Source organism: Variovorax sp. PMC12, from assembly GCF_003019815.1.
GTDB lineage: Bacteria > Pseudomonadota > Gammaproteobacteria > Burkholderiales > Burkholderiaceae_C > Variovorax.
Genome location: NZ_CP027773.1, coordinates 4,879,145 through 5,100,332 on the forward strand (window position 1 = coordinate 4,879,145; position 221,188 = coordinate 5,100,332).

Below are 221,188 nucleotides of genomic sequence, written 5' to 3' on the forward strand. Positions count from 1 at the left end.
GTCTTTTCCGTGGCGGCGCAGGTCGGCCGCGCAGGCGCTCGCGGTCAGCTCGGCCAGCGTCGCCTGCACGTCGGCGGGCGGCAGGGCCGTGGTGCCGAGTTGCGCGGCCAGCCAGTCCGGATTGAACAGGTCGCGCCCCGTGCTCTTGGGCGGCGCCTTGCCGAAGTAGGGGTCGGCCAGCAGCTGCGCGAGCAGCCCGGGCAGCACCTGGCCGCTGGCCGCCCACTGTCCGTCGCGGTCGAAGGGCTGGCCCTGGTGGGCCTGGCACCAATGGTCCATCAGCGCGTTGCCGGGGCCGCAGTCGAAGCCGAGCACGATCGCGCCTTCGGGCGCGTCGGCGGGCGGCAGCAGGCTCAGGTTCGAGATGCCGCCGATGTTGAGCACCGCGACCGGCTCGCCGGCGCGGGCGAACAGCGCGCGGTGGAAGGCCGGCACCAGGGGCGCGCCCTGGCCGCCGGCAGCCAGGTCGCGGCTGCGGAAGTCGCCGACCACGTCGATGCCGGTCAGCTCGGCCAGCAGCGAGGGGTTGTTGATCTGGAGCGTGTAGCCGACGTCGTCGAACTCCAGTGGCCGGTGGCGGACCGTCTGCCCGTGCGCGCCGATGGCGGTGACGGCGCCGGCATCGGTGCCGCTGTCCGCCAGCAGTTGCCGGACCACGCCGGCATAGGCCCTCGCGAGCCCGTTGCCGGCCAGCGCCGCGCGGTGCAGTTCGTTGTCGCCGGGGGTGTTGAGCGCGAGCAGCTCGGCGCGCAGTGCCACGGGAAAGCCGGCCGTGGCGTAGGACCGCACCGCGATGCGGCCGCCTGAAAGCTCGGCGAGCACGCCGTCGACGCCGTCGAGCGAGGTGCCCGACATCAGGCCGATGAAAAGTTCGGCGGCCATCCTGGCGTCAGGTGAAGAAAGAAGGGCCGCCGCGCGTGCTCAGTCCGCGCTGGCCTGGATGACGGAGAAGGCTGCCGCCAGCTCGGTGCGGGCACCGACGGCGATGCGCTCGAAGGCCGGGCGCATCGCCGCGGTGATCGGCGCGCCGCCTTCCTGCGCGATGGAGGTCGGGTTCTGGTAGACCCCGCCCACGCGGAATTCGAAGTGCAGGTGCGGGCCGGTGGCCCAGCCGGTCATGCCCACGGCGCCGATCGTCTGGCCCTGGCTCACGCTCTGGCCGGACTTGACGTCGATGCGGCTCAGGTGGGCGTACGCCGTCTGCTGGTTGTTGCGGTGATTGATGATGACGATGTTGCCGTAGCCGTTCTGCGTGCCCGCGAAATCGACCGTGCCGTCGCCGACCGTGCGCACCGAAGTGCCCGTGGGTGCGGCGTAGTCGATGCCGTTGTGCTGGCGCCAGCTGTTCAGGATCGGGTGCATGCGCATCGCGAAACCGCTGGATACGCGCGAGAACTCGACCGGCGTCGCCAGGTAGGCCTTGCGCAGGCTGTCGCCGTTCGGGCGGTAGTAGCTGCCCTTCTGGCCCGCGCCCGGGGGCTGGAACCAGACGGCCTGGTGGATCTTGCCGTTGTTCTCGAACTCGGCCGAGAGCACGCGGCCGCTGCGCAGCGCCTGGCCGTCGGCTTCCAGGGTCTCGTAGACCACGGCGAAGCGGTCGCCCTTGCGCAGGTTGCGCACGTCGACGTCGCCCGCGAAGATGTCGGCCAGCTGGCTCGCCACCGCGTCGGGAATGCGCGAGTCGTCGGTGGCGGCGAACAGCGAGGTGCGGATGGTGCCGCTCGCCAGGCGCGTGCCTGCCGTGAGGGTGTCGCGCTCGGTCACGCCGGCAAAGCCGGTCGGCGTGCGTTCGATCACGTAGCGCTTGAAGCCGCCGTCGCCGTCCGGAATCCAGCGGGCGCTGAGCTTCTTGAGCTGGTTTTCCTGCGTGGCCTCGGCCGTCACGGTGCGGCCGGCGCGCGAGAACAGCGCGTTGCGGGCCTCGACGCTGCCGCGCACGAAGGCGGTGGCGGCGGGGTCGGAAATGCCCAGGCGCTTCAGCAGCGCCTCGGCCGTGTCGCTCGAGCGGGTGACGTCGGTGCGGAACAGCGTGAAGCTGAAGCTCTCCAGCGCTTCGCTCTGGTCGGCCACTGAAACAGGTGCCGTGGCTTCCAGGATCTGGCGCACGGGGAGGTCGGATGCATCCGGGCCGAGCGATGCCACCGCGAGGGTGCCGGCGCTCAGCAGGGCAGCCGCGATGACTGCGGTGATCTGCTTGGGGTACGTCCGGAATGTGTAGGCCACGCGGGAAGCAAGGAGCTCCTCGGCGGCAAGAATGCCGTTGATCAAACTTGAATTCCAGCTCAGGTTCTGCAAATCCGTGCTGCAAGGCCCAGTACGTTCAGGGCGGCAGGAGACGGTGCGGAAAAAAGCGCCGCTTAGAATCCGGCGCTTGAAAAGTCGGGCTGAGTATAGCTTCGGCACCCCAAAAGTCAGCCAAAAAAGCCCGTAAAGGCCGAATCTGTTACATCCATGAGCCTCTCAAATAGTGTAGGACGCGCGCTCGAAATATCCCTCCGGGGCGCTGACGAGCTGCTGCCGCAGGACGAATGGGTGCGCAAGCTGCAGCGCTCCGAAGCCACCGGGACGCCCCTGCGCATCAAGCTGGGCCTGGACCCGACCGCGCCGGACATCCACATCGGCCACACCGTGGTGCTCAACAAGATGCGCCAGCTGCAGGACCTGGGCCACCGGGTGATCTTCCTGATCGGCGACTTCACCAGCACCATCGGCGACCCCTCCGGCCGTAACAACACCCGCCCGCCGCTCACCCGCGAGCAGATCGAGGCCAACGCCCAGACTTATTACAAGCAGGCCAGCCTGGTGCTGAACCCCGAGAAGACCGAGATCCGCTACAACTCCGAGTGGAGCGACCCCCTGGGCGCGCGCGGCATGATCCAGCTGGCCGCCAAGTACACGGTCGCCCGCATGATGGAGCGCGACGACTTCAACAAGCGCTTCAAGGCCGGCCAGTCGATTTCGGTGCACGAGTTCCTCTACCCGCTGATGCAGGGCTACGACTCGGTCGCGCTCAAGAGCGACCTCGAACTGGGCGGCACCGACCAGAAGTTCAACCTGCTCGTCGGCCGTCACCTCCAGCAGGAATACGGCCAGGAACCGCAGTGCATACTGACCATGCCGCTGCTGGAAGGCCTCGACGGCGTCGAGAAGATGTCGAAGAGCAAGAACAACTACATCGGCATCAGCGAGGACGCCAACACCATGTTCGCCAAGGTGCTGTCGATTTCCGACGACCTGATGTGGCGCTGGTACACGCTGCTGAGCTTCCAGTCGCTTGAGCAGATCGCGGCGCTGAAGGCCGAGATCGAAGGCGGCCGCAACCCGAAGGACGCCAAGGTCGCGCTGGCCAAGGAAATCACCGCGCGCTTCCACAGCGCGGCAGCGGCCGAGGCGGCCGAGCAGGATTTCATCAACCGCAGCAAGGGCGGCGTGCCCGACGAGATTCCCGAAGTGGCGCTGAGCGGCGCCCCGCTGGGCATCGCCCAGGTGCTCAAGCAGGCCAACCTGGCACCGTCGACTTCGGAGGGCAACCGCCTGATCGACGGCGGCGGCGTGCGGATCGACTCCGCCGTGGTCAGCGACAAGGCGCTGAAGCTGCCCGCGGGCAGCTACGTGGTGCAGGTCGGCAAGCGCAAGTTCGCGCGCGTGACGCTGAGCTGACCGGGACGGCGCTAGCGGACTTCGATGGTGACGCGCCGGTTGCGCGGCTCGTCCACGTCGTCCGCGGTCGGTACCGCCAGTTCGCGCTCGCCGCGCCCGACAGCCTCGATGCGGCGCGACGGGAACTGGCGCTCCACCAGCAGCTGGACCACTTCCTGCGCACGCCGGCGCGACAGCTCGTCGTTCTGCTCGATCGAGCCCTTGGTGTCGGTGTGGCCGGTGACGACGATGTCGCTGCCGCTGCGCGCCTGCGCTTCGGCCAGCGCCTCGGACAAGGTCAGCTGGGAAGACGGCGTGAGCGTGGTGCCGCCGAGCTCGAAATACACCGTGTAGCGCTTCGGCGGCGGCGGGCGCATGTCGAACAGCTGCCTGTTCTCCGCCTGCACTTTGGCCGCGTCGGCCTGGTCGACGACCGGGGCGCCGCTGGCACCGACGGCGGCGGTGGCGCGCTGGTAGGGCTTGGACAGGACTTCTTCCCCGTCCTTGGCGCGAACCACCACGGCGGAAGGCGTGCCGTCGGCCTGCGGCAGCAGCACCACGCGCGTGCCGGGTGTCGAGCATGCGACGAGCGACAGCGCGAGGACGGTGAGGAGTGCGAAACGGGTCTTCATGGGCGCCCGTCCGCTTGAACGATGAAATCGGTGCCACGGATGCCGATGGTGGCTGTCTGGGTTTCGACCCGCACCGCGTCGGGGTTGGTCTTGCCGATCAGGCCGGTGATCATGCGCATCGAGCCGCGCAGCAGCGACAGCAGCATGCCGCCTTCGTGCGTGGTGCCGTCGAAATGGAATTCCTTCAGGTCGAGGCGCGACGCGGGGCCGACCACCAGCGTCGTGTCGTCGCGCATCACCACGGAGGCCGAGGAGTCGGGCCCGGTGACGATGCGGTCCACGGAGCCCAGCGCATCGCCGGGACTGGCGTTGCGGACGGCGCCGCCCGCATCGAGCAGCTGCACGCTGCCGCGCACGGACTTCACGAAGCCTGCCTTCGGTTCGGCGGCGGGCGTCTGGGCGAGCGCGGCCGAGCCCACAATGGCGAGGCCGCACAAGGCGATCACGGTTTTTTTCATCATCCTGACTTTTCTGCGCGAGATGTTTCGCAACGGTCACAAATATTAAGGCGAAGGCGTTACATATGGACACGAGGCCGAAAATTCAGCCGGATCTTGCGGCCTATTACCGCTTTTTGCGTGGCCATTCGTCCAAATCCACACCCGATCCCGCATGACGCTGACCCCCAAGACCCTGCTTCGCCTCTCCGTCGCGGTCGCCCTGATCACCATCGTGCTCAAGGGAACGGCCGGCTACATCACCAATTCGATGGGCCTGATCTCGGATGCGATGGAGTCCTTCGTCAACCTCGCGAGCGCCATGTTCGCGCTGGCCATGGTGACCATCGCCGAGCGTCCGGCCGACGACGAGCACCCCTACGGCCACCACAAGGCCGAGTACTTCTCGTCGGGCTTCGAGGGCATCCTGATCGTCGGCGCGGCCATCGCGATCCTCTGGGTGTCGGTGCAGCGCCTGCTTTCGCCGCAGCCTCTGGAGCAGGTCGGCTGGGGCCTGGCGCTGTCGGTCGTGAGCTCGGGCCTCAACGCCGGGCTGGCCGTGATGCTGTTCCGGGCCGCCCGCGAACGCCGCTCCATCGCCCTGGAGGCCGACGGCCGCCACCTGATGACCGACGTCTGGACCTCGGCCGCGGTGGTGATCGGCATCGTCGGCGTGCAGCTCAGCGGCTGGCTCTGGCTCGATCCGGTGCTGGCCATCGGCGTGGCGCTCAACATCGTGCGCGAGGGCGCGAAGCTGGTGTGGCGTTCGTCCCAGGGGCTCATGGACCGCGCGCTCGACCCCGAGACGCTCGCCACCGTGCGCGCCACCCTCGACGCTTTCGCCGCCCGCATGCCCGAAGGCACCCGGCTGCGCTTCGACGACATGGTGACGCGCAGCGCCGGCCAGCGCCGCTTTGCCGACCTCCACATGCACGTGCCCGGCGACTGGACGCTGCAGCACGCCGCCAGCATGCGCGACCAGCTCGAGCAGTCCCTGATGGACGCCGTGCCGGGCCTGCGCGTCACCATCCAGCTCCTGCCCCTGACCATGGAAGCCCGCGCCACCCAGGCCGGCGAACATCACCCCCCATGAAAGCCGTTCTCCAGCGCGTCGCCCATGCACGCGTCGACATTTCGGGCCGCACCGTCGGCGCCATCGATTCCGGCCTGCTCGTTCTGCTGTGCGCCGAGCGCGGCGACGTCGATGCGCTGGCCGACCGCATGCTCGCCAAGATCCTCAAGCTGCGCATCTTTGCCGACGAGGCCGGCAAGATGAACCGCAGCGTGCAGGACATCGGCGGCGGCCTGCTGGTGGTGAGCCAGTTCACGCTCGCGGCCGACGCGAGCGGCGGCAACCGTCCCAGCTTCACACAGGCGGCGCCGCCCGACGAAGGGCGCCGGCTCTACGAATATTTCGTGGCGCAGGCCCGTGCCGCGCACCCGGTGGTGGCCACCGGCGAATTCGGCGCCGACATGCAGGTGCACCTGCTGAACGACGGGCCGGTGACGATCCCGCTGCAGATGACGGCGTAGCCGACGCCGCCCGGCTACTTGCCGTACGGGCTGCGGATGCCCAGGCCCGCGAGGATCTCGATCTCGCAGGCCTCCATCTCGTCCGCGTCGGCCTCGCTGGTCTCGTGGTCCCAGCCCTGCGCATGCAGCGTGCCGTGCACCAGCAGATGCGCATAGTGGTCGGCCAGGGTCTTGCGGTTCTCCTTCGCCTCGCGCGCCACCACCGGCGCGCACAGCACCAGGTCGGCCATCACCAGCGGGCTCTGCGCATAGTCGAAGGTCAGCACGTTGGTGGCGTAGTCCTTGCCGCGGAACTCGCGGTTCAGGCGCTGGCCTTCCTCGGCATCGACGATGCGCACGGTGATCTCGCCGTCGATGTCGAGCGCATGGCGGATCCAGCGCGTCACGCTGTGGCGCGGCAAGGCGGCGCGGTGCCGCTCCACGCCCTTGAAGCGGCCGAACTGCAGCGACAGGGACAGTGCCGGGAGCTTCGATGCGGCCATCTCAGTGCGCTCCCGCGCGCTTGCGCTGGCCGTCGTAGGCGTCGACGATCTTCGCCACCAGCGGGTGGCGCACCACGTCGGCGCTGGTGAAGTGCGTCATGGCGATGCCGCTCACGCGCTTGAGCACGCGCTCGGCGTCGATCAGGCCGCTCAGCTGCTGCTTGGGCAGGTCGATCTGGCTCACGTCGCCCGTCACCACCGCGCGCGCGCCGAAGCCGATGCGCGTGAGGAACATCTTCATCTGCTCGGGCGTGGTGTTCTGCGCCTCGTCGAGGATCACGAAGGCGTTGTTCAGCGTGCGCCCGCGCATGAAGGCCAGCGGCGCGATCTCCAGCGCGTTGCGCTCGAAGGCCTTCTGCACCTTCTCGTAGCCCATCAGGTCGTAGAGCGCGTCGTACAGCGGGCGCAGGTAGGGGTCGACCTTCTGCGTCAGGTCGCCGGGCAGGAAGCCGAGCCGCTCGCCCGCTTCCACGGCCGGACGCGTGAGCACGATGCGCTGCACCGCCGCGCGCTCCAGCGCATCGACCGCGCAGGCCACTGCCAGGTAGGTCTTGCCGGTGCCGGCCGGTCCGATGCCGAAGGTGATGTCGTGCTTGGCGATGTTGTCGAGGTAGACCGCCTGCGTGGGCGTGCGCGCGCGCAGGTCGGTGCGGCGGGTGACCAGCATCGCGATGTCGTCGTCGCCCTCGAGCATCGAGCCGTCGCCGGCCAGCGTGAGCTGCACCACGGCCGGGTCGATCGTGCGCTGGGCGATTTCATAGAGCGCCTGCAGCACGTCCATCGCACGCTGGGCGGCGGCCTTGGGGCCGTCGACCTTGAACTGCTCGTGGCGGTGCGCGATCTTCACGCCCAGCGCTTCCTCGATGCGGCGCAGGTGGGCGTCCAGAGGTCCGCACAGGTGGCCGAGGCGCGAATTGTTCAGTGGGGTAAAGGTGTGTCGCAGAATCACGCGGTATCCATTTCCATCTAATTGGCAGCCCATGCAAGACCAGCCACGCTCGAAAAAACGCAGTCCAAGGCGGGAAACACCGCGGAACCGGCTTTGCCGGGCCGCCGGTGTTGCCCCCTGGAGGGGGGAAGCGGCTACACGAAGTGAGCAAGCAACGGGGGGGAGCCAATGATAGGCAAACTCACCGGCACGCTGGCCGAACGCAACCCGCCGCAGGTGGTGGTGGACTGCAACGGCGTCGGCTACGAGGTCGATGTGCCGATGAGCACGTTCTACAACCTGCCGAACGTCGGCGCGAAGGTGTCGCTGCTCACGCACTTCGTCGTGCGCGAGGACGCGCAGATTCTCTACGGCTTCGGTACCGCCGAGGAGCGTGCGGCTTTTCGCCAGCTCATCAAGATCACCGGCGTGGGGCCGCGCACCGCGCTGGGCCTGCTGTCGGGCATGAGCGTGGGCGAACTGGCGCAGGCGATCACCACCCAGGAGCTGGGCCGGCTCGTGAAGATCCCGGGCATCGGCAAGAAGACCGCCGAACGGCTGCTGCTGGAGTTGAAGGGCAAGCTCGGCGCCGACATCGGCCTGCCGGCGCATGCGGCCTCCGACGCGCAGGCCGACATCCTCCAGGCGCTGATCGCGCTGGGCTACAGCGACAAGGAAGCCGCGCTCGCGCTGAAGGCTTTGCCGAAGGACGCGACGGTGAGCGAGGGCATCAAGCTCGCGCTGAAGTCGCTGGCCAAGTGAGCCTGCGCGGCGCCTGGTCACGCGTCCAGGCGCTGGGCCAGGAGTCGGTCCGCAGCGACGAACTGCTGATGCGCGCGGCCCATGTCGGCTGCGTGCCGATCCTGCTGGCCTACGGCTGCGCGGGGCTCGTGTACGGCAACCTGCCGATGTTCACGCCGATCGGCTTCGTCGACATGCCGGGCGCCTGCGCCTGGCTGACGGCCGCGATGGCCTTTGCGCTGGCGATCTTCGCCATCGACTGGCTGGTGCGCGGCGCGCTGTCGGTGGCGCCGCCGCCGGTCATTGTGGTGAAGCGGGTCTGGCGGCCGGGGCAATTTCCGTCGCCCGTGCTGCCGGCGCATGCCTTTGCGCAGCCGCGTTCGTCTCCCTTGCGCATCGGCTGCCTGAGCGTCGCGGCCGTGGCCTGTGCGTCCGCGCTGGTGGGGCGCGTCACGCTCGCGCTGGGCTGGCAGGCCTTTGCGCGCCCCGGCGGCCTGGCGCCGCAGGCGGAATGGCCGCTCTACCCGCTGCAATGGGTCTGGCCATGGCTGCTGCCGCTGGCCCGCGACCGCTTCGTGCTCGGGCTGATCGGTGTCGGCGTGGCGTTGTTCGTGGCGGCGCAGCTGATGTCGTGGCGCAAGGTGCGCGGCGCGTGGTTTCCGCTGCTCACCATCCTGCCGCTGTTGCTGACGCTCAACTTCCTCGGCTCGGCGGGCTTCGACTTCGCCGCCGCGCGCGGGCTCGGCGGCCTGAACGAACCCGACCTGGCGAGCGCGCTCGCGCAGCAGCCCGGGCGCTACAACGTCTTCACCTTCCTGAGCCTCTGGCTCGCGATCGGCTTCGGCACGGTCGGCATGATCCTGGGCTTCTGGTTCGGCCGGTCACGGCACATGGACGACGACTGACCGCTCGTTGGTGCAGTTCGGTTTCAGGGGTGGATCTTCTCGCCCTTGGCCAGCATCTCGACGAACTGCGCGATGCGGCGCGCGCGGGTCTCGGGCTTCTTCGCGCCCTGGGTGCGGAACAGCACCGCGAAGCGGTTGCGGGAGTCGAGCGTGGCGAAGAACTTCGCGGCCTTCTTGTTGGCGTCCAGCGCGGCCTGCAGGTCGGGCGGCACCGTGGCCGCGGCGACGCCCTCGTAGGCCGCGTCCCATCGGCCGTCGGCCTTTGCGCGCTCGATCTCGGCCAGCCCGGCCGGTTGCATGCGGCCTTCGTCGATGAGCTTCAGCACCTTGGCGCGGTTGATCTGCGACCAGATGCTGCGCCTGGTGCGCGGCGTGAAGCGCTGCAGAAAGTATTGCGCGTCGTCGCTCTTGCGCTGGCCGTCGATCCAGCCCCAGCACAGCGCCTCTTCCAGCGCGGCGGGGTGGTCGATGGAGGCGATGCCGCTGTCCTTCTTGGCGATGCGCAGCCACACGCCGGCGGCGCTGGCGTGGTGGCGCTCGAGCCAGCGCGTCCACGACGCGGCGTTGGCGCACTCGACGGGCGTGTCGTGCGCCACGCGCTCCGCGTCTTTGGCCGCCTTGCTCACGGCACCCACCAGTAGCGCAGCGCGTGGAAATAGATGGGCGCCGCGAAGATCACCGAATCGAGCCGGTCGAGCATGCCGCCGTGGCCCTCGATCATCGAGCCCCAGTCCTTCACGCCGCGGTCGCGCTTGATGGCCGACATCACCAGCCCGCCGAAGAAGCCCATGAGGCAGATGGTGAGCGCCATCAGCGCCGCCTGCCACGGGTTGAAGGGCGTGGCCCAGTAGAGCGCAGCGCCCAGCGCGGTGGCGCTCGCCACGCCGCCGATCAGGCCCTCCCAGGTCTTGGAAGGCGACAGCTCGGGCGCCACCTTGCGCTTGCCGAAGAGCTTGCCCCATACGTACTGGAGCACGTCGCTGCCCTGCACCACGATGACGAGGAAGGCGATCAGCAGCAGGTTGCGGCCCTCGAAGCCGGGGATCTGCAGCGTCAGCAGCGCGGGCACGTGGCTGATGCAAAACACGCACACCATCAGGCCCCACTGGATCTTCGAGGTGCGCTCCAGGAAGCGCTGCGTGTCGCCGCCCACCGCCGCAAGAATGGGCAGCAGCAGGAAGGCATAGACCGGGATGTAGATGGCGTAGAGCCCGTACCAGTCGATCCAGATCAGGAAGTACTGCCCCGGCAGCGCGAGGTAGAAGGCCAGCGCAATGGCGCCGTGGTCGCCGCGCCGGGTGTAGGCCAGGCTGATGAACTCGCGCAGCGCATAGAAAGAGATCAGGTAGAACAGCACGATCACGCCGCCCTTGCCGAAGGCGAAGGCAATGCCGATCACCGCCACCATCACCCACCAGGCGTTGACGCGCGCGTTGAGGTTGTCGATCACCGAGTTGGGCTGGCCGTGCGCCACGCGCCACTTGAGCAGCGCACCGATGGCCGAGGCCAGGATGAGCACGCCCGCGACGCCGCCGAACAGCTCCAGCGTGGTCTGGGTGGAAGCGGAGATGTTCATGGCGTCGTCGTCGTTGTCGTTGTTTTTTCTTGTTCGGGAACGCGGTCGTACTCGGGGCGCATGTCGAGCATGGCGGCGCGCGCCCGTGCCAGGAACGACACCTTGTCTTCGCCTTCGCCCAGCGTGATGGGCGTGCCGAAGCGCACCGTGCAGGCCAGCGGAATCGGCAGCAGCACGCCCTTGGGCAGCACGCGCTTCAAGTTCTCGATCCACACCGGCACCAGCCGCACGTTGGGGCAGGCGCGCGCCAGGTGGAAGAGGCCGCTCTTGAGCGGCAGCAGGATGTCGTCGCCGGTGTTGCGCGTGCCTTCCGGGAACATGATGAGCGAGTCGCCGCCTTCCAGCGCCTCCTTCATCTGGTCGACCGGATTGCCGCCCTGGCCCGAGCCGTCGCGCCGGATCATGAGCGCGTTGAACACGTCGCGGCCGATGAAGTTGCGCAGCCTGGAGGCCTCCCAGTAGTCCTGCCCAGCCACCGGCCGCGTGAGCGCGCGCAGGTCGGGCGGCAGCGTCGCCCACAGCAGCACGAAGTCGCCGTGGCTCGTGTGGTTGGCGAAGTACAGCGTCTGCTCGGCCTTGGGGCTCGTGCCCGACCAGATGGCGCGCACGCCGGTCAGCAGGCCGGCCACGCCGATGATGAGTTTCCCCACCACCACGGCGAGCGCGCGCCGCAGCACCGTGCTTTCGGCCGGCGGCTTGTCGTTCTTGTTGTTGTCGTCTGCTTCGGTCAAGAGATGTCCTGTGTCATCAAGGCAAGGAGGAACATGGCGCTCTGGCAGGCCACCACGATGGCGTGGCGCTGCATGAGCTGGCGGGTGCCGGCCACGCGGTCGTCGAGCGGGCGGGTGGTGCGTGGCTGCTGTTGCTGTTGCTGTTGCTGTTGCTGTTGCTGTGTCTCGCGCAGGCCGAGTGTCGACAGCGCGCCGTCGAGCGCCTCCAGCGACGCGATGCGGCCCTTCGCAAGGCCGTCGAACAGCGCCTCGTCGAAGCGCAGCCGGAATGAAAAGTAGCGCTCCAGCGCGCCCAGGATCACGACGGCGCCGAGGCTCATGGTGGCGGTGGTCGAGAGCGAGCGCAGCGTCAGCGCGAGCACCAGCGCCGCGATGCATGTCAGCGCGAAGCCCCACAGGGCCAGCACGGCAGCGGCGCGCAGCAGTCCGGCCAGCGTGGCGCAGGTGGCGCGGTCGTTGTCATTCATGGGTGCGTGCCTCCGCGGCGGGGTTCAGGGCCTCCAGCGATACGCGCCATGCCCGCCGAAGCACGATCTGCGGACGTGCGCGGCGCACCGCGTCTTCGGCCTGCGCGACGCCGCCGGCAGCGCCGTAGCGGTCCAGCCAGGCGATCACCGCGGCGGCGCTGCGCGAGAAGCCGAGCGCGCAGCACACCCACACCGGCGCGCTGCCGGCAGCGCGGCGCTGCCCTTCGATGACCGCCGCCGCGCGCTGCAGCCGCACCGGCGGCGGCACCGTCAGGTCGAGCAGCGGCACGCAGCGCGCATGCGGCACGCCGGACGGCAACTGCAGCTCGGCGCACAGGCTCACCAGCCGGGGCCGGCCGGCCGCGAGCCATTCGGCGCGCGTCGGCCGGCGGCCCAGCCGCACGCCGGGCACCACCTCGACCGAGGCCGGCAGCTTGCGCGTCCAGAGCCAGGCATTGACTGCCGCGCCCAGCCGGTACGGCGCGAACAGCCAGCGCGCGGCCCAGCCCATGCGGCCATGCCCGTCCATCTGGAAACCGCGCGCGCCAAAGCCGATGTAGTTGAGCGCCACCAGCGCGAGCGACGCGGCCGGCCATGCCAGCCACAGCGCGACGCCGCCGCCGTAGAGCGCGGCCGCCAGGAACAGCGCCGCGCCTACCGCATAGAAACCCGCCAGCTTCCATCGCCGCGGGTCGCGGGTGACGCGCCACGCGCGCGGCATCGACACCACGCGCTCCAGCGGCCACAGCCACACGCAGAACAGCCCGAGCAGCGCACCGGTCGGGATGTCGATGAAGTGGTGCTGCCACGTCGTGAGCACCGACGCGCAGATGGCGAAGGCCCACACATGCAGCACCAGCCGCGCCCACAGCGGGTGGATGAACTGCCGGTACCAGTCCCACAGGATCACCGCCAGCGCGATGTGCAGCGACGGCGCCTGGTTGAAGGGCTGGTCGAACCCGCGCAGCGCGTTGAACAGGAAGGCCGGCGCACCGTCGACCGGCGGCTGGCCGAAGCTGAAGTGCAGCGGCCAGAGGATGAAGCAGGTGCAGGCAACCAGTGTGGCCGTCACCAGCCGCAGCGCATGCCGGTCGAGCGTGTGCCTGCTGCGCGCGAGGAACAGCGACAGCGCGTAGAAGACGTTGATCGTCCAGTACGGAAAGATCGTCCACTGCCAGAACGGAATCTGACGCTCCCAGCCGAAGGCCATCGACGGCACGTGGGCCCGCGTGGTCGCCCACCAGTTGGCGAAGCCGTAGGTCGCATAGAACAACGGCCCGAGGAACACCAGCCATGCGGCGGCGCGCTTCCAGGGCCGTCGTGCCAGCCGCGCGCTCATCGCTCGGTGCGCACCGCCAGCGAAACCGTGAAGATGCCCCACTCGTCGATGCGCTGGTCGATCTTTCGGAAGCCCGCTTCCTCCACCAGCTGGTCCATCTCGTACTGGGTGCGGCGGCGCATCACCCAGGCCTCGCCCTGGCGGTGGCTGGTGAGGGCGCGCGCGATCATCTCGAGCTGCGGATGCCAGGGCTGGCCGGTGTAGACCAGGTAGCCGCGGTCTTCCACCGCGTCGCCGACGCCCGCGAGCGAGCGGCGCACCATCTCGTTGTCGGGGAACAGCTCGTACAGGCCCGACACCACCGCCAGCGTGGGCCGCGGCGTCACGCTCGCGAGGCTCATGCGGTCGAAGGCGTCGGCCTGCACGAACTGCGCGACGTCTTCCAGGCCCTTCTCGGCGATGAGCGCGCGGCCGTCGCGCACGTTGATGTCGCTGTAGTCGCGCAGCAGGATCGAGCTGGCCTTGACCGGGCTCGCGAGCACCGCGTCGAGCACGTAGCGGCCGTGGCCGGCGGCGATGTCCATCACGCGCACCTCGCGGTGCATTTCGGCCAGCCGCTCCATTGCGATGCGCAGCAGCTCCTCGACGTGGATCTTGCGCTGGCGGATGCCGCGCCAGCCGATCGATTCCAGATAGGTCTTGTCGATGGACCGGCCGATGAACGAGCCGCCCCTGGGCTGGTTGCGGTACACGTAGTCGAGCGTGCTGCCGGAGTCGAAGCCGGTGTCGTGGCCCAGCTTGATGCCCTCGGACATCTTCCCGCCCAGCTTCAGCCCGGCGCGGGTCATGGCCCAGTAGGCGCCGCGCGGCGACAGGGGCGACAGCGGCTCGGCCAGCGCGCGCGACTCGTCGGCGGTGTCGCCGCTCAGGTGCGCCTCGCGGCGGTCGACCGGCACGGCCGGCTCGTCGAAGCGCTGAAGGATGAATTCGCGGATCTGTGCCACCGCCGGCGCACGGTCTTTCTCGCCCAGCGTGTCGTGGAAGAAGCCCGGCAGCTCGGTCTTGGTCTTCACGGCGCTGCCCAGCCGCTCGAAGAACTGGTGCTGCGGCTTGTGGTGCACCACCCAGTCGGCGCCCGATATGAGCAGCTGCACCGGCAGCGTGATCGCGTTGGCGTCGGCCACCACGCGGTCGGCCGCCTCGTACAGGCCCAGCAGGATGTTGACCGCGATGGGGCGGCTGATGAGTGGGTCGCTCTCGTAGCTGGCGATGCGCTCGGGGTCGTGCGTGAGGAACTTGGCCTTCACGTAGCTGTTGACGAAGAACAGCCCGCGCAGCTTGTGCATCAGCGCGAGGCCGGGCCGCGCGAACGGCACGTAGAGCTTGACCTTGAAGGCCGGCGAGGCGAGCGTGAGGCCGCGCACCTTGGGCGCGTAGTCGTGCGCCCAGGTGGCGATCAGCACCGCGCCCACGCTTTGCGCGACCACGTGGATGTCGTGCTCGGGCACGCCGTGCGCGGCGCCAATGTGCTGCACGAAGGTCTGCACGTCGCGCACCGAGGTGCCGAAGCTGGGGCTGTAGCCGCGCTGGCCCGGCGAGCGGCCGTGGCCGCGCGCGTCCCAGGCGAAGAAGTCGAAGTCGGGCAGGTCGAGTTCGTCGACCAGGTGCGCCATGCGCGCGCCGTGTTCATGGCCGCGGTGGAACAGCAGGACGGCGCCGCGCCGTGCGCCGCCGGTGGCGGGCCAGTGGCGGTAGAACAGCGATTCGCCGTCGTGCGTCTGGAAGTGGTGTTCTTGCGGAACGCGTTGCGTGATGTCGGTCATTGAATCCCTGTGAGTCTTGTTCTGTGTCAGTGGCTGGCGGGGATGCCCGCCTCGGCCTCGGCCAGCGCGCGGCGGATGCGGTTGGCGGTGGTCCAGGCCACCAGCAGTGCCAGCAGCGGCATCAGCCAGGACGTCCAGCCCGGCAGCGGCCAGCCCAGCGCCACATAGAGGCCGAGCGCGCCGAACACGAAGGCCCGGTCGCTCTTGCCCAGCGGGCCGTCGTAGCGGCGCGAGGCGCCCACCGTGGGGCCCAGCGCCCCGGCGAATTCGCTCAGGCCGGCCAGCACGATCACCGTGCCGACCCAGAAGCCGCTGAACGGCGCCACCAGCGCGAAGGGCAGGTAGAGCGCGGCGTCGGAAACCACGTCGGTCAGTTCGTTGAGGAAGGCGCCCAGCCTGCTCTGCTGGTTGTGCTCGCGTGCCAGCATGCCGTCGATGGCGTTGAAGGCCATGCGCAGGAACATCCACAGCGGAATGAGCGCGAAGGCGGCCGGCGAGGGCGCCGCGAAGAAGAGCCAGAGCCCGAGCACCACCGACACGACACATGCCGCCAGCGTGACCTCGTTGGCGGTGACGCCCATCGCATGCAGGCGGACCACCAGCGGCCGCAGCAGGGCCTGGAAACGCGGCTTCAGTTCGTAGATCGACACGTGCTGGCTTCCCCTCGTTCTTTGTATGGCCGGAGCATTCTGCCAGTGTGCAGGTACTAAACTCGTAGGCGAAAAACCTCTCTCATGACTATCCAGACAGACGATTTCGCGCCCGTCCCCCAACGCGTGGTGTCCGCGGCCCCCGCATCGCCCAACGAAGAGGCGATAGAGCGGGCACTGCGCCCCAAGCTGCTGGACGAGTACGTCGGCCAGGCCAAGGTGCGCGAGCAGCTCGAGATCTTCATCGGCGCCGCGCGCAAGCGCAAGGAGGCGCTCGACCACGTGCTGCTGTTCGGCCCGCCCGGCCTGGGCAAGACCACGCTGTCGCACATCATCGCGGCCGAACTGGGCGTGAACCTGCGCCAGACCTCAGGCCCCGTGCTCGAGAAGCCCAAGGACCTGGCGGCGCTGCTGACCAACCTGGAACCCAACGACGTGCTCTTCATCGACGAGATCCACCGGCTGAGCCCGGTCGTCGAAGAAATCCTGTACCCCGCGCTGGAGGACTACCAGATCGACATCATGATCGGCGAAGGCCCCGCGGCGCGCAGCATCAAGCTCGACCTGCAGCCCTTCACGCTGGTGGGCGCCACCACCCGCGCCGGCATGCTGACCAACCCGCTGCGCGACCGTTTCGGCATCGTGGCGCGGCTGGAGTTCTACACGCCCGAGGAACTGGCGCTGATCGTGCACCGCAGCGCCGGCCTGCTCAAGGTGGAGACCGACGCCGCCGGCGGCTTCGAGATCGCCCGCCGTTCGCGCGGCACGCCCCGCATCGCCAACCGGCTGCTGCGCCGCGTGCGCGACTACGCCGAGGTCAAGGGCAACGGCCGCATCACCGAAGACATCGCGCACAGGGCGCTGGCCATGCTCGACGTCGATCCGCAGGGCTTCGACCTGATGGACCGCAAGCTGCTCGAGGCCGTGATCCACCGCTTCGACGGCGGCCCGGTCGGGCTGGACAACGTGGCGGCCAGCATCGGCGAGGAGCGCGACACCATCGAGGACGTGATCGAGCCCTACCTCATACAGCAGGGCTACCTGCAACGCACGCCGCGCGGTCGCATCGCCACGCTGGCGGCCTACCGCCACCTTGGCGTGGCGCCCCCATCGGGCCGCGGCGACGTTCCCGATCTCTTCGGAGCCTGAGCATCCCATGCACACCCATGACCTGAGCGCCTGGCGGCACGACCACCAGTTCGGCGCGGACAACACCTCCGCCGAGCGCAGCACCCGCCTCGTGATGTGGATCACCGCCGTGATGATGGTGGCCGAGATCGGCGCGGGGTGGTGGTTCAACTCGATGGCGCTGCTGGCCGACGGCTGGCACATGAGTTCGCATGCATTGGCCATCGGCCTGAGCGCCTTCGCCTATGCCGCCTCGCGGCGCTATGCGCGCGATCCGCGCTTCGCCTTCGGCACCTGGAAGATCGAAGTGCTCGGCGGCTTTGCCAGCGCGCTGGCGCTGCTGGGCATTGCGGTGCTGATGGTGGTGGGCTCGCTGGAGCGGCTGTGGTCGCCCGCGGCCATCCACTACCCCGAGGCGATCTCGGTGGCGGTGCTGGGGCTGGTGGTCAACCTCGTCTGCGCGAGGCTGCTGGGTGGGGCGCACCATCATCACGGGCACGACCATGGGCATGCACACGACCACCACCACCACGACCATGGCCACGGCCATGACCTGAACCTGCGCTCCGCCTACATCCACGTCGTGGCCGACGCCGCCACCTCGGTGCTGGCCATCGCGGCGCTGCTGGGCGGCTGGTTCTACGGCTGGGCCTGGCTCGACCCGGCGATGGGCATCGTCGGCGCGGTGCTGGTGGCGGCCTGGGCCAAGGGGCTGCTGAAGGAAACCGGCAAGGTGCTGCTCGACCGCGAGATGGACCACCCGGTGACCGAGGAAATCCGCGAAGGCGTCGAGACCCTGCTGGCCGATTCCGAAACCCGCGTGGCCGACCTGCATGTGTGGCGCGTGGGCCGCGAGGCTTACGCCTGTGCGCTCACGGTGGTGACGCACTCGCCCACGCTGACGGCCGACCAGGTGCGAGCCTGCTTCTCGATGCACGAGGAGATCCGCCACTCGACGGTCGAGATCCAGCGCTGCGTGGACTAGGTTTTGCTCCTTCCCCCTCTGGGGGAAGGAGAAACACAAAGTCAGCCCTTGGGCCGCGCGTTCCGCACTATCAACATCTGCGCCGTGTAGTAAGTGCCCAGTACCCACAACGACGCCAGCGGCAGCGGCGTCACGAACCGGTTCGTCGCCAGCAGCGAATCGCTCAGCATGAAGAAGCATGCCCCCACCGCCACCCACCGCGCGGATGGGTCCGTGGCGTGCAGCACGGCCGCGCGCCCGATCGCCTGCGCCGCCATGCAGGCGATCACCACCACATAGGCCGCGACCGGAATCCGCAGGGCTGCGGGCAGTCCGCCCAGCCACAGGAACGCATACATGCCCGCGCCGATCAGCAGCGTCGCGGCCAGCACCCCGCGCCGGGGAAACATGCCGACTCCCATGCTGAACAGCGCGATGTACGCCAGGTGTGCCAGCAGGAAGGTCACGAGCCCGGGCACGAACAGCGTCGCCGGGCCCATCAGCAGCACGTCGCCTGCGAGCGAAGCCGCCAGCCCGGTGAGCAGCAGCCCGTCGAACCGGGTCACCGTGCCCGCCGCCATCGCCCGCCTGGCCGCGAAGAAGATCGCGATGGCCAGCGCCAGCGGCTTGAAGACGAGATGCAGCCAGCCGATGCCCAGCGCCGCGCTCGCCGTGGCCAGGGCGGCCGCTTCGATGAACAGCACCTCGGTCACGCTCAGCCGCCCCTGCAGCACACCGCCGATGGCCCAGAGGCTCGCCGTCAGCGCGGCGAGCCACACGGCCGCTTGCGGCAGCGGCATGACGTCGGAGAACCACAGGAAGACCACCGCGCAGCCGACCAGCAGCAGGAACTGCAGCCCCGCGAACCACTGCACGCCAAGGCTCACCTCGGGCTCGTAGCGCGCGACCTTGGAGATGTCGAAGGGCGGCTTCGGAAAACGCGCCGCCACGTCCGCCGGCCGCCAGCCCGGCGGCTTGAGCCACACGCGCAGCTTGTCGGCCCAGCTCTTCGCATGCCATGAATCCCTGGCCAGCGCCCAGTACACCTCGGCGTTGGCCCACAGCGGGTCCCAGCTGCGCAGCTCGCCGCGCGTGCCGTACACGCAGCGCTCGTCTTCCTCGCGGAAGGTGCCGAACATGCGGTCCCACACGATCAGGATGCCGCCGTAGTTGCGGTCGAGGTAGTTATCGTTCACCGCGTGGTGCACCCGGTGGTTCGACGGGGAGCAGAACCAGCGGTCGAACCAGCCCAGCTTGCCCACCTGCTCGGTATGCACCCAGAACTGGTAGAGCAGGTCGATGAGCGCCACCACGCCGAACACCAGCGGCGGCACGCCGGCCACGGCCATCGGCAGGTAGAAGATCCAGCTGAACAGCGTGCCGCTGGAGGTCTGCCGCAGGGCGGTCGACAGGTTGTAGTGCTGGCTCTGGTGGTGCACCACGTGCGCCGCCCACAGCACCGCCGACTCGTGGCCCATGCGGTGCAGCCAGTAGTAGCAGAAGTCGTAGAACACCAGCGCCAGCAGCCAGCCGTACCAGGTGGTCCAGAACTCCTTCGCTGCCTCCAAAGGAAAAAGCGCCACCGCCGAATACACCGCCGAGTAGATGCCGATGCGCAGCAGCCCGGTGAGCACCGCGCTGATCTGGCTCAGCATGCCCAGGCCGATGCTGTTCAACGCGTCGGCCAGGCGGTAGGTGTCGCGTCCCGTGCCACGGCGGGCGCGCGCGCGGCCCACCGCGAATTCGATCGCGATAAGAAGAAAGAAGACAGGTGTTGCAAGAACGATGATCTGGCCGGGGCGCATCGCGGCATTGTGGCGTTGCCGGGCGGCAACGCGTCACCGGGATGTCACGGGTGTGCCATCGCGCGGTCATGGGCCGGTGGGAGCCTACCCGTCCATGCAACGCGACGACGCTTTCCTTCGCGCATGGCGCGACTCCGCCACCCAGGCCCTCGACCCCGAGGACGAAGATCGCGCACGTCCACCGCTGCAATTCCGCACCCTCTGGATCTCCGACCTGCACCTGGGCACGCCCGGCTGCCAGGCCCGCGCACTGCTCGACTTCCTGAAGCACACCGAGTGCGAGACCCTGTTCCTGGTCGGCGACATCATCGACGGCTGGCAGCTCAAGCGCCACTGGTACTGGCCGCAGGCGCACAACGACGTGATCCAGAAGCTGCTGCGCAAGGCGCGCAAGGGCACGCGCGTGATCTTCATTCCGGGCAACCACGACGAGTTCGCCCGCAAGTACCTGCATCACAACTTCGGCGGCATCGACGTGGCCGACGAATGGATCCACGAGACGGCCGACGGCCGCAAGCTCTGGATCATCCACGGCGACCTGTTCGACGGCGTGATCCAGTGCGCCAAGTGGCTCGCCTACGTGGGCGACTCGCTCTACGAATTCACGCTCAAGCTCAACCGCCACCTCAATTCGCTGCGCGCGCGCATGGGGCTGCCGTACTGGTCGCTCTCCAAATACCTCAAGGGCAAGGTCAAGCGCGCCGTGAGCTACGTGGGCGACTTCGAGAATGCCGTGGCCCGCGAGGCCCGCAACCGCGGCGCCCAGGGCGTGGTCTGCGGCCACATCCACCATGCCGAGATGCGCGACATCGACGGCATCCTCTACTGCAACGACGGCGACTGGGTCGAGAGCCTCACTGCATTGGCCGAGCACGCCGACGGCAGCCTCGAGATCATCGACTGGGCCCGGCACATGCCCGTGCCGTCGAAGGCGGCGGCGACGCGCGAAGCCATCGCGGCCTGAGAGGGCTGCTCCCGCCCGATCTTCGTCCGATCCGACGATGCCGCCCGGGCATTCCGGGCGCACACTGCGTGGTGCATTCCAACGGGACGACACCATGGCCTGGACCCTCAGCGCGGCGGAGACCGCATTCCGAGACGAAGTGCGCGACTTCCTCGCGCGCGAACTGACGCCCGAGCTGCGCACGGCCGGCCGCCGCTGCTCCGGCATCTTCACCGACTACGAGTACGGCAACCGCTGGCACCGCATCCTCGCCAAGCGCGGCTGGAGCGTGCCGCACTGGCCCGTGGAGCACGGCGGCACCGGCTGGACGCCGATGCAGCACTACCTTTTCGCGAGCGAGCTGGCGGCGGCCGACGCGCCGCCGCGCGCGCCCATGGGCCCCGGCATGGTCGCGCCGGTGATCATCGCCTTCGGCACCGAGGCGCAGAAGCGCGCCTGGCTGCCCGGCATCCGCTCGGGCGAGGACTACTGGTGCCAGGGCTACTCGGAGCCGCAGTCGGGCTCCGACCTGGCTTCGCTGCAATGCAAGGCGGTGCGGCAGTCCGGCGAAGGCGACCACTACGTCATCAACGGCACCAAGATCTGGACCACGCACGCGCAGTACGCCAACCGCATGTTCTGCCTAGTGCGCACCGCCTCGGGCGGCAAGCCGCAGCAGGGCATCAGCTTCCTGTGCTTCGACATTCCCGCGCCGGGCATCACCATCCGCCCGATCATCAGCATCTCGGGCGACCATGAGCTCAACCAGGTGTTCTTCGACGACGTGCGCGTGCCCGCCGAGGGCCTGATCGGCGAGGAGAACCAGGGCTGGGCCATCGCCAAGTACCTGCTGCAGCACGAGCGCGGCGGTGCCTGGGCGCCGATGCTGCGTGCGCGCCTGCGCCGCCTGAGCACTGCGGCCGATGCGGCGTTCGCGGCAAACACCAGTTATGACGGCGACGAGGCCGGCGACATGGCCCTGCGCCTGGCCGAGATGGACTGCGCCATCGACGCGCTGGAAGCCACCGAGCTGCAGTCGCTGCGCGCGCAGGCACGCGGCGAGCCGCACGGCATCCGTCCGTCGATGGGCAAGGTGCTCGGCTCCGAGCTGCGCCAGCGGCTGACCGAGCTGGGCGTGGAAATCGCCGGCCACTACGCCGCCGCCAACCTGCCGCTGGACGACGGTCTGGCGGGCGAGCTGCCGATTCCCGAAGAGGCCGTGTTCTCGATGTCGGCCTACCTCAACGACCGCGCCGCTTCCATCTACGCCGGCTCCAACGAGGTGCAGCGCAACATCGTCGCCGCCCACCTGCTCGCCCGCTGAGTCCGCCGCCATGAACACACGCACCGAACAGGAAGACACCCTCGCGATGCTGCGCGACAGCCTCGCGCGCTATCTCGACAACCACCACGGTTTCGAACAGCGCCTGCATGCGCTGGCCAATGCCGGCGACGCGCCGCCGCCGTTCTGGCAGGGCCTGTCGCGCGAACTCGACCTGCTGGGCGCGGCCCTGCCCGAATCGCGCGGCGGCATGGGCTTGGGCATGGCCGCGCACCTGGCGCTGATGGAAACGCTTGGCTGCGCGCTCGCGGCCGAGCCGTACCTGTCGACGATGGTCATCGGCGCGGGCCTGCTGCAGCGCCACCCCGGTACGCTGGCCGACGCCTTGCTCGCGCGCGTCGTCGCGGGGCAGGCCGTGCTGGCCTTTGCGCACGGCGAGCCGCAGAGCCGGCACGACCGGGCCGACGTACGGGTGCGCCTGGTGCGCGAAGGCGACGGCTTCCGGCTCGACGGCCACAAGGCAATGGTGCAGGCCGCGCCGTGGGCCGGCCACCTGATCGTCAGTGCGCGCAGCCGGGGCGCCCCCGGAGATGCGGACGGGCTCTCGCTGGTCGTGGTGCCGAAGGACGCACCGGGCCTGCGCATGCGCGCCTACCCCACGCGCGACGGCGGTCGTGCCGCCGACATCGTCTTCGACAGCGTGCGCGTACCGTCCGATGCCTTGCTCGGCATCGAAGGCGAGGCGCTGCCGCAGATCGAGCAGGCGCTCGACGAGGCCACGCTCGCCGTCTGCGCCGAGTCCATCGGCGTCATGCGCCGGCTGATGCGCGACACGCTCGACTACGTGCGCCAGCGCCAGCAGTTCGGCGTTCCGATCTCCAGCTTCCAGGTGCTGCAGCACCGGCTGGCCGACATGCACATGGCGCTGGAACAGGCCGATGCGCTCACCGCGAGCGTGGGCGAGTCGATCGACGACGCCGCGCCGCATGAGCGCGCGCGTGCCGTGTCGTCCGCCAAAGTGGCGGTCGCCAAGGCCTGCCGGGCCGTGGGACAGGGCGCGGTGCAGATGCACGGCGGCATGGGCATGACCGAGGAACTGGCCGTGGGCCACTACTTCCGGCGCGCCACGCTCATCGAGACCCAGTTCGGCCCGCCCGCATGGCATTTGCGCCGCGTGGCGCGGTGGCGAGGTGGCGCGGCCTGACTTGATGCATCGGGCGCCGCATTCGTCGTTTTGGACGATGCAGCGCCGCCGCCCGCGCGCCAAGATGGCCGCTCGCAACAGGAGACAAGCCATGGCAGGCCCATTGCAGGGACTACGGGTGATCGAGATGGCGGGCATCGGCCCCGGGCCTTTTTGCGCGATGCTGTTCGCCGACATGGGCGCGGAAGTGCTGCGCATCGAGCGCCCCGGCACGCGCACCGCGCCGCACGACATCCTCGCGCGCGGGCGCAGCACGCTGCAGGTCGACCTGCGCGCGGAGGGCGCGGCGCAACAGGTGCTCGAAGCCATCGAAAAGGCCGACGTGCTCATCGAAGGCTTTCGCCCCGGCGTGATGGAGCGGCTGGGCCTGGGCCCCGCGCCCTGCCACCAGAGGAACCCGCGCCTGGTGTACGGCCGCATGACCGGCTGGGGCCAGCACGGCCCGCTGGCGCATGCGGCGGGGCACGACATCAACTACATCGCGATCAGCGGCGCGCTGCACGCCATCGGCCGCGCCGGCGAGCCGCCGGTGCCGCCGCTCAACTACGTGGGCGACTTCGGCGGCGGCGCGATGCTGCTGGCCTTCGGCATCCTGGCCGCGCTGCACGAGGCGAAGAGCTCGGGGCAGGGCCAGGTGGTCGACGCCGCCATGACCGACGGCGCCGCGCTGCTGTCGGCCATGATGTACGGCTTCAAGTCGGCCGGCCAGTGGAGCAACCAGCGCGGCGAGAACATGCTCGACGGCGGCGCGCACTTCTACGACACCTACGCCTGCGCCGACGGCAAGCATGTGGCCGTGGGCGCCATCGAGCCGCAGTTCTACGCATTGATGCGCGAGCGCTGCGGCATCGCCGACGACCCCGCCTTCGACGCGCAGATGGACGCCGACCGCTGGCCAGTGCTCAAGCTGCGCATGGCCGACATCTTCCGCACCCGCACGCGCGACGAATGGTGCGTGCTGCTCGAGGGCAGCGACGCCTGCTTCGCCCCCGTGCTCGACTGGGACGAGGCCCCCGCGCATCCGCACAACGTGGCGCGCGGCACCTTCGCCAACGTGGGCGGCGTGGTGCAGCCCGCGCCCGCGCCGCGCTTCAGCCGCACCGCGCCCGTGATGCCGCCGGCCGCCGCGCACGACGACGGGCCGACCGTGCTGCGCCGCTGGGGCGTGGCGGCGGAGGCCATCGCGCCGCCGGGCGCTTCCTGAGCGAAAAAGAAAAGCAACGAAGAACGGAGACAGACCCCATGTTCCTCACCCAACCCCTGCACAAGGGCCTGCGCGAAAAAGGCAAGGCCACCGCCGTGGTCTGCGGCGGCACGCGGCTCGACTTCGCCGGGTTCACCGACCGCGTCGCGCGCCTCGGCGCGGTGCTGCGGCAGCTCGGCATGCAGCCGGGCGACCGGGTCGGCATGATGAGCCTCAACTCGCACCGCTTCGTCGAATACTTCTTCGGCACCTGGTGGGGCGGCGGCGTCATCAACCCGGTCAACATCCGCTGGAACCCCAAGGAAGTGGCGTACTCGCTCGACGACTGCGACACCCGCATCCTGCTGGTGGACGACGTCTTCGCGCCCATGGCCGCCGAGCTGCGCCGGCTCTCCCGCTCGCTGCGCACCGTGGTCTATTGCGGCGACGGCGCGGTGCCCGAAGGCATGGTCGGCTACGAGGCGCTGCTCGCCGCCGCCGACCCCGCCGAAGATGCCCCGCACGGCAGCGACGAGCTGGCCGCCGTCATGTACACCGGCGGCACCACCGGCCAGCCCAAGGGCGTGATGCTCACGCACGGCAGCCTGTGCATCAACGCGCTGGGCACGGTGGCCGCGCTGCCGCGCGACACGCAGGACGCCGCGGCCATCGTCGCGGCGCCCATGTTCCACGTGGCCGGCTGCGGCGTGGCGCTGCAGAGCCTGATGCGGCTGGTGCCGGTGCACGTGGTGCCGGTGTTCGACGAGCTGGCGGTGCTGCAGACGCTGCAGTCGGCGCGCATCACCGAGATGTTCCTGGTGCCCACCATGATCAAGCGCGTGATCGAGCATCCGCGCTTCGCGGAGTTCGACCTTTCCAGCCTGCGCCTGCTGTCGTACGGTGCGGCGCCCATCGACGCGGCGCTGCTCGACCAGGCCATGCGCGCGTTTCCGGGCACCGCGTTCGCGCAGGTCTACGGCATGACGGAGCTGTCGCCGGTGGTTACTGCGCTGCCGCCGTATTGCCACGCGCCGGGGCCGGATCGCGAGCGCCTGCTGCGCTCGGCCGGCACGCCCATCTCCATTGCCGAGCTGCGCATCGTCGACGGCGACGACAACGAAGTGCCCTTCGGCCAGGTCGGCGAGATCGTCGCGCGCGGGCCGATGGTCATGAAGGGCTACTGGAACAAGCCGAGGGAAACCGAGGCCGCGCTGCGCGGCGGCTGGATGCACACCGGCGACGGCGGCTACATGGACGAGGAAGGCTTCGTCTTCGTGGTCGACCGCATGAAGGACATGATCGTGAGCGGCGGCGAGAACGTGTATTCGGCCGAGGTCGAGAACGCCATCGCCCAGCTCCCGCAGGTGCTGATGTCCGCCGTGATCAGCGTGCCCGACGACAAGTGGGGCGAGCGCGTGCACGCGGTGATCGTGCGCCGGGAAGGCATGGCGCTGGAGGCGGAGGCCGTCATCGCGCATTGCCGTGAGCAGATCGCCGGCTACAAGTGTCCGCGCAGCGTGGAGTTCCGCGACGCGCTGCCGCTGTCGGCCGCGGGCAAGCTGCAGAAGTTCCAGCTGCGCGAGCCCTTCTGGGCCGGCAGGAGCCGCCGCGTCGGCTGACCGAAGAATACCTCAAGGAAGAAGAAAATGCCCATCGATTTCCGCCGTTCCTGGAGCGACGAAGACCTCGAGCTGTACCGCGACAACGTGGTGCGCTTCATCGAGACCGAAGTGCTTCCGCACGACGAGGAAGCCCGCAAGCGCGGCCACGTCGGCCACGAGGTCTGGCGCAAGGCCGGCGCGCTCGGCCTGCTGTGCGCCGACATCCCCGAGGCGTACGGCGGCGCGGGCGGCGACTTCCGCCACGAGGCCGTGTTCTACGAAGAGATGTCGCGCCGCGCGCTCACCGGCATGGCCACGTCGGTGCATGCCATCGTGGCGCACTACTTCCTCAACCACGGCACGGAAGAGCAGAAGCGCCACTACCTGCCGCGCATGGCGCGCGGCGAGATGGTCGGCGCCATCGCCATGACCGAGCCCGGCGCCGGCTCCGACCTGCAGGGCGTGCGCACGCGCGCCGAGAAGGACGGCGGCGGCTTTCGCATCAACGGCTCGAAGACCTTCATCACCAACGGCTACCTGGCCGGCGTGGTGCTGGTGGTGTGCAAGACCGACCCGGCCCAGGGCGCCAAGGGCACCTCGATCCTCATCGTCGAGACCGAAGGCTGCAAGGGCTTTCGCGTGGGCCGCGTGCTCGACAAGATCGGCATGAAGGCGCAGGACACCTCCGAGCTTTTCTTCGACGACGTGCGCGTGCCGGTCGATGCGCTGCTGGGCGGCGTGGAAGGGCAGGGCTTCTTCCAGCTGATGAGCGACCTGCCGTACGAGCGCACCATCATCGGCCTGAGCGCGCTCGCCACCATGGAGGGCGCCTACGAGGCCACGCTCGACTACGTGCGCGACCGCAAGGCCTTCGGCAAGCCGATCGCCGAGTTCCAGAACACCAAGTTCAAGCTGGCCGAGATCGCGACGCAGATCAAGGTGGGCCGCGCCTTCATCGACCGCTGCGTGGAAGACCTGGTGGCCGGCAGGCTCGACACCGCCACCGCGTCGATGGCCAAGCTCTGGGGCTCGGAAGCGCAGGGCCGTGTGATCGACGAGTGCCTGCAGCTGTTCGGCGGCTACGGCTTCATGAACGAATACATGGTGGCGCGCATGTACGCCGATGCCCGCGTGCAGCGCATCTACGGCGGCACCAACGAGATCATGAAGGAGGTGATTTCGCGGGCGCTGTGACCCGACACGGCCTGCTAGGACAGCCGCCGGATCTCCGCCCGCGCGATCTCGCGGTGCAGGTGCGAGGGCGAGAGGCCGATGAACGCCGTGTATTTCTCGCGCGCCGCGGCGGTCTTGCCCGCTTCTTCCAGCGCCAGCGCCTCCATCGTGAATTCGGTGAAGAGGCGGCTGGCGTCGGCTTCCTTCGGCGAGGCCGCCAGCGACTTGGGCGCCAGCTCCGGCTGTTCCTCGTAGATGCGGCGCTGCACTTCGATCACCTCGATCAGCGCGCGGCCGATGCGCTCGACGTTTTCCTGCACCGGCTCCAGATCTGTCGCGTGGACCTCGGCGGCCGCCTGGTCCAGCAGGTGCGATGCCACGCGCAGCAGCTGGTGAATGGACTTGAGCGTCATGGCCGGGCGCCCGTGGCGGGCTTCGCCGCAGCGGCGAAGCCGCGTCTGTCTTGTGCCATCAGCGGTCCTGGCCCAGCTTCGCGGCGAGTTGATTCGCGCGTTCGGCGATCGCCAGGCGCTTGGCCATGTCGTAGCCGTGTTCCTTCACCGAAAAAGCCTTGCTCACGCTGCCCTTGCCGGTGGTGTAGGTGATGGCCAGCCAATAACCGGGATGGCTGGCGTTGGGCGTCTTGAAATGCACGCCGCTCACGCCGCTGGTGTTGTTGCGCCGGGTGATCTCCGACTTCGAGCGCTTGGCCGCGCGGGGCGCTGGCGCATGGGTCGCGAGGCCCATGCGAATCGCTTCCTCGGCCGGGTGCAGCCGCACCAGCCCCTGCATGCGTTCGAGCTGCCGCTCGCGCTCGCGGATGGCCAGCGCCTGGGCCGCGTCGCCCAGGTGGTCGACGATGAAGTCGGTGCGAAGGATCTCGCCCTGTCCGATGTAGGTCTTGGCCATCCAGGCCCGCACCTGGCCGCCGGCGGATATCTGGTGGAACACGCCCGGCACGCCGGTGCTGTTGTTCGCCCTGAGCTTTTGCGCGCGCTCGCGCCGCGTGGGCGGCGGCACGCTGCGCACGATGGCGTCGCGCCAGTCCTGCGCCTGCAGCAGCGCCTGCGCCTCGCCGCCGTAGCTGGCCTTGCCGAACTGCCTGTAGTGGCGTACGCCGTTGCGCACGATAGAGACTTCGAATCCCCAGGGTCTGATGCAGATGCCGTACATGGCGGCCGGATTGGGGATTCCTTTGGGCATTCTCGACGTGCTGCTTTTCTGCGCACTGCTGTTGGCGGGCTCCCCGAACTGCGCGGCGCTCGTCGGCGCACGCATTTGCCCGCTATTCTGGCCGAAGCGGCATGGCGATCCGGCGAACCCGCACGCCCGGCCTGCCCGCCGCTGCCGAAGCCTCACAGCCGGACCTGCCCTGCCTCCGGCGCGCCGGCGCCCGCCGTGCCTTGCGAACGCGCTTCCTGGCGGTAGGCGATGGGGCCGATGGCGGTGTCGGTGCGCACATCGGTGGCGGCGCGGTTGCGGCCACCCGACAGCTTGGCCTCGAGCTGGCGCTCGCGCTCCGCGATGGCCAGGCGCTTGGCTTCCTCGGGCCCGTGTTCCTTGATGGAGAACGCCTTGCTCACGCTGCCCTTGCCCGCCGTGTAGGTGATGGCGAGCCAGTAGCCCGGGTGGCCGACGTTGGGCGCCTTGAAGTGCACGCCGCTCACGCCGCTGGAATTGGTGCTGCGCCGGATCTCGGACTTGGAGCGCTTGGGCGACAGCAGTTCGGCCGGCAGCCTGTCCTGGCTCTTGCGGATCGACTCCTCGGCCGGATGCAGGCGGGCCAGGCCTGACATGTGTTCCAGCTGCCGCGCGCGCTCCTGAATGGCCAGCGCCTGCGCATCGCCGCCGGCGGCATCGACCGGGAAATCGGTGCGCAGGATCTCGTTTTCTCCAAGATAGGTCTTGGCGACCCATGCCCGCACCCGGCCGCCCGACGCGACCTGGCAGAACACGCCCGACACGCCCGTGGTGTTGTTGGCGCGCAGCTTCTCGGCCCGCGTGCGCCGCGCGACCGGGGGGAAGCTGCGCACGATCTCGTCGCGCCAGGCCTGCGCATGCAGCAGGGCCTGCTCCTCGCTGCCGTAGCTGGCGCGGCCGAACTGCTTGTAGAAGCGGTTGCCGTTGCGCACGATCGACACCTCGAAACCCCAGGCGCGTGGGGCGATGCCATACATGGGGGCCGGGTTGGGGATTCCTTTGGGCATGGTGGCTTCGCTCCTGTCGCTCTGTGTGTCGATGACTCCCTGCGCGGCCTGCCGCATTCGGCCGGACGCTGCGCTTCCGCCGCCGCGCCGCACCATGTCAACCGCGGCAGCAGGAAGGCTCTGATCTCTCTGAGGGAATGCTATGGACGGCCAGAGGCGGGCGGTATCACCGGAATCCGTAGTATTTGTAATGCCACCGGTGGCGCCGCCTACCGGATCACGCCCAGCCGCCGCGCGATCGCCACCGCCTGCGTGCGGCTCTTCGCGTCGAGTTTCATGTTGATGTTGCGCAGGTGCGTGCGCACCGTGCTGTCCGACACGAACAGCTTCTCCGCCATCGCGCTGTTCGAATACCCCTCGGCCAGCAACTGCAGCACCCGGATTTCCTTGCGCGTGAGCGGCTCCTTCATCGCGTCGGCGCAGGATGCGGGCGCATCCGCGTCGGCCGCCGGCATCGGGCCGACGAGCTGCAGCAGGCGCTGCAGGTAGTCCGCCAGGATCGGGTCGCCGCGCGCGGCGGGCGCCTCCTGCGCCGACTGCGCATAGCGGTGCACCAGCGCGCCGACGGCCGGGCCTTCGTCGAGGATCAGCCGCACGAAGCCTTCCTGGCTTGCGGCCTGCAGCACGGTCTCGAATTCCTTGACGGCCGCCGACGCGTCGCCCGCGGCCTGCAGCGCCAGCGCGCGCAGCACCCGCAGCTTGAGCGCGCGGCGGTTGTGCGCCACGGCCAGCGCGGCATGCAGTTCGGCGTCGAGCGCGTCCAGCGCGGCGCGCGCATCGCCGAACGCGATGTCCCAGCGCGCCCGCGCCAGGGCCATGTAGTCGAGGTCGTGCGCCGGCAGGCGCTGGCGCCTCTCGCGTTCCCACAGCGCGGGGTCGTCGGCGCGGGCCAGTTCGTCGCGCGACGCGGGTCCGTTGCCCTGCAGCAGCAGCATGCGCGAGCGCTCCAGCTTGGCGCCGGCCACCACGCGCGGCAGCTGCCGGTGGTGGCCGAGGTATTCCAGCTCGGTCAGCGCCTGGAACGCGGCGTCGATGTCGCCCGCGTGGAACGCCAGCCGCGAGCGCATCACGTGGCTCAGGATCATGTGGTCCGGCAGGCCGACGTCGCGCGCCAGCGGCAGGTACACGTTCAGCAGGTGCTCGGCCTGCACGAGCTGGTTGGTCTCGTACACCGCGCCCGCATACAGCACGCCGGCCCAGGCGTTGCCGTGGCTGTGGTTGTACGACACGGCATGGGTGGAGTCGACCGCCATGCGCAGCCGCGCGGTGGCCTGCCGCAGCCGCCCTTCGTGCAGGTCGAACAGGCCGGCCAGCGACTCGGTGTACATGCGGTTGAAGGTGCTGCTGCCGCGCTCGCGCGCGGCCTCCAGCATGCGGCGCGCCTCGTGCTGGTCGCCGCGCACCGCGAGGATGTGGGCCATGCCGTTGAGCAGCACGCTGTCGGCGAACGGCAGGCCGGTGGGCAGTCGCGCCAGGCTCTGGCGGCCGGCCTCGTAGGCCTCGTCGTGGCGGTCCTGCATGGCCAGCAGCAGCGGCACCAGCGTGTGGGCGCTCGCGCGCACCTCGGGGATGGGGCTTTCGAGGCAGCCCGACTGATCGAGCATGCGCATCGCCTCCCACGGGCCGTGCGTGAAGCAGGTGGCCCACAGCGCGATGGGCTGCAGGAACGGATGCTCGCGCAGCTGGTGTTCCGGAATGGCAGAGAACCAGCGCGCCAGCATGCGCATGCGGCCCTGTTCGAGGAACTGCGCCGCGTAGCTGTCGAGCAGCGCCAGCGCATACGGATGGTCGCCGCCCTCGATGGCGTGGTCGATGGCGGGCACCGGCCGGTCGTGCGACTCGTACCAGCCTGCGGCCGCGAGATGCAGCCGCGCCGTTTCGCCGGGCTGCTCGTGCGCGAGCCGCGCGCGCAGGAAGTCGGCGAACAGGCTGTGATAGCGCCACGCGCCGCCGTTTCCGCCATCTCCGCCGTCGCCGCTCACCGGCGTGAGGAACAGGTTGGACGCGGCCAGCCGTTCCAGGATGGCCGCGCAGTCGGCGCGCGGGCACAGCGCCTGGCACACCGAGGCGTCCAGCTGCCGCAGGATGCTGGTGCGCAGCAGGAAGTCGCGGATGTCGGCCGGCTGGTGCGCGAGCACGTCCTCGGCCAGGTAGTCGGCCACGGCGCGGTCGGAACCCGAGAAGCGCTCGACGAAACCGGTCTCGGTGCCGTGGCGCTCCAGCGCCATCGAAGCCAGCCAGATCGCTGCCACCCAGCCTTCGGTCTTGCGATGCAGCTGCGAGAGCAGGTCGGCGGGCAGCGCCTGCATCGCCTGCTTTGCATGCGCCATGCGCAGGCCGAAGAAGGCGCTGGTTTCCTCCAGGCTGAAGCGCAGCCGGTCGGTGTCGATCTCGATGAGCTGCCCGCGCGCGCGCAGCCGGCCCAGGCCCAGGTCGGGCAGGCCGCGCGAGCCGATCACGATCTGGCCGCGGCGCGGCAGGTGCTCGACGATCTCGCGCACCAGGCCGAGCACCGCCGGCTCCTGCACCACCTCGAAGTCGTCTAGGAACAGCGTGAAGGGCGCGTCGTGCGCGGCCAGCGCGGCCACGGCGTCGAACGGCCCGTTGGCGCGCGGCTCGTCCACGCCCAGGCGCTGCGCGGCTTCGGCCAGGCAGTCGAGGAAGCGCGACACGTCGTTGTCGGCGCGGTCGAGCGTGAGCCACGCGGTGGCGATGCCCTGCGCCTCCATGCGCTCGCGGATCTGCGCCATGGCCGTGGTCTTGCCGAAGCCGGCCGGCGCGCGCACCAGCACCAGCTTGACGGCGGCCGCGGCGATCTCTTCGCGGATGGCGGTGCGCGGCACCTGCGTGGCGTTGGCGGCCGGCGGGTTGAGCTTGGTTTCGAGGATGCGGGGCGTGGGAGGCGACATCGGCGGGCGGGCAAGGGCGGTTGGCGCACCGGAGCCCGAACGGCCCGGATTTCCGTCGTTTCCGACGATGCCGCCGCCGATTCTGCTTCCTAAACTGGCCCGCGGAAACCGCCACTTACCCTGCAAGGACCGCATCTCATGCAACTCGATTCCAGCATTGCCGCCGTCGTCACCGGCGGCGCTTCCGGCCTCGGCGCCGCCACCGCGCGCCGCCTGGCCGGCCACGGCGTGAAGGTCGCGCTGTTCGACCTCAACGCCGAACAGGGCGAGGCCCTGGCCAGGGAACTGGGCGGCGTCTTCTGCAAGGTCGACGTCACCTCCGAAGAGCAGGTGGACGCGGCCTTCGCCAAGGCCCGCGCCGCGCACGGGCAGGAGCGCGTGCTGGTCAACTGCGCCGGCACCGGCAACGCGGTGAAAACCGCGAGCCGCGACAAGGCCACCGGCGAGATCAAGCACTTTCCGCTCGCCAATTTCGACCGCATCATCCAGATCAACCTGGTGGGCACCTTCCGCTGCATCGCCAAGTCGGCCGCCGGCATGCTCACGCTCGGCATGCTGCAGGACGGCGAGCGCGGCGCCATCGTCAACACCGCCTCGGTGGCCGCGCAGGACGGGCAGATGGGCCAGGCGGCCTATACCGCGTCGAAGGCCGGCATCGTCGGCATGACGCTGCCCATTGCGCGTGACCTGATGGCCGAGGGCATCCGCGTCAACACCATCCTGCCGGGCATCTTCGACACGCCGCTGCTGCAGGGCGCGCCCGACAACGTGAAGGCCGCGCTGGCGGCGTCGGTGCCGTTCCCCAAGCGGCTGGGCAACCCGGCGGAATACGCGACGCTGGCCGAGCTGATGATCACCAACGGCTACTTCAACGGCGAAAGCGTGCGGCTCGACGGGGCCATCCGCATGGCGCCGCGCTGAGCCCGCACCACCCACGAACACAGGAGACTTTCTTGCCCGAAGCATTCATCGTCGCCGCCGCGCGCACCGCCGGCGGCCGCCGCAACGGCCGCCTGGCCGGCTGGCACCCGGCCGACCTCGCCGCGCAGGTGCTCGACGCACTGGTGGAGCGCACCGGCGCCGACCCCGCGCTGGTCGAGGACGTCATCATGGGCTGCGTCGGCCAGGCCGGCGAGCAGGCCTCGAACATCGCGCGCAACGCGGTGCTGGCGTCGAAGCTGCCCGAGTCGGTGCCGGCCACCTCGGTCGACCGGCAGTGCGGCTCGTCGCAGCAGGCGCTGCACTTCGCGGCGCAGGCCGTGATGTCGGGCAGCATGGACATCGTGATCGCGGCTGGCGTGGAAAGCATGACGCGCGTGCCCATGGGCCTGCCCACCACGCTGCCGCTGAAGAACGGGCTGGGCTTCTACGTGAGCCCGCAGATGGCCAGGCGCTACCCCGACGTGCAGTTCAGCCAGTTCACCGGCGCCGAGATGATCGCCAGGAACTACGGCATAGAGAAAGCCGAGCTCGACGCCTACGCGCTGCGCAGCCACCGCAACGCCATCGCCGCGACGAAGGCGGGCCACTTCGAGCGCGAGATCGTGCCGGTGGCCGTGCGCATGGCCGACGGCACCGAGACCGGCGAACTGCACACCGTCGACGAAGGCATCCGCCACGACGCCACGCTGGAGAGCATCGCCGCCGTCAAGCTGATCGCCGAGGGCGGGCGCTGCACCGCCGCCACCGCCAGCCAGATCTGCGACGGCGCGAGCGGTCTGATGGTGGTCAACGAGCGCGGCCTCAAGACGCTGGGCGTGCAGCCGCTCGCGCGCATCCACCACATGAGCGTGATGGGGCACGACCCGGTCATCATGCTGGAGGCGCCCATTCCCGCCACCCGGCGGGCGCTGGCGAAGGCGGGCATGAAGATCGGCGACATCGACCTGTACGAGGTCAACGAGGCCTTCGCGCCGGTGCCGCTGGCCTGGCTGCAGACGCTGGACGCCGACCCGGCGCGGCTGAACGTGAACGGCGGCGCCATCGCGCTGGGCCACCCGCTCGGCGCGTCCGGCACCAAGCTGATGGCCACGCTGGTGCATGCGCTCGGCCAGCGCGGCAAGCGCTACGGGCTGCAGACCATGTGCGAAGGCGGCGGCATGGCCAACGTGACCATCGTCGAACGGCTCTGAGCCGCGCCGGAGGCCTTGGGGCGGCTTCCCGGAAGGCAATGTCAACATAATCAATAATCTCGCCCCATGGGCGCATTGCCATCCCTTCTCGACCCCCGTTCCGTCATCGTGCTGGCCGGCCTCATGGGCGTCATGATGGCCCTGGTGATGTTCTTCATGCGGCGCAGCTACCCGGCCAGCATCCGCGGGTTGAGCGAATGGGCGCTGGCGCCGCTGCTGGCTTTCACCAGCACCATGCTGTTCGCGGCGCGCGACTACCTTCCGGACTTCCTCACGATCGTGGTCGCCAACGTCGTGCTGTTCCAGGCGTGCATCCTGTATTACTCGGGCAGCCAGAAGTTCCTGCTTGGGAGCAGCGACACCCGGGGCTGGACGCTGCTGAACGGGTTGATAGGGCTGTCCATGTTCTGGTTCAGCACCGTCAAGCCCGACTTCGAGGCCCGCCTGCTGATCGTCACCTTCGCGGTGTCCTTGCTGTTCTTCGCGCATGCCCTGCTCTACCTGCGCCACCGGCCCCGCGTGTTCGGCCAGCCGCTGATGATCGGCCTGCTGCTGGCGCAGGCTGCGGTGGCGGCACTGCGCTTCGTGTCGGTGGTGCTGGGCATGGCCGGCAGCAACCTGATGGACGGCAACTGGATCCAGTCGCTCTACATCAGCATGTATTCGTTCTCGGTGCTGCTGCTGTCGATCTCCGTCATCCTGATGGCCACGGACCGCGTGCACACCGAGTTCGAGTACCTGGCCACGCGCGACTCCCTGACCGGCGCGCTCAACCGCCGCGCGCTGCTCGATGCCTGCCGCGGCGCCTTCGCATCCGACCGGCGGCACATGGCGCTGCTGATGGTGGACCTGGACCACTTCAAGGACGTCAACGACCGCTTCGGCCACCAGATGGGCGACAAGGTGCTGCGCGAGGCCGTGCGGCGCATGCAGCGGGCGGTGGGCGACGCCGGCGTGCTCGGGCGCTACGGCGGCGAGGAGTTCGTGGTGCTGCTGCCCGGCACCGGCCAGGTCGAGGCCATGGCCATCGCCGCGCGGCTCAAGCAGGCCATCGGCGAGCCCTTCGGCGCCGACTCCCCCATGGCCGAGGTCGGCTCCATCGCGGTGAGCATCGGCGTGGCCGCGAACGACGGCGGCCGGGGCGTCGACGAAGTGCTGGCGCGCGCCGACGCGGCGCTCTACAAGGCCAAGGCGATGGGGCGGGACCAGGTGATCGCGGCGGCCTGAGGCGCGGCCGGACCTTCTTTTCTTTCAGCCGAGGCCTGACCAGTCGCAGCGCAGCACGTGCTGCCTGCTCGCGTAAGTCAGCGAGCCCCTGGTCCTGGCGACGCGCAGCGCGACGCCCTTGCCGGCGATGGCGCGCATCGACTGGCGGCGGTAGTCGGCCGATTGGCGTTGCAGCGTCAATCGCTCGGACGACGCAGGCGCCACGCCGTCGTCACGCGACACGACCAGGTCGGTCAGGCGGCCGGAAGACAGGCTGAACTGGACCTCCGCCGAATACGGGCTTCCTTGGCAGAAGAGGCTGCCGTTGGCCGATGCGGGAAGGGACGCGCATGCCAGCAGCACGCTGCACAGGGCGGCGGCGTAGCCGTTCCTCGTCATTCGGGTACGCCAGCTTCTGGGGCGGTGCTGCTCATGTCCGATGGCCGTCGCCGGCTACTTGGCGCCCCAGCGCCAGCGCGGCGGCTCACCCTTGATCCAGCAGACCGCGACCAGCGCGAGGCTCAGGCCGGAGACGGCCGCGGCGAACAGAAAGGGCTTCTGTTCAGGATGAATCGACACCAGGGCAGTTACCAGCAACACCGCATACACGGCCACCACCGCCCAGCCCTGCCAGCAGGTCGGCGGACCCCAGCCCCAGCCGTAGCGCTTGGCGGGAAACCAGTAGTGGTTGCTCTGCATCACAGTTCCTTGTCAGTTGGCATGTGCTCGTCTTCGACACCGCGCCATTGCATGCTCACCGCGCCAGATACGCCTCGACAGTCGGCCCCCACAGCTGTTGTTGCACGACCAACTGGTGCCCGTTGATGCCGGGCTCCAGCACATAGGTCGAGAAGCTTCCCTTGCCGCCTGCGGCGGTGAAGGCCTCGAAGTTCTTCCGGCTGTGAGAGAGCGCATAGAAGCTGTCGTTCTCGCCGTAGAGCCATAGCGTTTGGCGAGGGAACGCCGCGCCGCGCCTGAAGCTGACCGGATTGATTGCGTCCGCCGTGTTGCCGGGGCATTTGTCGCTCATCCAGCCTCCGACGAAGTTGATTGCGCCCTGGAACACGTCGGGCCGCGTTCCCGCGTAGGCGACGGCGAGGATGCCGCCGCGCGAGTGGCCGGCGATTGCCACGCGCTTCGTGTCCACGTCGGAGTCTTTGCGCAGCCACTCGACGGCGGCGTCGACGTCGGCAAGCGCATGGTCGAAGCCCGCCAGCGACAGCGCGGGGTCGCAGCTGTAGTGCTCGCGTTTTGGCGTGAAGCCTTCGTCATACAAACCGTCCGACTGGCCGCGCCCGCGCCGCTGCGGGAACGCTACCAGCCAGCCGCGCTGCGTGAACCACCTGGCCAGGCGCTCGGGTGCATAGGTGTGCTTGAACAGCTTCGGGTCGTTGCCGATGCCGGTGGAGCCGTGGTTGAACACCATGGTGGGGAAGGGACCGTCGCCTTCGGGCTTGAAAATCACCATCTCCAGCGTGACGGGCATCCCGTTTTCGACGAAAGGCGTGGGCACGCGCACGGTGCTGCGTTCCTGCGCCCAGCAGGAGGCGGTGGCAAAGCACAGCAGGGCGGCGGCGAGGAGTATCAGCTTTCTCATGAGGCGGGCATCCTTTCGAGGTTCGCGGCATTCTGCCCGCCCTTCCTGAAGGTGCTATGGGCGCTGCTGCGTCTCCTGCGCGCGCCACCGGACCGCACCACTCGCCAGCACGATGCCAGGTACCACCAGCGCAAGGGCCAGCAGTACTTCCCCGGTGATCGGTTCGTTCATGCATGCCGCGGCTCCCAGCGTGGTCAGCACCGGCACCAGCGCCGCCGACAGCGAAGCGCGCGCCGCGCTCAGCCGCGCGACGGCCAGCATGTAGACCATCAGCCCCAGCAGGCCCGCGACCACGCCCTGCATCACGGCTTGTATGGCGACATCCGTCCACGGTGCGGTCAGCAGCCTTGGCGCACCGACCGTGCCCAGCAGCGGCAGCAGGAGCAAGGTCGACCACCCGTTCACGAACGCCGTGCCCTGCCACGGCGTGAAGTCGCAATGCGCGAAGGCGAGCGAGTGGACGGCCCACAGCACAGCCGCCGAAAGAAAGAGCAGGTCGCCGCGCCAATCGAGCGAGCCGTCGCGCAAGCTGTCCGTCGCAAACAGCGCGATGCCGACCGCGATGCAGCCCAGCCCCAGCAACCGGATGCCGCCTACCTTCTGCCCTTTGTGCAGCCGTGCGCCGATGGCGGTGAACAGCGGCAGGCTGCCCGCCATGAAGATGCCCATGTGGCTGGCGGGTGCCCAGCGTGCGCCCGCCAGCACGAGCAGGCCGAAAGGCAGGCCGCCCCCGATGACGAGCAGCACGAGCGCAAGGCGCGAGGCCTTGGGCGGAACCAGGCCCTTGCCGAGCCACAGCGGGGAGAGCAGCAAAGCGGGAATGCCGTAGCGCAGCAGCACCAGTTCCATCGGGCCCAGCGTGGTGGTCACACCGTGGCGCGAGACCAGTTGCCACGCGCTGCCAATCAGTGCCGCGGTGAGCGCGGCGAAAACGCCTGTGCGAAGGTTCTTCTTGTCCATCGCCAGAAGTCTCGCGGCCGTGCCGCGCGGCGGCTATCAGATTCGTGCGGTGGTCAGCGCGCGGCGCGCTTCACCCAGCGTCACGCCCACCTCGCGCCGGAATACCGCGCCCAGATGGCTCTGGCTGCAGTAGCCGAGATCGTGCGCAATGCCCGCCAGGTCCTGGTCGCCGCAGGCCAGCCGATCAAGGGCCGTGGCGAGCCGCAGGTGCTGGCGGTACTGGTGCAAGCTCAGGCCGGTCTGCTGGCGAAAGCTGCGTGCCAAGTGGAACGGAGAACGCGAGACGGCATCGGCCAGCGCGTGCATCGAGAGCCGCGCTTCACGGTCGGTGGTTTCCGCAAGCAGTCTTTTTGCGCGCGCCACTGTGCCATTCAAAGGCATCAATTGGCGCGACGTGCCGATCTCGTCGAGTAGCTGCGCGACGGTCTGCGGACCCGCGTCGCCGTTGCGCAGCTGCTTTTGCGCCGCATGAACGCGATACAGCGACGCCGGCGACAGCAGGCTGAAGACCGGCGCCTTGCTTGCACGAGGCGCCTGGTATCCGCTGACCACCATGCTGTGCCGCGTCGCGTGTGTTGGCGAGGGCCGCAGCTGGTAGACCATGGCGTCGTTGAGGTGCATGGCGGTCAGTCCGTCGACCAGCCAGGTGCTGTCGCCCGAGCGCACGTCGAGCACCGTGTGCCCCACCGGCAGGACAATGCGCCGCGAGCCAATGGTGTAGTACGCACTCCAGTCAGGCCCGTGCGTGCGCGAGCACACGTGCTCCACCGTGAACTCGGTTCCGGCGTAGAGAAGGGTGCGTTCGCTGGGCATCGGCCGCATTCTGCGCGCCCGGCGGCCTGGGCTGCCGCCAGGCGCTCGATCACGCAAACTCACGCAAACGGATACGGCCCCTCCATCGCCCCGACGTGGCTCACATGGCTCACCATGCCATGCACCTCGTCCCACAGATGCAGCATGCAGCCCGGCCGCCCCATGTAGGAGGCCGGCGCCGCACCGTCCGCGAGCCGCAGTGCGATTTCCGTCGTGCTGCTGGGGCAGGAGCACACGACCGTGCCCGCCCAGCGCCGCAGCATCGTGCGGTGCACATGCCCGCAAAGCACGCGCTCGATGTTGCCGAAATCGCGCAGCACGGCTTCGAGCGGCGCGGGGTTGGCGTAGCTGTAGGTATCCATGTAGGGAATGCCGCTGGCGAAGGGCGGGTGGTGCAGCATCAGCAGTGTCGGCTTCGCGCGGTCGGCCTCCAGCGTGCGCCGCAGCCACGCGAGGCCTTCTGCGTCGACATCGCCGTGGTGCAGGCCGGGAACGCAGGAGTCCAGCGCCACGATGCGCACCGCATGGTCGTCGATGCAGTAGTGCATCGGGCCTTCGGCCGGCAGGTAGGCGTGGTCCGCGAAGGCCGTGCGGAAGTTCTCGCGGTGGTCGTGGTTGCCGGGAATCACGAGGCAGGGAATGGCCAGCTTCGACAGCAGTCGGCGCGCCTGCGCGTATTCGTCGGGCCGGCCTTCGTCGACGAGGTCGCCGGTCAGCAGCACGAGCGCGGGCCTGCGGTCAAGGGCGTGCAGATGGTCGATGGCTTCCTCGAACATCCGGTTCGAATCGGCCACGCCCTGGTAGAGCTGGCCGGCGGGGCGGATGTGCGGGTCGGAGATCTGGGCAATGAGCATCATCGGGCGCTTCGTGGAGTACGCCCGGCGGCAAGCAGGTTCCGTTCCTCGGCTCAGATGCCCGTGAACTCCGCCACTTCATCGAGCGGCGCGCGCTCGGTCACCAGTGCGTCGAGCGGCCTGCTCCTGTCGGCGTAGCCGATGGCCATGCCGGTGAAGAGCATGCGCTCGGGCGGCAGTTCGATGAACCGGCCGATGGTCTGCGGGTAGATGGCCCAGCATTCCTGCGGGCAGCTGTCGAGCCCTTCGGCGCGCAGCAGGAGCATCACGTTCTGCAGGAGCATGCCCAGGTCGGACCACTGCGGCGGCCCCATGCGGCGGTCGACGGTGCAGAACAGCGCGAGCGGCGCGCCGAAGAACTGGTAGTTGCGCGCGAACCATTCGCGGCGCGCGGCCTTGTCCTCGCGCGGGATGCCCAGGCGTGCGTACATGGCCTCGCCCACGGCGAAGCGGCGGTCGCGGTAGGGCGCGACCAGCTCGCGCGGGTAGATGTCGTACTCGCTGCCTTCGCCGCCGGGCGCCTCCTGCACGCGGGTGCGCATGATGGTTTTCAGCTCCGACAGCCTGTCGCCGCCCACCACGTGCAGGTGCCACGGCTGCAGGTTGCCGCCCGAGGGCGCGCGCAATGCCTGCGCGAGCACGCGGCGGATGACGTCGCCGGGCACCGGCGTGTCGAGAAAATCGCGCACCGAGCGGCGGGTGGCGATGGCGTCCTGAACGTTCATGCAAGGGTCCTCTTGAAGATCGATGCTAGGGGCAACCCTCGAACGCCCTCAATCGTCCGTTCCGACGATGCGGCGCGGCACGGCGGCTGCCTAGCATCGCCCCAGCGTACAGGAGGCAAGACCATGTTCGGATTGATGCAAGACCGCCCGCTGCTGATCTCGTCGCTGATCGATCACGCGGCCACCTTCCACCCGCGCGCCGAGATCGTCGGGCGCACCGTGGAGGGCCCGGTGCACCGCACAAACTACGCGGAGATACAGCGCCGCTCCAAGCAGGTGGCCAATGCGTTGAAGACGCTGGGCATCGAGCCCGGCGACCGCGTCGGCACGCTGGCCTGGAACACGTATCGCCACCTGGCGCTGTACTTCGGCGTGTCGGGCTCGGGCGCGGTGCTGCACACGGTGAACCCGCGGCTCTTTCCCGAGCAGATCGACTACATCGTCAACCATGCGGAAGACAAGGTGCTGTTCTTCGACACCACCTTCGCGCCGCTGGTGGAGAAGCTCGCACCGGGCCTGAAGTCGGTGCGCGCCTTCATCGCCATGACCGACCGCGCGCACATGCCCGCCATCGACGTGCCCAATCTGCTGTGCTACGACGAACTCATCGGCGCGCAGAGCGAGGCCTACGCCTGGCCCGAGTTCGACGAGCGCACCGCCTCTTCGCTCTGCTACACCTCGGGCACCACCGGCAACCCGAAGGGCGTGCTGTATTCGCACCGCTCGACCGTGCTGCATTCGCTGATGGAATGCGCGCCCGACACCTTCGGCGTCAATTCGCAGATGACGCTGCTGCTCGCGGTGCCCATGTTCCATGCCAACGCCTGGGGCATGCCGTATGCAGCGGCGATGGCCGGCGCGAAGCTGGTCATGCCCGGCCCGCACATGGACGGCCAGAGCCTGTACGAGCTGATGCGCGACGAGAAGGTAGGCTTCTCGCAGGCCGTACCCACCATCTGGCTCATGCTGTTCCAGTACTTCGACGCGCATCCTGAAATCGACACCCGCGCCATCGGCCTCAAGCGCATCGGCGTGGGCGGCGCCGCCACGCCGCGCAGCATGATCGAGCGCTTCGAGCGCGACTTCGGCGCCGACTTCGTGCAGGGCTGGGGCATGACCGAGACCAGCCCCATCGGCGTGATCGGCAACCTGCTGCCCAAGCACCTGTCGATGCCCAAGGAAGAGCAGCTGCGCGTGAAGATGCGCCAGGGCCGCGGCGTGTGGGGCGTGGAACTGAAGATCGTCGGCGAAGACGGCCGGCGCCTGCCGCACGACGGCAAGGCCTTCGGCCACCTGCATGTGCGCGGACCGTGGATCGCGAGCGGCTACTTCAAGAGCGAGGGCGGGCCGGTGCTCGACGCCGAAGGCTTCTTTCCCACGGGCGACGTCGCCAACATCGACGAAGACGGGTATGTGCAGCTGGTCGACCGCGCGAAGGACGTGATCAAGTCGGGCGGCGAATGGATTTCCTCCATCGACCTCGAGAACACGGCGAGCCTGCACCCGGCGGTGGCCGAAGCGGCCGTCATCGGCATCGCGCATCCGAAGTGGCAGGAGCGGCCGCTGCTCATCGTTGTCAAGCGCGCAGGAGCGGAAGTGACACGAGAGGAACTGCTCACATTCCTTGCAGAGCGCGTCGTGAAATGGTGGCTACCGGACGACGTAGTGTTCGTCGACAGCCTGCCGCACACCGCCACCGGCAAGCTGCTGAAGACGAAGCTGCGCGAGCAGTTCAAGGGTTACACGGCGACGACATCTGTTTGACGGTTTGATGACTTGTTCGATTTTTCTGTGGACAACTCTGTGGGTTGTGCGGGGAGTCGGATCGGCGGAGCAAGCATCGGCGTGGGTTCCCGCCACGTTGCCTGTTGAATAGGCAGCCGCGCGCCCAGCCGTTGGCGCCGACCGCTTGCGGCGCCGGTTGGCCGGAATTCCAGATGCCGCGCAATCACCTGGTCGCGCTTCGCGCCAGATGCGCCCGGCCGAAAGGCGTGATGCGCTTGATCACCGCCAGCCCCTGCGGCTCGCCGTCGGCGGCCTTCCATGTGAGCGCCGGGCCGATGACCGCATCGACGAAGCCCGCCTGCTTCAGTGCCTCCACGCAGCCGATCGCCTCCCTGTCCTGCACCCGAAGGGGGAAGGCCGAACTTTCTATGGCGCGAAGGTAGTCGAGCGGCTCGAGCCTGGCGTTCGATGCCTTCTTCGGCGATGTGCTGCTGCCGTTGCCCTCGCCGCCGCGCAGCCGGTCGATCTCGGCATGTCCGTCGTCGGTGATGCAGATCACCAGCGCGTCCTGCGCCAGCCTGTAGCTGCCCTTGCCGGTGTCGTAGGCCGGGTCGATGGCGGCCTCGATGAGGCCGGTCGCCTTCAGGACGGAGACCCGGCGCACATCCTGCGCGCCGGTCACGTGCATCGGCAGGCGAGCGTTCTCCAAGTGGAGCAGGTAGCTGAGCGGCACTGAAAACCCCCGTATGCACCTCCCTCGGCCATCCGGCCCACGAAGACGCCGGCCGGGGAGGGGATGGTTTGTCAATATTTATTAACAATTCTTGTGCGTCCCGGGGGCGGGCGCCATCACCGAAACAGGGTAGTTCCTTCAGCCGGTCCCGCGCCGGGGCGCTCAGTGCTTGTGCCCGCCGTGGCCCGCCGCCGGCTGCGCCGACGCATTCAGCGCCCGCACCGGCGCCTTCACCTCCACCGTCTCACGCTTGCCGTCCTTGCCCTCGAACACCAGCGTGAGCGGCACGGTGTCGCCTTCTTTCACCTGCTGCTTGAGGTCGAGCAGCATCACGTGATAGCCGCCGGGCTTGAGTTCGACGGCCTTGCCGGCCGGCAGGTCCAGCGCGGCGATCTGGCGCATGCGCATCACGTTGTCCTGCATGGCCATCTCGTGCACTTCGACGACCGGCGTGACGGGCGAGCTGGCCGACACCAGCCTGGTGTCCTTTGCGGCGCTCAGCTGCATGAACGCGCCGGTGGCCTTCTGCTGCGGCACGGTGGCGCGCACCCAGGCGTCCTTGACGGTGACTTGCGCGTGCGCTGCATGGGCGGTGAGCAGCAGCGCTGCGCTGGTGACGGCGAGGATGTGTGCAATGCGGTTCTTCATGGTCTGGATCTCCTTGGATTTGATTTGAATGGTTGAAAAGGTCAGGCCTGCAGGATCTTGCGCAGGTCGTCGGCGCATTCCTGCGCGCTCTGCTCGTGGCGCAGCACGAGGCGGATCTTTCCCCTGGGGTCGAACACGTAGCTGAAGGCCGAGTGGTCCATGGTGTACGAGGAGCCGGTGGGCACCTTCTTGTAGAAGACCTTGAACTCCTTCGCGGTGTCGCTGGTCTTCTGCGCGTCGCCATACAGGCCGATGAAGCTCGGATCGAAGGCCTGGGTGTAGGCCTTGAGCACCACGGGCGTGTCGCGCTCGGGGTCGACGGTGACGAAGATCACCTGCAGCCGTTCGCCGTCGGCGCCGAGCAGCCGCCTGATCTCGGCGGCGCGCACGAGCGCGGTGGGGCATACGTCGGGGCATTGCGTGAAGCCGAAGAACATCATCACCGCCTTGCCCTTGAAGTCGGCCAGCGTGCGCTCGCGGCCGTCGGGGTCGGTCAGGCGGAAGTCCTGCGCGTAGGTGGCGCCGCTGATGTCGACGCCGTTGAAGCTGGCGGGCAGCACTTTGCCGTTGTCGCAGCCGGCGAGGGCCAGGGCCGCAAGCGCAGTGCTGCCGGACAGCAGCAGGCCACGGCGTGAAAGCGTGGAATGAGTCATGGATAAAAGCTCTCTGGCGCCCGGACGCGAGCGCCGATCGATGCGTTGTGCGGAGGACCGCGATGCGACGAAGCCAGCCCTCAGGCGGCGGCATCGCATGCGCGGACGAGCGAAACGGGAAGCGTCAGGAGAGCGAAGGAGGGCCGCGCGCGGGCGGAGGTGCCGCTGTGCCCACGGCGACGTGCGCGGCCGGAACCGGCTGCACCGCATGGCACGGCGGCACGAGCGCGGGAAGTTCGACCGCGGGCGTCGCGGGCGGCGCGCCTGCCAGCACGCACAGCGGGCAGTCCATGTGGCCCATGCCCAGCTCTTGCGCGCCGTCGTCGGTATGCACGATGGCCTTGACCGACCCGGCGCTCGAGCACACCAGCTCCACGGACTGCGGATGCACCACCGGCGACGCGATGGCCGCGCCGAGCGACAGCGCGAACCACAGCAAGACCCAGCGGATCAGGCCCGCGCCGGGACGACGCAGGCCTGCGCGGGCGGCAGGCTTGGTCCGAGTGGCGCGGAAGGAGGCGGGCATTGCCGCCGATTATCCTTCGGCCAAGAAAAAAGCCTTGCAAGTCAATGACTTGCAAGGCTTATATTGTTGGTGGCTCTTCACGGACTCGAACCGCGGACCTGTGGATTATGATTCCATCGCTCTAACCGACTGAGCTAAAGAGCCGTTCGGCATTGTTTGGTGCCGAGCCCAAGATTATAGCCCAGATTTTTGCCCGAGTTCAACAGCCTGCTGGCCACCCGAGTCGATTTTTGCCGGCTCGAACCCCGAAGCCGCTCGTCGCCCGTACAAGCCCGGGTGAAAATCCTCCGATGTCCGCGCTTCCCCGCGCCCCTTCCGCCGACAGCGCCACCGAGCGACAGGCCATGCCCGACGACCAGTTGATGCTGGCCTACGCGCAGGGCGACGCCGCCGCGTTCGACGTGCTCTATGCGCGCCACGAGGGCGGGCTGTTCCGCTTCGTCAAGCGGCTGCTGGGCGCGCGGCTCGCGGCGCAGGCCGACGAGGTGTTCCAGGACACCTGGGTGCGGATCATCTCGGCGCGCGACAGCTTCTCGCCGCAGGGCGCCGCCTGGCGCACCTGGGCCTTCACCATTGCACACAACCTTGCGATGGACCGCCTGCGCGTGAGCGGACGCGAAGTGGCGCTCGATGCGCATCCCGACGACGACGGCGATCCCGTGCCCGCGCTCGAGCGCGGCGTGCGCGGCGCGATGGACGCTGCCGCGCATCCATCCGCCGAGGAGCTCGCTTTCTGGCGCGCCGCCGGCCGCCGGCTGCTGGCCTGCCTGGACGAGCTCCCGAGCGACCAGCGCGCCGCGTTCCTGCTGCACCACGAAGACGGCCTGACCGTCGAGGCGCTGGCCGCGAGCCTGGAGATCGGTTTCGAGACCGTGCGCAGCCGCCTGCGCTACGGCCTGCAGAAGCTGCGCGGCTGCATGGCGCGTTATCTTGCGGTGCTGGAGCAGCGGGCATGAGCGGCAACGGCACTACCGGTTTCGACCGCGACGATGAACGCGACCTGCGCGACCCGGCCCTGCGCCGCGCGCTGGACCATGCGCCCGACAGCGCCGCAACCCCCGACCCGCGCACGCGCGATGCCATCCTGAAGATGGCGCACAACCTTGTCGCCACCGTGCCGGCCGCGCAGAACACCGTCGCCAACACCGCCGCCAACAGCGCGAGCGCCGTGCCGTGGTGGCGCCGTGTCTTCGGTGGTGGCGGGGAGCCGCGTTCGCGCATGCCTTGGAATGCGGCGTTCGCCACGGTGCTGCTGGCGACTTTCGTGACGGTGCTGTGGCATCGCGAACCGGTGCCGGATGCACAGCTGGATGGCGAGGCACGCGTTGCCGGCGCTGCAGCGCCAGCGGCGGCACCACCTGCGCCTGCGCCCGCTCAACCGGCGGCCGAGGCCGCGCCTCCTGCGGAACCGCCGCTGGCTGCCGCGCCTGCGCCTCGACCGGCATCGCCGCCATCTGCTGCCGCCAAAAAAGCGCCCGCCGACCAACAGAAACAAGCGCAGGCCCAGCGCGATGCCGGCGCGGATGCCGTTCGCCGCCCCGCGCCTCCATTGCAGGCTGCCCCAGCGCCAGTCGCGCCGGCGCCTGCATCGCCCTCAGCCGCAGTGGCTGAGCAGGCCGCTCCTTCGCGCAGCGACGAGCAACGTGAAGAGCGCTTGGAAAACGAACGCCGGCGCGCCTATGCGGCGGAGGCTCCGGCGCCTGCCGCAGCGCCTGCACCGGCCATCGCGCCGCCGCCACCGCAAGGCGACAACGCGAGCGCAGACGCCTCCGGCGCGCTGCAGCGCGCCCCCGCCCCGCGCGCTGCAGTACCCAAGTCGGTCCTGCGGGCAGAAGGCCCGGCGGGCTTCACTGCGCTGGACAGGTGGACGTCCTTCAGCTTCGCGGGCTCAGGCGCCGAAGTGCGCCACGCGCGCGGCGACATCGAAGGCTTGCCCGCGCTCGTCGGCACCGTGGCCCGTTCGGCGACGGCGCCCGGCGAAGCACTCGCCGCGCCGGTCGAGGCGCGTCTCTCGCTCTATCGCGGCAGCACGCTGGTCGCCGTGCTGGAGCTCGCCGGCGGCCAGGTGCGCTGGACGCCGCAGCCCGGCGGCACCGCGCTGGTCGGCACGCCGCCCGCGCAGGCGCTCGACGCGCTGCGCGCGCTGCTCACGCGCTGACCGGAACGCATCCGGCCGCGCGCATCCGCCCTCAGGCGTTCTTGAAGTCCGGCTGGCGCTTGTTCAGGAAGGCGTCCATGCCTTCCTTCTGGTCCTGCGTGGCGAACAGCGCGTGGAACAGCCGGCGCTCGAACATCACGCCGTCGCTCAGGCCGCTTTCGAAGGCGCGGTTGACCGATTCCTTGGCCGCCATCACCGAGATCTGCGAGAAACCGCAGATCACCAGCGCCGCGCCCAGCGCCTCGTCGGCGAGCTTCTCGAGGGGCACCACGCGGCTCACGAGGCCGGCGCGCTCGGCTTCGGCCGCGTCCATCATGCGGGCCGTGAGCACCATGTCCATGGCCTTGCTCTTGCCCACCGCGCGCGGCAGGCGCTGCGTGCCGCCGGCACCGGGGATCACGCCGATCTTGATCTCGGGCTGGCCGAACTTCGCGTTGTCGGCCGCGATGATGAAGTCGCACATCATCGCCAGCTCGCAGCCGCCGCCCAGCGCGAAGCCGGCCACCGCGCCGATCACCGGCTTGCGGATCGAGCGGATGATTTCCCAGTTGCGCGTGATGTAGTCGCCCTTGTAGGTGTCGATGAAGCTGTACTTCGCCATCGCCGCGATGTCGGCGCCGGCCGCGAAGGCGCGCTCGCTGCCCGTGAGGATGATGCAGCCGATGGCATCGTCCGCATCGAAGGCCTTCAGGGCCTGGCCCAGTTCGGTCATCAGCGCATCGTTCAGCGCATTCAGGGCCTTCGGGCGGTTGAGGGTGATGATGCCGACCTTGCCTGCTTCGGTCCGCACTTCGATGTTTTCGTAGCTCATGGTGTCTCCGGGGAAGGGGAAGAAAAACGCGCTTCACTATACCCAGCATGGCCGGCGTGGGTGGCAGGGCATGGCGAGTTCCCATAGAGTGCCCGCCATGAGTTCCAACTATGCCTACCTGTTCGTCGCCATCGTGGCCGAAGTGATCGCCACCAGTTTCCTCAAGGGCTCGGATGGTTTCACGCGGCTGTGGCCCACGCTGGCCTCGGTGGCCGGCTATGTGGTCGCGTTCTTCTTCCTCTCGCTGACGCTGCGCACCATTCCGACCGGCATCGCCTATGCGATCTGGTCGGGCGTGGGCATCGTGCTGATCTCGCTCGTGAGCTGGCTGTGGTTCGGCCAGAAGCTCGACGGGCCGGCCATCGCGGGGCTCGGGCTGATCATCGCGGGCGTGGTGGTGGTGAACGTGTTCTCGAAGTCGGTTTCGCACTAAGCACCAAATGGACTTCAGTTGAGAATTGCTCTCATCTAGAATGCCCGCCATGGAGTTCCCGATGCAAGAACATGCCGTGTTGCTGCGGGCCTATGCCCGGGCCCAGGAGCGCTGCTCGCGCCTGCTGGCCGAGCAGGCCGCGCTGGTCGAAAGGCTCGAGGCGCAGATCGTCCGTTTGCGCGGCGCACTGGTGGCGCGCGATTCGGCCGTTGCCATCGTGCGCGAGGAGCTGGCCGCGCGTGCCGCCGCGGGCGGGGCGCTGCCCAAGCGGCTGAATGCGCTGCTGTCGCCGGGCAGCCGGCGCCATCTGCGGCCGTCCCGGCCGCAAGCGCCCGCCGATCTGCGCGAGAAAGCCGTGCTGTGCGTCGGCCATGAAGACCAGGCGCCGTCGCTCGCACGCCAGCTGGTCGAAATCGCGGGAGGACGCTACCTGCACCACGACGGCGGTGTCGACGCGGACGATCCCGCGCTCGAAGCCAGCCTGCGTGCCGCCGACCTGGTGATCTGCCAGACCGGCTGCGTGAGCCACGGCGCCTATTGGCGCGTGCAGGACCACTGCCGCAGGACCGGCAAGCCCTGCGTGCTGGTCGGGGAGCCGCAGCCGATGATGTTCGTGCGGCACCCGGCCGCGCCGGAAAACGCCTAGCTAGCCGGCCAGCCAGCCCGCCGCCTTGGCGGCATCGTGCGCGAACAGGCGCCAGGTGGTCGCGTTGGCCGGCAGCGCGAGCGGCAGCCTGAGCAGCTTGCGGTCACGCGCGACGATGGCCGTGAACTTCGTCGCATCGCCCAGGTACAGCGCGAGGTCGTCGAGCTTGGCGATGCGCCAGGCTTGCGCCGGCCGCTGCTGGCCCTTCCGGCCGACAGCAGGCAGCTCGATGCCGATCCACTCGTCGTTCGCCGAAAAGCCGGCCTTCTCGGCCGCTCCGCCGCGCAGCACCACCTTGACCTGCACGCTGCCGTTGGTTTCGGCCACGCGCAGGCCCAGTACCTGCGCCTGCTGCGACGGGTCTTCCAGCGTGGCGACGCCGTGCGCACGCAGAAGCTGCGCAAGCGGAAGCTCCTCGGTCGAATGCACCCAGCGCGCGAGTTCCGCCGCATACGAGCGGCCGCTCACGGCCTCCAGCGCGGCCGCGAAGTCGGCTTCGCTGATCGGCCCGCCGCCGCTGTGCGTCCACAGGTGGCGCATCACGTCATCAAGGGTGCCCTTGCCTTCATGGCGCAGCGTGAGGTCGAAGCACAGCGCCACCAGCGCGCCCTTGGTGTAATAGCTCACCGTGCTGTTGGGCGTCTGCTCGTCCTGGCGGTAGTACTTGACCCAGGCGTCGAAGCTCGCGTCGGCCACCGGCTGCACCAGCCGGCCCGGCGTCTGCATGACCTGGTTGATGGTCTTGTTCAGCAGGCGCAGGTAGGCCGCGTCGTCGATGCGGCCGGCGCGGCGCAGCAGCAGGTCGTCGTAGTAGCTGGTGAAGCCCTCGAAGAACCACAGCAGCTGCGTGTAGTTTTCCTGGCTGTAGTCGTAGCGCGCGAACTCGGCGGGCCGCATGCGCTTGACGTTCCAGGTGTGGAAGTACTCGTGGCTGATGAGGCCCATCAGCGTGGTGTAGCCCTCGGGCTGCTTTTTCTTCTCGCCGCGCTGCGGCAGGTCGCGGCGGTTGCAGATAAGCGCCGTGGAGTGGCGATGCTCGAGCCCGCCGTAGCCGTCGTCCACCGCATTGAGCATGAACACGTAGCGGTCGATCGGCAGCTTCGGGCCGCCGCGCTTGCCGGCCTTGTCGCCGTGCCAGAAGCGCATCTCTGCTTCGCAGATGGCCTTGGTGTCGGCAATGAGCCGGTCGCCGTCGAACGAGGCTGCGGCGCCCGCCACCACGAAGCGGTGCGGCACGCCGCAGGCTTCGAAATCGGCGCTCCAGAAGGCGCCCAGTTCGACCGGGCTGTCGGCCAGCTCGTCGTAGTCGGCGGCGCGGTAGCTGCCGAAGCCGTGTTTGTCGGTCTTGAGCGGAACCAGCGCGGTGGCGCAGGACCAGCGCGCGGCATCCTCAGGCAGCACGGGCGCGACGATCTCCAGCGCATGCGGCGCGTCGGTCTGGCCTTCGACCCGCAGGCATACGCTGGTGCCGTTGAAGAAGCCGCGCTCGGCGTCGAGCCAGGCGGTGCGCACCGAGTTGTCGTAGGCGCAGACCTGGTAGTTCAGCACCAGCGGCTGGCCGGGCGTGCATTCGACGAGCCAGCTGCATTTGTCGAGCTGCGTCAGCGTCGGCTTGCGGCGCCCCTGCGTGGCGCGCAGGCCCTGCAGGTTCTTGGCGAATTCGCGCACCAGGTAGCTGCCCGGAATCCACACCGGCAGCGACACGCGCTGCTGCGCGGCGGGCGCGTCGATGGTCAGCGTCACCCCGAACAGGCGCGCATGGAGATCCGCGCATTCGACGCGAAAGCGCACGCCGGCCACGGGCACGGCGGTAGCGGCGGTACTGCGCCGCGCAGGAGCCTTCGTCGCCATCAGCTCGACGAAGCGGCGAGTTGCTTCTCGACCTGCTCTGCGGGAATGGCGCCGGGCGTGCGCGTGCCGTCGCTGAAGATCAGCGTGGGCGTGCCGGTGATGTTGTACTTGCGGCCGAACTCGACGTTGCGCTGCAGCGCGGTCACGTCGCAGCTGCTGGGCGCGGTGGCGGGACGGGTGCTCGACTCCATCCAGTCGCCCCAGGCCTTGCCCTTGTCCTTGCTGCACCAGATGTCGCGCGACTTGATGTTCGAATCGGGGCCGAGCACGGGGTACAGGAACAGGTAAACGGTCACGTTGTCGACCGTCTTCATGTCCTTCTCGAAGCGCTTGCAGTAGCCGCAGTTCGGGTCTTCGAACACGGCGAGCTTGCGCTTGCCGTTGCCGCGCACGATCTTGATCGAGTCCTTCAGCGGCAGCTGGTCGAAGGCGACGGCGCTGAGCTTCTCGACCCGTTCCTCGGTCAGGTTCTTGCGCGACTTCACGTCGATCAGGTTGCCCTGGATCAGGTAGTTGCCCTGCTCGTCGGTGTAGAAGATCTGCGAGCTGTTCACGCGCACTTCGTAGAGGCCCGGAATCGGCGACTTCGACACTTCGTCGATGGCGGGGAACTGCGGAATGCGCGCCGGCAGGTTCTTGCGGATCTCGGCTTCGCCGGCTGTGGCGGCCACGACCGCGCCCAGCGTGCAGGCGGCGAGTAGGAGGTTGCGTGCGAGTGTCATCGGGAGATCCGTTGGTTCGATTCGAGAAGATGGCGGGGCGTCAGGCCTTCAGGCCCATCGCCTGGGCCGTGATCCAGTGCTTGACGAGGCGCGTGCGGTCGAAACCGCGCATGCCCCAGTTGCGCAATGCAGGCAGCGGCCCCAGGTTGTGCGAGAAAAGTTGCTGCAGTCCGTCGGTCGCCAGGCTCATCTGCAGCACGTCGGCACGGCGGGCGCGTTCGTAGCGGCGCAGCAGGCGCGCGTCGCCCACGCTGCGCCAGTAGTCGCGGTTCTTGATCACATCGGCCAGCGCAGAGGCGTCGGCCAGGCCCAGGTTCAGGCCCTGGCCGGCGAGCGGGTGCACCGTGTGGGCGGCGTCGCCCGCCAGCGCCCAGGAGCGGGCCGGCTGGCCGGGCATGGCGCCGGTCCAGCGATCGGCGATGGCGCGGGCCAGCGGCCAGGCACCGCGCTCGCTCGTGAGCTTGAGCGCACCGAGCGCCGCGCGGCTGGCCTCGGTGACCGCGGCATTGAATTCTTCGTCGCCTTGCGCAAGCAGGGCCGGTGCGCGCAACTGGTCGACCGACCAGACCAGCGCGACCGTCCTGCCGTGCACGCCGCCCAGAGGCAGCAGCGCGAGCACCTCGCCCTTGTCGTTGAACCACTGGCGCGCGATGCCGTCGTGCGACTGCTCTGCCTCGAGCCGCGCCGCTATCGCATGCTGGGGATAGCGCGTGACCTCGTAGCTCACGCCGAGCGCCTCGCGCGTGGCGCTGGCCTTGCCTTCGCACACCACGGTGAGCGGTGCGGCGACCGGCTCGGCCACGACTTCGATCAGGGGCTGGAAGCGCACGGCGTCTGCCAGTTGCTGCTCGAGCGCGGGCACGTCGACGATCCAGGCCAGCGCGTCGACTTTCTGGCGCGTGGCGCTGAAATGCACCCGGCCGCCTTCGTCGCCGTGCACGAGCATTTCGCGCACCGGCGTGGCGTGCGCGGCGTCGGGCCAGGCGCGCAGCGATTCGAGCAGCGTGCGGGAGGCGGTGTTCAGCGCATAGGCGCGGACGTCCTGCTTGCCCTGCGTGGCCGGGGGCACCACCAGCGCGACGCGCACACGCTCGCGCGCGAGCAGCAGGGCCAGCGTGCGGCCGACGATGCCGGCGCCGCGAATGCAAACTTCTGGGGGGAGAGCCATGAAACGATTGTATGGATTACGCCCGCCCCCTCGCGGGGGCGCTACCAGCGGCCCGGCGGAGCCGGTCCCGCAGTATCCCCGGAACGGCTCAGGGTACTTTCCAAAGCTGCGGGACAATTGCCGCCGATTTCCAAGGAACCCCCACCGTGTCCCAGCCCGCTTTCGACCTCGAAGCCACCATCGCGCGCCTGTTCATCTACCCGGTCAAGTCCTGCGGCGGGGTCGAGCTTCCCGAGGTGCTGCTGACCGAGACCGGCCTGGAATTCGACCGCGCCTGGATGGTGGTCGACGCCCAGGGCGAATTCGTCACCCAGCGGCAGCTGCCGCGCATGGCGCTGATCAAGCCGCAGATGAAGCACATGGAAGTGGTTCTGCGCGCCCCCGGCATGCTGGCGCTGCACCTGGCCTTCGACCGCGTCGAGAAACCGGTGCGCGTGCGCGTCTGGAAGGACGAAGTGGCGGCCTACGACATGGGCGACATCGCCGCGCAGTGGTTCAGCGATTTCCTGTCGGAGCCCGGCAAGCCGCAGACCCTGCGTCTCGTGCGCTTCGACCCGGAACACAAGCGCCTGTCCAGCCTGAAGTGGACCGGCGGCATCGAGGCCGAGAACCAGTTCGCCGACGGCTACCCGGTGCTGGTGGCGAGCGAAGGCTCGCTGGCCGAGCTGAACGAGCGCCTTGCCGCGCAGGGCCACGATGCCGTGGGCATCGAGCGCTTCCGGCCCAACATCGTGCTGGCGGGCATCGAGTCGCACGACGAGGACCGGGTGGACGCGCTGCACATCGCCACCGGCGAGGGCGAAGCCGAACTCCGCCCCGTCAAGCCCTGCACGCGCTGCCCGATCCCGGACATCGACCCGGCCACCGCCGTCAGCAGCCCCGAGGTCGGCAACACCCTGCGCACCTACCGCGCCGATCCGCGCGTGGACGGCGGCATCACCTTCGGCATGAACTGCATCGTGATCCGGGGCGTGGAGCACGTGCTCAAGGTCGGCCAGCCGGTGGGCGCGAACTACAAATTCGAATGACCGGCGGCGCCCGGGCGGTGCCGCTTCAGAACTTCACGCCAGCGATCAGGATGATGTTGGCGTAGGGCGTGCATTCGCCCGTGCGCACCATGGCCCGGGCCTTCGCGGTGCGGCGCTTGAATTCTTCATGCGCTACCGTCTGCGGCGCGATGCCCAGCGACTGCGGATACCAGCCCGGCGGATTCTTCGCGTCGTCCAGCGCTTCGTCGGCCACCACGATGCCTTCGACCTGCATCTCCGACAGCACCGCCTGCAGCACCTCGTCGAGCCGCGGCACGCCGCGCGCCACGGCCAGGTCGATGCGGCGCGGGCCGTCGGGAATCGGCAGGCCGGCGTCGCCGAGCACGAGCATGTCGCCGTGACCCAGCGAGGCGATCACATGGGAGAGTTCGGCGTGCAGCAGGGGAGAACGTTTCACAGCGTGATCCAGTCGGGCGGCAGCGGGCTCAGCAGAACGGCGTCGCGCTGCGGAATGGAGGGTTGGGCGCCCGGCTGCTGGATGCACAGCGCGGCGGCGCGGATGCCCAGGCGAACGGCGTCGTCGAAAGACTGGCCTTCGCCCAGCGCGACCGCGAGCGCACCCAGGAAGGTGTCGCCGGCGGCCGTGGTGTCGACCGCCTGCACCTTGGGCGCGGGATGGTGGCGCGCACCGTCGGCATCGACGGCCACCGCGCCGCGCGCGCCCAGCGTGACGACCACGCGCGCGATGCCCTTGGCGCGCAGCGCCCGGCCGGCCTGCGCCGCTTCCTGCGGGCTGTCGGCGGACTGGCCGCACAGCGCCTGCGCCTCGATCTCGTTGACCACCAGCGTGTCGATCAGCGGCCACAGGGGCTCGGCGATCGGCTGTACCGGCGAGGGGTTGAGCATCACCTTGCAGCCCGCGCCATGCGCCACGGCGATGCCGCGCGCCACCTGGTCCAGCGGCGTCTCGAACTGCGCCACCAGGAAGGCCGCGCCCTGCACCTGCTGCGCCAGCGCGGCTTCGTCGACCTCCAGGCGCGCGTTGGCGCCGGGAATCAGCACGATGCGGTTCTGGCCGCTGTCCTCCACGAGGATCAGCGCCGTGCCGGTGGGCTCGCCGGCCACGGTGCGCAGGGCGGCGGTGTCGATGCCGTCGCGCTGGAGCGCATCGCGCAGCGCCGAGCCGTGCGCGTCGTCGCCGACGCAGCCGATCATGCGCACCTGAGCGCCCTCGCGCGCGCAGCTCACGGCCTGGTTGGCGCCCTTGCCGCCGGGGATGGTGGCGATCGAATGGCCGAGCAGGGTTTCGCCCGCGGCCGGGGCGTGCGGCACGCGCAGCACCAGGTCCATGTTGAGGCTGCCGAGCACCACGATGCGCGGGGCCCGGGCTGGGCTGCTGGAGGAAGGCTTCAGGCTCACGGGGTGCGGGACTTTCGGGTTTGCGTGGAAGGCGTTTCGGCCGGAACGGGGGCGGCGGGCTCGCGGAAACTCGCGTGCCGCGCAGTCGAGGCGCGCACGCGCAGCTCGGGCTGCAGCACCACCTTGCGCGCATCGCGGCGCTTGCCGCCGACGCGCTCGAGCAGCATGTCGACCGCCAGCGCACCGATGCGCTCCTTGGGCTGCGCCACCGTGGTGAGCGGCGGGCTGGTGTAGGCCGAGAGTTCGATGTCGTCGAAGCCGACGATCGAAAGATCGTCCGGCACGCGCACGCCGCTCTCGTGCGCGGCGCGCAGCGCGCCGATGGCCATCAGGTCGTTGCAGACGAACACCGCCGACGGCTTCTGTTCGGTGCGCAGGATGGCGTGCATGGCCTCGTAGCCGCCCTGGCTGGTGAAGCCGCCGCGCCAGAGCAGCGCTTGCGCATTCGCGATGTCGGGCGTTGCGCCGGTCTCTGCCAGCGCCATGCGCCAGCCCTCGATGCGCTGCTCGCTCGGCATCACGCCCACCGGCCCGCCGATGCAGGCAATGCGCTTGTGGCCCAGCGACAGCAGATGCCGCACCGCGAGCAGGCCGCCCTGCATGTGCGCGGTCTCCACCAGGTCGCAGGCCGGGTCGGCGATCTCGCGGTCGACCAGCACCGTGGGCATGCGCAGGCCGCGCAGCTGCTTCATCAGGGATTCCTCGTCGCCCGCGCCGGTCGACACCACGATCAGCCCGTCGATGCGGCGCTCGGCCAGCACCTGCAGGTAGACGCTCTGGCGGTGGGGCTCGTCGTCGGTGTTGCACAGCACCAGCGTGTAGCCGGCGCCGAAGCAGCGGTCTTCCACGATGCGCACGATCTCGGCGAAGTAGGGGTTCGAGCTGTTGGGAATCAGCATGCCCAGCGTCGAAGTGGTGTTGCTCTTCAGGCTGCGCGCCATCGCGTTGGGCACATAGCCCAGTTCGCGGATGGCGAGCTCCACGCGCTCGCGCACCTTGGCGCTCACGTGGCGCGTGTCGTTCACCACGTGCGACACGGTGGTGACCGAAACCTCCGCCTTGAGCGCGACGTCCTTGATGGTGGCCATGGGGCTTGTCCTTTTCCTGGTTGGCGGGTGCCGTCAGGCCAGCCGGCGTTCGGCACGGCGCTGGCGCAACGTGTCGATGATGACGGCCACGACGATCACCGCGCCGGTGATGATCCGCTTGCTCGGCTCGCTGGCCCCCACCTGCGCGAGGCCGGCCTCCAGCACCGCGATGATCAATACGCCGAAGAAAGTGTTGATGACCGAGCCGCGTCCGCCCATGAGGCTGGTGCCGCCGATCACCACCGCCGCGATCACCTGCAGCTCGATGCCGACGCCGGCATTCGGGTCGGCGGCTTCGAGGCGGGCCGACTGCATCAGGCCCGCGAGCCCGGCCAGCAGCCCGGTGACCGCGAAAACGATGATGCGGATCGGGCGCGGGTCGACGCCTGCCAGGCGCATCGCTTCTTCGTTCGTGCCGATGCCCACCACGTGGCGGCCGAACACCGTGCGCGTGAGCACCAGCTGCCCGATGACGACCAGCACCACCGCCAGCACGAAGGCGGCCGAGATGCCGCCGATCCACGGCGCGGCCAGGCCCGAGATGGCGTCGCCCACGTACTGCGTGCGCGAATCGGTCACCAGGTAGGCACCGCCGCGCACCGCCTCGAGCATGCCCAGCGAGACGATGAAGCTCGGCAGCCGCCACGCGACCGACACCGCGCCGGTGACCGTGCCGCAGACCAGCCCGGTGGCGAGGCCGAGCGCCGCGGCCACCGGCACCGACAGCTTCCATTCGAGGATGGCCGCCGCCGTGACGGCCGCACTCAGCGCCAGCACCGAGCCGACGGAAAGATCGATGCCCGCGATGATCAGCACGAAGGTCATGCCGACCGCCATCACGGCCAGCGCGGGAATCTCGTTGGCGATGGAGACGAAGGTCTCGCGCGTCAGGAAGTATTCGCTGAGCGAGCCGAAGAGCGCGATCATGCCCACGAGCACGACCGTCAGGCCCAGGTAGGTGCCGAGCTGGCCCTTGAGTGCGGAGGGCGAGGACGGCGGGGTGGATTTCGTGGAGGCTTCGGCGTTCATTGTGTGTCGGCGGTGACCGGGGTCGAATCGGAAACGGGGGATGCCGTCGGCGGATTGTTGGCGGCGCGTCCGGCCGCGTCGCTGAATGCTGCGGCCAGCAGCGATTGTTCGGTCCATTCGCCGCGTTCGAACACCGCCACCAGCCGGCCGGCGCTCATCACGCCGATGCGGTCGCACATGGCCATCAGTTCGCGCAGGTCGCTCGACACCATCAGCAGCGCCTTGCCGGCGTCGGTCATGCGGTCGAGTTCGGCGTACAGGTCGGCGCGCGCGCCCACGTCCACGCCGCGCGTGGGCTCGTCGAGCAGCAGCACCTTGCATTCGCGGTGCAACCAGCGCGCGAACACCACCTTCTGCTGGTTGCCGCCGCTGAGCGTGGCGACCGGTTGTTCGATGCTGCGCGAACGGATGCGCAGCAGTTCCACCAGCTTCTGCGCAATGCCGCGCTCCTTGGCGCGCTGCAGCCAGCCGGCGTGGGAAATGGCGCCGAGGTCGCTGAGCGTGGCGTTCACGCGGATCGACTGCGTCAGCAGCAGGCCCTGCGACTTGCGGTCTTCGGTGACGAGGCCGATGCCGGCGCGGATGGCCTGCATCGGCGAGCGCCAGCCCTTGCGCGCGTGCTGCGCGGGCTGGCCGTTTTCATGAAGGGTGATCTCGCCGCGGTCCGCGCGGTCGGCGCCGAACAGCAGCCGCACCAGTTCGGTCCGGCCCGAGCCGACGAGGCCGGCCAGGCCCATGACTTCGCCCGCGCGCAGGTCGATGTCGACGTCGCGCACGACCTGCGTCCGGCCGATGCCGCGCGCGCTCAGCAGCACCGGGCCGGCGGTGCGGCGCTCGCGGCCTTCGTGCTCGTGCACCGCGCGGCCGACCATGCGCTGCACCAGTTCGGATTCGCGCACGCCGGCCATTGCACGCACGTCCACCAGCCGGCCGTCGCGCAGCACCGCCACGCGGTCGGCGATGCGCTGCAGTTCCTCGAGGCGGTGCGACACGTAGACGATGGCCACGCCGCGCGCCTTCAGCAGGTCGATCTGCTCGAACAGGTGCGAGGTTTCTCGCGGTGTGAGCATGGCGGTGGGCTCGTCGAGCACCAGCACGCGCGTGTCGTCCTGCAGGTTGCGCGCGATCTCCACCATCTGCTGCTGGCCGATGCCCAGCCGCGCCACCGGCGTGGCCGGGTCGATGTTCTGCATGCCGATCTTGGCGAGCTGGCGCGCGGCCAGCTCGTGCAGCTTGCCGCGGCGGATCCAGCCGGTCTTGTTGGGCAGGCGGTCGAGCAGCAGGTTCTCGGCCACCGAGAGGGTGGTGACGAGGCCCAGCTCCTGCATGACCATGCGCACGCCAAGCCGCTCGGCGTCGCGGCGCGAGCCGGGCGCAAAGGGCTTGCCGTCGAGCAGCATCTGGCCGCGCGTGGGCTGCACCAGGCCGCAGACGATCTTCGACAGCGTGCTCTTGCCGGCGCCGTTCTCGCCCGTGAGGGCCAGCACTTCGCCGGCGTTGAGCACGAGCGAGACGTCGTCCAGCACCGGCGCCGCATAGTCCTTGCCCATGGTGCTCAGCGTGAGCACGGGCTGGGCGCGGTTGTCGTTCATTGCGGCGGGTGCGGTCAACGGAGGCTCTTTTCTTCGGTCGGGAGACTGTTTTTACTTGGACGACTTGGTGACCAGCACCACGTCGGTCTTCACTTCGGCGGGCATGTCGGCCTGCTTCTTCTTGTCGGCGATGGCCTTCAGCGCGGTCTCGATGCCGAACACGGCCTGCTTGGCGGCGAACTGGTCGGCCGTGGCGAGCACGCGGCCGTCGGCCAGCATCGGCTTGATGGCGCCGATGTTGTCGTAGCCCACCACCAGCACCTTGCCGGTCTTGCCGGCGGCCTTGACGGCGGCCACGGCGCCCAGCGCCATGCTGTCGTTGCCCGCGAGCAGCGCCTTCAGGTCGGGGTGCTCGCGCATCATGCCGGCGGCCACCGTGTTGCCCTTGTCGATTTCCCACTGGCCGGACTGCACGCCCACCACCGTCACGCCGGCGGCCTTCATCGCGTCCTGGTAGCCCAGCGTGCGCTGCTGCGCATTGAAGGTGGTCGACACGCCCTCGATGATGCCGACCTTGTCGCCCGACTTCAGCTCCTTGGCGAGCGCGTCGCCCACCAGCTTGGCGCCGGCGCGGTTGTCGGGGCCGACGAACGGCACCTGGATGCCCTTTTCCTTGAGCGCGGCGGCGTCGAGCTGGTTGTCGATGTTGACCACCAGGATGCCCTTGTCGATGGCGGCCTTGATGACCGGCACCAGCGCCTTCGAATCGGCCGGCGCGATGACCAGCGCGTTGATCTTCTGCGCCACCATCTGCTCGACCATCTTGATCTGCGCGGAGGTGTCGGTCTCGTCCTTGATGCCGTTGGCCACCAGCGTGTATTCGGAGGCATGGGCCTTCTGGTGCGCCTTGGCGCCGTCTTCCATGGTGCGGAAGAACTCGTTGGCCAGCGACTTCATGACCAGCGCGACCTTCGGCTTGTCCTGGGCGAAGGCGGGCGTTCCGGCGATGGCGCCCAGCAGCGTCAATGCAGCAGCGCTTTGCAGGGTACGGCGGGTGAATTTCATGGTGGATGTCTCCTGGGGTGGTTGATCAAAGCGGTACGCCGGTCTTTGCCGGGGGCCCCGATGTTAACCAAGGGAAACGTTTGCGCAAACGTTTGCCCATCGGGGCTAACCCTGAGCTTTCCGGGGGCGGATGACAGGGTTGCAAGAAGCGGTTCCAAGACCTGCCGGGCGGGCATGCAGCCATGCTCGCCTAAAATCGCCGGTTACCCAAGAGGACCTCCCATGAGTTTGCAATGCGGCATCGTCGGCCTGCCCAACGTCGGTAAATCCACCCTTTTCAATGCGCTGACCAAGGCCGGCATCGCGGCGGAGAACTATCCCTTCTGCACCATCGAGCCCAACGTCGGCGTGGTGGAAGTGCCCGACCCCCGGCTCGCGCAGCTGAGCGAGATCGTCAAGCCCGAGCGCGTGGTGCCCGCCATCGTCGAGTTCGTGGACATCGCCGGCCTGGTGGCCGGCGCCAGCACCGGCGAAGGCCTGGGCAACAAGTTCCTGGCGCACATCCGCGAGACCGACGCCACCGTCAACGTGGTGCGCTGCTTCGACGACGAGAACGTGATCCACGTGGCCGGCAAGGTCGACCCGATCTCCGACATCGAAGTGATCCAGACCGAACTCTGCCTGGCCGACCTGGCCACGGTCGAGAAGGCGCTGCACCGCCACACCAAGGTCGCCCGTTCCGGCGACAAGGACGCGCAGAAGCTGGTCGGCCTGCTCGAGCGCTGCCAGGCCGCGCTGAACGAGAACACGCCGGTGCGCGCGCTCGAGTTCACCAAGGAAGAGCTGCCGCTGGTCAAGAGCTTCACGCTCATCACCGCCAAGCCCGCGATGTTCGTGGGCAACGTGTCGGAAGACGGCTTCGAGAACAACCCGTATCTCGACCGCCTGCGCGAGTACGCCGCCAGGCAGGGCGCGCCCGTGGTCGCCATCTGCGCCAAGATCGAAGCCGACCTGGCCGAGATGGACGACGAAGACAAGAAGATGTTCCTCGCCGAGATCGGCCAGGAAGAGCCGGGCCTGAACCGCCTGATCCGCGCGGCATTCAAGCTGCTGGGCCTGCAGACCTACTTCACCGCCGGCGTGAAGGAAGTGCGCGCCTGGACCATCCACATCGGCGACACCGGCCCGCAGGCCGCCGGCGTGATCCACGGCGACTTCGAGAAGGGCTACATCCGCGCCCAGACCATCGCATTCGAGGACTACATCGCCTTCAAGGGCGAGCAGGGCGCCAAGGACGCGGGGAAGATGCGTTCGGAAGGCAAGGAATACGTCGTGAAGGATGGCGACGTGATGAATTTCCTGTTCAGCTCCTGATACCCCGGGCGCAGATGTCCCGCCGATGAGCCATTCGAAGATCGTCATCATCGCGGGGCGCGAATGGCGCAGGCAAGACAACCTTTGCCCGCGCTTTCCTTCCGCAGGAAGCTCGGATTTCCCGTTTCATCAATGCGGACCTGATCGCGGCCGGGCTGTCGCCCTTTGCGCCCGAGGCGGAGGCCATCAAGGCCGGGCGCCTGATGCTCGAGGAGATTGCCCAGTGCGTGCGTCGCCGGGAGAGCTTTGCGTTCGAGACCACGTTGTCAGGGCTGGGTTATCTGCGCCATATTGGCGCCTGGAGGAAGTTGGGCTATCACGTGAGCCTGTTCTTTCTGGCGCTTCCGACGGCGGAGTTTGCGATTGCTCGGGTGGCGGAACGCGTGCGGCAGGGAGGCCATCACATTCCTGAAGATGTGATTCGCCGCCGTTTCGAGGCAGGGCGCCGGAATTTCGACGACCGGTACCGCGCTGCGGTGGATGCCTGGGCGCTTTACGACAACGCTGGCGAAGAGCCGGATCTCATCGAATGGGGAGAAGCACCATGACCCGTGAACAGCTCATGCAGGCCAAGGACAAGGATCTGGCCGCTTCACTGATAGCGATCCGGCGGGCGGCCCGGGCGGCGCGGGAGGCGGCCGTTCGCACGGACACCGCCATTGTTGTGCAGCGCGATCAGAAGCCGGTCCGCATCACTGCAGAGGAATTGCGCAAGGCGGGCGTGAAGTAGGCGTTGTTCGGTAGACTTCGCGCGCCCTGAATTTCTCCACAAGGCCCGCCCCCATGCTCACCGTCCACCACCTCAACAATTCGCGCTCGCAGCGCGTGCTCTGGCTGCTCGAAGAGCTCGAGCTGCCTTACGAGATCGTCCACTACCAGCGCGATCCGCAGACCATGTTGGCGCCCGCTTCGCTGCGGGCCGTGCATCCGCTGGGCAAGTCACCGGTGGTTACGACGGGTGACGGGCTCACGCTCGCGGAGTCGGGGGCGATCGTGGAGACGCTCATCGAGCGCTTCGGCAACGGCCGTCTCGCGCCCGCGCCGGGCACGCCGGATGCGGTGCGCTATCGCTACTGGCTGCACTTCGCCGAAGGCTCGGCGATGTCGCCGCTGCTGCTCAAGCTGGTGTTCGACCGCATCGAGACCACAAAGATGCCGTTCTTCGCGAAGCCGATTGCCAAGGCCATCGCGAGCAAGACCAAGTCGGCGTTCATCAATCCGAACATCCTGAGCCACCTGAATTTCATGGAGGCCGAGCTCGGCAAGAGCGAGTGGTTTGCCGGCGACGTGTTCACCGGCGCTGACATCCAGATGAGCTTTCCGGTCGAGGCGGCGCAGGCGCGCGGCGGGCTCGATGCGAAGCGGCCGAAGCTCATGGCCTACCTGGAGCGCATCCACGCGCGCCCGGCGTACAAGCGCGCGCTCGAGCGCGGCGGTCCCTACGGCCTGCTGAGCTGATACGGAGCGGGGCGAAGTCGATCAGAAGATCTGCAGCAGCGCCACCGTCATGGTGACGTAGCGCAGGAACTTGCCGATGGCCATGTAGGCCAAGCAGGGCCAGAACGGCAGCTTGAGCCAGCCCGCCACCGCGCACAGCGGATCGCCCACCAGCGGCAGCCAGCTCAGCAGGCAGGCCTTGGGGCCGAGCTTCTCCAGCCAGCCCAAAACCCGCACATGGTGTTTCGAGTGCGAGTATTTGTCGGCCACCTTGTGCGCGCCGTAGCCCATCCACCAGTCGACCGCGCCCCCCAGCGTGTTGCCCACCGTCGCGACCGCGATGGCCGGCCAGAACATGTCCGGGTTGAGCTTGAGCAGGCCGAAGAGCACGGGCTCGGAGCCCACCGGCAGAAGGGTCGCCGAGACGAACGCTGCGACGAACAGGGTCGAGAGACCGTACTGCGGCAGCGCCATCAGCGCCAGGAGGGAGTCGAGCCAGGCTTGCATAAGGTCGCGCAGTATAGGCAGCGCTCACGTCGCGCCCGCGTGGGATAAGGCCCCGGCACGCACCCGTGTTTTCACGGGTACCCAAGCGCAAATCGTTTCAGTCGCTGAAATGCCACGTGGCTACAATCGTGCCTCATTTTTCAGCAGCCGAACGCGCACCGCTTCCTCCCAAATGACCTTGCAGATCGGCAACCACACGCTGGAAAACCGCCTGTTCGTCGCGCCCATGGCCGGCGTGACGGACCGGCCCTTCCGCATGTTGTGCCGTGCGCTGGGCGCGGGCTACGCGGTCAGCGAGATGGTCACGTCGCGCAAGGAGCTTTGGGGCACGCTCAAGACATCACGGCGCGCCAACCATGACGGCGAACCGGGCCCCATTGCGGTGCAGATCGCAGGCACCGACGCCGACATGATGGCCGAGGCCACGGTCTACAACATCGAGCGCGGCGCGCAGATCATCGACATCAACATGGGTTGCCCGGCCAAGAAGGTCTGCAACAAATGGGCGGGCTCGGCGCTGATGCGCGACGAGCCGCTGGCGCTGGAGATCGTGCAGGCGGTGGTCGATGCAGCGCGGCCCTTCAATGTGCCGGTCACGCTGAAGATGCGCACCGGCTGGAGCCACGACCACCGCAACGCCGTGAAGCTGGCGCGCGACTTCGAGTCGGCCGGCGTGCAGATGCTCACGGTGCACGGCCGCACGCGGGAGCAGGGCTACAAGGGCCACGCCGAATACGACACCATCGCCGCCGTGAAGGCCGCGGTGCGCGTGCCGGTGGTGGCCAACGGCGACATCCGTTCGCCCGAGAAGGCGCGCGACGTGCTCGCGGCCACCGGCGCCGACGCGGTGATGGTCGGCCGCGCCGCGCAGGGCCGGCCGTGGATCTTCCGCGAGATCGCGCACTTCCTCGAAACCGGCACGCACCGCGCGCCGCCGCTGGTGGCGGAAGTGCGCCGCTTGCTGCTCGACCATCTCGTGGAGCACTATGCGCTGTACGGCGACTACAGCGGCGTGCGCACGGCGCGCAAGCACATCGGCTGGTACGTGCGCACCCTGCCCGAGGGCGAGGCGTTTCGCGCGCGCATGAACACCATCGAGGACTGCGGCGAGCAGCTGCGCGCGGTCGGCGACTATTTCGACGGGCTGGCGGACCGCATGGAACGCATACCCGTGCAGCACGAGGCAGACAGCGAGCTGTCTGGTGAAGAGGAGGCGGCTTGCGCCGTCGATTGAGAAGAAGAGAAGAAGCAATGAGCAAGAAACACATCGAGGACTGCGTGCGCACCAGTCTGGACAGCTACTTTCGCGATCTGCGCGGCACCGAACCCGACGGCATGTACGAAATGCTCGTGCGCGTGGTCGAGAAACCCCTGCTCGATGTCGTGATGACGCGCGCCGAGGGCAACCAGTCGAAGGCCGCGCAATGGCTCGGCCTGAACAGAAACACGCTCCGCAAGAAATTGGTCGAGCACAAACTTTTGAAATAACTCCACGGCATATCCATGGCTCAGACTGCACTCATCTCCGTATCCGACAAGACCGGCATCCTCGAATTCGCACAGGCGCTGCATGCGCTGGGCATCAAGCTGCTGTCCACCGGCGGCACCGCCAAGCTGCTGGCCGACGCCGGCCTGCCGGTGACCGAGGTCGCCGACCACACCGGCTTTCCCGAAATGCTCGACGGCCGCGTGAAGACGCTGCACCCGAAGATCCACGGCGGCCTGCTGGCGCGCCGCGACCTGCCGGCGCACGTGGCGGCCATCAAGGAACACGGCATCGACACCATCGACCTGCTGATCGTCAACCTCTATCCGTTCGAAGCCACCGTGGCCAAGCCCGGCTGCACGCTCGAGGACGCGATCGAGAACATCGACATCGGCGGCCCGGCCATGGTGCGCAGCGCGGCCAAGAACTGGAAGGACGTCGGCGTGCTGACCGACGCCTCGCAATACGCCGTGGCGCTGGCCGAGCTGAAGGCCGACGGCAAGCTCAGCGACAAGACCAAGTTCGCGTTCTCGGTGGCCGCGTTCAACCGCATCGCCGACTACGACGGCGCCATCAGCGACTACCTCTCGGCCATCGACTTCGACGCCAGCATCGGCCAGGGCGCGCCCAAGCGCTCGCTGTTCCCCGCGCAGAGCAACGGCCGCTTCGTGAAGGTGCAGGACCTGCGCTACGGCGAGAACCCGCACCAGCAGGCTGCGTTCTACCGCGACCTGTACCCGGCGCCCGGCTCGCTGGTGTCGGCGAAGCAGCTGCAGGGCAAGGAACTCAGCTACAACAACATCGCCGACGCCGATGCGGCGTGGGAATGCGTTAAGAGCTTCGACGTGCCGGCCTGCGTGATCGTGAAGCACGCCAACCCCTGCGGCGTGGCGGTGGGCAAGGACGCGGCCGAAGCCTACGTCAAGGCCTTCAAGACCGACCCCACCTCGGCCTTCGGCGGCATCATCGCCTTCAACCGCCCGGTCGACGGCGCCACCGCGCAAGAAATTGCCAAGCAGTTCGTCGAAGTGCTGATGGCGCCGGGCTACACCCCCGAGGCGCTCGAAGTGTTCCAGGCCACCAAGGCCAAGCTCAACGTGCGCGTGCTCGAAATCGCGCTGCCCAAGGGGGGAACCACCGACTGGGACAACGGCCGCAACGCCATGGACGTCAAGCGCGTCGGCTCGGGCCTGCTGATCCAGACCGCCGACAACCACGAGCTGTCGATCAACGACCTGAAGGTGGTCAGCAAGAAGCAACCCACGCCGCAGCAGCTGCAGGACCTGCTGTTCGCATGGAAGGTCGCGAAGTACGTGAAGAGCAACGCGATCGTCTTCTGCGCCAACGGCATGACGATGGGCGTGGGCGCCGGCCAGATGAGCCGCCTCGACTCCGCGCGCATCGCCAGCATCAAGGCCGAGCACGCCGGCCTCTCGCTGAAGGACACCGCAGTGGCCAGCGACGCCTTCTTCCCGTTCCGCGACGGCCTCGACGTGGTGGTGGACGCGGGCGCGAGCTGCGTCATCCAGCCGGGCGGCTCGATGCGCGACCAGGAAGTGATCGACGCAGCCGACGAGCGCGGCGTGGTGATGGTGCTGTCAGGCGTGCGCCACTTCAGGCACTGATCGGCGGAAGCCGAGGTTCGGCGACCGCGATTTACTCGTGGTTGCCGAACCGGTACTTCAATTGAAAAGTGACGGCGCCGTACAGCCGGTTCTTGATCGTCGGTACGTACGCGATGTTCAGGCCCCAGTTCTTGCCTTCGATGGCGGCCACCGGCAGGATGGCCGGGAACCAGTTGCCGTTGCGGTAGTTGGGGTAGCCGTCGAAGCCGCCGACCACGGCGCCGAACTTCACGCCGTAGAACTCGATGGGCAGCACATACAGCCCGAGGTAGTTCGACTGCCGGCGGTCGCTGTTGCGGAAGGTTCCCGCCGTGACACGGTACGTGTCGTTCAGCGGGTACTCGAAGCCCAGGCCCTGGTTGACGTTTTCCAGCCCCTTGCCGCCGTCGAAGTGCGCCGAGTAGAAGCCCGGGTTGATCCAGACGTTCTTCAGGTCGAAGGAGTCCTGCGCTGACGCGAGGCCGGGAATGAGAAGAGCGATGCTCAAGGCCGGCAGCGTGCGCAGGGAGTTCATGGGCTAGGGGGTTCTGAAGATTTGTCTTGCGGCTTCGATGGTGGCGGCGATGTCGTCGTCGCTGTGGGCTGCGCTCACGAAGCCTGCCTCGTAAAGCGCGGGGGCAATATACACGCCGCGATCGAGCAAACCGTGAAACAACGCATTGAATTTCGCGTTGTCGGTTGTCATCACGGTGGCATAGTTTTGCGGCAGGTCTTTCATGAGGAAGAAGCCGAACATGCCGCCTTCGCTGTCGGCATTGAAGGGCTGGCCTTCGGCGGCCGCGGCGGCCTGCAGGCCGTCGACCAGCGAGCGCGTCTTCTGGCCCAGCGCCTCGTAGAAACCGGGCTTGGCGATTTCCTTCAGCGTGGCGAGGCCGCAGGCCGTGGCCACCGGATTGCCCGACAGCGTGCCGGCCTGGTAGACCGGACCCAGCGGCGCGAGCTGTTCCATGATCGCGCGCGGCCCGCCGAAGGCCGCGAGCGGCATGCCGCCGCCGATGACCTTGCCCAGCACCGTGAGGTCGGGCTTGATGCCCAGCACGCCTTGCGCGCCATGCAGGCCCACGCGAAAGCCCGTCATCACTTCGTCGAACACCAGCAGCGCGCCGTGCTGCGTGCACAGCTCGCGGCAGCGCCTGGCGAACTCGGGCGTCGCGCGCACGAAGTTCATGTTGCCGGCAATGGCCTCGATCATCAGGCAGGCAATGTCCTTGCCGTGCAGCGCGAAGGCTTCTTCCAGCTGCTGCAGGTTGTTGTACTCCAGCACGATGGTGTGCTGCACCACCTCGGGCGGCACGCCTGCCGAGGTCGGGTTGCCGAAGGTGGCGAGGCCGGAGCCGGCCTTCACGAGCAGCGCATCGGCGTGGCCGTGATAGCAGCCCTCGAACTTGACGATGCTCTTGCGCCCGGTGGCGCCGCGCGCCAGGCGCAGCGCGCTCATGGCAGCCTCGGTGCCCGAGCTGACCAGGCGGACCATTTCCATCGACGGCACCAGCGCGAGGATGGCCTCGGCCAGTTCGATCTCGCGCTCGGTCGGCGCGCCGTAGGAGAAGCCTTCGAGCACCGCCTTCTGCACCGCCTCGACCACGGCCGGGTGGCCATGACCCAGGATCATCGGACCCCAGGAGCCGATGTAGTCGATGTAGCGCTTGTCGTTGGCGTCCCAGAAATAGGCGCCTTGCGCGCGCTGGATGAAGCGGGGCGTGCCGCCCACGGCCTTGAAGGCGCGCACGGGCGAGTTGACGCCGCCGGGGATCACGGCGCGGGCGCGTTCGAAAAGGGTGTCGTTGCGGTCGGTCATCGGGTCGGGTTGATCAGTCAGTGTCGGGTGTCGTGTGGGGGGAGGGCGAAGTCGGGCGGCGCGTCCGGGTCTTCATCGTCTTCGTCGTCTTCCGGTTCGGCCCAGAAGAGGCGGTCGGGCAGCACGTGGCCCATGCCGGGGCGAAAGCCCGCGTCGAGGCAGCGGTCCATGTAGGCCAGCGCTTCGGTGGTCGCGGCCACGAGGTCGGTGCCGCTGGCCAGCAGGGCGGCCAGCGCGGCCGACAGGGTGTCGCCGGCGCCGGTGAACACGGCTTCGAGGCGTTCGTACTTTTCGCTCGTGAGCACCGACTGCGGCGAGGCCAGCACGTTGTCGATGAACTGGTCCGGCAGCACCAGGCCGGTCACCAGCGTGTAGGCCACGCCGAACTCGCCGGCGGCCTTGGCAATGTCGCGCGCGGTGGGCGGCCGCTCGCCGCTCCAGTCCGGCAGCAGCCAGCGCCACAGCGTGCTGTGGTTTCCTACCAACACGGTCGTCTGGGGCAGAACGAGTTCGCGGAACGCGTCCAGGTAGGGCTCGATCAGGTTCTCGTCCCACCATGACAGGTTGGGCATGTAGGCCACCACGGGGACGTCGGGGTAGTCGGCGGCGGTCTCCGCGATGGTGCTCAGCGCGTCGGGCGTGCCGACGAAGCCCACCTTGATGAGCTGGACCTCGACGTCCTCGAGGATCGAGCGCGCCTGCTCGGCGATGGCTTCCTCGTCGAAGGCGAAGTGGTCGAAAATCTCGGCCGTGTCCCGGGCGTAGGCGCCGGTGACGACCGGCAGCACGTGCGCCCCCACCGAGGCCATGGCCAGGGCGTCCGCGCCCAGGCCGCCCGCGCCGCTGGGGTCGCTGGCGTTGAACACCAGCACGCAGGGCGGATTCAGGTCGCGCTCGGCAACCTCGTCCTCGGCCTGCGAGGGGTCGTTAAGATCGCCGGGTTTGCGGGCGTTATCTGCTGGAAGTAAGTAGATGGTCATACGCCGGGCTCCATCCCCTGGATGGTGGCATAGGCGCGACGTTTACAGTCCGCTAATGAGATACGCATAGATACACTCGTTGCATTTAATGAACAAGGACTTTAAGCTCCGATGAATACGAAAACTTGGATGTGCCTGATTTGTGGGTGGATCTATGACGAAGCTGTTGGTGTACCAGAGGACGGTATCGCGGCAGGCACGGCCTGGGCCGATGTTCCGATGAACTGGACCTGTCCCGAGTGCGGTGCGCGCAAGGAAGACTTCGAAATGGTGGAAATCTGAAAGCATGGCATAGATAGAGCTACGCGGTCTGCGTCGGTGTTCGGCGCGGCGGGCTTCCAAGTCTCATGAGCAGGAGCGTTTGCAATGGGCCCGAATGGATCTGGTTACAAGGTGCTGGTCATCGACGACAGCAACACCATCCGGCGCAGTGCCGAGATTTTTCTGAAGCAGGGCGGGCACGAGGTTCTTCTCGCGGAAGACGGTTTCGATGCGCTCTCCAAGGTTAACGACCACAAGCCGCACCTGATTTTCTGCGACATCCTGATGCCGCGGCTCGACGGCTACCAGACCTGCGCCATCATCAAGCGCAACGCTCATTTCTCCAACGTCCCCGTCGTCATGCTGTCTTCGAAAGACGGTGTATTCGACAAGGCGCGCGGCCGCATGGTCGGCTCCCAGGACTACCTGACCAAGCCATTCACCAAAGACCAGCTGCTGCAGGCCGTGCAGCAGTTTGGCATCGTTCAACAGGAAGCGCAGTAATGCCCATTCGCAAAATCCTCGTCGTCGACGACTCCAAGACCGAGCTCGTCTTCCTCACCGACCTCCTCCAGAAGAATGGCTTTGCCGTCAAGACCGCCGAGAACGCGGACGACGCCATGCGCCGCCTCGAGGAAGAGCACCCCGACCTGATCCTGATGGACGTCGTGATGCCCGGCCAGAACGGCTTCCAGCTCACGCGCGCCATCGCACGCGACCCGAAGTACGCCGCCATCCCGATCATCCTGTGCACCAGCAAGAACCAGGAAACCGACCGCGTCTGGGGCATGCGCCAGGGCGCGCGCGACTACATCGTGAAGCCGGTCAACGCAGCCGACCTGATGTCCAAGATCAGCGCGCTGAACTGAGCGAAAGCCTGCCCAGTCCATGGCGAATCGCGATGCTCTGAGAGCCTTCCAGTCCCGGCTGGCGAGCCGCCTGCAGGCCGCCCGCACCACCGGCGTGGCCGCCACGTGGCTGGCGGTCGAGGCGGGCGAGGGCAAATACCTTTTCCCGCTGGGGCATGCCGGCGAGATCTTTCCCTGGACGCCGCCGCAGCCCGTGCCCTACACGGAGCCCTGGTTCCTCGGCGTGGCCAACCTGCGCGGCGGCCTCTACGGCGTGGTGCAGCTGTCGGCATTCGCCGCCGGCGGCCCGGGCACGCAGGCCGCCTCCGAGGCGGCGCGCATCCAGTCGCGGCTCGTTGCCTTCAACGAGCTGCTCGAAGTCAACTGCGCGTTGCTGGTCGATCGACTGGCGGGGTTGCGGGGCGCGGAAGCCTTCACGGCCTCCGAGCCTCCCGGCGCAGAAGCACCTGCCTGGCACGGGCATCTGTACACCGACGCGGCAGGGGAGCGCTGGCAGGAAGTCAACCTGCAGGCGCTTTCGCAGCAACCCCAGTTTTTGAGTATTGGTGCGTAGTGCCTCGGCACGCAGCACCCGAAACCACCTGAAGGACCGACCGTGAGCTCGATCGCCGACAAGTTCAAGAAATTACTGCCCGTGACCAACGGGAACGACAAGGCCCCCGTCGACGGCTCCGGTGCGATATCGCTCGACGATGTCGACACGGTCCAGGTTCCGGACGAAAAGACAGTGAGGCTCGCCAGGAAGAGCGGCACGGGCGACACCAGCTTCGGCGAGGTCGAGCTGCCCGGCGGCGGCGACGCCGCCAACGAGCCCGGTGCCGCCGCGCTCGACGCCGTGCCCGACGCCTCGGGCGGCCGCGTGGGCGCCGCCCCCGCCAGGCAGCAGCGCATCCTGGCGATCATGCTGGCGGTGGTGGTGTTGCTGCTGCTGCTGGTGGCCGGCTCCGCCATTCTTCGCGCCGAACGCCTGGCACAGCAGGTGGCGGCCACCGGCCAGGCGCTGATGCAGTCGCAGCGTCTTGCCAAGTCGATCTCGCAGGCCCTCGTCGGCAGCGCCTCGGCGTTCGTCGAAGTGAAGGACAGCGCGGACGACCTCACGCGCCGCGTGCAGGGCCTGACCAACGGCGACGATTCGCTGCGGCTGGAGCGCGTGGGCAACCAGTACGACGAGGAGATGAACAAGATCAATCCCCTCGTCGCCCGCGCCGACACCAGCGCCAAGGCCGTGCTGGCCCAGCGCCAGATCCTGACGCAGGTGGGCGCCGCTTTGCGCGACATCAACCAGCAGTCGTCCACGCTGCTCGAAATGACGGAAACCGTCGCGTCGCTGAAGATGCAGCAGAACGCCACGCTGCCTGAAATCTCGGCCGCCGGCCAGCTCGTGATGCTGACCCAGCGCATCGGCAAGTCGACCAACGAATTCTTCACCGTCGAGGGTGTGAACCCCGACGCCGTGTTCCTGCTCGGCAAGGACCTGAACACCTTCCAGGAAACCACCCGCGGCCTGCTCGACGGCAATGCGCAGCAGCGCTTCCCCGGCTCGAAGGACCCGCAGACGCGCGAGCAGCTCGAAGCCATCCTGAAGACCTACGAGCAGATGCGCACGCAGGCCTCCGCCATTCTGGGCAACCTGCAGGGCCTGGTGGCGGCGCGCGAAGCGCAGGCTTCCATCCTGACCGACAGCGAACCGCTGCGCAAGTCGCTCGGCGACCTGCAGGACAAGCTCTCGGCGCGCACCGGCCTGGGCGCCGGCACCATCGTGCTGCTGTTCGTGCTGTCGCTGGCCGCCCTGGCACTGGCCGGCGCCATCGGTTTCGTGCAGGTGCGCGAAGGCCGCGAACGCGCCGCCGTCGCCGAGCGCGAGCGTCTGGCCGCCGAGCAGGCTTCGGAAGAAGCCGGCCGCGTGAACAACGCCAACCAGGCCGCCATTCTTCGGCTGATGAACGAACTGCAGACGGTGGCCGAAGGCGACCTGACGCAGGAAGCCACCGTGACCGAGGACATCACCGGCGCCATCGCCGACTCGGTGAACTACACGGTGGAAGAACTGCGCCTGCTGGTGGGCAACGTGCAGAACACGGCGACCCGCGTGGCGCAGACGACGTCGCAGGTGGAAAGCACCTCGACCGAGCTGCTGGCCGCCTCGACCGAGCAGCTGCGCGAGATTCGCGAAACCGGCCAGTCGGTGCTGACCATGGCCGAGCGAATCAACGGCGTGTCTTCCCAGGCGCAAGAGTCCGCCACGGTGGCGCGCCAGTCGCTGCAGGCCGCATCGTCGGGCCTGCAGGCCGTGCAGAACGCCATCGGCGGCATGAACTCCATCCGCGACCAGATCCAGGAAACCTCCAAGCGGATCAAGCGCCTGGGCGAGTCGTCGCAGGAGATCGGTGAAATCACCGAACTGATCTCGGACATTACCGAACAGACCAACGTGCTGGCCCTGAACGCCGCCATCCAGGCCGCATCCGCCGGTGAAGCCGGCCGGGGCTTCTCGGTGGTGGCGGAAGAAGTTCAGCGACTGGCCGAACGCTCCGCGGACGCCACGCGCCAGATCTCGGCGCTGGTGAAGGCCATTCAGACCGACACGCAGGATGCCGTGGGCGCCATGGAGCGCTCCACGCAGGGTGTGGTCGAAGGGGCCAAGCTGTCCGACAACGCGGGTACCGCGCTGTCCGAGATCGACCGCGTGTCGCGCCGCCTCGCCGACCTGATCGAGCAGATTTCGCAATCCGCCTCCCGCGAAGCCGATTCGGCCAACGTGGTGGCCGCGAACATCCAGCACATTTTTGCGGTGACGGAACAGACCGGAGAAGGTACGCGTACTACGGCCCAGCAGGTGCGCGAACTCTCGCAGATGGCCGAGGAACTGCGCCGCTCGGTAGCCCGCTTCAAGATTGCGTGATGACGCTCTCCCCCAGCCTTCGCGCACTTCGTGTCGCTTCGCCAACCCCCTTCCGGGGGCAACACCGGCGGCCCGGCAAAGCCGGTTCCGCGGTGTTCCTTGAAGTGGCCGCGATGGCTTTGTGCATTCAGGGCGCGCAGCGCCCTTCGGAAAACTGACAGCTAAAGAACGGCGAGCACCCAACGTGTCGATTCAAACCCCTGCCACGGCCCCCCTCGCCGGCAACGTGCCGGCCACCGAAGACCTCGGGCCGCTGGCCTGGGTGCTGGGAGAAATCCAGAAATCCCTCGACGGTGTCGGCAAGTCGTTGCGGCGCTTCGTGCGCGACTTGGGCTCGCCCGAGGAACCCGAGAGCGGCCCGCTGCAGATGGCCCGCCAGCAACTGCACCAGGCCGTCGGCGCGCTGCAGATGGTGGGGCATGCGTCGCCCGCGCTGGTGCTCGGCGCCATCGAGTTCGCGGTGCAGGGCTTCATTGCCGACCCGCGGCGCTGCACCGAAGCCGCGGTTCACAAGATCGAGCGTGCCGGCTTTGCCGTCACCGATTTCCTCAACGCCCTGCTGGCCGGCAAGCCGGTGTCGTCGGTGGCGCTGTTTCCGCAGTACCGCGACGTGCTGGAACTGGTGGGCAACGAGCGCGTGCATCCCGCCGACCTCTGGGGCACGGCATGGCGCTGGGTCGAGATCAAGCCCGCGCTCACGCAGGCCGCGGTCGCCTATGACCCGTCCGTGCGGTCGCGGCTCGACCGCGAAGTGCTGCAGCTGGTCAAGTCCGGCGACACGCAGGCCGCGCGCCGGCTGCATGCGCTGTGCCTGGGGCTCGGCCGTGGCGCGCTGCTGCCGCGCGTCGCCAGCTTCTGGACGCTGGCCGCGGGCTTCTTCGAGGCGCTGGCGCTGGGCCTGATCCCGGCCGACGCCTACGTCAAGCGCGCCGCTTCGCGCGTGCTGCTGCAATACGCCACGCTCGCGCGCGGCGACAGCGTGGTGTCCGACCGCCTCGGGCAGGACCTGCTGTTCTTCTGCGCCCAGGCCGTACCCACCGCGCGCGATGAAGCGCCCACGCTGCGCACCGTGCGCAGCGCCTGGGGCATCGCCAACGAACCGCGCGTCGACTACACCGTCGAGCAGTTCGGCCGCTTCGATCCGCTGGTGCTCTCGCAGGCCCGCAAGCGCATCGAGACCGCCAAGGAAATGTGGTCGGCGCTCTCGGGCGGCGACGTATCGCGCACGCGCCAGGTGGCGGACACCTTCGCGCAGCTCGGCGAATCGCTGCAGAAGCTGCATCCTCCGAGCCTGCCGATGGTGCATGCGCTGACCCACGCGGTCGAGGCCTCGCTGCGCGCCGGCCGGCCGCCGGACACCGAACTGGCGATGGAAGTCGCCACCTCGGTGCTCTACCTGGAAGCCGCGCTCGAAGACCTCGACCCGAGCGACCCCCAGCTCACGGCCCGCACGCTGCAGCTGGCCGGCCGCATCGAACGCGTGCAGGGCGGCGGCCATTCCGAGCCGCTCGAGCCGTGGATGGAAGACCTCTACCGCCGCGTGAGCGACCGCCAGACCATGGGCACCGTGGTCGACGAGCTGCGCAGCCACCTGAGCGAGCTCGAGAAGTCGCTCGACCAGTACTTCCGCCGGCCGGCCGAAAAAGGCCTGCTGCGCACCGTGCCGACGCAGCTCATGCAGATGCGCGGCGTGTTCTCGGTGCTCGGCCTCGACCAGGCCGCGCACACCGTGCAGCGCATGCGCGACGACGTCGAGGCGATGCTCGTCAGCGCCTCGCCGGCCGAGGAAATGGCCGGCTTCGACGCGCTGGGCAACAACCTCGGCGCGCTCGGCTTCCTGATCGACATGCTGGGCTACCAGCCCGCGCTGGCCAAGCGCCTGTTCGTGTTCGACTCCGAGGCGGGCGAGCTCAAGCCGCTGATGGGCCGCCAGGCCACCGACAGCCCGGCCGCCGACAGCGCCGCCGCCGGCCAGGCCCCGGCCGCCGAAGCCGTGCTGAGCATCGAGGAAGTCGACGCCCAGATCGCCTCGAAGCTGGCCGCGCTGGCCACGCCCAACCGCAAGGCCAAGGTCTCGCCGATCGAGGAATTCAGCAACAAGGCCGACAGCTGGACGAACAAGATCGCCGGCCCGTCGGCGTTGCCCGACACCGAAGTCACCGAGCTCGAAGAAGACGACCTGCAGAACATCTTCCTGGACGAGGCCCGCGAGGTGGTGCAGAACGGCCTGGAGGCCATTGCCGAACTCGCCAGCTATCCGGACGACACCGAAGAGCTCACCATCCTGCGCCGCGCCTTCCACACGCTGAAGGGCAGCTCGCGCATGGTCGGCCTCACCGAATTCGGCGACGCCGCCTGGTCGCTGGAACAGGTGCTCAACACCTGGCTGGCAGACCAGCGCGCGGCCACGCCCGAGCTGCTGTCCGGCACCGAAAGAACCCTGCGCGAATTCAGCGAATGGGTCGAGGCCATCGCGGCCGGCCAGCCGCATTCGTGGCAGGCCGCGCCGTTCAGCCGCGTGGCCAACGCACTGCTGGCCGGCGAACCCGTGCCGCCGCCGGTGCGCGTGGCCGATGCCGAGGCCCTGGCGGTCGCGGCGCGCCACATCGCCGCCGAGGCGCCCGTGGCGGCGCCGGCCGTGGCGCCGCTGCCGATGCCGGCGCTTCCGGACCTGCCCGACCTGTCGCTGACGCCGGAACCGGTGTCGCCCGCGGCGCATGCGGCCCCCGAACCCGCACGGGACACCGCACAGGAACCCGCGCTCGAGCCCCTCGATTGGGCCGAACCCGCGCAGCCTCCCGAGGCCGACGACGATTTCGCATCCACCGACTTCCTCGATTTCGAAACCCGGCAGAACACCGAACCCGCGCCGCTGCTGAGCCTGCCCAGCGGCGACGAGTTCGACTTCCTCGCGCCAGCCAAGACGCAGCCGCGCAGCGAGCCCGAACCGGTGGTGCCGCCGCCCGCCGAGCCCGAGCTGCAGGCCGAACCCGTGGCCGGCGTCGAGCCCGAATCGCCTGCGGCGCCCAGCCTGCCCGACCTCGCCTGGGAGCCCGAACTGGAGCCCGTGCCCGTTCAGGCTCGGGAGCCCGAAGTCATCGAAGCGGTGGAGCAGCCGCACGAAGAACAAGAAGCGCCGCAGCCGCAGTTGGCGGCCGAGCCCGAACACGAGCCTGCAGTTGCGGCTGAGCCGGAGCCGGAGCTCGTCGCCATCCAGCCCGAGCCCGAGCCCGAAGCGGAGCCGGCACCCGAGCCCGAGCCTGTCATCGCCGAAGTGCTCGCGCCCATCGTCGAGGCGCCTGCCACGCCCGTCGAGCCGCAGATCCTCGTTGCCGACGAGCTGCCGGAGCCGGTCGAGGCCCAGGCTGCCCACGAGGCGCCACAGCCGCACCAGGCCGTCGAGGAAATCGCCGTCTCCTCGAGCGCCGAAGACCAGGTCAAGGTGATCGGTCCGCTGCGCATCGGCATCGCGCTCTACAACGTCTACCTCAACGAAGCCGACGAATGGTCCCGCCAGCTGGCGACCGATGTCGGCGAATGGGCGCTCGAATCGCACGAGCGCCTGCCCGATTCGACCGTCGCGCTGGCCCACTCGCTGGCCGGCAGCTCGGCCACCGTCGGCTTCCACAGCCTGTCGGGCATGGCCCGCCTGTTCGAATCCGCGTTGCAGCACCTGCAGATGCAGGGCAGCGGCACGCGCGAGCAGGGCATGGTGCTGGTGGCCGCGGCCGACGAGCTGCGCCGCCTGCTGCACCAGTTCGCGGTCGGCTTCCTGCGCGACCCGTCCGAAGGCACGCTGCAGGCGCTGCGCGACATCGCCAATTCGCCAATGCCGACCGAAGTCGCCATGCGCGCCGAAGCCCGGCCGCTGCAGCAGGTGGTGTCCACCGACAGCATCGCCGACGTGGCGCTCGACGACTCCGAGGACGCCATCGACCTGGCCGACGCGGTCGACGTCGACCTGTTCCCGATCTTCGAGGAAGAGGCCGCCGAACTGCTGCCCCAGCTGGGCGAATCGCTGCGCCAGTGGGCGCACCACCCGGACGACAGCGCGCCCCGCGCCGCGGTGCTGCGTACGCTGCACACGCTCAAGGGCAGCGCCCGCCTCGCCGGCGCTATGCGCCTGGGCGAACGCGCGCACCGCATGGAGTCCGAGATCGAACTCCTGGGCTCGCAGGGCGCCGAGCGCGCCGACGTCGAGAAGCTGCTCGGCCGCCTCGACGCGCTGCAGGCCACCTTCGACGCGCTGCGCGCGGCCGACGACGCCACGCAGGTCGAGCTGGCCCAGTTGGTGGCGAGCGCCAGCGCTTCCGCGCCGGCCGCCCAACTGGTGCAGGTCGCGCCCGAAGCCGGCGTGCCGGCCAACGACGAGAACGCGGCGCCCGTGCCGGGCGACGAGGACGACACGGCCGAAGACATCGCGCCGGCCACGGCGGCATCCGCGCTGCAGCCGCGCCCGGCGCCCACGCTGCTCGCACCGCTGCGCGCCGTGTCGAGTCAGGCCGTGCGCATCCGCACCCAGCTGCTCGACCGCCTGGTCGCGCAGACCGGCGAGGTCATCATCACGCGCTCGCGCCTGGAGGCCGAACTGGGCCAGCTGCGCGGCTCGCTCGCCGACCTCACGGGCAACCTGGACCGCCTGCGCCAGCAGCTGCGCGACATCGAAGTGCAGGCCGAAAGCCAGATGCAGTCGCGCCTGGCGCAGGCCAAGGATTCGCAGCAGAGCTTCGACCCGCTGGAGTTCGACCGCTTCACCCGCGTGCAGGAGCTCACGCGCATGATGGCCGAGTCGGTGAACGACGTGGCCACCGTGCAGCGCACCCTGCAGAAGACGGTGCAGGCGACGGAAGACGACCTCAGCGTGCAGGCGCGCCAGACGCGCGAACTGCAGCGCGGCCTGCTGCGCACGCGCATGGTGGAGTTCGAAGGCATTTCCGACCGCCTCTACCGCGTGGTGCGCCAGGCCTCCAAGGACACCGGCAAGCAGGTGCGCCTGGACATCGTCGGCGGCTCCATCGAAATGGACCGCGGCGTGCTGGACCGCATGACGCCCGCCTTCGAGCACCTGCTGCGCAACTGCGTGGCGCACGGCATCGAGGACGCGGCTGCGCGCGAGAAGGCCGGCAAGGACGCCAGCGGGCTGATCGTCATCGACCTGCACCATGAGGGCAACGACGTCTCGGTGAGCTTCCGCGACGACGGCGCCGGCCTGGACAACAAGCGCATCGCCGAGCGCGCCCGCGTGCTGGGCCTGATCGGCGCCGACCAGGAGCTGTCCGCCGAGGAAGCCACCGAGCTGATCTTCAAGCCCGGCTTCTCGACGGCGGGGCAGGTCTCCGAGCTGGCCGGCCGCGGCATCGGCATGGACGTGGTGCGCGCGCAGATCGCCGCGCTCGGCGGCCGCATCGAAACGCACAGCACGCCGGGCCAGGGCACCACCTTCAAGCTGGTGCTGCCGCTGACCACCGCCGTGACGCACGTGGTGATGCTGCGCGCGGGCGATGTGTCGATCGGCGTGCCGTCGAACCTGGTGGAACTGGTGCAGCGCGTGAGCGGCACCGACCTGGAAGCGGCCTACCTGCACAACAGCCATCCCTTCGGCAGCGAGCAGGTGCCGTTCTACTGGGCCGGCGCGCTGCTGCAGGCCTCCGCCCGAAGCGAACACGCGGCGGCCAAGAACAACACGCTCGTGGTCGTGCGAAGCGCGGCGCAGCGCGTGGCGCTGCACGTGGACGAAGTGCTGGGCAACCAGGAAGTCGTGGTGAAGAACCTCGGCCCGCAGCTCGCGCGGCTGCCCGGCCTGGCCGGCATCTCGGTGCTGGCCTCGGGCGCAGTGGCGCTGATCTACAACCCGGTGGCGCTGGCGGCGGTGCACGGCGAGCAGGCGCGCGAGCGCCAGGCTGCCGCGCTGGCGGCGGCACCGGCCCGCACGGGGTCGGCCGAGGCGCAGCAGGGCGTGCCGCAGGAGCCGGCGCTGCTGGCACCGGTGGCGCCGCAGATTCCGCTGGTGCTGGTGGTGGACGACTCCATCACCGTGCGCCGCGTCACGCAGCGCCTGCTGCAGCGCGAAGGCTACCGGGTGTCGCTCGCGGCCGACGGCCTGCAGGCGCTCGAACGGCTGCAGCAGGAGCGCCCGGCGGTGGTGCTGTCGGACATCGAGATGCCGCGCATGGACGGCTTCGACCTGGCCCGCAACATCCGCGCCGACGCCGGCCTGGCCGAGCTGCCGATCATCATGATCACCTCGCGCATCGCCGAGAAGCACCGCGACTACGCGCGCACGCTGGGCGTGAACCACTACCTGGGCAAGCCGTATTCGGAAGAAGAACTGCTGCGCCTGGTGCGTGCGTACACGAGCGAGCCGGCGCTGGTGGCGGCTGCCGCCTGAGGTTCGCGCCTGCCCGGAAACGGAAAGGGGCCTCGCGGCCCCTTTTTCATTTCTGCAGCGCCTTGGCCCGCGCCACGCCATAGCGCTGCAGCGTCTTCTCGCGCGCCTCGGCGTGGTCGACCACCGGCTTGGGATAGGTCTCGCCGAGCTTGATGCCTGCCGCCTCCAGCTCCACCGGCGACGCCATCCAGGGCGCGTGGATCGCCGCGTTCGACAGCCCCGCCAGCTGCGGCAGGTAGCGGCGGATGAACTTGCCTTCGGGGTCGAAGCGCTCGCTCTGCGTCACCGGGTTGAAGATGCGGAAGTAAGGCTGCGCGTCGCAGCCGCTCGAGCTGGCCCACTGCCAGCCGCCGTTGTTGGACGCCAGCTCGAAGTCGTTCAGGTGCAGCGCGAAGTAGGCCTCGCCGCGCCGCCAGTCCAGCCCCAGGTCCTTGCACAGGAAGCTCGCCACCACCATGCGCAGGCGGTTGTGCATGTAGCCGCTCTGGTTGATCTGCAGCATGGCCGCGTCCACCAGCGGGTAGCCGGTGCGGCCCTGGCACCAGGCGTCGAACAGCTGGTCGGCATGCTTGCCGTGGTGCCACTGGATCTTGTCGTACTCGGGGCGGAAGCTCTTCGACTCGCCGCCGGTGTGCACGTGCGGGAAGTGCGCCAGGATCTGGAAGTAGAAGTCGCGCCAGATCAGCTCGCTGAGCCAGGTCGCCGCCCCGGCATTGCCCTGCAGCGAGAGCTGGTGCGCCAGGCTCGCCATCTGCCGGATCGACACCGTGCCGAAGCGCAGGTGCACGCCCATGTAGCTGGGGCCGCGCACCGCCGGGAAGTTGCGGGCTTCGTCGTAGCGGTCGATGCGCTCGAAGAAATCTTCGAACAGCGCGCCGGCGCCCTTGGTGCCGGTCGGCATTTCCAGCGTCGACAGGTTGCTTTTCTCGAAGCCGATCTCGCGCAGCGTGGGCACCGGCTCGCGGTAGGCCTCGGGTGGCGGCGCCAGCGCGTCGGCATGGCCGCGCACCGGGTACGACTTGAGGAAGAACGAGTCGACCTTGGCCAGCCAGGCCCGCTTGTAGGGCGTGAACACCGTGTACGGCTGGCCGGTCTTGGTCATGACCTCGTCGCGGTCGAAGACGGTCGAGTCCTTGTAGGTGTGGAAGGTGACGCCGGCGTTGGCCAGCGCGCCGAACACCTTGGCGTCGCGCTCCAGCGCGTCGGGCTCGTCGTCGCGGTTGGCGAACACGGCCTGCACGTCGAGGTCGCGGGCCAGCGCCGGGATCTCATGCGCGGCCAGCCCGTGCCGCACGATGAGCCCGCCGCCCAGCGCGCGCAGCTCGGCTTCCAGCTCCACCAGGGATTCGCGGATGAATTCCACCCGCCGGTCGACGGTGGGCAGCGGATCCAGGATCGCCTTGTCGAATACGAAAACGCAGACGACCTGACGGCAGGCTCGCAGCGCGCGGTAGAGGGCAGCGTTGTCGTCCACGCGAAGGTCGCGGCGGAACCACATGAGCCCTTTGGGATAGGTCTTGTCGACGGCCAGTAAAATCGGAGGCATATGGCTGCCGATTCTGCCCCGATGAACCTCACGCATCACTTTTTGATAGCGATGCCCGGGATGGAAGACAAAACTTTCAACCGCAGCGTCGTGTACCTCTGCGAACACAGCGAGCGCGGCGCGCTCGGGCTGGTGATCAACAAACCCAGCGACATCAACCTCAAGGTGCTTTTCGAGAAGATCGAACTGCACCTGGCCCGCCCCGAGCTGGGCGAGGCCCCCGTCTTCCAGGGCGGCCCGGTCCAGACCGAGCGCGGCTTCGTGCTGCACGAGCCCGTCTTCACCCAGGCCGAGAAGCCCGAGGAATCGGTCTACGCCTCCACCATGACCATCCCCGGCGGCCTGGAGATGACCACCTCCAAGGACGTGCTGGAGGCCCTGGCCACCGGCGCCGGCCCGCGCAAGGTGCTGGTCTCGCTGGGCTATTCGGCCTGGGGCGAGGGCCAGCTCGAGTCGGAACTGGCCGAAAACAGCTGGCTCACCGTCGGCGCAGACCCGGCCGTGATCTTCGACACGCCGGTCGACCAGCGCTACGACAAGGCGCTGCTGCTGCTGGGCCTGGAGGCCTGGAAGCTTTCCCCGCTGGCCGGACACGCCTGAACGCCGTCATGCCAGACGCTCCCGCTCCCGGCGCTCCCGCTTCTTCCGTCCCTGCCACCCCTGCCGCCCCTGCCGCCGTTCCCGCCCATTTCCAGACCTTCCTGGCTTTCGACTACGGCCTGAAGCGCACCGGCGTGGCCAGCGGCAACCGGCTGCTGGGCACCGCCACCCCTCAGGCGACCATCAAGGCCGAGGGTGCCGACGCCCGCTTCGCGCAGGTCGAGGCGCGCATCAAGGAATGGCAGCCCGACGCGCTGGTGGTCGGCGTTCCCTATCACCCCGACGGCGCCCCGCACGAGAACACGCGCCGCGCGCAGAAGTTCGCGCGGCAGCTGCGGGGCCGTTTCAATCTCCAGGTGTTCGAGGTCGACGAGCGCTACAGCACCACGGAGGCCCTGTCGTCAGGCGCCCGCGATGCCGATGCCGCCTCCGCCTGCATCATCCTGGAGCAATTCCTGAGGAGTCTCACGTGAGTTCAATTCCCGATGCCGAAGCGCTTTACAAGACGCTGCTTGCCGGCGTAAAGACGCTGATGCGCCCTGAAACCAGGCTGGTCGGCATCACTTCCGGCGGCGCCTGGCTGGTCGAGCGGCTGCAGAAAGACCTGGGCCTGCCCGGCGCGCCGGGCGTCATCTCGTCGGCCATGCACCGCGACGACTTCGCCCGGCGCGGCCTGTCGGCCAGCGCGCAGACGGCGCTGCCCTTCGACGTGAACGGCACCGACGTGCTGCTGCTCGACGACGTGCTCTACACCGGCCGCACCATCCGCGCGGTGCTCAACGAGCTGTTCGACTTCGGCCGCCCGGCCTGCGTGCGGCTCGCGGTGCTGGTCGACCGCGGCGGGCGCGAGCTGCCGGTGGCCGCGGACTTTGCCGCCACCACGCTCACCCTGCCGGCCACCCAGCTGGTGGCACTGGCGCGGGCCGACAGCGGCGCATTCAGCCTCAAGGTGGAGGAAAGCAAGTAATGCTCTACAAGCGAAACCCCCAGCTCAACAAGCACGGCGAGCTGATCCACCTGCTGTCGATCGAGGGCCTGCCCAAGGACATCGTCACGCACATCCTCGACACCGCCGCCAACTTCACCAGCGTGAGCGACCGCGAGGTGAAGAAGGTGCCGCTGCTGCGCGGCAAGAGCGTGTTCAACCTGTTCTTCGAGAACAGCACGCGCACCCGCACCACCTTCGAGATCGCGGCCAAGCGCCTGTCGGCCGACGTCATCAACCTCGACATCGCGCGCTCCTCGGCCACCAAAGGCGAGTCGCTGCTCGACACCATCGCCAACCTGAGCGCGATGGCGGCCGACCTGTTCGTGGTGCGCCACAGCGAGTCGGGCGCGCCGTACCTGATCGCGCAGCACGTCGCGCCGCACGTGCACGTGGTGAACGCCGGCGACGGCCGCCACGCGCACCCGACGCAGGGGCTGCTCGACATGTACACGATCCGCCACTACAAGAAAGACTTCTCGAACCTCACGGTCGCGATCGTCGGCGACGTGCTGCATTCGCGCGTGGCGCGCTCCGACATCCACGCGCTCACCACGCTCGGCTGCGCCGAGGTGCGCGTGGTCGGCCCCAAGACGCTGGTGCCCGCCGACATGGCCGGCATGGGCGTGCGCGTGTTCCACACGCTCGAAGAAGGCATCAGGGACTGCGACGTGGTCATCATGCTGCGCCTGCAGAACGAGCGCATGAGCGGCGCGCTGCTGCCGTCGTCGCAGGAGTTCTTCAAGACCTTCGGCCTCACGCCGGAGAAGCTGCAACTGGCGAAGCCCGACGCCATCGTGATGCACCCGGGGCCGATCAACCGCGGCGTGGAGATCGACTCCGCCGTCGTCGACGGCAAGCAGAGCGTGATCCTTCCGCAGGTCACTTTCGGCATCGCGGTCCGCATGGCCGTCATGAGCATCGTCGCAGGCAACGAAGCATAGACATGTTGCTCGCCCCCAGTCTTCGCGCACTTCGTGTCGCTTCGCCAACCCCCTGCCGGGGGCAACACCAGTGGCCCGGCAAAGCCGGCTCCACGGTGTTTCCCGAAAAGGCCATGACTGTCACCGGAAGCACAGACGCATGAACATCCTCATCACCAACGGCCGCGTCGTCGACCCCGCATCGCGCACTGACAAAAAAGCCGACATCGCCATCGCCGACGGAAAGATTGCCGGCATCGGCGCCGGCGTTCCCGCCGGCTTCAAGGCCGATCGCACCATCGACGCCGCGGGTTGCATCGTCGCGCCCGGCCTCGTCGACCTGGCCGCACGCCTGCGCGAGCCCGGCTACGAGCACGAAGGCATGCTCGAAAGCGAAATGGCCGCGGCCATCGCCGGCGGCGTGACCAGCCTCGTGTGCCCGCCCGACACCGACCCGGTGCTCGACGAGCCCGGCCTGGTCGAGATGCTCAAGTTCCGCGCCGAGAAGCTGCAGGGCGCCCGCCTGTTCCCGCTGGGCGCGCTCACGCGCAACCTGGCCGGCGGCGTGCTGACCGAGATGGCCGAGCTCACCGAGGCCGGCTGCATCGGCTTCGGCCAGGCCGACGTGCCGCTGGCCGACACGCAGGTGCTGCAGCGCGCGCTGTCGTACGCCAGCACCTTCGGCTATACCGTGTGGCTGCGCCCGCAGGACCGCGACCTGGGCAAGGGCGTCGCCGCCAGCGGCCCGCTGGCAACGCGGCTGGGCCTGGGCGGCGTGCCGGTGTCGGCCGAGACCATCGCCATCTTCACCATCGTCGAGCTGATGAAGGCCACCGGCGCCCGGGTGCACCTGTGCCGCATTTCCAGCGCGCGCGGCGTGGCGCTGGTGCGCGAGGCTAAGGCGCAGGGGCTGCCGCTGACCTGCGACGTGAGCATCAACTCGCTGCACCTGGCCGACACCGACATCGGCTACTTCGACAGCCGCGCCCGCCTGAACCCGCCGCTGCGCCAGCAGGGCGACCGCGATGCGCTCTCGGCCGCGCTGGCCGACGGCACCATCGACGCGCTGGTGTCCGACCACACGCCGGTCGAGGCCGACGCCAAGACGCTGCCGTTCGCCGAAGCCGAAGCGGGCGCGACCGGGCTCGAGCTGCTGCTGCCGCTCGCGCTGCTGTGGAGCGAGCGCAGCGGTGCCGGCATTGCGCGCGCCATCGAGGTCGTGACCTCGGCGCCCGCCCGCCTGCTGGCCGCGGCCGACGCGGACACCGGCATCGGCCGCATCGTGGAGGGCGGCGTGGCCGACCTGTGCATTGTCGACCCGGCGCTCGAGTGGCAGGTGCGGCCCGACGCGCTCAAGAGCCAGGGCAAGCACACGCCGTTCTCCGGCTATCCGATGCAGGGCCGCGCGCGCCACACGCTGGTGGCGGGCCGCGTAGTCCACGGCTAGAAATGAAGCTCACCCCCAGTCTTCGCGCACTTCGTGTCGCTACGCCAACCCCCTTGCAGGGGGCAACACCGGCGGCCCGGCAAAGCCGGTTCCGCGGTGTTCCGCGATCACGCATTGAAAGCTGAGAGGACGCACGCCCTATGCTTCATTCCCTGAAGGCCTGCGCGCGCCTGCTGCACGCGGTGGCGCACGCGCTGGCGGGCTGGTGGACCATTCGCCACAAGTTCCCAAGTCTTCCGCAGGAAGAGCGCAATGCGCGCGTGCAGGCGTGGTCACGGCGCATGCTGCAGATCATGGGCATCACGCTCAAGGTGCAGGGCACGCCGCCGGCCGAGGGGCCTGTGCTGCTCATCTGCAATCACCTGTCGTGGCTCGACATCACCTGCCTGCATGCCGCGCGCCACGTGCGCTTCGTGTCGAAGTCCGACGTCAAGCACTGGCCGCTGATCGGTACGCTTTCCACTGGCTCCGGCACTCTCTACATCGAGCGTGAGCGCCGCCGCGATGCGCTGCGCGTGGTGCACCACATGACCGAGGCGCTGCGCGGTGGCGACCTGATCGGCGTGTTCCCCGAAGGCACCACCAGCGACGGGCGCGGCCTGCTGCCGTTCCATGCCAACCTGCTGCAGGCGGCCATTTCAGCGGGCGCGCCGGTGCTGCCGGCCGCGCTGCGCTTTGCCGATGCCGCCACCGGCGAGACCAGCCAGGCGCCGCGCTACATCGGCGACGACAACCTGCTTGCATCGCTGTGGAACACGCTGCGCGCGCCGCCGCTGCTGGCCATCGTGCGCTACGGCGAGCCGCAGCCGTCGCACGGCCGCGACCGCCGCGAATGGGCCGTGTCGCTGCACGAAGACGTGCAGCAGCTGCGCCGCGAAACCCACTGATTCGCCGGGCATGGCCCAAAAAAAGCGCTCCCGAAGGAGCGCTTAACGGCGCGGATGCGCCGCGAGGAGGAACTTTCTCTCGAGCAACCGGTAATGTGGGAAGTTTCCTTGGAGGGTCAGAGGATGCCGAAGATCTTCAGGCCGATGATCACGACCAGCGGCACGCCGCAAAGCCAGAGGATGATGCTTTTCATTGTTCAGGTCTCCAAAGCCAACTAAGTAAGCCTGAAGGTTCGCCGCGGCGGCGGCGGGCACATGCGGGAGAAAGCTAGACAAGTGCGTGGGCGAGTGCCTACAGATGCTCGGGGTCGTCGTCCGGCGGCGCGCCTGCTGCCCGCTTGGGCCTGAAGTCGCCGGGCTGCCGGCTGGTCCAGCGCCTGAAGGCATGGCGGAAGTTGGACCCGTCGCTGAAGCCCAGCCGCGCCGCGATTTCTTCCTGCGTCAGGTCGGTGTCGCGCAGGTAGGCAATGGCCTGGTCCTTCAGCACGTTCGAGCGAAGTCCGCGAAAGGACGTGCCGGCTTCCTGCAGCCTGCGCCGCAAGGTGCGCGGATTCATCTGCAGCTCGCCCGCGATGTCGTCGATGTCCGGCGCGGGCTTTTCCGCGTGCTGTGCCGCAAGCAGTTCGCGCACGCGCGCCTCGATGCTGCCCCGCAAGGAGAGTTTCTTCAGCAGCACTTCGCAGCCGGCGCGCACCATCGCCATGCTGACCGCATTGGCGTGCGGCAACCTGTGCTCGAGCAGGGCCGGATCGAAATGGAAGCCGTCGTGCGGCTGGCCGAAGTGCACCGGGCAGCCGAAGAAATGCTCGTACAGCGAGGCATGGGCGGGCGCGTCGTAGCGCAGCGATATCGCGAGCGCCCTGAAGCCGGGGCCGAAGGCGATCTCGGACATCCGGTAGCCCATGCACAGGGCGAACTCCATGCTCATCTGGTATTCGGTGCTGTGCGGGTTCGAGACCAGCAGCGGGGTGTAGGTCCACCAGGCGCTGCCGCCGGCCTCGTGCAACTCGAAGGCGACCATCGGGCCCAGCACCCACTGGTACCTGACCACGAACTCGGCCAGTTCCCGGTAGGTGCGCGCGCTGCTCATGCCCATGCCCCATACGCCCAGCGAAGCCAGGCTGACGCGCCGGCCCGCCTCGAACGGCGCTTCGGGTCCCGGCGACAGCGCCACCGCATTGCGAAGAATGGTCTGCATCTGCGCATAAGAGACCTTCCTCGAATGCGACATCAGCTCGCTTTCGTCGATTCCGGTGCCATGCAAGAGCTCCGATGCCGAGGCGCCGCTCTGCGTCAGCGCCATCACGCAGGCGGCCGTGCCGTGCATGGGATAGCAGCGGTCGTCGGGCGGGGCGACCAGGTTGCGGCGGGTTCCGAACCTCATGAGTGTGTGTGTGTTGGCGGATTCGTTGATGGATGAACGACTCCGATTAAAGAAGACTTCGAACGGCCGCGTTCGATTCGCGGCTGCAGAAAGTCACACTCACGCTACCAATTGCGAAGAATTGGCGCTAAAAGTTGATCATTGGTAGTTAACGCGAGGTTAACTTCAGCTGGCCTCGTCGATCGGCACGAAGCCGAGCCTGCGCGAGATTTCGAGCGCGCAGGCTTTCAGCGGCACGGCCACGCGGCCGTTCCAGTCGCTGTCGAAGGTGGCTTCCGGGCCCATGGCCGTGATGCCCAGCACCAGGTTGTTGGTCGAGTCGAACACCGGCGCACAGAAAGCGTCGATGCCGGGAATCGGCTGGCCCAGCGTGCGCGACATGCCGTGCAGGCGGGTTTCGACCAACAGCGCCTCGATCTGCGAGTGCGACAGTTCGGTGGTGGAGCCGCGGCCGTCGGCCGGGCGGGTGCGCGCCAGGTCTTCGAGCATCATCTTCTCGACCACCTTGGGCGGCAGGTAGGCCGCGAACAGCCGCCCCGTGGCCGTGTAGGCCAGCGACATGACGGTGCCGGTGCGCAGGTTCACGTGCAGCGGGTGGATGGGTTCCTCCAGCCGCACGACGGTCGGCCCGAAATTGCCCCATACGGCCACCGCGATGCTCTGTTCGGTTTCCGAGGCCAGCGCCTCGATGAGCGGCGACGCCTCCTTGATCGGGTCGAGCCGCTGCAGCTTGGCAAGACCCAGCTGCAGGGCCAGCGGCCCCAGTTCGTAGCGGCCCGCGCCGTCCTGAACGACGAAGCCGACCTTCAGAAAACTGACGAGGTAGGGATGTGCCTTGCCCACGGGCACGCCCGCGGCCTTGCCCAGGTCGCGCAGCGCCATCGGCGCGACGTGCCGACCCAGCGCCACGAGCAGCTGCGTTCCGATTTCGACTGACTGAATGCCACGTCTTGGCTTTTCCATAGGGCGCCCGGCGTGGGGAATGAGGGTGGGGGCGAGTATATCCATCAGGGTTTCTACTGATATTGTCACAGACAATCGATGATGACTGATCATCTGATAGTAACTAAACGACTTGACCATATCAATAACGCTGCCTAAACTCCGCCGCAACTTAAGTCGTACACAAACAGGCGAAACAGGCAGAGATGGAACAGAACACTTTTGAATGCGACGTGCTGGTCGTCGGCAGCGGCGCCTCGGGCATGTCCACCGCCATCACGGCGGCTTCGCAGGGGTTGAAGGTGCTGGTGGTCGACAAGGAGCCGCGCTTCGGCGGCACCACCGCGCGCTCGGGCGGCTGGCTTTGGATTCCGGGCACGCGCCTGGCCACGGAGCAGGGCATCCACGAGCCCGAGGGCGCCGCGCTCACCTACATGAAGCACGAGACCACCACGCACTTCGATGCGGCGCGCGTCGGTGCCTTCCTCGACATGGGCCCCAAGGCCATCGACTTCTTCACGCGCAACACCTGCGTGCAGTTCGACATGCCGCCCGTGTTCCCCGACTACCACGCCGAAGCGCCCGGCGGCCAGCAGGGCGGCCGCTCGATGGTCACGCGCCCGTTCGACGGCCGCGAGCTGGGCAAGCGCGTCAAGCTGCTGGCGCCGCCGCTGCCCGAGCTGACCGTGTTCGGAATGATGTTGGGCTCGGGCCCCGAGATCAAACACTTCATGCGGGCGTTCAAGTCGCCCACCTCGTTCTGGTACGTGACCAAGCGGCTGACCCGCCACTTCCTCGACGTGCTGGGCCACGGCCGCGGCATGACGCTGACCAACGGCAACGCGCTGGCCGGCCGCCTCGCCAAGGCCGCGATGGACCTGGACATTCCCGTGTGGCTTTCTTCGCCGGTGAAGAAGCTGGTGGTCGAGTACGACGGCGTCTCCGGTGCCGTGGTGCAGCACGAAGGCAAGAGCGTGCGCGTGGTCGCCAAGCGCGGCGTGGTGCTGGCCTGCGGCGGCTTCCCGTACGACGTGGAGCGCCGCAAGCAGCTGTTCCCGCACGCACCGACCGGCAAGGAGCACTACTCGCCTTCGCCTTCCACCAACACCGGCGACGGCCTGCGCCTGGCCGAAGCCGTGGGCGGCCGCGTCGACGGCACCATTCCGCATGCCGCCGCGTGGGTGCCGGCTTCGGTCACCACCCGCCCCGACGGCACCAAGGGCGTGATGCCGCACTTCATCGACCGCGCAAAGCCCGGCGTGATCGCGGTCACGCCCAAGGGCAGGCGCTTCGCCAACGAAGGCAACTCGTACCACGACTTCGTGCAGGCGATGGTCAAGGCCTGCGAAAGCGACGGCGAACCCGAAGTCACGGCCTGGCTGCTGTGCGACCACAAGGCGCTGCGCAACTACGGCCTGGGCTGCGTCGCGCCGGCGCCGCTGCCCATCGGCCGCCACCTGAAGAGCGGCTACCTCAAGCGCGGCGCCACCGTCGGCGAACTGGCCAGGGAAATCGGCATTGCGCCGGCCACGCTCGAAGCCACCGTGCAGGAGTTCAACAAGGGCGCGCGCACCGGCGACGACCCCGCCTTCGGCAAGGGCAGCAAGGCCTACAACCGCTACCAGGGCGACGCCAACGTCACGCCCAACCCGTGCGTCGCGCCGCTGGAGAACGGCCCGTACTACGCCATCAGGCTGGTGGTCGGCGACATCGGCACCTTCGCCGGCCTCGTCACCGACGAGAAGACCCGCGTGCTCGACGCCAACCGCCAGCCGATCAAGGGCCTCTACGCCGTCGGCAACGACGCGGCCAGCGTGATGGGCGGCAACTACCCCGGCGCGGGCATCACGCTCGGCCCGGCGCTGACCTTCGGCTACGTGGCGGGCCTGCAGCTCGCGCAGGCCGAGGCCGCCGCGGCGGTGCAGCTGAAGGTGGAGCAGCGCGAAGCCGTGCCCGTGAGCCGCAAGGCCTGAGCCCTCCCGCAATCGAAGCATCCGCATTCCGTACATACATAGAAGGAGACACCGATGGCCTTTCCCTCCAACGTCGCGCCGCGCCTGCTCGAAGGCCGCCTCGCCCTCGTCACCGGCGCGGGGCAGGGCAACGGCCGCGCGCTCGCGCTCGGCCTGGCGCAGGCCGGCGCGCGCGTGGTCGTGACCGACATGAACGAAGCCACCGTGCGCGAGACCGCGCAGCTGGTGCGCAACAAAGGCGGCGAAGCCTGGTCCTTCGTGCTCGACGTGACCGTGCCCGAGGCCTGCCATGCGCTCGCCGAGCGCGTGGGCAAGGAGATCGGCAACGTCGACCTGCTGGTGAACAACGCCGGCATCATCATCCGCGAGACCACCGCGAGCCCGAACGCCGCCGCCAACTGGAAGAAGACCATCGACGTGAACGTGCACGGCACCTTCAACACCACGCTGGCCTTCATTCCGGTGCTCAAGCAGACGAAGGGCTCGATCATCAACATCGCCTCCATCGCCGCCTATGCGGGGCAGGGCGCGAGCCTGGGCTACTCACCGTCCAAGGGCGCCATCAAGATGCTGACGCAGTCGCTCGCGCAAGAGCTGGCGCCGGCCGGCGTGCGCGTCAACGCGCTCGCGCCCGGCGTCATCGAAACGCCCATGACCGCCGCCACGCGCGACAACCCGGGCCGCCTCGAATCGTTCATGACGCGCATCCCCATGGGCCGCGTCGGCCAGACCGAAGACCTCGTCGGCCCGGTGATCTTCCTGGCCAGCGACATGTCGCGCTACGTCACCGGCATCGTGCTGCCGGTGGACGGCGGCTTCCTTGCCGTCTGAGCCGCCTGCGCTTTCCCTTCGCTTCCCCGTCCGTCAATCCATCAGGAGACAAAAAATGAAAACCCTTCGTCTGTACAAGACCCTGCTCGCCGCGGCTGCGTTCGCCGCCTTCACCGCCGGTGCGTCGGCGCAAGACATCAAGCTGGGCTACAACGGCGACCTGTCGGCATCGCCCTCGGCGCAGAGCGGCCAGGCCGCGGTGCTGGGCATGGAAGCGGCCATTGCCGACATCAACGCCGCCGGCGGCGTGCTGGGCAAGAAGCTGGCGCTGGTCACGCGCGACGACGTGTCGGCTCCGCCCAAGTCGATCCAGAACATGAGCGACCTGATCGACAACGAGAAGGTGGTCGCCGTGTTCGGCCCCACCAACTCGGGCAACGCGATGGCGTGGAAGCACATCGCCAACCAGAAGAAGATTCCGGTGCTGGGCAACGTGGGTTCGGGCACCGACATCACCAAGCCCATGAGCCCCGGCGCCGACAACTACATGTTCCGCGTCTCGATGGTCGACCGCGAACAGGTGGCCGCGCTCATGGCCTACGTGAAGAAGAACGCCGCCGGCTCCAAGGTGGTGGGCCTCATGGCCGAGACCACCGGCTACGGCCAGGGCGGCCTGAAGGACATGGAAGAAATCGCCAAGCTGCAGGACATCAAGATCGCGGCCACCGAGCGCTTCGGCGTCGGCGACACCGACATGACCTCGCAGCTGAGCAAGATGAAGGCCGCCAACGTCGACACCGTGGTGGTGTGGGCGCAGGGCACGCCCATCGCGCAGCTGGTGCGCAGCATGGAGAAGATCAACTACTTCCCGCTGACGCTCACCTCCTGGGCCGCCGACAACATCACCTTCTACGACGCGGCCGGCAAGGCGCTGGCCGAGAAGCCGATCTTCATGCGCACCGTGAGCGAGACCCGCACGCCCGCGCAGCAGAAGCTGTTCGACCGCATCGGCAGCAAGCTGAAGGCGCCGGGCTCGTTCTCCTTCGCGCTGCACGGCTATGACTCGATGCAGCTGCTGGCCCAGGCCATGAAGCAGGCCAACAGCACCGACGGCGCCGCCGTGCGTGCCGCGCTCGAAGACCTGAAGACGCCGGTGCAGGGCGTCCTCAAGACCTACGACAAGCCCTTCAGCAAGACCAACCACGAAGCCCTGACCGCCAAGGACCTGGTGTGGATCCGCTGGAAGGACGGCAAGCTGCTGCCCTACAGCGACGCGCTGATCGACGGCCTGAAGCCGGCCGACTTCAAGCAGTAAGCAAAGCAAGAAGCAAGAAGAGACACAGACCATGGTTGTAGCGCTCCTGCAGGCGCTCATCAGCGGGCTCGCCGTCGGCGGTGCCTATGCGCTGGTGGCGCTCGGATTCAGCATCACGTTCACGACGACCAAGACGCTGAACTTCTCGCACGGCGAGTTCGTCTCGGCCGGCGCGTTCATCGGCATGAGCGCTCTGTTCCTGGTGCTGGGCAAGCCTTTCGACTCCACCACCTTCGGCGACGCCATTCCCGGCGCGGGCGCGCAGCTCTTCGCGCTGGTGGCCGCGCTCGGCGTGATGGGGCTGCTGGGCTGGCTGCTCTACGTGCTGGGCGTGCGTCCGTTCGCGGGCCGCCCAGGCATGGCGTGGGTGATGAGCACGCTGGGCTTCGGCGTGATCCTGCAGAGCGTGGGCCTGGCCATCTGGGGCCCCAAGCCCGTGGTGGTGCCCGCGCCGGTGGGCGACACCGTGATCCGCATGTTCGGCGTGGGGGTACGCCCGCAGGAGCTGCTGACGCTGGGCGTGGCGGTGGTCGTGATGTTCGGCTTCGACCGCGTCATGAACCGCACCATGGTCGGCAAGGCCATGCGCGCGGTGGCGCAGAACGGCAACGTGGCCAGCCTGATGGGCATCAACACCAACGCGATGATGATCGGCGCCTTCGTCGTCAGCTCGGCGCTGGCGGGGCTCTCGGGCTTCCTGCTCGCGCCCATCGCGCAGGCATCGCTCTTCATGGGGCTGACCGTGGGGCTCAAGGGCTTCTCGGGCGCGATGATCGGCGGGCTGAGCAATCCGCGCGGCTGCGTGATCGGCGGCTTTTTGCTCGGCGTGCTCGAGTCGATGGTCAACCTGTGGCAGGCGCAGTGGCGTGAGGTGGCGGTGTTCGCGCTCGTCATCCTGGTGCTGGCCTTCCGGCCCACGGGCCTGTTCGGCCGCTCGACGGTGGAGAAGGTATGAAGCGCCTCGCCCACCCCGCCGGCGTGGTCGCGTTCGCGGCCGTGCTGATCGGCATCGTGTCGATGTCCGGCAACGACTACTACCTGCGCATCGCCTTCATGATGTGCGTCTACTACCTGTGCGCCGCCGGCATGAACGTGCTGGTGGGCTACGCGGGACAGAAATCGCTCGGCCAGGCCGGGCTGTTCGCGGCCGGCGCCTACGGCGTGGCGCTGCTGACTTCGCGCACCGACATGGACCCGTGGCTCGCGCTTGCGCTGGCCGCCGTCATCTCCGGCCTGTGCGGCGTGCTCATCGCGCTGCCTTCGCTGCGCGTGAAGGGGCCGTACCTGGCCATGGTCACGCTGGCCTTCGGCATCGTGGTGGAAAAGCTCGTGGGCGAATGGACCGACGTGTTCGGCGGCGCGCAGGGCATCTACGGCATCCGTCCGCTCACCTGGAAGGGCGCGCCGCTGGACACCACGCAGTGGGTCATCCTCGGCATCGTGCTGTGCGCGGCGCTGCACCTGCTGCTGCGCAACCTGCTGGGCGGGCGCTTCGGCCGCGCGCTGCTGTCGCTGCAGGCGGACGAGATCGCCTCGTCTTCGGTGGGCGTGCGCGTGTACCGCGCCAAGGTCATGGCCTTCGTGGTCGCGGCCGTCACCTGCGGCATCGCGGGCGCGCTGGTGGCGCAGCAGAACCAGTACATCAACTCCGACTTCATCACCTTCCACCTGTCGATCTTCATCCTGCTGCTGGTGCTGTTCGGCGGCGCGGGCTCGATGTACGGCCCGCTGGTGGGCGCGGTGCTGCTCACGCTGACCGACGCGCTGCTGGCGCGCTGGCCCTCGGCGCAGCACTTCCTCTACGGCTTCCTGCTGCTGTTCGCGCTGTACGTGATGCCGGGCGGCGTGGTGGGCCTGTTCAACAAGTGGTTCATGAAGTCGCGCCATCGCGGCGAAGGCGCGGGCGGCAAAGGCGTGCCCGGCCAGATCGGCCCCGGCGGCGAAGGCGAACTGCTGGTGGTGCAGGGCGTGACCAAGTCCTATGGCGGCGTGAAGCCGGCGCAGGACGTGTCGTTCCGCCTGCAGCGCGGCCACATCCATGCGCTGATCGGGCCCAACGGCGCGGGCAAGAGCACCATGATCAACATGCTCACCGGCGTGATCGAACCCGATGCGGGCGTGATCCGCTTCCTGGGCCAGAACATCGTGGGCCAGCCGGCGCACACCATCTGCTGCCTGGGCATGGGCCGCACCTTCCAGAACCTGCGCCTGTTCGCCGACCTGTCGGTGCTCGACAACGTCATGCTGGGCCGCCACAGCCGCATGAGCAACGGCTTCCTGTCGTCGCTGGTGGCGTGGCCCACGGCCGGCAGGCAGGAGCGCGAGACGCGTGAACGCGCGCTGCAGCTGCTCGACCTGGTCGGCCTCGGCCACCTGGCGCACTGGCCCGCCGGCAGCCTGCCCTACGGCCTGCAGCGCCGCGTGGAGCTGGCGCGCGCGCTGGCCACCGAGCCGCAACTGCTGCTGCTCGACGAGCCCGCCGCCGGCCTGAACCCGCAGGAGACGGCCGAGCTCGGCGAACTGCTGCTGCGCATCGGCAAATGCGGCGTGTCGATCCTGATGGTGGAGCACCACATGGACCTGGTGATGTCGATCTCCGACCACGTGATCGTGCTCGACTACGGCATCAAGATCGCCGAGGGCAAGCCCGCCGAGGTGCAGGCCAACCCGCGCGTGGTCGAGGCCTACCTGGGCGTGGACGACGAAGAAGAAGAGGCACTGGCCACGGCCATGCCCGCCTGAGCAGAAAGACCGAAACCATCATGCTGAAAATCGAATCGGTGAAGGTCTCGTACGGCGCCATCGAGGCCGTCAAGGGCGTGAGCCTGGAAGTGCGCGCGGGCGAGGTCGTCACCATCATCGGCGCCAACGGCGCCGGCAAGAGCACGCTGCTCAAGAGCATCGTCGGGCTGGAGCCCGTGGCCGAGGGCCGCGTGCTGATCGACGGCAACGACTGCACCCACGTGCCTTCGCACAAGCGCGTGGGCCTGGGCGTGGCGCTGTCGCCCGAAGGCCGGGGCGTTTTCCCCGACCAGACGGTGCGCGAGAACCTGATGCTCGGCGCCTACTCGCGCCGCAACGACAAGGCCTTCGTGGAGAGCGCCATCGAACGCGAGTTCGCGCGCTTCCCGCGGCTGAAGGAGCGCCAGCACCAGCCTTCGGGCACGCTGTCGGGCGGCGAGCAGCAGATGCTGGCCATTGCCCGCGCGCTCATGAGCGAGCCGCGCCTGCTGCTGCTCGACGAGCCCTCGCTGGGGCTCGCGCCGCTCATCATCAAGGACATCTTCGACGCCATCCGCCAGCTGCGCAGTTCGGGCCTGACCATCCTGCTGGTGGAGCAGATGGCCAAGCAGGCGCTGGGCGTGGCCGACCGCGCCTATGTGCTGGAAACCGGCTGCATCACGCTCGAAGGCTCCGGCCGCGAGCTGCTCGACAACCCCAAGGTGAAGTCCGCGTACCTCGGCACGCACTGACGCCACCGCTCACTTCAAAGGACCGCTTCCAATGACCGCCACCACCAAGAAATTCGCCAGCCAGGCCGACCTCGAAGAAAAGAAGGTCTCGTTCACCCGCCTCTCGGAGAACGCCTACGCCTACACCGCCGAAGGCGACCCCAACACCGGCATCTTCATCGGCGACGAGGCCGTGATGGTGGTCGACACCCAGGCCACGCCGGCCATGGCGCAGGACGTGATCCGCCGCATCCGCGAAGTGACGCCGCTGCCCATCAAGTACGTGCTGCTGAGCCACTACCACGCGGTGCGCGTGCTGGGCGCGTCGGCCTACTTCAAGGAAGGCGCCGAGCAGATCATTGCCAGCCGCGACACCTACGACCTGATCGTCGAGCGCGGCGAGCAGGACAAGGCCAGCGAGATCGGCCGCTTTCCGCGCCTGTTCCGCAATGTCGAGAGCGTGCCCGCGGGCCTGACCTGGCCCACCATGACCTTCGACGGCACCATGAGCGTGTGGCTGGGCAAGAAGCTCGAAGTGAAGATCGCGCAAGTCGGCCGCGGCCACACCAAGGGCGACACCATCGCCTACCTGGAAGACCAGAAGATCTGCTTTGCCGGCGACCTGGTCGAATACCAGAGCACCGCCTACGCCGGCGACTGCTACTTCCGCGACTGGCCCACCACGCTCGACCGCCTCGCGGGCTTCGGCTTCGAGAAGCTGGTGCCCGGCCGCGGCGCCGCGCTGGAGAACGCGAGCGACGTGCGCAAGGCCATCGCCTCCACGCGCGCCTTCATCTCCGACGTGTACACGCTGGTCAACAACGGCGTGGCCCAGGGCAAGACGCTGAACGCGATCTACAAGGAAACCGTGGCCGCGCTGCGCCCGACCTACGGCCACTGGGTGATCTTCGACCACTGCATGCCCTTCGACGTGACCCGCGCGTATGACGAAGCCACCGGTCACGTCCACCCGCGCATCTGGACCGCCGAGCGCGACATCGAGATGTGGAACGAACTGGAAGGTTGACCACCCCCAGCCTCGCCCACTTCGTGTGGCTCGGACACCCCCTCGCGGGGGCGCACCCTGCGGCCCGGCAGAGCCGGTTCCGCGGGCGCTCCCGAAAGGCCCACGCTTCGCGGGGCGCGCACTGCTCCTCGAACATCTGAAATGAAACAGTCCACACCGCCACCTGGCGCGACACCCGCCGCCGTGCAGGGCTGGATGCTCCTGGCGATGGTGCTGTGGGGCGTGAACGTGTCCGCCGTGAAGGCGCTCACCACGTCCTTCGAGTCGCTGCCGCTGGCCGCGCTGCGCATGGCGGTGGCGTGCCTGGCGCTGTCGGCCATCGTGCTGTGGCGCCGGGGCGGCGTGCCCGCGCTCGGCGCGCGGCAGCTCGCGGCCATGACGGGGTGCGCGTTCCTCATGGTCTATGCCAACCAGATCCTGTTCGCGCAGGGCCTGCTGCGCTCCACCGCCACCAACGGCGCGCTCATCATGGCGCTGAGCCCGCTGGTTTCGGCGCTGATGGCCGCGCTGGTGTTCCGTGAAAGCCTCACGCCCCGGCGCATGCTGGGCGTGGCGCTGGGCTTCGCGGGGGTGGCGGCCGTGGTGCTGAGCCACCCGGGCGCGGGGCTGTCGCGTGCCGGCATCGGCGACCTGATGCTGGCGCTGGGCGTGGTGAGCTTCGCGATCGGCGGCGTGGGCGTGCAGCGGCTCGCGCGGCAGATCGATCCGCTGTCGATCAGCTGGGTCATCTACATGATCGGCACCGCCATGCTGGTGCTGCACACCCTGCTCGGGCGTTCGCGGCTGGGCACGGCCGAGCTGTTTCCCGGCGCGTGGCCGTGGGCGCTGGTGCTGTTCTCCGGCATTGCCGCCACCGCGGCGGGCAACCTCATCTGGAACCGTGCGATCTCCGTCATCGGCGTGGCGCGCACGGCCGTCTTTCTTTACTGGGTGCCGGTGTTCGGCGTCGCGTTCGCGGCGCTGCTGCTGGGCGAAGCGCTCACGTGGTGGCACCTGCTCGGCTTCGTCGCCGTGATGAGCGGCACCTGGCTGGGTACGCGGCCCGCCGCCACGGCCGTCGCGCCCTGATCCCTGCCATTCATGTCCGACTCTCTTCCCCTGCTGTTCCAGCCTTTGCAACTGCGCGGCCTCACGCTGGCCAACCGCGTCGTCATCTCGCCCATGTGCCAGCACGCCGCCGACCGTGGCCATGCCACGCCGTGGCACATGGTGCACCTGGGCAAGTTCGCGCTCGGCGGTGCGGGGCTGATCCTTACCGAAAGCACCGCGGTCGATCCGCGCGGGCGCATCGGCACGGCCGACCTCGGGCTGTGGAACGACAGCCAGATCGCGCCGCTGAAGGCCGTGGTCGACTTCGTGCATGCGCAGGGCAGTGCCATCGGCGTGCAGCTGGCGCACGCGGGGCGCAAGGCCGGCAGCCAGCCGCTGTGGGAAGGGGGCGCGGCGCTGGATGACGCGCGCATGGCCGCCGACGAGGAACCCTGGGAGCGCCTGGGCCCGAGCGCGCTCGCGGCGGGTCCGGGCTGGTCGGCGCCACGCGCGCTGGACGCGGACGGCGTCGCCTCGGTCGTGCAGCACTTCGTCGATGCGGCGGTGCGCGCGGACAAGGCGGGCTTCGACGTGGTCGAGCTGCACTTCGGGCACGGCTACCTCGTGGCGAGTTTTCTGTCGCCCAACGCCAACCACCGGGGCGACGCGCTCGGCGGCAGCCGCGACAAACGCATGTGGCTGGCGCTGGAAATCGCGCGGCGGGTGCGTGCCGCATGGCCTGCGCACAAGCCGCTGTTCTGCCGCCTGTCGGCGGTGGACGGCACGCTCGACGGCTGGAGCCTGGACGACTCGGTGGTGCTCGCGCGCGAGCTCAAGCGCTGCGGCGTCGACGTGATCGACTGTTCGTCCGGCGGGCTCACGGAAGAGACGCGCGCGCTGCCGGTGCCGCGCGGGCTCGGTTTCCAGGTGCCGTTCTCGGCGCGCATCCGGCGCGAGGCGCAGGTGCCCACCCAAGCCGTCGGCATGATCGTCGACGCGCAGCAGGCCGAGGCCGTGCTCGCCGCCGGCGATGCCGACCTGATCGCGCTGGGCCGCGAGGCGTTGTTCGACCCCTATTGGCCGCACCACGCGGCCGCCGCGCTCGGCGCGGACCCCGGCTACGAACGCTGGCCGGTGCGCCACGGCGTGTGGCTGGCCAAGCGCGCGCCGGGCCTGGCGCGCGCGCGGGCCGAAGCGGCGGCGGCATCCAGCGACAAGAAGACAGGCACGCAATGACCGAACCGACCAGCACCGCTGCAACCACCACCACCAGCCTGCGCATGGGCCTGATCCGCAAGAAGCCCGCGTGGACCGACGAAGCCTTCCGCACCCACTGGCGCGACAGGCACGGCCCGCTGGTGGCGCAGTTGCCCACGCTGCGCGCCTACCGGCAGAACCTGGTCGTCGACCGGCTGCAGCGCGGCATCGATTTCGCGCGCGGACCGTGGGACTTCGACGGCTTCTCGCAACTGCGCTTCGACGAGGCCGCGCAGGCGTCGCAAGCCTTCGGCCACGGCGAACTGGCGGCTGCCATCCGCGCCGACGAAGAGCGCTTTCTGGGCGGCCTGCACATCGTGAGCGTCGCGCAGACCGAAGTGATCGCGCTGCCGCCCGAGCCCCATGGCCTGCTCAAGCGCATCTCGCTGCTGCGCCGGCCGGCTGCGCAATCCGAAGAAGACTTCCGCCGCGAATGGCGGGTTCATGCCGAGCATGTGCGCCGCATGCCGGGCGTGAGCGGCTACCGCCAGAACGTGGTGACCGCGCGCGAGTTCGTGAAGGGCACGCCCTGCGACTACCCGGAGCTGCCCATCGACGGCATCGTCGAGCTGTGGTTCGAGAACACCGACACGCTGAACGCCGCCTTCGCATCGCCCCAGGGTCGGGTGACGATGGCGCATGCGCTCACCTTCCTGGCGGAGATCACGGCCTTCGTGGTGGAAGAGTACCGGGTGGCTTGAGCGCGCGGCGCACGGCGGCGCGCCAGTTAACCCGTTCATGGGATTGACCCGGCCGGTGCCATGGCGACACTGGGCCGACAAAAACTCCAACCCACGGACATGCCCGCTTCGCACGATGGCAGGCAGTGTTCGAGCGCGCGCGCCCTTGACCTCACATCCCATTTCCGTCGACCTGAAGGGCGGCTGGTCCTGTTCGTTCCACTTCAAGCAGGGCGTGAGCGGCGGCTACGCCGGCGTGGCCGAGATCGCGCTGGACGGCCTGCGGCATGGCGAGGTCGTGATCATGGCCCAGCCCTCGCTCGACGCCGCCGTGGAGCGCATGAAGCTGCGCGCCAGCCAGTTCGTCAGCGTGCGGTCGGTCGACGGGGCGCACAAGCCGTGGCGTGAGCGGACCGAAGCGCAAAAGTAATATCCGGCCTCGACAACACCGGAGCAGCAGGCATGGGGCGGATCTTCTTCATCGGCATCGTCATGGCAGCCGCCGCGTGCGCGGCATCCGCCCAGACGCGCAAGCCGTTTCCACCCGGCGTGGTGGGCGTGATGCGCATCGACGCCGGCACCGAATACGTTTTTCTCGACCGGCCCACCACCGTGGGCGGCGCATGCAAGGGATGGAAGGCGGTGTCGATCCAGGCGCCCGGCCCGGCGGGGTCGGGCCTGACCAATCTCATGTGCTGGAAGGAATCGAACGGGCAGCTGCTGACCGCGACAGAAGCCAAGGTCACGCCGCAGGTCGCGTCGATGGACCTGATTCGCTGATGCGGCTGCTCAGGCCGGCAGCAGGCGGTCCTTGGGCGTTGCTGCGAGCCGCGCCTTGCGGGCCGGCGTATTGCCCCGGGCCGGCAGCCACTGCGCGTCTTGCCGCGCGGCCTCGCCGTCGCCCGGCAGCACGAACTGGCTGATCAGCGCCTCGAGGCTGCGTGCCTGGTCGCGCAGGCCTTGCGACGCGGCGGCCGACTCTTCCACCAGCGCCGAGTTCTGCTGCGTCATGCGGTCCAGCCGAGAGACGGCGGTGTTGATCTGGCCGATGTCGCGCGTCTGCGCATGCGTGGCCTCGGTGATGTCGTTCACCGTGCCCGCCACCTGCCGGATCGACGCCATGATGCGGCCCATCGTCTGCCCCGCGCTGTCGGCCAGCTGCGTGCCGGCCTCGATGCGCTGCACCGAGTTCTCGATCAGCCCCTTGATCTCGCGCGCCGCCGCCGCCGAGCGCGTGGCCAGCTGCCGCACCTCGGCCGCCACCACCGCGAAGCCCCGGCCCGATTCGCCGGCGCGCGCGGCTTCCACCGCCGCGTTGAGCGCGAGGATGTTCGTCTGGAACGCGATGCCGTCGATCACGCCGATGATGTCCGCCATCTTGTGCGAGGCGCGGTGAATGTCCTGCATCGTGCCGACCACCTGCGACACCACCTCGCCGCCCTGCGCCGCTACCGTGGCCGCGGCGCCCGCCATCTGCTCGGCCCGGCCCGCGGCCTCGCTCGACTGCGCCACGTTGCGCATCACCAGCTCCAGCGCGGCAGCCGTCTGCTGCAGGCTCGACGCGGCTTCTTCCGTGCGCGACGAAAGTTCCGAATTGCCCTGCGCCATGTCGCCGGCCGCCACGCGCACGTTCTGCACCGATTCGCGCACCCGCTCGACCAGTTCGCGCAGCGCGCCCTGCATCGCGCCCAGCGCCTGCAGCATCTGCCCGGCCTCGTCGCGTGCGTGGCCCTCGATGTCCTGCCGCAGGTCGAGGCTGGCCACGCGCTGGGCCGTTTCGCCGGCCGCGCGGATCGGCCTGCTGATGCTGCGCACCAGCCACTGCGCCAGCACCGCGCCCACCAGCAACGCCGCCGCGCAGAACGCCACCAGCGCCAGCCGCGCCGACGCGCTCAGGCCGTCGATGCGGGCGTCGGCTGCATCCATGGCGTCGCGCTGCGCCTGCGCGAGCCTGGACACCGCCGCCAGCAGCGCGGCCGAGCCCGGCTGGAAGCGCTGCGAATAGACGTTGCGGATGCGCTCGGTCAGGCCCGAGTCGCGTGCCGCGATCAGCTCTTTCACGGCCGCCTTGAAGCTGGTGCCCGCGGTTTCGATCTGCGCGAGCAATGCGCGGTCGGGCTCGGACTTCAGGCGCTGGTCGACCTGCTGCATCAGCGCGTTGTATTGCGTTTCCGTCGCCTGGATGTCGGCCGCGAGGATCTCGCCGACCTCGGGCTCGGAGCTCAGCGCCATCGCCTTGTAGCGCTCGGCGTTGATCGCCTGCAGCCGGTAGGCGTCGACCACCAGGCGTTCGGACACGCCGTTCTGCTGGATGGCTTCATGCGTGGCGCCGGTCACCTTGGCCAGCGACCAGATGCCGATGCCCGAGCCCGCAAGGGTCAGCAGCAGCACGACGCTGAAAGTGGCCAGCAGCCGGCGGCCGAGGATGTTGAGGGGACGGGGAGGGCGCGGGTCGGTGGCGGAAGTCACGGGGCTGCGATGAAGAAGAAGGCTGGGAACGTTCCCGCGCCCGATTGGAGCCGTGCCGTGTTACCGGGAATTAACAGTTGGGGCCGCAGGGCTTTGCGGCCTTGCTTTCTTCGTCTTTGCTTCAGCGTGCGAGGAACACGCCGATGGCCACGATCCATGCCGCGCCCAGCGCGATCGCCAGCCACGCGGACCATTGCATCAGCAGCTCCTTCCAGCGCGGCTGATCGTGCGGGCATGGGTCGAGCAACGCCAGCAAGGCCTGGCCGCCGCCCATCGTCGGCAGCGGAAGCAGGTTCAGCGCGGCGAACTTCGCGGCGAGCATGCCGAGCAACGATGCGAAGCCGAGCGACCCCACATTCGTCGCGCCGCCGAGCAGATGCTGCGCGGTGGAGAGCGGCGAGAGCGCGCCCGTGGCGATCTGCGCAAAGCCGTTGACGAGGCTGCCCCATGCCGCGTCGGGCCGCAACACGAAGGCCACGGCGATGAGCGCTGCAATGCCCGACAGCGGAAGCAGCACGCGCACCGCGCGCGGCTGGGTGTCGAAGGCGTCGTCGGCCCAATCGGGCGCGGCGTCGTGCGGCTTGGTGTCGGTGAGCGTGTTCTTGAGCATGACCGCGCCGCCGAACGGCAGCGCGCGCAGGCGGAAGATGCCCATGGACAGCAGAGTCGGACCGAAGCCCAGCGACACCTCGCGAACCGTGATGCCGAGCAAGCGGGCGAGCATGGCCATCACGGTGGTGTGAAGCGCGGCCAGCAGGGCGATGGCGGCGATGAACTGCAGGGTGAGGGACATGGCGGAACGAAGGCAGGGAACACAAGCGGGTGCTTGCGGTGCGGGCGATGTTAGCTTTGGGATCGCCGCTGCTGCCTGTCCCTTATCGCTCGCGCGGGATGCAGACCTGGATCAGGTTCATCACTTCTCTCGCCAATTCGGAGGCGAGCCAGAACACGTTGCCGCGATGTTCCGGTCCTGCGTCTTCCTGCTGCGGCGGGCCGTTGCCGTGGCAGTAGCAGAGCAGCGAATAGAGCTGCGTGCTCTTTTCCTCCAGGAGCGTTGCTGCGTCTGGCGGGGCCTCTGCGTGAGCCAGGGGCGTGGAGGGGCGGGCTATATTTGGGGTAGCCATTTGGGGTGCTTCCTTTTTGAGAGTTGGGCACTTCACTTGGTCAGACGGCCGGGGTGTTGACGCATCCCGGCCGTCGCCTTTTGAGACCTCGCATTTGCATCGATGCGGCGGCGCGCCGATGACCCGCTGCGAGGCGGTGCGGTTCATTCGTTCGGGTGCTTGAGGGGGATGCGCTCCTTGCCCACTTGGTGGGGTGTTGGGGGACGAGGGCGTTTACTGTAGAGACGAATGGGGGCGCATAGGCAACGGGAAGTGCCCAGTAGTTCTCGGATCGGATGGGAAAGTGACACTCGGCGATGTCGCGTCACAAAGGGCTGACCTTTGTTGATCGCCACCCGGTTCGGCGGGCCGTTCTGAGCGAGGAAGTCTGGAATCGGCTGGCCTTACGATCAAAGCCAGATCTGATATCTCGCCCGGCAGCAAAGTACCGTGCTGGGCGCTTACGAATCCGAATCCATGCTCCATTACACAACCATCCAATTCGGCCTTCCTTCGACTGATACCGCTGACATCGGCCGCGTCGACAACGCTGAAGCAGCCATTGCGCTTGTCAGATCGGTTGACTGGCGAAGTGTCATGGGGGCGTGGCATGAAACCCAGGAGGGGCCGTTGCCAGCCATCGTCTTCCAGGCTCCGAGCGCCAAGGCTGAGTTGTACGTGAGTCATGTGCCGATGGATGCAGCGCCCTACGATCAGGTGCACTTCGTGCGGACCGAAAAGGCTGGATGGCTGCGCTCCCGGAAAATCACGATCACAGCAGAGGTGCATTCGCAAGCACAGCTCGCTCAATGCCTTGCCGATTGGGAAGCCGAGCGCTGGGAGTCGCTTGCGCAGCGCTTGCGCGACCATGGGGTGAATGTGCTTGACTGAGCTCGGGCGGGCTCGTCGATTCGTGAGTGCGAGCCGCTTGCCCTTCATCTGCCGAGCAAACGTGTCTCCTGAGAGACGGCGGGCAAAGAAAAACCCGCAACGCCTTGAGGGGTGCGGGTTTCTGGGTTGGGTGAGACGCCGTGATTCGGGTCTTTGGTGCCTTCGACAGGAATCGAACCTGTATCTGAGTCTTAGGAGGACCCCGTTCTATCCATTGAACTACGAAGACGGAGGGCAGCGGCCCGCACTTTACCAGCTTGCAGCGCCATTCCCAGCCAGTCAGTCGTACTTCACCGTATAGATCAGATCCAGCCCGCTCGTCTGCCCCGCCTGCCCCCGCAGCGTGAGCCTGGTGGTCAGGTCGTAGAAGATGAACAGCGTGCCGAAGGTCCCGCCGATGCTGCGCTCGTAGGTGATGTAGAAGTCTTTCGAAAGCCGCTTGCCCAGCGTCACCGCCGATTCGCGCAGGTCGCCGCCGCTGCCCGGGCCCTTGAAGCCCAGTTCGTCCAGCCCGAAGCGGCTGGCCAGGCTGCCGCCGGAGCCGCTGCCGCCGATCTTGCCGAGCAGCGACAGCGCGGCCTGCTGCAGCAGCGCCGATTCGCCGCCGCTGGTGGCCGATGCGCGGCCCAGAATCACCCATGACAGGGTTTCGGCGTCCGACAGGGCGGGCTCGGAATACAGCTTCACGCGCGGCGATTGCGCGGTGCCGGTGATCTGCACGCCCGCACGCTGCGACAGGTTCGGGCGAATGGCCAGGATGTCCAGCGCGGGGTTGTCGAAGGGGCCGTTGAAGCGGGCCACGCCGGTCTCCACGTCGAGCTGCTGGCCGTAGGCGCGGTACTGGCCCTTCACGGTCTTCACCTCGCCGGTGATGCGCGGCGGGGCGTTCAGCCGGGTGCTGCGGATTTCCAGGTCGCCTTCCAGGCGGGTGGTGATGCCGCGGCCCTGCACCGCGAAGTCGTCGCCCAGGTCGAAGTTGACGACGATGTCCGGCGGCTTGGCGGTCTGCGGCTTCGCGGCCTGGGCGTCGGCGCGCTCGGATTCGCGTTTCGCCGCCTCGGCGGCCTCGCGGTCCTTGGCGGCGGAGCGCACGACGACGTCGCTGCCCAGGCTGGGCGCGGTTTCGTCGGGCAGGATGATGACGGCGCGGTCGGTCCTGAGCTTGCCGCGCACGGTGAACTGGCCGTTGTCCAGCTTGGCCTGCAGGTCGCCCGAGAGCGTGACCTGCCGGTCGGTGCGCACCAGCACGCGCAACGCGCGCAACTGGCCCTGCATGGCCATGCGCACGCCCGATGCGGTGCCGCTGGCCGGGCCCCAGCTGAGGTCGCCGGTGGCCGACAGCGTGCCGCCGTCGGAGCGGGCCTCGCTGGCCGCGGTGCTGCGGTTGCCGCTCTGGCCGGCAATGCGCGCGGAGCTGCCGGCGCCGCCCTTGAGCGTGAATTCGGTGATTTCCACGCGCTCGCCATTCAGCGAGGCGCGCAGCCGGCCGTCGCGCAGGTCCAGCCCTTCGACGGGCGCGCGCAGCGCGAGCTTGTCGGCGCCCAGCGTGCCGTTCCAGCGCGGCACGGCGCGGTTGCCCGACAGGGTGGCGGCGGCGTCGAGCGTGCCGGCAATGCGCCAGCCCGGCGGCGCGAGCATCGACCACACGCCCAGGTTGGGCAGGCTGGCCTTGATGGTGCCGCCCAGCGGCGCGTCGGGCGCCCACTGCCAGCCGCCGGCGCGCTGCTGCACGCGGGTGTCGATGTCGGCGTTGATCTTGCCGGCGCGTTCGCTGTCCCACGCCAGGGTGGCGCGCACGGCGTCGCCCTGGGCATCCAGCCGCAGCTCGGCCTGGCGCAGGCCGGCCGGGGTGCTGGGGGCCTCGACGCCGTTGGGGGCGGTGGCGGAGTTCATGGTGCGTTCGCTGGCGGTGCCCGTGCCGGTGCTCACGATGCGCGTGACCAGCGCGGCCTCGCCGGCCTGCACGCGGATGTCGCCGCTCTGGCGCGCGATGCGGGCCTTGACACGCAGCGTGTCGCCGGCGTCGATGTCCCAGTCGCCGTCGAACATCAGGTCGCCGCTGATGCCGTATTCGCCCAGCGTGGTGTTGGCGCCGAGCGCGCCGGCCCAGGCCATGGGCAGGCCCTGCAGCTGGCCCTTGGACTGCACGCGGAACACGCGGTTGGGCGCCGCGCCGCTCTGGCTGAAGCGCAGCGGCTGCCAGTCGATGCGCACGGTGCCGGGAACGGGGCCGCGCAGGGTGGCCGCGGCGGCGGAGGCTTCGACATCCAGGCGCGCGGCGTTGCCGCTGGTGCTGCGGATGGTGGCCGTCACCTCGCGGCTCAGCTCCAGCACCCAGGGGGCGCCGGGGCGGGCGCTGTCCTGGGCCTGCAGGCGCAGGCTGGCGAGCGCGGCGCGCCACTGGTCGGTGCCCGCGAGGCCGCCGCTGGCGCGGGTGTCGATGGTGAATTTCTGGGTGCCGGTGGTGGCTTCGCCCTGCAGCGTGAGGCTGGCTTGCGCAAGGCTGCCCGCGAGTTCGGCGCGCAGGCCGTTCAGCTGCACGGCGGTGGCGGCGGCGCCGGGCGCCGAGGCCGGCAGGAGAAGGTCGAGCCGGGGCACGCCCAGCATGGCCTTGAGCGTGGGCTCGGCGATGCCGCGCTGCGCCGGCGCGTTCGCGTTCTGCAGGCGGCGCTGGATGGTCTGCCAGCCGCCCTGCCAGCTTGCATCGAGCCTGGCGGAGCCCTTGGCGCTGGCGTTCGCGAACACGTTCGACAGCCCCGGCAGGCCCTGCACCCAGCGCTGCACGGCGTCGGCATCGTCGATGCTGGCCTTGATGTCGCCGCCGCCGGTGGTGGGCGCGATGCGGCCTTCGACCTGCGCGCTGCCGCCCGGCAGCACGAGGTTGAGCTTGCCGCTGCCGGCCTGGTCGGCCACGCGCACCTGCAGCTTGCCGTCGAGGCTGGCGCGCTGGGCTTCGATGCGCAGGGTGCGCAGGTCGAGCACCTGGTCTTTCCACTGGCCCTGGGCCAGCGCGCGGTCGAGCGCGAAGCCGGGCAGCGCCTTGCTGCCGGCGCCGCCTTCGGCGCGCAGCGCGGCGTCGAAGCTGATGGTGCTTTCCTTCTGCTCGGCCTTGATCGTGCCGCTCACCGGCGCGCCGGAAAGCTCGCTGTACAGCGCGCCGGGCCGCACGCCGCGCACGGTGGCCTGGGCCTGCCAGGGGGCGGGCGCGGGGCTCCACTTGCCGGCCGCGTCGATGCGGCCGCCGCCCGCGCGCACGGTGGCTTCGGGAATGGTCCAGCTGGTGCCGTCGAAGCCGACGTGGGCCTGCACCTGTTCGACCGGGAGCTTTTCTTCGTCCCACGGGCCGGCCACGCTGTTGCGGATGTCGGCCGATGCCTTCCATGCGGCCGGGCCGGTGTCGGTGTCGGGCGTGAGTTCGACGGTGCCGGTGAGCCGGGTCTGCGGCGCGCCGGGCCACAGGCTGGAGGCGTCCACGTTGCGCAGGTCGGCCTTGGCGTCGATCACCGGCTGCGGCAGCCAAGGGGCGATCTGCGCCTGCAGCCTGGCTTCCATCGGGGCGTCGGCGTTTTCCTCGGCGGGCTTGAGCTCGGCGGCCACCTGCAGGCGGGCTTCGGTGCCTGCGAGCGTGCCCTTGACGGTGGCTTCGGCCAGCACGTCGATGTCGCGGTCCTCGGCCAGCGGGGCCTTCACGCGGCCTTTGAGCGAGGCGTCGATCGCCATCGGCGCGGGGCCCTGCAGCTTGACGCGCGCGCTGTAGTGGCCGTCGGCAATGTCCACGCCCTTCACTTCGAGCGCATGCTCGGCGGCCTTGTAGCTGTAGCTGCCCGACAGGTTGAGCGCCTGCAGCGCGGGCGGGCCGGCCCAGCGCACTTCGTCGATGCGAAAGGGCACGTCGACATCGACCGGCAGCGCCAGCTGCTGCAGCGGCTCCGCGGGCTTGTCGCTCGGCGGGCCGCGCTTTTCGATCAGCACCTGCTTCGCGTGCACCTCGCCCAGCTGTACCTTGCGCTGGAACAGCGGCGCGAGCTGCCAGCCGATGGTGGCGTCGTTCACCTCGACGGCGATGCTCTCGCTCTGGTACTTGAGCCAGCCGATGTGGCCGCCGGTGCGCAGCGAGCCGGTGACGTCGCGGCTTTCCAGCGTCTGCCCGGCGGGCAGGCGCTGCGCCGCCTGGGCGAGCGCGAAGGCCAGCGACTTGTTGGAGCCCAGCCACCACCACGCGCCCGCACCCAGCAGCAGCACGGCCACGAACAGGCCGAGCACGGTCCAGGCGAATGCGCGCAGCGCGCGGCGCGTGCGCGAGCGCCGTGCGGCGGGGGGCGTATGCGTCGGTGCGCCGGCGGGATCGGTGTGGTTGGCTTCGGTCTGCATCGACGGGCAATCAGAAGGTGAAGCCGAGGCGCAGGTGCAGGCGGAACTTCTTGCTGTCCACGCCGTAGGCAAGGTCGGCCTGCACCGGCCCCACCGGGCTGCGCCAGCGCGCGCCCACGCCCACGCCCACCTTGGGCTTGAGCTCGGCGGGCTTGTCGGCCACGGCGCCGGCGTCGACGAACATCACGCTCTCCCAGTCGGTGAGCTTGTTGTTGTAGACGAAGGGGCGCTGCCACTCGACGCTCGCCACGCCCAGGTAGCGGCCGGCCACGGTGGTGCCGTCGGCGCGCACGGTGCCGATCTGCTTGTAGCTGTAGCCGCGCACGGTGGTGTCGCCGCCGGTCAGGAACATCAGCGTGGAGGGGATCTGCGCGCTGTCCTTGGCCGCCACCGCGCCGCCTTCGAGCCGCAGTTGCAGGCGGCTGCGGCGCGCGTTGGTTTCCTTGTCGTCGCTCGAGCCCAGCGGCAACACGCCGAGCCAGCGCGCGTAGGTGCGGGTGAAGGGCGTCTGCTCGCCCGTGAGCGTGTAGCCCGCGGCCACTTCCAGCGCAAGGCCGAAGCCGCGCGTGGGCGCGGAGTTGTTGTCGAAGTAGCGCCCGGTCCAGCCCCAGTTGGCGGTGACGGCGGAGGCCGACGGAGGCGCGTTGGTGCCGCGGTTCTGCGCGTAGTCGTACTGCAGGAAGTAGCTGCGGTCGATGTGGTCGCTCGACTTGTTGCGCCCGCCGCGCAGGCGTCCGCTGTCGACCACGTAGCTGCCCGACTGCTCGCTTTTCAGCTCGGCACCGGAGAACCAGCGCCAGCCGTGGTCGTCGGGAATGGCGTTGAGCTCGGTGCTCAGCGACTTGATGTCGCGGTCGACCGACAGCCGCGACACCGCGCGCCAGCCTAGCAGCGGCACCTGGTTGTGGATGTGGTCGACCGACAGGCGCGGGCCGTTGTCGGTGGTGAACCCGACGCCCAGCACCACCTTCTGCAACGGCGCCTCGCGCAGCTGCGCAATGACGGGCGCGGCCAGCGGGTTGCCGCTCTCGGTGTCGAGCGTGAGGAACACCGAGTCGTAGTAGCCGCTGCTGGCCAGCCGCTGCTGGGCGTCGAGCAGCTTCTGCTGGTCGTAGTCCTGGCCGCTGGGCAGGCGGGCGATGCGGCGCGCGCCGTCGGGGTCGTAGCGCTGGATGCCGCGCAGCACCAGCGGACCGAACTTGTAGGCCGGACCTGACTGGTAGGTGACGCTCAGGCGCGCCTCCTGGCGGTCGGCATCGATCTCGGCGCGGCTGATCTCGATGTTGCCGGTGGGAAAGCGCTTGGCCGTGAGGCTGCGCAGCGCGGTGGTCTTGGCCGCGTCCCAGGCCTCCTGGGTGAAGGGCTGGCCGGCGCGCAGGGCCCAGCCGGTGCGGATCGAGTCGCGCTGGGCCTCGGCCGCGGCGTCATCGGCAATCGGGCCGCCGTAGCTGATCTGCACGTTGCTCACCTTGGTGATCTCGCCGGGCGAGACGCTGATGACGATCTCGCGCGGGGCCTTGGCGCCCTGGGGCGTTTCGTTGAGTTCGAGCGTCAGCGTGGGCGTGAAGTAGCCGAGGGTGCCCAGCAGCTCGCGGGCATTGGCCTCTGCGGCCACCATGAGGCGGGAGATTTCGGTGGCGCCCAGGTCGTCCAGCTCGCGGTAGCGCTGGATTTCGAGGTGCAGCGCGAGATAGTCGCGCACGGCCTCGGGGCCGCGCACGTCGACGGTGAAGGCGTCGCGCTTGTCCGCCTTGTCCTTCTTGCCGTCTGCGTTCCTGTCGTCTTTGGTGGTACTTGCGGTGCTGTCACCGCGCACGAGGCCGGCCACGGGCTTGCCTTCGGACGGCTCCTTCTTCGGCAGCAGGCTGCAGCCTTGCAGAAGCAGGACGCCGGAAAAAAGCAAAGCCGGCCACCACGCCGGCGAGGAAACTGGAACCACCCTGACCATGGGCGGATTCTGACAGCAAGCCCGGCCGGTTCCTGAAGGCCCCGCCAGATCGCCGGCTTCGTCCTACTTACTTCGACAGCATGCGCATGGCTTCTTCGAGGCCGCGCAAGGTCAGCGGATACATGCGGTTGGACATGAGCTGCTGCATCACCGCGATGCTCTGGCGGTACTGCCATACGCCCTGCGGCTCGGGGTTGATCCATGCGAACTTGGGGAAGGTGTGCGTGAGGCGCTGGATCCATTCGGCGCCGGCTTCCTCGTTGTTGTATTCGACGCTGCCGCCGGGCTGCAGGATCTCGTAGGGGCTCATGGTCGCGTCGCCGACGAAGATGAGCTTGTAGTCCTTGTTGTACTTGCGCAGGATGTCCCAGGTCGCGAACTTCTCGGAGAAGCGGCGCTTGTTGTTCTTCCACATGAAGTCGTACACGCAGTTGTGGAAGTAGAAGAACTCCAGGTGCTTGAACTCGGTCTTCACGGCCGAGAACAGCTCTTCCACGCGCTGGATGTGCTCGTCCATGGTGCCGCCCACGTCCATCAGCAGCAGCACCTTGACGTTGTTGTGGCGCTCGGGCCGCATCTTGATGTCGAGGAAGCCGGCGTTGGCCGCGGTGGAGTGGATGGTGTCGTCGAGGTCCAGCTCTTCGTCGTGCCCCTCGCGCGCGAACTTGCGCAGCCGGCGCAGCGCGACCTTGATGTTGCGCGTGCCCAGCTCCTGCGTGTCGTCGTAGTCCTTGTAGGCGCGCTGGTCCCACACCTTCACCGCGCTCTTGTTCTTGCCAGCGCCGCCGATGCGGATGCCCTGCGGGTTGTAGCCGCCGTTGCCGAAGGGCGAGGTGCCGCCGGTGCCGATCCACTTGCTGCCGCCCTCGTGGCGTTCCTTCTGCTCCTCGAAGCGCTTCTTGAGCGTTTCCATGAGCTCGTCCCAGCCCATCTTCTCGATCTTGGCTTTTTCTTCAGCCGTGAACTCGCGCTCCAGCGTCTTCTTGAGCCAGTCGAGCGGCACTTCCTTGGTGAAGTCGGTCAGCATCTCCACGCCCTTGAAGTAGGCGGCGAAGGCGCGGTCGAACTTGTCGTAGTGCTTCTCGTCCTTCACCAGCGCGGTGCGCGAGAGGTAGTAGAAATCGTCGATGCCGTAGGCGCCGTCGGAGTTCGGGCCCACCACGTCGGCCTGCAGGGCCTCCAGCAGCGTGAGGTATTCCTTGACCGACACCGGCAGCTTGGCCGAGCGCAGGGTGTAGAAGAAGTCGATGAGCATGGGGCGCTCCTTGTGTGTCTGTCTGTCAGCCGCGCGGCTTGTCGAGCAGGTACAGCAGCTGTGCCTTCACCTCGGGCCATTCGCCCGCGCGCAGGCTGTACATGACGGTGTCGCGGATGGTGCCGTCGCGGCGCATCGCGTGGCCGCGGATCACGCCGTCTCTCTTGGCGCCCAGGCGTTCGATGGCGCGCTGCGACGCGAAGTTGAAGTTGTCGGTGCGCCAGCCCACCACGTTGCAGCCCAGCGCATCGAAGGCATGCGTGAGCATCAGCAGCTTGCAGGTGGTGTTGACGTGGGTGCGCTGGCAGCGCGCGGCGTACCACGTGTAGCCGATCTCCACGCGCTTCACCGCTGGCAGGATGTCGTGGAAGCTGGTGCTGCCGAGCACGGTGCCGGTGGCCTCGTCGGTCACCGCGAAGGCGAAGCGGTCGGCGGTCTTGAGCGCGGTCTCGATGTAGGCGCGGGTGTCCTGCGGCTCGGGCACGGAGGTGACGCGCAGCTTCCACAGCTCGCCGTCGGCGGCCGCGGCGCGCAGGCCTTCTTCGTGTTCGAGCGAGAGCGGCACCAGCGCGAGGCCGCGTGCCTTCAGCGCGACAGGTTCGACGAACGCCATCTTCAGCACTTTCTCTTCGTGAGTCTTCAGCCGCGCGGATCGCCGTACTTGTGCACGTACCAGACGCGCGCGGCCTGTGCACCGGCACCGCCGCCCAGGCCGATCAGCGCAATGCCGAAGAGCTCGCGCTTGTTGTATTCGCCGCTGCCGAAGGCGTCGAGGCCGAGCAGCAGCCCGAGCCCGCGACCGAGCATCGCGCCCACCATGAAGAGCACCGCCTGGGCGATGCCCAGCTTCATGAGCTGCCTGGTGGAGTGTTTCTGGCCGCTCATGGGTTCAGCGGTTGTTGCGTTGCATGAAGACGAGCTTCTCGAAGAGCGTCACGTCCTGTTCGTTCTTGAGCAGCGCGCCCACCAGCGGCGGCACGGCGACGTTGTCGTCCTTGCTCTGCAGTGCTTCGAGCGGAATGTCCTCGGCCACCAGCAGCTTGAGCCAGTCGAGCAGCTCGGAGGTGGAGGGCTTCTTCTTCAGGCCGGGCAGGTTGCGCACGTCGTAGAAGGTCTTCATCGCGGCGGTGAGCAGCTCCTGCTTGAGGCCGGGGAAGTGCACCGCGACGATGTGCTTCATCGTCTCCGCGTCGGGGAACTTGATGTAGTGGAAGAAGCAGCGGCGCAGGAAGGCGTCGGGCAGCTCCTTCTCGTTGTTCGAGGTGATGAACACCACGGGCCGGTGCTTGGCGCGGATGAGCTCGCGCGTCTCGTAGCAGTAGAACTCCATGCGGTCGATTTCGCGCAGCAGGTCGTTCGGGAATTCGATGTCGGCCTTGTCGATCTCGTCGATGAGCAGCGCCACCGGCTGGTCGGCCGTGAAGGCCTGCCAGAGCACGCCCTTGATGATGTAGTTGTTGATGTCGCTGACGCGCTCGCCGCCGTCCAGGTCCTTGAGCTGCGAGTCGCGCAGGCGGCTCACGGCGTCGTATTCATACAGGCCCTGCTGCGCCTTGGTGGTCGACTTGATGTGCCACTGCAGCAGCGGCAGGCCGAGCGACTGGGCCACTTCCTCGGCCAGCATGGTCTTGCCGGTGCCGGGTTCGCCCTTGACGAGCAGCGGGCGCTTGAGGGTGATGGCCGCGTTGACCGCGAGCATCAGGTCTTGCGTGGCGACGTAATTGTCTGAGCCCTGGAATTTCATGAGTGAGATGAGTGGGACTGAGGCTGGGGTGGAGAAAAGAACACACTCGATCTGCGTCGTGCGGCCTCAGGGTTGGCCTGCACAGGGTTCCAGGGGACCCCTGCATATAATCGAATGTTGATCCGAAAAACTGTACTCTCCACGAGATTGTGCGCGCAAAATGAACAAGTTGTTGACCACGATGTTTGCCCTTGCTGTCGCTTGCGTGACGGTCTCGGCTGAAGCCCAACAAGTCACTGGCAAGGCCCAGGACGGAGCAAAGAAGGTGGCCATGTGCGTGGGCTGCCACGGCATCATCGGCTACCAGGCCAGCTTCCCGGAGATCCACAAGGTGCCGATGATCGCCGGCCAGAGCGCCACCTACATCACGGCAGCGCTCACCGCGTACAAGGGCGGCGACCGCAAGCACCCCACCATGCGTGCCATTGCCGACACGCTCACCGAGCAGGACATCGCCGACCTCGCTGCCTACTACAGCCAGCTCGGCCTGAAGGACGGCGGCGCACCGCCCGCCACGCTGGCCAAGGCCACGCCGGCCAACGTCGAGGCGCTCATCACCCGCAACGCCGACAACAGCTGCACCAAGTGCCACGGCGCCAACTTCAACACGCCCAACGACGGCACCGTGCCCAAGCTGGCCGGCCAGCATGCCGACTACCTGTTCGTCGCGCTCAAGTCTTACCGCGTGAAGAACAACCCGCACCTCGGCCGCTCCAACGCGGTGATGGGCCAGCAGGTCGAAGAGAAGAAGTTCACCACGGCCGAGCTCAAGACGCTGGCCAGCTACATCAGCTCGCTGCCCGGCGAACTGAAGACGGTGCCCGAGTCGCGCATCCACCACGGCGCCGAATAAGCAGCCCCGCTGCAAAAACAGAAATGCCCGCTGCGAGCGGGCATTTTCTTGTCCGGGATTTCCCTGAGATCAGATGTCGAAGAAGGCCGTCTCGTCCGCGCCCTGCATGCGGATGTCGAAGCGGTAGGTCACCGCGCCGCCTTGCTCCACGCGCTCCGCGATCAGCGTCTGGCGGCGCTCGGCCGGCACGCTCTGCAGCACGGCGTCCTTTGCGTTGGCCTCGGCTTCATCGCTGAAGTACACGCGCGTGAACGCATGCAGCAGCAGCCCGCGCATCAGCACGATCACGTTGATGTGCGGTGCCTCGCCGGGCGACTCGGCGCCGGGCTTCACGGTGTGGAACACGAAGCGGTTGCCCTCGGTGGTGCCGGTGCCGACGCGGCCGAAGGCGCGAAAGCCGATGGCGCGTGCTTCTTCGGGCGTCTGCGGATAGCGGCCTTCGCCGTCGGGCTGGCTGATCTCGACCAGCGCGTCGTTGATCGGGTTGCCGTCGCCGTCGATCACGCGGCCTTCGAGGCGGATGCGCTGGCCGCTGGCGTTGTCGAGCGCGAGCACGGCGTCGAAGGGCTGGTCGAAGTCGTAGCCGTACTGCGTGGCGGTGAGGCCGTAGGCGAAGTAGGGGCCCACGGTCTGCGAGGGGGTCTGGCCGAAGTCGGCTTCCTGTGCGGTCATCAACATGGTTTGCGTCTCCTGGCTCATCGATTTTCGAAAGGCGTTTCGTCCGCGCCGCGCAGCACGATGTCGAACTGGTAGCCCAGTGCGTAGCCTTCTTCGGTGATGTCGAGGCTGAAGTCGGCGATCAGGCGGTTGCGGTAGCGCTCGGGCGTGCCGGTGACCATGGGGTCGTACTGCAGCAGCGGGTCGCCGGGGAAGTACATCTGCGTGACCAGGCGGCTCGCGAAGCTCTGGCCGAACAGCGACAGGTGGATGTGCTGCGGACGCCAGGCGTTCGGATGGTTGCCCCAGGGGTAGGCGCCGGGCTTGATGGTGAGGAAGCGGTAGCGGCCTTCGCTGTCGGTCAGGCAACGGCCCGCGCCCAGGAAGTTGGGGTCGAGCGGGGCGTCGTGCTGGTCGACCTTGTGCACGTAGCGGCCCGAGGCGTTGGCCTGCCAGAGTTCGACCAGCGTGTTGGCCACCGGGCGGCGGCGGTCGTCGAGCACGCGGCCCGTGAGGATCATGCGTTCGCCCAGCGGCTCGCCGTTCTTGCGCGCGTTGCGCGTGAGGTCGTGGTCGAACTCGCCGATGCTGTCGTGGCCGTACACCGGCTGCTGCAGCTCGCCGAGCGAGGCCTTCAGCGGAATCAGCGGCTTCTGCGGGCCGCGCTTCATGGTGGACTTGTAGCCGGGGTACACGTAGCTGGGATGGGCTTCCCAGTCGCGCGGGGTGAGGATGGGCGAGCTGCCCTTGGTCTTGGTCAACATGAACGTTGTCTCCTGTCGTGGGACGAATCCGGAAGCGCAGATTCTCGAAGCACCGTTCGATGATGTAAATTGAAGATTGCTCCGTTATCAATAACCAACAGGCATTGAAAACCCCCGCCGATCTTCGCCAGGACTTCTTGCGCAACGTGCAGCTGCGCCATCTGCGCTGCCTCGTCGCCGTGGCGCAGGAGCGGCACCTCGCGCGCGCGGCCGAGCGGCTGGCGCTGAGCCAGCCGGCGGTGTCGAAGACGCTGTCCGAGCTCGAGGCCATCGTCGGCACGCGGCTGGTCGACCGCAGCAAGGCCGGCCGGCGCGGCGTGCAGGGGCTCACGGCCGCCGGCGAGCAACTGCTGGCGCATGCGCTGCGCGTGCTCGAGGCGCTCGACGCCAGCGCGCAGGCGGTGGCGCCGGCGGCGGGCGGGCGCATCGAGCGGCTGCGCATCGGCGCGCTGCCTAGCGTGGCACCGGCCCTGCTGCCGATTGCGCTGGCGCGGTTGCGCGACGGCTGGCCGCAGGTGCAGATCATGGTGAAGAGCGCCGCCAACGGCGTGCTGCTCGACGAGCTGCGCGCCGGCGAGCTCGACCTGGTGGTCGGCCGCATGAGCGACCCGCGCCTGATGGGCGGCCTGAGCTTCGAGCTGCTGCACACCGAGCCGCTGGTGTTCGCGGTGCGGGCGGGGCATCCGCTGGCGCTGAAGGCGGCGTCGGTGCAGGCGGTGCTGGGCTATCCGCTGGTGGTGTACGGCGAAGGCACGAGCCCGCGGCACAACACCGAGAGCTTCCTGTCGGCCCGTGGCCTGGTGCTGCCGACCAATGCGCTGCAGACGCTAGACGTGGCGGTGGCGCGCGCGCTGGTGGCGGTGTCCGATGCGGTGTGGATCACGCCGCTGGGCGCGGCGCGTGGCGAGCTGGCCGACGGCCGGCTGGTGCAGCTGCGCATCGAGACGGCGGGCACCGAGGAGCCGGTCGGCTTGCTGCAGCGCAGCGATGCCGAGCCCTCGGCATTGCGCGCCGCGATGGCCGCGCTGCTGCGCGAGGCGGCCAGGGAGCAGGGCGCGGTGCCGCCAGCGGCCCGACCGAAGCGCGGCGGCTAGCCGGTATTCGCCAGGAACGCCGCGGAACCGGCTTTGCCGGGCCGCTGGCGTTGCCCCCTGCAAGGGGGGTTGGCGAAGCGACACGAAGTGCGCGCAGCCTGGGGGTTAGTCTTTTGTCGCGCGGCGCTGCACGCAGGCCACGTAGCCTTCGCCGTCCGGCGGCCGGCCGGCGCGCTGGCTCTCCCACATCATCTGGCCCAGGCAGTCCATGGCCTCGTGGTGCGCATGCAGCAGCGAGCCGCGCCGCGCGGCCAGCAGCTCGACGGCCTGGCGGATGCCGCGCGGCTGGTCGATGGAGCATTGCTCGCTGATCGACAGGTGCATCGACAGATGAAGGAACGGGTTCTCGCGCCCGTTCGACCCGTCGTAGACCCGCGCGACCGCCGCGTCGGCGTCGGCCAGGTCCTCGTGGTATTCGGGGTGCTGGTCGATCCAGCCGGCGGCGATGGTCTCGAGCGCTTCCATCGGCAAGCCCTGCCGGTGCTTGGCGTACACGTCGCAGAAGAAGCGGCGCACGTCTTCCTGGGAGGGGTTGAACATATATAGATAAGGCGAGAAGGGTAGGAAAGGCGAAAAAGGGGAAAAACGTCAGCCGAAAGACCGCTTTTGCGGGGGCTCGATGTGTCCGGCGTTCCGGTGACGAAGCGTTACGCCGTAACGTAACGAATCGCGAAATGGCCTGCTTACGAGCTGTTTCCACACATGGCCGGCAGGCCGTCAAAAAGAAAAATATCCATACAAATCAACAGGTTGCGTCATCTGCAAGCAGCTTGGCACGGCGCTGGCCCAAAGCGGCACGCTAGTTGCCCCTGAGTAGGCATCTTTTGTCACAGAGGCTGCCATGAACGCTCCACAAGCATCGACCGTTTCGTCCGAAGGACTTGCCGCCGCCAACGGCGCAGCTCCTGTTGTCATTGCCCAGGCCACCGTTACTCCGCTCGGTACTCCCGGCGCGATGAGTTCGGCGGCGCCCGCTGCTGCTGCCGGCCCGGCCAGCATCGGGACATTATCGAATGCCACGCCCGGCGTCGCAGTGATGCGCGACGGTGTCCGCATTCCGGTCGATGGCAATCAGACCCTGATTGCCGGTGACCGCGTGATCGTGCCGCAGGACGGCCACGCCAACGTGCTGTTCCCCGGCTCGGCCACCAACAAGGCGCCGCTGGCCGGCGTCTTCACCGGCGGCACCGACGCCACCATCGGCTCGACCAAGCTGCCGGGCGGCCTCGAACAAGTGAATGTGGATGTCGCCTCGGGCGACCTCCAAGTGACCCCGCCCGACAGCGACGCCGACGCGGCCGCGCTGGCCGTGACCAAGAAGCTCGCCGCCGGCAGCGGCATCGGCCTGGGCGAATTCGCGCTGGGCGCGCTGGGTGCCGCGGCGCTGGGTGCCGCGCTCGGCGGCGGCGGCGGCGGCGGCACGTCCGGCATCCCGCTGCTCGTGTCTTCCGGCGATCCGAACACCCCCACGACCCCGACGACGCCCACCACCCCCGACTCCGATGCGGACGCCGACGCCGATGCCGACGCGGATGCCGATGCCGACGGCGACGCGGACGCGGATGCCGACTCGGATGCGGACGCCGATGCCGATGCCGACTCGGATGCCGATGCAGACGCTGACGCCGACTCGGATGCAGACGCCGACGCCGACGCTGATTCGGATGCCGACGCGGATGCCGACTCCGACTCGGATGCAGACGCAGATGCCGACTCCGATGCAGACGCTGACGCGGACGCCGATTCGGATGCCGACGCAGACGCCGACGCCGATTCGGACGCCGATGCCGACTCGGATGCGGACGCAGACGCGGACGCAGACGCCGACGCCGATGGCGACCACCTCCTCGACCCGGGCGACGGCCTCATCGGCCATGTCATCGACGACGTGAGCGGTGCGCTCGGCCTCGGCGGTGCGCTCACCCCCGTGACCAACGCGATCGACGGCGTGACCGACGTGGTCGACAACGTGCTGTCCCCGCTGCTCGGCAGCACCTTCACGCCCAACAACCCCAACGAGTTCGACCCGGTCGACAACACCGTCGCCGACGTCACTCACCTGGTGGGCGGCGCGCTGAGCCCGGCGCTCGACGGCCTGCTGGGTGCCGGCGCCACCAACCAGATCCTCGGCTCGCTGAACCAGCAGGTCGACTACCTGACCGACGCGGTGCACAACGGCCTGGAGAACCTCATCGGCGACCACGGCATCGTGACCGGCCTGACCGGCGCCCTGGGCCTCGGCGCGGTCACCGGCCAGCTGCTGGGCGATGACGGCGTCATCGGCGACGTGCTCGGCAACGTGCTGGGCGAAGGCAGCCTCGTGTCCGGCCTGCTCGACGACCAGGGCCTGGTCGGCGGCCTGCTCGGCCAGGACGGCCTGGTCGGTGGCCTGCTGGGCGACGACGGCGCCGTCGGCGGTTTGCTCGGCAACGTGCTGGGCAGCGACGGCCTCGTGGGCGGCCTGCTCGGCAGCACGGGCGCCGTCGGCGGCCTCACCGGCGGCCTGCTGGGTGAACAGGGCCTGCTGGGCGGCCTGCTCGGTGATGGCAGCGCGGTGGGTGGCCTGCTCGGTGACGACGGCCTCGTCGGCGGCCTGCTCGGCGAGGACGGCGCGCTCTCCAACCTGCTGGGCAGCGACGGCCTCACCGGCCAGCTGCTGGGCCACGGCGGCCTGGTCGACAGCCTGCTCGGCGAGCACGGCGTGGTGTCCGGCCTGATCACCGACAGCCCGCTCGGCGGCCTGCTCGGCGGCGACAACGGCCTGCTGGGCGGTGCCGTCGGCGGCCTGCTCGGTGACAACGGCGTGGTCGGCGGCCTGCTGGGCGACGACGGTGCGCTGGGCGGCCTGCTCAGCAACGACGGCCTGCTGGGTGGCCTGCTCGGCGACAACGGCCCGGTCGGCGGCCTCCTGGGCGGCGACGGCCTGCTCGGCGGTGTGCTCGGCGACGACGGCCTGCTGGGTGGCGTGCTCGGCAACGACGGGCTCCTGGGCGGCGTGGTCGGCGACAACGGCCTGGTTGGCGGCCTCCTGGGCGGCAACGGCCCGGTGGGCGGCCTGCTCGGCAACGACGGACTCCTTGGCGGCCTGCTGGGCGACGGCGGCCTGGGCGGCGTGCTCGGCGCCGACGGCCTCGGCGGCGGGCTGCTCGGCTCTGACGGCCTGGTTGGCGGCCTGCTGGGCGACGACGGTCTGGTCGGTGGCGTGCTGGGCAACGACGGCCTGCTGGGTGGCGTGCTCGGCGGCGTGGTGGGCGGCATCGGCAACGGCGGCACGCCGGGCACCGGCGCGGCGCTGCTCGACCCGGTCGACAGCATTGTCGGCAGCGTGGCCAACGGCCTGAACCACGGCGTTCTCGGCGACCTGGGCCTGGGCGACGTGCTCGCGCCGGTGGTCGGCCTCACGGACAGCGTGACGGACACGGTCGACGGCCTGCTCGGCCCGGTGCTCGGCACCTCCTTCAACTCGAACAGCCCCAACGTGCTCGACCCGGTCGATGGCGTGGTGAGCCAGGTGACCGACGGCGTCGGCGGCCTGCTGAGCCCGCTGGCCGACCAGGTGCTCGGCGCGGGCACGACGACCGCGGTGCTGAATGCCGTCGATACGCAAGTGGACTACCTCACGGACGGCGTGGCGAACCTGCTGAACGGCGGCGTGCTGGGTGGTGTGCTCGGCGGCGACGGTGGCCTGCTCGGCGGCGTGCTCGGTGGTGACGGTGGCCTGCTCGGCGGTGTGCTGGGTGACGACGGCCTGCTGGGCGGCGTGCTCGGCGGTGACGGTGGCCTGCTGGGCGGTGTGCTGGGTGACAACGGCCTGCTGGGCGGTGTGCTCGGCGGTGACGGTGGCCTGCTGGGCGGTGTGCTCGGCGGCGACGGCGGCCTGCTCGGCGGTGTGCTGGGTGACGACGGCCTGCTGGGTGGCGTGCTCGGCGGCGACGGTGGCCTGCTCGGCGGCGTGCTGGGTGACGACGGCCTGCTGGGCGGCGTGCTCGGCGGTGACGGTGGCCTGCTCGGCGGTGTGCTGGGCGACAACGGCGTCCTGGGTGGCGTCCTCGGCGGCAGCGAAGGCGGCCTGCTCGGCGGCGTGCTGGGTGACAACGGCGTGCTGGGTGGCGTGCTCGGCGGCAGCGAAGGCGGCCTGCTCGGCGGCGTGCTGGGCGACAACGGCGTCCTGGGCGGTGTCCTCGGCGGCAGCGAAGGCGGCCTGCTCGGCGGCGTGCTGGGCGACAACGGCGTGCTGGGTGGCGTGCTCGGCGGCAGCGAAGGCGGCCTGCTCGGCGGCGTGCTGGGCGACAACGGCGTCCTGGGCGGTGTCCTCGGCGGCAGCGAAGGCGGCCTGCTCGGCGGCGTGCTGGGCGACAACGGCGTGCTGGGTGGCGTGCTCGGCGGCAGCGAAGGCGGCCTGCTCGGCGGCTTGCTGGGCGACAACGGCGTCCTGGGCGGCGTCCTCGGCGGCAGCGAAGGCGGCCTGCTCGGCGGCGTGCTGGGCAGCGACGGCCTCGTGGGCGGTCTGCTCGGCGGCGGCAGCGGCTCGGACGGCCCGCTCGGCGGCGTCCTCGGCAACGACGGCCTGGTCGGCAGCCTGCTGGGCAACGACGGCCTCGTCGGCGGCCTGCTCGGTGGCCTGCTGGGCGGCAGCAACCCGGTAGCCAACATCCTGCAGCCGGCGACGAGCGCCGTCAGCAGCGTGACCGACACCGTCAGCTCCGTGGCCTCGAACGCCACGCACGCGGGTTCCGACGCAACGGCGCCGGTGACCGACATCCTGGCGGGCTCGTCGCATGCGGCCGCACCGGTGACCGATGTCGTCAGCAGCGTGGTGAACACCGTGGAGCACGTGGCCGCGCCGCTGGTGAACGACGTCGTGACGCCGATCACCAGCCTGGTCGAGCACAGCCCGGCCGGCAGCGCGCTGTCGCCGGTGACCAACATCCTTCACGGCCTGTTGGGCTGATCCACAAGAACAGCAGAAGGAGGGGTGGGGAGCGGAAGCACCAGGGACAGGCCGCCACCGGCCTGTCCCGCGAAAGGATTGGATATGAAAAAGAATTTCCGGATACTGGCCATCGTCGCACTCGGAGCCATCCTGGTCGGCTGCGCGGCCCCCAAGACCGGTCGCGACGATGCGACCTACTACTACTCGAACAAGGCCACCAGCGCGGTGCCGAGGGTGGAGCCCGCTGCGCCGCCGCCGGTGCAGAACGGCCCGGCAGGCGTCTCGAAGATCGTCTACTTCGACTTCGACAAGTACAACATCAAGCCCGAGTACATGAAGATCGTCGAGGCGCACGCGAGCTACATGCGCAACCGGACGTCGAGCCGGGTCGTCATCGAAGGCAACACCGACCAGCGCGGCGGCCGCGAATACAACCTGGCGCTGGGCCAGCGCCGTGCCGACGCCGTGCAGCGCGCGCTCACGCAACTGGGCGTGCCGGCCGAGCGCATTGAGGCCATCAGCTGGGGCACGGAGAAACCCGCGTCGCTCGCAACCACCGAGGAGGGCTATCAGCTCAATCGCCGCGCCGAATTCAGCTACCGCTGAAGCCGGTGCCACGCGATGACTTCGACGGCAGTTTCCGGTCCGCGCAAACGTCGAGGCATGGGCAGATGACGGGCGCGACCGGTTTCCCGCATTCGATCGGGGCCGCATGATGTCTTTCCAGGATCAGCTCCATGCCTGCCATGAACGCCTGGTGTCGGTGTGCGCGGCATTGCCCGCCCCGTACCCGGCGTTCACGCTGTTCTTCTCGGTCAGCGACGGTTCGCAGCGTGCCCACGTGGTGCATGCGCGCGCCGCCGACTTCGAGACGGCATGGCGCGAGGGCTCGGAGTCCGTCGGGCGCTGGGTGCGCGAGCGCGGCATCGTGTCGCCGTGGCTGCGCATCGACTGGGTCGAGGGCGCGAGCCCGATGGAGTGGGTGCAGTTCAAGACGCAGCTCACCGCGGTCAAGCGCAACTACTTCCGCCTCGGCCTGGCCTTCGACCAGGACTTCGAGCTTGCCTTCACCGAGCAGGAGCTCAACGCCAACGCCATGCTGTGCGGCGATTCGACCATCGCGCACTCGGTGGTGAACCCGCGCAACTTCGAGGTCTACGGCCTGGCCCGCTTCGAGCGCGCGCCGCCGCTGGACATGCCGGCCGAGCAGCCGGTCTACCTGCTCGCGATGGTGGGCGTGTTCTGCCAGCCCGACGGCGTGGTGCACAAGCTCGTCGGCACGGGGCTCGACGCGGGCCGCCGGCAGCTGCCGGCGCTCAACCCGCAATCGGTGCTCGACCTCGTGCGCAGCGGTTCGGCTTACCTCGCGCGGCAGGTGCAGAGCGACGGGCTGTTCGTGTACGGCTACTTCCCGTGCTTCGACCGGCGCATTCCGACCTACGACGCCATGCGCCACGCGAGCGCGGTCTACGCCATGCTCGAGGCATGGGAGCTCACGCGCGACGAGACCCTGCGCTCGGCCATCGACCGCGCGATCGACCACCTGACCAGCTGGCTGATCCGCGACTACACGCTGCCCGACGGCCGCGCCGCGGCCTTCCTGGTGGACACCGGCGGCGAGATCAAGCTGGGCGGCAACGCGGCCTGCGTGCTCGCACTCGTGAAATACTGCGAGCTGATGGACACGCGCCACTGGCTGCCGCTCATCGACAGGCTCGCGCTCGGCATCGCGTCGCTGCAAGACCCGGAGACCGGCCGCTTCAACCACGTGCTGCATGCGACCGACCTGTCGGTCAAGCAGGCCTCGCGCATCATTTACTACGACGGCGAGGCGGTCTACGGCCTCATGCGCCTGTACAGCCTCACGCGCGACCCGCAGTGGCTGGCGGTGGTCGAGAAGGCCTTCGACTATTTCATCGCGGGCCAGCAATGGCAGTCGCACGACCACTGGCTGAGCTGCTGCGTCAACGAGCTCACGCACTGGAGCCCGCAGGAGAAGTACTTTCGCTTCGGCCTGCAGAACGTGGCGGGGTACCTGGACTTCGTGCTCGACCGCAAGACCACGTTTCCGACGCTGCTCGAACTCATGCTGGCCGCGCAGCAGATGCTGCAGCGGCTCGAGGGCATGCCCGCGATGCGGCACCTGCTCGACGAACTGGACACCGAGAAGTTCTACCGCGCGCTCGACTACCGCGCGCACTACCTGCTCAACGGCTTCTTCTGGCCCGAGATGGCGATGTACTTCCGCCGGCCGTCGACGGTGGTGGGGTCCTTCTTCATCCGGCACCACTCGTTCCGCGTGCGCATCGACGACGTGGAACAGTACGTGTCGGGCTTCGCGGCCTACCACCGCTACCTGCTCGAACGACGGGCGCTGGCCGCCGCCAGCGGTACGGGCGGTGCCCCCGCCGGCAACGGCGCGCGCGACGACGGCCCGGCCTGGACCGCGAGCGAGATGGCCCGCGTCACCGGCGGCGAGTGGGTCGTCAAGCCCGAGGACGGCTGGCGCGCCAGCGGCGTGACGCAACGCTCCTTCATGCGCAAGGGCCGCGTGGTGTTCGACCACCAGACGCGCCCGTCGAAGACGCCGCTGGCGGCCGTCACGCTCAAGGGTGTGCTGCAGCCGGCCGCCGCGGTGCTGTGCACCGACCCCAAGCCGCACCTGGACAAGCGCGTGCCGGTGCTGAAGGTGCAGAACGTGCTGCAGTCCGTGCTGCTGCTGGGCGACCATGCGCGCTGCGAATTCACCGGCCGCGTGTGCGGCGTGCTCGGCAGCGGCGCCGGCAGCGGCACCGTCACCGCCATGCTGGCCGGCGCGCTCACCGTGTGGGGCGAGGTCGCGCAGCCCGAAGGCAACATCAGCCTGCCTTCGGGGCTCGCCTGGAACATGACCTGCATGCCGCGGCACGCGGCCTACTGGGTGATGGAGATGGGCGCGTCGCAGATGCCGGCATCCGCGCAGCTGGTGCGGCCCTCGCTCGTCGTCGTGACCGGGCTGTCGGCCGCGTCGCAGAAGCATCGCGGCCCTTCCGAAGCGGCCGCGCGGCTGGACAGCCGCATCTTCCAGTCGATGAACCCGGGCGACAGCGTGGTGCTGAACCGCGACATGCCCGAGTTCGCGACCTTCGCCGACGCGGCCATGACGCAGCAGCTGCAGATCGTGACCTACGGCGAGCACAAGGACGCCGACGTGCGCCTGCTCGCCTTCGACCACGGCGAGGTGCAGGCGCTGGTGGCGGGCGAGCCCTTCCAGCTGCGGCTCAACGCGCCGGGCCGGCACATGGGTGCGAGCGCCATCGCCGCGCTCGCCGCGCTGCAGGCGCTGCGCCTGCCGCTGGCCGCGGCGGTCGAGCCCTTTGCGCACTTCGAGCCGCCGGGCGGGCGCGGCGCGCTGCACACCATTCACATCGGCGGCGGCAGCTTCAAGCTGATCGACGAGACCTACGACGCCAACCCGAGCTCGATGCGGGCCGCGCTGGAGATGCTGTCGCAGGCCCCCTGCGAGCCGGCGCGCCGCGTGGCGATCCTTGGCGACATGCAGGAGCTCGGCCCCGCCGCGCAGCGCCATCACCTCGACCTGGAGGCCGAGCTGCTGGCCTCGCAGCCCGATCGCGTGCTGCTGTGCGGCCCGCTGATGCGGGCACTGCACACGCGCATTCGCACCAAGGTGCGATCGCACTGGTTCGTCGATGTGTCCGACCTGTCCACCGCGCTCGGCGGCCTCGTGCAGCCGGGCGACTGGGTGCTGGCCAAGAGCTCGGCGGGCATCGGTCTTTCCCGGCTAGCCCGGGTCTTGAAAGCATTGCCATGAGATGGAACGCGTTATTGCATTCGCCCTACGAACATGAGGCAGCGGCAGCACCGCGGCGCTGGTGGCTGGGCTGGCTCCAGCTGCTGTGCGCCTGGGTGCTCTGCATGCTGTTGTGCGCCAACATCGCATTGGTGTTCGCAGAGGGTTTGCCCTATCAGGCGAAGGCCGTCAGGTCAGGGAGTCCGGCCGGTTGCGCGGTTACGGGAAGCGCCGCGCAACCGGGACCGGAGCAGTCCGTGAAAGCCGTTCCGTCGAAGGTGCGAATGCCTGTGTGCTGAGTCGCGTCGAGAGTGAATTTTTGCCTTGTAACAGCTGGGTAACAGTTGATAATGAGACAGGCGTCATTGCCCGACGGATCGGCTTTTTCCCATGATCAAGTTCCTCTTGCCCAGCCAGCTGGTTGCCGACACGCCAGACGAACCTGGTGCCAGTCCCTATGCGGGCGCGCTGCATGAAGCGTTTCGCGCGGCGTATCCGCTGGTCAAGGGCGCGGCTTGGCGCTCGCTCCCCATCAGCCTGTTCGGGCTGCTGCCTTCGATCTTCCTGCTGCAGGTGTACGACCGCGTGCTGTCGCGCAGCGGCACCTCGACGCTCGCCGCGCTGGTGAGCGGCATCTTCTTCTTCCTGTGCATCGAGTTCTGGTTGCGCACGCGGCGCTCGCGCCTGCTGCGCAACGCGGGCGCCATCATCGACCACGGCGTGTCGGGTGCCTTGCTGAACTCGATGCTGTCGCGCCCGCTGCGCGCGCTGGAGTCGCGGCCCGCTTCGTCGTGGCAGCTGTACTTCCGCGACGTGGGTTCGGTGCGCGGCACCGTCACCGGCGGCCTCGCGCAATCGATCTTCGACCTGCCCATGGCCATCTTCGCGCTGGTCGTGATCGGCATCGTCGCGCTGCCGGTGCTGCCGGTGGTGGCCGTGTTCCTGGCCATCATGTCTTTCCTGGCGTGGTGGTGGGCCGACGAAGTGCGCACCGGCCGTGTGGAAGAAGTGCAGCGCGGGCGCGGCCTGGACCGCATCACCTCCGAGATCTGCCATGCGCGCGAGACGCTGAAGACGCAGGCCAACGACGGTCCCACCATCGAGACGTGGCGCCAGGCCTACAACGCCTGGCTCACCGAGAGCTTCACCAAGAACGGCCAGATCGAAACCGCGCGCGACGGCACCACCGTGCTGCTGACCGTGTTCTCGGTCATCGTGGTCACGGTGGGTGCGGTGTCGGTGATGGAGCAATGGATGACGGTGGGCGGCCTGGTCGCCTCCAACATGCTGGCGCTCAAGGCGCTGCAGCCGGTGGCCGGGCTGGTGTCGAACTGGCGCTCCCTGGCCACCGCGAAGGAAGCCGCCAAGCGGCTCGAAACCGTGCTGCGCGAGCCGGTCGAGAAGCCGCCCACGGGCATGGAACTGCCGCAGCCGCTGGGCCGCGTCACGCTGCGCGACGTGAGCTTCAGCTTCGCCGAGACAGCGCAGCAGCCGGTGCTGGAAAACGTCGACCTCGACATCGGCCCCGGCGGGCTGCACGTGATCGTCGGGCGCAACGGCGCGGGCAAGTCGACGCTGGTGAAGCTGGTGTCGGGCCTGTACACGCCCACGCGCGGCACCGTGAGCATCGGCGAATACGACCTCTCGCAGTTCGGCCGCGAAGAGCTGTCGCGCTGGATCAGCTATCTGTCGCAGGAGGTCTATTGGTTCGGCGGCGCGCTGGTCGACGTGATGCGGCGCGGCGCGCCGGGCCAGAGCGACGAGCAGATCGTCGCGGCCTGCAAGCTCTCCGGCGCGCACGACTTCATCTCGCGCCTGCCCGACGGCTACCGCACCGTGGTGGGCGAGGGCGGCACCGGCTTCTCCGTCGGCGAGCGGCGCAAGCTCGCGCTGGCCATGAGCTTCCTTCGCAAGCCGTCGGTGCTGGTGCTCGACGAGCCCAGCAACGACCTCGACTTCCAGAGCGAGCGCAACCTGCTCGCCACCATGCTCGCGGTGGCCAAGGTGCGCACCGTGGTGGTGGTCACGCACTCGCTGCGCATCGTTTCCGCGGCCACGGTGGTCTATCACGTGACCGGGCAGGGCAACGTGGAGCAGGGCTCCGCGGCGGTGATGGTGCCCAAGCTGTTCGGCGTGAAGAAGCCGCTGGTGGCGGTGGGCGACAGCGAAGACAGCGCGGGGGCCGCGGCCACCCGCTCCATGGCGTGAAGACGACAAGCGACGGGGGCAGCAAATTTTGAAATCAGATCTGCCGCAGATATTGCAGGACGAACAGGACAGGCGCGCGGCGCAGACGTCGCCGAAGGGACGGCGGCGGCAATGGATCATCGGCGGGGCGGTGGCGGTGCTGGCGCTGGTCGGCCTGGGCTTTCCCATGGAGACCGTGGTCGTCGCCCCGGGCCGTGTGATTCCTTCCGACCGCGTCAAGGCCATCCAGCATCTGGAGGGCGGCATCGTCAGCAGCGTGCTGGTGAAGGAAGGCGACAAGGTCAAGACGGGCCAGCCGCTGGTGGAGATCGACTTGGGCGGCAGCGGCCTGAACCTGGAAGAACTCACGGCGCGCTATGCGGCCACGCAGGCCACCCGCGTGCGCCTCATGGCCGAGAGCCGGGGCCAGCCGCTGCGCCGCGATTCCTTCGCCAAGGACATCGACGAGGGCGTGTTCGAAGGCGAGACCGGCGCCTACCAGGCGCGCGCACTGGAGCAGCGCGGCGTCATGGCGGGCGCGGTGTCGGGACTGGAGCAGGCACGCAGCAAGAAGCTGGAGCAGCAGGCCAAGGTCAAGGGCCTCGGGGACCGGCTCGCGCTGATGCAGAAGGAACTCGAGATTTCCGAGCAACTGCTCAGCGAGAAGCTGGTCGGCCAGGTCGAGGTGCTCGAGAAGCGGCGCCAGGTCGAGAGCGTGCGCAGCGAACTCGCGGTGGCGCGGCAGGGCGTGGTCTCGGCCGACGCCGCCATCACCGAGGCGCAGGCCAAGATGGCGGAGGCGGAGGGCCGCTTCCGCCGCCGCGCGTCGGACGAGCTGGCCACCGTCGAGCGCCAGTTCGCGAGCCTGAGCGAAGACCTCGCGCGGGCCCGCACGCAGCGTTCGCGCACGGTGGTGAAGGCGCCGTCGGACGGCATCGTCAAGGGCCTGCGCAACTCCAGCCCCGGCTGGGTGGTGAAGCCGGGCGAGTCGATTCTCGAAGTGGTGCCCGACGAGGACGAGATCATGGTCGAGGCGCGGCTCAACCCGAACGACCGTGGCTTCATCGAAGTGGGGCAGACGGCGCGCGTGAAGATCACCGCCTACGACTACCTGCGCTACGGCGCCGTCGACGGCAAGGTCAAGCTCGTGGCGGCCGACGCCGACCGCGACCCGGCCATCTCGAACGGCGCGCCCTACTACCGGCTGCTCATCAGCATGTCGCAGTCGCACGTGGGGCGCGACGAGAACCGCATCACCGCCGGCATGGAATCGGAAGTGGACCTGCGTGTCGGCACCGATCCGTTCATCTGGTACATCCTGCGACCCGTGCTCAAGCTGCGGCGCGAAGCCTTCCGCGAACCATGAGGAACGCCCCCTTGAACAGCCGGCGCCGCACAGGCACCGGCGTGGTGTGCGCGGCGCTGTGCGCCAGCTTCGCGCTGCCGCCCGCCGCCTTCGCGCAGGAACAGCAACAGCAGGAAGCGCTGCAGGAGCCGCCGCCGCTCGTGCTCGCGCGCAGGCTGTCCGCGCCATCGCTCGGCGCGGCCAGCTATGCGCAGCAGGTGAAGCAGGCACTGGTCGCGCTGTCGCAGGAATACCCCGAAGTGCAGACGGCCCAGGCGGCCGCCAACACCAGCAGCTACAGCGTCGATGCCGCCAGGCAGGCGCGCTATCCGCGCTTCAAGATCGGTACGTCATCGGGCAACTACAACAGCGGCCTGGCCGGCGCCAGGACGGAGGGCTACACCGTGCTCACCGCCGAGGCCCGCATGAGCCTGCTCGACGGCGGCGCCATGAGCGCGGCGCAGCGCGCGGCCGAAGCCGGCAACCAGGCCGACGACGAGGCCGTCGTCACCACCTCGCAGAAGGTCGTGCTGGATGCGCTGACCGCCTACCTGCAGGTGCAGCGCTACGACCTCAAGAAGCAGATCGCGCACAAGGCCACCGAGGTGGTCGCCGAACTTTCCAAGGCCGAGGCCCGCCGTGTCGCACTGGGGGTGACCGGCGACAACGACCTCAACATGGCGGCCTCGCGCCGCGCGCTCGTGGCCGCGCGCGAGTCCGACTTCCAGGCCCAGCGCGACGAGGCCATGGCCAAGTTCCGCAACTACTTCAAGTTCTCGCCCAACGTGGAGTCGCTGCCCGTGCTGGCCGCGCCGCCGCAATGGCGCATCGGCTCGCAGGAAGAGGCGCTGCGCCGCGCCGAGGCACGCAGCACCGAGATCGCCGAAGCCCAGGGCCGCATCGAGCGCGCGCGCGCGCTGGCCGACCAGCAGGACGCGAGCCTCTACCCGACCCTCGACGCCGTGGTGGTGAAGAGCCGCGATCCGCGGGGCGTGTCGCCGCAGGACCCGACGCGCGCGGCCTTCGAGCTCAACTGGAACTTCGGCAACGGCTTCGACCGGCAGTTGCGGCTGAAGTCCGCGCTCGCCGAAGTCGCGAACCAGGAGGCCAAGCTTGACGGCGTGAAGCTCAACCTGTTCGAACTCACCTCCGCCTCATGGGCGCGCACTGTGTCGGGCCGCGAGCGCGAGCGGCAGCTGATGGAAGCCGTGAGCACGTCGGGCCAGGCCTTCCGCGGCCGCCGCCGCCTCATGGAATTCGGCCGCGAGACCCTGCCCAAGGTGCTCGACGCGCAACTCGACTACTACACGCTGCTGTTCGACTACGTCGACGGCGTGTTCGACCTGCGCATCTCGGAGCTGCGCCTGGCGCGCACGACCGGCGAACTGCGCATCGACCCCGCGGGCACGAACAACTGGATCGACCGGCTCTTCGGCGCGCCGAGCCGGCCCGCCCTGACCGAGGACGGCCTGCTGGCCGCGCTGTGCATCTCGAGCAACACCGCCTGCGCGAGCGAGCCGGTGGTCGAGCGCGCCGCGGGCCCCGGGGGCGCGGGCTCGTCGCTGCGCAAGGCTCCGCGGTTGTCGATCCCCTGAGCGTCGGCGCCGGTCAGGCGTCTTCGGGAATGCCCGGTTCGCCGTCGAGGATCTGGTACTTGCGCATCTTCTCCCACAGCACCTTGCGGCTGATGCCCAGGTGCTGCGCGGTGTCCTGGCGCTTCCAGTCGTTGACCTCGAGCGCCGCGATGATGCGGTTGCGCTCGCTGCTGTTCCAGCCCTTGCGGTCGCTGCTGCCGTCGAGCCCGATCCCGCCGCCGCCGCCCGCGCCGTTGCGGTCCGCCGAGATCGTCGGTGTCGGCGTGCCGCGCGTCAGCGCAATCGCGCGCTGGATCAGGTTCTGGTCCCAGCTGTGCAGCTGCCGCGCGATCACGCCCACGCGCTCCGCAAGATTGCGCAGCTGGCGCACATTGCCCGGGAAGTAGGTCTCGGCCACCGCGTCGCTCAGCCAGTGCGGCGTTTCGCCGAGCGTCTCCAGCTCGTCGCCGAGCACGTTGCTCAGCAAGGCCTTGAAGATCGCGATCTTGTCGACCTCGCCGCGCTCCTCGAGGCTGGGCACATGAAGCTCGATCACCGCAAGGCGGTAGAAAAGGTCGGCGCGGAACTCGCCGCTCGCCACCATCTCGCGCAGGTTGCGGTTCGTCGCCGCCACCAGGCGGAAGTCGACGCGGATCGGCGACGTCGCCCCGAGCCGCGTCACCGCGTTGTCCTCGAGCACGCGCAGCAGCTTGACCTGCTGGTAGCGCGGCAGGTCGCCGATTTCGTCGAGGAAAAGCGTGCCGCCCGTGGCCTGCTCGAAATAGCCGCGGTGCGCATGCACCGCGCCGGTGAAGGAGCCCTTCGTGTGGCCGAAGAACAGCGACTCGAAAAGACCGTCGGGAATCGCGCCGCAGTTCACCGCCACGAAAGCGCCCTTGCTGTAATGCTGATGCCCAAGATGCAACTGCTGCGCGATGCGCTCCTTGCCCACGCCGGTTTCGCCGCGCACCAGCACGCTGTGGTCGCAATCGGCGAAGGCGTTCACCTCGGCCAGCAGCGACTTCATCGCGTCGGAGTGCGCCACCAGCACGTCGGGCGCCTGCGGCGCCACCTCGCGCGCGCGCAACTGCCGCACCAGCTTCGCGACCATCGTGCGCAGCTCGGCGCAGGTGAAGTCGTAGGGCAGCACGTGCAGGTACTCGGGCGGATAGGTGCGCGAGTCCCGCTCGCGCGACCCCGCCGCGACCCAGATCACCGGCATGCCCTGCAGCAGCTCCGTCGCATGCGCCAGCCCGCCGCCGTCGATGACGGTGACGCTGATGATCGCGACCGAGGGGCGCAGCGCCACCCCGCGTTCGGGTGCGGGCGGCGGCATCCCGTCAGCCCGGATCACCTCCACGTCGAAGCTCGCCATGCAACGCGCGATGCGGTCGAGGATGTCGGCTTTGCCCTCCCAGACAAAGAGGTCGAGTTCGTCGAAGTTGGCGGGAGAGCTCATCTAGGTAATGCGAAATTCAGTAGACAAGCTGAGCGCCACTGGAACAAGTCAGTCGGGCACCCACTTCTGTCTGGGCGAGATTAGCGCCAAGCACATTGCTCAGCAAAGTATTTACCAAGGGGTCAAGCAACGGTGAAAGCACGCCCGAGATGATCCCCATCAACAGGTTGATGACGCCACTCAGTGTGTTTGTCAGTCCGGTAAGAACGTTGGGCAGTCCCCCTCCGGGAGCCGTGGGCGGAATCGCGATCAGGAGATTGAGTGCTTTCAGCGTATCGCTCAGGCTGTTGACGATGTTTTGTGTCGCGATTGCCAGATAGGCGGGCGCTTGATCCAGCGTAGGGGGATTCGCGAAGAATTGAGATTGCGTGGAGGCAGCGACAGGTACATCAGCCTTCAGTCCGAGCCCACCACCGTAGTAAGGCTTGCGCGTGGAGGCATCGCAACTCACAACTCCGAGACCAAGCAGCCCGAGCTGGCAGCTTTGAGAACCGATGTCTATGACGGGCACAGCGTTGACAGTTGGCAACGCACTCGATGAAAACGCATTTGCTTTTGCAAGAGCCGCCGTTGCCCCGAGGCTGCCAACACGCAGGGTCGCCACGGATGTCGTTGTTTGGGACGTAAGAGAAGTCGCGTTGGCGGTGCAGCTGTAGTCGGTAACCCGCGACGCTCCACCGCCTGCATCCAGGCTTATATCCAACCGAACCGGCGAAGGAAGAATTTTGATGTCGGTGACATTTCGAGTGCAACCCAAAGTGCATCCCAGGATGTTCTGCAGGCCCGTGAAGAGATTCAGACTCAGCAGGTTGTTCAAGAGATCCGTGACTGGCGAGAGTGCCGTCGTCAACGCGTTGACGAGATCGGTGATGCCATTCAGGGCCGGAAGATCTATCGAGATCAATGCCCGAACCTGAGCCGTACGGACATAGATTTGGTCCGGCCCGGTAGGGTTCAGTTTGGCCAAGGCGGGGTTGCCTGTGGCCGATACCTGCGGCGGCTCGATGACTTTTACGTTCGTGGTCACCGAAGCCAGCCCTGGTATAGGGAGTGCCACGGTGGCTACCACGCCGTTCTTGCCGTTCGCAGCCTGCACTACGCCTTCAAGCAGTTGGAAAAGCTGAATGTTGGTATTCAGACCAGCCGCATCCGTGCCGGTTTGTACACCTAGCAGGTCGCCGAGTTTCAGCAACGGTTGCGCAGCTGCCGCATTGGCGGTGAGCTTGAGCAGGTTGAGCGCATCGAGCACGACCTGCGCCGTGTTCCCGCTCTGCTGCAAGGCATCGATCATGGCTTGGACCAACGTCCCCACAGACACGTTCGTGCCCAGCACTTGGTCATATTTTCCGACGCCAATTCCCAGGTTCACTCCCAGCTGGTCGATATAGGTCAGCAACTTGACGTTCGTATTGAGGAGACCGTTCCAGCCAGCGGCGGTGACGTTGAGGGTGCCTCCCAGCAGTCCACCGAAAACCGCATTGAGCAGCGGCGACTTCGTTGAATCGACTGTCAGCAGCGTGGAACGAATTGTCAGATTGGCTTTTGGGGTTTGTTGGGCGGCCACCGCGTCTGCAGTGATCAGTCTCGTTTGGTTTCCTGGAATTCCAGGCATCAGAAGCGGAGGCGTTCTGCTGATGGTGACTCGCACCGCATTGAATTTCTGGCCGCTGTCCGGTGTGCCGAAGTGGGGTGCCACAGGCTTGAGCACAGGGTCCCACCGTCCGCACACGACGCTGTCGGACCCGAGTGGAGAAAGACCGATGGGCATGTTCTGCGCCGCATTGGCTATGGCGGCCGTCGTAGCCGTTGTGCAGTTGTTTACCCCTAGCCCCTGGGCGCCTGCAAGGGCGGCCAGGTCCGCCGTCTTTTGCAGCTCGCGCTTCACGTAGAACATGTAGCCAAGTTCGGTGCCGATCAACGTGATGATGATCAAGCTCAGCGCGATCGCGGTATTTACGAGAATGGAGCCTGCAGACCTGCTGCGCCGAAACGAAGAGGAAACGCCACGCAGGCTTGGGGTAGTCGGGCTCGTGTTCATTCCTGGCCCTTTCATGTGGGCTGAATTGCTGCGGTGGAGCGGCTCCTCAGCTTGTCCGGCATCCCGAGGTTCATGTTCAGAAACGACAGCGAGGGCAGCAGGCTGTTGGCACCGTAGGGATAGGTCACGGTTACCACGACACTCGCATTCGGATTGGTGCCCGTGGGCGTGACGGCAACCGTGACTTGGGTCGCGACCCAGATACGTCGGGTTGCCAGGCTGGTATTCGATGCCGATGGCACGATAAGCGAGCTTGCCAGCGAGTCGTAGACAACGTTCTGAATGCGCGAGTCGTTGGTTGTGGGAACGGAGTTCAGCAATGCCACTGCCCGAGCACCATCTTCGGCCGAGCGCGATATCGCTTGCTGTGTATAGAGCACTGTCCCAAAGGTTGCGATGATGTACACGACGATAAAAAGCACGGTGAAGACCAGTGCGAACTCGGTAGCTGCGATTCCTCTTTGAAGACGACGGTTGTTGAAGGTCATGGGGTCCGTCCGTCGAGCAACATGCTGGCGCTTCCTGTCAGCTGACCAGGGGCGTTGAAGACCGGCAACGGAGGAAGAACCCGCCCCAAGTTGCTGGCGGTAACCGTCACCACCATTTGGCAGCGCGTGTCCCATGTGATGCCACAGGCGCTGGTGACCGCTGCGGTGCAGTTGTTACTGGCAACTTGGCATACGGTTGCCGTGACGCTGAGCGTGGCTGCAGACGGGAGCCAACTGGCCTGAGCCGTTGCAACTGTCCGAGCTTGCGCTGCTCGAGTGGGAAGGTCCGGCTGATAGCGCAAGGCTGCGCGGGCACCATCTTCAGCCGCGTTTTGCAGGCCCAGCCGGAACGCGAACACCATGCCGTAGCAGATGATTCCGTAGAGCAGCGTGAAGAAAATCAGGAACACCAAGGCGAACTCGACCGCATATGCGCCGCGCTGTTTGCGTGCACTGGAGCGAAGCTGTTTGACGTCCATGATGAGCCGACAATGGCGTGTCACGTTTTCTGGTGCGCGGCTATTTGGGTGCCCCGGCACCAGCGCCGGATCCGGAAGACGACTTGACTATCGAACTCATGCGCTCCGGAATCGGAAACTCGAAGCTCTTCATGTAGCGCTCATAGCTGCGACTTGCCACGTCGCCGGCAATCGGACGTGGCGTGGGGGAGGCAATTTCGCCGCTGCGCTGCCATGCGAGCAAGCCCTGTGTGGCGTCGCCGACCTGCGGCCGCTCATAGACGACTTCTCCCTCCGTATTCATTTCTTCCGGGCCGTTTTGTACCGGTTGAGCGGCGGCCGGCGGTGCTTCCAGCTGCACTGGCTTCGCAGCCTCTTGTGCCGCTGCGGCGGGCGCAGCGATCACCAACACGGCGGCCAGCAGGGCGAGGCGATGGGCGTGTTCTTTTTTCATTGGGTACCTTGTGGGGTGGAGTTCGGTGGCATCGACAGCGCGGAGTCGGCGACGGACGGATTCAGCTGGCTGGCTGTTCGCAGGCCGCCCATGCCGGCCCAGCGCGATGCCTTGAGCATCAGCGGAGGCGGTACGGTGTCGTCGCGCACGGGCTGCGGCGTGCTCGCAAGCGGCCGCAGTGCGGTGACGTCTGGCGCCGCACTGGTAGCCGCGAGCCGCTGGGTACCGCCCCTGCGCATCTGCTGCGCGGCATCGCGCACGGCTGCGCGCGATGCCGCGGGCATGCGGTTGACTTCCATCAACCGGTCCGCCTGCTCGCGCTGGCCGGTGACTTCGAGGTAGAGCGCAAGGTTGGACTGTGCCTGCGTGCTGTTCGGGCGCAGCTGCAGCGCCTGCATCAACGGCAGCCGCGCTTCCTCGATCTGTCCCGCACGCAGGCTGGCGTAGCCCAGGTCGCTGAGCAGGAGGGCATCGGTCGGTGTCTGGCGCTGCGCTTTTCCGAGCAACTGCACGGCCTCCGCGTAGCTGCCGCGCGCACCGGCCAGCAGGCCGAGGCCGCGGTAGCCGGCACTCTCCAGCGGTGTGCCGATTAGGCGCTTGTAGGCCTGCTCGCTCAGCGCGGCCTGATCGGTCTGGCGCAAGGCGTCGGCGCGCAAGCGGGTGGATTCCGGCGATACGCCCCAGCGTTGCTCGAGCGCGTCGATATGCGCGAGCGACGCAAACCACAGGCCATCCTTTTGCATCTGCTCCACGAGCTTGAGGTAGGTGGCCTTGCTGTCGATGTTCGCGCTCGACTTGGTTTCCGCGGACGCCTCGGCGGCCGCGCGTTCCTGGGCGTTGGCGCTGGCGACATAGGCCGAGGATGTGTCCTTGAGAAGGCTGCATCCGCTGACGAACAGGGTCGAGGCCATGATCGCGCCCACGGTAAGCACGCGAGCCGAGCGGTGAGAGCGCATGGGCATGGAGAGGTCAAAGTGAGTCATTTACTGATCGCTCCCAATGAACGGAATATTGCGATGAAGCCCGGACCCGCCGTGACGATGACCAGCGCCGGCAGCAGCGAAACCACCATGACGCCGGTCATCTTCACGGTGATCTTGCCGATGCGTTCCTTCATCTGCGAACGCCGGCTCTCCCGCAAGCGATCGCTGAATACGCGCAGCGGTTCCTGCACAGCGCCGCCGTGGCGGTCGACCTGCACCAGTAGCGAGACAAGGCCTCGCAGGTTCTCGTTCTTGTGCAGCGTTGCCAGGCGATGCAACGAGTGCTCTCGGGTGCGACCCTGGCTGTACTGGGCGTTGGCGATTCCCAACTCGTGGCCCAGCACATGAAGTACATGGGAAAAATCAGTAGCCATGATCTGCAGGCTCTGGTCGAGGCTGAGGCCGACGCCCTGCAGCAGGCGCAGCAGGTCGATGAAAAGTGGCAACTCCCGGGCTGCTCGCTCGCGGCGGCCAGCGGCAAAGCGGCCAAGCACCCATTTGGGCGCCATGAACCCGAGCACGGCGCAGGCCGCCAGTACGGTGACGATGGTTCCCTGCTCGTGCCCGCTGCTCCAGAGCAGGTAGGCCAGCAGCGGAAAAACAAGGGCCAGGCCGATGCGGGTCACCAGGAAGATCAGTTGCGTTCGCTTCGACGGCAGGCCGCATTGGTCGATGAGGCTGCGGTCTTCATCAGCCACGAAGGCCCGCCCGATGCGCGAATCCAGCCAGTGGAAAGGCAACTCTAGTTCGGGCTTGAATGCGCCCTCTGCTTCCGCCTCGGCCGTCGTCACGGACTGCGAACCCGGCGTGAGCGCGGCTTGGCGGATTGCGCGGCCGATGACCTGGCCGCTGCGCGCGCGGCGCAGTTCGGCCGCGATCAATGCACCTGCACCAACTGTCAGGCCGACTGCGAGCAGCACGATGCTGAAGATTGCCAACTGGTGGGGTGTGAGCGTCATGCCAACCTCGCAAGACGGTAAAGAAGCGCCACGCCCACCACCTGCAGGCTTGCGGAGGAATAAATCAGGATGCGTCCGGTCTCATCACTCCACATGCCCATGAAGTAGCCGGGATTGGTAAGAATCAGAAAGCCGCCCACGCCGATCGGCAGCAGGCCCAGGATCCATGCGGACAGGCGTGTCTCCGCGGACATGGCATTCAGTTCCTGCTCTGCCTGTTCGCGGTCGCGCATGAAATTGCCCACGCGTTCGAGCAGCAGATCAGCGCGGCCGCCGTAGCGAACGCCCAGGCCAAGAATGGATGCCAGCAGAAACATCTCTTCGATACGCACGTTGGTGGCAGTCTGGTGCAGCGCACGGTCGAGATCCAAGCCGGCGCGGACCAGCGCGGCCGAGCGTTCCAGGTGAACGCGCAGCGGCGCCTCGGTGGTGGCAATTGCTAGCTGGAATGCAGCTTGCGTGGAGTTGCCAATCGTGATGAGGCGCACCATCGCATCGATGTATGCCGGCAACTGGCTGACCAGCTTGCGGCGAAACTTCTGCAGCTGCCACCACAACAGGAAGCTGCCGACAATCAGCAGCACGAACAGCAAACTTGCCGCCGCAAGCCAGCCGACCAGTACGCCCATCAACAGGCTGAGCACGACGGCGGCCGCCAGTGCGAGCGCGACGGTGCGCGGCTCTACGACGCCTACCAGCCAGCCCGGCATTGCCCGCTCCAGCATGCTGGCCTGCGCGGCCTCGGTAGTCGCGGGGCTGGTGTCGAGCCACGGATCCGTCGTCAAGGTCGACGACATTCCTTCTCCCGGAAGCTCCCTGTCCCTCACAGGCATCGGTATCGGCGTGGTCGCCGTGCTGGTCGCGAGGATCTGCTGGCTCAGGTGCCGCTCGGTGGCCAGTCGCACCTGCCTGTTCTTCGCCCACTGCCACAGCATGAGCCCCGCCGCCGCCATCAGCAGCGCGATGCACGCCACGATGAGCAGGGCTTCACGCACGGTTGTCTCCATGCGCGCGCGCCATCGACTGCCGGAAGCGCGTGATCTTGGGCGAGTGCGGCGCGATGCCCAGCGACACCCAGCGGTCGCGTTCCTCGCCGTCCGGCGAGACGACCGGCTCGTAGCGGTAGAGCTCCTGCATGGCAACGACGTTGTCGTTGACGCCCGTGACCTCGCTCAGCGAAATGATGCGGCGCTGGCCGCCCGACAGGCGCCCGATCTGGACGATGAAATCGATGGCGTTGGCGATCTGCCGGCGCAGGCTCACTTCGCTGCCCTGGTAGCCCGCAAAGCCCGCGAGCATCTCCAGGCGGTAGAGGCACTCGCGCGGCGAGCTGGCGTGGATGGTGCCCATCGAGCCTTCGTGGCCGGTGTTCATGGCCTGCATCATCTCGATGACCTCGGCACCGCGCACTTCGCCCACGATGATGCGGTCGGGCCGCATGCGCAGGCTGTTGCGCAGCAGGTCGCGGATCGACACCACGCCCGTGCCGTCGAAGCCGCCCGGTCGGCTTTCGAGCCGCACCACGTGGCTGGTGCCGAGCGACAGTTCGGCCGTGTCCTCGATGGTGATGACGCGTTCGCGCGCGGGTATGTAGCTCGCGAGCGCATTCAGCAGCGAGGTCTTGCCCGAGCTGGTGCCGCCGCTCACGAGGATGTTGCAGCGCGCGCGCACCGCGATCTCCAGCAGTTGCGCCATGCCGGCATCGAAGGTGCCGAGCTTCACCAGGTCCATCGGCGTGAGCGGCTCCTTGCGGAACTTGCGGATCGACACCGACAGGCCGTCGATGGCCAGCGGCTCGATGATCACGTTGATGCGGCCGCCGTCGGGCAGGCGCGCGTCGACCATCGGGTTCGACTCGTCGAGCCGGCGGCCCAGCGGCGCGAGGATGCGGCGCACGATGCGCATCACATGCTCCGAGTCGGCGAAGCGCACCGTCTCGCGCTCCAGCATGCCGTGGCGCGACACGTACACGTTCTGGTAGCCGTTGATCAGGATGTCTTCCACGGCCGGGTCGTTGAGCAGGTCTTCCAGCGGCCCGAAGCCCGCGAGCTCCTTGGTCAGCGCGTCGGAGATGAGCTGCATCTCGCGGTCGTTGATCGGCACGCGGCGCAGCCGCACGAAGCTGTCGACCTCCAGTTCGACGAACTGCTGGATCGAGGCGCGCGACCAGCGGCCGAACTCCGCGCCCAGTTCCTCGATGCGGCTGAGCAGGTGGTCGTGCGTCCAGCTCTTGATGTCCTGGAACTGCTGGGAGTTGATGAACGCCTGGTCGTCGTCGGCGAATTCGATATCGGTGGACATGGGTTCAGCCTTCGTGTGAACTCTTCCAGAGGCCGGTGACTTGCGACATGAGCGCAACCCAGCGTGGATCCTTGGCCGGAGGTTGGCCCGTGGCAGACATGTATTCCTGGTGCAGGCTGCGGGCCAGGCCCGTCACCGCCTGCGCGTAGGGGTCGCTGCGCGAGGTGCGCACCAGCATCTCTCCGCGGCTCGCGGCCGCCATCAGCTGTGCACTGCGCGAAGGCAGCACGTGGCGCAGCGGCAGCTCCAGCCGTTCGGCGATGTCCTTGGCCGTGAGGCCGACATGGCTGTCGAACTTGTTGACCACCAGGGAGAGGCGTTCGGTCTCGACGTTGCGCGCGCGCAGTTCCTTGAGCATGTTGGCGGTGGACACGATGCCGCCGATGCTCTGGTCGCACACGACCCATGCCTGCTGCGCCTCGCGCACCGTCTGCGCCATGAAGTCGATGGTCGAGAAGCCGCCGAGGTCGGCGACCTGGAAGTCGAAGAAGTCGGCCAGCCGCTTGATCAGCGCGACGGAGTCGGCATGCGAGATCTCGCGCACCTGCGCGAGGCTCGCGGGCAGCGGCAGGATGGCCACGCCGCTGGTGTGGTGCGCCAGCGCCGTGTGCAGCAGGGTCTGGTCGAGCCGGCGCAGGTTGCGCACGCCGTCGACGAAGCTGAAGCCGCTCTGCGTGTCGAGGTATAGCAGGCCGTCGCGTGCAGGCAGGCCCAGGTCGAGCAGCGCGACGCCGTGCCTGGAGCTGCGGCCCTGCGGGCGCGCGGGTGCCTGCGCGAGCTGGTCGTGCAGCGTCAGGGCCAGGCTGGTTGCCAGCGTGGTCACGCCGAGTCCGGCACGCGCGCCCAGCAATGCCAGCGTGCTGCCGCGTGTGCCGCCTTGCAGGGTGCTGCGGCGGTCGAGCAGGGCGCGCAGCGTCGTCACCGCATCGGTGGGCGGCGCGGCCATGTCGATGAAATCGTCCACGCCCGCGCGCAATGCGGAGAGCATGGCGGCGGGTTCGGCCGACACGCCGGTTGCCAGCACCGGCAGCGTGGGCCAGTCGCGCTTCAGGCGCTGGTGGAGCTGGATGGCGTGGGCGCCCTGGTCGGGAGAGAAATCGATGAACACCGCCACCGGCCCGAGCAGCGCGATGCGCTCGTCGATCGACTTGGTGTCCGGCGCGAGGATCACCACCGATCCCAGCGTGCCGAGCGCATCGGTCAGCCACGTGATGTGGCTGCCGTTGCTCGACGCGAACAGGTAGGTCTCGCTGCCTGTCTCGGGAATGCTGTCGCGTGGAGCGTTCATGGGGCCTGCCTGCTGCGATGCATGGTCCGCGTCATCGTGCTCAGCGGGAGAAGCCGGGAACCGGCGTGTCGATCAAGCCGCCGAGGAAGTACGAGCGCCATACCGCGCCGTCGCGTTGCTCGGCGCTGCCGGGCAGGTACGGTGCGAGGTCGGTGCCGCGCGCAATGGGCTTCACCAGGTGCGGCGTGACCAGGATCACCAGTTCCTTCTCGCTCATCTGGTAGTTGTTCTTGCTGAAGAACGTGCCGATGATCGGCAGGTCGCCAAGCAATGGCACCTTGCTGGCGTTCGAGGAGGTGGTGCGGCTGACGAGGCCGCCGATGATGAAGCTCTCGCCGTCGCCGAGCTCCACCGTGGTGTCGGCGCGGCGCGTGGTGATGGCGGGCACGGCGATGCCGTTCAGGTTGAGTGCGTTCGTGTAGTCCAGGTCGCTGGCCTCTGGCGCGACCTTGAGCACGATGCGTTCGTTGGAAAGCACGGTCGGTGTCAGCGTGAGGCCGATGCCGAAAGGCTTGTATTCGATGCTCGTGGTGCCCAGTCCCTGCGGCACGGGAATCGGCAACTCGCCACCGGCCAGGAAGCTTGCGCTCTGGCCCGACAGCGCCACCAGCGTGGGTTCGGCAAGCACGCGGGCCATGCCGTTGCCTTCGAGGAAGCCGACGTTCAAGCCGATGCCGGCCTTGCTGAAGTTGAACAGCAGGTCGAAGGCCTGCGCCAGCGGGTTGTTGTATTCGCCGGTGATCTGGCCATTGGCGGCAAAGCTTGCAGACGAGAGGGAGGACGGCGAGAAAACGCCGAAGCTGAATCCGCTCGAATTCGGGCGGGTGCTGAAGATGTTCAGCCCCGCCTGCTTGAGCACGCTGCGGTTGAATTCCACCACCTTGACTTCGACCTGCACCGTGCTGCTGCGCACGTTCACCACCGAGCGGTCGATCAGCTCCGTCTTCTCGGGGGCGCTGGCCAGCGCCGTCTCTCGCGCGGCCTGGTGCGTGATCATGTTGTCCATGGTGCCGGTGAGCGTGGACGAACGGCGCCGCACTTCGATAGGGTAGGTGGTGGCCACGGTGCTGCCCTTCTCCCAGACCATCAGCGAGGTGCGCCCCGCGGCCTTGCCGGTCACGATCAGCCGTGCCGCTGCGGAGCTCGGTGTCTTGCGGGTGATGGTGACGTTGGCCACGGCCTCGTCGCCGATCGCCATCCGGTCGATTCCCTTGTCGAGCAGCAGCTCTTTCTGCGTACCGGCATCGAGGACGAGTGCCCGCTGCACGGGCTGCTGCATTGCGGTCTTTGCATCGGCGGCGGTGGATGCCAGCGGCCAGACGGCTTGGGTCATCGCGCACAGGGCGACCAGGGACGGGCGCAGCAGCCGCGATGAAACCTGGACGGGGCTGCTGCTTCTAGCGGCTCGGGTCGATTGCGCGCGAGGCGTGTGGTGCATGTGTTCTTCCTGGAAGGCGGTATCTGCTGGCTGTTCGATCAGTAGTTCACGGTTTCGCTGCGCTCGCCGCGAATCACTTCGACCTGGAGGCCGCCGCGCGTGCCGGTGCCGGTTGCGGCGCGCCGGTTGGCAGTGGCGGCAACAGCGCGCGCTTCGACGGCCGCGGGCTTGACGCTCGACCCCTGGCCGCCGGTGGACAGGTCGAGAGCGGTCAGGCCGGCCTGTGCGAGATCGAGTCCTTCGAGTGGCGCGCGGCGCGCCTCGCCCGCCTTGGACGACACGGGTTGCAATGCGGTGGGAAGTTCGGCGAAGAGTTTCGGGTCCGGCTGCGACATGTCATTGGGATTGCGCAGTGCCAGCATCAGCCGGCCGCTGGCGTCGCCGATGGTCAGCCGGTTCACCTCGTCCACCGGCACCGCCAGCACGGCGGTGCGTGCCATCTCGTTGCGCTGGGCCTGCTGGGCGGCCGCCTTGTCGGGCGACTTGGACGGCATGCCGTCGACGGATGCGCTGCCGAAGGCCAGCACGCGCTTGCGGGAGAGCAGCAGTCGCGCCTGGCTGCGGTCGACGTCCTTGCCGTCCGACTTGAGCGTGATGAACACGTCGACGAAGTCGCCGGGCTGGATCTTGTTGCCCGCGCCCATGATCTCGTCGGTCTTGATCGCGACCGCGCGCTCGCCTTCCGCGACGCGCAGCGCAAGGCCGGAGACGAGCTGGTTTTCCATCAGCGGGGTGCCTTCGGCGAGATCGATCACCGGCACGCGTCCGGCCGCCACGGATGCATCCTGGAACGCGCCCGCTGGGTTGATCGTCAGGCGCTCCACGCGCAGTGCATCCGCGGGAATCGCCTCGCCCGCGGGCAGTGTCTTGGCTGCCACGACGACCGGATAGACCAGCACCTCCTTGGCCTTGGTGGGGGCTGCGGCGGGGCCCGTGGCCGCCGCGACGGGAGCGGGTGCCTGGCGGCTCAGCATCCAGGCGTAGCCACCGAGTGCGATGGCCAGGAGCACGAGGAGGGCGGCGAGGATCTTGGTGAGGTTGATCATGGGCGGCGGATGAAGATTTGGGGGCAAGCGATCATGGGACTGGAGGAATGAAGGGCCTGCTGTGACAGAGGCAGATGACTGCTAACTCTGTCGCCCCCAGACCATCCAGGCCGCGGTGGCCAGCGACAGATAGGCTGCGTAGGGAACGATGCGCTTGCGCGCCGTCGTGGGCGCTGCGCCGTTGCTGGTCGCCGACGAGCGCCCCAGCAACATCAGCGACAGCCGCGGTGCCACGGGCCAGCGCTGCAGCGCGAGCCAGAGCGCGCTGTGAAGGCCTGCCAGCAGGCTGGCCACGACCCAGATCGGCAGCAAAGCCTGCAGGCCCACCCAGAGTCCGAGCGCGCCTGCGAATTTCACGTCGCCAGCTCCCATGAGGCCAACGGCGTACAGGAGCAGCAAGGCGCCGAAGCCGACGGCCGCTCCCGTGAGTGCGGTGGACCATTCGATGCCGAAGGGCTGCGTCCCGAGGGCGAGTGCGGCCAGCGCCACTGCGGCGCCGGCGAGCACGAGCCAGTTGGGAACGCGGCGTTGACGGAAGTCATAGACGGCGACGAACAGCAACCACAGCAGACACGCCAATCGCATTGCTTGTGTTGCTTCTCAGGACGCCGGCGCAGTTACCTTGCCGGCGATGTACGTGAAGAGACCTGAGAGTTTGGTGCCGAGACCATTGCTACCGCTGAGGGACGTCACGATGGCGACGGCGACGAGGCCGGCAATGATCCCGTACTCGATAGCGGTAGCGCCTTCTTCGTCGCGAAGGAAACGGGCAATTGAGTTAAGCATGATGAAGCCTTTCAGATGGATTAGGAGACTGACAGGGGAGCTTGTTGCTATGGATTCTTTGTTAAGAGGCGGGGGCAGTCACTTTGCCGGCAATATAGGTAAAGAGACCAGAAAGCTTGGGGCCGAGGCCATCGGTGCTGGAGAGGGCCGTAACAATTGCGACTGCAACCAATCCCGCAATGATTCCGTATTCAATTGCGGTCGCACCCTCCTCGTCCTTTAAAAAACGAGTAATTAGGCTATGCATGATTTACCCCTTTCAGTAAGTGTTAACAAAGGCTGATGGGGTGGATGTTATACACAGTAACTCCGTGTATCAACAAGAGAAACCCACAAGACACGCACTTAGCTGTGCTAGCCAAAAGGTGTAAGCACGATGGCGGCCAGCTTTCCGCCAGCCGGGTCCCGGGGGAAGGACGATCGGCCAACCGACACTTTGAAGGTTAATTTTTCCCTCTGTAGGCCGCGTCCGACCTCCCATGAAGTGGGGAGGGGAACGTTACGGCGCCGGGAACGCGCGAAAGGGCTGCGTTACGGGTACAAACCCGTTACGCGTTACGTAGCACGGGGCCACAAAGCACGATTTGTAACGCTGAAAAAAGCCAGAAAGCGTGAGCAAAATGTCACGACTCAGCGGTCGTACCCGCGTGGTCAGCAGGGGTTCAGCCGAGGATGTCTTCGTGGAAGAGCTTCCACTCGCTGCCTTGGCGCAGCCAGTACTGGCGCCGCGAGCGCCCGCTCTTCTCGCCTTCGAACACTTCGCCGAAGGTAACCACCATCGTGTCGTCACCGTCCCGCCAGTGGAGGAACGACATGTCCTTGAGCTGCACGCGCTTGCCCTGCGCGTATTTCACTTCGTCTTCGACGGCTGAAATGCCTTCGGTGGATTTCTTGCTGATGCGCTGGAAATCGGGCAAATAGAATTTCTTCAATTGTGCTTCATTTCCATTGGCCCGCGCGTCTTTCCAGCCATTTATTGCGCTGGAAATGGATTGCGATTCTTTTTCGGCCTGCGGCTGCGAAATCCATTGCAGGCTGCGTGCGGTGACCACCGGCGTTGCGCCGATTTGCACTTTTCGCAAAAGCTGCTTCAAGTCGGGGTTGGCCATGACCACGCAGCCGTCGCTGGCCAGCGGCGCCCGTGCGAACTGCTGGGGCGGGGTGCCGTGCAGCCAGATGCCGCCGCCGGTCTTGCCGCGCCGCACGTCGTACGGATTGGGGTAGTTGATGGGCAGGGCGCCCGCGCCGTAGAAGTCCTTGAGCGACTTCGGGTCGAGGCTGCTGGTGATGTAGTACACGCCCAGCGGCGTGCGGGCATCGCCTTCGGTGGCCTTGTCGGTGCCCGACTTGCCGACCGAGATGTAGTAGTCGGCCGTGAGCTTCAGGCCCTTGTCGCTGTTCTCGAACAGGTACAGGCGCGAGCGCGAGGCATCGACCGCAATGGCGTAGCGGCTGCGCGTGGAGAGCGCCAGGAACTGCGACGGCACGGTGTTGGCCGGTGGCCGTTCGCGCAGGGCCTGCAGGCGGCGGCGCGATTCTTCGTGCAGTTCGGCCATGGCCGGGTTGCCGCGCATCCTGGCGATGCTGGCGGTGTCGGGCAGGCTGTTCGACGGCGGCACCTGGGCCGCGAGCAGGTCGCCATAGACGAGCTGCGCGAGCTGGAAGTTCGGGTAGTCGCGCACCAGGTCGCGGGCCTTGGCGAGCGCGGGACGAGCCTGGCCGCGGCCGAACATTTCGTAGACGGCGATCAGGCGGGCCTCGGCGTTGCTGGCTTCCTGGATCGGCGCGGCGGCGCGCGCCGGCCTGCGGGCGGGCTTGGCGGCGGCTGCCTTGGCTTCGGCCACCGCGGCCTTCTTGCCGCCCCTGGCTTCCTTCGCCTCCCTGGCGGAAGCGCGTGCGCCGTGCGCGGCGGGAGCGCGGTTGCTGCCCACCGCCTTGGGTTTGGACTTGGAGGCGCCGTTGCCGCTGCCGGCTTTCGCGTTGCTCTGCTTGGCCGCAGCCGACGCCTGCGCGGCACCCGGTGCCGCGAGCATCAGCGCCGAGGCTGCCATCAGCGCTGCCAGCAGGTGTCCGCTGCGCGGACGGAACGGAGGATTCTGAAGCCGGCCGCGCCGGACGATGTCTGCCACTAGCCGCCGACGCTTTCCTTGCGAATGTGCCACTGATTGCCGGAGCGCTGCATATCCAGCGTCTTGCGGCTGGAGACGTTGAGGTTGTCGGCGCGATAGATCTGGCGGAACTTGGCCGTGGCGTTGTCGCCGTCGACCTTGATGACCAGGTTCTCGATGTTCACGCTGATGCTGGACTTGCCGACGATGCGGGCGCGGCGGTCTTGTTCCCAGCTCTTGCGGCTCTGGCCGCCGCCGGGAGTGAAGTCGCTGCCGTAGGCCGCGAGGTAGCGGTCCATGTCCTGGCTGGCCCACGCCGAAGCCCAGGCGCGCACGGCCGATTCGACCTCGGCGTTGGCGGCCGGGCTTGCCGCGGGCGCGGGCGACGGTGCCGGGGCGGGCGCTGGCTCGGGCGCCTTGGGCGCGGCGGCCACCGGGGCGGGCGCCGCCGCGACCTTGGCGGGCGGCGGTGCGGCGGGTGCAGGTGCGGGAACCGGTGCAGGTGCAGCGGCCTTTGCCACGGGAGCAGGGGCAGGGGCAGGCGCCGGCACGGGCGCAGCCGACGCAACCAGCGTGCCCGGCTTGCCGCCCGCCAGCGCAGGCGTCGGCGTGAAGAGCGTGCGGATCACCGCCAGCTTGGGCTGCACGGCCGTGTTGTTCTGGTCGAGCTGCAGCGCCTTGCTGTAGGCCTGGCTGGCGAGCCGTGCATACACGTCGCCGAGGTTTTCCTGGGCGGTGGCGTAGCTGGGGTTGGTGCGGATGGCGCTTTCGAGCGCGGCGCGCGCCTTGTCGAACTGGTTCTGGCTTGCGTAGATCACGGCCAGGTTGTTGAACGGCTCGGGCAGCTCGGGTGCGTCCTGCGTGAGCTGCGTGAATGCGGCGATGGCCTCGGCGCGCTTGCCGGTGTCGAGCTGGATCACGCCCTTGAGGAAGCGCATCTGCGGATCGCGCGGCTTGTCCTTGAGGAAGGCGTCGGCCTTCGTCATGGCTTCGTCGAGCTTGCCGGCCTGCATGAGCTTGTCGACTTCTTCATGTTCGACGGCGGACAGCGCGGGCAGCGCCACGGCACAGGTCGCAGCGGCCAGGAAGAGGGCACGCACGGAGGGGGAGAAGCTGAAACGGGCGCGTGGCCGGGGGCTCTTGGGCATTGCGGACAAGACCTCGTAGGGGGTGGGTGATGCGGCAGGGATTGTAAGTGGGGCAGGTAACCCCCCGATACAGGCCTGACAGTCTTTCGATGCCTTTCAGGTTTGCCCGCAACGGGCGTCGCCGCGGTACAGTGCCGCCGTGGACCGCCTCCAAAGCATTGAAACTTTCGTTCGTGTCGCGCAGACCCAGAGCTTCGCGGAAGCGGCTCGGCAGCTGCGGGTGGCCAACTCGGTGGTGACCACGCGGGTCAAGCAGCTCGAGGAATTCCTGGGTGCGCCGCTGTTCCACCGCAGCACGCGCGTGGTGCGGCTCAGCGACATGGGCCAGGCCTTTCTGCGCGACTGCACCGAGCTGGTCGTGCGTGCCGACAACATCGTCGACCAGATGCGCGACGCGCGCGGCACGCCTTCGGGCACGCTGCGGGTGCATGCGCTGACCGGCATGGTGCTGGGCCGCTTCGCCTCGCTGCTGCGCGAGTTCCAGACCACCTACCCCGACATCCACCTCGAGCTGATCGTGAGCGACGCGGTGGCCGACCCGGTCAAGGCCGGCGTCGACTGCGCGCTGCAGATCTTTCCGGCGGCCTCGCAGGAACTGGTGTCGCGCCCGCTCTTCCCGGTGCGGCGCGTGCTCTGCGCCACGCCCTCCTACCTGGAGGCCCACGGCACGCCCGCCACCCCGCGTGAACTGCACCGCCACAAGCTGGGCCTGTATTCGGGCTATCCCACGCGCGACCGCTGGACCTTCCATCACAACGGCGAGCAGACCACCATCTACCTCGCCGCCGCGCTGCTGACCAACAGCGTGCACCTGCTGCGCGAATATGCACTGGAGCATGCCGGCATCGTCTGCCTGCCGACGCTGGTGGCGGGAGACGCCATCGCCCGCGGCGACCTGCAGGTGGTGCTGGCCGAGCACCAGCTGTCGTCGTTCTCGCTGAGCGCGGTGTACGCGGGCACCTCGCGCAATGCGCTGAAGCTGCGGCTCTTCATAGAGCACATCGCCACGCGCTTCACCCGCGTGCCGCCGTGGGACGCCACGCTGATCGAGCGCGGCCTCATTCCCGCCGAACTGATCGAGTTCAGCCGCTCCAGCGGATAGCGCACGAACAGGGGTAAACCCGGTCGATTATTCGGAGACTCCGAATAATCCTCTTCCAAACTGGTCCCTACCGGCGGCGTCGCATGGCTCCTAGAGTTCGCTCATCCAAGGAGACAAGCCATGACAGCCGCTACTTCGACCACCTACCGCACCCGCTTCGGGTCGCTCAAGCACTTCGAAAAGGGCCACGTCGAACCCATCGACGACGACGTGCGCCACTACGCGTTCTCCAACTGCTTCGAGATCGCGAGCATCAGCAAGCCCTACGAGAAGGTCGTGTTCGGCCAGAACCAGATCTACGTCCTGGAGACGCTGCGCGCCGAAGGCACCTCGCCCTGGTACACCTGCGCGCATGACGAGTTCGCGCTGGTGATGGACGGCGAGGTCGAGGTGCACCTCGTGCAGCTCGACGCCGCGCAGGCCGTGGCCGACAAGGAAAAGAACGGCGCCGTGCTCGTCGAGGGCGAGCCCAGGGGCAAGAGGATGGGCTGGATGAAGCTCTCGCGCGGCCACCAGGGCCTGCTGCCGAAGAACACCGCCTACCAGTTCCGCAGCGCCGGCGAGCCGGGCGTGATCGTCCTGCAGAGCTGCAAGGGCGATCTCTCCGTAGAAAAGTGGGCCGACATCTGCCAATCGCATTGAGAGGAACCGCAACATGAACGCACCCGCAGAACTCGCCAAGGTGATCGCGTCGCAGCCCGACGCCACGCTCGGCTACAAGGACTTTTCTCTCGGCAGCTTCAGCTTCCGCCGCGACGAATACTTCGTGCACATCGGCTGGAAGACCCGCGACGGCCGCCCGATGAGCCACACCATGGACGCCGGCAACTACCTGCGCGCGCTGATGCGCGACGTGGCCTGGGGCTTCTTCTACGGCTGGGTCAACTTCGACGACGTGTTCGGCACCGTCAACCACTACGAGTCGGTCGACCTGTACGCCGGCAGCTTCAACGGCACCATGAAGGACGCGGGCATCGACCTGCTCGAGAACTTCCCCACCGCGCAGATCCGCGCCACCTTCGAGGCCATGCTCGACGACTGGACCAACGAGAGCTTCGACCCCTTCGCCGCGCCGCAGGAAACCGGCTCGCCCTATGGCCGCAAGAACGGCAACAACACCGCCAAGATCACGAGGGCACGCGAGCTGGCCAAACGCTGCGTGGGCCTCAAGGGCGACCTCGACCTGCGCAGCGACGAGCGCGGCGCGCCGGTCAACCGCGCCTTCGCCGACGTGCCGCAGGGCCAGCCCGAGCTGCACCCCGAGCCCGGCTTCGAGAACGATGTGCACGCCTTCAACCTCTTCGGCTTCCTGAGCCGCTCGCAGGTGACGTGGAACCCGAGCTTCACCTCGGTGGTGAAGCACAGCTACATGTGCCCGACGACCGAGGAGCACATCCTGCCGATCATCCACGGCAACGACCGCGTCGAGTGGTTCTTCCAGATGACCGACGAAATCCACTGGGACTGCGGCGACAAGAACACCGGCAAGCCCATGGCACGCGTGATCATGAAGGCCGGCGACATGGCAGCCATGCCCGCGTACTGCCGGCACCAGGGCTTCAGCCCCAAGCGCTCGATGCTGCTGGTGTGGGAGAACGGTTCGCCGAGCCTGGTGTACGAGATCCAGAAGGGCGAGTCGCCCGAGATTCCCGTGCAGTTCTGATGCATTTCTCCCTCCCCCGCCGGGGGAGGGCAGGGGTGGGGGCTCTCCAGGCCCGCGCCCTCTTCGAAGAAGCCCCCACCCCAACCCTCCCCCAGCGGGGGAGGGAGAGGAACGACCATGCCTGCACCGTCCATCCGCCATCAGCTCTTCATCGACGGCCGCTTCGTCGACGCCGAATCCGGCGAGACGCTCGCCACGCTCAACCCGCACGACAACACGCCCATCGTCGATGTCGCGCTGGCCGGCAAGGCCGACGTCGACAAGGCAGTGGCCGCCGCGAAGCGCGCCTTTCCCAAATGGAGCCGCATGGCCGCGGCAGACCGGGGCCGCATCCTGCTGAAGCTCGCCGACCTCATCGAGGCCAACGCCGAGGAGCTCGCGCGCCTCGAATCGCTGGATACCGGCCACCCCATCCGCGATTCGCGCCGGCTCGACGTGCCGCGCACGGCCGCGTGCTTCCGCTACTTCGGAGGCATGGCCGACAAGTTCCAGGGCGAGACCATTCCGGTGGAAGAGGGCTTTCTCAACTACACGCTGCGCGAGCCCGTCGGCATCGTCGGCCAGGTCGTGCCGTGGAACTTTCCGCTGATGTTCACCAGCTGGAAAATGGCGCCCGCGCTCGCGGCCGGCAACTGCATCGTGATGAAGCCGGCGGAGATCACACCGCTGAGTTCGCTGCGCATCGCCGAGCTGATGGCCGAGGCCGGCCTGCCGCCCGGGGTGGTCAACATGCTGCCGGGGCTGGGCAGCGTGGCGGGCCAGTACATCGCCGAGCATCCCGAGATCGCGAAGATCGCCTTCACCGGCAGCACCGCCACCGGCCGGCGCATCGTGCAGGCCAGCGCGGGCAACCTGAAGAAGGTGCAGCTCGAACTTGGCGGCAAGGGGCCGAACATCGTCTTCGAGGACGCGAACCTGCAGGCCGCAGTCAACGGGAGCGCGTGGGCCATCTTCCACAACCAGGGGCAGGCCTGCATCGCTGGCTCGCGGCTGATGCTGCACGAGAAGATCGCCGATGCCTTCCTCGAGCAGTTCATACCGCTGGCCAGATCGATCCGCCTCGGCAACCCGCTCGACGAGAACACCGAGATGGGGCCGCTCACCAGCGCACAGCACCGCGAGCGCGTGCTGAGCTATGTGGAAGTGGCGCAGGGCGAGGGCGGCGAGCTGCTTGCCGGCGGCAAGTCGCCCGGCGGCGACCTGGCGAAGGGCTGCTACGTCGAGCCGACGGTGATGCGCGCCATGTCATACAAGGACCGCGTCGCGCAGGAAGAAGTGTTCGGGCCCTTCGTCACCGTGCTCACTTTCAAGAATGACGAAGAGGCGATGCAGATCGCCAACGGCACCGACTACGGCCTCGGCAGCGGCCTGTGGACCGGCAACCTGCAACGCGCCCACAAAGTGGCGCGCGACCTGCACGCCGGCATGGTCTGGATCAACAGCTACAAGCGCGTGAACCCCGGCTCGCCCTTCGGCGGCGTCGGCCAGAGCGGCTACGGCCGCGAGATGGGGTTCGATGCGATGCGCGAATACACGCAGGTCAAGAGCGTGTGGGTGAACGTCGACGCGCAGATACCGCCGCACTTCGCGCGCTGACCTCGCCCCTTTGCGACAACACAAACAGAAGAGACGGAGACAACCATGACATTCAATCGCAGACAGTTCACGCAGGCCACGGCCGCGCTGGTGGCCTCGGGCGCAACGCCGCTGGTGTTCGCGGCCGACACGCTGAAGATCGGCTATGTGTCGCCGCAGACCGGGCCGCTCGCGCCCTTCGGCGAGGCCGACAAGTGGGTCATCGACCAGATGAAGACCGCCTTCAAGGACGGCATCAGCGTCGGCGGCAGGAAGTACGCGGTGCAGATCGTGCTGAAGGACAGCCAGTCGAACCCCAACCGCGCGGGCGAAGTGGCGAACGACCTGATCCTGAAGGACAAGGTCGCGCTGGTGCTCACCGCCGGCACGCCTGAGACCGCCAACCCGGTGAGCGATGCGTGCGAACTCAACGAGGTGCCCTGCGTGTCCAGCGTGGTGCCGTGGCAGCCGTGGTTCTTCGGCCGCAAGGGCGACCCGGCGAAGGGCTTCAACTGGACGTACCACCTGTTCTGGGGGCTCGAAGACGTCATCGCCAATTTCACCAACGGCTGGAAGACGCTGGCCACCAACAAGAAGGTGGGCGGCCTTTTCCCGAATGACGGCGACGGCAATGCCTGGGGCGACAAGGAGCTGGGCTTTCCCAAGCCGCTCGCGCAGATGGGCTTCACGCTCACCGACCCCGGACGCTTCCAGAACGGCACGCAGGATTTCAGCGCGCAGATCGCGGCCTTCAAGAGCGCGGGCTGCGAGATCGTCACCGGCGTGGTGATTCCGCCCGATGCCAAGACCTTCCTCACGCAGGCACGGCAGCAGGGCTTCAGGCCCAAGGTCATCACGCTGGGCAAGGCGCTGCTGTTCCCCGGTGCCATCGAGGCACTCGGCGATCTGGGCGACGGCCTGTCGACCGAGGTGTGGTGGAGCCCGTCGCACCCGTTCACCTCGAGCCTCACGCAGCAGAGCGCGAAGGCGCTGGCCGATGCCTACGAGGCCGGCGTGAAGAAGCAGTGGACGCAACCCATCGGCTTCGCGCATGCGCTGTTCGAAGTGGCGGCGAATGCGCTGGGGCGCGCGAAGTCTTTGAAGGCTTCGGACGTGCGCGACGCCGTGGCCTCGACCTCGATCAACTCGGTGGTCGGCCCGGTGAAGTGGGGCGGCCAGGGGCCCTTCAAGAACGTCAGCAAGACGCCGCTGGTGCTCGGCCAGTGGGGCAAGGGCACGAAGTACAAGGTGGAGCTGACCATCGTCAACAACGAGGCGGCGACCAGCATTCCCACCGGCGGCAAGCTGCGGCTGCTCTGACATGACGCTGCTGGCACTGCATGCCGTGAGCAAGTCCTACGGCGTGCTCAAGGTCACGGACGACATCACGCTGTCGGTGGCCGAGGGCGAGACGCTGGGCATCCTCGGGCCGAACGGCGCGGGGAAGACCACGCTGTTCAACCTGATCTCGGGCGACGTGCGCGTCGATGCGGGTCGCGTGGAATACGCGGGCCGCGACGTGACGCGGCTCAAGCCGCACCAGCGCTGCCATGCGGGCATCGGGCGCAGCTACCAGGTGCCGCAGCCCTTCGGCAACATGAGCGTGTTCGAGAATCTCGTCACGGCCGCCTGCTTCGGCGGGCAGCAGGCCGAGCGCGAGGCATGGCAGACGGCGCACGAGGTGCTCTCGCAGACGGGCCTGATGGCGCATGCGAACAAGCCCGCGGGCGGGCTGACGCTGCTCGACCGCAAGCGGCTGGAGCTGGCGCGTGCGCTCGCGACGCGGCCGCGCCTGCTGCTGCTCGACGAGATCGCCGGTGGATTGACGGAGCCGGAAGCCGCCGTGCTGGTGGCGGAGCTCAAGCGCATCAAGGCGCGCGGCGTGACGATGATCTGGATCGAGCACGTGGTGCATGCGCTGCTGTCGCTGGCGGACCGGTTGTTCGTCATCAACTTCGGGCAGAAGCTGGCGGAGGGCGCGCCGCGCGCGGTGATGAACGACGCGGAAGTGCGGCGGGTGTACATGGGGATGGAAGCATGAGCGCGACACGTCTTCGAATTGCTCCTTCCCCTTCCGGGGGAAGGTCGGGATGGGGGCACGACGGCGCTGGTTTCGCCGTGGCGCCTCATCGAACGCCGCTTGCCCCCGCCCCGTCCCTCCCCCGGAAGGGGAGGGAGCAAAGACCATGACAGCCCTGCTCTCCACCCACGCCCTCAAGGCCTTCTACGGCGACGCCCAAGCCCTCTTCGGCATCGACTTCTCGCTCGTGCAGGGCGAGCTCGTCGCCATCATCGGCGCCAACGGCGCGGGCAAGTCGACCTTCCTCAAGAGCCTCACGGGCCTGGTGCGCGCGCCGCGCGAAGCCATCGAGTTCAAGGGCCGGCCCATCGGCGGCCTTCCGCCCGGCGACATCGTTCGGCAGGGCCTTGCGATGGTTCCCGAAGGCCGGCGCCTGTTCCCCAGCCTCAGCGTGGAAGAGAACCTGCTCATGGGCGCCACCGCCGCGCGCCGCGGCCCCTGGAACCTGCAGCGCCTGTATGCGCTGTTTCCCATCCTCGCCCAGAAGCGCCACCAGCCGGGCACATCGCTCTCGGGCGGGCAGCAGCAGATGGTGGCGCTGGGCCGCGCGCTCATGAGCAACCCCGAGGTGCTGCTGTGCGACGAGCTTTCGCTGGGCCTCGCGCCCATCGTCATCCGCGAGATCTACGCGGCCATGCCCACCATCACGGGCGAAGGCATGACGGTGGTCATCGTCGAGCAGGACGTGACCATGGCGCGCCAGGTCTCGCAGCGCATCTACTGCTTCCAGGAAGGCCGCGTGTCGCTCGAAGGCGATTCGGCCGACCTCACGCGCGAGCAGATCTCGCAAGCCTATTTCGGTATCGAGGCCGCACATGCTTGAAACCCTCGTCCAGGGCGTGCTGCTCGGCGGCCTCTACACGCTGTTCGCGCTCGGCCAGTCGCTCATGTTCGGCGTGATGCGGCTCACCAACACCGCGCAGGGCGACTTCATCATCCTCGGCGCGTTCGCGGTCATCGCGGGCGTGTCGCTGACGGGCGATGCGGTGGCGCCGTGGCTGGTCGCGCTCGCGGTGCTGCCGGTGGCATTCGGCTTCGGCTATGCGCTGCAGCGCTACGTGCTCAACGGCACGCTCGGCAAGGACCCGCTGCCTTCGCTGGTCGTGACCTTCGGCCTGTCGATCGTGATCCAGAACCTGCTGCTGGAGCTGTTCTCGGCCGACCCGCGCGCCATCGACACCGGCGGGCTCAGCACCCAGGGCATTGCGCTCGGCGGCGCGATGTCGGTCGGCGTGCTGCCGCTGGTCGTGCTGGCGATCGCATTGGTGGCGACGGGCGCGCTGCAATGGCTCTTCGCGCGCACGGCGCTGGGGCGGTCGTTCCGCGCCGTGTCGGACGACCGCGAGATCGCCGAACTGATGGGGCTGAACGCGAAGAAGGTCTACGCCTTTGCCACCGCCATCGCCTTCGTGCTCATCGCCGTCGCGGGCGCCTTGCAGGGCATGCGCACGACGGTGTCTCCTTCAGACGGGCCTCTGCTGCTGCTCTTCGCCTTTGAGGCGGTGATCATCGGCGGCATGGGCTCGTTCTGGGGCACGCTGGCCGGCGCGATGATCCTCGGCATCACGCAGCAGATCGGCTTCAGGCTCGACCCGGGCTGGGGCATCTGGTTCGGGCACATCGTGTTCCTGGTAGTGCTGGTGCTGCGGCCGCAGGGGCTCTTTCCAAAGACGCGCGGATGAAGCGAATGACGAACATGCCTCCCACACTCATCGCCGTGGAGCGCGCCACCGCCGCGAGCCGCGCCGCGCTGGCCGTCGGCATTGCCCTGGTGCTCGTTGCGGCCAGCCTGCCTTGGTGGGGCGAGTCGAGCTGGATGCGCGAATTCGTCGAGATTGCCTGCTACTTCATCTTCGCGATGATGTGGAACCTGCTCGCCGGCTATGGCGGCATGGTGAGCATCGGGCAGCAAGCCTTCTTCGGCTTCGGCGGCTACGTGATGCTGATGCTGGGCAACTTCGCGGGCGTCAATCCGTTCGTGGCGATACCCCTTGGGGCGCTGGCGGCGGGGCTGGTCGCCATTCCGGTGTCCTTCGTCGCGTTCCGGCTTTCGGGCGGGTACTTTGCCATCGGCACATGGGTCATCGCGGAAGTGTTCCGGCTGAGCTTCGCGAACGTGTCGGCCGTGGGCGGCGGCTCGGGCACCACGCTTACCGCGCTGCGCGGCATCGAGAAGGCCACCCGCGAAAGCACCACCTATTGGATGGCGCTGGCCTGCGTGGTCGCGGCCGTCGCGCTGGTGTACCTGTTCCTGCGCAGCAAGCGCGGCCTTGCGCTGCTGGCCATACGCGACAACGAGGTGGCGGCGGAGTCGCAGGGTATTCCGGTCGCGCGCATGAAGCTGGCGGTGTACGTGGTCGCGGCCTTCGGCGCTGGGCTCGCGGGTGCGCTGTACTTCGTGGGCAACCTGCGCATCGGCCCCGATGCGGCGTTCAGCGTCAACTGGACGGCCTTCGCCATCTTCATGGTGGTCATCGGCGGCATCGGCCGCATCGAAGGGCCGCTGGTCGGCGCGCTCATCTTCTGGGCGCTCAACAAGTTCCTGAGCGACTACGGCACCTGGTATCTGCTGGGGCTGGGGCTGCTCGCGATTCTCGTCACGCTGTTCTTCAAGCAGGGCCTGTGGGGCTACGCGCAGCAGCGCTGGGGCTGGTCGCTGTTTCCGACGCAGCGCAAGCTGTCGCCGGTGCACGCGCCGGCCGGCGTCAAGGCTTCTTCACGGTGTTGATGTAGTACTCGATCTTCGTGCGGTCCTTGTAGGGATCGTTGTCGAAGAACCTGGTCTCTTGCGAGATCCTGATCTGGTAGCCGTCGCGCACGCCCTCCAGCGAGGTCGCGCTGTCGGTGGTCACGGGCGAGAGCGTGGGCCTGTGGAAGGCGGCCACCGTCTTGAAGCCGTCGGTGCTGAACGCCTTGACGGCCGCGCTGCTCAGGCGGCCGGTGCTGTCTGCGGTCACGTCCACGTCGGTCATTGCGGTGTTCGGCGGCACCGAGAGCAGGCTGGCAAGCGGCGGCGGCAAGGTCTTGGCGCCGCTTTTTTCCTGGATGCGATAGCTCAGGCCGCCCTGCGCGTTGGGCTCGCCCTTCGCAGCGGAGGACTCTTCCATGCTGCTCACGACCCATGCGCTGATGAGCAACAGCGGCGCCGCAATGGCGCCCACGTACAGCAGAAAACGCAGGCGGTCCTTGGTGTGGAAAAACTCGATCATCGGCGTGTGCTCCCTTTGTGGCATGTGGCGGCTGTCAGGTCGACGCTGCCTTGTCCGCCCATGTTAAAGCCCTGCCTGGTGTTCGTTCAGACTTGATTAATATTTGCCCGTCATGTAACGTTGTGTAAACGAAACGTCAGTCACGTTCGTCATTCCCCGGTCTTTTCATTCTTCATGGAGTCATCTTGACGATCACCAAACGCCGCTTGCTCGAAGGCGGCGCGGCAGCCGTCGCCGCCTCGCTGCTCGCGAAGGCTTCCTGGGCACAGCAACGCAACACGGGCGGCGATGCCTGGCCGACCAAGCCGCTGCACATCCTGGTGGGCTTTCCCGCAGGCGCGTCGCCCGACCTCGCGGCCCGCGCCATCGCGGAGCCACTGTCGAAGATCCTGCGCCAGCCGGTGACGGTCGAGAACAAGCCGGGCGCAAGCGGCAACACCGTCGCCGACCAGGTGGCCAAGGCCACCGACGACCACACCATCGGCGCGCTGATCAACGGCAACCTCACCATCGCCAAGCTGCTCAACCCGTCGCTGCCCTTCGACCCCGAGAAAGACTTCGCCCCGGTCGGCCTGATCGGCACCGCGCCGCTGGTGCTGGCCGTGTCGGGCAGCGCCACGGGCAAGACGGCGGCCGAGCAACTGCTGTGGGTGCGCAATCTCGGCGGCAGCGGCAAGTACGGCACGCCGGGCGTGGGCACCGTGGGCCACCTGGGCATGGAACTCATCAAGAGCCGCGCCGCCATCACCGCGCAGCACAAGCCCTACACCGGCAACCCGCAGGTCATCGCGGGGCTGCTGGCCAACGAGATCCAGCTGGCGCTGCTGCCGCCCGGCCTTGCCATGCCGCACATCAAGTCGGGAAAGATCAAGGCCATCGGCGTGACCTCGCCCGAGCGCAGCCCGCTGGCGAGCGAGCTGCCCACCATCCGCGACGCCGACGTGCGCGGCGCCGACCTCGAGATCTGGACCGCGCTCGCCGCGCCCGCCGGCATGAAGCCCGCCGCCGTGGCAAGGCTCAATGCCGCGCTGGTCGAAGTGATCAGTTCGCCCGAGGTGAGCCAGGCGCTGCTCAAGACCGGCTGGCAGGCGCAGCCCGGCTCTCCCGACACGCTGGCCAAGCGCATGCGCGCCGACACCACGCGCCTGGGCGGCGTGATCCTGATGAAGGGCATCCGCTCGGACGCCTGAGCGTGCGCAACGGCGGCCGCGGGTGTGCGCTCAGAGCAGCTGCGACACCCGCTTCGCCGCATCCACCAGCGCAGGCAGCATGGTCTCCTGCATCACCTTCGCGCTGGTGCGGTTCGCCTGCCCGCTGATGTTGAGCGCGGCCACCATGCGCCCCTGCCGGTCGACGATGGGCGCGGCCACCGAAATCAGGCCTTCCTCAAGCTCCTGGTTCACCAGGCACCACTGCTGCTTGCGCGCCTGCGCCACCTTGGCCATGAGCGCATCGATGTCGGTCAGCGTGTGCTTGGTCAGCGTCTGGATGTCGGAGGCTTCGAGGCGCGTGCGCACTTCGTCGTCATCGAGGTCCGCCAGCAACAGCCGGCCCAGCGACGTGCAGTAGGCCGGCAGTCGGGAGCCCACGCCCAGGTTGATGTGCATGATCTTCTTCGTCGGCACGCGCAGCACGTAGACGATGTCGGTCGCGTCCAGCACGGCGGCCGAGCACGACTCCTGCACCTGCTGCACCAGTGCTTCCATCACCGGCTCCGCGCGGTTCCAGATCGGCATCGACGAGAGGTACGCGAAGCCCAGGTCGAGGATGCGCGGCGTGAGCGTGAACAGCTTGCCGTCGGTCACCACGTAGCCCAGCGTCTGCAGCGTGAGCAGGATGCGCCGCGCGCCCGCGCGCGTGAGGCCGCTGCCGGCGGCCACCTCGCTCAGCGTCTGGTGCGGCGCGTTCGCGCTGAACGAACGGATGACCTGCAGGCCGCGTGCGAAAGACTGCACGTAGCTGTCGCCGGGCGCGGGTGCGGTGGGTTGTGTCGCGTGGGTTGCCATGCTGAGCGATCCTCTCTAGAATTCATTATACGAACAAATGTTCTTTAGACGAACAAATTGTCGGTTCGCAGAATCGGGCGGATCGCGGTTCGGTTTCTTCTTTCCTCTCACCCGGAGACAAGCTTCATGATCAACAAGATCGCGCGCTCGGTCGCCGATGCCCTGTCGGGCATCCAGGACGGCGCCACGGTTCTCATCGGCGGCTTCGGCACCGCCGGCATCCCCGGCGAACTCATCGACGGCCTCGTCGAGCAGGGCGCCAAGGACCTCACGGTCGTCAACAACAACGCGGGCAACGGCGAGACCGGCCTCGCGGCGCTGCTCAAGACGGGCCGCGTGCGCAAGATCATCTGCAGCTTCCCTCGCCAGGCCGACAGCCAGGTGTTCGACGGGCTCTACCGCAGCGGCAAGATCGAACTCGAGCTCGTGCCCCAGGGCAACCTCGCCGAGCGCATCCGCGCCGCGGGCGCGGGCATCGGCGCCTTCTTCTGCCCCACGGGCTACGGCACGCAACTGGCCGGCAACCGCGAGACCCGCGAGATCGACGGCAAGCAGTACGTGCTCGAGTACCCCATCCACGGCGACGTGGCGCTCATCAAGGCCGAGCGCGGCGACCGCTGGGGCAACCTGGTCTATCGCAAGGCGGCGCGCAACTTCGGCCCGGTCATGGCCATGGCCGCGAAGAAGACCATCGCCACCGTGCACGACATCGCCGAGCTCGGCACCCTAGACCCCGAGACCATCGTGACCCCGGGCATCTTCGTGCACCAGGTGGTGCGCATCGAACGCGTGGCGACCCAGGCCGGCGGTTTCAAGAAGGCAGCATGACCATGACTTACACACGTCGCACCAAGGACCAGCTCGCCGCCCGCGTGGCGCAGGACATCTTCGACGGCGCCGTCGTCAACCTCGGCATCGGCCAGCCCACGCTGGTGGCCAACCACCTGCCCAAGGGCCGCGAGGTCATCCTGCAGAGCGAGAACGGCATCCTCGGCATGGGCCCCGCGCCCGAGGCCGGCGAAGAAGACTACGACCTGATCAACGCCGGCAAGCAGCCCGTCACGCTGCTGCCGGGCGGCGCCTTCTTCCACCATGCCGACAGCTTCGCGATGATGCGCGGCGGCCACCTCGACATCTGCGTGCTCGGCGCGTTCCAGGTGTCGGCCACCGGCGACCTCGCCAACTGGCACACCGGCGAGAAAGACGCCATTCCCGCCGTCGGCGGCGCCATGGACCTGGCCATTGGCGCCAAGCAGACGTGGGTCATGATGGACCTGCTGACCAAGCAGGGCGCGAGCAAGCTGGTGAAGGAATGCACCTATCCGCTGACCGGCATCGCCTGCGTCAAGCGCGTGTATTCCGATCTCGCCACGCTCGAGTGCACGCCGCAAGGCCTGAAGCTCATCGACCTGGTCGACGGCCTGAGCCGCGAAGAACTCGAGAAGCTCGTCGGCCTTCCGATCGCCGCCTGATCCCTTTCAAGCCATTACAGAGACACACCATGACCAACCAAGCCTTCATCTGCGACGCCGTTCGCACCCCCTTCGGCCGCTACGGCGGCTCGCTCAGCAGCGTGCGCGCCGACGACCTGGGCGCCGTGCCCCTGCGCGCACTGATGGAACGCAACAAGAACGTCGACTGGCAGGCGGTGAGCGACGTGCTCTACGGATGCGCCAACCAGGCCGGCGAAGACAACCGCAACGTCGCGCGCATGTCGGCGCTGCTGGCGGGCCTGCCGCTCGAACTCGGCGGCGCGACCATCAACCGCCTGTGCGGTTCGGGCCTCGATGCCGTGGGCACGGCCGCACGCGCCATCCGCGCCGGTGAAGCCGGCCTGATGATCGCCGGCGGCGTGGAAAGCATGAGCCGCGCTCCCTTCGTCATGCCCAAGGCCGAAAGCGCCTTCAGCCGCAACAACGCGGTGTACGACACCACCATCGGCTGGCGCTTCGTCAACAAGCTCATGAAGGCGCAGTACGGCGTCGACTCGATGCCCGAGACGGCAGAAAACGTGGCCACCGACTACAAGATCGAGCGCGAGGCGCAAGACCTGATGGCGCTGAACTCGCAGTTGCGCGCAGTGGCTTCGCAGAAGTCGGGCTTCTTCGACGCTGAAATCGTGCCCGTGACCGTGCCGCAGAAGAAGGGCGACGCCATCATCGTCAGCAAGGACGAGCATCCGCGCGAGACCAGCCTCGAGTCGCTCGCCAAGCTCAAGGGCGTGGTGCGTCCTGACGGCACCGTGACCGCCGGCAATGCCAGCGGCGTGAACGACGGCGCCTGCGCGCTGCTGCTGGCCGACGAAGCCAGCGCCGCCAAGCACGGCCTCACGCCGCGCGCCCGGGTGGTCGGCATGGCCACTGCCGGCGTCGCGCCGCGCGTGATGGGCATCGGCCCCGCGCCCGCCACGCAGAAGGTGCTGGCGCTCACGGGCCTCACGCTCGACCAGATCGACGTCATCGAACTGAACGAAGCCTTCGCAGCCCAGGGCCTCGCCGTGCTGCGCCTGCTGGGCCTGAAGGACGACGACGCCCGCGTCAACATCAACGGCGGCGCCATCGCGCTGGGCCACCCGCTGGGCGCCAGCGGCGCCCGCCTGGCCACCACGGCGGTGAACCAGCTGCACAAGGGCGGCGGCCGCTATGCGCTGTGCACGATGTGCATCGGCGTGGGCCAGGGCATCGCGGTGATTCTCGAGCGCGTCTGACGCCGCATCCATTGCGGCGCTCGCTGGGCCGCCTTGGCCTCAGATGAGCGTCGCACTCACGCCGCGCGCCACGGCGGGGGCGATGCCGGCGTAGAAGAAGCCCAGGTCGTCCTCGGGGCCGTTGACGGCGCGCCCGCGCACCTTGCTCATCGCGCAGACGCCGACCTGGGCGTCGTCCTTGCCGATGACCAGAACGAAGGGGTTGTCCTCGTCGCCCCGCAGGTAGCGCCCGCCGAACTCGCGGCGCGCGACCTCGAAGACGTAAGCCGACGCGAGAAAGTGAAGGTCGTCCGGCAAGGGCGCCTGCTGCCTGAAGAAGTCGTCAAGCACGCGGTCGACCAGCGACAGCGAGGACGCCGTGTAGTCCAGCCGCGAGCCGTCGATGGGCGCGCCGGGCCGCGAGAACGCGTCGACGAAGTCCTCGGCCTGCGAGGCCATGCCTTCCTCGATCGTCTCGGGCATGGCCGGCTTCTTTTTCTTCAGCAGGTCGAACAATCCCATGGTTGCGGTTTTCCTTCGTCGAAAGATGGATGGATGGATGGATGGATGAATGGATGCGATGCGCTCGGAATCTGCTCACTGTGTCAGAACCCGCAGTCCGCGCGCAAGCAGGAATTCGAAGTACACCGGCGCAGCTAACAGAAGTTCGCGCAGGTTGCAGCGCTCGCCAAAGAGCTACTCCGGGCCTCGGGGCCGTCATGGACATGCCTTGTGCCGTCAATAGTCTTGCTCAGGGTTTTCCCGCATCGAAGCGGCAAGACCCCATCCAGACAGACAGACAACCCACAGAAAAGACGGAACCATGAAGACCACTCACCTCGCCATCGCCGCCGCACTCACCGTGCTGGCCGTCGCCTCCGCCAACGCCCAGCAACGCACCCGCGAAGCCGTCGAGGCAGAGGCAGTTGCCGCGGCCCACGCCAAGGACCAGAACGTCACGCGCGGTTCGCGCGGCGCCGATCCGTTCAAGTCCGTGGCCGATCCTGAAGCTGTCTACAAGCAGGCCGTCGACACGGCCCATGCGCCCAACCAGAACGTGACCCGCGGTTCGCGCGGTCCCGATCCCTTCACCTCGAGCCGCGACCCGGCCCAGGTCTACCAGGAAGCCATGGCCACCGCGGCAGCGCCCGACCAGAACGTGACCGGCGGCTCGCGCGTCAACAGCAAGGTGATCTCCACCATGGAGAACCCGGTGCTGAAGGCCGCGCAAAGCAAGTAAGCAAGGCAAGCGCGCCGGGCTTTTCAAGCGCGCATGCGGCGCGCGGGCTCGGCCCGATGCAGGAAGCCGGTGAACGTGTCGGGAGGCGACGAGCCCATGAGCCGCCACATGATCCGGCCGAGCTCGCCCCGGTGGTAGCCGGCATGGGTCACGACGTGGCCCAGCATCTCTTCGCGCGACATGCGCCCGGCGGCGCCGTCGGTGAAGTCGAAGTCGATGCTCTCGGCAAGCTCCTGCGCACTCAGGCGCGCCGTGTAGGCGACATACCAGCGGTCCGTTTCCCTCACTGCCTCTGCCAGTTCCCGCAGCGGCGGCGCGGTGTCCGACCCTGTGGCGGCGCAGCCGTGGTCCAGGCGCTGCAGGTTCGCCACGAAGATGCGATCGACGATGCATGCGTGGTTGAAGACGCGGACTGCGGCTTCGTATTCGGCCTGCGGCGCCTTTTCGGCCAGTGCGGCCAGGCCCTCCAGCAGCCCTTCGTCCGCCCATGACTTGTAGCGGAACAAGGAATTCAAAAGCGTCTGCGTGGTCATCGCGGTTCCCTTGGATAAAAACGGCACACTTCGCAGCCATCGGCCGACGGCGGGTGCGGGCGGTCTTATTCTTGAGTGGAGCCTCGAACTTGGGTACTCGCATTCCTTCGCAGCACAGGAGCATGCGCAAAGCACCGCGGCAACAGCGTTCGCGCGCCACGGTCGACGTCATCATCGAAGCCGCCGCTCGCGTTCTGGGCCGCAGGGGGTGGGCGCGATTCACGACGAATGAGATCGCGGCGGTCGCGGGCGTCAGCGTGGGTTCGCTGTACCAGTACTTTCCGAACAAGCTGGCCATCGCCGAGGCGATCCGCCAGCGCCACCTCGACGAGGTGCTCCGGGTGTTGTCCGCCGCGGATGAGCAGGACGGAACCCTTTCGCTCGATCAGCGGGTTGCCCGGTTCGTCGATGGCGTCATCGCCACCCATTCCATCGACCAAGCGCTGCATCACGTGCTGGTCGACGAGGTGCCGCTTGGCGCCCGTTCGAGCTACGTGGCGTTCGAGGCTGAGTACCAGCGGCGCTATCGGGCGCTGGTGGCCGCCGCCGACGGCCGTGCTGGCGAAGACGGCGAAGGGCAAGCCATGGCCGCGCGGATGCTCTCGTCGGCGGTAGAGGGCGTCGTCCACTCGGCGGCGGGCCGCCATGAACTCGGCGCGGCGTCATTCAGGACCGAATTGGTCCGGCGCATCCTTGCGTACCTGCGCGACCGGGGCGCGGAGTCTCAGGCGTAGGCCTTGGCCGAGCGCAGTTGCAGCATCGCCAGCATCCGCGCTTCTTCCGCATCGCGCAGGCTCTTGGCTGCGCGGGCAGCGGCATAAGACACATACATCGTTTCGATGGCCTTGCCCCAGGCTTGGGGCGTCTGGTGCACCGTGTCGGCGGGAAGGCTTGCCGCGTACGCCCCTGGCGCGACGGGCTCCATCGGACAAGCCGGCACGTCGTACCCCGCCTTGCGCAGGATGTTTGCTTTGTGGTTTGTGCTGAGCATGCGCGGGGCCTCCTCCGTGGTTGGTGCGAAGAAGATACCGGCACGCCTGCAGGGCCGCCATTAGCTGCTTGACGTATGCGGATGTAGGAAAAAGCCCTCTGGGAGCGATTTCTCGGCTCCAACTAAGCCGTAAGCGTTAGGCCGGCGATGCCGCGGCATGCCACACCAGCGTGGCGGCGGTCAGGTCTTCGAGCGCGCTGCCCACGGCCTTGAAGACCGTGCGCTCCTCGTCGCTCGACCGGCCCGCCCGCTCCCCACGGCACAGCTCGGCCAGTGTGCCCTGGATGTCTTGCGCACGCAGCGTGCCCGCCGCCATCGCGTCGAGCAGGTCGCCGGATTTCTGCAGCGCTTCCGGGGTGTCGACGAAGGTGCGCGCACCGGCGAAGCAGTGCTCGTCGGTCTCGCGCATCGCGGGCGTGAAGCTGCCGATCAGGTCCAGGTGCGACCCCGGCGCAAGCCAGTCGCCGCGAACCAGCGGTGCGGTGGCCAGCGTGGCGCAGCTCACGATGTCGGCGTGCCCGCGCACGGCGGCCTCGAGGTCGGTGGCGGCTCGCGCATTCCAGCCTTCGGCGCGCCATTGCGCCGCCAGCGCCTCGGCGCCTTCGGGCCGGTGGTTCCAGACCCATACCTCGTCGATGGGCCGCACGCTTGCATGGGCGGCAGGCAGCATTCGCGCGATGCGGCCGGTGCCCAGCACCAGCAGCCGGCGTGCGTCCTTTCGCGCGAGGAACGACGCACCCAGCGCGGACGCGGCGGCCGTGCGGCGCGCGGTGATCTCGTTGCCGTCCATCATCGCCAGCGGCACACCGGTGCGCGCGTCGTACAGCACGTAGGTCGCGTGCAGGCCGGGCAGGCCGTGCGCACCGTTGCCTGGGAAGATGTTGATCGTCTTTATGCCCAGGAAGCCCGTGTCGCTCCACGCCGGCATGATGAGCACCGTGCCCTTGCAGGCGGCGCGGTCCGCGCCGGCGGTCTCGATGGTGTGCACATGGCGCGGCGGCACCTGCGCCTCGGCCGCGAACGCCGAGCGCAGCGCGGGCACCAGCCGCTCGAAAGCCAGCGGCGCGCGGGTGGCGGTTTCGTCGAAATGCTTCATTGCTGCAGCGGCTGCATGGACGATTCGAAGAAGGCCGTCAGCGCCTTGCGGTAGGCGTTGCCGAAGCGCAGCGTCGTCATCGGCTCGAGATGTCCGGCGCCTTGCACCTCGATCAGCCGCTTGGGCTCGCGCGCGTCGGCCAGCAGCCGCTTCGAATGCTCCACGGGAATCACCTGGTCGGCCGTGCCGTGAATGAACAGCAGCGGAATCGGCGACACAGCCGCCACGTACTTCGACGCCGCATAGTCGTCGCTCACCAGCAGGCCGGCGCCCTTGAACTTGTCGTTGGCAATCGAGGAATACGAATAGAAGGTCGACTCGATGGCCGCCGCCTTCACGCCCGCGCGGTTGCCCGAGCCCACCACCGCGATCGCATTGGTGCCGCCCAGGCTCTGCCCGAAGACGAACAGCCGCTCCGGGTCGACGTCCTGGCGCGAGCGCACGTAGTTCAGCGCGGCGTTGGAATCTTCGAACACGCCCTTGGGCTCCGGTTTGCCCTCGGACTGGCCGTAGCCCCGGTAGTCGAAGACGAGCACGTTGTAGTCCTGCTTGGGCAGCCAGGCCACGAAGCGCCAATGCGTGCTCATGTTCTGCGCATTGCCGTGGAAATGCACCACCGTGCCCTTGGCCTCCTTCGGGTTCTTGCGGTCGGCCGCGGGCAGGAACCAGCCGCTCAGCCGCGTGCCGTCGGCGCTGGTGAACTGCACGGGCTCGTAGCGCATGCCCAGCACGTCTGGCGTCTCGTAGCGCACGTTGTCGGGGTAATAGAACATCGACTGCACGCAACCTGCCAGCAGCAGAGGCAGCGCGCACAGCGCGAGTTTTCCGCACCATCGGCGGATCGGGCCGGTGCCGATGGTCATGGCTTTTCTGCGCCCTTGGCGGCCGCGCGGTTCTCCGCGAGCATGTTGCAGAAGAGGGCGCCTTGCTCGATCGCGTCGTCGAGCGCCACATGCGTGTGCGGCATCCCGGGGTCGAACCAGCGGCGCGGCATCGCGCGCTTGGTGCTGTCGCGGTAGTCGAGCTGGAGCATCGCCATCGCGAACGACTTCACGTCGAGCGCCGAGTGGCTGAAAGGGCTCTCGCCCGCGAAGCGCATCAAATACCAGTAGACGAACAGGAAGTCGAAGCCCGCGGGGTACGCGACGAACACGGGCCGCGCGGGCAGGCCCTTGAGCCAGCTCACGTAGTTCTTCATGGCGTGGGCGGGGTCCTGCAGGTCGGTGCGGCAGGCGGCCCATGCCTCAGGTTGGGTCTTCCACCAGGCGGCGGTCTTCGGGTCGGCTTCGGCGCCGGGCAGCGTGTGCAGGTTGGCGCTGAAGGTGGAAAGCAGTTGCTTGTCGGCCGTGTAGGCGGCCGAGCCGAAGCTGAGCATCGAATGCGGGCCCGGGATGGGGCCGTCGGATTCGACGTCTGTGCTTATGTAGATTTCTGGCATGGGTGTAGGCAGGTCGTTGGGGCTCGCTCATTGCGAGTCGGCGGGGATCAAACGCTTCCACCACGGCTGCTTCGCCGGTGCGGTGGCCGGGGATGCAACAAAAGCCTTGCGGGCCCTGGCGCGAGTGCGCAGCTTTTCGATGAGGTCTGCGCTTGCCCACACCGACGGCTCGCCTTCGAGCTGTTCGAGCGCCCACCGTATCTCGGACTCTGCCGCTTCGCACATGGCTTCGCCTTTGACCGCACCTTGCGTTACGGCCAACTGCTGTTGCGGGTCGCCGTTGCCGAACCAGAAAGTACATGCGGCGATGTACGAGAAAACTGCGGCCTTCATGGGCGCGTCGTCTGGGCCGGCTTTCCTTGTGGACGCCAAGTGCCGCCCCAGGTCATGCTGTACGCCGAGCAGGCTGTCCACCATTTCGTCGCAGGTCAGCGGCAGATTGAAATCCTGTTGCAGCAGTTGCGCCCACAGCACCTTGTCCAAACGGTCCTGCAACGGGAATTTCTTGTCGAAGCCGATGGCCGAGGCGTAGGCCTCGACATTGGGATAGAGGGCCTGAGCGCAGAAGGTCGCGAATGCCGCAGCCTTCGGGTTCGAGAGCTTCGACAGCCGGGGCGAAAAGGCCTGGGAGAGGCGACTCTGCGCTTGTGACTCGACGACCTGCCGGATGTTCTGCTCCACCCAGTGCAGGTACCAGTCATTGAAACCCATGCGGGTTCCATCTTCTTTCAGGAAGGGTTTGATGCCCTCGTTGTCCGCTCGCAGGTCGCGCCAGACCGTACCTGCCAGAGGCCCTGTCACGACCAGCCAGTTGCGCAGGGCGCAGCCTTCATGGCAGATGGGTATGGCGCCGTCGGTGATGCTGGTGGCGTAGTAGTCGCTTTCAAGCTTCCTTTCCCAAGCTTCGTGCATCCGGTCTTGTTCTTCGACGGGCATGTCTTCCGGCGGATCGGGCTGCTGGCGCCAGAAGTCCTCAGGAAGGTTCCATGCGTCGCGCAGCGGGAACGGCCTGGACAGGTCTCCGATGAGTGCGTAGCCCTCGTCCCAACGGCAAAGGTCGTGGCTCCTGTCGTGCATGCCGAGCGGAAACACGCCATATGCCGGGCCCGCACCACCGTTTCCGATCTCCGTGATGAACCTGCGGTACTCATCGGGGAATCTGCACCCGTGCTTGGCTTCCACCTGTGCGACCTCTTCTTCGGAAAGTGGCGGATTCAGGTCGTACCAGTGCGACTTCGCCGCAAAGCAACTGCAGTCCAGATCGAGCCGCTTGAGTGTCTGAAGACGGGACAGGATGTCGGTCACGACGGGTTAAGTCCTTTTGCTTGTTACGCGATGCCGAGGATCGACGACACCGAGCGGTGGAGCTCTTCGACGAGTTCCGGGTCCATGTATTTGTACTCGTCCGGAATGTCGAGCACATGGATCGGCTTGCCTCCCAGCATTCGCGTGAACTCCGCCACAAGCCGCGACTTGTGCTTTTCTTCCATCACCAGGATCACGTCGGCCCATTCGATGTCGTCCACAGACACCGTGTGCCGCGCATTCGGGCTGGTGCCGGCCGAGCGTGCGCAGATAAGGGGATGCCGGCGCCAGATCTGCTCCGCGGTCGGGCTGCGCCATTGATTTCGGCTGCAGATGAAGAGAACGTTGCGAACGGGTGAGGTCGATGGTTTTTCGGGCATGAATGAATACTCAGGAGGTCGCCTCGGGCAACGCAAAGACATGCAAGTCCCGCCAACGCCCTGACGAGTTCTCCATCAGCGCGACCTCGGTGCAATGCGCATGCACAGCGCCAGATGCAAGAAGCCGGGTGCCCAGTTCGACGGCAGCATCTTCCGCATCGCGCACGTTGCCGTGTGCCACTGAAAGATGCGGAACGACGCCTTCGTGTTCGCCGCCATATGGCGGGAAATCGGGAAAGGCCTTCGCGAGCGCCAGCGTCATCTCGATGAAAGGGGCGGCGGGCTCGGGCGCCAGATACGCGGTCTCGGGAAACCGCCCGACCTTGCCCAGCGAGAACTCGAACGACGGCGTCTGCGCGAGCACGTGCCGCGCACTGTCCAGCACGTCTGCCGTGATCAGCGCGGGGTCCATGAAGGGAACAAGAAGCGTGATGTGTGCCGGCACGCCGAGCGCCACGGTCGTAGCGGCGGCGCAGATCACCGGCGATGGGCTCGGCGGCGGGAACCTTCACGACGAATGCGGAGATGGCCATCGGGCGGAGGATAGCCCATCGATGGCGCACTCCGATCAGCTCCTCGGCCCCGCGGAAACCTGCCCCCAATCGAGCCCCAGCTTGACCAGGTACTTGCGCAGCCGGTCCGCATCGTTCACCACGCTGCGTTGCGCGCGCGAGGCCTGAAACAGCTGCCGCCCCGCATCCGAAAGGCTACGCGACCGGCGGCACACGCGCACCACGGCTTCGAGTTGCAGCCGGTCGAACAGGTCGAGCGCCTGCACTCGCTCTTCGCCCAGCAGCGCATCCAGATCCACGCCGTCGGCACCGCGGGCCATGGGCATCGCGCCCGCATGCTTCCACAGCCATCGCAGCCGTGCAATTTCCGCTTCGACCAGCGCGACAGGAATGCGGCCGCCGTCGGCCAGCGTGGCCAGCCGAGTCACGCTGGCCGACAGGTCGCGGAAGTTGCCGCTCCAGACCGCCTCGCCGCTCTGCGCGAAACGCAGGTAGGCCGTGCGCGCTTCGGCGTTGAAGCGCACCACGCGATGGTTCTCGGCGGCGTGGATGGCCAGCAGGTGGTCGACGTTGGGTTCGATGTCCTCGGGCCGCTGCGCAAGGCCGGGAAGGTCGTAGGTCCAGAGGTTGATGCGCGCAAACAGGTCTTCGCGGAACCGTCCTTCGGCCACGTCGCTGCGCAGGTCGCGGTTGGTGCCGGCGATGAGCTGGAAATCGCTCTCCACTTCCTTGTCGGCGCCCACCGGGAAGAAGCGCTTCTCCTCGATCGCCTTCAGCAGCATCGCCTGCTCGTCGAGGCCGAGCTCGCCGATCTCGTCGAGGAAGAGCGCGCCCTGGTGCGCCGTACGCAGCAGGCCCGCGCGGTCGCTCGCCGCTCCGGTGAAGGAGCCCTTCTTGTGCCCGAACAGCGTGGACGCCGCGCCGTCGCCGCGCAGCGTGGCGCAGTTCACTTCCACGAACGGCCCGGTCATCTGGTGCCGCGCTTGTTTCAGCTCGAACATGCGCCGCGCCAGGAAGGACTTGCCCGCGCCGGTCGGCCCGACCAGCAGGATCGGCGCACGCGAGCGCACGGCCACGCGCTCGATCTCGTCGATCAGCGCATTGAAGCGCGCGTTGCGCGTGGCGATGCCGCTCTTCAGGAACGCGACCGCGTCGCGCTGCTCGGCGTCAAAGCGCCGCGCGATCACGTCGTAGCGCGAGAGGTCGAGGTCGATCAGCGTGCATTTGCCGGCCTCGCCCTGGCGCTGCTTGCGGGGCGGCGAGGTCTGCGCGAGCACCCCCGGCACCACGCGCGACTCCGACAGCAGGAACATGCAGATCTGCGCGACGTGCGTGCCGGTGGTGATGTGCGTCCAGTAGTGCTCGCGCTCGGTGTCGAAGCTGTAGCCGCGCGCCCAGTCGTACAGGCGCGTATAGACCTCGCCGAAATCCCACGGGTCCGCGAGCTCGATCGGCACGAGGTTGACGGTGGTCTCGGGCGACACGGTGGCGATGTCTGCCTTGACGAGCTCGGCCAGCGCCTTGTGCCTGAGCGTGTAGAGCAGTTCCATGCGCGAGACGACCATGTCTTCGTGCTGGGCGAGCGAAACGGTGGGGCGCCATTTGTTCCAGCGGCCCGCGCCCTGGCCGGCATCGAGCTGGGTGCCTAGAAAGCCGATGACGACGATTGGCTTCATGGATATGAAACTAGCTAAATTTATAGATTTTGCGGGATTTTATAGGTATGGATCTAGTTCTCGAAACACGTCGAAACGGAATTTCTCCTTTCCCGTCAATGACTTGCATCCCCGATCGTGAAAACTGCCCAAGGCTGGCACGCCGGCTGCAATGGATATCCCGTCAGGATGCAGTCCATCCACTCGCAGGTGCCGCGTAGAAGCGGCCCGGTGCAGCAAGCCAGGCAAGTCCTTGGGTTTGCCGTATGCCGTGGCTGGGCTGCCTGGCAACTGAACTTGATTCAGTCCCGCTCATGGTTGAGCGCCGTGCTAACCACATGGAGCCGCGGGTTCGATTCCCGCAAAAAACCCGGCGGTGCCTGCACCGCCACCTGATGGGGGCGAAAGCCCCTCCGCCCCGGCACACCGGAGCGATGGCGCAGGGCAAACATGCCCTGCGCCGCGCGCCAAAGTGCCAAGCGCAGGCGGCTTGCGCACCGCGTGCGTGGCAAGGAACTGCGTGTGGCCATCGAAGGCGAGGCAGGTGACGGCGTTGCAAAAGCGACGAGGGAGGCACCTGCCGAGCCGGGCGACCGCCGCACGTCAGGCCTTGGCTGCCGCAGTGCCCGCCGCCTGCCCTTTCGAGGGCCTAGACCGAATGACTGAAGACTGAACGAAGAAACGAACCGAATAACGAGTGGGAGAAAAAGATGTTGGGCTTCAACCGAATCACGATCAAGAAGAACGAACGCGCGCTGCTGCTTCGCAACGGCGATTTCGAGCAACTGCTGGGCGCCGGAAAGCACCGGGTGTTTTCGGGTTTCGACAAGATCCAGCTGCAGCGCTTTGCCCTGACCGAGCCGGCTTTCGAGCACGAGCTGGTCGACTACTTCCTGGCACAGGAGCCTGAGCTGGTCGAGCGCGAGTTCGTGCATGTGTCGCTCGGCGAAACCCAGGCCGGCCTGCGCCTGGAGGACGGCGTGCTGGTGCAGATCCTGCCGCCCGCCACCCGCAAGCTGTACTGGCGCGGCCTGCGCGAACAGCGCATCGACGTGATCGACGTGGCTGAAGACGTGCGCCTGCCGGCCGAACTGGTGTCGAAGCTGCAGAGCGTGGCGCTGCGCCCGCGTGCGGTGGCCGGCCTCGACGGCGTGCTGCTGGTGCAGGTTCCGGAGTTCCACGTCGGCGTGCTGACGCTGCAGGGCCAGATGCAGGAGCTTCTGGCGCCGGGCAACCACGGTTTCTGGCGCTTCAACCGGCAGGTGGCAGTGACCTGCGTGGACATGCGCTCGCAGATCGCCGAAGTGAGCGGCCAGGAAATCCTGACCCGCGACAAGGTGGGCCTGCGGCTGAACATGTCGGCGGTGTGGCGCTTCACCGATGTGCGGCAGGCGATGGCGCAGATGCCGAAGCCGGCCGACCATGTGTATCGCGAGCTGCAGTTCGGGCTTCGCGCCGCGGTGGGCGAGCAGACGCTCGATGCGCTGCTGGAGAACAAGGCGGCCATCGACCAGACGGTGCTGGCGCAAGTGCGCGAGCGGCTGGAAGGCTCCGGCATTGCGCTGGAAAGCGTGGGCGTGAAGGACATCATCCTGCCCGGCGAGATGAAGACCATCCTCGCCCAGGTGGTGGAGGCCGAGAAGTCGGCCCAGGCCAACGTGATCCGCCGCCGCGAGGAAACCGCGGCCACGCGCTCGCTGCTGAACACCGCCAAGGTGATGGAGGGCAACCCCGTCGCGCTGCGGATGAAGGAACTCGAAACGCTGGAACGGGTGGCCGAGCGGATCGACAAGATCTCCGTGATCGGCGGTCTGGACCAAGTGCTCAATGGGTTGGTGACGCTTCGGCCGAACGCTCCTTGAACTCCGGACTCGAGAAGGATTGACTGGCGCCGAAGAGGCGCCAAGGGAGAAGAAAATGACCGAAGAAGAAATTCGCGCACACGACCTCATCGCCTATGACCTGCACGACGCGGGCTGGGCCGACGTGAGCTTCCGCGCCGCTTCCGAGCGACTGGGCTTCGCGGTGTCCTACCTGCACGATTCGCTCGGCGACCTTGCGCGCATGGGCCTGACCCTGCAAAAGGGTGCCGAGCACGCCGAGGCCGTGTTCATGGACGAGCCGGGCGAGGTGATCCTGCTGGTCTCGGGTGCTTGGGACGTGTTGCAGTACGAGCTGCGCCAGTACCGTGACTGGGCCAGCTGGGGAATGGTCGGTGTGCATGACCATGAAGTGGTGGCGCGCGGAGAGATTTCGCGTACCGAGCTGGTCCGGAACATCCATGCGATCCTGCAGCGCATCCACGATGAAGTGGGGCCGAAGCGCTACCGCGAGATGTGGGTGGAGCACGACTTCCCGCTGCAGGACTACGAACGACTGTCGATCGCGCTGTACAAGCGCGCGATGACCTGAACAGAGGAGTGAAACGATGATGAAAGAAGAAAAAATGAACTACAACCTGCACGAAGTCGAGAACGGCGTGCCCGTGAAGATGTGGACCCGCGGCGTGCCCGTGGAGCCCGAGGCGCAGAAGCAGCTGGAGAACGCAGCGCGCCTGCCCATCGTGTTCAAGCACATTGCGGCCATGCCCGACGTGCACTACGGCATCGGCGCCACCGTGGGTTCGGTGATCCCGACCTTCAAGGCCATCATTCCCACCGCGGTGGGCGTGGACATCGGCTGCGGAATGATGGCGTGCAAGACCACGCTGCATGCCAACGACCTGCCCGACAACCTGGGGCCGCTGCGCTCGGCGATCGAGAAGGCCGTGCCGCACGGCTCGAACCCCAAGCGCATGGGCCGCGACAAGGGCTCGTGGGAGACGCCGCCGAACGAAACCGACGTGGCATGGGGTGCGCTGAAGGACGAGTTCGACGCGATCTGCGAAGACTACCCGCGCCTGAAGAACACCAACAACCACAAGCACCTGGGAACGCTGGGTACGGGCAACCACTTCATCGAGGTGTGCCTGGACGAGGCGGGCTCCGTGTGGTTCATGCTGCATTCGGGTTCGCGCGGCGTGGGTAACGCCATCGGCACGCACTTCATCGAGCTCGCCAAGAAAGACGCCGAGCTGCACCAGCGCAACCTGCCCGATCAGGACCTGGCGTACTTCGAGGAAGGCGCCCAGTACTTCGGCGACTATGTGCGCGCCGTGGGCTGGGCCCAGAAGTTCGCGCGCGCGAACCGCGAAGTGATGATGCAGCGCGTGGTAGCGGCCGTTCGCAAGGTCATCACCAAGCCTTTCGAGGCGCATGTGGAAGCGGTGAACTGCCACCACAACTACGTGAGCCGCGAAACGCACTTCGGTGAAGACGTGCTCGTCACCCGCAAGGGCGCGGTGAGCGCGAAGGCCGGCGAGTTGGGGATCATCCCCGGCAGCATGGGCGCCAAGAGCTTCATCGTGCGCGGAAAAGGCAACCCCGAGAGCTTCATGAGCTGCAGCCACGGTGCCGGTCGAAAGATGAGCCGTACCAAGGCGAAGAAGCTCTACACCGTGGCCGACCAAGTCGCCGCGACCGAAGGCGTGGAATGCCGAAAAGACGCCGACGTGATCGACGAGATCCCGATGGCCTACAAGGACATCGACGCGGTGATGGAGGCGCAGCAGGACCTGGTGGAGGTGGTCTACACGCTCAAGCAGGTTGTTTGCGTGAAGGGGTGAGAGGGTGAGGTCCAAGTACGGCCTCACGATGGCGCTGTAGAGGGAGAGCTATCGATAGGCTGCGCCTTCGCAGCGCTGTATTGCGAAGGGCTGAAAAATGAAGAGCAACAAGCAACGCCGCGCCGAGATCAAGGCGCACCGCCGCGAGCGTGCTGCCGCTCTGGCAGCACGCTCGCGCCTGCCGGATGTCCGGCTGCCGAAAGCCGACTTCGCCGATGCACTCGGTTGCGAGCCGGCGGATCGAGCTGTTCTGCAGCAACACAACAACACCTACGGCGTGCTGCCTGACTTCTATGTCGCGCGTTCATTCATCTGCCGCGATTGCGGTGCCGACGAGGTATGGACGGCCAAGCAGCAGAAATGGTGGTACGAGACGATTCAGGGTCACATCGACAGCCGTGCCGTGCGATGCCTCGCATGCAGGCGCGCACGGCGCGAACGTTTGCGAGCCGTTGCGCCTGGCGCCGACCTTCTGCTCGAGAAGACGTGTCGACTGCGTGCGTTGGGTGCGGCAAAGCCGAGCGTTCAAGCCAGGGCCGAAATCGAGGCGGCATTGCAAAGCAAATGGTGGAGCCTGCGTGTCGTGGCGATCCAGGCAATGGGGCGCTGGGGCGGTGAAGAGAACCTCGCACGGCTACACGCGTTCATGGCGTCTCGTCCGGAGGGAGGTCGCCGATACTTCGGTTGGGAGCGCGTCGCCGCGGACGCTGCAAGAAGCGCATTGATGCGCAGGGAGTGATCAACGAGATGATGAAACTGACTTTTCTGGGTACCTCCTCCGGTACCCCCACGCGCCACCGCAACGTCTCCGGCCTCGCCGTGCAGACGGTGCTCGGCCCGGACTGGTTCCTGCTCGACTGCGGCGAGGGCACGCAGCATCGCGTGCTGCAAACGCCGCTGTCCCTGAACGACCTGGCCGCCGTCTGCATCACGCATGTGCACGGCGACCACTGCTACGGCCTGCCGGGCCTGCTCGCGAGTGCGGGCATGAACAAGCGCACGAAGCCGCTGAAGCTGATTGCGCCGCTGCCGGTGTGGGAGTGGTTCGAGGCGACGCGCGCGTTGACCGATCTGCATCTGCCCTACGAAGTCGAGCATGTGGATATCGGCGGACCGCTGTTGGTGTATGAGGTGCCGGGCCTGCGCATCGAAAGCCATGCGCTGATGCATCGTGTGCCCAGCCACGCTTACCGCATGCAAGTCGAGACGCGGCGCGTGCGGCTGAAAGCGGACGCATTGCGCGCCATCGGCCTGCCACCCGGCCCCGCATGGCGTGCGCTGCAGCAGGGCGAGGACATGCCTTTCAACGGCGGCATGCTGCGCAGCGCCGACTACACCGAGACCCAGGTCGAAACGGTTGCCGCCGTTGTGGGCGGTGACAACGCCAAACCCGCGTTGCTGCACGACGCCTGCAGGGGCGCGCAACTGCTGGTGCACGAGGCCACCTTCACGCAGGAGGCACTCGACAAGGTCGGCCCCGGGCCGATGCACAGCTCCGCGCGCCTGCTGGCCGAGTTCGCGCAGGCGGCCGAAGTGCCCAACCTGATCCTCACGCACTTCAGCGCGCGCCACCAGAACGAAGAGGGCATGGCTGCTTTGATGGCAGAGGCGCAGGCGCACTACCGCGGCCATGCGTTCCTGGCCAGCGACCTGGATGTCTACGAGCTCGACAGTGCCGGCAACGTGACCGTCACCCGGGCTTGACGAGAAAAGAAGACAAGAAGAAAGACATGAGTACCGAAGAATTCCTGCGCTCTGCCCACCCGATCGAGCCCGCCGTGCGCACGCAGATCATGGAGGCCCTGAGCGACATCGAAGCAACGCATGACGTGACCGTGCTGTTCGCCTGCGAATCCGGCAGCCGCGGCTGGGGCTTCGCCTCGCCCGACAGCGACTACGACGTGCGCTTCATCTACGTCAACCGCCTGCCGTGGTACCTCACGGTGGCACCGCGTCGCGACGTGATCGAGGTGCCGATCAGCGGCGACCTCGACATCAACGGCTGGGACCTGCGCAAGGCGCTGGGCCTGATGCGCGAGTCGAACCCGACGCTGCTCGAGTGGCTGCGCTCGCCCATCGTCTACCGCGACGACGCGGTGGCGATGCCGCGCTTTCGCGCGCTGTCGGAGGCCGTGTTCTCCAACGCGCGCGGCTGGCATCACTACAGCTCGATGGCGAAGAAGAATTTCCGCGAGCATCTGCAGGCCGACGAGGTGCGCTACAAGAAATACCTCTACGTGCTGCGACCTCTGCTGGCCGCGCGCTGGATCCGCTCGCGCGCCGGCGTGCCGCCCATGCGCTTCGCCGACCTGGCGCAGCACACGCTCGACCCGGTGCGCGACGCGGCGCTGATCGCCGAGATCAACGCGCTGCTCGAGGTGAAGATGCGCGCCGGCGAAGCCGCGACCAGCCCGCGCTGGCCGGGTATCCACGCGTTCATCGAAGCCGAGCTGGCGGCCAATGCAGCCGAGCCGGTGACGCCGCTGCCGTCGGCCGATGGTTCGGGGCTCGATGCGTTCCTGTACGACACGGTGCTGCGTCTCGAGGCGGTGAACAAGAAGAAGGAGGCCGTCCATGATTGAACTCGACGGCTCCCAAGGCGAGGGCGGCGGCCAGATCCTGCGCACCAGCCTCGCGCTGTCGGTGGCCACCGGCCAGCCGCTGGCCATCGAGAAGATCCGCGCGGGCCGTGCCAAGCCGGGCCTGATGCGCCAGCATCTGGCGTGCGTGAACGCTGCCGCCGCGATCAGCGGTGCGCAAGTCGAAGGCGCCGAGCTCGGATCGCAGTCGCTGCGCTTCACGCCCTGCTCGGTGCGCGCGGGCGAGTACCGCTTCGCGATCTCGGGTGCGGGCAGCTGCATGCTGGTGCTGCAGACCGTGCTTCCGCCGCTGCTGCTGGCTGGCGCACAGAGCCGCGTGCACCTGAGCGGCGGCACGCACAACCCGATGGCGCCGCCGTTCCATTTCCTGGAGCGCGCTTTCGCGCCGCTGGTGCGCCGCCTGGGGGCGGACCTGCAACTGACGCTTCGCCGCTGCGGCTTCTACCCGGCCGGCGGCGGCGAGGTGGAGGCGGTTATCGTGCCGGCGGCCGGCCCGCTGCAGCCCTTCGACCTGACCGCGCGCGGCGCGCACCGGGCCGGTCACGCGGAGTGCCTGGCACCGGGCCTGCCGCGCCATGTGCCGACGCGCGAACTCGACACGCTGGGCGGCGCGATGGGCTGGTCCGGCGAGCAGCTGCGCCTGGGCGCGGTGCGCCAGAACGAAGGGCCGGGCAATGCGCTGATGGCCACGCTGGCCTACGAACACGTCACCGAGGTGTTCACCGCCTTCGGCGAAAAGTCGATGAGCGCGGAGCAGGTGGCGCATGGCCTGGCCAGGGAGCTGCGCGCGTTCCAGAAGAGCGAGGCGGCGGTCGGACCGCACCTCGCTGATCAGCTGGCGCTGCTGCAGGCGCTTGCCGCGTGGCAGGGCAGGAAGGCCTGCGCCTTCACCTGCAGCGAGGTGACGGAGCACACGCGCACCAACTGCGCGGTGATCGAGCGCTTCCTGCCCGTGCGCTTCGCCATCGCCGAGGGCGGCGATGCCTGCAGGGTGCAGGTCGCTCCGGCCTGAGCGGAAAACTCCTTTCCGCTGTCGTGGTTGAACGCGGCGCGGGCCGGCGGGAAACTCGGGACAAAGACAGGAAAGCCATGACCACCTCCTCATTCGTCTACAACAGCGTGCCCCAGCGGGTGGTGTTCGGCGCGGGGTCGCTGCAGCATCTGGCGCGCGAGATCGATGCGCTGGGCGCAAGGCGCGCGCTGGTGCTCTCCACGCCCGAGCAGCGCCCGCAGGCCGAGCGCGTGGCGGCCATGCTGGGCGGCCACGCGGCCGGTGTGTTCGACCGGGCGGTGATGCACGTGCCCATCGAGACCGCTCGCGAGGCCAGGGAGGTGGTGCAGCGCCTGGGCGCCGATTGCGCGGTGGCCATCGGCGGGGGCTCCACCACCGGTCTGGGCAAGGCGATCGCGCTCGACTCCGGGCTGCCGATCCTCGCCATACCGACCACCTATGCGGGTTCCGAGATGACGCCGATCTACGGCCTCACCGAAGCCGGCATGAAGAAGACGGGCAAGGACATCCGGGTGCTGCCGCGCACGGTGATCTACGACCCGGAGCTTTCCTTGAGCCTGCCCGTGGGCATCAGCGTGACAAGCGGCATCAACGCCATCGCGCATGCGGCCGAGGGGCTCTACGCGGTCGATTCGAATCCGGTGATGGACCTGATGGCGCAGGAGGGCATTGCCGCGCTGGGCCGGGCGCTGCCCGCCATCCGCGCCACACCGCAAGACCCGGGCGCTCGCGGCGATGCGCTCTATGGCGCCTGGCTCTGCGGCGCGGTGCTGGGCAATGTCGGCATGGCACTGCACCACAAGCTGTGCCACACGCTGGGCGGCAGCTTCAACCTGCCGCACGCGGAGACGCACACCATCGTGCTGCCGCATGCGCTGGCCTACAACGCGGAAGCGGCGCCGCAGGCCATGGCGCGCATATTGAAGGCGCTCGGGGGAAGCAGCAGCGCCGCGCAGGCCGTGTACGACCTGGCACGCGACAACGGCGCGCCTGTCGCGTTGCGCGACATCGGCATGAAGGAGTCCGATCTCGACCTGGCCTGCGAGCGTGCGCTCAAGAACCAGTATCCCAATCCGCGCCCGCTGGAGCGCGATGCGATCCGCGCCCTGCTGCAGAACGCCTGGGAAGGCGTGCGGCCCTGAACCGGCGGGGCAGGGCCGCGTGCGGCTTTACAGGCCGGCCTGGCGGGTGAAGGACACGCTGGGCTTCTTGTAGGCCTGCGGTACTTCGTCGCGGTAGAAGGCGCGGCGGTCCAGGCTTTGCAGCGGGTTGTGCGCGGCGGCCACGGCCTGGTCGCGGACCGTGCCGCGGTCAAGCGTGGAATTGAAAGCCACGGCGCCTTCGGCGGCGGTGTCCGAATAGGCGTTGCCTTCGCGCGTGGCGGCCACGGCTTCGGCCTTCACGTCGGCGCGGCTGGCGGACGAGGTGATGGCATGCACGCCCTCATAGGTTTCTGCATGTGCCGCACCGGCGGCGCCCAGCAGGGCGAAGGCGGCGGCAAAAGCGGAAGCGGCGATGCGTTGCTTGGTGTTCATGGTGAGAATCCCTTTGGTTCAGTGTGTGGGCGGCGGACATTCGTCGTTGCCACAAGCTGAAGTGTGAAACCGCCGTGCGGTTTGCGATGTGCGTTTGCGCACCGCATTCGGCAACTACTACGCGCATACGGCACCAGTGGATGCGTAGAGCACCGCAAGAGGTTCGGAGCGCCCGCGCACCGCGAGCGTTTCAGGCGTGCCCAGGGTGTGCGCCACGCCCGCCTGCTCGGCCGCGAACAGCGAGACGACGAGGCGCGACGCCGCCGTCTTCGAATGGTCCTGCAGCCGGCTCGCGGTGTTCACCACTTCGCCGATGGCGGTGAAGGTGGTGGTTTCCAGGTAGCCCACCTCGCCCACCGCGGCGCGGCCCGCATGCAGGCCCATGCCGAACTCCAGCCGCTGGCCGAACTGCGCCTCGAAGCCCTGGCTCCATGCGTCCATGCGCTCGCCGATCAGCTCGGTCGCGCGCAGCGCCTGCCTGCAGGCGGTCGGCAGGTCGCAGTCGAGCCCGAAGATGGCCATCACGCTGTCGCCGATGAACTGGTTGGGCACGCCGCCGCTCTCGCGCACGGCCGCGCCCACGGTGGCGAAGTAGCGATCGAGCACATAGGCCAGGTCGAAGGGCCACTGCCGCTCCGACAGGCCTGACCAGCGCCGCAGGTCGACGAACAGGATCGCCACGTCTCGCTCGCGCCCGAAGCTGCCGACCGGCGCGGGCCGGCCTTCGTTGGGCAGCGGCGCGAACAGCGGCGTCACCTCGATGTCGCCGCGCGGGCGCAGCTGACAGGCCAGCCGCACGTCGGCGGGCGCGCGCACGCGCTCCAGCGTGCGTTGCTCGTCGCGGCCCGCTTCTCCGACGTGCTCCGCCGGGCCGGCCACGCGCACCCGGCAGGTCGAGCAGCGCGCCCGGCCGCCGCAGATCGACAGGTGGTCGATGCCGTGCGAACGGCTCGCCTCCAGCACGCTCCAGCCGCGCGGCACCTGCACCGTGCGGTCGGGATAGCGCAGCGTGATCGACGGCTGTCGCGACCAGCGCGCGAAAGCGTTGCGCCCCCAGCGCGCCAGAAGCAGCAGGGCCAGCGCCAGTCCGTAGAACCACTTGATGCTGTCTTCGGCCGTACCGAGCGCCTTGCCCTGCTCGGGCGTCGGCAGCACGACGGGCGGCACGCCGGTCCACTGGAACTCCCGGCCCATCGACACGAAGCCCATCGCCGCCGTCAGCGGCAGCGTCACGGCCACGGCCAGCAGCAGGTAGGAAAAGCGCCGGTACGCCGGCTGCGCCCGCAGCGCGAAGTGCAGGCCGAGGCAGCCGTGGGTCCAGGCCGCCAGCATCATCACCAATTGCGCGGCCGCGCCCTGCCAGTCCCACAGGCCCCAGACCACCCGCACGTACGAGCCCTCGATGCCGTAGGCCATGTAGGCGCCGCGCATGGCCGTGAGGTGGGTGGCCAGCAGCAGCGGCAGCGCAAAGCCCAGCAGCACCCGCAGGCCCTCCAGCGGCGGCATGCGCAGGGTGCGCCGCTCCCACAGCGCGACCACGGCCAGCACGAGGTGGGTGCCCGCGGCGCCATACAGCAGCGCGGTGCCGGGCAGGCTGTGCCAGAACTTCTGCACGCCGCGCAGCACGGTTTCGGCGGCGGCAAACGAATAGATGCCGAGCGAATGGTTCAGCAGGTGAACCGTGATGTAGGCCATCAGCACCAGCCCGCTCGCCCAGCGGAGATTGCGCCGTGTCGGCGTTCTCGGGGAAAAGTGCGGTTGGGGGGAACGTCTGTCCATGAACGGGTTCGAAGCGGCTCCCGAGCATAATCCGCGCGCTCATCCCCCTTGACCACAGACCCCGGCATGGACAAACCAGACCCTGTCCCGCGTTCCAGCCTCGCACTGCGCCAGATCGCGCTGCTCGAAGGCCTCTCCGACCAGCGGCTGGACCTGCTGGCCCGGCAATGCCTGTGGCACAGCGTGGAAGCCGGCAAGCCCCTGCTGCTGCGCGCCGAGCAGCAGGGCGAGGTGTTCCTGCTGGTCTCGGGCCGGGTGCGGGTGACGACCTATTCGGCCAACGGCCGGCAGGTGACCTTCCGCGACTCGGAGGCCGGGGAGCATTTCGGCGACATCGCCGCCATCGACGGCGGCCCGCGCTCGGCCGACGTCGTCACCCTTGCGCCCAGCGTGGTCGCCAGCCTGGACCGTGCCGCCTTCATGGCCCTTTTGCGCGACGAGCCGCTGGTGGCTGAGCGGGTGATGCTGCGGCTGGCTTCGCTGGTGCGGCAGCTGTCGGAACGGGTGATCGACCTGAGCACCCTGGGCGTGCAGAACCGGCTGCACGCCGAGCTGCTGCGCCTGGCCCGTGCCGCCGGCCCGCATGGCGGGGACGCCAACCAGGCCCGGCTGGACCCCGCGCCCAAGCATGCGGCGCTGGCCAGCCAGATCAGCACCAACCGCGAGCAGGTCACCCGCGAACTCAACGTGCTGGTGCGCAGCGGCGTGCTGCGCAAGGACGACAAGGCCCTGCTGGTGGCCGACATCGCCCGCCTCGAGGCGATGGTCTCGCAGGTGCGGGGCGACGCCGGCTGAACCGGCCGGCCGTCAGTTGAAGCGGCCGTTGCGGCCGCCGATGCTGAAGCGGCCGGCGCCCAGCAGCACCACCGTCAGTGCGCCGAACAGGTACAGGCCCTGCAGTTCCAGCGCCCAGCCGCCCTGCTTGGTCAGCGCGAACAGGTCGGCCATGTGCACGAGGCCGAAAGCCACCAGCATGTTGATCACCACCACGCCGGCGGCGGCGCGGGTGAAGAGGCCCGCGATCATCAGCAGCGGCGCGACGATTTCGCCGACGTACACCAGGTAGGCGATGCCGCCCGGCAGCCCGGCCTTGGCCAGCATGCCCGCGATGAAGCCGACGCCCGCCGACAGCTTGAAGATGCCGTGCAGCAGCACCAGGAAGCCGACCGTCACGCGGATCAGCAGCTTGCCGGAGTCGTCCAGCGTGGTGGGGGAGACGGCGGAAAGCGGCGATGCGATCGGCGCACGTGGGGTGTTGGCGGCTGCGGCCTGGGTGTTCATGGCGGATCCTTGGAAATTGAAGGCCGCCGCGAAATGCGACGGTTGCGCCGCCAGTGTGCGCAGCCGCCGGAAAGCGGGATGTGCGTAAACGCACATGTTTTGCCGCAAAGCCGCCTCAGCGCGCGCCGAAATGGCTGGTCCACTTGCGTTCGTAGTCCATCTTCGCGAAGTGCGCCGCCATGAAGTCGATGAAGCTGCGCACCTTGGCCGACAGGTGCTTGCGGCTCGGATACGCCAGGTTGATGGTCAGGTGCGGCAGGTCCCAGTCGTCCAGCGTGGGCACCAGCCGGCCGGCCACGACGTCGTCGTAGACGATGTAGGTCGGCTGCACCAGGATCCCCATGCCGTCGAGCGCGGCGGCCCGCAGCACCTGGCCGTCGTTCGACTCGAGCAGCCCGGTGACCGACACCGTTCGCGTCTCGCCCCGGCGGCTGAAGCGCAGCTCGTTCGGGTTGTTGGCGTGGGTGTAGATCAGCAGCTTGTGCCGCGCGAGTTCTTCCAGCGTCTTCGGAAAGCCGTGCTGCGCAAAGTAGCGCGGTGACGCCACCAGGATGCGCCGCGTCTCGCCCAACCGGCGGATCGTGACGTTCGAGTCGGGCTCGAACTCACGCGTGCGGATCGCCACGTCGATGTTGTTGTCGATCAGGTCGAAGTACCGGTTGGCGGCTTCCACGTGCACCGTCACGCCCGGATAGCGCTGGGTGTATTCGCGCAGCAGCGGCGCGATGTGGTGGATGGAGAACGACAGCGACGCCGTCACCCGCAGCGTGCCGGTCGGGTTGAAGGCGGTGGCGTTGACCGTCGATTCCGCATCTGCCAGGTCGCTCAGGATGGCGCGGGCGCGGCCGCAGAACTCGCGGCCCGTGTCGGTCAGGTAGAGCCGGCGGGTGTTGCGCTCCACCAGCCGCGCGCCCAGGCGGTCCTCCAGCGCACTCAGGTGCCGGCTCGCGGCGGCGTTGGAAAGGCCCAGCGCCTCGGCCGCCCGGCTCAGGCTGCCGGCATCGGCGATCTGCACGAGCAGGGCGATTTCGGTCCAGCGGTCCATGGGGCGGTGTCTCCGGGGCTTGTCTTCTGTGTGTTCGGACGATTTTGGCGCAGCGGCGTTGCGACCGTTCCGCTGGGCGGAAAAATCATTTGCGCCCGGCGGCTTTCGGCGCGGCGGCGCGCGGCCTAAAGTGCGCCGTACCTACGAGACGACATGGAGACACCACGATGCGCAACCTCAACCAGGACAACATCACGCAGGCCGTGCTTGCGCGCTTCGCCGACACGCCAGACCCTCGCCTGCGCGAGATCATGACCAGCCTGGTGCAGCACCTACACGCCTTTGCGCGCGAGGTGAAGCTCACCGAGGACGAGTGGTTCCAGGGCATCCAGTACCTCACGGCCACCGGCCAGAAGTGCGACGACAAGCGGCAGGAATTCATCCTGCTGTCGGACGTGCTGGGCCTGTCGATGCTCACCATCGCGATGAACAACGACAAGCCCGCGGGCTGCACCGAGGCCACGGTGTTCGGCCCCTTCTACTTCGACGGTGCCCCCGAGTACGAGCACGGCGACGACGTGGCCAACGGCGCCGAGGGCGAGCCCTGCGACGTGCATGCCACCGTGCGCGGGCTCGGCGGCGAGCCGGTGTCCGGCGCGGTCGTCGACGTGTGGCAGGCCGACGCCGGCGGCCACTACGACGTGCAGCACGCCGGGCTCGACCATGCGGAGAACCGTGGCACGCTGCGCACCGGGCCAGACGGCTCGCTGCATTTCCGCAGCGTGGTGGCGGTGGCGTACCCGATCCCGGTCGACGGCCCCGTGGGCGACCTGCTGCGCGCGACGAAGCGCCACCCGTGGCGGCCCGCGCACCTGCATTTCAAGATCGAGGCGCCGGGCTACGAGCGGCTCATCACGCACGTGTTCCGCGACGGCGACGAATGGCTGGACTCCGACGCCGTGTTCGCGGTGCGCCAGTCGCTGGTCGCGCCGTGGAAGAAGCAGGACAACGGCCGCTGGCGCCTGGACTTCGACTTCGTGCTCAATCCGCTGAAGCAGCCGGCCCGGCAGTAGGAGGCAAGGCCGGCGGCGCCGGGCGCGTTCCGCGCCATCCTGCTACGCTCGGAAGGCCCGCCCGCATGGCGGGTTTTCTTTTGCCTTCCGCCCATGGTTTTCCCCCTGATCACCGACCCGCATTTCTATGCGGTCGCCATTCCCGCCGTGCTGCTGCTCGGCATCAGCAAGAGCGGCTTCGGCGCCGGCTTCGGGTCGCTCGCGGTGCCGCTGATGGCCCTGGCCGTCACCGTGCCGCAGGCAGCCGCCATCCTGATGCCGCTGTTGCTGCTGATGGACGTGCTGGGCCTGGCCGCGTTCCGGCGCGACTTCGACCGCTCGCTGCTCAAGTTCCTGATTCCGTTCGGCCTGCTGGGCACGGTGATCGGCACGCTGCTGTTTCGCATGCTGCCGGCGCACACGGTGGCGGGCATCGTCGGCGTGTTCACGCTGCTGTTCCTGGCGCAGCGCCTGCTGTTCCCGCCCAAGCCTGACGACCCGCTGCCCTCGCGCCGCGTGGGCGCGGTGCTGACCACCGTGTCGGGCTTCACCAGCTTCATCGCGCATGCGGGCGGCCCGCCCATCAACGCCTACGTGATTCCGCTGCGGCTCAAGCCCGTGATCTTCACGGCCACCATGGCGTATTTCTTCTTCGTGGTGAACCTCAGCAAGTGGATTCCCTACGCCTGGCTGGGCCTCATCGACTTGCGCACGCTGGCCACTTCGCTGGTGCTGATGCCGATCGCGCCGTTCGGCGTGTGGGTCGGCATCCGCATTGCGCGGCGTATCGACGCGACCTGGTTCTATCGCTTCGTGTACCTGGGCATGCTGCTCACGGGCCTGAAGCTCGTCTACGACGGATTCATCGCCTGAGGCCCGCGCGGCGGCCCGTCAGAACTCGACGATCGACTTGAAGCCGCCGAAGATCATGCGCCTGGCGTCGAAGGGCATGGTCTTGGGGTCCATCGATGCGATGCGCGGGTCGGCCATCACCTTGGCGTTCACCGTGTCGCGGTGCTTGCGCGACTTGTAGGTGATCCACGAGAAGGCCACGGTCTCGTCGGCCTTCTGCTTCACGCTCTGTGGAAACGAGGTCAGCTTGCCGGGCTTCACGTCGTCGGCGATGCACTCGACGTATTCGAGCGCGCCGTATTCCATCCAGACCTTGCCGGCCTTGCGCGCCAGCTTGCGGTAGGCCTCTACGTTGGCACTGGGAACGGCGACGATGAAACCGTCTACATAACGAGCCATGGAAGTTCTCCTGAACAAAGAGTGGAACCGTTGAAGAAAAAATACCGGCGGCTGCATGTGGCCTCCTGGCTCACGATGCCGCCGATCCACGGGGTGCCGCTTCTTCTTCGTTGTTGTTGTCCTGCATCTGCCCCGGCATGGTGGAGCGAAGCAGCAACGCCCCGATCAGGCCCGCCGCCGCCGCGAACACGGCGCCGACGAGAAACGCAAGGTTGTAGCCGCCGGTGAGCGCCAGCGGCATCTGCGCGCCGGCGGCCTCCATCGACGCGGTGCGCGCCGCCGCGGCGCTGGCCAGCACCGCCAGGCCCAGCGCGCCGCCCATCATGAAGGCCGTGTTGACCACGCCCGAGGCCAGGCCCGAATCGGACGGGCCCACCTCGCTCATGGCCGCCAGCAGCACCGGGTTGAACGCCATGCCCGCGCCCAGGCCGAGCAGCATCATGCCGGGCAGCACGTCGACCACGAAGCTGCCGTTGACCGGTGCGCGCGCGAACAGCGCCAGCCCGATGGCCGCGAGCCACAGCCCCGCCGCCAGCGGCTTGCGGATGCCGAAGCGCATCACGATTTTTGCCGACAGGCCCAGCGAGAACACCGCCATGATGATGTTGGCCGGCAGGAAGGCCAGGCCGATCTGCATCGGCGTGTACTGCAGCACCAGCTGCATGTAGAGCGCCGAGATGAAGAACCACGCGAACATGGCGGCCGCCCACAGCACGCCCACCACGTTGGCCACCGACACGCTGCGCAGCCGGAACAGGCCCAGCGGCATCAGCGGATGCTGCACGCGCGCCTCGATGGCGATGAACACCGCCAGCAGCACCACGGCCGCGCCGAGCAGGCCCACGGTCTGCGTGGAACCCCAGCCCGCTTCGTTGCCGTTGACCACGCCGTACACCGCCAGCATGAGCGACAGCGTGACCGTCACCGCGCCGGCCACGTCGAGCTTCTCGCCGTGCGCATGGCCGCGCGCGCTCGGCAGCAGCGCCACGCACAGCGCATACACCGCCACGCCGATCGGCAGGTTCACCAGGAAGATCCAGTGCCAGCTCAGCGTGCTCGTGAGCAGGCCGCCCAGCAGCACGCCGATGCTGCCGCCGCCCGCGCACACGAAGCCGTACACGCCCATGGCCTTGGCGCGCTCGGCCGGCTCGGTGAAGAGGTTCATGATGAGCGAGAGCGACACGGCCGAAACCACCGCGCCGCCCAGCCCCTGGACCGCACGGGCCGCCACCAGCAGCACCTGCGAGTTGGAGATGCCGCAGGCCAGCGAGGCCAGCGTGAACAGCACCAGCCCTATGAGAAAGAGCTTGCGGTGGCCGTACAGGTCGCCGAGCCGCCCGCCCAGCAGCAGGAAGCCGCCGAAGGTCAGCATGTAGGCGTTCACCACCCAGACCAGCGATGTCTCGGTGAAGCCGAGGTCGGTGCGGATCGAGGGCAGCGCGACGTTCACGATGGTGGTGTCCAGCACGATCATCAGCACGCCGAGGCACAGCACCATCAGCGCGAGCCAGCGCTTTCGGCTGTCGAGTGCGTCCGTCATGCGCGTCACACCAGGGGCTTGCCGCCGTTGATGAGCCAGGGCGTGCCGAAGCGGTCGGTCACCATGCCGAAGCCCTCGACCCAGAAGGTCGGGCCGAACTGCATCGTGACCTTGCCGCCCTCGGCGAAGGCGTCGAACACGCGCCGGGCTTCGGGCACCGTGTCGAGCGTGAGCGCCACGCCGAAGCCCTTCATGCCTTCGTAGGGCATGCCGGGCATGGAGTCGGAGGCCATGAGCAGGCCGTCGCCATAGGCGAGGGCGGCATGCATGATGCGGTCGGCCGCGCCGGGCGGGAACTGCTCGGCGCCGGGCGCCTGGGCCATGGTCATCATCATCTGCATCTTGCCGCCGAGCGTCTTCTCGTAGAAGCGCATGGCCTCGGCTGCATTGCCGTCGAACGTGAGGTAGGCGTTGATGGGGGACATGAGAGTTTCCTTGGTTGCTTTTGAGTGGCTGTCTCGAGGTTGGCAGGGCCCCATGAGCTTGGCGACATGGGGGCTCGGGCCGTGCTTGAACCAGGTGACCCGTGACGAAAGAAAGATGCGCGGTCAGGCCGGTTGCGCCACGACCAGCAGCCAGCCCACGCCGAAGCGGTCGGTCAGCATGCCGAAGCTGGAGGTGAAGAAGGTCGGGATCAGCGGCTGCATCACCTGGCCGCCTTCGGCCAGCGCGTTGAACCACTTCACGGCTTCGGCGTCGGTGCCGGCGGTGAGGGCCAGCATGATGCCCTCGAACTTCGGCTGGCCCGAGCAGCGGCCGTCGGAGGCCATGAGCTCGGTCTCGCCGATGCGGACCACCGCGTGCATCACCTTGTCGGGCGCGGGCCCGGCACCGCCGCAACTGGCGTCGGGGTTGCCGGAAGCGGCGGGCTCGGGTGCCGGCGCGTCGGCATAGCGCATCAGCTGGATCGTTTCGGCGCCGAGCGCCTGCTTGTAGAAGCCGAGCGCTTCGTCGCAGCGGCCTTCGAACGAGAGGTAAGACTGGACTTTCATGGCGATTCCTTCTGGCGGATGAGGTGGGTCGGTGGGGCCACGGCGTATCAGGCCGCAAACAATCGGATTACTTTGTGTACACCGTCCACAAAGAATAGCAGGGATAATGGACGGTGTCCACATGGAAGTGCAATGAAGCTCAACAACGTCCCTGAAAGCCTGCCGCCCGCCCGCAGCACCTACCGCCACGGGGACTTGCGCCGGGCACTGCTGGACGCGGGCATCGAGCTCGCACGCGACGGGGGCCCCGACGCCGTGGTGCTGCGCGAAGCCACGAGGCGCGCGGGCGTGGTGCCGAATGCCGCCTACCGGCACTTCGGCAGCCGCCAGGAACTGCTGTGGGCCGTGCGGGAGGCGGCCCTGGCCGCGGCAGCGGGTGCGATGGAAAAGGAACTGGCCGTGCTGCCCTGCGACCAGCCGCCCGCCGACTTCGCGCGCGCCCAGGTGCGCGCCATCGGCACCGCCTATCTGCGGTTCGCGCAGGCCGAGCCTGGCCTGTTCCGCACCGCGTTCGTGGTTTCCGCCGAAGGCGACGGCCAGCTCGGCCCGGGCAAGGCCGGCGCGAGCGGGCTGGACCCGTTCCAGCTGCTGGGCAAGGCCATCGACCGGCTGGTGGACGCGGGCGTGCTCGACCCGGCGCGGCGCCCGAATGCCGAATACCTCGCGTGGTCGTCGGTGCACGGTCTGGCGCTGCTCATCATCGACGGGCCACTGCGCGCCATGCCGCCCGCCGAGACCCACGCGCTGGGCCAGCGCCTCATCGACATGGTCGAGCGAGGGCTGTAGGCGCCCTCAGGCGCTCAAAGATAGATCTTCTGCAGCAGGCGGATCAGCGTCTCGCGCTCGCGCGCGGTGAGCCTGGCGCTGGCGTCGGCCTCGAGCTGCATCACGGCCTGCTCGGCCTCGCGGATCAGCGCATCGCCGGCCGGCGTGAGATACAAGCCCACCGCGCGGCCGTCGTGCGGATGGGGCCGGCGCTCGATGAGCCCGCGGCTGTCGAGCGTGGCAACCAGGCTCACCAGGTTGGGCGGCAGGATGTCCAGCGTGCTGCACAGCTGCCGCGACGTGGCGCCCGGGTTGTGCGCCAGCAGCGACAGCACCGAGAAATCGATCTGCTTGAGCCCATAGGGCGCCATGCGTTCCGCGAAGAAGTCGCTGACGATCAGCCATGCGCGGCGGGCGTTGTAGCCGACCAGGGTTTCGAGCATGCGCGCGTCGAGCCGGTCCGCCTTGCCCGGCGGCGCGATGCTCGGCTCGCTTTTCGCGGGAGCGGATTTCGAAGAGGAAGGCATGGCCCGAGCGTACCGCGTGAATGTTGCCCGGCAGCCTAGCGCGCGACAGCCTGCGGCTGCGCCGCGTGGGTCAGCGCGACCGTCTCGCAGGCCCGCTTGACGATGCCCAGCCGCATCTCGAACTCCGGCAGCGCCCAGCGCCGGAAGGCCGCCGCCACCCGTGCCCTCGCGCTGTCTTGCGGCGCCGCCGCCTCGATGCGCGCCCAGGCCCAGGCCAGCATCGTGAGCATCGCCACGCGCAGGTAGTCGTCCGCCACTTCGCAGGGTAGCGCCGGGTTGGCGTGCGCGGCCATCGCGACCGTGGTGCCCAGGTAGCGTAGCTGCGCGAGCCGGCGCTGCACGTCGGCATCGGCCTCGCGCGAGGCGTCGAGCGTGTCGCGCATCTCGAGCAGCACCGCCGACATGCCGGCGCCGCCGTCGGGCAGCACCTTGCGCACCAGCAGGTCGATGGCCTGGATCTCGTTGGTGCCCTCGTAGATCATGGTCACGCGCGAGTCGCGCACGATCTGTTCGATGCCCCATTCGCGCACGTAGCCATGCCCGCCGAACACTTGCAGGCATTCGCTCGCACCCAGAAAGGCCTGCTGCGTACACGCCGCCTTGAGCACCGGCGTGACGAACGAGCACCAGCGCTGCGCGCGCTCGCGGGCCTTCGGGTCGGCGTCGTGCGCGGCCACGTCGAGCATCAGCGCGCTGCGGTAGGCGAGGGTGCGCGCGCCGTCGATCCAGGCGCGCTGCGTGTCGAGGATGCGGCGCACCGCCGGGTGCTCGGCGATCAGGTCCGCGCTTTCGTTGCCGCGGCTCGCGGGCACGGGGCCGGGCGCGCGCATCTGGCGGCGCTCGGCGGCATAGGCGTCGGCCTTCTGCCAGGCGGCGTCGAGCAGGCCGATGCCCTGCAGCGCCACATGCAGGCGCGCCGAATTCATCATCACGAACATCGCGGCCAGCCCGCGCCCCGGCTCGCCGACCAGCCAGCCGGTGGCGTCGTCGAAGCGCATCGTGCAGGTCGGGCTGCCGTGCAGGCCCATCTTTTCCTCGATGCGTTCGCAGTGCACCGCGTTGCGCGTGCCGTCGGGCAGCAGCTTGGGCACGAGCGCCAGCGACAGGCCCTTGGGGCCGGCCGGTGCGTCGGGCAGGCGGCACAGCACCAGGTGCACGATGTTCGGCGTCAGGTCGTGCTCGCCGCCGGAAATGAAGATCTTGCCGCCGCTCACGCGCAGGCTGCCGTCGGCCTGTGGCACGGCGCGCGTGCGCACCTGGCCCAGGTCGCTGCCCGCATGCGCCTCGGTGAGGCACATGGTGGCCAGCCACTCGCCGGTCGCGATCTTCGGTACATAGCGCTGCTTCAGCTCGTCGCTGCCGTGGTGCTTGAGGCAGGCGTAGGCGCCGTGCAGCAGGCCGGGCGCCATCGTGAAGCCGTGGTTGGCGGCGGCCAGCCATTCGTAGAGCACGGCCTCGAGCACGGCGGGCAGGCCCTGTCCGCCGTCTTCGGTCGCGGCCGAAAGAGCGGGCCAGCCGCCGTCGACGAAGGCCTGGTAGGCCTCGCGAAAGCCCGGCGGGCTGGTCACTTCGCCGCCGGCAAAACGGCAGCCGGTCTCGTCGCCGGTCCGGTTCAGCGGCGCGATCACCTCGCCAACGAAGCGCCCCGCCTCCTCCAGCACCTGCGACTGCAGCGCTTCGTCAACCTCGGCGAAAGGCGCGAGCGCGGCCAGGCGCGTGGGCGCATCGAGCGCCGCGTTCAGCAGGAATCGGACATCTTCGGGGCGGGGCTTGTAATCCATGGGGGTTCGGAAATCTAGGGAGAAGGCGGCTTGCAGGCGAAGCTGCTTGCGCGCTCGGTGTCGCCGCCGGTGTATGTGGCGACTTGCGGATAGGGGCACAGCGGGCGCGTGCGCTGCGGCGACCAGCTGGCCGGCACTTCGGCGTTCGGCACGGGCGTGCCGGCACCGCGCGCGGAAGCGGTGATCGACGCGGGCGCCTTGCCCTGTTCGACCCAGTCGACCAGCGCGCTGAGCATGTCGAACTGGTCAGTGGCGGGGCCGCCCGAGCAGTGGTTCATGCCCGGCACGGGGAAGTAGCGCGCGAACGAGGATGCATCGCCGCCGTTCGCGGCCTGCACGCGCTCGTACCAGGCGGCGGTGTCGTCCGACGAGAACACCGGGTCGCTGGTGCCGTGGTAGACGATCATGCGGCCGCCCTTGTCGCGCAGCGCACCCAGGTTGGCCGCGTCCGGCGGCGTCATGAACGACAGCGCCGACTCGCGGAACACGCCGTCCGTCGCGGCGATGCGCGGCGCGTCGCGGTCCATGTCGAAGCCCAGCGCGAACGGCAGGCCCTGCGGCCGGTCGGCCAGCGGCGGCGTGCTGAAGATGAAGGCCACGGCGCCCGCGTCGCGCGTCGCCGGGCTCGCGAACTTCCATTCGCGCCAGTTGCCGCCGCTCACGCCCGCGTCGAACGGGAAGCTGCTGTAGATCGGCTGGCCCGCGCTGTTGCGCGCGCCCTTGAACACGTTGGCCAGCGCATTCTTCTGCGGCGCGCTGAGGCACATGCCGTCGCGCGTGCCTGCGGCGCAGGTGGGAACGTCGCGCTGGATGTCGAAGCGCGTTTTGCAGGCCTGCACGTTCGACACGATGCCGTCGGCCAGGCCGTCGAGCGCGTCGCAGCGCGCCAGCACCTTGTCGGCCACCAGCTTCAGCTCGGCCGGGGTGAAGGCGCTTTGCAGGTCGGGCTGGCCGGCGGGCGTCTTCGCGCTGGCCACGGCGGCGTATTGCTGCGCGCCATAGAGCTGCGCCACGGCCGCCTTCGGCAGGTTGAAACCGGGGTCGCCCGCGAGGATGCCGTCGTACTGCTGCGACGAGCGCACCGCGGCCACCATCGCATGCCGCCCGCCGTTCGAGCAGCCGCCGAAGTAGGAGCGGTCGGGGCCGCGGCCGTAGGCCTTGGCGATGAGGTTCTTCGCCATCGGCGTGAGCTGCGCGACCGCGTTGTAGCCGTAATCGAGCCGCGCCTGCGGGTCGAGCCCGAAGCGCGGGCCCATCGAACCCGCATGGCCGGCGTCTGAGCTGATGACGGCAAAACCCATCTGCAGTGCGCTGCTGCGCGGGCCGCCGCCGCCGATGCCGCCGAGCGCGGGCACCACCACGCCGTCGAGCCCGCCGTTGGCCTGGTAGAAAAAGCGGCCGTTCCATGCCACGGGCAGCCGCATCTCGAAGCCGACGGCGTAGCGCTGGTTGTCGACCGGGCTGGTGCGCTCGTTCATGCGGCCTTGCACCAGGCAGTGCGCGGGCGCCGCCATCGCGACGCCGCCGACCGTGACCATGCCGGCCGGCACGTCGGTGACGGCGGTGTAGACCGTGCCCGGCAGCGCCGCGCGCGTGGTCAGGTCGGCGCAGGCCTGCAGCGTACCGGGCCGCGCGGCGGCCAGCGGCGTATGCGGGGCGGGTGGGCGCCCCGCGCAAGCCGCGAGCAGCGTGGCAACGCCGAGCGCGCTCGCGCACAGGCCGAATGTGAAGTGGCGCCGATGTCTCGTCATGTCGTCTCCTTGCCGCGTGCGCGGCGGGTGTCTCGGTCGATCTTCTTTTCTCGTCAGGCGGCCTTGCGTGCCGCGCCCAGGTAGGTGTCGATCACGCGCGAATCGACCGCGAGCTTGCGTGCCTCGCCCTCGAGGCTCACGCTGCCCATTTCGAGCACATAGCCGTGGTCCGCCACTTCGAGCGCGGCGCGCGCGTTCTGCTCCACCAGCAGAATGGTCACGCCCGTGGCGCGCAGCGCATCGACCGTGCGGAAGATCTCCTGCACCACCAGCGGCGCCAGCCCCAGGCTGGGTTCGTCGAGCATCAGCAGCGTGGGGCGCGACATCAGCGCGCGGCCCACCGCCAGCATCTGCCGCTCGCCGCCGGAGAGCGTGCCGGCCAGCTGCGCGCGCCGCTCCTTCAGGCGCGGGAACAGCGTGTAGACCTCGTCGATGCGGTCGCGCCACTGCTTGTTGCGCAGCCGCACCTGGCGGAACGCGCCGAGCACGAGGTTGTCTTCGACCGGCATGGTGCCGAACAGCTCGCGTTTCTCCGGCACCAGCGCAATGCCGAGCATCACGCGTTCCTCGAGCGTCATCGCCGAGATGGGCTGGCCCTTGAACTCGATGACGCCCTTGGAGGGCAGCACGCCCATCAGCGCGTTGAGCAGTGTCGACTTGCCCGCGCCGTTCGGCCCGATCACGGTGACGACGCGGCCCTGGTCGGCCTGCAGGTCGATGCCGTGCAGCACCTCGGCGCGCCCGTAGCCGGCGTGCAGGTCGCGTATGCGAAGCAGGGGTGTCGTCATGTCAATGTTCCGTTCCCAGGTACGCGGCGCGCACCTTGTCGCTGTTCTGCACCTCGGCGGGCGTGCCCTCCATCAGGTGGGTGCCGAACTCCATCACCACGATGTGGTCGCAGATGTCCATCACCAGCCCCATGTCGTGCTCGACCAGCAGGATGCTCATGCCCTCGTCGCGCAATTGCCGCAGCACCTTGCCCAGCGCTTCCTTTTCCTTGTGGCGCAGGCCGGCCGCGGGCTCGTCGAGCAGCAGCAGGGCCGGGTCGGCGCACAGCGCGCGTGCGATCTCCAGCAGGCGCTGCTGGCCCATGGCCAGGTTGCCCGCCAGTTCGTGCAGGTAGTCGCCCATGCCCACGCGCCGCAGCTGACGCTCGGCCTCGCGGAACAGCGCGCGCTCTTCCTGGCGGTCGATGCGCAGCATGGCCGCGACGGCGCCCTTGCGGCCGCGCAGGTGCGCGCCCAGGGCCACGTTCTCCAGCACCGTCATGTCCGCCACCATCTTCACGTGCTGGAAGGTGCGCGACACGCCGCGCTGCGCGATCTGCCGCGCGCCCAGCCCGCCGATGGCCTCGCCGCGGAAGCGCACCGCGCCGCCCGAGAGGCCGAGCACGCCGGTGATCAGGTTGAAGGTGGTCGACTTGCCCGCGCCGTTCGGCCCGATCAGGCCGACGATCTGGCCGGCGCGCGTCTGGAAGCTGATGTCGTTCACCGCCACCAGCCCGCCGAAGGTCTTGCGGATGGCCTGCACGTCGAGCACCACATCGCCTGCGGCCGGCTTGGCGCGCGCGGGCAGGTCCCTGGCGTGCTGCCAGTCGACGCTGCGGCGCGGGCGCGGCAGGCGCCGGTCGACGAAGGCCCAGAGGCCCTCGGGCAGGTACTTGAGCACCAGCACGATCATGATGCCGAACACGATCAGCTCGTAGCTGCCGGCCGTGCCGATGAGCTTGGGCAGCAGCACCTGCAGCTGGTCTTCGAGCAGCTTGACCACGCCCGCGCCGGCAATGGCGCCCCACACGTGGGCCGCGCCGCCGAGCACCGCCATGAACAGGTACTCGATGCCCATCTTCAGCCCGAAGGGCGAGGGGTTCACCGTGCGCTGGAAGTGCGCGAACAGCCAGCCAGAGATGGAGGCCAGCATGGCCGCCAGCACGAAGATGCCGATCTTGAAGCGCAGCGTGTTCACGCCCATGGCCTCGGCCATCTGCGAGCCGCCGGCCAGGGAGCGAATGGCGCGGCCGCTGCGCGAGTCGAGCAGGCGTATCACCGCGAATGCCGCGACGATCGCGATGACCCAGACCACGCCGTAGAAGAACCGCTGCTGGCCGAACTCGAAGCCGAACAGCGACAGGCCCTTGACGCCCAGGATGCCGTCGTACTTGCCCAGCGCGTCGAGGTTGCCCATCAGGTAGTACAGCGACAGCGCCCAGGCGATGGTGGCCAGCGGCAGGTAGTGGCCCGACATGCGCAGCGTGATGGCGCCGATGATCGAGGCGCTGACGCCGGTGAGCGCCAGCCCGATGAAGAGCGTGACCCAGGGCGACAGCCCCGTGTTCACCGTCAGGTAGGCCGTGGTGTACGCACCGATGCCGACGAAGGCGGCCTGCCCGAACGAGGTGAGGCCGCCCACGCCGGTGAGCAGCACGAGGCCCAGCACCGGCAGGGTGTAGATGCCGATGTAGTTGAGCTGGATGATCCAGAAGTCGGGCAGCGGCAGGAACGGCAGCACGGCCAGCACCAGGATCAGCGCGAGCGGGCCCCAGGTGCGCAGTGCGCTCTTGTCGGGCGCCTGGGGCGGCGTTGTGTTGATTAGCGCTTCCATGTCAGTGATCCGTTGCGCGTTGTCTTTGCTTGCTTGTCGTTTTTGTCGTTGGTTTGTTCGGGGCTTGTGCACAGGCCACCGGGTACTCCCCTCCGCGAATGTCCCCCGGGGCTGCGCCCCTCCTCCTTTATTTCGCTGCGGGGAGCACCCGGCGCCCTGTGCACAGGGCACGCTGCCGGTTCGAAGCCGATCAACCAGCGCTCTGTCCAACGATCACGACGGCGGGGTGCCTTGCGCAGCGAAATAAAGGAGGAGGCCGCAGGCCGGGGGAAATTCGCGGAGCAAGGTACCCCGTCGGCGTGAGCGCGCCCCGAATGACCCATGGAGCGACAAACATGAGAAGGGATGTTCATCAGTGCTCCTCGTCCGAATGCCCGCTGCGCAAAGAACGCCACAGCAGCACCGGCAGGATGATGGTGAACACGATCACCTCCTTGAACGAGCTCGCCCAGAAAGAGCCGAAGGCCTCGATCACGCCCACCGCCAGCGCACCGATCAGCGCGCCCGGATAGCTCGCCAGGCCCGCGATCACGCCGGCGACGAAGCCCTTCAGGCCGATGAGAAAACCCGAGTCGTAGAACACCGTCGTCGTCGGCCCGATCAGGAGCCCCGACAACGCGCCGATCAGCGCCGCCATCGCGAACGTGAGCTGCCCCGCCGCCTGCGTCGAGATGCCCATCAGCCGCGCGCCGAGCCGGTTCACCGCCGTCGCGCGCAGCGCCTTGCCATACAGGCTGCGCTCGAAGAAAAGCCACAGCAGCACGATCAGCGCCGCCGACACGCCGAAGATGATCAGCGCCTGCCCGCTCACGTTCAGCGGCCCCAGCGCCATGCGCTCGTCCCAGAACGGCGGATTGCGGAAGCCCTCGGCGCCGAAGAACAGCAGGCCCAGCCCCGTCATCGCGAAATGCACGCCCACCGACACGATCAGCAGCACCAGCGAACTCGCGCCCGCCAGCGATTGGTAAGCCACCCGGTACACCAGCGGCCCGAAAGCCGTGACGATGAACACCGTGAGCAGCGCCTGCACGCCGATGGGCAGGTTGCGCGGGCCGGCCCAGGCCGACACCGCGCAGACCACGGCCGGCAGCGCGAAGGTGCGCAGCGCGGCTTTCAGCCCGGCCGCCGCGCTGCCGCTGTGGCGCCAGACGCTCACCAGGTCCATCAGCGCGGCGACGCCGGCCAGGATCAGCAGCAGCCACACCGTGCCCGGCGTCTTGCCGGTCTGGAAGATCGCCAGCGTCAGCGCGCCGTACGCCACGAATTCGCCCTGCGGGATGAAGATGACGCGGGTCACCGTGAAGACGAGCACGATGCCCATGCCCAGCAGGGCATAGATCGCGCCATTGGTGAGTCCGTCCAGCGTCAGGATGCTGGCGATCGAGAGATCCATGGCGTGTGTGTGGTGCGGCTGGAGAAAGGGTTTACTGCTCGACCTTGAACGCGCCGTTCACCACCTTGAGCATCACGCCGGTCTCGGTCGTGTAGCCCCAGTGGTCCTGCGCCGTCCAGTTGAGCACGCCGTGCGCGAGCACCGTGCGGCCCATGCCTTCGAGCGCGTCGCGCAGCGCGGCGCGGAACTCCGGCGTGCCGGGCTTGGCCTTCTTGAGCGCGACCGGAACGGCCTTCTCGAGCACCGTGAGCGCGTCGGCCGCGTGGCCGGCGAACTGGTTGCGCGAGCCGGGGCCGTAGGCCTTCTCGTAGCCCTGCACGAAGGCCACGGCTGCCGCCTTCGACGGATGGCTGTCGGGCAGCTGCTCGGCCACCGTGGCGGGGCCCGACACCACGAAGGTGCCTTCGGCGTCCTTGCCGGCGGTGCGCATCAGGTCTTGCGTGGCGGCGGCGTGCGTCTGGTAGACCTTGCCCTTGTAGCCGCGCTCCATCACCGCCTTCTGCGGCATGCCGGCGCCGCTGCCCGAGGCCACGATCAGGATCGCGTCCGGGTTGGCCGAGGTGAGCTTCAGCACCTGGCCGGTCACGCTGGTGTCGGCGCGCGCGAAGCGCTCGGTGGCGACGATCTTGATGCCGTTCTTGGCGGCTTCGGCGGTCAGCGCCTTGAGCCACAGTTCGCCGTAGGCGTCGGTGTAGCCGAGGAAGCCGACCGTCTTCACGTTCTGCTTCTTCATGTGCGCGACCACCGCATAGGCCATCACGTCGTTCGACTGCGGCAGGCGGAAGAACCACTTGTCCTTGCCCGGCGGCAGGCCGGCCGGCGCGGTCGACAGCTGCGGCGTGCCCGACTCGGCGGTCACGTCGGCCATGGGAATGGCAACCGGCGTGGCGCTGGAGCCGATGATGATGTCGGCCTTGTCCTCGGTGACCAGGCGCTGCGCGTCCTTCACGCCCGTGGTCGGGTCGGTCGCGTCGTCGAGCACCACCACCTTGAGCGTTTCGCCCGCGATGGTCTTCGGCCAGATCGCGATGCCGTTCTTCACCGGGATGCCCAGGCCCGAAGCCGGGCCGGTCAGCGGCTGCACCACGCCGATGGTGATGTCGGCATGGGCGAAGCCCGCTGCCATGAGCGCCAGCACGGCGGCGAGAGTGGTCTTCCTGAAGGTCATCGATGTCTCCTGAATACGTTGTGGGGCGGGAACTCGGGTACGCGAAAGGGTGCGGCTCAGCGCGGCGCCATGCGCAGCGCGCCGTCGAGGCGGATCACCTCGCCGTTGAGGTGGCCGTTGGTGACGACGTGGCAGGCCAGCTCGGCGAATTCCGATGGCTTGCCCAGGCGCGGCGGAAACGGGATGGACGCGGCCAGCGATTGCTGCACCGGCTCGGGCAGCTCCAGCAGCAGCGGCGTGGCAAAGAGGCCCGGCGCCACGGTGCATACGCGGATGGCGTGCTGCGCCAGGTCGCGCGCCATCGGCAGCGTCATGCCGACGAGCCCGCCCTTGGAGGCGCTGTAGGCCTGCTGGCCGACCTGGCCGTCGAAGGCCGCCACCGATGCGGTGAAGAGCATCACGCCCTTCTCGCCGTTGTCGAGCGCCGGCAGCTTCGCGCAGCGCGCCGCGAACAGGCGCGCCATGTTGTAGCCGCCGATCAGGTTGATGTTGACCACGCGCACGAAGTCTTCGAGCGGCGCGGGGTTGCCGTCCTTGCCGACGATGCGCTTGGCGCTGCCGATGCCGGCCACGTTCATCAGGATGCGCGCGGTGCCGTGCGCGGCCTCGGCCTTGTCCAGCGCGGCGTTCACGCTGTCGGTGTCGGTGATGTCGCAGACGCAGGCGACGCCGCCGATCTCGGCGGCCACTTTCTCGGCCAGTGCGGCATTGCGGTCGAGCACGGCGACCTTGGCGCCCAGGCGCGCGAGTTCGCGTGCGGTGGCTTCGCCAAGGCCCGATGCGCCGCCGGTAACGAGGGCGGCTTGTCCTTCGATCTTCATTCTTGTCTCTCCTGGATGGGGTTAGCGGGGCTTGAGGGTGAAGGGCAGGGTGCCGTCGTGCATCGCGTCGGCCAGCGCGGCGCGGTGCTTGAGCACCGAGCGCTGGTTGATGGAGCCCTTGTCGGTCACTTCGCCCTTGTCGATGGACGGCGGCTCGGCCATCAGGTGCAGCCGCGCGATGCGGTTGGCGCTGCCGGTGGCGCTCGCGGCCAGCGTGTCGACCACCTGCTGGAAGTGCGCCTGCACCGGCGCGCTTTCGAGCACCTGCTGCATCGTGGCGTCGGCGGGCAGGCCCGCGAGCTGCCGCACCTTCTGCGTCGGGAAGATCAGCGCGCCCACTTCCTTCAGGTTGATGCCGGTCAGCACCGCGTCCTGCACATAGGGCGCGCCGGCCGCGATGATCTTCGCGCGCATGGGGCCCACGCTCACGAAGGTGCCGGTGGCGAGCTTGAAGTCTTCCGCGATGCGGCCGTCGAAGCGCAGGCCGCGGTGGATGTTGCCGTCGTCGATCCACTTGACCGCATCGCCGGTGGAGAAGAAGCCTTCCTCGTCGAAAGCCTCGGCCGTGGCCTCGGGCGCGCGCCAGTAGCCGGGCGTGATGTTGGGGCCGCGGTAGCGCACCTCGGTCTTGCCGTCGACCTCGATCAGCTTGAGCTCGATGCCCGGCGCGGGCAGGCCGACGTCGCCCGACTTCACGTCGGGCCCGGTCACGTAGAGGGCGAAGGGCCCCGATTCGGTCATGCCCAGGCCGGTGCCCATGACGATGCGCTCGCCCACTTCAGACTCCTGCGTCTTGTGCAGGCTGTCCCACACGGGCTGCGACAGCGCGGCGCCCGAGTAGAAGAACATCTTCACGCGCGACAGCAGGTTGCGGCGCAGCACCGCATCGGTTTCCATGGCGTGCGCGATGGCCTCGAAGCCGGTGGGCACGTTGAAGTAGATGGTGGGCGCGATCTCGCGCAGGTTGCGCAGCGTCTCGGCCATGCCGGCGGGCGTGGGCTTGCCGTCGTCGACGTACAGCGTGCCGCCGTTGTCCAGCACGATGCCCACGTTGTGGTTGCCGCCGAAGGTGTGGTTCCAGGGCAGCCAGTCGACCAGCACCGGCGGCTCGTCGCCCAGCGCGGGAATCGACTGGCGCAGCTGCTGCTGGTTGGCGCACCACATGCGGTGCGTGTTGATGACGGCCTTGGGCATCTTGGTGGAGCCCGAGGTGAAGAGGAACTTGGTGATGGTGTCGGGGCCGGTCGCGCGCATCGCTTCGTCGATGGCGGGCGTGGCGGGCGTCGAGGCCAGTGCGTCGAGCGAAGTGGCGGCGCGGCCTTCGAGCTCGCCTTCGGCAATGACGACTTCGGTCCCGGCCGGGACGACCGCCGCGATGGCGCGGCCGTAGCGTGCCGCATCGGTGGCGAACACGAGGCCCGGCGTCAGCGTGTCGAACACGTGGCGCAGCTTCTCGAAGTCCTGGCTCACGAGCGAGTAGGGCGGCGATACGGGGCAGTAGGGCACGCCGGCATAGAGGCAGCCGAGCGCGAGCAGCGCATGCTCGATGCCGTTCTCGCTGAGGATGGCCACGGGCCGCTCGGCGCTCAGGCCGCGATTCAACAGGGCTTGTCCGATACCGCGGGCCTTCTGCAGCGCCTCGGCGTAGCTCACGCGGATCCAGTCGCCGGTGCTGCCGTCGGCCAGCCGTTCGCGGCGGGCGATGAAGGTGCGATCGGGCGTGGCCTCGGCCCAGTGCGCGAGGCGGTCGGTCATGCGCTCGCGGTAGCTTTCGAGCTGCGTCTCGGCGGTGAGGTACTGCGTGCCAGGCGCTCCTTCGCGCAGCACGGCGCGGGTCACGCCGAAGGCCAGGGGGCGGTATCGGATGGCGGTCATGTCTTGCTCACCTTCGCGCCCCGGCCTTCGAGGAAATCGCGCACGCGTTCCTTGGCTTCGGGTGCGGCCTGGGCGATGCCGGCCATGAGCGCTTCCGTGAAGAAGCCGTGGTCGGCCGACTGCTCGGCGATGCGCGGCAGCGCATGCATGAGCGCGTAGTTGGTCAGCGGCGCGTTGGTGGCCACGCGCTTGGCGAGCTCGAAGGCCTTGTCGAAGGCCGTGCCTTCGTCGACCAGGTACTGCGCGAAGTTGGCGCGCTCGCCGTCCTCGGCGTTGTAGACGCGGCCGGTCATCATCATGTCGGTCATGCGCGCCACGCCGATCAGCTTGGGGATGCGCACCGAGCCGCCGCCGCCCACGAAGATGCCGCGCGAGCCTTCGGGCAGCGCGTAGAAGGTGCTGCGGTCGGCCACGCGGATGTGGCAGGCGCTGGCCAGCTCGAGCCCGCCGCCGACCACCGCGCCGTGCAGCGCGGCGATCACCGGCACCGGGCCGTGCTGGATCAGGTCGAGCGCGGCGTGCCACATGCGCGAGTGCTGCATGCCCTGGCCGGCGTCGCGCTCCTTCAGCTCGCTGAGGTCGAGGCCGGCGCAGAAGTGCGGGCCTTCGCCGTCGATCACCGCGGCGCGCACGGTGGAGGGCAGCTTCTCGAAAGTGTCGCGCAGTGCGAGGATCAGGCCGTCCGACAGCGCGTTGCGCTTGGAGCCGCGCGTCAGGCGGACGATCGCGACTTCGTCGCGGATGTCGAGTTGGAGGTCTGGATTGGTCATGGGAAGGTGTTCGGGGTTGCGTTGGATTATGGTTATGAGAAATAATCAATTCAAGGCATTCGAGCCTGCCCGAAGCTAGGGACTTACCCGCACTGGAGACAAACACATGGACTACGAGAACCTCGTTGCGATCGATATCCACACGCACGCCGAAGTGAGCTGCTGGAACCCGTTCGACAACTACGGCGAGGAATACGACCGCGCCGCCGACAAGTACTTCGGCTCCAGCGGCCGGCCCACCATCGCGGAGAGCGTGGCGTACTACCGTGAACGCAAGATCGGGCTGGTGATGTTCATGGTCGACGCGGAGTCGAACATGGGCCGCCGGCGCATTCCGAACGAAGAGATCGCCGAGGCCGCGAAGAACAACAGCGACATCATGATCGCCTTCGGGAGCGTCGATCCGCACAAGGGAAAGATGGGCGCGCGCGAGGCGCGCAGGCTCATCGAGGAGCACGGCGTGAAGGGCTTCAAGTTCCACCCGACGGTGCAGGGCTACCACCCCTACGACAAGATGGCCTGGCCCATCTACGAGGTGATTGCCGAATACGGCCTGCCGGCCATCTTCCACACCGGCCACAGCGGCATCGGCTCGGGCATGCGCTGCGGCGGCGGCCTGCGGCTGGAGTACAGCAACCCGATGCACCTGGACGACGTGGCCATCGACTTCCCCGACATGCAGATCGTCATGGCGCACCCCAGCTTCCCCTGGCAGGACGAGGCGCTGAGCGTGGCCACGCACAAGCCCAACGTGTGGATCGACCTGTCCGGCTGGAGCCCCAAGTACTTTCCGAAGCAGCTGGTGCAGTACGCCAACACGCTGCTGAAAGACCGCATCCTGTTCGGCAGCGACTACCCGCTGATCACGCCCGACCGCTGGATGCGCGACTTCGAGAACGCCGGCTTCAAGCCCGAGGTGATGCCCGGCATCCTCAAGGGCAACGCGGTCAGGCTGCTGAAGCTGGCCGCCTGAGGGGCCTCGCCGCTACGCGTCCGCCTCTTCCCTGGCGGCGGCTTCCTCCGCGTCGAGCCGGTCCCAGTCGCGCCCCGAGCGGCGCTGCCGCTCCTCGCGCTCGCGCGCCATCTGTTCCTCGAACTGCTGGCGGCCGGCCTTGTTGGCGGCGATCAGCTTGGCGCGGTCCTTGTAGTGGGGATAGATCTCGTCGCTGAGCTTGATGTTCCGCTGGCGGAAGCGCATGGTCGACTCGCGCGCCTCGTGCGCCGGCCATCCCAGCGCTTCGAGCGTGGCGCGGGCGCTGCGCAGAGAAGACTCGAACACCTCGCGCTCCACATCCGTCACGCCGCGGTCGCGCAGCTGGAACAGGTGCGTCACGTTGCGGGCCCGCGCGATGATGCGCGCCTGCGGGAAGTTCTCCTTGACCAGATCGACGATTTCCAGCGATTGCTCGATGTCGTCCACCGCCACCACGATGGCCTTGGCCGTGCCGGCGCCGGCGGTGCGCAGCAGGTCGAGCCGCGTGGCGTCGCCGTAGAACACGCGAAAGCCGAACTGCCGCAAGCCTTCGACGGTGTCGGCGTCGTGGTCGAGCACGGTCACGCGCAGGCCTTGCGACATCAGCATGCGCCCGACGATCTGGCCGTAGCGGCCGAAGCCGCAGATCAGCACCTTGGCGTCCTGCTGCTCGGAGATTTCCTCGAGCTGCGGGCCGTGGTTGCGGCTGTAGCGCGGCAGCACGAACTTGTCGAGCAGCACCAGCAGCAGCGGCGACAGCAGCATCGACAGCGCGACCGCGCCGATCAGCAGCGACGTGATCTCCGGCGGCAGCACGTCGGGTCCCGCGGCCTGGAACACCACGAACGCGAATTCGCCGCCCTGCGCGAGCAGCAGCGTGAACACCGGCCGCTCCTGGTAGGCGATGCCCATCGCCTTGGCCAGCGCATAGATCACCGCCAGCTTGATGGCCATGAAGCCGACCACCAGCGCCGCCATGATCCAGGGGCTCGCAATGAGCACGCCGAAGTTGATCGACATGCCCACGGCAATGAAGAACAGGCCCAGCAGCAGGCCCTTGAAGGGCTCGATGTCGGTCTCCAGCTCGCGCCGGTATTCGCTCTCGGCCAGCAGCACGCCGGCCAGGAAGGCGCCCAGCGCCATCGACAGGCCCACCAGCTGCATCAGCGCCGCGATGGCCACCACCAGCAGCAGCGCGGCGGCGGTGAAGATCTCGGGCGTGTCGCTGCGCGCGATCCAGCGCAGCACCGGGCGCAGCAGCAGCCGGCCGCCGAGGATGATGCCGCCGATCACGCCGATGATCTTCGCGGCTTCCAGCGCGCGGTCGAGCCCGCTGATCGACTGCTCGGCGGCGGTGGCGCCGGCCAGCAGCGGCAGCAGCGCGAGGATGGGAATGGCCGCCACGTCCTGGAACAGCAGGATCGAGAAGCCGGCCTGTCCGCTCGGCGTCTTCAGCAGGTTGCGCTCGCCGAACACCTGCAGCGCGATCGCGGTGGACGACAGCGCCAGGCCCAGCGAGGCCACCAGCGCCACGCGCCATTCCGCGCCCACCGCACAGCCCGCGGCGAAGAGCACCGCGGCGCAGCTGACCACCTGCGCGGTGCCCCAGCCGAAGATCGGGCGGCGCAGGTTCCACAGGCGCTTGGGCTCGAGCTCGAGGCCCACCAGGAACAGCATCAGCACCACGCCGAACTCGGCGAAGTGCAGCACGTCCTGGACGCTGGACACCAGTCCCAGCCCCCAGGGCCCGATGGCGATGCCGGCCACCAGGTAGCCGATGATGGAGCCGAGGCCCAGGGCCTTCGACAGCGGCACCACCAGCACGGCGGCGCTCAGGTAGATCAGGCTGCTGGTCAGCCAGGCGGGTGCGTGTTCCATCAAGGTGCCTTGCTAGCGGAAGCCGTGGCCAGCCCGTGGGTCATGGCGCTGTGGAAGGCGTTGGATACGGCCTTGCCGATGTCGTCCGGATCGGCCGGGCGATCGGCTTCGGGCACCGGGCAGGCGATGCAGGCGTCTATTTCCTCGATCTCGGGCCAGTCGGGGTAGCTGCCCAGGCGCTGGGCGAAGGTCTGGACGTGCGCGGCCACCTCGGCCTCGGGGGCGCTGCGCGCGCCGTGGAAGATCAGCGGCGGCAGGAAGCGCATGCCGCACAGCGCGGCGGTCTGTTCGTAGGGCGGCAGGAAGGCGTCGAAGAAGTAGCGGTGGTAGCTCTGCGGGTGGTAGCTGGCCTCCGGGCTGCCGGTGGTGACCGCCAGCCAGAGGTCTTTGCCCTGCAGCGCCGTGCCGCCGGGGCCGTAGGCCCAGCCGTAGGCGAGCACGTCGTCGAGCCACAGCTTCTGCAGCGCGGGCATGGAATACCACTGGATCGGGTGCAGCAGCACCACCAGGCTGGCCTTGGCGAGCCGGGCCTGCTCTTCCTCGACGTCGATGGAGAAGTCGGGGTAGCTGCCGTAGAGGTCGTTCACCTCGACGCCCGGCACGGCGCGGGCGGCGGCCAGCATGCGGCGGTTGACGCGTGAATCGCGCCAATGCGGGTGCGCCGCCAGCACGTAGATGCCGCCAGTACCGGCGGCGGTGGTTCCCATGGATGTTGTTGTCGTCATGCCGAGAACATATCTCAGTCGGGGCCGGCGCGTCGGGCAAAAACGCGCCAGCGACTACCATTCCGGCTGTCCCAGTTCTGGAGGAGTGCCTTATGCCGGTGGTTCTGGTCGCCAATCCCAAGGGCGGGGTCGGCAAGTCGACGATCGCGACGAACGTCGCGGGCTATTTCGCAAGCCGCAGCCATGCCGTGATGCTGGGCGACGTGGACCGCCAGCAGTCCTCCCGGCTGTGGCTGGGCCTGCGCCCGCCCCAGGCCCGCCCCATCGCCACCTGGGAAGCCACCGGAGACAGCACGGTGGTGAGGCCGCCGCGCGGCACCACGCACGCGGTGCTGGACACGCCGGCCGGGCTGCACGGCTGGCGCTTCAAGGAAGTGCTGGCGCTGGCCGACCGGGTGATCGTGCCGCTGCAGCCGAGCATCTTCGACATCTACGCGACGCGCGACTTTCTCGACCGCCTCAAGGAACAGCGCCGCGCCGAAAAGACGCAGATCGGCCTCGTCGGCATGCGGGTGAACGCCCGCACGCTGGCCGCGGACCGGCTGCACGAGTTCATCGAGGGACTCGGCGTGCCGGTGATCGGCGAGCTGCGCGACACCCAGAACTACGTACAGCTCGCAGCGCGCGGGCTCACGGTGTTCGACATCGCGCCGGGCCGCGTGCAGCGCGACCTGGAGCAATGGCAGCCGATCTGCGAATGGCTCGACGCCTGAAGGCGCCTCCCGGTTTTCCCTGAGCCCGGTTGTCGCGAGCCCGACAGCCCCCCGCCCGCCCTTGGCACCAGAATGCCCCGCATGACCAAAAAGACATTCCAGACTCTTCAGGATCTTTCCGCCTGCGTCGGCCAGGAAGTCGCAGTGAGCGACTGGATCACCATCACGCAGGAACAGGTCAACCAGTTCGCCGAGGCGACGGGCGACCACCAGTGGATCCATGTCGACGTGGAACGGGCCAAGGCCGGCCCCTTCGGCGCGCCGATCGCGCACGGTTTTCTCACCCTGTCGCTGCTGCCGCGATTCTTCGAGACGGCCATCGACGTGGTGGAGTCGCGCATGGGCGTGAACTACGGCATGAACCGGGTGCGCTTCATGTCGCCGGTGCCGGTGGGCAAGCGGCTGCGGGCGCGCATGAAGCTGCTGAGCTCGGAGCCCATTGCCGACGATGGTTTCCAGATGACCTGGGAAACCACCATCGAACTCGAAGGCGCGGCCAAGCCGGCCTGCGTGGCGGAGTCGGTCGCGCGGCGCTACCGCTGACCTTCTCCGGTTTTTCTTACATCCGGCGGTCGGTCACTTCGCCGTAGGTGGCGGCGCCCTGGCGCGTGATGCTCAGCGCACTCTGACGTACCGCGCCGCGGTCGGTGCTGCCGTCGCGGGCCTGGAGTGCGCCGGTGCCGCCATTCGTGACCCTGAACGGCTGGCGCGCGTCGGCCTGCACCTGTGCGCGCGACATCGTCGACTGGAAGGGGGCGGGCGGCAGCGGGTTCTGTTCACCCTGGAAGGCTTGGGCGCTGCCGGCGAAAGCCAGCGTGGCGAAGACGGCAAGGGCGATCGGCTTGGTGTTCATTGCAAGACTCCTCTGTAACGGGTTGATGGATCGGATGCCGAACGCTTTGCGGCCGGCATGCTTTCCATACGGCCGTCATCCGCGATCGGATGCGCTCCCGCCGTGCCTGGAGCCCGCGACTTTGTTTCTTTGTGTCACCCGAAGCCGTTTTGCCGCCAGGCTTCGAACACGGTGACGGCCACCGCGTTCGAAAGATTCAGGCTGCGCTGCCCCTCGCGCATCGGCAGCCGCAGCCGCTGGGCCTCGGCGAAGCCGTCGCGCACGGCGGGCGGCAAGCCGCTGGTCTCCGAGCCGAAGACCAGCCAGTCGCCGGGCTGGAAGCGCACGTCGTGCACGGCCCGCGTGCCGCGGGTGGTGAGGGCGAACATCCGGTCGGCCGGCGGCAGTTCGGTGGCGAGCAGGGCCTGCCAGTCGGCGTGGCGCTTGACTTCGGCGTACTCGTGATAGTCGAGCCCGGCGCGGCGCAGCAGGCGGTCGTCCATCGAAAAGCCGAGCGGCTCGACCAGGTGCAGCGTGCAGCCGGTGTTGGCGGCGAGCCGGATGACGTTGCCGGTGTTCGGCGGAATCTCGGGGTGGACCAGGACGATATGGAACATGCGCCGATTGTCGGCGCCCCAGGCGCGGAGCTCAGCGCGGCGGGTCGGTGCGGGCCAGCACCACCGCCGTGATGTGGGCAGCACCCGCCAGCCGCAGCGCTTCGGCAGCCGTGAAGATCGACGCGCCGCTGGTCATCACGTCGTCGACCAGCACGATGCGCCGGCCCCTGGCTCTTTCGGCGCGCAGCGGCTCCACGGCGAAGGCGCCGCGCAGGTTGAGCAGGCGCTCGGCGCGCGCGAGGCCGCTCTGGGCCGGCGTCTCGCGGGTGCGCAGCAGCAGGCTCGCGTCGGTCTTGCCTGCGCACAGGCGCCGCGCGAGTTCATGGGCCTGGTTGAAACCGCGCTCGCGCAACCGGCCGGGCGCCAGCGGCATCGGCAGCACCAGGTCGCATTGCTCCAGCGCCGGCTCGACCCATGGCGCGCTGCGCATCAGCGTGGCGAACGGGGCGGCCCAGCCGGCCTCGCCGCGGAACTTGAAGGCGGCGATGGCGTCCGGCCACGGCCAGGCGTAGGTGCAGGCGGCAAGGCAGGCATCGAGCGGCGGCGGATGCGCAACGCAGTCGCCGCAGCGGGTCATGCCCTCGGGCAACGGCAGTGCGCAGCCGCCGCAGCGTGCCGCCGGCGGGGCGAAGCGGGCCACGCAGGCGTCGCACACCGGGCGCGACGGCCATGCGCGGCAGACCGCGCACTGGCTCGGCAGCCGCCCGAGCAGGGCGGTGAAAGGACGGAAAGGCCTCAGGGCGTGCTGGCTGGACATCGCTCAATATACTCACTGCCCCATGGCCACCGACCCCTCACGACGACCGCCGACCATCGATGCCACGGCGGCAGCCCGCTGGCGTCGCCTTGCGCCTGCCGACGGCTCCCCCTGGCTGCATGAGGAAATCGGCCGCCGCATGGAAGACCGGCTGCAATGGATCAAGGCTCAGCCCCGCACCTGGGCCGACTGGGCACCGCTGCGCGGCGGCCTCGAGGCCCACGAGCTGGTCGCCCGCCGCTACAAGGACGCCGCCTCCTTCGTCATCGAACCCGAGCCCGCGCTCGCGGCCGCCACCGGCCAGGCGCTGGCCGCGCCTTGGTGGAGCGCGCGCCGCTGGCAGGCCGGCAAGGCACGTTTCGACGCGCCGCCCGAGGACGGCGTCGACCTGCTCTGGGCCAACATGTCGCTGCACATGGCGGCCGACCCGGAGGCACTCATCGCGCATTGGCACAAGCTGGTCGCCACCGACGGCTTTCTGATGTTCTCGTGCCTCGGCCCCGACACCGTGCGCGAACTGCGCGCGCTGCATGCCCGCCTCGGCTGGCCGGCCGCGGGCCACGAGTACACCGACATGCACGACTGGGGCGACATGCTGGTCCACGCCGGCTTCGCCGAGCCCGTGATGGACATGGAGCGCATCGTGCTGACCTGGGCCACGCCCGAGGCGGCGCTGGCCGAGCTGCGCACGCTGGGCCGCAACCTGCACCCGGCGCGCTTTCCGGCGCTGCGCGGCAAGGCCTGGCACCAGTCGCTGAAGAAGGCGCTGCCCGAGCTGGCGCCTGCCGAAGAGGGTGGCGGGCGCATCGCGCTGACCTTCGAGGTCATCTACGGCCATGCGTTCAAGCCCGTGCCGCGGGTGTCGCTGTCGGCCGAAAGCGCGGTGTCGCTGCGCGAGATGCGATCGATGCTGCAACGGGGTCGCCCGGGCGCCTGATCGCCGGCCGGCCGGTGGCCGGAACGCATGGCGCAGAGGCCGTTTCTTGCCTACTAGTAGTGACCCGTAGGCGTCCCACAGGGCACTCTGGCGCAGGTATCTACCCGCTACAATCCGCCGTTGCGTGGAACTCGCGGGTATTGTCCCGCGATCGAGGGGTGTCGGATCCTGTTTGTACGAGGGGGTACCAGGGGTCGGGCGACCGTCGACGCACCGATTTGCTGAACTCGCCCGTGTCGAATTCCGTGTTTCGATTTGCCACCGTTTCAGGCCAGAGCATCCACTGGTTCCTGAAGCGGAACTGCTCGGTGACGCCGAGCCAGCTGGGCTGGCTCTACGCTTCGCTGTGCGTGGTATCGCTCGGCATCGGCACCCTGTTCTGGCTGCACGGTGCGCCGCTGGTTCTGCCTTTCGCCTGGCTCGAACTGGCCGCTGTCGGATTCGCGTTCATGGTCTACGCGCGGCACGCGACCGATGGCGAAAAGATCGCGCTGCAGGAGGGACGCCTCGTCGTCGAGCTCGAGAACGGCGGGCACTACGAGCGCACGGAATTTCTTCCGCACCAGGTGCGGGTCGAACCCCAGGCCGGCGATCGCTCGCTGATCGAGGTCTCGGGGCAGGGTCGATCGGTCAGGGTGGGGCGCTATGTACGCCCGGAGTTGCGTGCGGCGTTGGCCCGCGAGATTCGCATGGCGTTGCGTGGCGCCTGAGGGGGCTCGCGCAATGCTGCACGGTTGGGTTTGTCGAAAAATTGAAGAAACGTGAACACGATGAAGAGCATTTGGCGCAATAAGTACAGGCCGGCGAATCTGTTGCTGGCGGCCGGCGCGGCTTTCAGCAGCGCGGCGCACGCAATCAACGATCTGCCCGGCGGCCCCTCGGTGCGCCAGTTGAATCTTCCGGTCGGCGTGACCAAGATCGCGCAGGAGCAGCATCTGCTCCACACGATCATGATGATCCTCTGCACGGTCATCTTCGTGGGCGTGTTCGCGGTCATGTTCTATTCCATCTGGAAGCACCGCAAGTCGGTGGGCCACAAGGCCGCCAACTTCCATGAGTCGGTGGTGGTCGAGGTCATCTGGACCATCGTGCCCTTCCTCATCGTGATCGTCATGGCGCTGCCCGCCACCAAGGTGCTGGTGGCCCAGAAGGACACCACCAACGCCGACCTCACGATCAAGACCACGGGCTACCAGTGGAAGTGGGGCTACGACTACCTGAACGGCGAAGGCGAGGGCCTGGCCTTCATCTCCACGCTCGACAGCTCGCAGCGCGCCATGTCCGACGCCGGTGCCAAGGGCGCGATGCCCGACGACTACCTGCTGAAGGTCGACTACCCGCTGGTGGTGCCCGTCAACAAGAAGATCCGCATCATCACCACCGCCAACGACGTGATCCACGCCTTCGCGGTGCCGCAGCTGGGCCTCAAGCAGGACGCCATTCCCGGCTTCGTGCGCGACACCTGGTTCCGCGCCGAGACCATCGGCACCTACTACGGCCAGTGCCAGGAACTGTGCGGCAAGGAACACGCCTTCATGCCGATCCAGGTGAAGGTGGTCTCGGCCGCCGACTACACCGCCTGGGTGGCCGACCAGCGCAAGATCGCCGCCGCCAAGCTCGACGACCCGACCAAGGTCTGGACGCTGCCCGACATGATGGTTCGCGGCGAGAAGGTCTACGCCGCCAACTGCGCCGCCTGCCACCAGGCCAACGGCAAGGGCGCGGGCCCGATCAAGGCGCTCGACGGCGACCCGAAGGTGCTCGACGCCGACCACACGGTGCAACTGCACGTGCTGCTCAACGGCCAGAACAACGGCGCCATGCCGTCCTGGAAGCAGCTGAGCGACACCGACCTCGCGGCCGTGGCCACGTACACCAAGAACAGCTGGTCGAACAAGACGGGCCAGCTGGTGCAGCCGGCCGAAGTGCTCGCCCTGCGCGGCAAGTGATGCGACAGCGTCCCGCGACGAAGAAATTGCAAGGAACAACGAAATGAGTGCAGTCCTCGACCCCCACGGTCACGCAGTCCCCGGCGGCCACGCACACGACGAGCATCACGACCACCACGCGCCCACCGGCTGGCGCCGCTGGGTGTTCGCGACCAACCACAAGGACATCGGCACGCTCTACCTGCTGTTCAGCTTCACGATGCTGATGGTGGGCGGCGTGCTCGCGCTGCTGATCCGCGCCGAGCTGTTCCAGCCCGGCCTGCAGCTGGTGAACCCCGAGCTGTTCAACCAGTTCACCACCATGCACGGCCTGATCATGGTGTTCGGCGCCATCATGCCGGCCTTCGTGGGCTTCGCGAACTGGATGATCCCGCTGCAGGTGGGCGCCTCCGACATGGCCTTCGCGCGCATGAACAACTTCAGCTTCTGGCTGCTGATCCCGGCGGCGCTGATGCTGGTGGGTTCGTTCTTCATGCCAGGCGGCGCACCCGCCGCGGGCTGGACGCTGTACGCACCGCTCACGCTGCAGATGGGCCCCTCGATGGACGCCGGCATCTTCGCGATGCACATCATGGGCGCCTCGTCGATCATGGGTTCGATCAACATCATCGTCACCATCCTCAACATGCGCGCCCCCGGCATGACGCTGATGAAGATGCCGATGTTCTGCTGGACCTGGCTCATCACCGCCTACCTGCTGATCGCCGTGATGCCCGTGCTCGCCGGCGCCATCACGATGACGCTGACCGACCGCCACTTCGGCACCAGCTTCTTCAACCCCGCCGGCGGCGGCGACCCGGTGATGTACCAGCACATCTTCTGGTTCTTCGGCCACCCCGAGGTCTACATCATGATCCTGCCGGCCTTCGGCATCATCAGCCAGGTGGTGCCGGCATTCGCCCGCAAGAAGCTCTTCGGCTATGCCTCGATGGTGTACGCCACCTCGTCGATCGCCATCCTGTCGTTCATCGTGTGGGCACACCACATGTTCACGACCGGCATGCCGCTGACCGGCCAGCTGTTCTTCATGTACGCGACCATGCTGATCGCGGTGCCCACGGCCGTGAAGATCTTCAACTGGATCGCCACCATGTGGCAGGGCTCGATGACCTTCGAGACGCCCATGCTGTTCGCGGTCGGTTTCATCTTCGTGTTCACCATGGGCGGCTTCACCGGCCTTATCCTGGCCGTCGCACCCATCGACACGCAGCTGCAAGATACCTACTACGTGGTGGCCCACTTCCATTACGTGCTGGTGGCCGGCTCGCTGTTCGCCATGTTCTCGGGCTTCTACTACTGGGTGCCCAAGTGGACCGGCGTCATGTACAACGAGACGCGCGGCAAGGTGCACTTCTGGTGGTCGCTGATCTCGTTCAACGTGACCTTCTTCCCGATGCACTTCCTGGGCCTGGCCGGCATGCCGCGACGCTACGCCGACTACCCGATGCAGTTCGCCGACTTCAACGCCGTGGCTTCGGTCGGTGCGTTCTTCTTCGGCTTCGCGCAGGTGTACTTCTTCCTGTTCGTCGTGTTCCCGACCATGCGCGGCAAGGGCGAGAAGGCTGCGCAGAAGCCGTGGGAAGGCGCGGAAGGCCTCGAGTGGGAAGTGCCGTCGCCGGCACCGTTCCACACCTTCGAGAACCCGCCCAAGCTCGACGCGACCGCCACCAAGGTGATCGGTTGACCGGCTTCGCAGCAGCAACAGCCAGCACGCGATGACACCCGAGCAGAAACGCAACAACCGGCGCATGGGGCTCACGCTGGCCTCCATCGCCGTGGTGTTCTTCATCGGCTTCATCGTGCGCATGGTCTGGTTCGGCGCGCGCTGAGCCGCCGGCCACCGAACGGGAGCACCAGCATGAGCATCGGTCAACGCATCCGCCGCGCCAACGTCCGCATGGTCGGCAAGCTGGCCGTCGTGGCCTGCGGCATGTTCGCCTTCGGCTATGCGCTGGTGCCGATGTACCGCGCCATCTGCGAGATGACCGGCATCAACATCCTCGCGCTCTCCGAGCTGGAGGTGCCCGGCGGTGCCAGCGGCGGCAAGAAGGTGCGCGTGCCCGACAACACGCAGGTCGACATGACCCGCACCATCACGGTCGAGTTCGATTCCAACGTGCGCGGCGGTCTCTGGGACTTCAAGCCCGCGGAGCGGACCATCCAGGTGCATCCCGGCCAGCTCAACACGGTGATGTACGAGTTCCAGAACGTGCAGAACCGCCGCATGGCCGCGCAGGCCATCCCGAGCTACGCGCCGCAGCAGGCGGCGCCCTACTTCAACAAGCTCGAGTGCTTCTGCTTCAACCAGTACACGCTCGATCCGGGCGAGAAGAAGCAGTGGCCGGTCGCCTTCGTGATCGACCCCAAGATTTCCAAGGACGTGAAGACCATCACGCTGTCGTACACCTTCTTCGAGGTGGGCGGCAAGACGCCCGCGGCACCGGTCGCCGCCGTTTCGAATGCCCCGAATGAGCCGCGCTCGTGAGCACGCCGCCCGAACGGCCGAATGCTTCGAAGGCTTCGCTGTGGGACACGGTGAAGGCCGTGGGGTGGTCGTTCTTCGGCGTTCGCAAGAACAGCGCCTACCAGGAAGACCTGCGCAAGCTGAACCCGTTGCACATCATTGCGGTGGCGTTCGTGGCCGTGATCGTCTTCGTGGTCGCCCTGGTGCTGCTGGTGCGCCACGTGGCCGCGGCCTGAACGAGCAGAATCCATTGAATCGAGAGAAGAAAGAAAGCCAGGAGCAGCTGATATGAGTTCAACCACCCACGGCGCCACGCCCTACTACTTCGTGCCCGGACCGTCGTCCTATCCGGTCTCGGCCGCGATCGGTTTGTTCTTCGTGATCCTGGGCGCCGCGCAGTGGATCAACGGCCATGCGTGGGGCGCCTGGTCGCTGCTGGCGGGCATGCTGGTCTGGCTGGGCACGCTGTTCGTCTGGTTCCGCGCCGCCATCGGCGAGAGCGAGAGCGGGCAGTACGGCCACAAGGTGGACCTGTCGTTCCGCTGGAGCATGAGCTGGTTCATCTTCTCCGAAGTGATGTTCTTCGGCGCCTTCTTCACCGCGCTGTGGTGGGCCCGCACCCATGCGCTGCCGACGCTCGGCAGCCTGGACAACGCGATCCTCTGGCCCGACTTCAAGGCCGTGTGGCCCAGCATGGCCGCCGGCGCCACCGGCTCGCCGGCCGGCATCGTCGAGCCCTTCCAGACCGTCGGCCCGTTCTGGCTGCCCACGATCAACACCGCGCTGCTGCTGAGCTCGGGCGTGACCCTCACCATCGCCCACCACGCGCTGCGCGCCGGACACCGCGCGCAGACCATCCGCTTCATGTGGATGACCGTGCTGCTCGGCCTGATCTTCCTGGGCGTGCAGGGCTACGAGTACCACCACCTCTACACCGAGCTGAACCTCAAGCTCAGCTCCGGCACCTACGGTTCGACCTTCTTCATGCTGACCGGCTTCCACGGCCTGCACGTGTTCATCGGCATGCTGATGCTGCTGTTCATCACGCTGCGGCTGCAGAAGGGGCACTTCACGCCGGAGCGCCACTTCGGCTTCGAAGGCGCGGCCTGGTATTGGCACTTCGTGGACGTCGTCTGGCTCGGTCTCTACATGCTGGTCTACTGGCTTTGAGCGAAGCACCTCGCGGCATTCCACAAAAAAGGCGCCGGAAGGCGCCTTTTTCATGGTTCTCGTGGAACGAGCACCACCTGCTACTTGCCGAGCGGGAGCCCGGTGGGCTGGATGTAGCCGAGTTTCCAGGCGAGCAGCATGCAGAGGAACAAAAATACCGAGAGCCCGATCCGAAAGGTGAGGGCGCGCGCCATGCCGCCGCTCTTGGCGCGCCCGTTGCGCCCGTCCTTCAGCATGAAGAACAGGGCAAACGCGAGGCTCGCGAAGATGCCCACGAACACCAGGGCGACGAAATATTTCATGACCCGCATTATCGGCCGCACGCCCCGCTTCCTCCAGTGACTCCCCAACCCCTGTATTCCGAAGACCGGCGCCGCCCCGGTCGTTTCTGGCTGGTCACCGTCGCCGCCGTGCTGACGCTGGCGGCCACCGTTTCGCTGGGCCGCTGGCAGCTCTCGCGCGCCGCGCAGAAAGAGGCGCTCCAGGCCAGCATCGAGGCCCAGAAGCAGAAGCCGCCGCTCACCCAGGCCGAGTTCCTGGCGCTGCAGCAGCCTTCCGACGAACTGCATCGCCCCGTGCGCCTGCGCGGCCTCTGGCTCACGCCGCAGACCGTGTACCTCGACAACCGCCAGATGCATGGCGTGCCCGGCTTCTACGTGCTGACGCCGTTCGCGCTCGAGGGCACCGAGCAGACGGTGATGGTCCAGCGCGGCTGGGTGCAGCGCAACTTCGTCGATCGCACGAAGCTGGGCGCTGTCGACACGCCGGCCGGCATCGTCGAGGTGACGGGCCTGCTCGAGCCGCCCCCGAGCCACCTGCTGGAGCTGGGCACGCCCGCCCCCGCGCCCGCTGCACCGGCAGCGGCGCCCGCAACGGCAACGGCGCCGGAAGCCCCCGCGCCGGCCGCGCCCGCCGCGCCGACACCGGCCGTCGAAGGGTATTCGCCCATCCGGCAAAATCTCGACCTGGAGGCCTTCCGCGCCGAGACCAAGATGCCGCTGCGTACCGACGTGTCGCTGCAGCAGACCGGGCCGGCCTCCGAGGGCTTGCAGCGAGACTGGCCGGCCCCGGCGCTGGGCCTCGAGAGGCACTACGGTTACGCATTCCAGTGGTTCGGCCTGTCGGCCCTCGTCGTCATCCTCTATGTCTGGTTCCAATTCATCACACCCTTCCGCCGCGCGAGACGCCGCGCACGCGATGGCCGCTTCTGACGAGCCGCTGGGCCTGACGGTCCATTCGATGCCGTCGCCGAACCAGGCGCTCGACGGCGCCGAGGGCCGGCGCACGGTCGTCGGGCGCTGGAAGATGATCGCGGTGATGCTGATGTGCGCGGCGCCGGTCATCGCCTCGTACTTCACCTACTACGTGATCCGGCCGGAGGGGCGCAGCGTCTACGGCGAGCTGATCGACCCGCAGCGCGAGCTGCCGAAGTTCATCGCCACCGATCGCAACGGCGCACCGGTCGACCTGGCCACCCTCAAGGGCCAGTGGCTGCTGGTCGCGGTGGCCGACGCCGCCTGCGATGCGCTGTGCGAGCAGCAGCTCTACCTGCAGCGGCAACTGCGCGAAAGCCTGGGCCGCGAAAAAGACCGCATGGACCGCGTCTGGCTCGTGAGCGACGCCGCGCCCGTGCCCGAGCGGCTGAACAACGGCCTGCACGGCGCGACCGTGCTGCGCGTGCCGGCCGACGAACTGGCGAGGTGGCTGGTGCCCGTGTCGGGCCACACGCTGGCCGAACACCTCTACGTGGTCGACCCGATGGGCCACTGGATGATGCGTTTCCCCGCGCGCATGGACGCCGCTGGCGCCAGCCGCGCCAAGCGCGACCTCGACCGCCTGCTGCGCGCCTCGGCGTCGTGGGACAAGCCGGACCGCTGACAGGCCGGCAGCAAGACAGGCAAGCAGCACAGCATGGACACGACGAGCTCGCTCTACGACCTCACGCCGATCGCGTGGCTCATGGCCGCGGGCGTGCTGATCGCGCTCGGCCCGCTGCTCTGGGTCTGGCGGCGCAACGCGGGCGCAGGCCCGGCGCGCCGGCTGCATGCGCTGACCGTTCTCACGCTGTTCCTGACTTTCGACCTGACCCTGTTCGGCGCCTTCACCCGTCTCACCGATTCGGGCCTGGGCTGCCCCGACTGGCCCGGCTGCTACGGCAACGCCAGTCCGCACGGTGCGCGCCACGAGATCGCGATGGCGCAGAGTGCGCAGCCGACCGGTCCGGTCACGCATGGCAAGGCCTGGGTCGAGATGGTTCACCGCTACCTGGCAACGGGCGTCGGCGTGCTGATCCTCACGCTCGCAGGCGCGACCTGGATCGTGCGCCGCCGCCAGCGCCGCGCGCCACAGCCGTCGTCATCTTCCGAGGACGGCGATCACCACGCCACGCTCAGCGCCTGGTGGCCGGCCTTCACCCTGGTGTGGGTCTGCCTGCAGGGCGCCTTCGGCGCGCTCACCGTCACCTGGAAGCTGTTCCCCGCGATCGTCACGCTGCATCTGCTGGGCGCCGTGGTGCTGCTTGCGCTGCTCTGCATCCAGGCCGTGCATTACCGGCAGGCGGCCGCGCGCCGGCTGCCGACGCCGGTGTCGCCGGCGCTGCGCAACGGGCTCATCGCGACCACCGTGCTGCTGGTGCTGCAGATCGCGCTCGGCGGCTGGGTCAGCACCAACTATGCGGTGCTCGCATGCACGCAGTTCCCGACCTGCCAGGACAGCTGGTGGCCGCCGATGAATTTCGCGCAGGGCTTCGAGATCTGGCGTCACCTCGGCGTGACCGGCGAAGGCCAGCCGCTCGACTTCTCGGCGCTCACCGCCATCCACTATGCGCACCGGCTGATGGCGTACGCCGTGTTCGCCGCGCTCGGCGTGCTGGCATGGCGCCTGCGCCGCATCGACACGCTGAAACCGCAAGCGCGCTGGCTGGCGGGTCTTGCGCTGCTGCAACTGGCCACGGGCCTGGGCAACGTGCTGCTCGGCTGGCCGCTGGCGGCGGCCGTGCTGCACACCGGGGGTGCCGCGGCGCTGGCCGTGGTGCTGACGTGGGCCCTGTGCGAGAGCCGGCGCGCCGTGCCCGAGGCACGCGTGGCGCGCGCCAGTGACAATGCAACCGGTCGCGACAACAACAACCAGAGGAAGGCCGCCGCGTGAGTACCCCGATTTCCGTTCAGCAGAGCAGCACCGCCAACGTGCTGCGCCAGTTCTACGCGCTGACCAAGCCGCGCGTGGTTCAGCTGATCGTGTTCTGCGCCCTCATCGGCATGGTGCTGGCCGTGCCCGGCATGCCGTCGTGGGCCGACGTGCAGCGCGCCGCGCTGGCCTGCATCGGCATCTGGCTGGTGGCGGGGGCGGCGGCGGCTTTCAACTGCCTGGTCGAGAAGGGCATCGACGCCAAGATGAAGCGCACCGCGTGGCGCCCCACCGCGCGCGGCCAGCTCAGCGACCTGCAGGCGCTGGTCTTCTCGGCGGTGCTGTGCGCCGTGGGTTCGGCGCTGCTGTGGTTCACGGTCAATCCGCTGACCATGTGGCTGACCTTTGCCACCTTCGTCGGCTATGCGGTGATCTACACCGTGATCCTCAAGCCGCTGACGCCGCAGAACATCGTGATCGGCGGAGCATCGGGCGCCATGCCGCCGGTGCTGGGCTGGGCCGCGATGACGGGCGACGTGGGCCCGGAGGCGCTGATTCTTTTCCTCATCATCTTCCTGTGGACGCCGCCGCACTTCTGGGCGCTGGCGCTCTACCGCGTCGAGGACTACCGCAAGGCGGGCCTGCCGATGCTGCCCGTCACGCACGGCAACGAGTTCACGCGGCTGCAGGTGCTGCTGTATACCTTCATCCTGTTCGCGGCCTGCCTGATGCCCTTCATCTACGGCATGAGCGGCTGGCTGTACCTGGCGGTGGCCGTGGCGGTGAGCATCGGCTTCACCGGCTATGCGTTCGCGCTGTGGCGCAACTACTCCGACACCCTGGCGCGAAAGACCTTCCGCTTCTCGCTGATCCACCTGAGCGTGCTGTTCCTGGCGCTGCTCGTCGATCACTACATCCACTGAACACGTCTTTTCCATGAACAAGCGGAACGCTCTCAGATTGATCGCCGGAAGCGCCGGCTGGGTGGGCGTTGCCGCGACCCTGGGCCTGGGGCTTTCCGCCTGCAGCGAACAGAAGCAGAGCTTCAATGCGGTGGACATCACCGGCGCCGACTACGCGAAAGACTTCTCGCTGAAAGATGCCGACGGCAAGGTCCGCACCATGGCCGACTTCAAGGGCAAGGTGGTCGTGATGTTCTTCGGCTACGCGCAGTGCCCCGACGTCTGCCCGACCACCATGACCGAGATGGCGCAGGTCAAGCAGCAGCTCGGCAAGGACGGCGACAAGCTGCAGGTGCTGTTCGTCACCGTCGATCCGGCGCGCGACACGGCCGAGGTGCTCAAGGCCTACATGGGCGCGTTCGACCCGAGCTTCGTGGCGCTGATCCCGACCGCCGACGAACTGGCCGCGCTCGCGAAGGACTACAAGGTCTACTACAAGAAGGTCGAGGGCAAGACGCCGACCAGCTATTCGATGGACCACTCGGCCGCCAGCTACGTGTACGACACCCAGGGCCGCCTGCGGCTCTACGCACGCTATGGCGCGGGCGTGCCGGCCATGGTGTCGGACCTGAAGACCCTGCTCGCTTCCTGAGCGGGGCCGGCGAATGGATGCCATGGGCTCGGTCGAGCACTTGAAGGCGCGCAAGGGCGCCTTCCGGATCGCGCTGATTCCGCCGGAGGTGCTGAGCGCGCTCAACGACGGGCTGCTCGAGACCGTCAACCTCAACGAATTCATGGCGCTGGAGTTGCCGCAACTGGCACGCAGCGTGGCAGGGCACATCGGGCTCGACGGGCAGAGCGAGCGGCTGGCCGATACGCTCGCGATGCTGGCGGCGTTCAAGCCGATGCAGCGGCACGGGCACATCGCCCGCGCGCTCTACGACCTCGCGGCGCTGCACGCCGAGCGCGACGTCGTCGCCCACCGGCTGGCCACGCACGCGAGCGACGTGGCACGCTGCTGGGCCGCGCAGTGGGTCACGCTCTCGGGCCTGCCGCTGCCGCAGCAACTGGAGGCCGTGCGCCGCTTTGCCGCCGATCCGCACTTCGGCGTGCGCGAGATCGCATGGATGGCGGTGCGCGACGCGGTCATCGCCTCGCTCGACGAAGCACTCGCGCTGCTGCAGCCCTGGGTGTTCGATGCCGACCCCAACATCCGCCGTTTTGCCAGCGAACTCACGCGGCCGCGCGGCGTGTGGTGCGCGCAGATCGAGGCGCTCAAGACCGAGCCCTGGCTCGCGCTGCCGCTGCTGGAGCCGCTGCGCGCCGATCCGAGCCGCTACGTGCAGAACTCGGTGGCCAACTGGCTCAACGATGCGAGCAAGAGCCAGGGCGAGTGGGTCGACCGGCTCTGCGCGCGGTGGCTGGCCGAATCGGACACGCCCGAGACCCGCTACATCGCCAAACGGGCGATGCGTACGCTCTCCAAATGAAAAAAGCCCGGGTGACCGGGCTTTTTTCATTCTGGGAAGAGAGGAGGCTTACGCGTAGTCCGCGAGGGCCTTCTTCATCTTCTTCATGGCAGCGACTTCGATCTGGCGAATGCGCTCGGCGCTCACGCCATACACGTCCGCCAGGTCGTGCAGCGTCATGCCGCCCGAGCCGTCGTCGTTCACCTTGAGCCAGCGCTCCTCGACGATGCGGCGGCTGCGGTCGTCCAGCGCTTCGAGCGCCGTGGCGATGCCGTCGCTCGACAGGCGGTCGCGCTGCTGCGATTCGAGCAGGGCGGTCGGCTCCTGGGTGGCGTCGGCCAGGTAGGCGATGGGCCCGAAGGCTTCTTCGCCGTCGTCCGACGGGCCCGGGTCGAGCATGACGTCGCCGCCCGACAGGCGGGTTTCCATCTCGAGCACTTCTTCGGGCTTGACGTTGAGCCGGGTCGCCATCTGCGACACCTCGTCGGGGCTCAGCGTGTCGCGGTGCGTGCCGTTGTCGGCCGCGGCCGAGTCGGCCTTGAAGCCTTGCTTCATCGAGCGCAGGTTGAAGAACAGCTTGCGCTGAGCCTTGGTCGTCGCGACCTTGACCATGCGCCAGTTCTTCAGGATGTACTCGTGG

General features: G+C 68.2%; 217 protein-coding genes, 2 tRNA genes and 1 pseudogene (2 of these 220 cut by a window edge). 106 read left to right on the top strand and 114 right to left on the bottom strand.

Features of this window, described 5'->3' with window-relative positions; translation table 11 throughout:
• Together C4F17_RS22720 and C4F17_RS22725 are read right to left on the bottom strand one after the other, a co-directional pair.
• Window positions 1-882: the 5' portion of an anhydro-N-acetylmuramic acid kinase gene (locus tag C4F17_RS22720; RefSeq protein WP_106936751.1), read on the bottom strand. Its footprint begins 243 nt before the window's first position; only the first 882 of its 1,125 coding nucleotides appear in the window; it begins with the start codon at window positions 880-882; its stop codon lies off the left edge, out of view.
• A gap of 39 nt (window positions 883-921) precedes the next feature.
• Window positions 922-2,268, bottom strand: a complete 1,347-nt coding sequence (locus C4F17_RS22725; protein WP_106936752.1) for a M23 family metallopeptidase — start codon at window positions 2,266-2,268, stop codon at window positions 922-924.
• A 183-nt stretch (window positions 2,269-2,451) separates the two neighbouring features.
• Between C4F17_RS22725 and tyrS the strand changes: the two genes are divergently transcribed.
• Complete coding sequence (gene tyrS, locus C4F17_RS22730) at window positions 2,452-3,660, top strand: tyrosine--tRNA ligase (protein ID WP_106936753.1); 1,209 nt, start codon at window positions 2,452-2,454, stop codon at window positions 3,658-3,660.
• A gap of 11 nt (window positions 3,661-3,671) precedes the next feature.
• Here the strand turns inward: tyrS and C4F17_RS22735 are convergent, their stop codons facing one another.
• A complete protein-coding gene (locus C4F17_RS22735) occupies window positions 3,672-4,271 on the bottom strand; it encodes an OmpA family protein (RefSeq protein ID WP_106936754.1) in 600 nt (199 codons plus the stop codon).
• Entirely contained in the window at window positions 4,268-4,732 is a 465-nt protein-coding gene (locus C4F17_RS22740) for a FecR family protein (RefSeq protein WP_106936755.1), read from the bottom strand. Before C4F17_RS22740 ends, C4F17_RS22735 begins: the two co-directional genes overlap by 4 nt.
• Window positions 4,733-4,883: 151 nt before the next feature.
• On the opposite strand from C4F17_RS22740, the gene C4F17_RS22745 reads away from it, so the two are divergent.
• The gene (locus tag C4F17_RS22745; RefSeq protein ID WP_106936756.1) at window positions 4,884-5,801 is read left to right on the top strand and encodes a cation diffusion facilitator family transporter; all 918 of its coding nucleotides are present in this window, start codon (window positions 4,884-4,886) and stop codon (window positions 5,799-5,801) included.
• Window positions 5,798-6,241: a D-aminoacyl-tRNA deacylase gene (dtd, locus tag C4F17_RS22750; protein WP_106936757.1), complete on the top strand. Its 444-nt coding sequence runs from the start codon at window positions 5,798-5,800 to the stop codon at window positions 6,239-6,241. The genes C4F17_RS22745 and dtd overlap by 4 nt, the downstream gene beginning before the upstream one ends.
• Before the next feature lie 14 nt (window positions 6,242-6,255).
• Here the strand turns inward: dtd and ybeY are convergent, their stop codons facing one another.
• A complete protein-coding gene (gene ybeY / locus C4F17_RS22755; RefSeq protein WP_106936758.1) occupies window positions 6,256-6,723 on the bottom strand; it encodes an rRNA maturation RNase YbeY in 468 nt (155 codons plus the stop codon).
• A gap of 1 nt (window position 6,724) precedes the next feature.
• Window positions 6,725-7,672, bottom strand: a complete 948-nt coding sequence (locus tag C4F17_RS22760; protein WP_081269709.1) for a PhoH family protein — start codon at window positions 7,670-7,672, stop codon at window positions 6,725-6,727.
• 168 nt (window positions 7,673-7,840) lie between these two features.
• Here C4F17_RS22760 and ruvA point away from each other — a divergent pair, with 168 nt between their 5' ends.
• Window positions 7,841-8,413 carry a Holliday junction branch migration protein RuvA gene (ruvA, locus tag C4F17_RS22765; RefSeq protein WP_106936759.1) on the top strand — a complete coding sequence of 191 codons (573 nt, stop codon included), beginning with the start codon at window positions 7,841-7,843 and terminating at the stop codon, window positions 8,411-8,413.
• The gene (locus tag C4F17_RS22770; protein ID WP_106936760.1) at window positions 8,410-9,297 is read left to right on the top strand and encodes a hypothetical protein; all 888 of its coding nucleotides are present in this window, start codon (window positions 8,410-8,412) and stop codon (window positions 9,295-9,297) included. The genes ruvA and C4F17_RS22770 overlap by 4 nt, the downstream gene beginning before the upstream one ends.
• Before the next feature lie 23 nt (window positions 9,298-9,320).
• On the opposite strand, the gene C4F17_RS22775 is transcribed toward C4F17_RS22770, so the two are convergent.
• From C4F17_RS22775 to C4F17_RS22805, 7 genes are read right to left on the bottom strand one after another with little or no spacing between them, the layout of a single operon-like run.
• Complete coding sequence (locus C4F17_RS22775) at window positions 9,321-9,923, bottom strand: YdeI/OmpD-associated family protein (RefSeq protein ID WP_106937664.1); 603 nt, start codon at window positions 9,921-9,923, stop codon at window positions 9,321-9,323.
• Window positions 9,920-10,873 (bottom strand): phosphatidate cytidylyltransferase, encoded by a 954-nt coding sequence (locus tag C4F17_RS22780; protein ID WP_081269701.1) that lies wholly within the window; start codon window positions 10,871-10,873, stop codon window positions 9,920-9,922. Before C4F17_RS22780 ends, C4F17_RS22775 begins: the two co-directional genes overlap by 4 nt.
• Window positions 10,870-11,550, bottom strand: coding sequence for a lysophospholipid acyltransferase family protein (locus C4F17_RS22785; RefSeq protein ID WP_106937665.1), 681 nt, complete (start codon window positions 11,548-11,550; stop codon window positions 10,870-10,872). The genes C4F17_RS22780 and C4F17_RS22785 overlap by 4 nt, the downstream gene beginning before the upstream one ends.
• A gap of 50 nt (window positions 11,551-11,600) precedes the next feature.
• A complete protein-coding gene (locus C4F17_RS22790) occupies window positions 11,601-12,071 on the bottom strand; it encodes a hypothetical protein (protein ID WP_106936761.1) in 471 nt (156 codons plus the stop codon).
• The gene (locus C4F17_RS22795; protein ID WP_106936762.1) at window positions 12,064-13,410 is read right to left on the bottom strand and encodes a phosphatase PAP2/dual specificity phosphatase family protein; all 1,347 of its coding nucleotides are present in this window, start codon (window positions 13,408-13,410) and stop codon (window positions 12,064-12,066) included. Before C4F17_RS22795 ends, C4F17_RS22790 begins: the two co-directional genes overlap by 8 nt.
• On the bottom strand, window positions 13,407-15,173 hold the full coding sequence (locus tag C4F17_RS22800; protein WP_106936763.1) for a bifunctional alpha/beta hydrolase/class I SAM-dependent methyltransferase: 1,767 nt from the start codon (window positions 15,171-15,173) through the stop codon (window positions 13,407-13,409). Before C4F17_RS22800 ends, C4F17_RS22795 begins: the two co-directional genes overlap by 4 nt.
• Before the next feature lie 26 nt (window positions 15,174-15,199).
• Window positions 15,200-15,823, bottom strand: a complete 624-nt coding sequence (locus C4F17_RS22805; protein ID WP_106936764.1) for a CDP-alcohol phosphatidyltransferase family protein — start codon at window positions 15,821-15,823, stop codon at window positions 15,200-15,202.
• 84 nt (window positions 15,824-15,907) lie between these two features.
• Here C4F17_RS22805 and ruvB point away from each other — a divergent pair, with 84 nt between their 5' ends.
• Together ruvB and dmeF are read left to right on the top strand one after the other, a co-directional pair.
• Window positions 15,908-16,972, top strand: coding sequence for a Holliday junction branch migration DNA helicase RuvB (gene ruvB / locus C4F17_RS22810; protein ID WP_106936765.1), 1,065 nt, complete (start codon window positions 15,908-15,910; stop codon window positions 16,970-16,972).
• A gap of 7 nt (window positions 16,973-16,979) precedes the next feature.
• Window positions 16,980-17,936: a CDF family Co(II)/Ni(II) efflux transporter DmeF gene (gene dmeF, locus C4F17_RS22815; RefSeq protein WP_106936766.1), complete on the top strand. Its 957-nt coding sequence runs from the start codon at window positions 16,980-16,982 to the stop codon at window positions 17,934-17,936.
• A 41-nt stretch (window positions 17,937-17,977) separates the two neighbouring features.
• On the opposite strand, the gene C4F17_RS22820 is transcribed toward dmeF, so the two are convergent.
• Window positions 17,978-19,720, bottom strand: coding sequence for a lysoplasmalogenase family protein (locus C4F17_RS22820; RefSeq protein WP_106936767.1), 1,743 nt, complete (start codon window positions 19,718-19,720; stop codon window positions 17,978-17,980).
• Window positions 19,721-19,814: 94 nt separating this feature from the next.
• Here C4F17_RS22820 and C4F17_RS22825 point away from each other — a divergent pair, with 94 nt between their 5' ends.
• The 6 genes from C4F17_RS22825 to C4F17_RS22850 all read left to right on the top strand — a co-directional run bounded on the left by C4F17_RS22825 (window position 19,815) and on the right by C4F17_RS22850 (window position 27,127).
• Window positions 19,815-20,684, top strand: a complete 870-nt coding sequence (locus tag C4F17_RS22825; protein WP_106936768.1) for a UDP-2,3-diacylglucosamine diphosphatase — start codon at window positions 19,815-19,817, stop codon at window positions 20,682-20,684.
• 94 nt (window positions 20,685-20,778) lie between these two features.
• Complete coding sequence (locus tag C4F17_RS22830) at window positions 20,779-21,987, top strand: acyl-CoA dehydrogenase family protein (RefSeq protein ID WP_106936769.1); 1,209 nt, start codon at window positions 20,779-20,781, stop codon at window positions 21,985-21,987.
• 10 nt (window positions 21,988-21,997) lie between these two features.
• Window positions 21,998-23,149: an acyl-CoA dehydrogenase family protein gene (locus tag C4F17_RS22835; RefSeq protein ID WP_106936770.1), complete on the top strand. Its 1,152-nt coding sequence runs from the start codon at window positions 21,998-22,000 to the stop codon at window positions 23,147-23,149.
• Window positions 23,150-23,240: 91 nt separating this feature from the next.
• Window positions 23,241-24,353, top strand: a complete 1,113-nt coding sequence (locus C4F17_RS22840) for a CaiB/BaiF CoA transferase family protein (RefSeq protein ID WP_106937666.1) — start codon at window positions 23,241-23,243, stop codon at window positions 24,351-24,353.
• Between the two features lie 38 nt (window positions 24,354-24,391).
• Complete coding sequence (locus C4F17_RS22845; RefSeq protein WP_106936771.1) at window positions 24,392-25,951, top strand: acyl-CoA synthetase; 1,560 nt, start codon at window positions 24,392-24,394, stop codon at window positions 25,949-25,951.
• 27 nt (window positions 25,952-25,978) lie between these two features.
• Window positions 25,979-27,127, top strand: coding sequence for an acyl-CoA dehydrogenase family protein (locus tag C4F17_RS22850; RefSeq protein WP_106936772.1), 1,149 nt, complete (start codon window positions 25,979-25,981; stop codon window positions 27,125-27,127).
• 14 nt (window positions 27,128-27,141) lie between these two features.
• Here the strand turns inward: C4F17_RS22850 and C4F17_RS22855 are convergent, their stop codons facing one another.
• The 4 genes from C4F17_RS22855 to C4F17_RS22870 form a co-directional block, all read right to left on the bottom strand.
• Window positions 27,142-27,519, bottom strand: a complete 378-nt coding sequence (locus tag C4F17_RS22855) for a hypothetical protein (RefSeq protein ID WP_106936773.1) — start codon at window positions 27,517-27,519, stop codon at window positions 27,142-27,144.
• A 58-nt stretch (window positions 27,520-27,577) separates the two neighbouring features.
• Entirely contained in the window at window positions 27,578-28,309 is a 732-nt protein-coding gene (locus tag C4F17_RS22860) for an AP2 domain-containing protein (protein WP_234382309.1), read from the bottom strand.
• A 152-nt stretch (window positions 28,310-28,461) separates the two neighbouring features.
• On the bottom strand, window positions 28,462-29,313 hold the full coding sequence (locus C4F17_RS22865) for an AP2 domain-containing protein (RefSeq protein ID WP_106937668.1): 852 nt from the start codon (window positions 29,311-29,313) through the stop codon (window positions 28,462-28,464).
• A 209-nt stretch (window positions 29,314-29,522) separates the two neighbouring features.
• The gene (locus tag C4F17_RS22870) at window positions 29,523-32,222 is read right to left on the bottom strand and encodes a LuxR C-terminal-related transcriptional regulator (RefSeq protein WP_106936774.1); all 2,700 of its coding nucleotides are present in this window, start codon (window positions 32,220-32,222) and stop codon (window positions 29,523-29,525) included.
• Between the two features lie 138 nt (window positions 32,223-32,360).
• Between C4F17_RS22870 and C4F17_RS22875 the strand changes: the two genes are divergently transcribed.
• The 3 genes from C4F17_RS22875 (at window position 32,361) to C4F17_RS22885 (ending at window position 35,581) form a co-directional block, all read left to right on the top strand.
• Window positions 32,361-33,143, top strand: coding sequence for an SDR family NAD(P)-dependent oxidoreductase (locus C4F17_RS22875; protein WP_106936775.1), 783 nt, complete (start codon window positions 32,361-32,363; stop codon window positions 33,141-33,143).
• Window positions 33,144-33,175: 32 nt separating this feature from the next.
• Window positions 33,176-34,354 (top strand): acetyl-CoA C-acetyltransferase, encoded by a 1,179-nt coding sequence (locus tag C4F17_RS22880; RefSeq protein ID WP_106936776.1) that lies wholly within the window; start codon window positions 33,176-33,178, stop codon window positions 34,352-34,354.
• 66 nt (window positions 34,355-34,420) lie between these two features.
• Window positions 34,421-35,581 (top strand): GGDEF domain-containing protein, encoded by a 1,161-nt coding sequence (locus tag C4F17_RS22885; RefSeq protein ID WP_106936777.1) that lies wholly within the window; start codon window positions 34,421-34,423, stop codon window positions 35,579-35,581.
• A gap of 24 nt (window positions 35,582-35,605) precedes the next feature.
• On the opposite strand, the gene C4F17_RS22890 is transcribed toward C4F17_RS22885, so the two are convergent.
• The 7 genes from C4F17_RS22890 to C4F17_RS22920 are packed head-to-tail and all read right to left on the bottom strand — an operon-like array spanning window position 35,606 to window position 40,509.
• Window positions 35,606-35,959: a hypothetical protein gene (locus tag C4F17_RS22890; protein WP_106936778.1), complete on the bottom strand. Its 354-nt coding sequence runs from the start codon at window positions 35,957-35,959 to the stop codon at window positions 35,606-35,608.
• Window positions 35,960-36,013: 54 nt separating this feature from the next.
• Window positions 36,014-36,259 carry a hypothetical protein gene (locus C4F17_RS22895; protein ID WP_106936779.1) on the bottom strand — a complete coding sequence of 82 codons (246 nt, stop codon included), beginning with the start codon at window positions 36,257-36,259 and terminating at the stop codon, window positions 36,014-36,016.
• Between the two features lie 55 nt (window positions 36,260-36,314).
• Complete coding sequence (locus C4F17_RS22900) at window positions 36,315-37,157, bottom strand: dienelactone hydrolase family protein (protein ID WP_106936780.1); 843 nt, start codon at window positions 37,155-37,157, stop codon at window positions 36,315-36,317.
• A 54-nt stretch (window positions 37,158-37,211) separates the two neighbouring features.
• Window positions 37,212-38,117, bottom strand: a complete 906-nt coding sequence (locus tag C4F17_RS22905; RefSeq protein ID WP_106936781.1) for a DMT family transporter — start codon at window positions 38,115-38,117, stop codon at window positions 37,212-37,214.
• A 36-nt stretch (window positions 38,118-38,153) separates the two neighbouring features.
• Window positions 38,154-38,930 carry a helix-turn-helix domain-containing protein gene (locus C4F17_RS22910; RefSeq protein WP_106936782.1) on the bottom strand — a complete coding sequence of 259 codons (777 nt, stop codon included), beginning with the start codon at window positions 38,928-38,930 and terminating at the stop codon, window positions 38,154-38,156.
• Between the two features lie 59 nt (window positions 38,931-38,989).
• Window positions 38,990-39,787: a phosphodiesterase gene (locus C4F17_RS22915; protein WP_234382311.1), complete on the bottom strand. Its 798-nt coding sequence runs from the start codon at window positions 39,785-39,787 to the stop codon at window positions 38,990-38,992.
• A gap of 50 nt (window positions 39,788-39,837) precedes the next feature.
• The gene (locus tag C4F17_RS22920) at window positions 39,838-40,509 is read right to left on the bottom strand and encodes a nitroreductase (protein ID WP_106936783.1); all 672 of its coding nucleotides are present in this window, start codon (window positions 40,507-40,509) and stop codon (window positions 39,838-39,840) included.
• A gap of 123 nt (window positions 40,510-40,632) precedes the next feature.
• Here C4F17_RS22920 and C4F17_RS22925 point away from each other — a divergent pair, with 123 nt between their 5' ends.
• Entirely contained in the window at window positions 40,633-42,273 is a 1,641-nt protein-coding gene (locus C4F17_RS22925) for a 3-(methylthio)propionyl-CoA ligase (protein ID WP_106936784.1), read from the top strand.
• 184 nt (window positions 42,274-42,457) lie between these two features.
• On the opposite strand, the gene C4F17_RS22930 is transcribed toward C4F17_RS22925, so the two are convergent.
• From C4F17_RS22930 to C4F17_RS22950, 5 genes are all read right to left on the bottom strand, one after another.
• Complete coding sequence (locus tag C4F17_RS22930; RefSeq protein WP_234382314.1) at window positions 42,458-42,943, bottom strand: hypothetical protein; 486 nt, start codon at window positions 42,941-42,943, stop codon at window positions 42,458-42,460.
• Window positions 42,944-43,129: 186 nt separating this feature from the next.
• Complete coding sequence (locus C4F17_RS22935; RefSeq protein WP_081271115.1) at window positions 43,130-43,615, bottom strand: copper chaperone PCu(A)C; 486 nt, start codon at window positions 43,613-43,615, stop codon at window positions 43,130-43,132.
• 41 nt (window positions 43,616-43,656) lie between these two features.
• On the bottom strand, window positions 43,657-44,268 hold the full coding sequence (locus C4F17_RS22940; protein WP_106936785.1) for an SCO family protein: 612 nt from the start codon (window positions 44,266-44,268) through the stop codon (window positions 43,657-43,659).
• Between the two features lie 124 nt (window positions 44,269-44,392).
• Entirely contained in the window at window positions 44,393-44,794 is a 402-nt protein-coding gene (locus tag C4F17_RS22945) for a DUF2946 family protein (protein ID WP_234382316.1), read from the bottom strand.
• A gap of 67 nt (window positions 44,795-44,861) precedes the next feature.
• Window positions 44,862-44,938: transfer RNA gene (locus C4F17_RS22950), tRNA-Met, on the bottom strand.
• 146 nt (window positions 44,939-45,084) lie between these two features.
• Here C4F17_RS22950 and C4F17_RS22955 point away from each other — a divergent pair.
• Both C4F17_RS22955 and C4F17_RS33185 read left to right on the top strand, forming a co-directional pair.
• Window positions 45,085-45,750, top strand: a complete 666-nt coding sequence (locus tag C4F17_RS22955) for a sigma-70 family RNA polymerase sigma factor (protein ID WP_106936786.1) — start codon at window positions 45,085-45,087, stop codon at window positions 45,748-45,750.
• A complete protein-coding gene (locus C4F17_RS33185) occupies window positions 45,747-46,952 on the top strand; it encodes a hypothetical protein (RefSeq protein ID WP_199851881.1) in 1,206 nt (401 codons plus the stop codon). Before C4F17_RS22955 ends, C4F17_RS33185 begins: the two co-directional genes overlap by 4 nt.
• Window positions 46,953-46,983: 31 nt before the next feature.
• Here C4F17_RS33185 and C4F17_RS22965 read toward each other — a convergent pair whose 3' ends face one another.
• Window positions 46,984-47,763: an enoyl-CoA hydratase gene (locus C4F17_RS22965; protein WP_106936787.1), complete on the bottom strand. Its 780-nt coding sequence runs from the start codon at window positions 47,761-47,763 to the stop codon at window positions 46,984-46,986.
• Between the two features lie 97 nt (window positions 47,764-47,860).
• Here C4F17_RS22965 and C4F17_RS22970 point away from each other — a divergent pair, with 97 nt between their 5' ends.
• Together C4F17_RS22970 and C4F17_RS22975 are read left to right on the top strand one after the other, a co-directional pair.
• Window positions 47,861-48,196 carry an SMR family transporter gene (locus tag C4F17_RS22970; RefSeq protein WP_093130430.1) on the top strand — a complete coding sequence of 112 codons (336 nt, stop codon included), beginning with the start codon at window positions 47,861-47,863 and terminating at the stop codon, window positions 48,194-48,196.
• Window positions 48,197-48,257: 61 nt separating this feature from the next.
• Complete coding sequence (locus tag C4F17_RS22975; protein ID WP_106937673.1) at window positions 48,258-48,842, top strand: DUF2325 domain-containing protein; 585 nt, start codon at window positions 48,258-48,260, stop codon at window positions 48,840-48,842.
• Here C4F17_RS22975 and C4F17_RS22980 read toward each other — a convergent pair whose 3' ends face one another.
• The 3 genes from C4F17_RS22980 to C4F17_RS22990 are packed head-to-tail and all read right to left on the bottom strand — an operon-like array spanning window position 48,843 to window position 52,583.
• Window positions 48,843-50,693, bottom strand: coding sequence for a M61 family metallopeptidase (locus tag C4F17_RS22980; protein WP_106936788.1), 1,851 nt, complete (start codon window positions 50,691-50,693; stop codon window positions 48,843-48,845).
• Window positions 50,693-51,415 (bottom strand): DsbC family protein, encoded by a 723-nt coding sequence (locus C4F17_RS22985; RefSeq protein WP_081271109.1) that lies wholly within the window; start codon window positions 51,413-51,415, stop codon window positions 50,693-50,695. Before C4F17_RS22985 ends, C4F17_RS22980 begins: the two co-directional genes overlap by 1 nt.
• A 40-nt stretch (window positions 51,416-51,455) precedes the next feature.
• A complete protein-coding gene (locus C4F17_RS22990; protein WP_106936789.1) occupies window positions 51,456-52,583 on the bottom strand; it encodes an FAD-dependent monooxygenase in 1,128 nt (375 codons plus the stop codon).
• A 146-nt stretch (window positions 52,584-52,729) separates the two neighbouring features.
• Between C4F17_RS22990 and C4F17_RS22995 the strand changes: the two genes are divergently transcribed.
• Complete coding sequence (locus C4F17_RS22995; RefSeq protein WP_106936790.1) at window positions 52,730-53,611, top strand: MOSC domain-containing protein; 882 nt, start codon at window positions 52,730-52,732, stop codon at window positions 53,609-53,611.
• A 25-nt stretch (window positions 53,612-53,636) separates the two neighbouring features.
• Here C4F17_RS22995 and rbsD read toward each other — a convergent pair whose 3' ends face one another.
• From rbsD to C4F17_RS23025, 6 genes are read right to left on the bottom strand one after another with little or no spacing between them, the layout of a single operon-like run.
• A complete protein-coding gene (gene rbsD, locus C4F17_RS23000) occupies window positions 53,637-54,029 on the bottom strand; it encodes a D-ribose pyranase (RefSeq protein WP_106936791.1) in 393 nt (130 codons plus the stop codon).
• Window positions 54,026-54,991 (bottom strand): ribokinase, encoded by a 966-nt coding sequence (gene rbsK, locus C4F17_RS23005; protein WP_106936792.1) that lies wholly within the window; start codon window positions 54,989-54,991, stop codon window positions 54,026-54,028. Before rbsK ends, rbsD begins: the two co-directional genes overlap by 4 nt.
• Window positions 54,988-56,079, bottom strand: coding sequence for a LacI family DNA-binding transcriptional regulator (locus C4F17_RS23010; protein ID WP_081271104.1), 1,092 nt, complete (start codon window positions 56,077-56,079; stop codon window positions 54,988-54,990). Before C4F17_RS23010 ends, rbsK begins: the two co-directional genes overlap by 4 nt.
• Before the next feature lie 33 nt (window positions 56,080-56,112).
• Window positions 56,113-57,108: an ABC transporter permease gene (locus C4F17_RS23015; RefSeq protein ID WP_106936793.1), complete on the bottom strand. Its 996-nt coding sequence runs from the start codon at window positions 57,106-57,108 to the stop codon at window positions 56,113-56,115.
• Window positions 57,105-58,700, bottom strand: a complete 1,596-nt coding sequence (locus C4F17_RS23020) for a sugar ABC transporter ATP-binding protein (RefSeq protein ID WP_106936794.1) — start codon at window positions 58,698-58,700, stop codon at window positions 57,105-57,107. The genes C4F17_RS23015 and C4F17_RS23020 overlap by 4 nt, the downstream gene beginning before the upstream one ends.
• Window positions 58,701-58,751: 51 nt before the next feature.
• A complete protein-coding gene (locus C4F17_RS23025) occupies window positions 58,752-59,705 on the bottom strand; it encodes a sugar ABC transporter substrate-binding protein (protein WP_081271102.1) in 954 nt (317 codons plus the stop codon).
• A 222-nt stretch (window positions 59,706-59,927) separates the two neighbouring features.
• On the opposite strand from C4F17_RS23025, the gene ychF reads away from it, so the two are divergent.
• From ychF to C4F17_RS23045, 4 genes and pseudogenes are all read left to right on the top strand, one after another.
• Window positions 59,928-61,019, top strand: a complete 1,092-nt coding sequence (gene ychF / locus C4F17_RS23030) for a redox-regulated ATPase YchF (RefSeq protein ID WP_081271101.1) — start codon at window positions 59,928-59,930, stop codon at window positions 61,017-61,019.
• 25 nt (window positions 61,020-61,044) lie between these two features.
• Window positions 61,045-61,567: pseudogene (locus C4F17_RS23035) on the top strand (zeta toxin family protein).
• Window positions 61,564-61,749 carry a hypothetical protein gene (locus C4F17_RS23040; RefSeq protein ID WP_081271099.1) on the top strand — a complete coding sequence of 62 codons (186 nt, stop codon included), beginning with the start codon at window positions 61,564-61,566 and terminating at the stop codon, window positions 61,747-61,749. Before C4F17_RS23035 ends, C4F17_RS23040 begins: the two are co-directional and overlap by 4 nt.
• A 53-nt stretch (window positions 61,750-61,802) precedes the next feature.
• Entirely contained in the window at window positions 61,803-62,477 is a 675-nt protein-coding gene (locus tag C4F17_RS23045) for a glutathione S-transferase (protein WP_106936796.1), read from the top strand.
• A 21-nt stretch (window positions 62,478-62,498) separates the two neighbouring features.
• On the opposite strand, the gene C4F17_RS23050 is transcribed toward C4F17_RS23045, so the two are convergent.
• Window positions 62,499-62,963 (bottom strand): YqaA family protein, encoded by a 465-nt coding sequence (locus C4F17_RS23050; RefSeq protein ID WP_081271097.1) that lies wholly within the window; start codon window positions 62,961-62,963, stop codon window positions 62,499-62,501.
• Window positions 62,964-63,135: 172 nt separating this feature from the next.
• Here C4F17_RS23050 and dusB point away from each other — a divergent pair, with 172 nt between their 5' ends.
• Genes dusB through purH form a run of 3 tightly spaced genes read left to right on the top strand, consistent with a single transcriptional unit; the run spans window position 63,136 to window position 66,074 of the window.
• On the top strand, window positions 63,136-64,197 hold the full coding sequence (gene dusB, locus C4F17_RS23055) for a tRNA dihydrouridine synthase DusB (RefSeq protein ID WP_106936797.1): 1,062 nt from the start codon (window positions 63,136-63,138) through the stop codon (window positions 64,195-64,197).
• A gap of 17 nt (window positions 64,198-64,214) precedes the next feature.
• On the top strand, window positions 64,215-64,451 hold the full coding sequence (locus C4F17_RS23060; RefSeq protein ID WP_007838304.1) for a Fis family transcriptional regulator: 237 nt from the start codon (window positions 64,215-64,217) through the stop codon (window positions 64,449-64,451).
• 15 nt (window positions 64,452-64,466) lie between these two features.
• Window positions 64,467-66,074, top strand: a complete 1,608-nt coding sequence (gene purH, locus C4F17_RS23065; RefSeq protein ID WP_106936798.1) for a bifunctional phosphoribosylaminoimidazolecarboxamide formyltransferase/IMP cyclohydrolase — start codon at window positions 64,467-64,469, stop codon at window positions 66,072-66,074.
• Window positions 66,075-66,105: 31 nt separating this feature from the next.
• Here the strand turns inward: purH and C4F17_RS23070 are convergent, their stop codons facing one another.
• Genes C4F17_RS23070 through thiD form a run of 3 tightly spaced genes read right to left on the bottom strand, consistent with a single transcriptional unit; the run spans window position 66,106 to window position 68,852 of the window.
• On the bottom strand, window positions 66,106-66,588 hold the full coding sequence (locus tag C4F17_RS23070; protein WP_106936799.1) for a hypothetical protein: 483 nt from the start codon (window positions 66,586-66,588) through the stop codon (window positions 66,106-66,108).
• 3 nt (window positions 66,589-66,591) lie between these two features.
• Entirely contained in the window at window positions 66,592-67,872 is a 1,281-nt protein-coding gene (gene hemL / locus C4F17_RS23075) for a glutamate-1-semialdehyde 2,1-aminomutase (protein ID WP_106936800.1), read from the bottom strand.
• 17 nt (window positions 67,873-67,889) lie between these two features.
• Window positions 67,890-68,852, bottom strand: a complete 963-nt coding sequence (gene thiD / locus C4F17_RS23080) for a bifunctional hydroxymethylpyrimidine kinase/phosphomethylpyrimidine kinase (RefSeq protein ID WP_106936801.1) — start codon at window positions 68,850-68,852, stop codon at window positions 67,890-67,892.
• Between the two features lie 111 nt (window positions 68,853-68,963).
• Between thiD and C4F17_RS23085 the strand changes: the two genes are divergently transcribed.
• From C4F17_RS23085 to C4F17_RS23110, 6 genes are all read left to right on the top strand, one after another.
• Window positions 68,964-69,134, top strand: coding sequence for a rubredoxin (locus C4F17_RS23085; protein WP_007838397.1), 171 nt, complete (start codon window positions 68,964-68,966; stop codon window positions 69,132-69,134).
• Between the two features lie 84 nt (window positions 69,135-69,218).
• Entirely contained in the window at window positions 69,219-69,617 is a 399-nt protein-coding gene (locus tag C4F17_RS23090) for a response regulator (protein ID WP_081271091.1), read from the top strand.
• Window positions 69,617-69,982 (top strand): response regulator transcription factor, encoded by a 366-nt coding sequence (locus C4F17_RS23095; protein ID WP_081271090.1) that lies wholly within the window; start codon window positions 69,617-69,619, stop codon window positions 69,980-69,982. The genes C4F17_RS23090 and C4F17_RS23095 overlap by 1 nt, the downstream gene beginning before the upstream one ends.
• Window positions 69,983-70,001: 19 nt before the next feature.
• Window positions 70,002-70,535: a chemotaxis protein CheW gene (locus C4F17_RS23100; RefSeq protein ID WP_081271089.1), complete on the top strand. Its 534-nt coding sequence runs from the start codon at window positions 70,002-70,004 to the stop codon at window positions 70,533-70,535.
• A gap of 42 nt (window positions 70,536-70,577) precedes the next feature.
• Window positions 70,578-72,884: a methyl-accepting chemotaxis protein gene (locus C4F17_RS23105; protein WP_106936802.1), complete on the top strand. Its 2,307-nt coding sequence runs from the start codon at window positions 70,578-70,580 to the stop codon at window positions 72,882-72,884.
• 184 nt (window positions 72,885-73,068) lie between these two features.
• Window positions 73,069-79,272, top strand: a complete 6,204-nt coding sequence (locus C4F17_RS23110; RefSeq protein WP_106936803.1) for a hybrid sensor histidine kinase/response regulator — start codon at window positions 73,069-73,071, stop codon at window positions 79,270-79,272.
• Window positions 79,273-79,318: 46 nt separating this feature from the next.
• On the opposite strand, the gene C4F17_RS23115 is transcribed toward C4F17_RS23110, so the two are convergent.
• Entirely contained in the window at window positions 79,319-80,818 is a 1,500-nt protein-coding gene (locus C4F17_RS23115; RefSeq protein WP_081268860.1) for a cryptochrome/photolyase family protein, read from the bottom strand.
• On the opposite strand from C4F17_RS23115, the gene C4F17_RS23120 reads away from it, so the two are divergent.
• The 6 genes from C4F17_RS23120 to C4F17_RS23150 all read left to right on the top strand — a co-directional run bounded on the left by C4F17_RS23120 (window position 80,819) and on the right by C4F17_RS23150 (window position 85,660).
• Window positions 80,819-81,418, top strand: a complete 600-nt coding sequence (locus tag C4F17_RS23120; RefSeq protein WP_081268859.1) for a YqgE/AlgH family protein — start codon at window positions 80,819-80,821, stop codon at window positions 81,416-81,418.
• An 8-nt stretch (window positions 81,419-81,426) separates the two neighbouring features.
• A complete protein-coding gene (gene ruvX, locus C4F17_RS23125) occupies window positions 81,427-81,891 on the top strand; it encodes a Holliday junction resolvase RuvX (protein ID WP_234382322.1) in 465 nt (154 codons plus the stop codon).
• Window positions 81,888-82,385, top strand: a complete 498-nt coding sequence (gene pyrR / locus C4F17_RS23130; protein ID WP_106936805.1) for a bifunctional pyr operon transcriptional regulator/uracil phosphoribosyltransferase PyrR — start codon at window positions 81,888-81,890, stop codon at window positions 82,383-82,385. Before ruvX ends, pyrR begins: the two co-directional genes overlap by 4 nt.
• On the top strand, window positions 82,385-83,347 hold the full coding sequence (locus C4F17_RS23135; RefSeq protein ID WP_081268856.1) for an aspartate carbamoyltransferase catalytic subunit: 963 nt from the start codon (window positions 82,385-82,387) through the stop codon (window positions 83,345-83,347). The genes pyrR and C4F17_RS23135 overlap by 1 nt, the downstream gene beginning before the upstream one ends.
• Window positions 83,348-83,486: 139 nt before the next feature.
• The gene (locus C4F17_RS23140) at window positions 83,487-84,773 is read left to right on the top strand and encodes a dihydroorotase (RefSeq protein ID WP_081268855.1); all 1,287 of its coding nucleotides are present in this window, start codon (window positions 83,487-83,489) and stop codon (window positions 84,771-84,773) included.
• A gap of 140 nt (window positions 84,774-84,913) precedes the next feature.
• Window positions 84,914-85,660, top strand: a complete 747-nt coding sequence (locus C4F17_RS23150) for a lysophospholipid acyltransferase family protein (RefSeq protein ID WP_081268854.1) — start codon at window positions 84,914-84,916, stop codon at window positions 85,658-85,660.
• Window positions 85,661-85,952: 292 nt separating this feature from the next.
• Here the strand turns inward: C4F17_RS23150 and C4F17_RS23155 are convergent, their stop codons facing one another.
• Together C4F17_RS23155 and C4F17_RS23160 are read right to left on the bottom strand one after the other, a co-directional pair.
• Complete coding sequence (locus C4F17_RS23155) at window positions 85,953-87,044, bottom strand: AraC family transcriptional regulator (RefSeq protein ID WP_106936806.1); 1,092 nt, start codon at window positions 87,042-87,044, stop codon at window positions 85,953-85,955.
• Window positions 87,045-87,209: 165 nt separating this feature from the next.
• Complete coding sequence (locus tag C4F17_RS23160) at window positions 87,210-88,007, bottom strand: IclR family transcriptional regulator (RefSeq protein WP_081268852.1); 798 nt, start codon at window positions 88,005-88,007, stop codon at window positions 87,210-87,212.
• Between the two features lie 185 nt (window positions 88,008-88,192).
• On the opposite strand from C4F17_RS23160, the gene C4F17_RS23165 reads away from it, so the two are divergent.
• From C4F17_RS23165 to C4F17_RS23220, 12 genes are all read left to right on the top strand, one after another.
• A complete protein-coding gene (locus C4F17_RS23165; protein ID WP_106936807.1) occupies window positions 88,193-89,959 on the top strand; it encodes an FAD-dependent oxidoreductase in 1,767 nt (588 codons plus the stop codon).
• A 54-nt stretch (window positions 89,960-90,013) separates the two neighbouring features.
• Window positions 90,014-90,790 carry an SDR family NAD(P)-dependent oxidoreductase gene (locus C4F17_RS23170; protein WP_106936808.1) on the top strand — a complete coding sequence of 259 codons (777 nt, stop codon included), beginning with the start codon at window positions 90,014-90,016 and terminating at the stop codon, window positions 90,788-90,790.
• A 55-nt stretch (window positions 90,791-90,845) separates the two neighbouring features.
• Window positions 90,846-92,045 carry an ABC transporter substrate-binding protein gene (locus tag C4F17_RS23175; RefSeq protein ID WP_106936809.1) on the top strand — a complete coding sequence of 400 codons (1,200 nt, stop codon included), beginning with the start codon at window positions 90,846-90,848 and terminating at the stop codon, window positions 92,043-92,045.
• A gap of 31 nt (window positions 92,046-92,076) precedes the next feature.
• Window positions 92,077-93,000: a branched-chain amino acid ABC transporter permease gene (locus tag C4F17_RS23180; RefSeq protein WP_081268848.1), complete on the top strand. Its 924-nt coding sequence runs from the start codon at window positions 92,077-92,079 to the stop codon at window positions 92,998-93,000.
• Window positions 92,997-94,787: a branched-chain amino acid ABC transporter ATP-binding protein/permease gene (locus C4F17_RS23185; RefSeq protein WP_106936810.1), complete on the top strand. Its 1,791-nt coding sequence runs from the start codon at window positions 92,997-92,999 to the stop codon at window positions 94,785-94,787. The genes C4F17_RS23180 and C4F17_RS23185 overlap by 4 nt, the downstream gene beginning before the upstream one ends.
• A 20-nt stretch (window positions 94,788-94,807) precedes the next feature.
• Window positions 94,808-95,518: an ABC transporter ATP-binding protein gene (locus tag C4F17_RS23190; RefSeq protein ID WP_106936811.1), complete on the top strand. Its 711-nt coding sequence runs from the start codon at window positions 94,808-94,810 to the stop codon at window positions 95,516-95,518.
• 31 nt (window positions 95,519-95,549) lie between these two features.
• Window positions 95,550-96,524, top strand: coding sequence for an MBL fold metallo-hydrolase (locus C4F17_RS23195; RefSeq protein ID WP_106936812.1), 975 nt, complete (start codon window positions 95,550-95,552; stop codon window positions 96,522-96,524).
• A gap of 141 nt (window positions 96,525-96,665) precedes the next feature.
• Window positions 96,666-97,592 carry a DMT family transporter gene (locus C4F17_RS23200; protein WP_234382324.1) on the top strand — a complete coding sequence of 309 codons (927 nt, stop codon included), beginning with the start codon at window positions 96,666-96,668 and terminating at the stop codon, window positions 97,590-97,592.
• 12 nt (window positions 97,593-97,604) lie between these two features.
• A complete protein-coding gene (locus C4F17_RS23205; protein WP_106936813.1) occupies window positions 97,605-98,789 on the top strand; it encodes an NADH:flavin oxidoreductase/NADH oxidase in 1,185 nt (394 codons plus the stop codon).
• Window positions 98,786-99,511, top strand: coding sequence for an EthD domain-containing protein (locus C4F17_RS23210; RefSeq protein WP_106936814.1), 726 nt, complete (start codon window positions 98,786-98,788; stop codon window positions 99,509-99,511). Before C4F17_RS23205 ends, C4F17_RS23210 begins: the two co-directional genes overlap by 4 nt.
• A gap of 145 nt (window positions 99,512-99,656) precedes the next feature.
• Window positions 99,657-99,920: a hypothetical protein gene (locus tag C4F17_RS23215; protein WP_106936815.1), complete on the top strand. Its 264-nt coding sequence runs from the start codon at window positions 99,657-99,659 to the stop codon at window positions 99,918-99,920.
• Between the two features lie 32 nt (window positions 99,921-99,952).
• Window positions 99,953-100,270, top strand: a complete 318-nt coding sequence (locus C4F17_RS23220) for a hypothetical protein (RefSeq protein ID WP_106936816.1) — start codon at window positions 99,953-99,955, stop codon at window positions 100,268-100,270.
• A gap of 9 nt (window positions 100,271-100,279) precedes the next feature.
• Here the strand turns inward: C4F17_RS23220 and C4F17_RS23225 are convergent, their stop codons facing one another.
• From C4F17_RS23225 to C4F17_RS32860, 3 genes are all read right to left on the bottom strand, one after another.
• Window positions 100,280-101,959: a methyl-accepting chemotaxis protein gene (locus C4F17_RS23225; RefSeq protein ID WP_106936817.1), complete on the bottom strand. Its 1,680-nt coding sequence runs from the start codon at window positions 101,957-101,959 to the stop codon at window positions 100,280-100,282.
• 121 nt (window positions 101,960-102,080) lie between these two features.
• Window positions 102,081-102,752 (bottom strand): site-2 protease family protein, encoded by a 672-nt coding sequence (locus tag C4F17_RS23230; RefSeq protein WP_106936818.1) that lies wholly within the window; start codon window positions 102,750-102,752, stop codon window positions 102,081-102,083.
• 82 nt (window positions 102,753-102,834) lie between these two features.
• Window positions 102,835-103,083, bottom strand: coding sequence for a hypothetical protein (locus C4F17_RS32860; RefSeq protein WP_081268838.1), 249 nt, complete (start codon window positions 103,081-103,083; stop codon window positions 102,835-102,837).
• A 456-nt stretch (window positions 103,084-103,539) separates the two neighbouring features.
• Between C4F17_RS32860 and C4F17_RS23235 the strand changes: the two genes are divergently transcribed.
• A complete protein-coding gene (locus C4F17_RS23235; protein ID WP_159053689.1) occupies window positions 103,540-103,953 on the top strand; it encodes a hypothetical protein in 414 nt (137 codons plus the stop codon).
• Window positions 103,954-104,107: 154 nt separating this feature from the next.
• On the opposite strand, the gene C4F17_RS23240 is transcribed toward C4F17_RS23235, so the two are convergent.
• The 7 genes from C4F17_RS23240 to C4F17_RS23270 form a co-directional block, all read right to left on the bottom strand.
• Window positions 104,108-104,182: transfer RNA gene (locus C4F17_RS23240), tRNA-Arg, on the bottom strand.
• A 50-nt stretch (window positions 104,183-104,232) separates the two neighbouring features.
• A complete protein-coding gene (locus C4F17_RS23245) occupies window positions 104,233-108,324 on the bottom strand; it encodes a translocation/assembly module TamB domain-containing protein (RefSeq protein ID WP_106936820.1) in 4,092 nt (1,363 codons plus the stop codon).
• Window positions 108,325-108,334: 10 nt separating this feature from the next.
• Window positions 108,335-110,272 (bottom strand): autotransporter assembly complex protein TamA, encoded by a 1,938-nt coding sequence (locus tag C4F17_RS23250; protein ID WP_106936821.1) that lies wholly within the window; start codon window positions 110,270-110,272, stop codon window positions 108,335-108,337.
• A gap of 67 nt (window positions 110,273-110,339) precedes the next feature.
• On the bottom strand, window positions 110,340-111,527 hold the full coding sequence (locus tag C4F17_RS23255; RefSeq protein WP_081268833.1) for a vWA domain-containing protein: 1,188 nt from the start codon (window positions 111,525-111,527) through the stop codon (window positions 110,340-110,342).
• Window positions 111,528-111,552: 25 nt separating this feature from the next.
• Window positions 111,553-112,140, bottom strand: coding sequence for a GNAT family N-acetyltransferase (locus C4F17_RS23260; RefSeq protein ID WP_106937675.1), 588 nt, complete (start codon window positions 112,138-112,140; stop codon window positions 111,553-111,555).
• Window positions 112,141-112,166: 26 nt separating this feature from the next.
• A complete protein-coding gene (locus C4F17_RS23265) occupies window positions 112,167-112,412 on the bottom strand; it encodes a hypothetical protein (protein ID WP_081268832.1) in 246 nt (81 codons plus the stop codon).
• Between the two features lie 4 nt (window positions 112,413-112,416).
• Window positions 112,417-113,271, bottom strand: a complete 855-nt coding sequence (locus C4F17_RS23270; RefSeq protein WP_106936822.1) for an AAA family ATPase — start codon at window positions 113,269-113,271, stop codon at window positions 112,417-112,419.
• A 160-nt stretch (window positions 113,272-113,431) separates the two neighbouring features.
• Between C4F17_RS23270 and C4F17_RS23275 the strand changes: the two genes are divergently transcribed.
• Complete coding sequence (locus tag C4F17_RS23275) at window positions 113,432-114,124, top strand: c-type cytochrome (protein ID WP_081268830.1); 693 nt, start codon at window positions 113,432-113,434, stop codon at window positions 114,122-114,124.
• A gap of 69 nt (window positions 114,125-114,193) precedes the next feature.
• On the opposite strand, the gene pcaG is transcribed toward C4F17_RS23275, so the two are convergent.
• Window positions 114,194-114,802, bottom strand: a complete 609-nt coding sequence (gene pcaG, locus C4F17_RS23280) for a protocatechuate 3,4-dioxygenase subunit alpha (protein ID WP_081268862.1) — start codon at window positions 114,800-114,802, stop codon at window positions 114,194-114,196.
• Between the two features lie 17 nt (window positions 114,803-114,819).
• The gene (gene pcaH / locus C4F17_RS23285) at window positions 114,820-115,545 is read right to left on the bottom strand and encodes a protocatechuate 3,4-dioxygenase subunit beta (protein WP_081268829.1); all 726 of its coding nucleotides are present in this window, start codon (window positions 115,543-115,545) and stop codon (window positions 114,820-114,822) included.
• A 104-nt stretch (window positions 115,546-115,649) separates the two neighbouring features.
• On the opposite strand from pcaH, the gene C4F17_RS23290 reads away from it, so the two are divergent.
• Window positions 115,650-116,639, top strand: a complete 990-nt coding sequence (locus C4F17_RS23290; RefSeq protein ID WP_106936823.1) for a LysR substrate-binding domain-containing protein — start codon at window positions 115,650-115,652, stop codon at window positions 116,637-116,639.
• Between the two features lie 105 nt (window positions 116,640-116,744).
• On the opposite strand, the gene C4F17_RS23295 is transcribed toward C4F17_RS23290, so the two are convergent.
• A complete protein-coding gene (locus tag C4F17_RS23295; protein WP_081271722.1) occupies window positions 116,745-117,179 on the bottom strand; it encodes a DUF1841 family protein in 435 nt (144 codons plus the stop codon).
• A 301-nt stretch (window positions 117,180-117,480) separates the two neighbouring features.
• On the opposite strand from C4F17_RS23295, the gene C4F17_RS23300 reads away from it, so the two are divergent.
• From C4F17_RS23300 to C4F17_RS23330, 6 genes are all read left to right on the top strand, one after another.
• Window positions 117,481-121,590, top strand: coding sequence for a hypothetical protein (locus C4F17_RS23300; RefSeq protein ID WP_234382328.1), 4,110 nt, complete (start codon window positions 117,481-117,483; stop codon window positions 121,588-121,590).
• Window positions 121,591-121,674: 84 nt separating this feature from the next.
• Window positions 121,675-122,178 (top strand): peptidoglycan-associated lipoprotein Pal, encoded by a 504-nt coding sequence (gene pal / locus C4F17_RS23305; protein ID WP_106936825.1) that lies wholly within the window; start codon window positions 121,675-121,677, stop codon window positions 122,176-122,178.
• Window positions 122,179-122,284: 106 nt separating this feature from the next.
• Window positions 122,285-125,383, top strand: a complete 3,099-nt coding sequence (locus C4F17_RS23310; RefSeq protein ID WP_106936826.1) for a glutamate ligase domain-containing protein — start codon at window positions 122,285-122,287, stop codon at window positions 125,381-125,383.
• A 369-nt stretch (window positions 125,384-125,752) separates the two neighbouring features.
• On the top strand, window positions 125,753-127,570 hold the full coding sequence (locus C4F17_RS23320) for a peptidase domain-containing ABC transporter (RefSeq protein WP_106936828.1): 1,818 nt from the start codon (window positions 125,753-125,755) through the stop codon (window positions 127,568-127,570).
• A 28-nt stretch (window positions 127,571-127,598) separates the two neighbouring features.
• On the top strand, window positions 127,599-128,915 hold the full coding sequence (locus C4F17_RS23325) for an HlyD family type I secretion periplasmic adaptor subunit (protein WP_081270811.1): 1,317 nt from the start codon (window positions 127,599-127,601) through the stop codon (window positions 128,913-128,915).
• Window positions 128,916-128,926: 11 nt separating this feature from the next.
• Window positions 128,927-130,489, top strand: coding sequence for a TolC family protein (locus C4F17_RS23330; protein WP_234382331.1), 1,563 nt, complete (start codon window positions 128,927-128,929; stop codon window positions 130,487-130,489).
• A 13-nt stretch (window positions 130,490-130,502) separates the two neighbouring features.
• Here the strand turns inward: C4F17_RS23330 and C4F17_RS23335 are convergent, their stop codons facing one another.
• From C4F17_RS23335 to C4F17_RS23415, 17 genes are all read right to left on the bottom strand, one after another.
• Window positions 130,503-131,927, bottom strand: a complete 1,425-nt coding sequence (locus C4F17_RS23335; protein WP_106936830.1) for a sigma 54-interacting transcriptional regulator — start codon at window positions 131,925-131,927, stop codon at window positions 130,503-130,505.
• 16 nt (window positions 131,928-131,943) lie between these two features.
• On the bottom strand, window positions 131,944-133,965 hold the full coding sequence (locus C4F17_RS23340; protein WP_159053690.1) for a TadG family pilus assembly protein: 2,022 nt from the start codon (window positions 133,963-133,965) through the stop codon (window positions 131,944-131,946).
• Between the two features lie 11 nt (window positions 133,966-133,976).
• Window positions 133,977-134,453, bottom strand: coding sequence for a TadE/TadG family type IV pilus assembly protein (locus tag C4F17_RS23345; RefSeq protein WP_106936832.1), 477 nt, complete (start codon window positions 134,451-134,453; stop codon window positions 133,977-133,979).
• Window positions 134,450-134,932 carry a TadE/TadG family type IV pilus assembly protein gene (locus tag C4F17_RS23350; protein WP_106936833.1) on the bottom strand — a complete coding sequence of 161 codons (483 nt, stop codon included), beginning with the start codon at window positions 134,930-134,932 and terminating at the stop codon, window positions 134,450-134,452. The genes C4F17_RS23345 and C4F17_RS23350 overlap by 4 nt, the downstream gene beginning before the upstream one ends.
• 40 nt (window positions 134,933-134,972) lie before the next feature.
• A complete protein-coding gene (locus tag C4F17_RS23355) occupies window positions 134,973-135,365 on the bottom strand; it encodes a DUF3613 domain-containing protein (protein WP_106936834.1) in 393 nt (130 codons plus the stop codon).
• Complete coding sequence (locus C4F17_RS23360) at window positions 135,362-136,327, bottom strand: hypothetical protein (RefSeq protein ID WP_234382333.1); 966 nt, start codon at window positions 136,325-136,327, stop codon at window positions 135,362-135,364. Before C4F17_RS23360 ends, C4F17_RS23355 begins: the two co-directional genes overlap by 4 nt.
• 17 nt (window positions 136,328-136,344) lie before the next feature.
• Entirely contained in the window at window positions 136,345-137,307 is a 963-nt protein-coding gene (locus C4F17_RS23365; protein ID WP_106936835.1) for a type II secretion system F family protein, read from the bottom strand.
• Complete coding sequence (locus tag C4F17_RS23370; RefSeq protein ID WP_199851883.1) at window positions 137,304-138,302, bottom strand: type II secretion system F family protein; 999 nt, start codon at window positions 138,300-138,302, stop codon at window positions 137,304-137,306. The genes C4F17_RS23365 and C4F17_RS23370 overlap by 4 nt, the downstream gene beginning before the upstream one ends.
• Complete coding sequence (locus C4F17_RS23375) at window positions 138,295-139,608, bottom strand: CpaF family protein (protein ID WP_106936837.1); 1,314 nt, start codon at window positions 139,606-139,608, stop codon at window positions 138,295-138,297. Before C4F17_RS23375 ends, C4F17_RS23370 begins: the two co-directional genes overlap by 8 nt.
• Window positions 139,609-139,612: 4 nt before the next feature.
• Complete coding sequence (locus tag C4F17_RS23380; protein WP_106936838.1) at window positions 139,613-140,896, bottom strand: AAA family ATPase; 1,284 nt, start codon at window positions 140,894-140,896, stop codon at window positions 139,613-139,615.
• Window positions 140,897-140,936: 40 nt separating this feature from the next.
• The gene (locus tag C4F17_RS23385; protein WP_106936839.1) at window positions 140,937-142,334 is read right to left on the bottom strand and encodes a type II and III secretion system protein family protein; all 1,398 of its coding nucleotides are present in this window, start codon (window positions 142,332-142,334) and stop codon (window positions 140,937-140,939) included.
• A gap of 38 nt (window positions 142,335-142,372) precedes the next feature.
• Entirely contained in the window at window positions 142,373-143,380 is a 1,008-nt protein-coding gene (gene cpaB / locus C4F17_RS23390) for a Flp pilus assembly protein CpaB (protein WP_106936840.1), read from the bottom strand.
• 81 nt (window positions 143,381-143,461) lie between these two features.
• Entirely contained in the window at window positions 143,462-143,965 is a 504-nt protein-coding gene (locus C4F17_RS23395) for an A24 family peptidase (RefSeq protein WP_106936841.1), read from the bottom strand.
• Between the two features lie 15 nt (window positions 143,966-143,980).
• Entirely contained in the window at window positions 143,981-144,166 is a 186-nt protein-coding gene (locus C4F17_RS23400; RefSeq protein ID WP_106936842.1) for a Flp family type IVb pilin, read from the bottom strand.
• A 61-nt stretch (window positions 144,167-144,227) separates the two neighbouring features.
• Window positions 144,228-144,413, bottom strand: coding sequence for a Flp family type IVb pilin (locus C4F17_RS23405; protein WP_106936843.1), 186 nt, complete (start codon window positions 144,411-144,413; stop codon window positions 144,228-144,230).
• 415 nt (window positions 144,414-144,828) lie between these two features.
• Window positions 144,829-146,328 carry a L,D-transpeptidase family protein gene (locus tag C4F17_RS23410; RefSeq protein WP_106936844.1) on the bottom strand — a complete coding sequence of 500 codons (1,500 nt, stop codon included), beginning with the start codon at window positions 146,326-146,328 and terminating at the stop codon, window positions 144,829-144,831.
• Window positions 146,295-147,422, bottom strand: coding sequence for a nuclear transport factor 2 family protein (locus C4F17_RS23415; RefSeq protein WP_106936845.1), 1,128 nt, complete (start codon window positions 147,420-147,422; stop codon window positions 146,295-146,297). Before C4F17_RS23415 ends, C4F17_RS23410 begins: the two co-directional genes overlap by 34 nt.
• 139 nt (window positions 147,423-147,561) lie before the next feature.
• On the opposite strand from C4F17_RS23415, the gene C4F17_RS23420 reads away from it, so the two are divergent.
• The 9 genes from C4F17_RS23420 to C4F17_RS23460 all read left to right on the top strand — a co-directional run bounded on the left by C4F17_RS23420 (window position 147,562) and on the right by C4F17_RS23460 (window position 156,570).
• Window positions 147,562-148,524: a LysR family transcriptional regulator gene (locus C4F17_RS23420; protein WP_106936846.1), complete on the top strand. Its 963-nt coding sequence runs from the start codon at window positions 147,562-147,564 to the stop codon at window positions 148,522-148,524.
• Between the two features lie 120 nt (window positions 148,525-148,644).
• The gene (locus tag C4F17_RS23425; protein ID WP_106936847.1) at window positions 148,645-149,166 is read left to right on the top strand and encodes a hydroxyquinol 1,2-dioxygenase; all 522 of its coding nucleotides are present in this window, start codon (window positions 148,645-148,647) and stop codon (window positions 149,164-149,166) included.
• Window positions 149,167-149,179: 13 nt separating this feature from the next.
• Complete coding sequence (locus C4F17_RS23430) at window positions 149,180-150,187, top strand: hydroxyquinol 1,2-dioxygenase (RefSeq protein WP_106936848.1); 1,008 nt, start codon at window positions 149,180-149,182, stop codon at window positions 150,185-150,187.
• A gap of 132 nt (window positions 150,188-150,319) precedes the next feature.
• The gene (locus tag C4F17_RS23435; RefSeq protein WP_106937677.1) at window positions 150,320-151,783 is read left to right on the top strand and encodes an aldehyde dehydrogenase family protein; all 1,464 of its coding nucleotides are present in this window, start codon (window positions 150,320-150,322) and stop codon (window positions 151,781-151,783) included.
• Window positions 151,784-151,828: 45 nt separating this feature from the next.
• Complete coding sequence (locus tag C4F17_RS23440; RefSeq protein WP_081269985.1) at window positions 151,829-153,082, top strand: ABC transporter substrate-binding protein; 1,254 nt, start codon at window positions 151,829-151,831, stop codon at window positions 153,080-153,082.
• Between the two features lies 1 nt (window position 153,083).
• Window positions 153,084-153,803, top strand: a complete 720-nt coding sequence (locus tag C4F17_RS23445; RefSeq protein WP_081269984.1) for an ABC transporter ATP-binding protein — start codon at window positions 153,084-153,086, stop codon at window positions 153,801-153,803.
• A 145-nt stretch (window positions 153,804-153,948) separates the two neighbouring features.
• Complete coding sequence (locus C4F17_RS23450; protein ID WP_106936849.1) at window positions 153,949-154,665, top strand: ABC transporter ATP-binding protein; 717 nt, start codon at window positions 153,949-153,951, stop codon at window positions 154,663-154,665.
• The gene (locus C4F17_RS23455) at window positions 154,658-155,524 is read left to right on the top strand and encodes a branched-chain amino acid ABC transporter permease (RefSeq protein WP_106936850.1); all 867 of its coding nucleotides are present in this window, start codon (window positions 154,658-154,660) and stop codon (window positions 155,522-155,524) included. Before C4F17_RS23450 ends, C4F17_RS23455 begins: the two co-directional genes overlap by 8 nt.
• 14 nt (window positions 155,525-155,538) lie before the next feature.
• The gene (locus C4F17_RS23460; RefSeq protein ID WP_234382337.1) at window positions 155,539-156,570 is read left to right on the top strand and encodes a branched-chain amino acid ABC transporter permease; all 1,032 of its coding nucleotides are present in this window, start codon (window positions 155,539-155,541) and stop codon (window positions 156,568-156,570) included.
• Here the strand turns inward: C4F17_RS23460 and C4F17_RS23465 are convergent.
• Complete coding sequence (locus C4F17_RS23465) at window positions 156,548-157,051, bottom strand: hypothetical protein (RefSeq protein WP_106936852.1); 504 nt, start codon at window positions 157,049-157,051, stop codon at window positions 156,548-156,550. The genes C4F17_RS23460 and C4F17_RS23465 overlap by 23 nt on opposite strands.
• A gap of 185 nt (window positions 157,052-157,236) precedes the next feature.
• Here C4F17_RS23465 and C4F17_RS23470 point away from each other — a divergent pair, with 185 nt between their 5' ends.
• Entirely contained in the window at window positions 157,237-158,241 is a 1,005-nt protein-coding gene (locus tag C4F17_RS23470; RefSeq protein WP_106936853.1) for a Bug family tripartite tricarboxylate transporter substrate binding protein, read from the top strand.
• A gap of 30 nt (window positions 158,242-158,271) precedes the next feature.
• On the opposite strand, the gene C4F17_RS23475 is transcribed toward C4F17_RS23470, so the two are convergent.
• Entirely contained in the window at window positions 158,272-159,057 is a 786-nt protein-coding gene (locus C4F17_RS23475; protein ID WP_081269978.1) for an IclR family transcriptional regulator domain-containing protein, read from the bottom strand.
• Between the two features lie 126 nt (window positions 159,058-159,183).
• Here C4F17_RS23475 and C4F17_RS23480 point away from each other — a divergent pair, with 126 nt between their 5' ends.
• From C4F17_RS23480 to pcaF, 3 genes are read left to right on the top strand one after another with little or no spacing between them, the layout of a single operon-like run.
• Entirely contained in the window at window positions 159,184-159,885 is a 702-nt protein-coding gene (locus C4F17_RS23480) for a 3-oxoacid CoA-transferase subunit A (protein ID WP_081269977.1), read from the top strand.
• Window positions 159,882-160,529 carry a 3-oxoacid CoA-transferase subunit B gene (locus C4F17_RS23485; RefSeq protein WP_081269976.1) on the top strand — a complete coding sequence of 216 codons (648 nt, stop codon included), beginning with the start codon at window positions 159,882-159,884 and terminating at the stop codon, window positions 160,527-160,529. Before C4F17_RS23480 ends, C4F17_RS23485 begins: the two co-directional genes overlap by 4 nt.
• A 29-nt stretch (window positions 160,530-160,558) precedes the next feature.
• Window positions 160,559-161,764: a 3-oxoadipyl-CoA thiolase gene (pcaF, locus tag C4F17_RS23490; RefSeq protein ID WP_081269975.1), complete on the top strand. Its 1,206-nt coding sequence runs from the start codon at window positions 160,559-160,561 to the stop codon at window positions 161,762-161,764.
• A gap of 39 nt (window positions 161,765-161,803) precedes the next feature.
• Here the strand turns inward: pcaF and C4F17_RS23495 are convergent, their stop codons facing one another.
• Entirely contained in the window at window positions 161,804-162,265 is a 462-nt protein-coding gene (locus C4F17_RS23495; RefSeq protein WP_159053691.1) for a hypothetical protein, read from the bottom strand.
• 301 nt (window positions 162,266-162,566) lie between these two features.
• Between C4F17_RS23495 and C4F17_RS23500 the strand changes: the two genes are divergently transcribed.
• Window positions 162,567-162,983 carry a hypothetical protein gene (locus C4F17_RS23500; RefSeq protein ID WP_081269973.1) on the top strand — a complete coding sequence of 139 codons (417 nt, stop codon included), beginning with the start codon at window positions 162,567-162,569 and terminating at the stop codon, window positions 162,981-162,983.
• 23 nt (window positions 162,984-163,006) lie between these two features.
• Here the strand turns inward: C4F17_RS23500 and C4F17_RS23505 are convergent, their stop codons facing one another.
• A complete protein-coding gene (locus C4F17_RS23505; protein ID WP_106936855.1) occupies window positions 163,007-163,516 on the bottom strand; it encodes a DinB family protein in 510 nt (169 codons plus the stop codon).
• A gap of 122 nt (window positions 163,517-163,638) precedes the next feature.
• Between C4F17_RS23505 and C4F17_RS23510 the strand changes: the two genes are divergently transcribed.
• The gene (locus C4F17_RS23510; RefSeq protein WP_106936856.1) at window positions 163,639-164,250 is read left to right on the top strand and encodes a TetR/AcrR family transcriptional regulator; all 612 of its coding nucleotides are present in this window, start codon (window positions 163,639-163,641) and stop codon (window positions 164,248-164,250) included.
• Here the strand turns inward: C4F17_RS23510 and C4F17_RS23515 are convergent.
• The 8 genes from C4F17_RS23515 to rtcR all read right to left on the bottom strand — a co-directional run bounded on the left by C4F17_RS23515 (window position 164,241) and on the right by rtcR (window position 170,914).
• Window positions 164,241-164,507, bottom strand: coding sequence for a hypothetical protein (locus C4F17_RS23515; RefSeq protein ID WP_081269970.1), 267 nt, complete (start codon window positions 164,505-164,507; stop codon window positions 164,241-164,243). The two genes, C4F17_RS23510 and C4F17_RS23515, sit on opposite strands and share 10 nt — an antisense overlap.
• A gap of 136 nt (window positions 164,508-164,643) precedes the next feature.
• Window positions 164,644-165,603, bottom strand: coding sequence for an ornithine cyclodeaminase family protein (locus C4F17_RS23520; RefSeq protein WP_106936857.1), 960 nt, complete (start codon window positions 165,601-165,603; stop codon window positions 164,644-164,646).
• Entirely contained in the window at window positions 165,600-166,466 is an 867-nt protein-coding gene (locus tag C4F17_RS23525) for an alpha/beta hydrolase (RefSeq protein ID WP_106936858.1), read from the bottom strand. Before C4F17_RS23525 ends, C4F17_RS23520 begins: the two co-directional genes overlap by 4 nt.
• Window positions 166,463-167,041: an exonuclease gene (locus C4F17_RS23530; protein ID WP_106936859.1), complete on the bottom strand. Its 579-nt coding sequence runs from the start codon at window positions 167,039-167,041 to the stop codon at window positions 166,463-166,465. Before C4F17_RS23530 ends, C4F17_RS23525 begins: the two co-directional genes overlap by 4 nt.
• A gap of 27 nt (window positions 167,042-167,068) precedes the next feature.
• A complete protein-coding gene (locus C4F17_RS23535; RefSeq protein ID WP_106936860.1) occupies window positions 167,069-168,346 on the bottom strand; it encodes an SMI1/KNR4 family protein in 1,278 nt (425 codons plus the stop codon).
• A gap of 23 nt (window positions 168,347-168,369) precedes the next feature.
• Window positions 168,370-168,726, bottom strand: a complete 357-nt coding sequence (locus C4F17_RS23540; RefSeq protein ID WP_106936861.1) for a low molecular weight protein tyrosine phosphatase family protein — start codon at window positions 168,724-168,726, stop codon at window positions 168,370-168,372.
• 10 nt (window positions 168,727-168,736) lie between these two features.
• Window positions 168,737-169,207, bottom strand: a complete 471-nt coding sequence (locus tag C4F17_RS23545; RefSeq protein ID WP_234382338.1) for a 2'-5' RNA ligase family protein — start codon at window positions 169,205-169,207, stop codon at window positions 168,737-168,739.
• Between the two features lie 87 nt (window positions 169,208-169,294).
• Window positions 169,295-170,914, bottom strand: a complete 1,620-nt coding sequence (rtcR, locus tag C4F17_RS23550) for an RNA repair transcriptional activator RtcR (protein WP_106936862.1) — start codon at window positions 170,912-170,914, stop codon at window positions 169,295-169,297.
• Between the two features lie 689 nt (window positions 170,915-171,603).
• Here rtcR and C4F17_RS23555 point away from each other — a divergent pair.
• The 8 genes from C4F17_RS23555 to C4F17_RS23590 all read left to right on the top strand — a co-directional run bounded on the left by C4F17_RS23555 (window position 171,604) and on the right by C4F17_RS23590 (window position 179,311).
• Window positions 171,604-172,755 (top strand): slipin family protein, encoded by a 1,152-nt coding sequence (locus tag C4F17_RS23555; protein WP_106936863.1) that lies wholly within the window; start codon window positions 171,604-171,606, stop codon window positions 172,753-172,755.
• 55 nt (window positions 172,756-172,810) lie between these two features.
• The gene (locus C4F17_RS23560; RefSeq protein WP_106936864.1) at window positions 172,811-173,305 is read left to right on the top strand and encodes a hypothetical protein; all 495 of its coding nucleotides are present in this window, start codon (window positions 172,811-172,813) and stop codon (window positions 173,303-173,305) included.
• Window positions 173,306-173,339: 34 nt separating this feature from the next.
• Window positions 173,340-174,557, top strand: a complete 1,218-nt coding sequence (locus C4F17_RS23565) for an RtcB family protein (RefSeq protein WP_106937678.1) — start codon at window positions 173,340-173,342, stop codon at window positions 174,555-174,557.
• A 97-nt stretch (window positions 174,558-174,654) separates the two neighbouring features.
• Window positions 174,655-175,296 carry a zinc-ribbon domain containing protein gene (locus tag C4F17_RS23570; RefSeq protein ID WP_106936865.1) on the top strand — a complete coding sequence of 214 codons (642 nt, stop codon included), beginning with the start codon at window positions 174,655-174,657 and terminating at the stop codon, window positions 175,294-175,296.
• Between the two features lie 11 nt (window positions 175,297-175,307).
• Complete coding sequence (locus tag C4F17_RS23575) at window positions 175,308-176,261, top strand: ribonuclease Z (RefSeq protein WP_234382341.1); 954 nt, start codon at window positions 175,308-175,310, stop codon at window positions 176,259-176,261.
• A 26-nt stretch (window positions 176,262-176,287) separates the two neighbouring features.
• Complete coding sequence (locus tag C4F17_RS23580; protein WP_106936866.1) at window positions 176,288-177,139, top strand: nucleotidyltransferase domain-containing protein; 852 nt, start codon at window positions 176,288-176,290, stop codon at window positions 177,137-177,139.
• Window positions 177,132-178,169 (top strand): RNA 3'-terminal phosphate cyclase, encoded by a 1,038-nt coding sequence (rtcA, locus tag C4F17_RS23585; RefSeq protein WP_106936867.1) that lies wholly within the window; start codon window positions 177,132-177,134, stop codon window positions 178,167-178,169. The genes C4F17_RS23580 and rtcA overlap by 8 nt, the downstream gene beginning before the upstream one ends.
• Before the next feature lie 77 nt (window positions 178,170-178,246).
• On the top strand, window positions 178,247-179,311 hold the full coding sequence (locus C4F17_RS23590) for a maleylacetate reductase (RefSeq protein WP_106936868.1): 1,065 nt from the start codon (window positions 178,247-178,249) through the stop codon (window positions 179,309-179,311).
• Window positions 179,312-179,338: 27 nt separating this feature from the next.
• Here C4F17_RS23590 and C4F17_RS23595 read toward each other — a convergent pair whose 3' ends face one another.
• Window positions 179,339-179,704: an alpha/beta hydrolase gene (locus C4F17_RS23595; RefSeq protein ID WP_106936869.1), complete on the bottom strand. Its 366-nt coding sequence runs from the start codon at window positions 179,702-179,704 to the stop codon at window positions 179,339-179,341.
• 117 nt (window positions 179,705-179,821) lie between these two features.
• On the bottom strand, window positions 179,822-181,483 hold the full coding sequence (locus tag C4F17_RS23600; RefSeq protein ID WP_106936870.1) for an adenylate/guanylate cyclase domain-containing protein: 1,662 nt from the start codon (window positions 181,481-181,483) through the stop codon (window positions 179,822-179,824).
• Window positions 181,484-181,549: 66 nt separating this feature from the next.
• Between C4F17_RS23600 and C4F17_RS23605 the strand changes: the two genes are divergently transcribed.
• On the top strand, window positions 181,550-182,278 hold the full coding sequence (locus C4F17_RS23605; protein WP_106936871.1) for a Crp/Fnr family transcriptional regulator: 729 nt from the start codon (window positions 181,550-181,552) through the stop codon (window positions 182,276-182,278).
• A gap of 12 nt (window positions 182,279-182,290) precedes the next feature.
• On the opposite strand, the gene C4F17_RS23610 is transcribed toward C4F17_RS23605, so the two are convergent.
• On the bottom strand, window positions 182,291-182,764 hold the full coding sequence (locus tag C4F17_RS23610) for a DoxX family protein (RefSeq protein WP_106937680.1): 474 nt from the start codon (window positions 182,762-182,764) through the stop codon (window positions 182,291-182,293).
• 115 nt (window positions 182,765-182,879) lie between these two features.
• The gene (locus C4F17_RS23615) at window positions 182,880-183,809 is read right to left on the bottom strand and encodes a LysR family transcriptional regulator (protein WP_081269956.1); all 930 of its coding nucleotides are present in this window, start codon (window positions 183,807-183,809) and stop codon (window positions 182,880-182,882) included.
• A gap of 167 nt (window positions 183,810-183,976) precedes the next feature.
• On the opposite strand from C4F17_RS23615, the gene C4F17_RS23620 reads away from it, so the two are divergent.
• Entirely contained in the window at window positions 183,977-184,822 is an 846-nt protein-coding gene (locus C4F17_RS23620) for an intradiol ring-cleavage dioxygenase (RefSeq protein ID WP_106936872.1), read from the top strand.
• Window positions 184,823-184,915: 93 nt separating this feature from the next.
• The gene (locus C4F17_RS23625; protein WP_106936873.1) at window positions 184,916-185,674 is read left to right on the top strand and encodes a sulfite exporter TauE/SafE family protein; all 759 of its coding nucleotides are present in this window, start codon (window positions 184,916-184,918) and stop codon (window positions 185,672-185,674) included.
• 18 nt (window positions 185,675-185,692) lie between these two features.
• Here the strand turns inward: C4F17_RS23625 and C4F17_RS23630 are convergent, their stop codons facing one another.
• From C4F17_RS23630 to C4F17_RS23645, 4 genes are all read right to left on the bottom strand, one after another.
• Complete coding sequence (locus C4F17_RS23630; protein WP_081269953.1) at window positions 185,693-186,052, bottom strand: DUF1428 domain-containing protein; 360 nt, start codon at window positions 186,050-186,052, stop codon at window positions 185,693-185,695.
• 70 nt (window positions 186,053-186,122) lie between these two features.
• Window positions 186,123-187,592: a DHA2 family efflux MFS transporter permease subunit gene (locus C4F17_RS23635; RefSeq protein WP_106936874.1), complete on the bottom strand. Its 1,470-nt coding sequence runs from the start codon at window positions 187,590-187,592 to the stop codon at window positions 186,123-186,125.
• A 5-nt stretch (window positions 187,593-187,597) separates the two neighbouring features.
• Window positions 187,598-188,017 carry a VOC family protein gene (locus C4F17_RS23640; RefSeq protein WP_106936875.1) on the bottom strand — a complete coding sequence of 140 codons (420 nt, stop codon included), beginning with the start codon at window positions 188,015-188,017 and terminating at the stop codon, window positions 187,598-187,600.
• Window positions 188,018-188,140: 123 nt separating this feature from the next.
• Window positions 188,141-188,584, bottom strand: a complete 444-nt coding sequence (locus C4F17_RS23645; protein WP_081269951.1) for a VOC family protein — start codon at window positions 188,582-188,584, stop codon at window positions 188,141-188,143.
• Between the two features lie 132 nt (window positions 188,585-188,716).
• Here C4F17_RS23645 and C4F17_RS23650 point away from each other — a divergent pair, with 132 nt between their 5' ends.
• Entirely contained in the window at window positions 188,717-189,370 is a 654-nt protein-coding gene (locus tag C4F17_RS23650; protein WP_106936876.1) for a TetR/AcrR family transcriptional regulator, read from the top strand.
• 14 nt (window positions 189,371-189,384) lie between these two features.
• Here the strand turns inward: C4F17_RS23650 and C4F17_RS23655 are convergent, their stop codons facing one another.
• The 10 genes from C4F17_RS23655 to C4F17_RS23700 all read right to left on the bottom strand — a co-directional run bounded on the left by C4F17_RS23655 (window position 189,385) and on the right by C4F17_RS23700 (window position 202,036).
• Window positions 189,385-189,876 carry a MarR family winged helix-turn-helix transcriptional regulator gene (locus tag C4F17_RS23655; RefSeq protein ID WP_081269949.1) on the bottom strand — a complete coding sequence of 164 codons (492 nt, stop codon included), beginning with the start codon at window positions 189,874-189,876 and terminating at the stop codon, window positions 189,385-189,387.
• A 35-nt stretch (window positions 189,877-189,911) separates the two neighbouring features.
• The gene (locus C4F17_RS23660; protein ID WP_106936877.1) at window positions 189,912-191,657 is read right to left on the bottom strand and encodes an acyl-CoA dehydrogenase family protein; all 1,746 of its coding nucleotides are present in this window, start codon (window positions 191,655-191,657) and stop codon (window positions 189,912-189,914) included.
• A gap of 14 nt (window positions 191,658-191,671) precedes the next feature.
• The gene (locus C4F17_RS23665; RefSeq protein ID WP_106936878.1) at window positions 191,672-193,408 is read right to left on the bottom strand and encodes a tannase/feruloyl esterase family alpha/beta hydrolase; all 1,737 of its coding nucleotides are present in this window, start codon (window positions 193,406-193,408) and stop codon (window positions 191,672-191,674) included.
• A gap of 53 nt (window positions 193,409-193,461) precedes the next feature.
• The gene (locus C4F17_RS23670) at window positions 193,462-194,196 is read right to left on the bottom strand and encodes an ABC transporter ATP-binding protein (RefSeq protein ID WP_081269946.1); all 735 of its coding nucleotides are present in this window, start codon (window positions 194,194-194,196) and stop codon (window positions 193,462-193,464) included.
• Between the two features lies 1 nt (window position 194,197).
• Entirely contained in the window at window positions 194,198-196,009 is a 1,812-nt protein-coding gene (locus C4F17_RS23675; protein ID WP_081269945.1) for a branched-chain amino acid ABC transporter ATP-binding protein/permease, read from the bottom strand.
• A 352-nt stretch (window positions 196,010-196,361) separates the two neighbouring features.
• Window positions 196,362-197,402, bottom strand: a complete 1,041-nt coding sequence (locus C4F17_RS23680) for a branched-chain amino acid ABC transporter permease (RefSeq protein WP_081269944.1) — start codon at window positions 197,400-197,402, stop codon at window positions 196,362-196,364.
• 31 nt (window positions 197,403-197,433) lie between these two features.
• A complete protein-coding gene (locus tag C4F17_RS23685) occupies window positions 197,434-198,570 on the bottom strand; it encodes an ABC transporter substrate-binding protein (RefSeq protein ID WP_081269943.1) in 1,137 nt (378 codons plus the stop codon).
• A gap of 56 nt (window positions 198,571-198,626) precedes the next feature.
• Window positions 198,627-199,391, bottom strand: a complete 765-nt coding sequence (locus tag C4F17_RS23690) for an SDR family NAD(P)-dependent oxidoreductase (RefSeq protein ID WP_106936879.1) — start codon at window positions 199,389-199,391, stop codon at window positions 198,627-198,629.
• A 21-nt stretch (window positions 199,392-199,412) separates the two neighbouring features.
• Window positions 199,413-201,266: a feruloyl-CoA synthase gene (locus C4F17_RS23695; RefSeq protein WP_106936880.1), complete on the bottom strand. Its 1,854-nt coding sequence runs from the start codon at window positions 201,264-201,266 to the stop codon at window positions 199,413-199,415.
• Window positions 201,263-202,036 carry a crotonase/enoyl-CoA hydratase family protein gene (locus C4F17_RS23700; RefSeq protein WP_081269940.1) on the bottom strand — a complete coding sequence of 258 codons (774 nt, stop codon included), beginning with the start codon at window positions 202,034-202,036 and terminating at the stop codon, window positions 201,263-201,265. The genes C4F17_RS23695 and C4F17_RS23700 overlap by 4 nt, the downstream gene beginning before the upstream one ends.
• 106 nt (window positions 202,037-202,142) lie before the next feature.
• Between C4F17_RS23700 and C4F17_RS23705 the strand changes: the two genes are divergently transcribed.
• Window positions 202,143-203,009 (top strand): amidohydrolase family protein, encoded by an 867-nt coding sequence (locus C4F17_RS23705; protein WP_106936881.1) that lies wholly within the window; start codon window positions 202,143-202,145, stop codon window positions 203,007-203,009.
• A gap of 12 nt (window positions 203,010-203,021) precedes the next feature.
• Here C4F17_RS23705 and kefC read toward each other — a convergent pair whose 3' ends face one another.
• Complete coding sequence (gene kefC / locus C4F17_RS23710) at window positions 203,022-204,887, bottom strand: glutathione-regulated potassium-efflux system protein KefC (protein ID WP_106936882.1); 1,866 nt, start codon at window positions 204,885-204,887, stop codon at window positions 203,022-203,024.
• Window positions 204,887-205,612, bottom strand: coding sequence for a glutathione-regulated potassium-efflux system oxidoreductase KefF (kefF, locus tag C4F17_RS23715; protein WP_106936883.1), 726 nt, complete (start codon window positions 205,610-205,612; stop codon window positions 204,887-204,889). The genes kefC and kefF overlap by 1 nt, the downstream gene beginning before the upstream one ends.
• A gap of 92 nt (window positions 205,613-205,704) precedes the next feature.
• On the opposite strand from kefF, the gene C4F17_RS23720 reads away from it, so the two are divergent.
• On the top strand, window positions 205,705-206,325 hold the full coding sequence (locus C4F17_RS23720) for a ParA family protein (RefSeq protein WP_106936884.1): 621 nt from the start codon (window positions 205,705-205,707) through the stop codon (window positions 206,323-206,325).
• Between the two features lie 72 nt (window positions 206,326-206,397).
• Complete coding sequence (locus tag C4F17_RS23725; RefSeq protein WP_081269935.1) at window positions 206,398-206,868, top strand: MaoC family dehydratase; 471 nt, start codon at window positions 206,398-206,400, stop codon at window positions 206,866-206,868.
• A gap of 16 nt (window positions 206,869-206,884) precedes the next feature.
• Here the strand turns inward: C4F17_RS23725 and C4F17_RS23730 are convergent, their stop codons facing one another.
• From C4F17_RS23730 to C4F17_RS23740, 3 genes are all read right to left on the bottom strand, one after another.
• Complete coding sequence (locus tag C4F17_RS23730; RefSeq protein ID WP_081269934.1) at window positions 206,885-207,178, bottom strand: DUF4148 domain-containing protein; 294 nt, start codon at window positions 207,176-207,178, stop codon at window positions 206,885-206,887.
• A 134-nt stretch (window positions 207,179-207,312) separates the two neighbouring features.
• Complete coding sequence (trmL, locus tag C4F17_RS23735) at window positions 207,313-207,774, bottom strand: tRNA (uridine(34)/cytosine(34)/5-carboxymethylaminomethyluridine(34)-2'-O)-methyltransferase TrmL (RefSeq protein WP_081269933.1); 462 nt, start codon at window positions 207,772-207,774, stop codon at window positions 207,313-207,315.
• Between the two features lie 31 nt (window positions 207,775-207,805).
• Window positions 207,806-208,531, bottom strand: a complete 726-nt coding sequence (locus C4F17_RS23740) for a ComF family protein (protein ID WP_106936885.1) — start codon at window positions 208,529-208,531, stop codon at window positions 207,806-207,808.
• A gap of 22 nt (window positions 208,532-208,553) precedes the next feature.
• Between C4F17_RS23740 and C4F17_RS23745 the strand changes: the two genes are divergently transcribed.
• The 8 genes from C4F17_RS23745 (at window position 208,554) to C4F17_RS23775 (ending at window position 215,051) form a co-directional block, all read left to right on the top strand.
• Window positions 208,554-209,468: a biotin synthase gene (locus C4F17_RS23745; protein ID WP_081269931.1), complete on the top strand. Its 915-nt coding sequence runs from the start codon at window positions 208,554-208,556 to the stop codon at window positions 209,466-209,468.
• A 233-nt stretch (window positions 209,469-209,701) separates the two neighbouring features.
• Window positions 209,702-210,178, top strand: a complete 477-nt coding sequence (locus C4F17_RS23750) for a DUF2244 domain-containing protein (protein ID WP_081269930.1) — start codon at window positions 209,702-209,704, stop codon at window positions 210,176-210,178.
• Between the two features lie 60 nt (window positions 210,179-210,238).
• A complete protein-coding gene (coxB, locus tag C4F17_RS23755; RefSeq protein WP_081269929.1) occupies window positions 210,239-211,417 on the top strand; it encodes a cytochrome c oxidase subunit II in 1,179 nt (392 codons plus the stop codon).
• Between the two features lie 43 nt (window positions 211,418-211,460).
• Window positions 211,461-213,101, top strand: a complete 1,641-nt coding sequence (gene ctaD, locus C4F17_RS23760) for a cytochrome c oxidase subunit I (RefSeq protein WP_106936886.1) — start codon at window positions 211,461-211,463, stop codon at window positions 213,099-213,101.
• A gap of 31 nt (window positions 213,102-213,132) precedes the next feature.
• Window positions 213,133-213,246, top strand: coding sequence for a cytochrome oxidase small assembly protein (locus C4F17_RS33480; RefSeq protein WP_216639236.1), 114 nt, complete (start codon window positions 213,133-213,135; stop codon window positions 213,244-213,246).
• 29 nt (window positions 213,247-213,275) lie between these two features.
• On the top strand, window positions 213,276-213,902 hold the full coding sequence (locus tag C4F17_RS23765; protein ID WP_106936887.1) for a cytochrome c oxidase assembly protein: 627 nt from the start codon (window positions 213,276-213,278) through the stop codon (window positions 213,900-213,902).
• Window positions 213,899-214,117, top strand: a complete 219-nt coding sequence (locus C4F17_RS23770) for a DUF2970 domain-containing protein (protein ID WP_106936888.1) — start codon at window positions 213,899-213,901, stop codon at window positions 214,115-214,117. Before C4F17_RS23765 ends, C4F17_RS23770 begins: the two co-directional genes overlap by 4 nt.
• A 52-nt stretch (window positions 214,118-214,169) precedes the next feature.
• Entirely contained in the window at window positions 214,170-215,051 is an 882-nt protein-coding gene (locus tag C4F17_RS23775) for a cytochrome c oxidase subunit 3 (protein ID WP_081269925.1), read from the top strand.
• Between the two features lie 80 nt (window positions 215,052-215,131).
• Here the strand turns inward: C4F17_RS23775 and C4F17_RS23780 are convergent, their stop codons facing one another.
• Window positions 215,132-215,362 (bottom strand): twin transmembrane helix small protein, encoded by a 231-nt coding sequence (locus C4F17_RS23780; protein WP_081269924.1) that lies wholly within the window; start codon window positions 215,360-215,362, stop codon window positions 215,132-215,134.
• 27 nt (window positions 215,363-215,389) lie between these two features.
• Between C4F17_RS23780 and C4F17_RS23785 the strand changes: the two genes are divergently transcribed.
• Genes C4F17_RS23785 through C4F17_RS23810 form a run of 6 tightly spaced genes read left to right on the top strand, consistent with a single transcriptional unit; the run spans window position 215,390 to window position 220,569 of the window.
• Window positions 215,390-216,262 (top strand): SURF1 family protein, encoded by an 873-nt coding sequence (locus tag C4F17_RS23785; RefSeq protein ID WP_106936889.1) that lies wholly within the window; start codon window positions 215,390-215,392, stop codon window positions 216,260-216,262.
• A complete protein-coding gene (locus C4F17_RS23790; protein WP_081269922.1) occupies window positions 216,249-216,929 on the top strand; it encodes a hypothetical protein in 681 nt (226 codons plus the stop codon). Before C4F17_RS23785 ends, C4F17_RS23790 begins: the two co-directional genes overlap by 14 nt.
• Before the next feature lie 33 nt (window positions 216,930-216,962).
• Window positions 216,963-218,198 carry a COX15/CtaA family protein gene (locus C4F17_RS23795; protein ID WP_106936890.1) on the top strand — a complete coding sequence of 412 codons (1,236 nt, stop codon included), beginning with the start codon at window positions 216,963-216,965 and terminating at the stop codon, window positions 218,196-218,198.
• Window positions 218,195-219,100: a heme o synthase gene (cyoE, locus tag C4F17_RS23800; protein ID WP_106936891.1), complete on the top strand. Its 906-nt coding sequence runs from the start codon at window positions 218,195-218,197 to the stop codon at window positions 219,098-219,100. The genes C4F17_RS23795 and cyoE overlap by 4 nt, the downstream gene beginning before the upstream one ends.
• Before the next feature lie 13 nt (window positions 219,101-219,113).
• Window positions 219,114-219,731: an SCO family protein gene (locus C4F17_RS23805; RefSeq protein ID WP_081269919.1), complete on the top strand. Its 618-nt coding sequence runs from the start codon at window positions 219,114-219,116 to the stop codon at window positions 219,729-219,731.
• Window positions 219,732-219,744: 13 nt separating this feature from the next.
• Window positions 219,745-220,569, top strand: coding sequence for a DNA alkylation repair protein (locus tag C4F17_RS23810; RefSeq protein ID WP_106936892.1), 825 nt, complete (start codon window positions 219,745-219,747; stop codon window positions 220,567-220,569).
• A 48-nt stretch (window positions 220,570-220,617) separates the two neighbouring features.
• Here C4F17_RS23810 and rpoH read toward each other — a convergent pair whose 3' ends face one another.
• A protein-coding gene (rpoH, locus tag C4F17_RS23815) for an RNA polymerase sigma factor RpoH (RefSeq protein ID WP_081269917.1) crosses the window boundary here: on the bottom strand, window positions 220,618-221,188 show its 3' portion. Its footprint extends 371 nt past the window's final position; the window shows 571 of its 942 coding nt (coding positions 372-942); its start codon lies beyond the right edge, outside the window; its stop codon occupies window positions 220,618-220,620.

Excerpts from the sequence above, each read along its gene's own strand:
- tyrS (WP_106936753.1), top strand. The coding sequence starts at position 2,452 with ATGAGCCTCTCAAATAGTGTAGGACGCGCGCTCGAAATATCCCTCCGG.
- C4F17_RS22735 (WP_106936754.1), bottom strand. The coding sequence starts at position 4,271 with ATGAAGACCCGTTTCGCACTCCTCACCGTCCTCGCGCTGTCGCTCGTC.
- C4F17_RS22740 (WP_106936755.1), bottom strand. The coding sequence starts at position 4,732 with ATGATGAAAAAAACCGTGATCGCCTTGTGCGGCCTCGCCATTGTGGGC.
- C4F17_RS22745 (WP_106936756.1), top strand. The coding sequence starts at position 4,884 with ATGACGCTGACCCCCAAGACCCTGCTTCGCCTCTCCGTCGCGGTCGCC.
- dtd (WP_106936757.1), top strand. The coding sequence starts at position 5,798 with ATGAAAGCCGTTCTCCAGCGCGTCGCCCATGCACGCGTCGACATTTCG.
- ybeY (WP_106936758.1), bottom strand. The coding sequence starts at position 6,723 with ATGGCCGCATCGAAGCTCCCGGCACTGTCCCTGTCGCTGCAGTTCGGC.
- ruvA (WP_106936759.1), top strand. The coding sequence starts at position 7,841 with ATGATAGGCAAACTCACCGGCACGCTGGCCGAACGCAACCCGCCGCAG.
- C4F17_RS22780 (WP_081269701.1), bottom strand. The coding sequence starts at position 10,873 with ATGAACATCTCCGCTTCCACCCAGACCACGCTGGAGCTGTTCGGCGGC.
- C4F17_RS22790 (WP_106936761.1), bottom strand. The coding sequence starts at position 12,071 with ATGAATGACAACGACCGCGCCACCTGCGCCACGCTGGCCGGACTGCTG.
- C4F17_RS22795 (WP_106936762.1), bottom strand. The coding sequence starts at position 13,410 with ATGAGCGCGCGGCTGGCACGACGGCCCTGGAAGCGCGCCGCCGCATGG.
- C4F17_RS22800 (WP_106936763.1), bottom strand. The coding sequence starts at position 15,173 with ATGACCGACATCACGCAACGCGTTCCGCAAGAACACCACTTCCAGACG.
- ruvB (WP_106936765.1), top strand. The coding sequence starts at position 15,908 with ATGACTATCCAGACAGACGATTTCGCGCCCGTCCCCCAACGCGTGGTG.
- dmeF (WP_106936766.1), top strand. The coding sequence starts at position 16,980 with ATGCACACCCATGACCTGAGCGCCTGGCGGCACGACCACCAGTTCGGC.
- C4F17_RS22820 (WP_106936767.1), bottom strand. The coding sequence starts at position 19,720 with ATGCGCCCCGGCCAGATCATCGTTCTTGCAACACCTGTCTTCTTTCTT.
- C4F17_RS22825 (WP_106936768.1), top strand. The coding sequence starts at position 19,815 with ATGCAACGCGACGACGCTTTCCTTCGCGCATGGCGCGACTCCGCCACC.
- C4F17_RS22830 (WP_106936769.1), top strand. The coding sequence starts at position 20,779 with ATGGCCTGGACCCTCAGCGCGGCGGAGACCGCATTCCGAGACGAAGTG.
- C4F17_RS22835 (WP_106936770.1), top strand. The coding sequence starts at position 21,998 with ATGAACACACGCACCGAACAGGAAGACACCCTCGCGATGCTGCGCGAC.
- C4F17_RS22840 (WP_106937666.1), top strand. The coding sequence starts at position 23,241 with ATGGCAGGCCCATTGCAGGGACTACGGGTGATCGAGATGGCGGGCATC.
- C4F17_RS22845 (WP_106936771.1), top strand. The coding sequence starts at position 24,392 with ATGTTCCTCACCCAACCCCTGCACAAGGGCCTGCGCGAAAAAGGCAAG.
- C4F17_RS22850 (WP_106936772.1), top strand. The coding sequence starts at position 25,979 with ATGCCCATCGATTTCCGCCGTTCCTGGAGCGACGAAGACCTCGAGCTG.
- C4F17_RS22855 (WP_106936773.1), bottom strand. The coding sequence starts at position 27,519 with ATGACGCTCAAGTCCATTCACCAGCTGCTGCGCGTGGCATCGCACCTG.
- C4F17_RS22860 (WP_234382309.1), bottom strand. The coding sequence starts at position 28,309 with ATGCCCAAAGGAATCCCCAATCCGGCCGCCATGTACGGCATCTGCATC.
- C4F17_RS22865 (WP_106937668.1), bottom strand. The coding sequence starts at position 29,313 with ATGCCCAAAGGAATCCCCAACCCGGCCCCCATGTATGGCATCGCCCCA.
- C4F17_RS22870 (WP_106936774.1), bottom strand. The coding sequence starts at position 32,222 with ATGTCGCCTCCCACGCCCCGCATCCTCGAAACCAAGCTCAACCCGCCG.
- C4F17_RS22875 (WP_106936775.1), top strand. The coding sequence starts at position 32,361 with ATGCAACTCGATTCCAGCATTGCCGCCGTCGTCACCGGCGGCGCTTCC.
- C4F17_RS22885 (WP_106936777.1), top strand. The coding sequence starts at position 34,421 with ATGGGCGCATTGCCATCCCTTCTCGACCCCCGTTCCGTCATCGTGCTG.
- C4F17_RS22890 (WP_106936778.1), bottom strand. The coding sequence starts at position 35,959 with ATGACGAGGAACGGCTACGCCGCCGCCCTGTGCAGCGTGCTGCTGGCA.
- C4F17_RS22895 (WP_106936779.1), bottom strand. The coding sequence starts at position 36,259 with ATGCAGAGCAACCACTACTGGTTTCCCGCCAAGCGCTACGGCTGGGGC.
- C4F17_RS22900 (WP_106936780.1), bottom strand. The coding sequence starts at position 37,157 with ATGAGAAAGCTGATACTCCTCGCCGCCGCCCTGCTGTGCTTTGCCACC.
- C4F17_RS22905 (WP_106936781.1), bottom strand. The coding sequence starts at position 38,117 with ATGGACAAGAAGAACCTTCGCACAGGCGTTTTCGCCGCGCTCACCGCG.
- C4F17_RS22910 (WP_106936782.1), bottom strand. The coding sequence starts at position 38,930 with ATGCCCAGCGAACGCACCCTTCTCTACGCCGGAACCGAGTTCACGGTG.
- C4F17_RS22915 (WP_234382311.1), bottom strand. The coding sequence starts at position 39,787 with ATGATGCTCATTGCCCAGATCTCCGACCCGCACATCCGCCCCGCCGGC.
- C4F17_RS22920 (WP_106936783.1), bottom strand. The coding sequence starts at position 40,509 with ATGAACGTTCAGGACGCCATCGCCACCCGCCGCTCGGTGCGCGATTTT.
- C4F17_RS22925 (WP_106936784.1), top strand. The coding sequence starts at position 40,633 with ATGTTCGGATTGATGCAAGACCGCCCGCTGCTGATCTCGTCGCTGATC.
- C4F17_RS22935 (WP_081271115.1), bottom strand. The coding sequence starts at position 43,615 with ATGAAGAACCGCATTGCACACATCCTCGCCGTCACCAGCGCAGCGCTG.
- C4F17_RS22940 (WP_106936785.1), bottom strand. The coding sequence starts at position 44,268 with ATGACTCATTCCACGCTTTCACGCCGTGGCCTGCTGCTGTCCGGCAGC.
- C4F17_RS22945 (WP_234382316.1), bottom strand. The coding sequence starts at position 44,794 with ATGCCCGCCTCCTTCCGCGCCACTCGGACCAAGCCTGCCGCCCGCGCA.
- C4F17_RS22955 (WP_106936786.1), top strand. The coding sequence starts at position 45,085 with ATGTCCGCGCTTCCCCGCGCCCCTTCCGCCGACAGCGCCACCGAGCGA.
- C4F17_RS33185 (WP_199851881.1), top strand. The coding sequence starts at position 45,747 with ATGAGCGGCAACGGCACTACCGGTTTCGACCGCGACGATGAACGCGAC.
- C4F17_RS22965 (WP_106936787.1), bottom strand. The coding sequence starts at position 47,763 with ATGAGCTACGAAAACATCGAAGTGCGGACCGAAGCAGGCAAGGTCGGC.
- C4F17_RS22970 (WP_093130430.1), top strand. The coding sequence starts at position 47,861 with ATGAGTTCCAACTATGCCTACCTGTTCGTCGCCATCGTGGCCGAAGTG.
- C4F17_RS22975 (WP_106937673.1), top strand. The coding sequence starts at position 48,258 with ATGCAAGAACATGCCGTGTTGCTGCGGGCCTATGCCCGGGCCCAGGAG.
- C4F17_RS22980 (WP_106936788.1), bottom strand. The coding sequence starts at position 50,693 with ATGGCGACGAAGGCTCCTGCGCGGCGCAGTACCGCCGCTACCGCCGTG.
- C4F17_RS22985 (WP_081271109.1), bottom strand. The coding sequence starts at position 51,415 with ATGACACTCGCACGCAACCTCCTACTCGCCGCCTGCACGCTGGGCGCG.
- C4F17_RS22990 (WP_106936789.1), bottom strand. The coding sequence starts at position 52,583 with ATGGCTCTCCCCCCAGAAGTTTGCATTCGCGGCGCCGGCATCGTCGGC.
- C4F17_RS23010 (WP_081271104.1), bottom strand. The coding sequence starts at position 56,079 with ATGGCCACCATCAAGGACGTCGCGCTCAAGGCGGAGGTTTCGGTCACC.
- C4F17_RS23015 (WP_106936793.1), bottom strand. The coding sequence starts at position 57,108 with ATGAACGCCGAAGCCTCCACGAAATCCACCCCGCCGTCCTCGCCCTCC.
- C4F17_RS23020 (WP_106936794.1), bottom strand. The coding sequence starts at position 58,700 with ATGAACGACAACCGCGCCCAGCCCGTGCTCACGCTGAGCACCATGGGC.
- C4F17_RS23025 (WP_081271102.1), bottom strand. The coding sequence starts at position 59,705 with ATGAAATTCACCCGCCGTACCCTGCAAAGCGCTGCTGCATTGACGCTG.
- ychF (WP_081271101.1), top strand. The coding sequence starts at position 59,928 with ATGAGTTTGCAATGCGGCATCGTCGGCCTGCCCAACGTCGGTAAATCC.
- C4F17_RS23040 (WP_081271099.1), top strand. The coding sequence starts at position 61,564 with ATGACCCGTGAACAGCTCATGCAGGCCAAGGACAAGGATCTGGCCGCT.
- C4F17_RS23045 (WP_106936796.1), top strand. The coding sequence starts at position 61,803 with ATGCTCACCGTCCACCACCTCAACAATTCGCGCTCGCAGCGCGTGCTC.
- C4F17_RS23050 (WP_081271097.1), bottom strand. The coding sequence starts at position 62,963 with ATGCAAGCCTGGCTCGACTCCCTCCTGGCGCTGATGGCGCTGCCGCAG.
- dusB (WP_106936797.1), top strand. The coding sequence starts at position 63,136 with ATGACCTTGCAGATCGGCAACCACACGCTGGAAAACCGCCTGTTCGTC.
- C4F17_RS23060 (WP_007838304.1), top strand. The coding sequence starts at position 64,215 with ATGAGCAAGAAACACATCGAGGACTGCGTGCGCACCAGTCTGGACAGC.
- purH (WP_106936798.1), top strand. The coding sequence starts at position 64,467 with ATGGCTCAGACTGCACTCATCTCCGTATCCGACAAGACCGGCATCCTC.
- C4F17_RS23070 (WP_106936799.1), bottom strand. The coding sequence starts at position 66,588 with ATGAACTCCCTGCGCACGCTGCCGGCCTTGAGCATCGCTCTTCTCATT.
- hemL (WP_106936800.1), bottom strand. The coding sequence starts at position 67,872 with ATGACCGACCGCAACGACACCCTTTTCGAACGCGCCCGCGCCGTGATC.
- thiD (WP_106936801.1), bottom strand. The coding sequence starts at position 68,852 with ATGACCATCTACTTACTTCCAGCAGATAACGCCCGCAAACCCGGCGAT.
- C4F17_RS23085 (WP_007838397.1), top strand. The coding sequence starts at position 68,964 with ATGAATACGAAAACTTGGATGTGCCTGATTTGTGGGTGGATCTATGAC.
- C4F17_RS23090 (WP_081271091.1), top strand. The coding sequence starts at position 69,219 with ATGGGCCCGAATGGATCTGGTTACAAGGTGCTGGTCATCGACGACAGC.
- C4F17_RS23095 (WP_081271090.1), top strand. The coding sequence starts at position 69,617 with ATGCCCATTCGCAAAATCCTCGTCGTCGACGACTCCAAGACCGAGCTC.
- C4F17_RS23100 (WP_081271089.1), top strand. The coding sequence starts at position 70,002 with ATGGCGAATCGCGATGCTCTGAGAGCCTTCCAGTCCCGGCTGGCGAGC.
- C4F17_RS23115 (WP_081268860.1), bottom strand. The coding sequence starts at position 80,818 with ATGCCTCCGATTTTACTGGCCGTCGACAAGACCTATCCCAAAGGGCTC.
- C4F17_RS23120 (WP_081268859.1), top strand. The coding sequence starts at position 80,819 with ATGGCTGCCGATTCTGCCCCGATGAACCTCACGCATCACTTTTTGATA.
- ruvX (WP_234382322.1), top strand. The coding sequence starts at position 81,427 with ATGCCAGACGCTCCCGCTCCCGGCGCTCCCGCTTCTTCCGTCCCTGCC.
- C4F17_RS23135 (WP_081268856.1), top strand. The coding sequence starts at position 82,385 with ATGCTCTACAAGCGAAACCCCCAGCTCAACAAGCACGGCGAGCTGATC.
- C4F17_RS23140 (WP_081268855.1), top strand. The coding sequence starts at position 83,487 with ATGAACATCCTCATCACCAACGGCCGCGTCGTCGACCCCGCATCGCGC.
- C4F17_RS23150 (WP_081268854.1), top strand. The coding sequence starts at position 84,914 with ATGCTTCATTCCCTGAAGGCCTGCGCGCGCCTGCTGCACGCGGTGGCG.
- C4F17_RS23155 (WP_106936806.1), bottom strand. The coding sequence starts at position 87,044 with ATGAGGTTCGGAACCCGCCGCAACCTGGTCGCCCCGCCCGACGACCGC.
- C4F17_RS23160 (WP_081268852.1), bottom strand. The coding sequence starts at position 88,007 with ATGGAAAAGCCAAGACGTGGCATTCAGTCAGTCGAAATCGGAACGCAG.
- C4F17_RS23165 (WP_106936807.1), top strand. The coding sequence starts at position 88,193 with ATGGAACAGAACACTTTTGAATGCGACGTGCTGGTCGTCGGCAGCGGC.
- C4F17_RS23170 (WP_106936808.1), top strand. The coding sequence starts at position 90,014 with ATGGCCTTTCCCTCCAACGTCGCGCCGCGCCTGCTCGAAGGCCGCCTC.
- C4F17_RS23175 (WP_106936809.1), top strand. The coding sequence starts at position 90,846 with ATGAAAACCCTTCGTCTGTACAAGACCCTGCTCGCCGCGGCTGCGTTC.
- C4F17_RS23180 (WP_081268848.1), top strand. The coding sequence starts at position 92,077 with ATGGTTGTAGCGCTCCTGCAGGCGCTCATCAGCGGGCTCGCCGTCGGC.
- C4F17_RS23185 (WP_106936810.1), top strand. The coding sequence starts at position 92,997 with ATGAAGCGCCTCGCCCACCCCGCCGGCGTGGTCGCGTTCGCGGCCGTG.
- C4F17_RS23190 (WP_106936811.1), top strand. The coding sequence starts at position 94,808 with ATGCTGAAAATCGAATCGGTGAAGGTCTCGTACGGCGCCATCGAGGCC.
- C4F17_RS23195 (WP_106936812.1), top strand. The coding sequence starts at position 95,550 with ATGACCGCCACCACCAAGAAATTCGCCAGCCAGGCCGACCTCGAAGAA.
- C4F17_RS23200 (WP_234382324.1), top strand. The coding sequence starts at position 96,666 with ATGAAACAGTCCACACCGCCACCTGGCGCGACACCCGCCGCCGTGCAG.
- C4F17_RS23205 (WP_106936813.1), top strand. The coding sequence starts at position 97,605 with ATGTCCGACTCTCTTCCCCTGCTGTTCCAGCCTTTGCAACTGCGCGGC.
- C4F17_RS23210 (WP_106936814.1), top strand. The coding sequence starts at position 98,786 with ATGACCGAACCGACCAGCACCGCTGCAACCACCACCACCAGCCTGCGC.
- C4F17_RS23220 (WP_106936816.1), top strand. The coding sequence starts at position 99,953 with ATGGGGCGGATCTTCTTCATCGGCATCGTCATGGCAGCCGCCGCGTGC.
- C4F17_RS23230 (WP_106936818.1), bottom strand. The coding sequence starts at position 102,752 with ATGTCCCTCACCCTGCAGTTCATCGCCGCCATCGCCCTGCTGGCCGCG.
- C4F17_RS32860 (WP_081268838.1), bottom strand. The coding sequence starts at position 103,083 with ATGGCTACCCCAAATATAGCCCGCCCCTCCACGCCCCTGGCTCACGCA.
- C4F17_RS23235 (WP_159053689.1), top strand. The coding sequence starts at position 103,540 with ATGCTCCATTACACAACCATCCAATTCGGCCTTCCTTCGACTGATACC.
- C4F17_RS23245 (WP_106936820.1), bottom strand. The coding sequence starts at position 108,324 with ATGCAGACCGAAGCCAACCACACCGATCCCGCCGGCGCACCGACGCAT.
- C4F17_RS23250 (WP_106936821.1), bottom strand. The coding sequence starts at position 110,272 with ATGGTCAGGGTGGTTCCAGTTTCCTCGCCGGCGTGGTGGCCGGCTTTG.
- C4F17_RS23255 (WP_081268833.1), bottom strand. The coding sequence starts at position 111,527 with ATGCTCATCGACTTCTTCTACACCCTGCGCTCGGCCAAGCTGCCGGTG.
- C4F17_RS23260 (WP_106937675.1), bottom strand. The coding sequence starts at position 112,140 with ATGGCGTTCGTCGAACCTGTCGCGCTGAAGGCACGCGGCCTCGCGCTG.
- C4F17_RS23265 (WP_081268832.1), bottom strand. The coding sequence starts at position 112,412 with ATGAGCGGCCAGAAACACTCCACCAGGCAGCTCATGAAGCTGGGCATC.
- C4F17_RS23270 (WP_106936822.1), bottom strand. The coding sequence starts at position 113,271 with ATGAAATTCCAGGGCTCAGACAATTACGTCGCCACGCAAGACCTGATG.
- C4F17_RS23275 (WP_081268830.1), top strand. The coding sequence starts at position 113,432 with ATGAACAAGTTGTTGACCACGATGTTTGCCCTTGCTGTCGCTTGCGTG.
- pcaG (WP_081268862.1), bottom strand. The coding sequence starts at position 114,802 with ATGTTGATGACCGCACAGGAAGCCGACTTCGGCCAGACCCCCTCGCAG.
- pcaH (WP_081268829.1), bottom strand. The coding sequence starts at position 115,545 with ATGTTGACCAAGACCAAGGGCAGCTCGCCCATCCTCACCCCGCGCGAC.
- C4F17_RS23295 (WP_081271722.1), bottom strand. The coding sequence starts at position 117,179 with ATGTTCAACCCCTCCCAGGAAGACGTGCGCCGCTTCTTCTGCGACGTG.
- C4F17_RS23300 (WP_234382328.1), top strand. The coding sequence starts at position 117,481 with ATGAACGCTCCACAAGCATCGACCGTTTCGTCCGAAGGACTTGCCGCC.
- pal (WP_106936825.1), top strand. The coding sequence starts at position 121,675 with ATGAAAAAGAATTTCCGGATACTGGCCATCGTCGCACTCGGAGCCATC.
- C4F17_RS23310 (WP_106936826.1), top strand. The coding sequence starts at position 122,285 with ATGATGTCTTTCCAGGATCAGCTCCATGCCTGCCATGAACGCCTGGTG.
- C4F17_RS23320 (WP_106936828.1), top strand. The coding sequence starts at position 125,753 with ATGATCAAGTTCCTCTTGCCCAGCCAGCTGGTTGCCGACACGCCAGAC.
- C4F17_RS23335 (WP_106936830.1), bottom strand. The coding sequence starts at position 131,927 with ATGAGCTCTCCCGCCAACTTCGACGAACTCGACCTCTTTGTCTGGGAG.
- C4F17_RS23340 (WP_159053690.1), bottom strand. The coding sequence starts at position 133,965 with ATGAACACGAGCCCGACTACCCCAAGCCTGCGTGGCGTTTCCTCTTCG.
- C4F17_RS23345 (WP_106936832.1), bottom strand. The coding sequence starts at position 134,453 with ATGACCTTCAACAACCGTCGTCTTCAAAGAGGAATCGCAGCTACCGAG.
- C4F17_RS23350 (WP_106936833.1), bottom strand. The coding sequence starts at position 134,932 with ATGGACGTCAAACAGCTTCGCTCCAGTGCACGCAAACAGCGCGGCGCA.
- C4F17_RS23355 (WP_106936834.1), bottom strand. The coding sequence starts at position 135,365 with ATGAAAAAAGAACACGCCCATCGCCTCGCCCTGCTGGCCGCCGTGTTG.
- C4F17_RS23360 (WP_234382333.1), bottom strand. The coding sequence starts at position 136,327 with ATGCCCATGCGCTCTCACCGCTCGGCTCGCGTGCTTACCGTGGGCGCG.
- C4F17_RS23365 (WP_106936835.1), bottom strand. The coding sequence starts at position 137,307 with ATGACGCTCACACCCCACCAGTTGGCAATCTTCAGCATCGTGCTGCTC.
- C4F17_RS23375 (WP_106936837.1), bottom strand. The coding sequence starts at position 139,608 with ATGTCCACCGATATCGAATTCGCCGACGACGACCAGGCGTTCATCAAC.
- C4F17_RS23380 (WP_106936838.1), bottom strand. The coding sequence starts at position 140,896 with ATGAACGCTCCACGCGACAGCATTCCCGAGACAGGCAGCGAGACCTAC.
- C4F17_RS23385 (WP_106936839.1), bottom strand. The coding sequence starts at position 142,334 with ATGCACCACACGCCTCGCGCGCAATCGACCCGAGCCGCTAGAAGCAGC.
- cpaB (WP_106936840.1), bottom strand. The coding sequence starts at position 143,380 with ATGATCAACCTCACCAAGATCCTCGCCGCCCTCCTCGTGCTCCTGGCC.
- C4F17_RS23395 (WP_106936841.1), bottom strand. The coding sequence starts at position 143,965 with ATGCGATTGGCGTGTCTGCTGTGGTTGCTGTTCGTCGCCGTCTATGAC.
- C4F17_RS23400 (WP_106936842.1), bottom strand. The coding sequence starts at position 144,166 with ATGCTTAACTCAATTGCCCGTTTCCTTCGCGACGAAGAAGGCGCTACC.
- C4F17_RS23405 (WP_106936843.1), bottom strand. The coding sequence starts at position 144,413 with ATGCATAGCCTAATTACTCGTTTTTTAAAGGACGAGGAGGGTGCGACC.
- C4F17_RS23415 (WP_106936845.1), bottom strand. The coding sequence starts at position 147,422 with ATGCCCAAGAGCCCCCGGCCACGCGCCCGTTTCAGCTTCTCCCCCTCC.
- C4F17_RS23425 (WP_106936847.1), top strand. The coding sequence starts at position 148,645 with ATGACAGCCGCTACTTCGACCACCTACCGCACCCGCTTCGGGTCGCTC.
- C4F17_RS23430 (WP_106936848.1), top strand. The coding sequence starts at position 149,180 with ATGAACGCACCCGCAGAACTCGCCAAGGTGATCGCGTCGCAGCCCGAC.
- C4F17_RS23440 (WP_081269985.1), top strand. The coding sequence starts at position 151,829 with ATGACATTCAATCGCAGACAGTTCACGCAGGCCACGGCCGCGCTGGTG.
- C4F17_RS23445 (WP_081269984.1), top strand. The coding sequence starts at position 153,084 with ATGACGCTGCTGGCACTGCATGCCGTGAGCAAGTCCTACGGCGTGCTC.
- C4F17_RS23450 (WP_106936849.1), top strand. The coding sequence starts at position 153,949 with ATGACAGCCCTGCTCTCCACCCACGCCCTCAAGGCCTTCTACGGCGAC.
- C4F17_RS23455 (WP_106936850.1), top strand. The coding sequence starts at position 154,658 with ATGCTTGAAACCCTCGTCCAGGGCGTGCTGCTCGGCGGCCTCTACACG.
- C4F17_RS23460 (WP_234382337.1), top strand. The coding sequence starts at position 155,539 with ATGCCTCCCACACTCATCGCCGTGGAGCGCGCCACCGCCGCGAGCCGC.
- C4F17_RS23465 (WP_106936852.1), bottom strand. The coding sequence starts at position 157,051 with ATGATCGAGTTTTTCCACACCAAGGACCGCCTGCGTTTTCTGCTGTAC.
- C4F17_RS23475 (WP_081269978.1), bottom strand. The coding sequence starts at position 159,057 with ATGGCAACCCACGCGACACAACCCACCGCACCCGCGCCCGGCGACAGC.
- C4F17_RS23480 (WP_081269977.1), top strand. The coding sequence starts at position 159,184 with ATGATCAACAAGATCGCGCGCTCGGTCGCCGATGCCCTGTCGGGCATC.
- C4F17_RS23485 (WP_081269976.1), top strand. The coding sequence starts at position 159,882 with ATGACCATGACTTACACACGTCGCACCAAGGACCAGCTCGCCGCCCGC.
- pcaF (WP_081269975.1), top strand. The coding sequence starts at position 160,559 with ATGACCAACCAAGCCTTCATCTGCGACGCCGTTCGCACCCCCTTCGGC.
- C4F17_RS23495 (WP_159053691.1), bottom strand. The coding sequence starts at position 162,265 with ATGGGATTGTTCGACCTGCTGAAGAAAAAGAAGCCGGCCATGCCCGAG.
- C4F17_RS23500 (WP_081269973.1), top strand. The coding sequence starts at position 162,567 with ATGAAGACCACTCACCTCGCCATCGCCGCCGCACTCACCGTGCTGGCC.
- C4F17_RS23505 (WP_106936855.1), bottom strand. The coding sequence starts at position 163,516 with ATGACCACGCAGACGCTTTTGAATTCCTTGTTCCGCTACAAGTCATGG.
- C4F17_RS23510 (WP_106936856.1), top strand. The coding sequence starts at position 163,639 with ATGCGCAAAGCACCGCGGCAACAGCGTTCGCGCGCCACGGTCGACGTC.
- C4F17_RS23515 (WP_081269970.1), bottom strand. The coding sequence starts at position 164,507 with ATGCTCAGCACAAACCACAAAGCAAACATCCTGCGCAAGGCGGGGTAC.
- C4F17_RS23520 (WP_106936857.1), bottom strand. The coding sequence starts at position 165,603 with ATGAAGCATTTCGACGAAACCGCCACCCGCGCGCCGCTGGCTTTCGAG.
- C4F17_RS23525 (WP_106936858.1), bottom strand. The coding sequence starts at position 166,466 with ATGACCATCGGCACCGGCCCGATCCGCCGATGGTGCGGAAAACTCGCG.
- C4F17_RS23530 (WP_106936859.1), bottom strand. The coding sequence starts at position 167,041 with ATGCCAGAAATCTACATAAGCACAGACGTCGAATCCGACGGCCCCATC.
- C4F17_RS23540 (WP_106936861.1), bottom strand. The coding sequence starts at position 168,726 with ATGCCCGAAAAACCATCGACCTCACCCGTTCGCAACGTTCTCTTCATC.
- rtcR (WP_106936862.1), bottom strand. The coding sequence starts at position 170,914 with ATGAAGCCAATCGTCGTCATCGGCTTTCTAGGCACCCAGCTCGATGCC.
- C4F17_RS23555 (WP_106936863.1), top strand. The coding sequence starts at position 171,604 with ATGTTGGGCTTCAACCGAATCACGATCAAGAAGAACGAACGCGCGCTG.
- C4F17_RS23560 (WP_106936864.1), top strand. The coding sequence starts at position 172,811 with ATGACCGAAGAAGAAATTCGCGCACACGACCTCATCGCCTATGACCTG.
- C4F17_RS23565 (WP_106937678.1), top strand. The coding sequence starts at position 173,340 with ATGAACTACAACCTGCACGAAGTCGAGAACGGCGTGCCCGTGAAGATG.
- C4F17_RS23570 (WP_106936865.1), top strand. The coding sequence starts at position 174,655 with ATGAAGAGCAACAAGCAACGCCGCGCCGAGATCAAGGCGCACCGCCGC.
- C4F17_RS23575 (WP_234382341.1), top strand. The coding sequence starts at position 175,308 with ATGAAACTGACTTTTCTGGGTACCTCCTCCGGTACCCCCACGCGCCAC.
- C4F17_RS23580 (WP_106936866.1), top strand. The coding sequence starts at position 176,288 with ATGAGTACCGAAGAATTCCTGCGCTCTGCCCACCCGATCGAGCCCGCC.
- rtcA (WP_106936867.1), top strand. The coding sequence starts at position 177,132 with ATGATTGAACTCGACGGCTCCCAAGGCGAGGGCGGCGGCCAGATCCTG.
- C4F17_RS23590 (WP_106936868.1), top strand. The coding sequence starts at position 178,247 with ATGACCACCTCCTCATTCGTCTACAACAGCGTGCCCCAGCGGGTGGTG.
- C4F17_RS23595 (WP_106936869.1), bottom strand. The coding sequence starts at position 179,704 with ATGAACACCAAGCAACGCATCGCCGCTTCCGCTTTTGCCGCCGCCTTC.
- C4F17_RS23600 (WP_106936870.1), bottom strand. The coding sequence starts at position 181,483 with ATGGACAGACGTTCCCCCCAACCGCACTTTTCCCCGAGAACGCCGACA.
- C4F17_RS23605 (WP_106936871.1), top strand. The coding sequence starts at position 181,550 with ATGGACAAACCAGACCCTGTCCCGCGTTCCAGCCTCGCACTGCGCCAG.
- C4F17_RS23610 (WP_106937680.1), bottom strand. The coding sequence starts at position 182,764 with ATGAACACCCAGGCCGCAGCCGCCAACACCCCACGTGCGCCGATCGCA.
- C4F17_RS23615 (WP_081269956.1), bottom strand. The coding sequence starts at position 183,809 with ATGGACCGCTGGACCGAAATCGCCCTGCTCGTGCAGATCGCCGATGCC.
- C4F17_RS23620 (WP_106936872.1), top strand. The coding sequence starts at position 183,977 with ATGCGCAACCTCAACCAGGACAACATCACGCAGGCCGTGCTTGCGCGC.
- C4F17_RS23625 (WP_106936873.1), top strand. The coding sequence starts at position 184,916 with ATGGTTTTCCCCCTGATCACCGACCCGCATTTCTATGCGGTCGCCATT.
- C4F17_RS23630 (WP_081269953.1), bottom strand. The coding sequence starts at position 186,052 with ATGGCTCGTTATGTAGACGGTTTCATCGTCGCCGTTCCCAGTGCCAAC.
- C4F17_RS23635 (WP_106936874.1), bottom strand. The coding sequence starts at position 187,592 with ATGACGGACGCACTCGACAGCCGAAAGCGCTGGCTCGCGCTGATGGTG.
- C4F17_RS23640 (WP_106936875.1), bottom strand. The coding sequence starts at position 188,017 with ATGTCCCCCATCAACGCCTACCTCACGTTCGACGGCAATGCAGCCGAG.
- C4F17_RS23645 (WP_081269951.1), bottom strand. The coding sequence starts at position 188,584 with ATGAAAGTCCAGTCTTACCTCTCGTTCGAAGGCCGCTGCGACGAAGCG.
- C4F17_RS23650 (WP_106936876.1), top strand. The coding sequence starts at position 188,717 with ATGAAGCTCAACAACGTCCCTGAAAGCCTGCCGCCCGCCCGCAGCACC.
- C4F17_RS23655 (WP_081269949.1), bottom strand. The coding sequence starts at position 189,876 with ATGCCTTCCTCTTCGAAATCCGCTCCCGCGAAAAGCGAGCCGAGCATC.
- C4F17_RS23660 (WP_106936877.1), bottom strand. The coding sequence starts at position 191,657 with ATGGATTACAAGCCCCGCCCCGAAGATGTCCGATTCCTGCTGAACGCG.
- C4F17_RS23665 (WP_106936878.1), bottom strand. The coding sequence starts at position 193,408 with ATGACGAGACATCGGCGCCACTTCACATTCGGCCTGTGCGCGAGCGCG.
- C4F17_RS23670 (WP_081269946.1), bottom strand. The coding sequence starts at position 194,196 with ATGACGACACCCCTGCTTCGCATACGCGACCTGCACGCCGGCTACGGG.
- C4F17_RS23675 (WP_081269945.1), bottom strand. The coding sequence starts at position 196,009 with ATGGAAGCGCTAATCAACACAACGCCGCCCCAGGCGCCCGACAAGAGC.
- C4F17_RS23680 (WP_081269944.1), bottom strand. The coding sequence starts at position 197,402 with ATGGATCTCTCGATCGCCAGCATCCTGACGCTGGACGGACTCACCAAT.
- C4F17_RS23685 (WP_081269943.1), bottom strand. The coding sequence starts at position 198,570 with ATGACCTTCAGGAAGACCACTCTCGCCGCCGTGCTGGCGCTCATGGCA.
- C4F17_RS23690 (WP_106936879.1), bottom strand. The coding sequence starts at position 199,391 with ATGAAGATCGAAGGACAAGCCGCCCTCGTTACCGGCGGCGCATCGGGC.
- C4F17_RS23695 (WP_106936880.1), bottom strand. The coding sequence starts at position 201,266 with ATGACCGCCATCCGATACCGCCCCCTGGCCTTCGGCGTGACCCGCGCC.
- C4F17_RS23700 (WP_081269940.1), bottom strand. The coding sequence starts at position 202,036 with ATGACCAATCCAGACCTCCAACTCGACATCCGCGACGAAGTCGCGATC.
- C4F17_RS23705 (WP_106936881.1), top strand. The coding sequence starts at position 202,143 with ATGGACTACGAGAACCTCGTTGCGATCGATATCCACACGCACGCCGAA.
- kefC (WP_106936882.1), bottom strand. The coding sequence starts at position 204,887 with ATGGAACACGCACCCGCCTGGCTGACCAGCAGCCTGATCTACCTGAGC.
- kefF (WP_106936883.1), bottom strand. The coding sequence starts at position 205,612 with ATGACGACAACAACATCCATGGGAACCACCGCCGCCGGTACTGGCGGC.
- C4F17_RS23720 (WP_106936884.1), top strand. The coding sequence starts at position 205,705 with ATGCCGGTGGTTCTGGTCGCCAATCCCAAGGGCGGGGTCGGCAAGTCG.
- C4F17_RS23725 (WP_081269935.1), top strand. The coding sequence starts at position 206,398 with ATGCCCCGCATGACCAAAAAGACATTCCAGACTCTTCAGGATCTTTCC.
- C4F17_RS23730 (WP_081269934.1), bottom strand. The coding sequence starts at position 207,178 with ATGAACACCAAGCCGATCGCCCTTGCCGTCTTCGCCACGCTGGCTTTC.
- trmL (WP_081269933.1), bottom strand. The coding sequence starts at position 207,774 with ATGTTCCATATCGTCCTGGTCCACCCCGAGATTCCGCCGAACACCGGC.
- C4F17_RS23740 (WP_106936885.1), bottom strand. The coding sequence starts at position 208,531 with ATGTCCAGCCAGCACGCCCTGAGGCCTTTCCGTCCTTTCACCGCCCTG.
- C4F17_RS23745 (WP_081269931.1), top strand. The coding sequence starts at position 208,554 with ATGGCCACCGACCCCTCACGACGACCGCCGACCATCGATGCCACGGCG.
- coxB (WP_081269929.1), top strand. The coding sequence starts at position 210,239 with ATGAAGAGCATTTGGCGCAATAAGTACAGGCCGGCGAATCTGTTGCTG.
- ctaD (WP_106936886.1), top strand. The coding sequence starts at position 211,461 with ATGAGTGCAGTCCTCGACCCCCACGGTCACGCAGTCCCCGGCGGCCAC.
- C4F17_RS33480 (WP_216639236.1), top strand. The coding sequence starts at position 213,133 with ATGACACCCGAGCAGAAACGCAACAACCGGCGCATGGGGCTCACGCTG.
- C4F17_RS23765 (WP_106936887.1), top strand. The coding sequence starts at position 213,276 with ATGAGCATCGGTCAACGCATCCGCCGCGCCAACGTCCGCATGGTCGGC.
- C4F17_RS23775 (WP_081269925.1), top strand. The coding sequence starts at position 214,170 with ATGAGTTCAACCACCCACGGCGCCACGCCCTACTACTTCGTGCCCGGA.
- C4F17_RS23780 (WP_081269924.1), bottom strand. The coding sequence starts at position 215,362 with ATGCGGGTCATGAAATATTTCGTCGCCCTGGTGTTCGTGGGCATCTTC.
- C4F17_RS23790 (WP_081269922.1), top strand. The coding sequence starts at position 216,249 with ATGGCCGCTTCTGACGAGCCGCTGGGCCTGACGGTCCATTCGATGCCG.
- C4F17_RS23795 (WP_106936890.1), top strand. The coding sequence starts at position 216,963 with ATGGACACGACGAGCTCGCTCTACGACCTCACGCCGATCGCGTGGCTC.
- C4F17_RS23805 (WP_081269919.1), top strand. The coding sequence starts at position 219,114 with ATGAACAAGCGGAACGCTCTCAGATTGATCGCCGGAAGCGCCGGCTGG.
- C4F17_RS23810 (WP_106936892.1), top strand. The coding sequence starts at position 219,745 with ATGGATGCCATGGGCTCGGTCGAGCACTTGAAGGCGCGCAAGGGCGCC.